The following is a 230,686-nucleotide window of genomic DNA, read 5'->3' as shown; positions in this document are numbered from 1 at the left end:
GGTGGTACAGTGCTTTATACTGCAAGATGTCCTGAGTTTAAGAAGTCTGAGATACAGGATAAGGGAGCTGAAATCTGCAAAAAGCACGGGATTGACGGTATCGTGGTTATAGGTGGTGATGGCTCATTCCAGGGTGCTGGAAGACTTGCTGAAAGAGGAATCAACACCATAGCACTTCCAGGAACAATCGATAATGATATTGCCTGCACAGAGTACACCATAGGCTTTAATACAGCTGTAAACACAGCGATGGAGTGTATCGACAAGGTTAGGGATACCTCTACTTCTCACGAGCGTTGCAACATCATCGAGGTAATGGGAAGAGGAGCAGGCTACATAGCGCTTTGGTGCGGTATAGCCAACGGCTCTGAGGAAATCCTTACATCAGATACCTATGACGGCAACCTTGAGGAGATTATACATAGAATCAAGTATTTAAGAGCAAAGGGCAAGAAGCATTACATCATAATCAATGCTGAAAGCGTAGGTAATTCCAATGAAATGGCTAAGCTGATTGAGATGGCTACAGGTATGGAGACCAGAGCAACAGTACTTGGACATATTCAAAGAGGTGGAAGCCCAACAGCTACAGACAGAGTATATGCTTCTATGTTTGGAGCTAAGGCTGTAGATCTTCTTCTTGAGGGCAAGACAAACAGGGTTATCGGTATGAAGGGCGGTCATTTTGTAGACTATGATATCGCAGAGGCACTTCAGATGACTAAGGAAGCAGACCCTTGGATGATTGAGCTCGGAAGGAGGTTAGTAAGATAATGTCTTTATTTGAAGGAGTTGCAACAGCACTTATAACTCCGTTTTGTCCGGATGGAAGTGTAAATTATGCTAAGCTTGAAGAGCTTATCAACAAGCAGATTGAGGACGGGGTTGACGGACTTGTTATCTGTGGTACAACAGGAGAGTCAGCTACCCTTACCGAAAAGGAGCATATGGACGTCATCCGTGAGTCTGTGAAGTTTGTAAACGGCAGGGTTCCTGTGATTGCCGGAACAGGTTCCAACTGTACCCAGACAGCAATTGAGATGTCTAAGGAGGCTGAAGAATACGGTGCTGACGGACTTCTCCTTGTATCGCCTTACTATAATAAGGCTACGGCAGAGGGACTTTACGAGCATTTTGCAGACACGGCTAACGCTGTTAAAATCCCTGTAATCCTCTATAATATAGCAGGAAGAACAGGCATCAACATCGAGCCTGAGACCATATACAAGCTTGCAAGAGACGTCAAAAACATAGTAGCAGTCAAGGAAGCATCAGGCAATATTTCTCAGATAGCAAAGATAGCGGCGCTTACAAAAGACTTGGACTTTGACATATATTCCGGAAATGATGACCAGGTCATCGCCATTTGTGCTATGGGTGGAAAGGGAGTTATCTCAGTAGCTTCCCACGTCATCCCAAAGCAGATGCACGATATGGTTATGAGCTTTAGAGCAGGCGATACAAAGAAAGCACTCGATATACAGAACAGGTATCTATCACTTATAAATACTCTGTTCATCGATGTGAATCCAATCCCTGTAAAGGAAGCCATGAATCTCTTAGGACACGAGGTAGGAGGCTTTAGAAAACCGCTTACCCCTATGTCTGAAGCCCATAGAGAGATACTAAGAAGCGAAATGATAAATGCAGGATTATTATAATCCGATATCGGAGTTAATAATACAATGATACAAGTGTCAAGTAAATTTGCCACCCACATCATAATAAAATTTAGGAGGTATTTTCATGAAAAAATTAGTTGGAATCGCTGCAGCTATAGGAGGCCTTGCCGTTATAGCAGGTATTTGTTACTTTGTCTACAAGCATTTCTTCTGCTGCTGCTGCGAATGTGACGGAGAAGACTGCGAATGTGATGGAGATTCATGCGAAACAAAAGCTGCCCCTCACTCAAGAGGCTATTTTAACCTCAGAAGAGTACAGGAAGCAGCTAAAGAAGGTGAAGTTTCTGAAACAGAAACAGATATCTAAATCAGATTAAAATGTTCCATTGCCTTGTATATACCATCTTCAAGTAAAGGAGGTGCTACATACGAGGCAATTTTTTTTATGTTTTCATCTCCATTACCCATACAGATGGAATTCGGAAGCCAGGTAAGCATCTCTCTGTCGTTCTCACTGTCACCAAAGCCATAGGCTGAGGAAAGAGGGAGATTAAGATGGCCTAATACCGCCTTGATTGCTGTTGCCTTATTAAAGCCATTTGGAAGGAACTCCACAAAACCGTATCCTGCCCAGCTTACCTTATCATCCTTACTGTTAGTATCAAGAGGCGTATTTGAAGCTGTAAACTTCGCTTCATTAGGCCTTCTGTGTATTATGATAGTCATAAAGTCTTTGATGTCATCAGCCATTTTCATGGCATAATCCCATTGCAAAGGACTAATCATCCCAGAAAATTTGCCCACACTAAGTTCTTCCAGGTTGTCTCTTCTTATCTCCTTTAGAGGGGCAGAGAGGTCCTTTAGAAGAAGCTTAAGCCTGGTAGGGTCGCTATAGCGCTCAAAAGGAAGGACGTGGATGTATTCGTCACCCTCAAAGAAAAGGCCGAGGTCTGAGCCCTCAAACCAGTCTAAGAGCCTGGAAAGCTCACCGGCAGATAGTCTGTGGTCAACAAGGATTTCATCCCTAAAAGAGATATAGGTTCCACCGCCACATATAATGCCGTCAAAGCCAACCTCAAGGAGCTTCTCTGGCAGCATTGACTTACTGCGCCCACTGCAAATAAAGCAGAGGTTTCCCTTTGCCCTTGTCCTTCTAATCGCTTCTGCCGCTGATTCCGGCAGATATTCATTTCTCCCAAGGAGAGTTCCATCAATATCAAAAAATAAAATTTTATTATCCATAATAGATAATTATAGTTATTTCGGAAAGAATTGGCAAGAGGGAAATGTGCTAACTTTCAAGGAAGAAGGAAGAACACCATTAACTGAGATTTATCAAAAATATTTTTTAAAACCATCCTTTTCATACATCCGCCAAGGCTACTAAGTAGAAGGAGGTGGTTAAAAGTGAAATCAAGAGCTTTTGGTAATAAAAGATTTTGCTCTATAAGAGCACCAGCTATGTAAACGTATATCATATAGCTTTAATTGGCTATAGATAGCTAAATGAAGATATGAAACCAATCCCAATGAAAGAAGTGGGAAACAAAAATAATAATAAAGGAGAAAAGATTATGAGTAAAATGGAATTATTGTTTAGGATAAAAGACAAGGATGAATGTTCTAACATGGGAGGTATAGCCATTGATAGCAATGGCACGTTATACTGTGTTAAATCAAAGCAGGGTGATTCGCTGCAGTGCTTATATGTGATAAATAACTATAGATCTGCTGAAATAAAAAAGGAAGTTGTTACGCCATCATATACATATATGTATGGGTGGCTAGGACATGCCAATAGTTTGACTTTAAGTGATGGCTTCCTTTACGTAGGAACTGATAAGAATTATATTATTAAGCTAAATGCCTCAAAATTATCAACCGGCAGATATGATGCAGGGGAAAAAATATTGCTTAAAAAAAAGGTCAAACAGAATGATGGTAAATATAAACTAACTGAGGTAACAGATATTTCAATTAGCTCTATTGCTAATATAAATGGGAGTAAATTTGTACTTCATTTTAGTAAACAGGGTGAAAGTAAAACAAATAGAATATATTTTAATAAAGAAGTTAAATCATATACAGAAAAGACTCCTAAAGGAGATCAAGATCGTAAATATATAGAATATAGTTCAGTAGGGAAGTTTGAATATAAATATCCGGATGATTTAAAGAGCTCCATTGGAGAACATGCCCCTCAGGATGTATATTATAAAAATGGTTATTTATATTTTATACTTGCAGGAAAGGATAAAAAAAGCAAGCAATTTAAGACAAGTTATATCTTAAAATATAAGCTTGGAAATAGCAATTGTCTTGGATACGACTCATTTACAAGTACGGATAAGAACACAATTAAATTTGAAATAGAGAGCATGCATATAGTTGGTAAGAAGTTTGTATTCTCCGTAAATGAGAGCAAGAAAACAATAATAAATGGAAAAGAAAAAATAGTAGAAAATTGGGATGCAATATATATTACCAGAGATTGGGTACTTGCATATCAAAATGACTAAGATTAACTGAGTTGATTAAATGGGTAAGCCTGCCACATCACGTAGCAGGCTTACCCTAGATATTCAAGATGATTACAATGGTCGGAATGGTATTGTAAAGCTACAATGATCAGGTAACTTATAATGGCTGTAATATTTTGTTACCTCCTGTGGAGGTATTCCAAGTGAATACATAAAGCTATTAAGTGATAAATTATAATTACCAAAGTCATGTCTCAAAATATAGTAGTATCTAAATTTAGTAAGGTCATAAGAAAACCTACACAGGCACTCGGTTCTGCAAAATGAGTCATACAACAGCTTGCTATTATCATAAACTGACAGATATTTATCATATTTAATATATTTGTCATCAATATCCTTAGAGGTAACAATAAACTTATAAATATTATAAGCTAGTCGTACATTTGTAGTATTCTCTATATTCTTAAAATATTTATTTCCAACCGTCTTTATTGCACGGCTATCAGAGCCATTTGCAGGGTATATAGGAACCCGTCTGTAACTTCCATACACATTCTTATCTGTAACTGTGAAAGCCCCCGATTTTTCAGCGTAAAGCCTATTCTTCCCGTTCTTAGCCTTCATTTTAACGGTGACTTTGTATTTACCATTTTTAAGGTATTTTGCTGTATTGTTTACTGTAAATATAAATGAGCCCAGATAATCACTCTTATACTGATATGAAGGCTTTAATGTATCTACAAGTTTACCTGATTTGTCATATATATATGCTTTAATATCAGGAGGCGAAGTTATGGCGTCATCATAAGTAAAGTTTGCATTACAGAAGATATTTAGGTATTTATCTGTCTTAGGATTAAATCCTTTTTTATATCCACCAATCACTATAGGAGTAACAAAAAAGTTATCTGCTCTCCAAGGAGCAGGGACTTTTTCGTTCTTGTAGTACAGGTACTTGTTGTCGTTATGAAGTTTTTTATACTTCTTATAATTACTGACATATAACTTGTAAATCCTGTTGATAGACAGCCTTTTCCTCAAACCCTTAAGGAAGTTCTTAGGCAAAATGGCATTGTCATTTATAAACTTCATACGTGAGGCAATGGAATACCCTATTTTATCATCCATATTGCAGTCGTATTCACTGGCCTCTGGATTTCTGTCCTGCAATATTTTTAAGCCTATATACTTTAATGATTTATTCACTTCTACAGTATCATCAAACTCATAAGGAAGCTCATTAAAGTCTGTTTCCAAGTAAATGGGGGTTTCGTCAAGCTTTAATCTGTTTAAAAAGAATGCAAGCCCTTTATCGGAAAGGGAACCGTAAAAATTGGGACCATAGTCATTTGTATATGTACGTTCAAGATCCATATCATCATCAAAATATCCCTCTGCATCCTTATATTTTTTAGTTATTTTCCCAGTTTTAGCAGCCTCCTCTATAAGCTTTAGATACTTTCTTGACGCGCTGTAAACGCCATTTTTCTCAAAGTCCTTATTGTATATAAGGGTATCAAGGTAAGGCATATTGCTGTAGTCAAGCTTCTTTTGCTTTGTCTTAGCTTCTGTAACTTGAGACAAGGTGCTAAAAAACAGGGTAAAGAGTAGTACAAGTGCAATTAGTTTTTTCTTCATATCAATTGTCCTTTCTTAATTATCGAATAGGTCTTCGGATGATGTTTCCAACTTAGTACGTTTCTTTAAGTTATGGTAATAGTTTTTAATATTCTTATACTCGCGACAAAGTGGGAAGTCATCCTGCTCCATATAATTTTTTAGCGTAATATACTGTTCAGGCTCTTCTATAAGTTCGGAAATTTCAATATCAATTGTCATACCTTCCACTTTCGGATCTCCAAAGTAGTCAGAATAGAGGGAAGGAAGTTCATCCTCTTCAACCAATTCAGTAGATAGGAGAAGGCTGTGAGGGATAGAATCATAATCCGGGAATCTATCATAAGCTTCATCAACCAAAAAATTACTATATGCATTAACCCAATTTCTGGTTGGTAATTCATATATTTCGCTAGGCCATTCACAATAATCAAGCTCTGATACAACATCTAAATTTTTATCATATATAATAAAACGATATAAAAATGAGCTTGCAATGTTTAAGTAAGAAACTCCCACATCTCCCTCTTCAAAGTAAAGAACAGGATATATGGTTTTTAAAAACTCCCAATACTCCCTTTCACCTTCCCCTTCTTTTTCAAAACCACTTATTAGTTTTTCTAAAAACGGAAGAAATATAAAACGTTCTATTTTTTGAGGAATCATATCGTAAAGCATGTCAAATGTTCTGTCTGTATAGGAACGATTTCTTAAGTTTTCAAAATAATTTCCTACTTTAACAAGGTTAGTATCATATTCAGACGCAAAGTAAACAGCTGTAAAATATTCTTGAAAAGAACGATGAATAAAATAGTATCGTTCTCCTTCACTATACATAATACACAGATTTTCTGTTAAATCCAACAAAAAAGCACGAGGTAAAATATTTCGATGTTCTGGATCGGCAGTTTTTAAAACCTTTTTCATATACTCTGTAAAATGTAAAGAATCAAACTCAAGGACTTCGTCCATATATGTTCTGGCACAGAATTGTGCAAAATATTTTGCAAATTCTTCTGGAGTAAGCTTAGTATGTAATGGACGCTTAAATGAACCCTTTGAGGCATCATGCAAACGAGCCATAGTTTCATAAGCCTTCGAATAAAAAACATGCATTTTAGCAGGAACCTCTCCAAAAGAAGAATATGTCATAAGCATAATGGTTAATAGGAGAGGGTTGCTGGCAAATTCTTTATGAGTGCTGTAAAGATTCCTGTCTAAAGCTATCATAAAACTAGCTTTGCCTTCTTTGTCCCAAAAGTCCAACTTTCCTATAAGTTCAAGTGCCTGTTCTTTAGTTAGATCCTGTATATCAAAGATTGTAAACTTAGAATAGGAAATGAACATATGAACAGGACGGGAGGTAATAATTATAGTATTGCCAGAATATGCTTTTAGTAGTGACTCTAAATGTTGATTAAAAGTATCTCGTATGGAGGATTGTATTTCATCCAGACCGTCAAGTAAAAGAATAAGACGTTTTTGCTCTAGGGAATCAATAATATCCTCTTTAGAAATACTCAAATCATATTCATTTACAGATTTGAGTATAAAGTCAACTATACTACTATCACTATCTTTGTAATCTTTTAGCGAAAGCAACAGTGGAATGCTTCCCGTAGTTTCGACCTGTTTAGCAGAAGAAAGAAACAAATGTGTCATCAGCATAGATTTTCCAATCCCGCCTAGTCCCTGGATAATAATATACTTTGCTTCCTGCTCTAACTTTTCAACAGTGACACCGCTTATAGATTCTACCGATTCAAATAGCTTATTACGCCTAATGTCATTGCACACATATAAGTCATAAAAAGGGCAAGGTTTTTCAGCAAACAGTAGAGTCTTTTTTGTAGAGTAGTAAACTGAAGCATCATTAAGATACTTTTGGAATGTCTGCGTTATTGGTAAGCGTTTGGGTATATCATTAGGAGATAACTTTAATGGCGTATAAGTATCACATTTCTTATTTCCTTTAACTGTATTTTTCTTTGTGCCAGAGGCTTCAATAATTATATTTGCAAACAATTCCGCAATTTTCTCGTAAGTATTTGATGGATTTATATCATCTATGTCATCCTTAAAAATATTATATAACTGTTTATTTGTATTCTTAGGGAATATTTTGAGGTATTTTATAAATTCTTTAGGATCGACATAAATAGCTATTTTCTTAGAAATACCACTAATTTTAGTGTTTCCATTAAAATAATTTTTATAGCTACTCTCTTTTTTGCTATCAAGTATATTATGTCCATCTTCAATAATGATGGCTTCTAATATGGTTTTAGTAAACGTACAGGTATTTGCGCCAGCTCTTATTACTTGAGATAACTTTTGGGCAAATTCATTAAATTGCATCTAATATCCTCCCGTATCCATTCCTATACTACACTAACCAATTATACCAACTTGATAAATTATAATTTAATTGTATCAAAGAAAAAGGTAGAAAGATTAGTATAAGCTATCTATTTCACATTCTATTATAGCACCCAATTACTAAATTATCTACCCAATAAATATTAATCTCAAAGTCCGAGATGGCCATCAGGACGGCGGGATACATAGAGAATCTATACAGTATTAAAACTGTATAAAAGATGAAGATGTATCCACCGTATTTTACTATGCTCATTTTTGGCTTTGCAATATGGTGTTGTCTTAATATTTTCAGATTTTTTATGTGTTCCGCTTCTTGGGATTCTTTAGAAGAAAGGAGCACATATTATGCAACTTATAGTCAGATATGAAAATAAAAATCAGATAATAAATCTGAACTCAAAGGAAGCTGAAGAACTGATGGAAAGCTTATCATTAAAATATGATAAAAACCTGTCTGAGGAAGAACTGGAACTACTTATTCAGGATGCTTGGGATGAGGGTTTCAATAAACCTGAATACAATAATCTGCACAAGTTTGAAAGGCATAGAGGACTAAGCAGTAAAAGAAGTAGAGAAGAAGATGATGATGTTATCCTCGAACCTCAAATGGATGAGGTAAAAGATCCAACTATATTTTGTAAAGAAGAGATGGAAAGAAACGATAATTGGGAGTATGAAGAAGTGTGCCAGAAAATACGCAGAATTCTAAAGCAAAGTACAGCAGAGATGGTAATTGCTATAGCACTTGATGGGATGTCAGTTGGAGAATATGCAGATTTGACAGGAGATATTGCGAACAATGTCAGCCATCGCTATAGAAGGGCAATAAAAAAACTTAAAGATAATTATTTGAAGACGTCCTTTTAGAGCTTTAGCTAAGGCTATTAAGTAGGAGGTAATATAGATTAAAAATGTACTTCTTGTATCTGTAAACGAAGTATCAAGTTAAAGAAAGGAGATGATAAAGTGACGTTATTTAATTGGTTAGCACTATTTGGGATACCGTCTTTGATAGGAGGATTTTGGTTAAATATACTAAAAAGTATCAAAAATAGTGATAAGCAGACAAAAGCCTTACAGCTAGGCGTGCAAGCACTTTTGAGAGAGAGGCTTTTATATTTATACAGAGAATTCTTTAAACAGGGCTATGTTAATTATTCAGACCGCCAAACAGTTGAGAATATGTATAAACAGTACCATGTGTTGGGAGAAAATGGAGTAATGGATGATATGCATCGAAGGTTTATGAATCTCCCGATAGAAGTTGAAGAAAATTGTAAAATAAATTAAAGAAAGGAAATGCTGAAATGAAAGTATCTAAAAATGTTGAAGAAACTAAGATTGATTGGAGAAGAAAACTAACATCGAGAAAGTTTTGGGTTGCAATTATAGGTTTTTCAACCGCAATGCTGACTGTATTAAATATTAATAGTCTTACGATAGAGCATGTAGCAGCCATTATATCAGCACTTGGAACACTTGTATCTTACATTATTAGTGAAGGCATGACTGATGTAGCTGAACTTAATGGAAATGATAGAAAGATATCCAAAACGTCCTTTTAAGCCATCCGCCAAGGCTACTAAGTAGAAGGAGGTGGTTAAAAGTGAAATCTAGAGCTTTTGGTAATAAAAGATTTTGCTCTATAAGAGCACCAGCTAACTAAAGCTGTATATTACATAGCCTTAATGGGCTATAGATAGCTAAATGAAGATATGAAACCAATCCCAATGAAAGAAGTGGAAACAAAGAATAATGATTAAGGAGAGAAAGATTATGAGTAAAATGGAATTATTATATAGGATAAAAGATAAGAATGATTGTTCTAACATGGGCGGTATAGCCATTGATAGCAACGAAACGTTATACTGTGTTAAATCAAGCACAGATAATGAGAAGCAGTGTTTATACGTAATTAAAAACTATAAGTCAGCTAAAAAAGAAAAAGGTTTTGTAACCCCATCACGAACTCACAATTATGAACGTCTGGGGCATGCTAATAGTTTGACTTTGAGTGGTGACAATCTTTATGTTGCAACTGATGAGAATTACATTGTCAAGCTGCCTACATCAGAGTTACTAAAAAAAGAACATGAGTCTGGCACTAAAATAAATATAGAGCAATTAGACATCAATATTAGTTCAATTGCAACTGCTGTAGGTGACAACTCATTTATAGTACACTTTAGCGGTCAAAATGATAGAAAAACAAGGTATAGAATTTATTTTTCAAGTATTATTTCAGAGTCTATAGAGTATAAAGCGGAGAATATAAAAGTTTTTGGATATCCTGATGAATTAGCAATTGATGTTAATAATACTGAGGCGCAGGATATATTTTATAAAGACGGATATTTATATTTTATACTTGCAGAGAAAAAAAGGGATAAGAAAGATAAAGCGTGGGTATTTAAGTCAAGCTATATCCTAAAATATCATTATGAAAGTTGTACTTTTGTTGGATATGAAGTATTTACAAATAAAAACGCAAAAAAATTTGAAATTGAAAGCATGCATATAGACAGTAACAACAACCTTACATTCTCAGCAAATGAGAATAAAGAAACAGTAGATAAAAAGGATGCGAAAAAGAAAACTATAGTAAATGATTGGGATGCAATATATATAGTTAAAAACTGGGAATTGGCATCTAAAGAAATAACTGCTATTAATAAAAACAATTGAAGATAGCTAAATATTTGAGGCTGCCACATAAGGCAGCCTCTGCTTAGATATTAAATATAACTACATTTCTCTAAATGGCACCACACCGGAATAATCAGGTCCTTTATAATGTTTATAGTACTTTGAAAATTCCTGAGGTGGTATGCCAAGTGCATATATAAACCCCTCTAAAGTATCGTTATAATCAAAGCGGAAGTCTTGGCGCAAAATCTCATAATAACTAAGCCCGCTGAGTATGTATGAAAATCTGCATAAACATTCTGTTCTACAAAATGAGTCATATAATAGCTTATTATTGTTATAAGCTTTATCCGAAAAATACTTTATTCGAACATTGTCACTTACTTCAGTATATTTGGAAGTCTTCAGATATTTATAAATATTGTAAGCCAATCTTGTATGACTGATGTTTCCTATATTCTTAAATTTTTTATTTTTAACCTCATTAATAGCTCTACTGTCAAAGGCATCTGCAGGGTAAATAGGAACTCTTCTATAACTTCCATACACATTCTTATCTGTAACTGTGAAAGCCCCCGATTTTTCAGCGTAGAGCTTATCTTTGCCATTCTTAGCCTTCATTTTAACGGTGACTTTGTATTTACCATTTTTAAGATATTTGGCGGTATTGTTTACTGTAAATATAAATGAGCCAAGATAATTACTCTTATACTGATATGTAGGCTTTAATGTATCCACAAGGTTACCTGATTTGTCATATATGTATGCTTTAATATCAGGGGGTGAAGTTATGGCGTCATCATAAGTAAAGTTTGCATTACAGAAGATATTTAGGTATTTATCTGTCTTGGGATTAAATCCCTTTTTATATCCACCAATCACTATAGGAGTAACAAAAAAGTTGTCAGCTCTCCAAGGAGCAGGGACAATCTCATTCTTGTTGTATAGGTACTTACTGTTGTTATTTTGTTTTTCATATTTTTCGTAATTGCTGATATATAATTTATAAAACCTATTTGCAGATAGCCTTTTACGTAGTCCTGTAAGGTAGTTTTTAGGTAGAATTGCATTATCCTTTATAAACTTAATTTGAGATTGGATGGAATTGCCTATTTCATAATCCATTTTACAGTCGTACTCAGTAGCTTTTGGATTCCTGTCCTGTAGGATTTTTAAGCAGATATAACCCAATGCTGTGTTGATTTTAGTGGTGTCATCCAGCTCATATATAAGTGAATCGAAGTTTGTTTCCAATGGGATAGGATGAAAAGATTTCATTCTATCTAGAAAAAGTGCAAGTGCGCCATCTGACAAAGAACCATAAAAATTAGGACCGTACTTATTGGTATGAGTAATTTCATAGTCAAGATCGCTGTCAACAAAAAGCTCAGCACGCTTAAGCTCAGGAGTTATTTCCTGGGTTTTAGCAGCCTCTTCTAAAAGTTTTAGATATTTTCTCGCTCCACTGAAATATTTAGAGTGTTTATAGTCTTTATTGTATATAAGGGTATCAAGGTAAGGCATCTTGCTGTAGTCAAGCTTCTTTTGCTTTGTCTTAGCTTCTGTAACTTGAGACAAGGTGCTAAAAAACAGGGTAAAGAGTAGTACAAGTGCAATTAGTTTTTTCTTCATATCAATTGTCCTTTCTTAATTATCAAATAGGTCATCGGATGATGTTTCCAACTTAGTACGTTTCTTTAAGTTATGGTAATAGTTTCTGATATTCCTATACTCGCGAAAAAGTGGGAAGTCATCCTGTTCCATATAGTTTTTTAGCATAGTATATTGTTTAGAATTTTCTCTTAGTTTTTTGATATTAATCCCAATCGTAACACCCTCTACGTTAGGTTTTCCAAAATAATCAAAGTAGAGATGAGGTAATTCACTTTCTTCAACCAAAGTGGTATATCGAAGCAAGTCCTTTGGAATAGATTTACAGTCTGGGAACCTTTCATAGGCTTCATCATCCAGAAATTCAATATAGGCGTCAACCCAAACTTTATCTACAAAATTATAAACATCATTAGGCCAATCGTAGTTATAGGGTTCAAATTCAATCGCCAATTGTTTTTCTTTTATGATAAAACGATATAAAAATGAATTTGCTGTGTTGAAGTAGAGTTCATCTGAAGTTACCTCTCCAAAGTAAATAAAAGGGTATAGTTTTTCTAAGAACTCCCAATACTCACCCATGCCCTCTTTTTCAAAGCTACCTAATAAATGTTCTAAGAATGGAAGAAACACAAAGCGTTCTACCTTTTCAGGAATCATGTCGTAAAGCATATCAAATGTTCTGTCGGTGTAGGAGCGATTATTTGCTTTTTCAAAAAAATCACCTACTTTGATAAGTTTGTCATCATATCCGGAAGAAAAGCAAACAGCAGCAAAGTACTCTTGAAAGGAACGATGAATGAAATAATAATGTTCACCTTCCTGGTACATAATACAGAGGTTCTCTGTGAGATCTAACAGGAAATCACGAGATGAGATACTTTGATGCTCAGATTTACCTGTTTTTAAAACCTTTTCCATATATGATGCAAAACTACTGGAATCAAACTCAAGGATTTCATCTTTATATGTCATAGCGCAAAACTTTGCAAAATATTTTGCAAATTCTTCCGGAGTAAGCCCTGTATGAAATGGTCGTTTGAATGAGCCTTTTGAAGCATCATGTAAGCGAGCCATAGTTTCATAAGCCTTTGAGTAAAATACATGCATTTTAGCAGGAACCTCTCCAAAAGAGGAATAAGTCATAAGCATTATGGTTAACAGGAGAGGATTGCTTGCAAACTCACGATGAGTGTTATATAAGTTACTGTCTAAAGCTTCCAGAAAACTATTCTTACCGTCCTTGTCCCAAAAATCTATCTTTCTTATTAACTCAAGAGCTTGCTCCTTGGTAAGATCCTGAATATCAAAGATAGTAAACTTTGAATAGGAAATAAATGAATTCACAGGGCGGGAAGTAATAACTATAGTGTTACCGGGATATGATTTTATTAATACTTCTAAACTCTGGTTAAAGGCATCTCTGCTGGATAGCTGTATTTCATCCAGTCCATCCAGTAAAAGAATAAGACGCTTTTGTCTAAGGAAATCTGTAATTTCCGCCGTTGAAATGTCTGAGTCATATTCATTTACAGATTTGCATATAAAATCAATCATAGTGATTGTGGTATCTTTATAATCTTTTAGCGAAAGCATAAGAGGAATACTATCGGTAGTTTCAACCTGTTTGGCAGAAGATAGAAATAAATGTGTAAGCAGCATTGACTTTCCAATTCCACCCAATCCCTGAATAATAATATATTTTGCTTCTTTTTCCAATTTTTTTATTGTGACATCTCTGATAGCATCCTCTAAATAAAGTAACCTGTTATGACGCTGAATGTCATTGCAGACATATAACTCATAAAAAGGACGTGGCTCTTCAGCATATAGTAAGGTTTTCTTTGTAGAGTAGTAAGTTGAAGCGGAGGTTAAGTATTTTTTGAATGTCTGAGGTTTTGGTGTATGCTCAGATACGCCACTAATGGAAATCTCGACTGGCTCATCAGATTTAAGTTTTTTGCTCTTTGTAAAAGTTTTTTTCTTTGCTCCGGCAGCATCCGTAATAATTTTTGCAAATAGTTCAGCAAGCTTTTCAGGAGCATTTAGTGGCTCAATATTAGGAATATCTTCTTTAAATATCCTGCATAATTGTTCAACCGAAGCATCAGAAAGATCACCAATATAAGCAACAAATTCCATATGCTCAATATGTGCATTTATTTTTTTAGAAATTTTTGTGATTGAGGTATTGCCATTATAATAGGCTCTATAGCTGCTTGGTTGATAACCATTCAGAATATCCAACCCTTTTTCAGTAACGATATTCTCCAACATGGTCTTAGTAAAGCTGCTGGTACTTTCTCCATCACTAATCGCAGAGAACAGCTTTTGTACAAATTCTTTAAATTGCATTCTTATCCTCCCATATACAAGACTATACCACACTAACCCATAATATCAAATCAACTTTGTATAATAAAAGTGAACCTAAAATAACTGGTAGAGAAATGTGATAATTAGTTATTTTATTCCAATAGTTTATTATAGCGTAAAAATAAAATAATTTCCACACAAAAAATTAATCTCAAAGTCCGAGATGGCCATCAGGACGGCGGGATACATAGAGAATCTATACAGTATTAAAACTGTATAAAAGATGAAGATGTATCCACCGTATTTTACTATGCTCATTTTTGGCTTTGCAATATGGTGTTGTCTTAATACTTTCAGATTTTTTATGTGTTCCGCTTCTAGAGATTCTTTAGAAGAAAGGAGCACATATTATGCAACTTATAGTCAGATATGAAAATAAGAATCAGATAATAAATCTGAACTCAAAGGAAGCTGAAGAACTGATGGAAAGCTTATCATTAAAATATGATAAAAACCTGTCTGAGGAAGAACTGGAACTACTTATTCAGGATGCTTGGGATGAGGGTTTCAATAAACCTGAATACAATAATCTGCACAAGTTTGAAAGGCATAGAGGACTAAGCAGTAAAAGAAGTAGAGAAGAAGATGATGATGTTATCCTCGAACCTCAAATGGATGAGGTAAAAGATCCAACTATATTTTGTAAAGAAGAGATGGAAAGAAACGATAATTGGGAGTATGAAGAAGTGTGCCAGAAAATACGCAGAATTCTAAAGCAAAGTACAGCAGAGATGGTAATTGCTATAGCACTTGATGGGATGTCAGTTGGAGAATATGCAGATTTGACAGGAGATATTGCGAACAATGTCAGCCATCGCTATAGAAGGGCAATAAAAAAACTTAAAGATAATTATTTGAAGACGTCCTTTTAGAGCTTTAGCTAAGGCTATTAAGTAGGAGGTAATATAGATTAAAAATGTACTTCTTGTATCTGTAAACGAAGTATCAAGTTAAAGAAAGGAGATGATAAAGTGACGTTATTTAATTGGTTAGCACTATTTGGGATACCGTCTTTGATAGGAGGATTTTGGTTAAATATACTAAAAAGTATCAAAAATAGTGATAAGCAGACAAAAGCCTTACAGCTAGGCGTGCAAGCACTTTTGAGAGAGAGGCTTTTATATTTATACAGAGAATTCTTTAAACAGGGCTATGTTAATTATTCAGACCGCCAAACAGTTGAGAATATGTATAAACAGTACCATGTGTTGGGAGAAAATGGAGTAATGGATGATATGCATCGAAGGTTTATGAATCTCCCGATAGAAGTTGAAGAAAATTGTAAAATAAATTAAAGAAAGCTTCCTGTATACTATAAATAGGTCAAGAGATTGACATAAAAAAATACCTCAAGTAAATTTAGATTATTACTGACCTGCCAGTTGGTAAAATCTAAAAAACACAAGAGGTATCTAAAATGAATATTAAAGGCACAAAGAAAAAAAATCAAGTAGTAACAGCAAATATTTTTGAACAGCAGGAGCTTTTGAAAAAATCGGAGGTGATTAAGGAAAATCTCGCAGCTTCAACCTGGCGTGAGTTGGAAACCAATGGTAAGTTCGATAAAAATAAAAAACTCTCTTTTATCAGCGATGACATGCTTATCTTGGGATGTGATGTAGGCAGCGAAACGCACTATGTGAGAGCAATTGATACCAGAGGACGGGAACTCAGTAAGTCCGCATATTCTTTCAACAATGATTATGAGGGATTCCAGAGTGCAAAAGAATGGGCAGTAAAGATAGCTGCTGAACATGATAAGAGTCAGATAGTACTTGGCTTAGAGCCGACCGGTCACTACTGGTTCTGCCTTGCTACCTGGATGATTGCAAATGGAATCAGTGTTGTTCAGGTAAACCCTTATGCTGTTAAGCAGACAAAGGAGGTTGAAGATAACAGCCAGCTGAAGGATGACAGGAAGGATCCAAAACTGATAGCAAATCTTGTCAAGGATGGCAACTTTGGTATGCCATATCTTCCAGAAAAAATCTATGCTGAACTTCGTAGGTTATCCATGTTCAGAGACCAACTGAATGAAGACAGAATTCGAACAATCAACCGGATGCACAGGGAGATGAAGATATATTTCCCGGAGTATAAGGAAGCATTGGGAAAAGTCGATGGAGCATTTAGCCTTGAACTGCTGAAAGAGGCACCATTTCCGGATGAACTGACCGCACTTGGAGAAGAAGGGATAAGACAGATTTGGCATGCTGCTAAACTTAGAGGACGCGGGTACAGCAGAGCCAGAGAAATCTTACAGTACGCAAAAGCAAGTGTTGGGATTAAGGATGGATCTATTGCAAGCAAGACAGCTGTAAAGTGGTTCGTGCAGAAAATCATGGAACTGGATGTTGAACTTGCTGTTATAGAGAACCAGATCAACCAGAAATGTCATGAGATACCGCATACAGGTAACGTTCTGGAGATATCTGGGATTGGAGAAAATACACTTTCCGGTATTCTTGCAGAGATGGGAGATATTTCAAGATTTGATGATGTTAAGGAAATACAGAAATTAAGCGGATTAGGCCTTGTGGCATGCAGTTCAGGAAAGCATAAGGGAGAAACCAAAATCAGTCATAGAGGACGCAAACGACTCAGATATTGGTTATTCCAGGCAGCAAAGTCAGCAGTGGCCCATGTAGAGGAATTCAAAGAACTCCATATGTATTATACGACACGAGCCGATAATCCGTTGAAAAAGATGCAGTCATTGATTGTGATAGCCTGCAAGCTTCTGAGGATTATCTATACGATTCTGAATACTGGTACGAAATATGCTCCGAAGAAGATGTTGATGGACATCAGACGTCCGGAAAATAAGGAAGCTATTGTAGCGTAAAACAGTCGACAGCAAAATTTATTCCAGAGCCTTGCCGGGTGTCGGATTATTCCGAGATCGGGCAGGGTTCTGGAAGGAAACCCGATAACGATGGAGCGCTACAGGTGCTGCATCATCACAATGACCAGCAAAACGAGTCAGGGTAAGCATCCACGGAATATCCGTACCCTGTGGAGTATGCAGGTCAGTAAAATCAAAAAACAAACAAGAGCTGTAGCTTGCAGTAGTTCTCTCCGTAGGGCATGACCCTGTTAGAAAGCTTAGCAGGCACTCGGTGTATGGACAGGTGGGACGAAGGAAGTTGGGACACGATCCCTTTAGACACGGAAGGTTCACCATCATAGTTAGCAGAGGATTTATAGCCTTTATAAAGCAAAACAATGGGATGCTTTATAAACTACACCCTCTTTTAGCTGTTCAGTATAAAATACAATGACTGTCATACATTTTTTGCTCTGTTTTATGAGGTAAATATTTAAAGAAAAGCCTGAAATTAAATGATTTAGGGCTTGACATTATAGGAAGGAAATGCTGAAATGAAAGTATCTAAAAATGTTGAAGAAACTAAGATTGATTGGAGAAGAAAACTAACATCGAGAAAGTTTTGGGTTGCAATTATAGGTTTTTCAACCGCAATGCTGACTGTATTAAATATTAATAGTCTTACGATAGAGCATGTAGCAGCCATTATATCAGCACTTGGAACACTTGTATCTTACATTATTAGTGAAGGCATGACTGATGTAGCTGAACTTAATGGAAATGATAGAAAGATATCCAAAACGTCCTTTTAAGCCATCCGCCAAGGCTACTAAGTAGAAGGAGGTGGTTAAAAGTGAAATCTAGAGCTTTTGGTAATAAAAGATTTTGCTCTATAAGAGCACCAGCTAACTAAAGCTGTATATTACATAGCCTTAATGGGCTATAGATAGCTAAATGAAGATATGAAACCAATCCCAATGAAAGAAGTGGAAACAAAGAATAATGATTAAGGAGAGAAAGATTATGAGTAAATTTGAATTATTATATAGGATTCCTGATAAGATGGAATGCACAAATATGGGTGGAATATCTATTGATAGCAACGGAACGTTATATTGTATTAAATCAAAACAAGACAAATCAAAGCAGTGCTTGTACGTGATAAACAAAACTGATAAAATTGAAAAAGGTTTTGTAAAACCATCACATACACATATGTATGAAAGATTAGGACATGCCAATAGTCTGACTTTAAGCGGTGGTTTCCTTTATGTAGGAACAGATAAGAATTATATTGTTAAGTTATCTACTACGAAGCTAAAAGGTACTAAGCATGAAGCGGGAACAAAGATAGATATTAACTCAGGTGATGCTGATATCAGCTCAATTGCGGCTATAGGAAACAATCAATTCATAGTGCACTTTAGTGGCCATAACGACGGTCATGCAAGGCAGAGAGTTTACTTTTCTAGCAATATAACAGATAAAGTTGAGTACAGTACTGAGAAAATGAAAACATTTACATATCCGAATACGCTGAAAATTGAAGTTGATAACACTGAGGCGCAGGACATGTTTTATAAAGATGGGTATTTATATTTTATACTTGCAGAAAAAGATGCAAAAACTAAGAGATTTACTAAAAGCCATATACTAAAATATAGATATAGTGATTGTGTTTATGTGGGTCAAGATACGTTTTCCAATTCATCTACAACAAAATTTGAAATTGAAAGTATGCATATTGTTGGCAAGACTTTATTCTTCTCAGCCAACGAAAGCAGTCGAACATCCCAAAACAGGGATGCAATATATATAGTTAAGAATTGGAAGTTGGCTTAATATATCAATCCGTATTAACCGAAATAATTTGGGAAGGCTTCTGTATGAGAATACAAAAGCCTTCCCATTAATAGTTGTGGTTATAACCCTCTATATGGTATCTTAAAGTTTAAAGGATTTGGATCTTTATAATGCTTATAATATTTTGCAATCTCTTGTGGGGGCACTCCGAGGGAGTATAAAAAATTGCCTAAGAATAGATTGTGAAGGTACTCAAAATCTTTTCTGAGGATATAGTAATATCGACCAAACTCAGTTTGGTCATAAGAGAATCTACATAAGCACTCGGTTTTACAAAATGAGTCATATAACAACTTGCTGTTGTCATAGACTGACAAATATTTATCAAAGTCACGCTCTTTAACGTGTACTTTCTTAGAAGTCTTAACAAATTTATAAATATTGTAAGCCAATCTAGTGTTGGTGGTATTTTCTATATTCTTAAAATATCTAGCGCCCAATGTCTTCATTGCACGGCTATCAGAGCCGTTTGCAGGGTATATAGGAACCCTCCTGTAACTTCCATACACATTCCTGTTTGTAACTGTGAAAGCCTCCGATTTTTCAGCGTAGAGCTCATCCTTGCCATTCTTAGCTTTCATTTTAACGATAACCTTGTATTTACCATTTTTAAGGTATTTGGCGGTATTGTTTACAGTAAATATAAATGAGCCCAGATAATTACTCTTATACTGATATGAAGGCTTTAATGTATCCACGAGGTTACCTGATTTGTCATATATGTATGCTTTAATATCAGGAGGTGAAGTTATGGCGTCATCATAGGTAAAGTTTGCATTACAGAAGATGTTTAGGTATTTATCTGTCTTTGGATTAAATCCCCTTTTATATCCACCAATCACTATAGGAGTAACAAAAAAGTTGTCAGTTCTCCAAGGAGCAGGGACTTTTTCATTCTTGTAGTACAGGTACTTGTTGTCGTTATGTAGTTTTTTATACTTCTCGTAATTACTGACATATAACTTGTAAATCCTGTTGATAGACAGCCTTTTCCTCAAATCTTTAAGGAAGTTCTTAGGTAAAATGGCATTGTCATTTATAAACTTCATACGTGATGCAATGGAATATCCTATTTTATTTTCCATGCGTTTATCATATTCATAGGATTTTGGATTTCTGTCCTTTAATATTTTTAGGCATATATATTCTAACGACTTGTTTACTTCTACTGTATCATCAAATTCATAAGGAAGCTCATTAAAGTCTGTTTCCAAGTAAATGGGCGTTTCGTTAAGTTTTAACCTATTCAAAAAGAATGCAAGCCCTTTGTCGGAGAGAGTTCCATAAAAATTGGGACCATAGTCATTTGTATATGTAAGTTCGTAATCCATATCATCATCGAAATATCTTTCTGCCGCCTTGAATTTTTCGGTTATTTTCCCAGTTTTAGCAGCATCCTCTATAAGCTTTAGATACTTTCTTGACGCGCTGTAAACGCCATTTTTCTCAAAGTCTTTATTGTATATAAGCGTATCAAGATAAGGCATATTGCTGTAGTCAAGCTTTTTTTGCTTTGTCTTAGCCTCAGTAGCTTGAGGCAAGGTACTAAAAAACAGGGCAAAGAGTAGTACAAGTGCAATTAGTTTTTTCTTCATAGTAGGCTCCTTTCATAGTCATCAATCAGGCAAAGTAAAATCATAGAGAAGTCACTCGCAGATTGATAAAGCATAAGGTCTTTATTTCATAGTCTATTATAACACCAAATGCTTGTCTTATGTATATACTGTCTACTAAAAAAATAATCATTTGAAAATGTTAAAGAATAGTTATATAATATTGACTAGATTAGCCTAGATGGGCGGAAATTTTCAATAGAATGGAGTGGGGGTTATGGAAATTAAACGTGATAGTTATCTGCAACAGTTGATTTCATATCGTTTTGATGGCTTGGTAAAGGTAATCACAGGCATAAGGAGATGTGGCAAATCCTATCTACTAAAAAATATATATAGAGATTATCTGATTGAGAATGGTGTAAAAGATGAGCAGATTATTACAATTGAGCTTGACCTTGCAAAAGATATTAAATACCGCAATCCGCTTATACTTTCATCGTATTTAAGAGAAAAGGTAGAAAAAAGTAAAGAGGAGTACTATCTCTTTGTTGATGAAATACAAATGTCTGATGAGGTGGCTAACCCGTACAATCCTGACGGTAAAAGGATTACTTTTTATGATGCGCTTAATGATTTGAGAGGTCTATCAAATTTAGATGTATATGTAACCGGAAGCAATTCAAAAATGCTTTCAAGTGACATTCTTACAGAGTTTAGAGGACGAAGTGATGAAATAAGAGTACATCCGCTTAGTTTTGCTGAATATTACTCTGCCGTTGGTGGAGATAAAAATGAAGCTTTTGATGAATATGCCTTCTATGGCGGTATGCCGCTTATTTTGTCAAGACCTAATGATGCCACGAAGATGAACTATCTTAAATCTCTATTCCAAGAAGTATATATTAAGGACATTGTTGAACGAAAGAGAATAGAGAGGCAGGATGTGCTTGAACAAATACTTGACTTGCTGTGCTCGTCTGTTGGCTCATTAACCAATCCAACTAAAATTGCTAATACCTTGAAGTCTAAGCAAGGCTATAGCGTGTCAGCCAATACGATTCGTACATATATAGGACATTTGGAAGATGCCTTCCTTTTTTCGGAAAGCAAGCGTTATGATGTGAAAGGAAAGTCGTACTTTGATTCTCCAAACAAGTATTATAGCGAGGATATAGGCCTTAGGAATGCAAGGATAGGCTTTCGTCAACAGGAAATGACGCATATAATGGAGAACATTATATATAACGAGTTAAATATAAGGCAGTTTCTAGTTGATGTCGGCGTTGTATATCAAAGAGCAGTTAATGACAATGGAAATTCAGTTCGTATTCCGATAGAAATTGATTTTGTGGTAAACTCAGGAGGGAAGCGGACTTATATACAGTCAGCTTATGCGATGCCTGATGATGAAAAAGCAGAGATAGAACTAAGGCCTTTTGCGCTTACAGGTGACTTTTTTCCCAAAATTTTAGTAAGAAAAGATATTGGAAAGCGCTGGTATGATGATAATGGCATCTTGAATATAAATGTTATTGATTTTCTACTGGATAAAGATGTGATTTAACTAGTGAATATCATAGCCTTTTTGGGCTTAAATTTTCAATGACATACTAAAGTACTAAAGGAAAACTTTCTGCTAAACCGGCATTTGTAGGGGTAGACTATAAAGAGATAAAAGTTTTGATAAGATATATAATAACTTAGTAACGATATGCCGATATAATTAGATATAGGAAATTTTGGAAAGGAGTATTTTGTTATGAGGAATACCGGAATTAAAGGGTTCATATCAATTTTACTTTGCTTTGTTATGATTATAGGCTTGTCTGCACCACTTAGAGTAAGTGCGGAGGATGACAAGAAGATAGCTGAGCTTTCAGCCGAATATATAGGGGTTAAGAATGAAAACGGCGATGTACTGGTAGGTACTGCGCTTAGTAAAACAGACTTTAAGTTTACTATGCGCTATGACGGGGAAGAGAAGTTTGTTCCTCTCCCTGAGAGTGAGCTTAGCCATATAAAGCTTTCCCTCAATGCAGTTCCCATTGATGCAAAGAGTGCATTTGAGCTTGCCATAACTTATGACAATACGGCTAAGACAAAGACAGGCGAAGAGCTGGTGTATAAAATCACTATACCTAAAACCAATGAGACCTTTGATAAGATGGAGGCGACTTGGAATGGTGCAAGCAAGTATCATGTTGGAGACGCTATAAAGAAGGGTGAGATTACCCTGAGTGTGGTATATGGGGTGATTACACCTAACGGACGTACACAGACTACAAGGACTATCAGCCATAACCAGTTTTCCATTTCTCCTGAGGCCATAGTGGTTGACGGAAACAACAATATAACTGTAGAGTTTAACGGAAGAAAAACCAATGTTCAAGTCAAGGGCTATGGAGAAAAAGAGCTTGAAGTAATATATTCAGGTGATAAAAACCTTGTAGTAGGGCAGATTGTAGACACTAAGAAGATAAAGGCGAGCATTGTATATACCAACAATGATAAAAAGGCTGTAAAGACCTCTGACCTTTCATTTAACAATCTGGAGGTGAAGGCTCCGGGTGAGAATACTGTCACAGTTACCTACGGCAATCTTAAGGGCAAGTTCGTAGTAAACGGAGTGGCAAAAACCGCTGAGAAGATGTCTGCCAAGTACACAGGGACTGACCTTGTTGTGGGAAGCAAGATTGACCTTTCCAAGATAACCATTGAGCTTACCAACAACGACAAGACAAAAGAAACCATAACAGCGGGCTTTACCATATCTCCGGATACGGTCAAAGAGGTAGGAGCCAATACAATCACTGTCTCCTACAAGGGCTTTAATGATACTGTGGTAGTAAAGGGTACAGAAGTACTTCCTACCAATATAACCGCCACATATAATGGTGGAACGGTGATAGAGGGAAGCAAGATAAGTAAATCGGGCATCTTGGTTACTGCTTATTATCCCGATGGAACCAATAAGACCATATCTGATTTTGACATTTCTACGGAAACAATGAACACAGTTGGGATGCAAGAGGTTATAGTCACTTATAAAAAGCTTACAGCCACCATCTATGTTCCTGTTACAGCGAAAACGGTAACTCAGCTTGAGGCTGTGTACAATGGAGGTGCACTGGAGCAGTACGAGTCATTAGACCGCAAGAAGCTGGTTGTGACTGCTACCTATAATGACGGAAGCAGCAGCAATGTTGAAGACTACACCATAATGTCAACTACCGCAAGTAAGGTGGGAGACAATGTGTTTACGGTAAACTTCGGTGCCAAGACTGCGACCTTCACTGTAGAGGCATTTGCAAGAAGGATTGCAGGCGTGGGAACTCTTGAGTCTACGGTAGGTGGAGGGGACTACAGCTCTACACTTACTGCATTTATACAGGATCAGTTTGTAAGGGAAGATATCAAGCTTGAGACGGAAGATTTGGAGGATGACCTTATAAAGTCTGCCATAAAGAGGGTGAATAGTACTAAGAATTACATTGCCTTTGAAATGGATATCGACAGCTTTCAGTTTGATGAGAACCAGTATCTGATAGCAGAACTTACGATACCTGAGGAGTTTGACCCTGCCAGAGTAGCTGTATACTTCACCCCTGACAGGAGAAGAATAATGGTGCAGCAGACTGGCGGGCTGGTGGCAAACAATCTCTACCGCTTTTATGCCTACAGCTCAGGCACATACGTAATAATGGAAAATAATAACAATGATGTAACCAAGCAGGAGCTTCGCGATACTGAGCAGAGAAAGCCATTTATGGTGGTTTCCATAGATAAGAGCCTTACTGTGGGTACGAAGTCAAAGATAAAGCCTTATGTTTTATTTTCAAAGGATAAGGACGAGGAGTTCACCTATGAGGTTGACAATGAAGACCTTATGACAATCTCAAAGCTTGGAGAAATGACTGCCAAGGCTGTGGGCACAGTAAGTGTTACAGTAAGCGCTAAAAAAGGCGGATATTCGGAGACCTATGACATCAAGATAAGTCCAAAAGAAAAGAAGAGAAAAAAAGCAAATTAGAATAATAGAGGGTTGCATTATAGCAGCCCTCTCAGCTTTTTAAAATTTTTAGTGAAAAATACTTTGGTAACTGCTATAATATGATACGTGTGTCAAAAACTTAGAAATTTTGTTTGGATTTGCTTACATAAAAATTTATATCTTTTGGCACGAAAATAAGAGTAAGCAGCTATTTTGTAAAAAGTAGTTGGATGATGAATATTTATACAAGGACTGCAGTAAGTGACAACAATGTAGTTCTGTATTAATAGATATACAAGATTTTTGAAAGGAAAATATATGTCTGATTTAGTAAAAGAAATAGAAAAGCGTAGAACATTTGCGATTATTTCACATCCCGATGCGGGAAAGACAACACTTACAGAGAAGCTTCTGCTTTACGGAGGGGCTATTAACCTAGCAGGCTCTGTGAAGGCTAGAAAAACCAGCAGACATGCAGTGTCGGACTGGATGGAAATAGAAAAGCAAAGAGGTATATCTGTAACCTCTTCAGTTATGCAGTTTGAGTACGATGGTTATTGTATCAACATCCTTGACACACCGGGACATCAGGACTTCTCAGAGGATACCTACCGTACTCTTATGGCTGCAGATTCTGCGGTCATGGTGGTAGATGCGAGCAAGGGTGTGGAGGCTCAGACTATCAAGCTGTTTAAGGTCTGTGTTATGCGCCACATTCCTATATTTACCTTTGTAAACAAGCTTGACCGTGAGGCTATGGATACCTTCGAGCTTATGGACCAGATAGAGAGCATACTTGGTATCAAGACCTGTCCTATCAACTGGCCTATAGGCTGTGGTAAGAACTTTAAGGGTGTATATGATAGAAATACCGAGACAGTTATGGAGTTTAAGGCTGCCAATGCGGGTGCAAAGGAAGTTGAGACAAGCTATTTTAATATAAAGGATGAGGAAGCAAGGACTTCTCTAGGCAATGATAACTACGAGAAGTTAATGGAGGAGCTTGAGCTTCTGGATGGGGCCTGCCCTGAGTTTGACCAGGATAAGGTAAGCAGGGGTGAATTAAGCCCTGTATTCTTTGGTTCTGCGCTTACTAACTTCGGTGTAGAGACCTTCCTTACGCACTTCCTTAAGATGACCTACATCCCATCTTCAAGGATGACTGACAAGGGTGAACTTGATCCCCGCTCTGATGTGTTCTCAGCCTTTGTATTTAAGATTCAGGCAAACATGAACAAGATGCACAGAGACAGGATTGCATTTATGCGTATCTGCTCCGGCAGGTTTGAAGCAGGAATGGAAGTAAACCATGTGCAGGCAGGCAGGAAAATCCGCCTTTCACAGCCTCAGCAGATGATGGCACAGGAAAGAAAGATAGTGGAAGAGGCCTACGCAGGAGATATAATAGGTATCTTTGATCCGGGCATATTCTCTATAGGAGACACTGTCTGCTCGCCAAATGAGAGTTTTAGATTTGCAGGAATACCTACATTTGCGCCGGAGCATTTTGCAAGAGTCCGCCAGATGGATACCATGAAGCGTAAGCAGTTTGTAAAGGGGATAGAGCAGATAGCCCAAGAGGGTGCTATTCAGATATTCCAGGAGTACAGCCAGGGCTTTGAGGAAATCCTGGTTGGAGCTGTGGGTGAGCTTCAGTTTGATGTGCTTAAGTTTAGGCTGCTACAGGAGTACAATGTGGAGATACGCCTTGAAACACTGCCTTATGAGCATATCCGTTGGATAGAGAATAAGGATGTGGATATGGACAAGCTCTCCCTCACCATGGATACAAAGCGTATCAAGGATATGAAGGGCAGGCCTTTACTTATATTTACCCACCCTTGGAGCATACAGACAGTGCTTGAGCGTAATGAGGGCTTAAAACTGTCAGAATTTGGCAATGCGGAGATGTAAATAATTGCTTCACATCATTTATTAATCATATGATTGCATATGTAAACGAACAATGTTATAATTTGTTTAAGGGAGGCGATTTATATGGTAAATACACTGGTACAATTTAGAGTAGATGAAAATGATAGAACTGAGGCAATAGAGATTTGTAGTAAACTTGGGATAGATTTACAATCATATTTTAGGATTTGTTTAGCTAGGCTAATTAGGGAAAAGGGAATTCCATTTAGTATGAAGATAGAAGAGGTTAAAGAGAACAAAGGGATTTCTGCGATGAAACGTGCAAGTAAGATTGCAAAAGAATATGGAATTTCTGATTTGTCTTTAGACGAAATTAATGAAGCAATAAGAGAGGCAAGAGGTTAAGATGATCTCGAGATAATATCAAATGGTAACTTGACAAATCTCTGATATAGGTCGATAATTTAAATATAATCAAATTTTTGGGAGGAAGAACATGAAGATTACAAATATCAACAACATCGAGAAGTTCTTTCAGCTGGTGGACAAGTGCAGCGGCAAGATAGAGCTTGTAACAAATGAGGGAGACAGATTGAACCTTAAGTCAAAGCTTTCTCAGTATGTATCCTTAGCTAATATTTTCTCATCAGGAACAATACCTGAAATGGAAATAGTTGCATACGAGCCTGAGGATACAAAGAAACTAATTGAATTTATGATGAATGATAATGGCTAAGTAGTTAAAAATGCAATAAAACAAGGAGGGTTTTGCAGTGGATACATTATATTTTTGTTACAAAAATGCTCAGAAATTCATAGGCGACCACGAGGTGGAGAGCATTAAGCCTGCAGTTTTGGATGCAGCAAAGAGACTTAAGGAGAAAACCGGTGACGGAAAGGATTTCCTTGGCTGGATAGATCTCCCTGTCAACTATGATAAGGAAGAGTTTGCAAGAATCAAAAAGGCAGCTGAGAAGATTAGAAATGACTCTGACATCCTTTTTGTAATCGGTATAGGCGGTTCTTACCTTGGAGCAAGAGCAGCCATTGACTTCGTAAAGCATAGCTTCTACAATGACTTACCAAAGGAGAAGCGTAAGGCTCCACAGATTTATTATGTAGGTAATAGCATGAGCGGTGCTTACATTGAGGAACTCATTGACCTTATAGGAGATAAGGATTTCTCTGTAAATGTAATATCAAAATCAGGAACAACTACTGAGGCTGCAGTTGCTTTTAGAGTATTTAGAGAGCTTACAGAGAAGAAATACGGAAAAGAAGGAGCAGCTAAGAGAATATATTCAACCACAGACAAGGCACGTGGTGCTCTTAAGACTCTTTCTGACGAAGAGGGCTATGAGTGCTTCGTCATCCCTGATGATGTAGGCGGACGTTTCTCAGTACTTACTGCTGTGGGACTTCTCCCTATTGCAGCCAGCGGTGCTGATATAGACAAGCTTATGGAGGGTGCTGCCCACCTTAGGGAAATCTGCTTAAACAATGACTTTAGTGAGAATCCTGCACTTCGTTATGCGGCTATAAGAAACATCCTTTACAGAAAGGGAAAGAGTGTTGAAATCCTTGCAAACTATGAGCCAAGCCTGCACTTCATATCAGAGTGGTGGAAACAGCTCTACGGAGAGAGCGAGGGCAAGGACCAGAAGGGTATCTTCCCTGCTTCAGTAGACCTTACTACAGACCTTCATTCAATGGGACAGTTCATTCAGGACGGTTCAAGGCTTATGTATGAGACTGTTCTTGTTGTGGAAAAGCCTAGAAGAGATTTTACACTTAAGAGTGCTGAGAATGATATAGACGGTCTTAACTACCTCTCAGGCAAGACTATGGACTATGTAAATAAGTGCGCTATGAAGGGTACTATTGCGGCTCATGTGGATGGAAATGTGCCTACACTTCTCATCGAAATACCTGAGCAGACAGAGTACCACCTTGGTGAGCTTTTCTACTTCTTTGAATTTGCGGTGGGAGTAAGTGGCTATATGCTTGGCATCAATCCTTTTGACCAGCCGGGTGTAGAATTCTACAAGGCAAATATGTTTAGACTCCTTGGCAAGCCTGGCGCTAAGTAAATAGTACCAATATATTAGAACTGTGTGAGATTGCATGCAAAAATATTCGTAATCCGCTCATTTTTTACAAAAAAATGGCTACTTACTCATATTTTTTGCATGTCAAAAGATAATAAATTCTCTTGCAAGTAAGCCCCAATCGAATTTTTATACTTTTGACACTTGTATCGTAAATAATAATTATTAGACTACCCCTCCTTGACATTTTGGTTAAGGAGGGGTAGAATTTTTAAAATCCATTGAACACAATGTAATTTTGTGATAAATGAGTGAATTATGTAGAAAAAAGTTGCTATCACAGAAAGAAGGCATAATGAAAAAAGAAACCTACAATATAACAGGTATGTCCTGCGCTTCTTGCTCTGCAGCCGTCACAAGGGCTGTAGAGAAGCTGGAAGGTGCAAAGGATGTAAATGTCAACCTTATGCAAAATAAGATGACACTAGAGCTTTCAGACGGACTTACGGATGAAATGGTCATAAAGGCAGTAGAAGATGCAGGCTATGGAGCGAGTGTAAAAAAGGACATCAAGTCTGAGAGTAGTAAAAAGCAGACAGATACTGCTGATGACTATGCAAAAGAGCTTAAGCTAAGGGCGATAGTTTCATTTATCTTCATGGTCCCACTTATGTATTTTGGTATGGGAGGTATGTTTAATGTACCATTTCCAAAGGCATTTATGGGAGACGGAGGGAAGCTTCTCCTTGCGCTTACTGAACTCCTGCTTGTTATTCCGATTATTTTCACCGGAAGAAAGTTCTTTATAAGCGGATTTAAGCATCTCTTTAAGAGAAATCCCAATATGGATACCCTAATTGCGATAGGCTCAGGTACATCATTTTTATACAGCATTTATTCTCTGTATATGATTGCCTACTTTATCTCCATAGGAGATGTGAAGTCATCCATGCCTTTTGGGATGAATCTCTACTTTGATACAGCGGGTACCATACTTACTCTCATTACCCTAGGTAAATACCTTGAAGCAAGGAGTAAGAAGAAGACTACAGAAGCTATAAGCAAGCTTGTAAATCTGATTCCCGACAAGGCAGTTATCTTAAGAGACGGCGTGGAGAGTGAGGTGTTGGTCTCCGAGGTTGTGGCAGGAGATATAGTAGTAGTAAAGGCTGGAGAGACTGTACCTGTGGATGGTGTCATAGTAAACGGCAGTGGTGCTGTGGATGAAGCCATGGTGACAGGAGAGAGTATTCCTGTAGAGAAAAATACAGATGACAGGGTGACTGGAGGAACCATCAGCCGTTCTGGTTATTTCAGTTTTAGGGCCACCAATGTAGGTGAAGATACTGCGCTTTACAAGATTATTTCCCTTGTAGAGGAGGCTGCAGGCTCAAAAGCTCCTATATCAAGACTTGCAGACAAAATCAGCGGAGTGTTTGTGCCTGTGGTGCTTTGTATTTCTTTTCTTACCTTCATCATATGGCTATTTGTAAGGGGAGACTTCTCCTTTGCGCTTAATATGGCGGTTGCAGTCCTTGTCATCTCCTGCCCTTGCGCACTGGGACTTGCCACTCCTGCGGCTATTATGGCTGGTACAGGAAAAGGAGCTGAGAAGGGCATTATTATAAGAAATGTGGTAAGCCTAGAGGTAGCACATAAGATAGACACTGTAGTTCTTGACAAGACAGGTACAATTACTGAAGGAAGGCCTAAGGTAACTGATATTTTTGTAAATGACATTGATGAGACTGAGTTTATTTCGCTTGCGGCTACCCTTGAGAGTGCCAGTTCTCATCCGCTTGCTAATGCGGTTACAGAGTACGCTAAAGCTAAAAACATCGAGATAAAAAGAGCTGAAACCCTTGAAACCATAGAGGGCAGAGGAATAGCAGGAGAGGTAGAAGGACTTGCCTTATATGCAGGAAATGCAGCCTATATGCAGGAGCTTGGCATAACTGATAACAGATTTAAGGCTAAGGCAGATGAGCTTCATAACCTTGGAAAGACGGTTCTCTACTTTGCAAGAGGAAAGGATAAAAAGGAGCTAATCGGCATCATAGCTGTAGCCGACGTTATAAAGGAAGGAAGTAAGGAGGCTGTAAGGGAGCTTAACCAAATAGGCATAGATGTGGTTATGCTTACAGGAGACAATGAGCGCACAGCCCTTGCTATAGGACGTGAAACCGGAGTAAACAGAGTGGTTGCAGAGGTTAAGCCTATCGGCAAAGAAGCAGAGATAAGAAGGCTTAAGGAGAAGGGCAAGACTGTCATGATGGTTGGTGATGGAATAAATGATGCCCCTGCCCTTGCAGGTGCAGATGTGGGAGTAGCCATTGGCACCGGTGCAGATGTAGCGGTGGATACAGCTGACATCATACTTATGCATAGCGATCTAAGAGATGTGCCTTATGCAATCTTGCTAAGTAACGAGGTAGTAAAGAAGATTAAAGAGAATCTGTTCTGGGCATTATTTTACAATGCTCTTTGTATACCTGTGGCGGCAGGAGTATTCTTTGCTGCCTTTGGGCTGAGGCTTAACCCAATGATTGGTGCACTTGCGATGAGCTTTTCATCGGTATTTGTACTATCCAATTCGCTCAGACTAAGGTTTTTCACACCTAAGTACAAGAAGGTTAAGGCAAGAACGCAGATTACACAGAGTCAGCCTAAGCAAAATGAAAAGAAGGCTCAGACAGATGAAACAAAGGATAACAGTTACACAAAGGAGGATATTGTTATGGAGAAAACAATTGATATTGAAGGGATGTCTTGCGCTCACTGCGTAAAGCATGTAACAGAAGCTCTTAATGCCATAGACGGTGTAAAGGCAGAAGTAAGCCTTGAAAACAAGAACGCAAAGGTGAGCCTTTTGAAGGAAGTAAGTGATGATGTGCTGAAAGAAGCAGTTGTAAAGGCTGGTTACGAGGTGAAGGGGATACATTAAAAGTTCTTGATGACAGACTAAAGACCGGTAGCAGAAGATTCTGTCACCGGTCTTTAGTAATGCAATTATCTTTTGTTATCTGAAGATGCCCAGCTTTTTTGATACTGGGAAGGGGTAGTTCTTGTATGTTTCTTGAACTGCCTTATAAATGTTGCAGTACTGTCTATGCCTACAGAAGAAGCTATATCCTGTATTTTAGGAGGATTCTGCCTGCATAGAAGCGTTATGGCATAGTCCATCTTTACAGTAGAAACATAAGATGAAAAGTTTGTTCCCATGTTTTTCTTAAACCAGCTGGAAAGATATACCGGAGTTATGGAAAATGCTTCAGCTACACTGCTTAATGTAAGTGGTTCGCTTAAATGTCCATTAATATACTCTTCCATACGGCTTTTAATGTCGTATTGCTCTTTATCAGCCTTTGAAAAAAGCTTGTAAGAAAGGTCTGATAGATTTTGATACATAAAGTTTGTATTATATGCATCATGGCCATCTGTGAACGTTGGCAGCTCAAGTTTTTTTGCAAGGCAGGCTTTTTCAAATATTGATTGTATTTCAACATAATAATGTCTAAAATCTGATATGCTTATAGGCGCTTCAGGATAAAATATAAGCTCAAGTTCCTTTAATATCATTTCAGGAGCATTATTTCTGGCATACTCAAATAAAAGATTGTGTATATCTACCGGAAGGCGTGATTTCTTTTTTGGTAAATTATTGTCTGTACTATAAGTAAACTGCTTACCATTTATGACAGGAGAAGCAAGCAACGAGTTTTCTGCAAGCTTATACTCAGCATTAAGCCCGCTTATAGCAGTACAGTACTCACGAATACCTGCAAACACCTGAATGTCATTATTTGAATCAGCTGTCTGTGCTTCAATTTCTTTAAGTATTTCTTCTTTATCTTCAGGCTTTGCAATCAAAGAATATGTATATTTATTTACATTAATGAACTTTAGTTCAAATCTATCGACTAGTTTTTTCTCTAGCGCAGACACGAAAGATATGTCCTCATTCCCTGAATTATTTTGAATAACCAAGACAATAACCATATAATATGGGTATTTTTCCTCTAAAGTAGCGAGAGTTTTCTCGTCAGGCTCGGAAGTTGTACTTAATAAATAGTATAATGCTATTCTCTCATTAATCATTCCAGAGTTATTTGTGTCTGAGCTAAGACAGTTAATTTCGTATAAAAGCTCATGAATCTGATTCTCCAGTATCGCTACTTCATTATCTCCGGAACTACCAAACTGAGAAGTAAACTTCTTAAGAGGAAGATAAAGCTTATAGTTTAGAAAAACAAGTAACAATGAACTTGCTAGTAGTATGACGAAGGTTATTCCCATAACTGTATACATGTAGTATAAAGGCGACATAAGCTCGTCGTTATTTACAAGAACAAGGCCTATATATGGGAAAATACTCATTTTAGAGGCAATTGAGTAATACTTTGTGTTATTACAATTAATAAAATCATTTTCAAGGGCAAGCTTAATATCTTTGTCTGAGAGAAATAGTCTGGGATTGGAGATTAGGCTTTTTCCATCTTCATCTACTACATATCCTAAGAAATCACTATCAATGGACTTATGGATGTTTGCAAACTCAGGCAGATATATCGAAGCGGCGATATATCCATGCTTATATAGATTTTTTACATATAATGCATAAAAATTGCTGTAATGATACAGTCCATCTGGCAAGTCTTTGATTGTAGATAGCTTATTATTGTCATTCTTGTTTAGAACTATATGTACAAAGTCATTTTCAGTGTATAAGTGCCCGTTATCCTGTACAACACGTTTTGATGATTTTGTGTATAAGAAGACTGTCTTGGCATACGGAAGGGATTGTCTCAGGAGAGAAAGCTTGGATGCAGCGTTTTCAGCGTTTTTCTCAAAAAAATCCTTGCCAAGCTTATCGGTGAGTGTATATACAAGTGATGAGTCACGTATGCAAAGTGAAAATAGCGCATCCAGACGGTTCATTTCCAGCTGAAAGTCGCTGTTCAACCTGGCAAGCTTTGTACTTGCAAGATGATATCTCTCTTTACTTAGCTGGTGACTGTACACAGCACTTGATACAAAAAACAAAATAGCAATAATTACTGCTATAGATAAATTGAGATAAATTACCCCACTAAGGATACTTTTTCTTGTTCGCATTTTAAATCCCCCATTTGTAACCAACTAAATATTAGCTTGTTCTTAAATATTATCATAATTTATGTGCATATAAAAGTGAAATAGATGAAATATGAGTTATCGTTTTTTAATATAGGTTTCAAAAATTAATATTAATACTAAGAAATGAAATAATAACTAAAAAATAACGATTGATTTGAGTAAAATTGTGCGATATAGTCAAATCAATAAAAGCGAGAAAAGAAGATTGGTTAAAATATTAACAAAAGATATGTATTAAAACAAATTCAAATATAAGATTAATAAAAAGAACAGGAGGAGTTTCGATGAAGAAAAGCTTTTTAAGGAGATGCTTAGACCATAAAGAACTGATTCTTATGTCAATTCCGGGTCTTGTTGCAGTGTTCATTTTTTCATATCTACCTATGTATGGAATACTGATAGCTTTCCAGGACTACAACCCGGTGGGAGGGCTTTTCGGTGCAAATCACTGGGTAGGGTTAAAATACTTCAAACAGTTTTTTGCAAATCCTTACTTATTTCGTCTGATTAAAAACACACTCTTATTAGGAGTATATACACTGTTGTGGAGTTTTCCTGCACCAATAATTTTTGCATTGCTTATGGATCAGCTTACCAATAGTAAGTTTAAGAAGGTTGTTCAGTCAATCTCTTATCTTCCATACTTTATTTCAACTGTCGTTATAGTAGGACTTGTGATTAACTTCTGTGGAGTAGATGGTGTTATCAATACCATAAGAGGATTCTTTGGCGCTAAAGAAATATCGTTTATGACTGACCCAAGATAGTTTAGGACGATTTTTATTGCAAGTAATATATGGCAGGGCTTAGGTTGGGGAGCAATTGTATACCTTGCAGCCTTATCAACAGTAGACCCTCAGCTGCATGAGGCAGCTACTTTGGATGGTGCAAACAGGTGGCAGAGAATCAAATATGTGTCATGGCCTGCTATCATACCAACTACAACTATTATGTTAATACTTGAGAGTGGAAAAATTATCTCGTCTGACTTTACAAAAGTTCTGCTTTTGTACAATGAGTCTACCTATGAAACAGCTGATATTATAGGGACTTATGTATACAGAGAAGGAATCTTAGGCGGAAAGTTCGAGTATACGACAGCGATTGGACTTTTGACATCGATTATATCTTTTGTATTGCTAATTACGGCTAATTTCTTTAGTAAGAAAATTAGCGAAAATAGTTTGTGGTAGGAGGTGCAGGAATGAAAGGAGCTAATAAAAGAAAAATTAAGTTAAGTCTTGGCGACAGAGTATTTAATTTTACCAATGTCTTAATAATGCTAATCATTTCTTTGGTAATGCTCGCACCTATCATACACGTAGTATGTGTATCTGTATCAATAGGCTCAGAAATACAAAAAGGTGGACTCTTCCTATGGCCTAGAGGATTCACAATTGAGGGATATAAAAAGGTGCTTCAGGACAGTTTGATAGTAAGAACCTACTTAAACACAGTTATATATGCAGGATTACATACAATACTTGTAATAGTGTTAACGGCATTTACTGCATATCCGCTTACAATTAAGAGTTTTCCTTTAAGGAAGGGAATTACTATCTTTATAACAATTACTATGTTTTTTAGCGGTGGAGCCATACCTACCTACCTTCTTATGAAGGGGCTGCACCTTATAGACAACCCTGCAGTAATGGTCATACCGTTTGTAGTAACAGCATATAATCTTATATTATTTAGGACATTTTTTGCAGGAATAAACCCTAGTATGCGTGAATCTGCAAGAATAGACGGTGCAGGAGAATTCCTTATCCTTATGAAGATAATAATGCCGCTTTCTAAACCTATTATTGCAGCCATAGCGCTTTTTACGATAGTAGGCAAGTGGAATGACTGGTATTCAGCACTCATTTACCTTAATACACAGGATTATTATCCTGTTCAGATGATACTTAGAAAGATACTTTTTAACAGTACTGCCTTTAATAGCATGGATCCATCCATAATGCAGATGTTCAGAAATAGCACAATTACTCCTCAAAATCTACAAATGGCTACCATAGTAGTCATAATGCTCCCAATAATGTGTATATATCCTTTTATACAGAAATACTTTGCTGCGGGCATTATGGTTGGTGGTGTAAAAGGTTAAGCCGGGGTGAGAGTGTACAATATAATAAACAGGAGGAATTTTCATGAAAAGAAAGAATCTATCAAAAATCGTAGCACTCGGAATGTGTGCGGCAATGCTGCTTTCAGGTTGTGGAGCAGACAAGGGAAAAAGCGGAAGTGCTCAAGCTACTTCCGGGAAGAGCACCAGTGCAGCTTCAACCAATACGGGGGACTCTAAGGAAGCGTTAAAGTTTAAGGTAACTACCATTTACTTTGGCGACAAATCACCAGAGGGCACAGAGATTCAGAAAAAATGGCTTGAGATGTGTGAGAGCAAGATGGGACGTCCGCTTGATATTACCTTTGAGTATATTCATTCTGGAGACTATACAGAAAAATTACAGGTAATAAATGCCGGTGGAGATTTACCTGATATTCTTACCTGCTTTAGCTCTAAGGGAAGCACAAAGCAGATGATAGATGAATATGGTTCTAAGGGATTGTACTTGAATCTGGCAGAGCACTTAGACAAAATGCCTAATTATAAGAGCTTTTTAGACAAAGACCCTAATAGCAAGAAAAATCTCTTCACTCCGGAAGGAGCACTTTATGGTGCGTATAACCTCAGTATAACACATACCGGTTCAGCACATTGCGCAGGCTCAACTTTGATGGCTGTTAAAAACAGTGTGTTGAAGAAGCTTAATCTTCCTATTCCTACTACTTTAGATGAAGTTTATAAGACAGCTAAGGCTATTAAGGAAGCAGGAGTATCAAAGTACCCTATAGTACAGCTTGAAGAGTGGCAGAAGCCGGAAGATGTTGTATTTGATGCATATCATACTAATGCAAAAAGATATTTTGACGGCACAAAATTCCAGTACGGACCACTTTCAGATGATTATAAGCTTGCCCTTCAGTATCTCAATAAAATATATACTGAAGGCCTGATATCTCCTGACTATTTTACATATACCACAGATATGGGGAATGCAGATTTAGAGTCCGGCTCAGCATGCATCTTCCTCTCTTCTTGGGAAGGCTACCCTGGAACATGGGCAACAGAGCGTCCTGCTGATGAATGGGTTGGAGTTCCTATTCCTACCTCAGATAAATATAAGGACAAAGCATGGCAGTTTGAAAGAGAATTTGTCAATGAATATGAATTCAATTCAAGATATGCAACAGTAGTAAATGCGCAGTCACCTGTCGCAGAAGAAATGGTCAAATTCCTTGATATACAGTATGATCAGGATATTATAGACCTCCTTAACTGGGGTATCGAAGGAAAGACATATGAAGTAAAAGATGGCAAAAAACATCTTATAATTGATAAAGAAAAGTTTGCTGAACTTGGTATGCCTGTTTCAGGAAATATGCGTTCAGGTATCTTCCCTCAGCCACAGGATATGGATTTATGGAGAATTGAGATTACCAATCCATCACCTATATACTGGGATAATAAAATAGTGGATGAAAAGCTGGTGGCATTTGCAACCAAGGTAATGAATGCATCCAACATATCACCAACTGATGGAGCGCCTAATCCTTCAATTTCCTCAGATGAGTCAAGCGAATACGCCAATATAATGACACCTGTAGAGACTTATGCACAAGAGCAGAAGGTTAAATTCATTAAGGGCGAACGTTCATTTGACGAGTGGAATAAGTATATAGAAGAGCTTAATAACATGGGCGATATCAATGCTGCATTAGAAATCTACAATAGTAAGCTTAAGTAAAATATAAAAGTGTGTGTAGGAAAAAGTGTGCCTGCACACACTTTTTTAATCCACTAATCACAAACTATTCACAAAACTACACTTTCATTTTACCAAAAAACATGATAGAATTGCAGATACGTTACAGGAATATGGATGTAACACAATAATATGTTTTGAAGTAGAAGAAAGGGAAAATCAGTAATGAAAAAAAGAGTATATTTAATGACTGCTATCAGTGCGGTAGCAATAGCGTTAACTGCTTGTGGAGGCAATTCGGGCAGTAGTAAGAGTGGAAGCACAGGCTCAGCATCCGGTTCAGCGGTTAGCAGTGGTTCGGCTGCTACAGGCTCAGCTGTAGATAACGGCGCTGTGATAGAGTTCAATCCTTCGGATTACATAGAGAAACTCGCTAACTACAAGGGAGTTGAGTACACCAAGGTAGATACAGTTGTAACCGATGCAGAGGTAGAGGAAAAGGTAAAGGAGTTCCTTAAGAACTATCCTGAGAAGATTACCGATAGAGAGATTAAAAAAGGCGATACTGTCAACATAGACTATGAGGGTAAGAAAGACGGAGTAGCCTTTGACGGAGGAACTGCAAAGGGAACTGACCTTAATATCGGCTCAGGGAGCTTCATTCCGGGCTTTGAAGATGGACTCATAGGCAAGAAGCCGGGTGAGACCGTTGACCTTAACCTTACCTTCCCAAAGGACTATCATAGTGAGGAATTAAAGGGTGCGAAGGTAGTATTTACAGTTAAGATTAACTACATTGTAGGAAAAGCTCCTAAGAAGTTAACGGATGAACTGGTTAAGGAAAACACAGAGTTTGCAACAAGTGCAGACTACGAAGAAGATGTAAGAAAGAAGCTTGAAGAGAGCAAGAAAGATGCTGCCAAAGAGAGCATTCAGAGAGAAGTTATAGAAAAGGTAGTTACAGAAAGTGCAGTAAAATCAGTGCCTAAGGAAGCAGAGGACAGATACTATACACAGATTATGAACTACTGGAACAACTTAGCTGCTCAGTATGGACTCAAGTTAGAGGACATCGTTAAGAACCAGTTTAAGCTCACTGAGGAAGAGTTTGATAAAGAAGTAAAGGCTCAGGCAACAAACAGTGCAAAACAGCTTGTAGTTGTTAGAGCAATAGCAGAAGCAGAGAAGCTTGAGGTAACTGATGATGAATATAAGACTGCACTCAATACATACTATGAGAACAGTGGCGCAAAGGGCAGCATAGATATTGCTGCTTATGAGAGCCAGGTAGGTAAGGGCAATCTTATGGATTTGATTCTTCTTGATAAGGTAGGAGCTTATATAGTAAAGAATGGAAAAGAAGTAGCAGCAAAGACCGAAACAAAGACCAAATAATAAAGGTTAAATAAATAGAGGCTGTAGCACTCATGTTTTGTAAGTGTTACAGCCTCTATTTTTAAATTACTTATCCCTCAATTACTGCCAAATGTACCCCTTCTTTGGCATAAGAAGTAGATTCTCTTTGAATGAGCTCAGGTCTAAGAAGGTTGCGGCTTATTGCCATATTATGTGTTAGGATTGAATTAAGAGCGAAAAACCCGGACCTTCCAAGCAGTTCACGCTCCTGGCGTACCGTGGTAAGAGGAGGAGAAAGGAGGGAAGCAAGCGGGATATCGTCTATGCCTACTACACTTATATCACCGGGAACGGACAGCCCCCTTCCCATAAGCTCTGTATATACACCTGATGCAATCACATCATTGCCACAGATGATGGCTGTCGCACCTTTGTTTAAAAAACTGTCTATATGGTCCTCCGCTACCCTTGCAACAAAGTAGGCGTATATGGCTAAGTCATCATCTACTGTAAGTTTTCTCTTATTCATACTGTTATAAAAGCCTTCCATTCTCTGTTCGGTAATAAGAGAATTCTTAGAGCCGTTTAAGAAGGCTATTTTTCTATGTCCCAGACGATAAAGATGTGAAACTATGAGTTCCATTATTTCTGCGCTGTCAGTGCCTACATAGCAGGTGTTGGGATTCTTAGATACATAGTTGTCAAAAAGTACTGTCGGAATAGTAGTAGTCTTAAACTCTTTTAGCCAAGGATCCTCCAGGGCAAAGCCCACACAAAAAGAACCTGTAAAGCCGTTTCTAAACATAAACGAATCATAAGGCTCATTAGACTGAAAAGCAGGAGTAATTGGGAGAAGAGCGACATCAAAGCCTTCCTTTACCGCCTCCTGTCTAAAGCCTGACACTATATCATATCCAAACTGCCCCGAAGACTCATAATCCATATTTTCCATAAATATACATAGCTTTTTGCCACTTCCCGCGTGCTTTAGCTTGATGCTCTTGTACCCCATTGCAATGGCTGTATTTACAATCTTTTGCTTTAAAGTCTCACTTACATCCGGAGCGTTGTTAAGGCCCTTTGAGACTGTTCCCTGTGAAACTCCAAGCTCTTTAGCTATATCCTTGATAGTAACCATATAAAACCTTCCTCAGTGCTTACGAAAATTTACGAAATTAGTATAATATTATTTTGTTTAATTTGCAATAGTAATTAAGAAAAAAGTGTAAAATAATTAAACAAAATGCAGAAATGATATGACAATTAAGAGGCATTAAAAGTTTAAAATAGATTACATGTGCTAAATGCACAAAAAAATATTGACAATCAGCCGAGATAATGATAACATAAGACGAAAATAAGGTTTCGTAAAGTTTCGAAACTTTACGAATATATTTCGTTAATTGGTGAGTCCTTATTTTTCTGTGGCGGCAGGAAAACAGCAGGAATATCATAATACGGAATATATTCTAACATCAAAGGAGGATAATTCAAATGAGAAAGTCAAAAAAATTCTTGTCACTTATGCTTGCAGCGGTGATGGCAGCTTCTCTTGTAGGCTGTGGAAAGTCATCTGACACAAAGACAAGCAGTGCGGCTAAATCAGGAAGCGCAGCTACTTCAACTGCTTCAACAACTTCTGCAGCAAAGTCAGGAAGTGCAGCTTCTACAGATGAAGAGGCAGTAGAGGCTACAATAACAGTATGGAGCCCACAGGAAGATCAGGCTAAGGAGAGCGGAAACTGGCTTGGCACCATGTGCGATAAGTTCGCAGCAGCTCATCCTAACTGGAAGCTTACATTTAAGTATGGTGTTTGCCCTGAGGGTGAGGCAAAGACTCAGGTAACACAGGATCCTAGCGCAGCAGCAGATGTATATATGCTTGCCAATGATAACATCGGTGACCTTGTTGCAGCAAAGGCTATCTCAAAGCTTGGCGGAACCGCACTTGATGCTGTTAAGTCACAGAATACAGATCTTATTGTAAATACAGTTACTTATGAGGGTGGTGTATACGCTGTACCTTTTACATCAAATACCTGGTTTATGTACTACGACAAGAGAGTCTTCTCTGAGGATGATGTAAAGAGCCTTGATAAGATGCTTGAGAAGGGTAAGGTATCTTTCCCACTTAGCAATAGCTGGTACAATGTAGCTTTCTATGCAGGTAACGGTTGTACACTCTTTGGCGGCAACAACGATGCTTCTGCAGGTATTGATTACAGTGGTGAAAAGGCAGTAGCAGCTACAAAGTATCTTGTAAATCTTGTAAAGAACAAGAATTTCTCTAACGATGCTGATGGTTCAGGTATTAAGGGACTTAAGAACGGAAGCGTAAATGCAGTATTTAGTGGTACTTGGGATTATAACAACGTAGCTGATGCCCTTGGTGCTGAAAACGTTGGTATAGTTCAGCTTCCTACAGCTAAGATTGACGGCAAAGAAGTACAGCTTAAGAGCTTTGCAGGATCTAAGGCAATCGGTGTAAACCCTAATACAAAGTATCCACAGGTAGCAGTTGCACTTGCTTCTTTCCTTGGAAGCCCAGAGGCTCAGAAAGAGCACTACAAGACAAGAAATACTATTCCTACAGATAAGTCTCTTCTTGAGGATCCTGAAATCGCTTCTGATGCTCTTGCAACAGCACAGGGTAATACAATTGCCAATACTTCTATCATGCAGCCATTCGTAGCCGGTATGTCTAACTACTGGTCAAATGCTGAGAATATGGGTAAGGCTATCCTCTCAGGTGATGTAACAGAGAAAAACGCAGCAGAAAAGACAGAAGCTTTAAACACTGCATTTAATACAAAATAATAAGATGTGATATAAAGGTTACAGACTGCAGACAGTATCTGCGGTCTGTAGCCGGATATTATTATAGATGCGTGTTCAGAGTAAGGGCACGCATTTATAATAAAAATAAGTTTATGAGGAAGCGGGAAACCATTTACACGAAAATAACAGATGTGTGGGGATAAAACATGGAAGATGTGAAATTCTTTAAGGCACTAGCGAAAGGCGATATTTTCACCAAGCTCTCCCTTGTTATACTGGGACTTGGCAATCTGGTACGCGGGCAGATAATAAAGGGGCTTATGTTCTTGGGACTGGAAGCTGCCTATATTTACTATCTGATTAATACCGGTATCTATGATCTTGGAAGATTTATTACTCTTGGCGGCAATCCTCAGGAGGAAGTATGGAACGAAAAGAAGCAGATATATGAATATACTGCCGGCGACAATACTGTACTTATGCTTCTTTATGGTATATTTGTTATAGTTATTACCCTGTTTTTCATAGTTGTTGTAGTATCTGCGGTGAAGAGTTCTTATGAAGCTGAGCTTAGAAAGAAGGCAGGAAAGAAGCCACTAAGCTTTGTAGAAGATGTAAAGAATCTTTTTGATAAGGACTTACACAAGCTGCTTATGACACCTCCGTTTATCGGAATTGTGTTATTTACCATCATGCCTCTTATTTACATGATAAGCATGGCATTTACAAGCTATTCGGTGAAGGGAGACCATCTGGTACTCTTTAACTGGGTAGGGCTTGACAACTTTAAGGATGTGCTTACACTCGGAAGTGAAGTAGGTAAGTCGTTCTGGGGAGTTTTAATTTGGACAGTCGTGTGGGCGGTGTTTGCTACCACACTTAACTATATACTGGGTATGATTTTAGGTCTCATCATAAACAGAAAAGGTACTAGATTCAAGGGGTTCTGGAGGTTCTGCTTTATATTATCTATAGCAGTGCCACAGTTTGTTTCTCTTATGATAATGAGAACCATGCTTCAGCCAAAGGGTGACGTTAATCTTTTACTTAGGGCACTTGGCATACTTGGTGAGGGTAAGTACCTTCCTTTCTTTGAGAATGCAACCTGGGCAAGAATCACAGTTATCGTAATCAACCTTTGGGTAGGTATTCCATATACGCTTTTACAGGTAACAGGAATCCTGCAGAATATTCCTGAGGAGCTTTATGAGGCTGCAAGGGTGGACGGTGCCAATACGGTGACCATATTCTGGAAGATAACCCTTCCTTACATGCTCTTTGTAACAACACCTTATCTTATCACACAGTTTACAGGTAATATCAATAACTTCAACGTTATCTACCTGCTCTCAGGAGGTGCTCCTGTAGATGTCGGCGACACTGCCGGTAAGACAGACCTTCTTATCACCTGGCTGTATAAGCTTACGGTTGATAAGCAGTACTTTAATACAGGTGCAGTTATAGGTATTATTACCTTCATTATACTTTCCATAGTGGCACTCATAACCTACCACAGGAGTGGATCTTATAAGAATGAGGAGGCGTTCAAATAATGGATAATAAAGTAAAAATGTCATCTTCATATAGGGCTCGTCAGGTAATGACCAATGTATTTGTACATATATTTTTGGCTGTGCTTGCTGCAATATGGGTACTTCCTGTAGTTTGGGTTGTACTTAAGAGTCTTACACCTAAGGGCAGTTCGGGTATATTTCCTGATAAGCTAAGCTTTGAGAACTACACAAAGCTTTTCACTGATACAGCCATACTGAACTTCCCTAAGATGTTTATGAACACCTTTATAATTGCAGTTTTTTCCTGCCTTGTATCGACAGTATTTGTGCTTTGCGTAAGCTACTGTCTTTCAAGACTTCGATTTAAGGCAAGAAAGCCATTTATGAACATGGCTATGATACTCGGGCTCTTTCCGGGAATTATGGCTATTGTGGCTGTGTACTATATCATCAAGTCACTTGGTCTTTCACAGGGACCTATGATTAGGGTTGCTCTTGTACTCATATACTCAGCCAGTTCCGGACTGGGCTTCTACATAGCAAAGGGCTTCTTTGATACAGTGCCTAAGGCACTTGACGAGGCTGCCATGATAGACGGTGCTACCAAATGGGAGGTATTCACCAAGGTAACTATTCCTCTATCAAAGCCTGTTATTGTATTTACAGTACTTACAGCCTTCATATCACCTTGGGTAGACTTTATTGCCGCAAAGGTTATCTGTAGGGCAGAAGCTGATTATTTTACAGTTTCTATCGGACTGTGGCAGATGCTTAGCAAGGAGTATATCATTGACTGGTATACAAGATTTGCAGCAGGAGCAGTGTGCATCTCCATTCCTATAGCTGTCCTCTTCATTTACTTACAGAAGTTCTATGTAAATGGAATGGGTGGAGCCGTAAAGGGCTAATGTAAAAAAGTGAAATGTTTTTCATTTAACGACTAAGATTGATTCTGCCTTTCGTGATATTTAGGCAGAATTACAAAAGCCATGACTTATCATAAGATGATGAGTTGTGGCTTTTTTGTAATTTTTTATAAAAATAAATTAATGCTATTATTTATTTTTACGAAATATCCGATATTAATTATGGTCACCAAAACGACAACAAGCATGGAGGGAAAGTCATGAAGATGAAGAACAACGTAGCTAAAGATGGAAATACCAGGGTAAAGAGTGTAGGTATGACGATAAGCATAATCATTTCGATTTTACTTATCATCACACTGGGAGCAAAGACAGCTGTTGATGCTACAAGAAGCTATAATTCCGCCATAAGTTCAAACAAGGAACTTCAATATGAACGAACAAGGAAGTTAGGGAAGCAGCTTGAGCAGCGGTTTAACTCTGTTTACTACACTGCTAAAACTATCGAAGATGCAGTAGATGCCTTGATGAAGAACACAACCAAGGAAGAAAGAAAAAGAAAGATCATATCTGATATGGTTGAAGAAACCATCGCAAGTAATGCGGATATAGGTGGACTTGGGGTGTTCTTTGAACCAAATGGATTCGACGGTAAAGATGAGCAGAATAAGACATCTGACAATGAAGAAGGACTTATGCAGTCTTATTTTAGCAGGGATGCTGGTGGAAGCTTTAAGGAAAGTAAAATAAAGGGCTACAGGGATTCAAGCTGGTACACCGAGATAATGAAGACAGGTAAAGCACTTATTACACAGCCTTTTAAGGATGGAGATAATATAGTAACTACCTACGGAATACCTATAACCGAGGACGGGAAGCTAATCGGAGCAGTTACAGCAGACATCTATGTTACCGAACTGTCTAAGGAGCTTGCAGAAGACCCTAACAATAGTGAGGACAATTTTACTGTTCTTGTATCTGATGAGGGACTTGTGACCGCACATTCAATGGATGAAAGCTTCATACTTAAAGATATAACTGATGATCCTGAGGTTAAGTCAAGGATTGAAAAGGCACAGCAGAATGAGGAATCCGAACTCGAGAAAGTTTCTGTAACCACAGGGAAAAATTCTTTGATTATATATGTACCGGTAGCTGTAGAAGGAACTTCAGAATACTGGGTATTTGAATCTGTTATAAGCATGAGTAAAATGACAGCGGAGGCAGTCAGGACAGCTGTATTTAGTGTGATTATCAACATAGTGCTTATTATAGTGATTGCATTTGTTATCATGCTCCTTTTAAGAAAGATGGTATCGCTGCCACTTAAGGTTGTAAGCAGTGCACTATCTAAACTTGCTGACTACAACCTCAATCTGGATGCAGAAAGAGCAGAAAATGCTAAGTATGACAAGAGTGGTAATGAGATAGCAGGGCTGATATTAAGTCTTAGGAAGCTCAACCAGAATCTTATCAGTATAGTATCAAATATTAATTCGCATGCACAAAATACCGCTGCTACTGCCGAAGAGCTCACAGCTACGGCACAGTCTACATCAGATGCAGCAGGAGAGGTAGCTACTGCAGTTACCAATATAGCTGACGGAGCAAGCAGCCAGGCAGAAGATACACAGGCAGCAGCTGCCTCAGTAGAGACTGCCAACAGGCTTCTTAGTGGAATGATGGATACACTGGGCGAGCTTGATGAGGCAACTAATACTATTGATAAATGCAAAAATGATGGAAATGAAACACTTAAAGACCTTGTTGAACTTACAGATGAAAACCGTAAGATATCAGATAATGTTAGTGCTGTTATAGTTGAGACAAGTGAGGCAACAGTGAAGATATCAAATGCATCTGAGATGATTCAGTCTATCTCAGACCAGACCAACCTTCTTGCACTTAATGCGGCTATTGAGGCAGCAAGAGCAGGCGAGGCAGGAAAGGGCTTTGCGGTTGTTGCTGATGAAATCAGAAAACTTGCAGAACAGAGTGCAGGCTTTACTGCAGAGATAAGAGCCGTAATTGACGAGCTTAAGACTAAGGCCGAATCAGCAGTAACCATGATGGAGCAGTCAAGCGAAATGGTTGCAAAGCAAAGTGAAAAAGTGGCAGAAACAAGCGAGAAGTTTGAGGAAATATCAAAGGCGGTTGAGAATAGTAAGAACATCGTGGCAGAGATAAATTCATCTTCAAAGACCATTGAGACTGAGAACCAGAACGTAACAAAGATGGTTGAAAACCTCTCAGCAATTGCTGAGGAGAATGCAGCTACATCAGAAGAAGCATCTGCATCAGTGGATACTCAGGTTCAGTCTATAGGAGATATATCTGCTGCAAGTGAAAATCTTGCACATATAGCAACTGAGCTTCAGGATGAAGTAGCTAGATTTACGTTCTAGAGGCTAATAATAGAGGGGATGTCACATCCGATAAAAGTGCATCAGTTAGCTTAATCATAAGCAAAAATTGGTGCAAGGTATTATCATAAATGTGACATCCCCTTAAATATTATCTACTTGAGAGCTAATATAATTTTTGACAGCAGTATAATCTACTTTGGTGGGTGGACTTTTGGTGAGTTTTATCGCATGACTGCTAATAGTGGGAGAATTTATTTTGCATAGGCTGTTTACCGACTAATTATTATTTTTACTTAGTGAAAGCTCTATACTGCTTCCTCTATCAGAACTCTCTACAACCTTTACATCACCGCCATGCCTTACTGCGATTTCCTTTACGAGGGCAAGTCCCAGTCCTGCTCCGCCCATAGAACGGCTTCGGGATTTATCAACTCTGAAAAACGGCTCAAATATTTTATCCCAGTCTTCTTTTGCTATACCGCTTCCGGTGTCTGTGATAATCACCTTTGCAAAGTCCTCGTCCTCAGTAATGGCTATAGACACCTTACCGTCATTTTTGTTGTACTTAATTGCATTTTCGATCAGATTATATATAGCCCTGTACACAAGGGTATCGCTGCCAGTAAGCCTTGCCTCTCCATCGTCTTGAACAAGGCTTATATTCTTTTTTTCAGCCACAGCCACCAGGTCGCAGATGACCTCTTCAGTTATCTCAGAAAGAGAGATACTATCACTCTTGGGAGCTGACTGCAGCTCAGTCATTTCAAGTAGGATGTCAATTACGTGTGAGAGACGGTCGGTCTGGCTTCTTGCCATACCTATGGCTTCTTTATAGTCTGCTTCATCCGGATTTTTATTTTTTTCAAAGACCTCAAACTTTGTACTCATCACCGCAAGAGGAGTTCTAAGCTCGTGAGCGGCATTGGCTGAGAACTGCCTTTGTGTGGCAAAGGTCTCCTCAAGTCTAAGGAGAAGTCTGTTAAAGGCAAGGGTAAGTCTTTCTATCTCTGTAGAATTACTTTTTGATAGTATGGGTTTTTTAAGGTTCTTTGCCTGAATGTCCTCTATCTGCAGGGTAAGCTCCCTCAAAGGATAAAGTGCATAGCCCACTATGAGATACATAAGAAAGCTCACCGTAAGGGTTATAATTAGTGTAATTGCAAGACTTTTTATCCAGAATTCAATCTGCGTGTTTTTAACTGTATCTGCAACTACAGACTTAGGGTTAAGTACTACCTTAATCTCATCAGAATTAGTTGTAGGGATATCGGTATTTGGGAGTATGGCTATAGCTGAATTGCCAATCTCATCCATATAAAGTATGGCAGAACGGCTTATAAAAAAGCAGATTGCAAGGCAGGCGGTAACTACCATAAAGGCTGTCATAAGGGTGAGCTTCCACCTAAGAGAAAGATGCTTTTTCATTCTCCATTCCCTCCTATCACATAGCCTTGGCCTACTCTATTGGTAATAGGGTCTTTACCTAGGGCAGTTCTTATCTTCTTTCTAAGTGCACTTATGTGAACCCTGATTGAGTTGCTAAAGCTATCCACGCTACCGTCCCATACATGCTCTATAAGCTCCTCCTGACTTACAGGGCGCCCCTGGTGGAGGATGAGGTATTCCAGGATTGCAAGTTCCTTCCTTGTAAGTGCAATCTCTTCTCCTTTTGCAAAGGCAGTGCGTGTCTTGGTATTTAAGGATATTTCCCCACATTCAAGGACTATATTGTTTTGAACAGTCCTTCTTCTAGTGAGGCTCCTAACCCTTGCCTCAAGCTCTTCAAAGTGAAAAGGCTTACATAGATAATCATTTGCCCCACTGTCAAGTCCCTCTATTTTATCGTTCAGTCCGCCTCTTGCAGAGAGGATGAGGACATTTGTCTCATTATCATTTTCACGCATATTTTTCAGTATGTCTAAGCCGTCCATCCCCGGCAGATTTAAGTCAAGGATAATAAGGTCATAGCTATCGGTAGAGATTACCTCCACCGCTTCCTCTCCGTCAAAAGCCGTATCTACCTCATAGCCATCAAGCCTAAGTCCCTTTGCAATGGACTCGCACAGAGCCTTTTCATCTTCAACAACCAACAGTCTCACGTTGTCACTTCCTTTACAATTAGTTTAGTTTTGTTTATCATATCATAAGGGAAATAAAATTTCTATTAAGAAGAAAAGTTAAAATCTTTTTTTCTTAACACAAATTTTATACAGACTGTGTTATACTTAAGTTCGTCATTTGTAGCACCGGCACTGAAGAGACTAATCGAATTTGCTCTCCCCCTTTTGCAATCTAAGTGTTCTCCTTGGTACCGTACAGGTGATATGGTGTCAGAAATAAAAAATTCTAACGCAGGTGCAACCGGGCTTTTATGGTTTTGATACTGTATGATGTGGGTACCAAAAGATAATAAATTCTCTTGCAAGCACGCTTGCATCGAATTTTTATTCTTTTGACACTTGTATCATTGTATAAATAAAAAATAGAAAAGAGGTTTATAAAATGGGGAATTTCACATTTAAGACTAACAAAAAGAAGTTAGTGGCTCAGGTGGCTTTACTTGTAGTTTCGATTGCGTTTATAGCATTTGGGGCATACCGCGGAGAGGCTCAAACTGTACTTACCAAAGCAATCAACCTATGTCTTGAGTGCGTGGGTATAGGCTAATTATAGTAAGAAAGGATGGAGCTAAGGTGGAAAAGAAGTTAACTAACAATAAAAATAAGGGCCGGGTTAAAGATTTCCTTAAAAGCAGGACAATGGTACAGATAATAGCAACTCTATTAACTAATATTCATCTTCCTAACTTTTTTAAGGGAACCTTGTATCAGGGTAAAGGGAAAATAGCCTGTGTGCCGGGACTTAACTGCTACTCCTGTCCGGGAGCAACAGGATCCTGTCCTATCGGCTCATTTCAGGCGGTGGTAGGCTCGAGGGACTTTAGCCTTACCTACTATATTACGGGAATTATGATATTTTTCGGTGTTATGCTTGGTAGATTTATCTGTGGATTCCTCTGTCCATTTGGACTGTTTCAGGATTTGCTTCACAAGATACCGTCTAAGAAGTTTAGCACCAAGAAGCTAAAGGCACTGACTTACCTTAAATACATCATTTTGCTGGTAGCAGTCATCATACTTCCTACATTCTTAAATAATGCAGCGGGGATATCTTCACCGTACTTTTGTAAATACATCTGTCCTCAGGGTATACTTGAAGGAGGCATTCCCCTGTCGATAGCAAGTCCTGCCATCAGAGCAACACTTGGCAAGCTCTTCCTTTGGAAGCTTAGCATCCTCATCCTTGTGATTGTGCTAAGTGTGCTTGTGTACCGTCCGTTTTGTAAGTGGATATGCCCTCTTGGAGCCTTTTATGCTCTGTTTAATAAGGTGTCACTCCTCCACTACAATGTAGACTTTAACAAGTGTGTATCCTGTGGAAAATGTGCAAGAACCTGTAAGATGGATGTGGATATAACCAAAAACGATGCCCATATGGAATGCATCCGTTGCGGTGAATGTGTGAAAGTCTGTCCTACCAAGGCTATCAGCGTGAATTGGGGACCTGAGAAGATGAAGATTCTCGAAAGAGCGCGTGAGCTTAATAAAAATAAAACAACAAAAAGTGTGAACTAAGGAGAAGAAAAATGAAGACAAAAAAGACAATTATTCCTGTATTTTTAGTGGCTGCTATGCTTGCAGCATCAATTACAGCCTGTGGCAACAAGGATGCATCATCTGGCACGAAGACAGAGTCGGGCAGTAAGGTAGAAGCCGGAAGCAAGGTCACAGCACAAAAGTTCCCTGCCTTTAAGGGTAAGGACTTTGACGGAAATGATGTAGATGAGAGTTTATTTAGCAAGAACGAGGCGACCCTTGTCAACTTCTGGTTTAATGGTTGCTCTGCCTGTGTAAATGAGATGCCTGCACTTGAAAAATTTAGCAAGAAGCTAAAAGAACAGGGGGCTGAGCTTGTAGGTATCAATGCAGGTACAGCAAGTGATGAAAAAGGGCTTGCAGAGGCGAAGGACATCCTTTCTAAGCAGGGAGTAACCTATAGGAATCTAATTCTTCCTAATGACCACGAGTATGTGAGGACCATATTTACCTTCCCAACGACTGTTATAGTTGACAAGCAGGGAAATATAATCGGCGACCCTATCGTAGGCGCAATCGAGGACGAGAAGAAACAGGCAGAGATACTTAAGGTAATAGAGGAGATAAAGGCAGGAAACGGAGTTACAGCAAAGGTTACATCTGATGACAAGAATGCTCCTGTAGACCCTGCTGCATCACTTTACGAGGAAGAGAACAAGGTTTTTGCTGAAAATGCAGATGTTTGGAATAAGTTATTCTCTAAGATAAAGAAGGATGAAGCTGAGAAAAATGCAGATAAGCCATATGTAGAGTTCCTAACAGAGCAGTTCGAGGCTGCAAAGGCTGACTTTACTGAGGAAGAGAGTAAGGTAATCAAAGAGGGACTTACTAAGATTGCTGAGATTGAGAAGAAGATTGAGGAGTTAAGGAAGAAGTAAAGAAGAAATAAGATAATATAGACTAGCATAATAGTTGGGGCAGGGTTTCTGAGTTGAGTGGAAGCCTTGCCCCAGTTTTAATTGAAAATAGATTTTTTTGAAAATCTATTTTCAATTAAAAAAGTATAATAAATATTTTGACAAGATAATAATACTAGAGTATAATTACTGTACGAAAAACAATACGATTTTTATAACGAAATGAGGTGTTAAAAATGTTGGCAGTAAAGAGTATGGATGTAAGGGATAACTTCAAATCTTTTTGCGATAAGGTTTTTGATGGGGAGACATTGATTGTATCCAGACCAAAGAACCAGAATGTAGTAATGATGTCAGAGTCAGAATATAATAATATAATGAAAGCTAAAAGAAATGCAGAATATCTTACCATGCTAGATAAGTCCATGGCAGAAGCAGAAGCAGGGAAATTTATTATGAAGTCCATAGAAGACTTGGGAGAACTTGAATAATGAATATTGTATTCACACCAACTGCTTGGGAACATTATTTGGAATGGCAGAAAGATGATAAAAAGGTAGTAAAACGAATTAATGACTTAATTAAGAGCATTGATAGGGAAGGAGTTTTACAGGGAATAGGTAAGCCTGAAACTCTTAAGTATAGAAAGCTTCCTGTATACTATAAATAGGTCAAGAGATTGACATAAAAAAATACCTCAAGTAAATTTAGATTATTACTGACCTGCCAGTTGGTAAAATCTAAAAAACACAAGAGGTATCTAAAATGAATATTAAAGGCACAAAGAAAAAAAATCAAGTAGTAACAGCAAATATTTTTGAACAGCAGGAGCTTTTGAAAAAATCGGAGGTGATTAAGGAAAATCTCGCAGCTTCAACCTGGCGTGAGTTGGAAACCAATGGTAAGTTCGATAAAAATAAAAAACTCTCTTTTATCAGCGATGACATGCTTATCTTGGGATGTGATGTAGGCAGCGAAACGCACTATATGAGAGCAATTGATACCAGAGGACGGGAACTCAGTAAGTCCGCACATTCTTTCAACAATAATCAAGAGGGCTTCCGGAGTGCAAAGGAATGGGCAGTGAGGATAGCCGCTGAACATGATAAGAGTCAGATAGTGCTTGGCTTAGAGCCGACCGGTCACTACTGGTTCTGCCTTGCTACATGGATGATTACAAATGGAATCAGTGTTGTTCAGGTAAACCCTTATGCTGTTAAGCAGACAAAGGAGGTTGAAGATAACAGCCAGCTCAAGGATGACAGGAAGGATCCAAAACTGATAGCAAATCTTGTCAAGGATGGCAACTTTGGTATGCCATATCTTCCAGAAAAAATCTATGCGGAGCTTCGTAGGTTATCCATGTTCAGAGACCAACTGAATGAAGACAGAATACGAACAATCAACCGGATGCACAGGGAGATGAAGATATATTACCCGGAGTATAACGAAGCATTGGGAAAAGTCGATGGAGCATTTAGCCTTGAACTGCTGAAAGAGGCACCATTTCCGGATGAACTGACCGCACTTGGAGAAGAAGGGATAAGACAGATTTGGCATGCTGCTAAACTTAGAGGACGCGGGTACAGCAGAGCCAGAGAAATCTTACAGTACGCAAAAGCAAGTGTTGGGATTAAGGATGGATCTATTGCAAGCAAGGCAGCTGTAAAGTGGTTCGTGCAGAAAATCATGGAACTGGATGTTGAACTTGCTGTTATAGAGAACCAGATCAACCAGAAATGTCAGGAGATACCGCATACAGGTAACGTTCTGGAGATATCTGGGATTGGAGAAAATACACTTTCCGGTATTCTTGCAGAGATGGGAGATATTTCAAGATTTGATGATGTTAAGGAAATACAGAAATTAAGCGGATTAGGCCTTGTGGCATGCAGTTCAGGAAAGCATAAGGGAGAAACCAAAATCAGTCATAGAGGACGCAAACGACTCAGATATTGGTTATTCCAGGCAGCAAAGTCAGCAGTGGCCCATGCAGAGGAATTCAAAGAACTCCATATGTATTATACGACACGAGCCGATAATCCGTTGAAAAAGATGCAGTCATTGATTGTGATAGCCTGCAAGCTTCTGAGGATTATCTATACGATTCTGAATACTGGTACGAAATATGCTCCGAAGAAGATGTTGATGGACATCAGACGTCCGGAAAATAAGGAAGCTATTGTAGCGTAAAACAGTCGACAGCAAAATTTATTCCAGAGCCTTGCCGGGTGTCGGATTATTCCGAGATCGGGCAGGGTTCTGGAAGGGAACCCGATAACGATGGAGCGCTACAGGTGCTGCATCATCACAATGACCAGCAAAACGAGTCAGGGTAAGCATCCACGGAATATCCGTACCCTGTGGAGTATGCAGGTCAGTAAAATCAAAAAACAAACAAGAGCTGTAGCTTGCAGTAGTTCTCTCCGTAGGGCATGACCCTGTTAGAAAGCTTAGCAGGCACTCGGTGTATGGACAGGTGGGACGAAGGAAGTTGGGACACGATCCCTTTAGACACGGAAGGTTCACCATCATAGTTAGCAGAGGATTTATAGCCTTTATAAAGCAAAACAATGGGATGCTTTATAAACTACACCCTCTTTTAGCTGTTCAGTATAAAATACAATGACTGTCATACATTTTTTGCTCTGTTTTATGAGGTAAATATTTAAAGAAAAGCCTGAAATTAAATGATTTAGGGCTTGACATTATAGGAAGGTTAGATAGGCTATGGAAAATTGGAAAATATATCGTGAGGATGAGATACCTAAAGATGTTTATATTGGGGATATCTCCTATGTAGAGGATAACAATCCGGTAATAAAACTTGAGAATTGGCATAATGGCAGAATCATAAATTATATTAAATTGGAATTTAAGAATATGTATTCTGTCAGAGTATTTGAGGAAGGCAGAGCATTAAATAAAATTTTTGAAGATATAATGAAATTCAAGCCTGATCGTCGCAAGAATGTAATCTATGAAGTAGAAGATGGGGATTATGCAAAGGAAGTAAGAAAAATAGTCGGAAGAAAACTTATAGGAACAAAGATTTATCAATATGTAATAATGACAGAAAATTTTTTCTTTGAAATTGTGACAGCTTCGGAGCCTGTAATTACTATGATGGAAGAAAAGGCAGAGAAGGAGGCATATTTCTCTTATCGGGAGAATTATAAGTTGAATAAAGTTGATTTAATATTCAAACACCTTGAAGAGCCTGTTTATATGTCAAAGGATGAAAGCCGTTATGAGACAGGCGTAGAAATTACAGAGGGAGAATATTATTATAAATTTCTTCTTGGTGACGGACTTGAGCTTATAGACAAGGAAAACAAAAATATATGTATAGATGATAAAAACTACTGGTCTGTGCTTACCATTGATAAAGACGGAGTAGTAGATAAAGAGATAGAAAGCTCCTCAACACTCCTTGAATACGGCATTTTCCATAAAATGATGGAAGTTGTACCGGATAAAGAAGAATCAAAGATATTTAATGCAGACAAGGACAAACAAGCTGTGTGTATGCTTAGCTTTAATGAAATAAAAGGACTTCACATTGCAACTGTAGCCTGGTATAAGCCTGATGGAGAACTGTATAGATTCACGGAAAATGATTTTGGCAGTTATGAAGAATCGGATGATGATAAGGTTATGTTAAGATTTTGGTTAGATATAACCGAAATAGATGAAACTGACTTTGGGAACTGGACAGTAAGGACTTTTCTGGATGGGGAAATGATAAAAGAAGACAGTATTATTATTTCAGGAAACAGTATGAATAAAATTGATACTAAATGTTAATTATGGGAGGCTGTAGCATTACAAATGAGATACACAAAATACAGTAATTATTTAATGATAAATTTACTATATTTTGTTGTACTTTTACTTATTGCGACAGCCCCTCTTCGTACCTAGGAAAAACCTTTAAAACTTATTATCGAAATAATCATCAGCAATTTACATGCTCCGGGATTATTGACATATGAGGATTTCTCGTAACTATGGTGAGAATTTTCTAAATACTCTGCTTGAATTTGATTAGTAGATAAATTATACTTGGGTAGACAGTTTTAATGTTAATTTCATTAAATTGGAAGGGAGGAAATTAAATGAAAATATCAAGAAATACACATACAGCAAGTAGCAGCTCTTATAGAAGTAGCTCGAAGCCGTCTAAGCCAAGCTCAAGTTCATCAGCAAAGCCAGCGAAATCAAGTGCTGCACCATCAAAACCAGCTAAGTCAAGTTCACCATCAAAACAGGTAAAACCAAGTTTACCTCCATCAAAACCACAGAAGACAAATCCGGTGCCATCAAAACCGGTAAAGAAAAGTACAAATTCGACTTTGTCAAAGACTGTTAAAAAAGACTCAAATTCCTCAAAGCTAATCACCACAGGTTCAGGTAAAACAACCTCACAATCTGTTAATAATGTAAATGTAACAAAAACAGGAAAGGTAAGCAATGATAACAAGAAAGTTTCAGGCGGGGTTAAGCCTGTAGTGCAACCAAATGTGGTTCAAAGTAGCAAAAAGAACCATAAGAAAGATAATAATACAGATAAAAAGAAAAGACCTAATAATGGAAGAGAAAGTAATAATATAGTTCGAGGAAATTATAGTATTACACGAAGTAAGACTTTTAGTAGAGAGAATAATTATATAAAACCTGTTACTAAGAAATTTAATTCACAACGAGTTTTGAATGGTTCGGCAATAAATATACCATCATATATAGTTCCTAAAATAAAGAAGGGAGAAGAAAAATTTCCAGATATAAAAAAAGTTATTAAATTTGGTATTAGAATGTCTAAAACTATTACTAGGTTTGGACAGAAATTTGGGATTAAAAAATCTACTGAGGTAGGTTTTAAAATAGGAAGCAAAGGAGTGCTTACAAATACAGGATTAAAATTGGCGGGTAAAAGTGCTTTGTCAATACTTGGTAAGGGAGTTTTACTGACTGTTGCTATAGAACATAGGCAAAATTATAAAAAATATGATATAATTGATAGATTAAAAAAAGATCAAAAACCTAAAAAAATTGGCAAGATAATATATGAAAAACTTTTCAAAATAGATAAAACGGATACAAAAGCAACTGACAAAAATGAAAAAACAGTAAAAAACGATATTAAAACAAATGAACTGAATTTGAATACTAAAAAATTATCAAAAGTTAATATAGCTCAAATTGATAGAAAGCTCGATTTTTTGTTTGGAAAAGCAATGGGAAGAGAGCACAATATTCATAGGACAAAGTCAATGCAAATCAGCTTGCAACATATAGGAATACATGATAATAAAGCTGGTAGGAACGCATTAATAAATCATTTCGAGAAAGTATTTAATGATCCGACAAGCATAGTGGAAACAAAAATGAAAACCTTTACTTATAATGAGTTACCGGATAAACCGCTAGGACATTATATATCTACAACTCGTGAAAGTTTCTTTATGGGACCGGGTGGAGGAGTATTGTTCGAATCTTTGTGGAAAGGAAACGAACTGGAGTCAGTAATAATAAAAAGGGGGAAATATTAAAATGAATGAAGATATAATTATAAAGAGAATTGATACTTTAATGGAATTGGAAAATAAACTGGGAGGAAGAAAAATGGTGTATTGTGATGAATATCACAATATGTATGCAATAATAAATATAAGAAATTCTTTTGAATTTGGTATAGCATATGCTGACTATGGTATAGATTTAATGTTCGGATTTGATGATAAGAATGATGTCTGCTATATTGGAGCCGGACAGAATTTATTATTAATTGATATCAAAAACAAAGAGATATTATTTAATGAAAAATTGTCCACAGTAATTTTAGATGTAATAAATATTGGAAACGATGTTTATGTATTATGTGATTTAGAATTATTTTGTTATAGTGAGAAAAAAGAAAAATGGAGTACTGCATTCAGAGAGATGGTTACGAATTATGAATTGTTGGATAATGAAAGGCTATGGCTTGATTGTGATGGAAGACAACTAATTATAAATTTACAGGATGGAACTGTGGTGTAGTATGAAATTATTAGATGATTGAGGTATAATATGGAAGTTTGGAAAGAATATCGTAAGGGAGAGATTCCGAAAGGAAACTATAAAGCAAAGGTTATTTGCGGAGATTCAAATTTCTTGATTATAGAGTTAAGAAGCAAAGAGAATAGGCTGATTCTTGATTTTGGAATTACTGAGGCTGTAAGGATATTTGATAGAAGACTTGTAGATTTGGATATGTATGAGAATATTGAAGGACTGAAAGAGGATAATTTCTCAAATGTTATATATGAAGTTGAAGATGGAAAATATCTGAAAGAAGCAAACCGGTATTCAGGTGGGATTTTAGATATTGGGGATGCAAAACAATATACTGTCATTACAGAAAATTTATACATTGATGTAGTTTCTTTTTGGGAGTGCAGGCTTACACTAATGAAGAAATTAAGAAAGCTTCCTGTATACTATAAATAGGTCAAGAGATTGACATAAAAAAATACCTCAAGTAAATTTAGATTATTACTGACCTGCCAGTTGGTAAAATCTAAAAAACACAAGAGGTATCTAAAATGAATATTAAAGGCACAAAGAAAAAAAATCAAGTAGTAACAGCAAATATTTTTGAACAGCAGGAGCTTTTGAAAAAATCGGAGGTGATTAAGGAAAATCTCGCAGCTTCAACCTGGCGTGAGTTGGAAACCAATGGTAAGTTCGATAAAAATAAAAAACTCTCTTTTATCAGCGATGACATGCTTATCTTGGGATGTGATGTAGGCAGCGAAACGCACTATATGAGAGCAATTGATACCAGAGGACGGGAACTCAGTAAGTCCGCACATTCTTTCAACAATAATCAAGAGGGCTTCCGGAGTGCAAAGGAATGGGCAGTGAGGATAGCCGCTGAACATGATAAGAGTCAGATAGTGCTTGGCTTAGAGCCGACCGGTCACTACTGGTTCTGCCTTGCTACATGGATGATTACAAATGGAATCAGTGTTGTTCAGGTAAACCCTTATGCTGTTAAGCAGACAAAGGAGGTTGAAGATAACAGCCAGCTCAAGGATGACAGGAAGGATCCAAAACTGATAGCAAATCTTGTCAAGGATGGCAACTTTGGTATGCCATATCTTCCAGAAAAAATCTATGCTGAACTTCGTAGGTTATCCATGTTCAGAGACCAACTGAATGAAGACAGAATTCGAACAATCAACCGGATGCACAGGGAGATGAAGATATATTTCCCGGAGTATAAGGAAGCATTGGGAAAAGTCGATGGAGCATTTAGCCTTGAACTGCTGAAAGAGGCACCATTTCCGGATGAACTGACCGCACTTGGAGAAGAAGGGATAAGACAGATTTGGCATGCTGCTAAACTTAGAGGACGCGGGTACAGCAGAGCCAGAGAAATCTTACAGTACGCAAAAGCAAGTGTTGGGATTAAGGATGGATCTATTGCAAGCAAGGCAGCTGTAAAGTGGTTCGTGCAGAAAATCATGGAACTGGATGTTGAACTTGCTGTTATAGAGAACCAGATCAACCAGAAATGTCAGGAGATACCGCATACAGGTAACGTTCTGGAGATATCTGGGATTGGAGAAAATACACTTTCCGGTATTCTTGCAGAGATGGGAGATATTTCAAGATTTGATGATGTTAAGGAAATACAGAAATTAAGCGGATTAGGCCTTGTGGCATGCAGTTCAGGAAAGCATAAGGGAGAAACCAAAATCAGTCATAGAGGACGCAAACGACTCAGATATTGGTTATTCCAGGCAGCAAAGTCAGCAGTGGCCCATGCAGAGGAATTCAAAGAACTCCATATGTATTATACGACACGAGCCGATAATCCGTTGAAAAAGATGCAGTCATTGATTGTGATAGCCTGCAAGCTTCTGAGGATTATCTATACGATTCTGAATACTGGTACGAAATATGCTCCGAAGAAGATGTTGATGGACATCAGACGTCCGGAAAATAAGGAAGCTATTGTAGCGTAAAACAGTCGACAGCAAAATTTATTCCAGAGCCTTGCCGGTTTTCGGATTCTTCCGAGATCGGGCAGGGTTCTGGAAGGGAACCCGATAACGATGGAGCGCTACAGGTGCTGCATCATCACAATGACCAGCAAAACGAGTCAGGGTAAGCATCCACGGAATATCCGTACCCTGTGGAGTATGCAGGTCAGTAAAATCAAAAAACAAACAAGAGCTGTAGCTTGCAGTAGTTCTCTCCGTAGGGCATGACCCTGTTAGAAAGCTTAGCAGGCACTCGGTGTATGGACAGGTGGGACGAAGGAAGTTGGGACACGATCCCTTTAGACACGGAAGGTTCACCATCATAGTTAGCAGAGGATTTATAGCCTTTATAAAGCAAAACAATGGGATGCTTTATAAACTACACCCTCTTTTAGCTGTTCAGTATAAAATACAATGACTGTCATACATTTTTTGCTCTGTTTTATGAGGTAAATATTTAAAGAAAAGCCTGAAATTAAATGATTTAGGGCTTGACATTATAGGAAGGTGGGACGAAGGAAGTTGGGATACGATCCCTTTAGATACGGAAGGTTCACCATCATAGTTAACAGAGTATTTATAGCCTTTATAAAGCAAAACAATGGTATGCTTTATAAACCACACCCTCTTTTAGCTGTTCAGTATAAAATACAATGACTGTCATACATTTTTTGCTCTGTTTTACGAGGTAAAAATTTAAAGAAAAGCCTAAAATTCAATGATTTAGGGCTTGACATTATAGGAAGGTTTATAGTAGAAGAATAACAGATGAACATAGGCTTACTTATAATTTAGATAGTAATGATAACTTGATTATATATACCTGCAAGTATCATTATGAAGAATAGGTACATACACGACATAGATTTGAGGATAATATGATTTGTAATGACTTTGAAATAATAGTAATAGGAGCGGGACATGCGGGCTGTGAGGCGGCACTGGCTGCGGCAAGACTTGGTAAAAAGGTGCTGGTTTTTACCGTAAGTGTAGACAGCATTGCCCTCATGCCCTGTAACCCAAACATTGGAGGCACTTCCAAGGGGCATTTGGTAAAAGAAGTAGATGCCCTCGGTGGAGAGATGGGTAAAAATATAGACAAGACCTATATCCAGTCTAAGATGCTTAATAAGTCCAAAGGACCTGCGGTTCACAGCCTTAGGGCGCAGGCGGATAAACAGGCTTATTCTCTTGAGATGAGAAAGGTGATGGAGAATACTCCTAACCTTACCATAAAACAGGCTGAGGTGGCTGAGATTCTGGTTGTAGAGGGTAGGGTAACAGGTGTTAAGACGTATTCAGGTGCGGTATATACTGCTAAGGCGGTTATTCTCTGTACGGGAACTTACCTAAAGGCGCGCTGTATATACGGAGATGTGAGTGAATACACAGGACCTAATGGGCTGTCAGCCTCTACACATTTGACGGATTCCCTGCTTAGCTTAGGTATGAAGCTAAGGAGATTCAAGACGGGAACTCCTGCCAGAGTAGACAAGCGAACCATAGATTTTTCCAAAATGGAAGTGCAAAACGGAGACGAAAAGGTAGTTCCATTTTCATTTTTAAACGAAGGAAAAGATATAAGCAGAGAGCAGATTCCCTGTCATCTAACATATACCAATGAAGAGACTCATAGGATAATCAGGGAGAATATCGAGCGTTCACCTCTCTACGGCGGTGTAATAGAGGGAGTAGGGCCAAGATACTGTCCATCCATAGAGGACAAGGTGATGAGGTTTGCTGACAAAGAGAGGCACCAGATCTTTGTAGAGCCTGAGGGAGAGTACACCAATGAAATGTATGTTGACGGTATGAGTTCATCTATGCCGGAGGATGTACAGGTGGCAATGTACAGGACCATCCCCGGACTTGAGAATGTCCAAATAGTTAGAAATGCCTATGCTATAGAGTATGACTGTGTAGATGCGACCACACTTAAAGAAAGTCTTGAGACAAAGGTGGCGGAGGGCTTGTATGCAGCAGGACAGTTTAATGGAAGCTCAGGCTATGAGGAGGCAGCCGCTCAGGGACTGATAGCAGGTATCAATGCGGTGAGGAAGCTTGATGGCAAAGAGCCGCTTATTCTCAAGCGTTCAGATGCCTATATTGGAGTTCTTATAGATGATTTGGTGACTAAGCACACAGCGGAGCCATACAGGATGATGACTTCAAGAGCAGAGTACAGACTGCTCCTAAGGCAGGACAATGCCGACATAAGACTTACTAAGATAGGCTATGAGGTGGGACTTATATCAAAGGAAAGATATGAAGCCCTGCTTAAGAAAGAGGCTGAAATTGAAGAGGAAATAAAGCGTCTGAAGTCAAAAACCATAGGTGGAAAGAAAGAGGTAAATGATTTCCTTGTATCAAATGGAAGTACGCCTCTTCTTGGTGCAGTTACCCTTGCAGACCTGATAAAGAGACCGGAGCTAAGCTACGAGATTCTGGCTGTAATCGATGATGAAAGACCTGAGCTTTCTGAGGCTGTTGGAGAGCAGGTAAACATCAATATAAAGTATGAGGGCTACATTGAGAGAGAGAACAGACAGGTTGAACAGTTTAAGAAGATGGAAAACCGCCTCATTCCTGAGGATATAGAGTATGAGAATATAGAGAATATTAGGTTAGAAGCAAGGCAGAAGCTTGCCGAAATAAGGCCGCTCTCAGTAGGTCAGGCGAGCCGTATATCGGGAGTGTCGCCATCTGATATAGCGGTGCTCTTAGTATACATAGAACAATTTAAAAGGAGAAAGAAATGGGATTAACAGAGAATGATATCAAAAGAATTAACGAACTCAGTCACAAGTCAAAGGCAGAGGGGCTTACTGATGAAGAAAAGGCTGAGCAGAAGAAACTAAGAGAAGAATATGTTGCAGCAATCAAAGGCAATATCAGAAGTCAGCTTGAAAATACGAAAGTAGTTGATGAAAATGGCAACGAGGTAGACCTTAAGAGGAGAAAAGATGTATAAATATTTGATGTTTGATTTGGATGGAACCTTAGTAGAATCAGGAGATGGCATAGTAGAATCTGCTAAGCACGCTCTTAGCACTATGGGCTGGGAGATGCTTTCTGAGGCTGAATACAAGAAGTTTATAGGACCTCCGCTTTTTGACTCATTTACCAAGTTCTGTGGAATGAACCCTGAGGAGGCTGACAGGGCAATTGAGATATACAGGGAGCATTATGAGTCTGCAGGATATCTTATTGCACCGGTGTATGAAGGGGTCGAGGATATGCTTGATGAGCTAAAGAATAGGGGGCATGTTATGATGGTAGTTACCTCCAAGCCTGCGCCTATAGCTGAGAAGATAATAAGAAAGCATGGTCTTGATAAGTATTTTGTAAGTCTTACAGGGCCGTCTCACGAGGAAAAGACTGTGCACAAGGATGTGATGATAAAGCGAGCCTTTGAAAAGAATGGTATCACTGACCCTAAGTCTGCGGTAATGATAGGGGATAGGATGTTTGACATAGAGGCAGCCAATAAAAACGGTGTTGACTCTATTGCGGTTATGTATGGATATGGCAATAGGGAAGAGTTTGAAAGGTATGGGGCTACGCATATAGTGGAGAGGTGTAGTGACATACTGGATATAGTTCGATAGGTTGTATTAGAAAAATATATAAGAAAGGGGTTTGCATGCCCCTTTTTATTGTGATATATTATACGTTGTCGTATTTTTTAAGTATGGTGTCTGTTTTAATTGCCAAACTACCAGCCCATATTTATATCTAACAAAACAAGGAGGCTAAGATGGAAGAGTTTTTCAAATTGAGGGAAAGAGGAACCAGTGTTAAGGTTGAGACTATGGCAGGTATTACAACCTTTATGACTATGGCGTACATTCTTGCCGTAAATCCAAATGTACTTGGTAAGGCGGGAATGGATCAGGGAGCGGTCTTTACAGCGACAGCGCTTGCTTCTGCAATTGCATCGTTTTGTATGGCCTTATTTGCCAATCTTCCTTTTGTTCTTTCAGCAGGAATGGGACTGAATGCTTATTTTGCGTATTCAGTAGTTTTGGGTATGGGATATACCTGGCAGCAGGCTTTGACAGCAGTATTTGTTGAAGGCCTCGTATTTGTGGTGCTTTCACTAACCAATGTTCGTGAAGCTATATTTAACGCTATACCGAATACGCTCAAGGTAGCTGTGTCTGTAGGTATTGGTCTGTTCATATGTTTTATAGGTCTTCAGAACTCTAAGATAGTAGTTGACGGTGCTACTCTTGTAACCCTCTTTTCTTTCAAGGGCTCGATAGCAGACGGTACCTTTAACTCAGCAGGAGTCTCAGTTATTCTCGCACTTTGCGGTATCTTACTTATGACCTATCTTTTATTTAAGAATGTAAAAGGCTCCATCCTTATCGGAATGGTAGTGCTCTGGGTAGTAGGCATGATTCTTCAGGCTGTAGGCATCTACGTGCCTAATCCTGAGGCAGGTTATTATAGCTTATTCCCATCAGGAATATTTGCACCACCTGCGTCACTTGCACCTACCTTTGGACAGCTTGATTTTTCATTTATAAAGACAGCAGACTTCTTCGTAGTTATGTTTGCTTTCCTTTTCGTAGATGTATTTGATACCCTTGGAACACTTATAGGCTGTGCTTCTAAGGCAAATATGCTCGATGAGAAGGGTGAGCTTAAGGGAATTAAGGGAGCCTTGCTTGCAGACTCAATCGGAACTATAGTTGGTGCAGTACTTGGTACTTCTACAATTACTACATTTGTAGAATCATCATCAGGTATTTCAGAGGGCGGAAGAACAGGCCTCACATCAATAGTGTCAGGACTTCTCTTCTTAGTTGCACTTTTCTTTTCACCTGTATTCCTTGCAATACCTTCATTTGCTACAGCACCTGCTCTTATAGTAGTTGGTTTCCTTATGCTTCAGCAGGTAACGAAGATTGACTGGAATTCAGACCTTCTCGAGGCAGTTCCTGCTTATATCTGCATCTTCGCTATGCCATTTATGTACTCTATCTCAGAAGGTATCGCTTTCGGCGTTATCTCATATGTAGTACTTAACCTTGTTGGCGGAAGAGCTAAGAAGATTACACCTCTTATGTATATACTTGCAGTGCTCTTTATAGCTAAGTATGTATTGTTGTAATATACTAACATCATAGTAACAAACCTCCGTGAAGTCAGAAATTGACTTTTCGGAGGTTTTTTGTTGTTACTTAGCAGCGCACGTTTCTAATGGGTTAAACTGCATTAAGGTAACCATTGCCTAAGGGAATGTTGAACGCGAGGAAGTTAATGGAATTAATGGATACAATGGAAATGAGTGGAACTAGAAACTGAATTTCTAGCGTAATGTGAGTTCCTCAAGAGATATCAGGGAAGGTGGTATACAGTAGATGTGTGATAAAAGAGCATATTTTATTTACAAATAATAAAAATATTAAAAAATATTTAGCAAGAATATGGCTAGATTTTCAAGGTAAGTGCAACACTTTGTAAAAATAGTAAATGCAACACTATTGCTAGATAAAATGATAAAATTATATCAATAAAATCTGACTGAATTTAATCAAATTTGGTTTGATTTTATTGCTTTTGGCGAAAAAAGGGTATAGCAAACAGACCTGAAACTACATCTTTCAGGTTAAATGCAACGGTTTTTAGTGTTGCGTTTACTTTGAAAAATTTTACCAATATCTACTTATAAACCTTATATTTGGGCTAATCGATTATATTTCACTTACACGAAATCTGTCAAGGCTAAAGTGAATGGGCTTTCAGCCCAGCCTTGACTAGAATTTCGTAAGTGAAATTTATTATAAATTAAGCCCAATATAACCATAAATAAAACCTACACAATAGCCTTATATTTCCTTGATTTATCAATTAGAGTGGCTCTATGTATTATATTTAATAATTTTGAAACTGAGCTAATGATATACTTCAAAGTAAATGCAACAGAGGTACCTGTCAGAGTAAGTGCAACACCATGTTGCATTTAAGTTGAAAAACTACTTAGCAAGAATATGTAAAGATAAAAAAATAATTAATCTTGACAAAATAAAAAAAAATATATATAATCGCACATGAAAAGCAAAATTATATTTAACATTTTGCGAAATATTATTATAATGAATGGAAAGTTGAAGGTATGTGCGAGATTTTAAGCTTTAATAAAAGTAGAATGATCCCTAAATGGATTGTATTGCAACTGCTAGAAGCATGCAATTTACGTTGTGATATGTGCTATGAGTGGGGTAAAAATGGAGCATATAGAAATAAGACAAAATTAAATTCTTTAGAATTTGACATAGTTAAGAAAATTATTGAACAGTGTGCTATTGCAAAGCCATATTATGAGCTATTTGGAGGTGAACCGCTTCTTTATAATCGAATATTTGATGTAATTGAATGTATAAAGAAAAACGGAAGCCGTGTTGATATTGCAACAAATGGCACATTGTTAGAGAAGCATGCAAATGAATTGCTTGAATCTGGAATAACAAGGATTTGGGTTTCATTAGATGGAGATAAAAGAATTAATGATTTACAACGTGGAATAGGGACATATGATAAAGCAATAAGTGGAATTAAGAGAATTCTAGCATTGCGCAAAAATGATATACCTAAAATTGGAATTACTACAGTTGTCACTCCTACAAACTATTTTAATATTAGAGAGTTTTACTTGTCATTCATCAAAGAATGTAGAATAGATCATGTCAGCTTTGAGTTTCAAAATTTTGCAACATATGAGTGCTATAGCAAATACAGTAAGTTTTTAAATGAGAACTTTAATATAACAGAAACGAATTCTGCAAGAGGATTTGTCAGAGATATAAGTGACTTTGATGACATTGATTGTGATAAACTCGCTTGTGATATGAATGATATTAAAAATTTTAGTCAGAAGAGTGGTATAAAATTTTTTAATAATCCATCAACAATAGATGCCAATAATTACAGAAATTATTTCAAAGCAAATTGGAACGATATGCTTGATAAAAGGAATAAATGTCCTTTTGTATATTTGCATGCAGAAGTGTCAGCATCGGGTGATGTGATTATGTGCCATACTCTTCAGGATTTAAATTTTGGCAACGTAAATAAAGAAGATTTTTTAGATATTTGGAACAATAAACATTGTGCAAAATATAGAAGATTGTTAAGAAAAGAGATGATGCCTATGTGCATTGCTTGTTCAAGATATTATACTCAAACTGAAGGACACAGTTAAATCACTTTTGGTAAGTATAACGTATTAATGGAAGGGGTTTTATGAATAATTGCATAGAGGTGAAGCATTTAACCAAAAGATTCGAATACTATAAAAAAGAAGATGGTGTAAAAGGCTCGCTTAAAAATTTTTTCAAAAGAGAAAAATTAATTAAGGAGTCTGTGAATAATATATCATTCAACATTAAAGAGGGAGAATTTGTTGGCTTTGTTGGGCCTAATGGTGCAGGTAAAACAACAACATTAAAAATGCTTTCTGGTATTTTGTATCCAACGACAGGGGAGATTAATGTACTTGGATATATACCATGGGAAAGAAATAACGAGTTTAAAAGACAGTTTTCAATAATAATGGGACAAAAGAATCAGCTTTGGTGGGACTTACCGGCAAAAGAGTCGCTTTACTTAAACAAGTGTATATATGGAATTGATGATGAAGAATATAAAGAGACTATTAAAATGTTAGCTGATTTAATGGAAGTATCGAATATAATGGATGTACAAGTTAGACGACTTTCCTTAGGAGAAAGAATGAAACTTGAAATAATTGCAGCATTGCTCCATAAGCCAAAAGTTATTTTCTTAGATGAACCCACTATAGGGCTTGATATGATATCTCAAAAAAAAATAAGAAATTTTTTGAGATATTATAATCAAGAGTATCAGGCAACTATATTATTAACAAGCCATTATATGAAAGATATTGAAGACTTGTGTTCGAGAATAATAGTAATAAATGAAGGAGAAGTAGTATATGACGGGAAAAGTGAGGATATAAATTCAATATATTATGACAAAAAAATAATAACCCTTAAGTTCTCAAGTGCTGTAGATAAAGAAATACTTGAACAATTTGGAATTATTAGAAAATATGATGAATGTGAAGCTGAAATAGAAGTTAATAAAGATGATGTTAAAAGATTGTTGCAGAAAGTTACAGACACCATGCCTATCAAAGATTTTGGCTTATCTGATATTCCGCTTGAAGAAGGGTTAGAAAGGATTTATGAAAGACAATAAAAATATAAAGCAAATTGAGGTATGAGATGTATAAAAATACTATAAAAAAATATCGTTCTATTTTTATACTAGGATTTGAAAATGCACTCGAATATAGGGGGAATTATTTAATAAATTTAATTAGTATAGTCTTTCCTATAATGATGCAGTATTTTGTTTGGTCAGCAGTGTTCGCAGGTAAGGGACAGGGGGATAGGATGTTTGGGTTAACTTATGCGGAAGCCCTTATTTACACATTGTGTGCTGGCTTTATATCTAAATTGATTGGCACAGATTGCCATCACCAAATATCCCAGGATATAAAAAATGGAACGTTAAATAATTTTTTGGTACAACCTGTAAAATATATAATTTATCAGATAATGCGTTCATTTGGTGAAAAAATATTAGAACTTATAGTAGTATTTGTAGTTTTAATTATATTTATAGTTGGAGTAGCCCCTAATTTAGGATTAATTATACAACCTTTTGCAATCATAGCTTTTTTAATAGTTTTAATTCCAGCTTTCATACTGAATTTTTTGATATTTTTGAGTGTAAGTATGTTAGCATTCTGGATAGTAGAAGTGGGGAGGCTATATGGCATTATAGATATATTGGTTGCAATAGTAAGTGGAGCTATTTTTCCGTTAAGTATATTTGGAGAAAAAACTAGTTCTTTATTTGAAATTCTACCATTTACTTATACAACATATTTTCTAACCAATACTCTAAATGGAACTGTAACAATAGATAGTCTGGGAAGAGGAGTTTTGGTACAAGTATTATGGATAGGCATATTTTTTATAATATGCAGTGCAACTTGGAATGTAGGATTAAAAAGATATACAGCAGTAGGAGGCTGAGATTGAGGTTATAGTAGTATGTAAAGACAATTTTTAACAGGAGTTAGAGGAAAAAAATAATATGTTAAAAAATGTTAGAATGTATTTTCGATTATATTTTGTATTTTTAAGGAATTGCTTACAGGCACAGATGGAGTATAGGATTAATTTTTTATTTTCCATATTAGCAGAATGTGGCTGGATTTGTTCTCATTTGTTATATTTGCTGGTATTATATACTTCAGATATTTCTATAGGGGGCATAGGGAAAGAAAGTTTGTTTTTATTTGTAGGAACATATTTAGTTATTACGGGTATATATATGAGTATGTTCTTTACAAACTTTTATAATATCCCAGAATACTTGCGAACGGGACAGCTAGATTTATTTATTACAAAGCCTATTTCACTACAATTTATAGTAACACTTAGATACGTGGAATTCGGATATCCTATTGCAGATTTTATTACAGGTATTGTACTTATTGTTATAGGATGGCAAAAAATGGGTGTAGCAATATCGTTTGCAAATATTATAGGATTTATAATATTTATGTTGCTGGGAGTGATTTGGGTATATGTGTTACAGCTGGTGCCTGCAATTTTATCTTTTTGGACAGTTAAAGCATCAGGTGTATACAATATAGGCTATGCTATACATGATATGAATAAGATGCCAAAAGCAGTTTATGGTAAGCTTATTCAGAGAATAGGAACTTATATTTATCCAATATTTCCAATGGCAAATTATGGAACTTTGTTTGTAACAGGCGAGTTGGCTATATACGAATTAATATGGGGAATTATTGGACCTATTATATTCTTCACTATGATAAAGTTTGTTTGGGAAATTGCTGTGAAAAAATATGTGAGTGCAAGTACATGATAAAGGATTGATACAAGCTTAATTATAAAGAAATATATAAAATTAAAATATTATAATTTATGGAGGATTAATAAATGGAAACTATTGTTAGTAAAATTATTGATTTAGTTTGGCAGGTTAAAGAAGGTAAAATTGACAAAAATGAATTAAACAGGGATTCAAGTCTCATTAATGATGCGGGACTAGATTCATTACAATTAATAAATTTTATTTTATTAGTTGAAGATGAATATAATATTGAAATTGACTTTGACAGTTTTGATTATAAATTACTAGAGAAAATTGAAGCTTTTTGTGAATTTATTGAAATCCAGATAAAAAAAGATTAGAAATGTGAGAGATTAAAGATGGATAAGCTTATAGTTGGAGATTTTGAAGGAGAAAGGTTTTGGCAGGATGATAGAATAGTCAGATTGCCAAATATATCAAGTACTGAAAGCAAAAATATAGTCCTTGCAATGGATGAATTACAGGCTATATTTTCTTGTAATGATAGTAACATTAATAGCTATTTGTTCACTAGATTTAAAATGAATGCTACTCATAGAGATTATTTACATGATATTGGGTTTAAATTTAATAATTTATATTGCTCAGTTAATAATGGCTTTAACTATGATAAATCTTCTTATAAATGTTTATATGAAGATAATGATGGCAAAGAAGAAATTAAAGGTCTTAACTTAGATCCATTCGTTATAAATGAATATGCTGATGATATAAAATGCAAACTATTATGTAAAGGAGAGTTTTCATCACATAAGCTGGTTAAAGAAGTGAATTCCAAAAAATATTCTTCAATTATGCGTGAAAGGATAGATTGTAAAAATATTGCGAAGTATGCAAGTTCTGCTGATGAAATAGAGAAAATTGTTTTAGAAAATAATAAGAATAACCTGAAAAGTATAATAAAAGAAAATTATGGAGTTTCAGGTAAAGGTAATATTTGTGTGGAATATGGACCTATTTCAAAGAGAATTGTAGAACAGATTCGATCAAAAGAAAGAAAAGGGCAGCTTGTAGAGCTTATAGTGGAGCCATTACTAGATAAATATTATGATTTTTCTTGCCAGTTTTATATAGATAAATTTGGTACCATAGATATTATGTCTACACAAAAAGTGCTAAATAATGGCTTGTCTTATGGCGGTTCTGTATCCATAGAGAGTGATATATTAAAACTCTTGGACAGAAATCAGTATTATAAAAAAATTGAAGAAATTGGAAAACAAATGTATTCTGATGGGTATATAGGGGACGTTTGCATAGATTCTATGATACTTAGAAATGGCAATATTGTTGAAATTGTAGAAATTAATGCACGAAAATCAATGAGTCTTTTAAAACATTATGTGGATATATTTTTACAAAAATATTATCTTCAAGGAATGTTGGCTCAATTTGATTTTATAGGGGGATTTGAGCAGATAGATTATGATAATTTACTAAGTGGATTGGATGGAATAGGACTACTGTTCACTCCGATGAATAATAGAGGAATAATTATTCTTTCTGAGAGGACAATGTTTATTAACAAAAGTGCAGGTCGTAAATATAGAGGTAGGGTGTACTGTGTTATTTGTGCAGATTCATTTAAACATATTTGCGAAACTTATGATAAGTTTAAATTATATATGAAAGACAGTGGTTTCAAATTAGTATAATAGCAGATAGGAGGGATTTATATAGTTGCAATATTATCAAGTGGGATTGGATTAGGAACTTATATCCCAGCAATGATTTTATATAATCGATTACGTAGAGATGTAAAAGATATAACTTTTGAAGTTGTAGAGAATCTGTTCCATACAGATAAAATGAAAAGGATTACTGAAAACCGATTAGCGTACCAAAAGGATATTAGAATTGCCCAGATTTCATCACGTATGAATATTGCTGGTAATATAGTCAACTTCGATGATGAAAAGGTAAATAATTTATTACAAGTATGGAAAAACAGAAAAATTAATACGTTTATAGTATTTTCAGGGAATTGGGGATCAGTATTAAAGAAGTATAGAGATTATATTTGTAGAGAAGTTGTAAAAGTTTGTATACACATGGATTGCGATATTGCACCATCGTGGAAAAATTTTAATATGGATTGTGACGCTGCCTTTTGGATAGTTGGAAACAACGAACATATAATTGATAGTTATATTGCATTAGAAGACATCTGTCCAACCCCATTTAATCAAAGAGAAAATAGACTAGTAATGCATGGTGGAGGTTGGGGAATTGGCCTAGAAAATGGGATTATTAATACTATATGTGAAAAAGGTTTTAATTTAGATGTAATATCCTTAAGAAATATAGATATGTTAAATGGGAAAATCAGATGTTTTTATACCAACGATTGGCAACCTTGGGGAATTGAAGAAAAGGTATTTCCGCCATTATATTATAATTCATGTAACATGAATCTTAAGAACATACATTACATAAATGAATTAGTTAAAAGCTCAATTGGTATTATATCAAAACCAGGTGGGGGCACATTGATGGATTCGTTCAATACTGCTACTCCAATAATTTTTACTACTGCAATAGCAAAGCATGAGGAAGCTAATGCTGATTATTGGTGTAAAAATGGTTTTGGATTAACATTTAGCGAATGGCAGAGGAATAATTTTTCAATAGAAATATTAGAGGAATGCCATAAAAATTTATATAAGAGTAGAATCAATACAGAGAATATTTATTATAAAATAAAGGATTATCTAAAATTAGATAGTAATGTATAATGCATAGGAGACAAAAATTATGGATTGTAGTATTAAACAAAAAATTGATCCGCAATATTTTGAAGCACTTAAAAAAACACTTAAAAATATTTCGGAAGTTAAAAAAGGGAAAAGATGCGAAAAGGGCTTTCATTTAGAGATGCCATCTCTTGTTGGAATTAAGCTAACAAATAGATGCAACTTACGTTGCAAGCATTGTTATGAATGGAGTGAACTTGGATATTGCCAGTTTATGGATGAAATTAAGCAAAATGAAGAGCTTGATATTCAAGTTCTACGAAAAGTTCTAGCTGAAACAAGTGATATTAAATCAGGTTTATATTTATGGGGTGGAGAGCCTCTGTGCTATAGTAAATTCGATGAACTTGCAGATTTGATTAGTGGAGAAAATAGGATTTGTGCAATATGTACAAATGCATTGCTTATAGAAAATAATCTGAACTCATTGATTAAAATTGGAAAAAACTTAGAATTAGTAATTGCAATGGAAGGATTTAAAGAAGATAACGATAAAATTAGAGGGAATGGAGTATTTAACAAAATTTGTGCTGCGATTGATTTGTTACTTAAAAAGAGGGCAGAAAAGGAATTTTTAGGTAAAATTACAATTCATACTGTAATAAATCATACTAACTACAATAGATTGTTTGAGTATGCGCAATATGTACAGAGTTTATCTGTTGATTCTTTGATTTTATGCTTTCCCTGGTACATATCAGATGAATCATCAGAGCTTATGGAAAAGTATATTAATACTAGATTTCTTTGGTTACCTGAACTAAGCAAGGCTGAAAATAGAAGTTGGGATTCTTTCAAATATGGATTGCCAGAAGAGTACGGAACAACTATCAGAAGCGAATTGAAAAGGATAGATAATTATAATTGGAAGTTTAATATTAGATATTTTCCTAAAATAAAGGAAGATGAGATATATCCATTCTTATCTGGAAAGAATATTTATCTCCAAAATAGAACATCGTGTAATTCGATATCTATGAGAGCTGACATCATGCCAGACGCCTCAATATCGGTTTGTAAACATTTTAAAGAGTTTAATATAGGCAATTTAAAAGAAAAAAGCCTTAAAGAAATATGGAACAGCGAAGCATTTAATAAGGCGCGTTGTATTATAGATGAGCAACTTATGCCTATATGTGCTCAATGTAATAACTTGTATTTACATGGTGAAACATAAAAAAACAGAGCTTGAGATTATTTAGAGTAGAAGGATGATAAATGAAAATGATACTACCATATGAAAGCCCAGTGATAAGTCAGAATCCCATTGATGCAATGGAAATGTCTGTTATTGCTGCACATAATGCATATTACACCTTGGTCGATAATTATTGGGAAACCTTCGCATTTCAATTCTGTGATAAGGGTAATCATTATTATGATGCTCATATATCAAATAATGTAAAAATTTTTGAAAGCAAATTCATAGAGTGTAACAATAAAATCTCAGAGACTTTAATAGAGAGTATTAATAAATATTACTATATTATAGTCGAAATTGACTGGAGTAAAATAAAATACTTTAAAATATCGGAATTTTTTCTTCATCCTATTACTGTTTACGGGTTTAACATAGAAGAAAGATTATTTTATATTGCAGATTTTTCATCTATTGGAACTTATAATAAAATAGAGGTTTCGTTTGATGATATAGAAATAGCTTATGATTCAGCAGTATGTAGGACACGTAACTATTCTATATTATTAAAAAAATTTAAGCCTAGCAATAATAAGCAGATAAACTTTCTAAAAATAAAAGAAGAAATAAATCTGTTCTTAGATGATAAATGTTCAGATGATAATCATTGTATCTGGAATAAAACTTTAATACCGAGAGTTTTTGACGGAAATTATTATGAACTTGCTCCAGAGGCTATATACTATGGTAAAAATGTACTTGAAAATACGCTTGTACATACCATTAATTGTAAAAATAATATCAAATATATATATGAAAAAAAAGCTATATATTTGATATACGCTCTTGTTCGTCTATTTTATATAAGAATTTGTTATATAAAAGATAATGAAGCTGAATTAGTACAAGATATTAGCAATAGAATTGCAAATTTGCATCAAGATGTCTGCGATTTGCTTAAGTATACAGAGCCTATTTTAATGTTCAGTTTAAAATATGAGGTTAAAAAGGATATTGCTACTTTAGACAGAATCATTCTTAAAACTAAGGTAGTAAATGGGAGATATTTGCAACTTCTACAAGAGTTAAACAATATATTAAATCTTGTTATATAAATTAGGGCTTTACATGTTATGGTAATGAGTAGTCATGGGAGAGAAAATGATATGAGGATAGGGATATTAGGGACTGGCAACATTGCAAGAATTTTGGCTATGACAATAAAAAAAGTAAAAGTTTTAGAACTTTATGCTGTTTCATCTCGTAATAATTTTAGAGCAAAGGCTTTTGCAAGATATTTCAACATACCTAAAGCATATGGAAGCTATGAAGAGATGGTGCGTGATGAAAATGTTGAACTTGTGTATATTGCAACACCACATTCACATCATTTTGAGCATATAAAACTATGTATATCTCATAAGAAAGCAGTATTATGTGAAAAGGCATTTACATCCAGTTTTGAGGAAGCTGAAGAAATAAAAAGATTAGCAGCTAAAAATAAAATATATGTTGCAGAAGCAATGTGGACTAGATATATGCCTTCACGACATATAATTAAAGATATAATTTCTTCTGAAGTTATCGGTAAAATAAGTATGGTTACAGTAAATCTTTCTTACGATGTAGATGAAGTAGAAAGAATACAACGACCTGAACTTGCAGGAGGAGCATTATTGGATCTCGGTGTATATGGGCTAAATTTTATTACCATGTATTGTGGAAAAGACATTGATAAAATATCAGTGACAGCAACTAAAACAGAAACAGGAGTAGACGGCAAGGAATGTATAGTGGTTGTTTTTAAAAATGGAATTATGGCAGTCTCTGTTCATGGAATATATGGTCGCTCTGATAGATGTGGAGTATTTTATGGTGAAAAAGGCTATATAGTAGTTGAAAATATAAATAATCCTAGTTCAATAAATGTATTTGACGATTCCGATAAACTAATAAAACATATAGATGTGCCAAAGCAAATAAGCGGTTATGAATATGAACTCTTAGAAACAGTAGAATGTATTAAAAATGGATTACTTGAAAGCAAATCTATGCCACTTGATGAGAGTGTATATATAATGAAACTTATTAGTAACATAAAAAGTAAATTCTAGTTCTGTAAAGGAAGTACATATAGCCATTATGTTGCAATTATTTGTGTTTGTCTGGAGAGTAGCAAAGAGCAGAAGTGGATATTGATTTACCTCACACAGTTGATATAAATACAGCAATGACAAAAGAAAGACTGATAAACAGTGGCTTATATGATTTAACCACAGCATATCAGTCTGTGCACGTCAACTATTGAAAGCACTGTATATGAGAACCATACGTGCAGTGTTGTGAGAGGACGGCGGTTAGCCACCGCCTCCTGCTCGATTATTAGGAAATCCCATCGAATTCCGATAAAATAAAAGCTTTCATATTTTTTACCATTCCTTTCGCTTCGCTCAAGGCACAAACAAGTTATGAAAAAATGTTGTGCCTCTCCTCGCTTTGTCTTATAATATCTATATAGGATAGCAATATACTACAGAGCACGGGAGGAGGAGTGGCGAATTTATTTTCGACCCCGTATATTTATATGTGCCGTCATCCTTACAAGCACAAACAAGTGGGACATTGAGCCCGGACTCTTATCATTGGTAATAAACCATGTTTATTCAGTCGCAGGATGACAGTCAATGTTGCTATCCTTTTTTTATAAAGGTGGTGATACTTATGATGAAGTTAAAATACTCCATCTGCTGTGGGCTTGATGTCCACAAAAATGTTATCGTTGCAACCATCGTAATCACAAATGCTGATGGAATCTCTGAGTACAAGCAAAAATCATTTTCTACTTTCAACTCAGATATTAGAAAATTTCACAGCTGGCTAATCGAGAATAATTGTTATCATGTATGTATGGAATCCACTGGGAAATATTGGATTCCTATTTTTAATTATCTCGAGAATGACATAGAAGTCTGCCTTACCCATCCTAAATATGTCAAAGCCATCAAGGGAAAGAAAACTGATAAAAAAGACTCCAAATGGATTGCTGACCTCTACAAATTCGACCTTGTCAGATGCTCGTTCATTCCCCCTAAAGACTTCAGACAGCTGCGTGAAATCGCAAGATACCGTTTCAAACTGGTATGTATGAAATCTTCTGAGAAAAACCGCATACAAAACTGCATGACTGTTTCCAATGTCGGCATTGCCAGTGTACTGTCTGATCCTTTTGGCAAAACAGCCACAGAAATCATGTCGTATCTTCTTACACATACTTCTGATTCCATTGATGAAAAAGCTGTCCGCAGACTCATTAAAAAAGGGGCAAAAGCTAAATCCGATGAAATCATTGAGGCAATCAGGGGGTATAACATAGAATCTGATCAGGCTAAAAAGCTTGAACTTGCCCGAAGCCATCTGGAGTATCTTGATAGCATGATTACTCAATCTGAAGTTGAGCTTTATGTAAGGATGAAGCCTTACTACAAGTTCGTTGAACTTGTTTCTACAATGCCTGGGATGACCGAACTAAGTTCAACAATCGTTCTTGCTGAAACAGGCGTAGATATGAGCATCTTTGATGACGCAAAGCACCTGTGCTCATGGTGTGGGCTTTCACCTACTAACAATGAGTCAGCCGGTAAAAAGAAGTCTGTGCGGATTTCAAAAGCAGGAGATTACTTAAAGCCTATGATGGTGCAATGTGCACTTGCAGCAATCAAGAGCAAAAAGCAGCCTTATTTTGCAATCAAATATGGTCGAGTTAAAAAACGCCGTGGTCATAAGAAAGCAATCATTGCCATAGCACGAATGATGATAGTTTGCATTTATCACATAGTTTCAGAAGAAAAACCGTTTAATCCTATTGATTATGAAGAACTTATGTCTCCTAAAAATCATATAGAACGTGTGATTCTAAATGAAAACAATGTCTTTGCTTATCTTGAAAGCCTTGGTTATGATAGCTCAAAGTTAGTAAAACGCAACGATAACTAACATTTATTATTTATATAGTTACCAATTTTAGGGATCTTGCGACCCCTTATATAAGTGCGCCCAAAAATATAAGTTATTTTTCACTCTTATACTTTGACACAGCTACTGTTATTGATAAAACTAAGAAAATGGCTATATCCCGAAATAAAAATCATGTTTGGGGAAATATGAGTAATGAAGAACTTCTTAGGAGTGCAAATCTTATTCTGACAGATCCTGAAACAAAGCGTGAAGGTATTACACTGGCTGCCATTCTTTTATTTGGAAAAGACAACTCTATTATGTCTGTTCTTCCGCAGCACAAAACAGATGCAATATTCAGAGTTGAAAACAAGGATAGATATGACGATAGAGATGTTGTTATAACAAATCTGATTGATAGCTATGACAGACTTATAGAATTTGGGCAGAAGCATTTGAACGATTTATTTGTTTTAGATGGAATTGTAAATGTTAATGCAAGAGATAGGATTCTTAGAGAGATAGTTTCCAATACACTGGCTCATAGAGATTTTTCAAGTGGATTTCCTGCAAAAATGATTATTGATGATGAAAAGATTACGGTTGAAAATAGTAACTTAGCTCATGGAATGGGGGCATTAGATTTACAAAAGTTTGAACCGTTTCCTAAAAATCCTACCATATCTAAAGTATTCAGAGAAATAGGTCTTGCGGATGAACTTGGCTCAGGAATGAGAAATACCTATAAGTACACACAGCTTTATTCAGGACAAAATCCGTTATTTGAAGAAGGAGATATATTTAGAACAATTATTCCTCTAAAGAAGATAGCGACGCAAAAGGTTGGGGGCGACAATGTCGCTCAAGATGTCGCTCAGGGTGTCGTTCACGATAAGATAGCCCTCGCAGAGTTTATTAAAGAAAAAGTGAGAAGCAATGATAGGGTTACAAGAAAGGCTATTGCAGATGAAGCTGGAGTTAGTGTAAAGACTATCGAAAGAGCTATAAAAGAGATAGATAATCTGAATTATGTAGGTAGTGGTAATAATGGACATTGGGAACTTGATGAGTAAAAGTAAGTTGCAAAACAAAGATTTATATAAATAACTAAAACTTCCCACACCAAAATTTGGACTCGCACCCTGAAAATTCAATATTTCAACAAAAAAATGCTTTATGCAACCTTCATAAGAGCTGTCTGCGTATATTCAGGGAGACCAAGATAAAAATCAATGATAAAACCTTCCAGCTGTTTATCTGTTACATGAAAATGCTTATGGAGACTATTGATCATTACCTCAGATTATTATGATACAAAAGTAGGAAAAAGAAAAGCCCTTACCCCTCAAGATTGAGGGGCAGGGAAGCTGATGTGCCGAAGGCACTTTTTTATGGTGAATTCTACCTAATTCCGGTTAAATAAAAAAGGCTCCCAAAAGGGAACCTTTAATTCGAGGCGACAACCGGATTTGAACCGGTGATCAGGGTGTTGCAGACCCACGCCTTACCGCTTGGCTATGTCGCCTGATTACATAATGATGTTTTTTAGCTATGCTAAAAGAAGTAATTAAATCCTAGACTCAAACTTGCCTTTGCTCATCTAATCAAGAATTTAATGTAAGCTCCCCAAGTAGGGCTCGAACCTACAACATCACGGTTAACAGCCGTGCGCTCTACCATTGAGCTATTGAGGAATCTCGACTGCCATAACAGTATAGCACTATGGCAGCTAATTTTCAAGTAGAAATTGTATTTTTTAATATTTTAGGACATATTGCAAAAATAAGCTAAATTATCTGGCAATTTTTCGCAAGTGACACTCATAGGGGAATTGTAATAACTATCCTTATAACAGAGCCACCCTTAGGATGGAGTAGTCTTTATGATAGAGCAGTCTCTGTAAGAGAGCAGCCTTTTTTCTATATCCAAGTTATATCACACTTATCTGGCAGGATCTCATTGTCTCAAGAGCTGCTTCGTGCTTCTCAGGAGTAACCCCGGCACAGCAGGAAGAATCAACTGATATAGGTATCTCAGGGAGGTAAGCCTTGATGAGGAGTGCGTTTGATACAACGCAAATATCTGTGCAAAGTCCTACCATTTCAATTGCAATCTCTTCTTTATGCGCCATTTCAGCTACTTTTTCGGCGAGTTTTACGGAGCCGAAGGTACCCTTTTCGTATACATTTTCGGAAGGGATGAGAGAGCTTATCTCAGGTCTTATGTCCCATCCTTTACTGCCACGGATGCAGTGCTCCACAGGAAGATGCCTTCCTTCAGAGGTACTTAGATAATTGGCCTCGTGGGTGTCCTTTGTGGCAAATACATTCTCAGAGGGATATTCTTTTATCTTGTTAATTACATTTTGAACTATGTTCTCTGCCTCGGCACTGCCAAGAGAGCCGTCAATAAAGTCATTTTGCATATCAATTACGAGTAGTATTTTTCTCATAAAACCTCCTTAGTGTAGAAGACAGTAGTAACCCAATCAGTAACTAAATTTATTGTCGTTAGGCTTGATTGTGAAGAGTGTTTTGATTGTGGAACTGATAAATCACAGAGATTATACCACGATAACAATCACCTATTCAAGATAGAAGTTTCGAAAGGAGAGAATGTTTAAGATAGTATTTTCGCATTTTAAATGCTATAATCATAGTGGATAAGAAGGCATTCTTGTCTGCAATATATTTGGTATGAGATTCCACAAAGTGAGATACAGCTTAGCTTAAATCAACTTGTCTTACGCCAAGCACTGTATGAGGTGAATAAAGACACATATGTTAAAATCATTGTCGAAGGAAAGGATTGGGAGTACTTATTATGAGTAAGGAAGCAAGAGAATTAAAGGATTATTACTTAACCAAAGAATTTGAAGATAAATACAATTATGAGGGAAGCCTTGGTGCCGAAGTCTGTGAGAGAGGTACTGTTATAAGGCTTTGGTCTCCTATTGCTGAAAGCGTGGACCTTAGGTTATATGACAATGGAAGTACGGGTGAGGCAGAAACCATCATACCTATGAAGCTTTGTGAGAGAGGAGTATGGGAATACTCTGTAAATGAGAACCTGAGTGGGAAATACTATGACTTTGCTCTTAAGATAAAGGGAAAGGTGAGAATTTCCACAGACCCTTATGCGAAAGCCTGTGGAGTAAATGGAAAGAGAAGTATGATAATAGACCTGAACACTACTAATCCTAATGGCTGGGAAGAGGATAAGGCTCCTTTAAAGGGGGCAGAAGACATCATCTATGAACTCCATGTCAAAGAGTTCTCCTATGATGAAAATGCCGGTTTCCCTGAAAATGTAAGAGGAAAGTACAAGGCATTTACAGTGGATAATACTACCCTAAGAAATGAGGGTAAGCTTCCTACGGGGCTTAACTACATAAAAGAGCTTGGTGTGAGTCACATCCAGCTTTTGCCTGTGTATGACTTTGCCTCTGTAGATGAAGCAGGGGGCAAGGATAGCTTCAACTGGGGATACGATCCTCTTAATTATAATGTACCTGAAGGCTCATACGCTAGCGATGCTGCAAGGGGAGAGGTGCGCATCAGGGAATTTAAGGAAATGATACAGGCTATACACAAAAAGGGGCTTAGGGTGATTATGGATGTGGTCTACAATCACACCTTTAGTCTCGATAATGCACTTCAGAACTCAATGCCTTATTACCACTACAGGCTTGATGCAAAAGGTGAGCTATCAGATGGTTCAGCCTGTGGCAATGACATCGCCTCAGAAATGCCTATGACAGAGAAGTACATCATTGATTCTGTGCTTTACTGGTGCGAGGAATACCACATAGACGGCTTTCGCTTTGACTTGATGGGACTCCTCACAGTTGATTTGATGAACAAGGTGCAAAAGGCATTGGATGAGACATACGGACGAGGAGAAAAGCTGATATACGGTGAGCCTTGGACAGCTGCTAAGACCTATATGGAAAAGGGAGCTAAAGGGGCAGTTAAGGACAATGTGAACCTTTTAGACGAGAACATAGGAATATTTTCAGATGATATAAGAGACTCTATAAAGGGGCATGTCTTCTATGAGGAGGTGGCAGGCTTTGTAAACGGCAACCTAAAGCAGACAGACAAGATTGAGGCCGGTCTTACCTCATTTGGCTTGTCACCAAACCACATAATCAGCTATGTATCCTGCCACGATAACCACACGCTTTGGGATAAGCTCACCATTACAACTGGGGATGAGGCTGAGAGGAGGAAGCAGAATAAACTCTCTGCGGCCATATATATGAGCTGTCAGGGAAGAGTCTTCATATACTCAGGTGAAGAGTATCTTAGAACCAAAAATGGAGAGCATAATACCTTCAATATGCCTATAGGGCTAAATAAAATGGACTGGGAGCTTACTGAGAAGAACAAAGACCTGGTGAGCTTTTATAAGGAGCTTATAGGACTTAGAAAGGAAATGACAGGACTTTGCGACAAGTCAAAGACAGCAAAGGAAAATATAACTACATTTGTAAAAGAAGAGGGGCTTCTTGGTGTAAAGGTAGCAAACAAGGAGACAAGCCTTGTTAAACCGGTGTATAAAGAGGCACTTATCATATTCAACGCAAACAAGGAAGAAAAGACGATTACACTGCCTGAAGGGAAATATAAATTGCTTATAAATACTGTTAAGAAAAATAATGAACGAGACGATATATTAGTATCAGATAAGATAAAAATAAACGGGATAACTGCGCTTTTTCTTGGGAAGATGTAGAGGACGGCGGATAGAAGTATAAGACGGGAGCCTGCTTAAATGCTGGTCCTAAGCTTTCAGGAAACAGGAATTACTGAGAAAGAGATAATATAGATTAGCGTAAAAGCCGCTGCCAATGGTAAAGGAGGACCTTATGTGGAAGAGATATAAGTATATGATACTCAGCTTCTTTTTTGTGGTGGGTATTTTTGTGGTGGGAGTGAAACTGCCGGATTTTGTAAGTGCTACAGGGACAGATAAGACTGATAAAGTAAGAGGCTCTCTATCAATGTCCTTTTATAATGGCAGCACCAGATTATATAATGAGAATAGTCAAATTATAGACATGAGTGAAGCAATCCGAGCAGAAATCGAGTTTTATGTAAAATTTAATGGGTCTTCTGATCCAACAGAACATATAGGTGCAGATGACTATGTTGAATTTTTTGTCGGTAATAAGCTTAGGTTTGCAGGAGATGACAGGAGTAAATCAAGTCTTAGTCTCCCTGCATATGACAACGTAACAGGTAAAAAAATCTGTGATGTGACATATACAGTTGACAATACGACTGGTGAGATAAAAGCAAGGTTTGATTTTAAAAACGCTGATCCTGATCTTCTCATAAAAAAAGGGGGTTATGTCAAATCAATATTAAATTTTGAAGTTGATCCTAGTAAAATTGACTTTGTAAATATAACCAATGAGACAGTCCGCTTATACGATAAGAACTATAAAGTATCAGGAGTAAAGAAAGACATAAATCTAGAATATGAAGGTGTACTTGATCCTAAGGAAGGAGTAATCAATTGGACAGCTACTATAGATGCGAAGAACCTAAGTATAGGGCCTAACGCTGCCTTTGACCTTACAGGATATAAAACCGTACTCAAAGTGAATGGAGATTGGAACACTACATATACTCACGGGAGCTTTGTGCCGGGAAGTTTTACGGTTAATGGAGTACCTAAAGCTGATGCTGACATTGCTGTTGTTGCGGCTCAAGCCTACGAGCAATATACGTATTCAATAATAGCAGCGGATCAGGCAGGGGATAAGATAGGTAAATTGGTGATAACCTTTAAGACAAAGGTTGATTTCAATATATCTTCAAGTACTGGTAGGAGTTATGATGGTAATGCGGCTATTTATGAGCCTGATTTTAGAAATGGTATAGATAAGCAATCCAATGTTAATGTTAAAAGGTTTGGTAGTAAATCTAGCGTTGATTTAGAAAGGCCTAAAAGTATAGCTTGGGTTATTGAAATTAATGAGGCAAATTATTCTGACCTGGGTAATGTCATAATTAAGGATATCTTAGGTAAAGATACCCTTGATAGGATGTCGCAGAATTTTGAAAAGGCATACTTTGTACCTGGCGATACATACATCGGAAAAGATTCATGGAATCCGCCTGCCGGTGCAGTTTCGGTATATCCATCTATATCTGGAAATGAGTACACATTTACCATACCTAATGTGGATAAACACTTAAAACTTGTAATTGTAACAAGTGTTAATCAGATGCTTGATAATGACTTTCTTACCTTTGAAAATGAAGCATATTACTACTGGGGAACTTCAACAGATTACAAGTTTAAGGCAAAGGCTGTTAAAAGTGTTGGTAAATTTGGATTAATTAAAAGTATAAGGCTGGAAGTAGAAGATCCATTGTATCCTGAAACAACAGTTTTGAAAGATGTGGGTGCCGGTGGTTTTGAAGTGGATTGGGTTCTGCAAGTTAAGAAGAATACAATGGATAGCACAGGAAGTTATTATATATACGATACTTTTATTCATGACACTTCAGTGAATGCGGATAGAAAATATCTAACCACTACAAATGGTTTTAGTATAAGAGAATATGGAAACCACTCAAATACAACACTTAGAAGTGGAATTGATTTCCAAAAGATAATGCCTGATAACAAAGATAATAGGCATCAGAGGCTTTCTGATCCTGCTAATCCTATCCATGATAATACTGCTGGAACAGATGGTAAAGTATATGAAATAGTTTATTCAGGAAGAGTAGTAGGATACTTAGTTGAGATAAAACTGAAAAATGGTGAGGATAATATCGCAAAAATTAAAGGTAGAATATCTGATCCAAGAACCATATTTAGCGAAAATAGTAGTTTTGATTCTGCTAAAGTTTATAATTATATGATACTTACCAGAGCCAATGAACGGGTGCAGGAAAAAAGTGCGCAGTACACATATTATCCTAAAATGTTAAAAAAAGATACCCTTACAAGTGCAGCTGCAATTAGATTCTTAAACAATCCAAACGCAGATGATGTAAATTATGATCTTTCTAGTAAAAGAGGTAATATTGTTTACAGAGATAATATGGTTAAGGATGCTACCGGATATAACAGTGATACTAAGTCGATTATATATCGCTTAAGTGTCAACGCATCAGGAGTTAAAGATGAATTTGGAGACTTTGGCAAGTTTGTTGTAAAAGACAGTTTGAAGGGTGGATTTAAGCTCACGCCTATTATTAAAGGCAGTTCACCTGCGGATGATAAGTATTTTCTTATATATAAAGGTTCGTCAGATTCTAACCTTGATTCATCAGTAGGGATTGTTAAGGCTGAAGGAAACTATCTATCAGATGCACAGTTAAGTGCTAATAATATAGTATCTACCCCAACGGATGTTGGGGGAAATAGGGTGGGTTATGAGTTTAAGTTTGATAAGATTGATGGCCCTTATGTTATCTTGTTCAAGGCAGATATGACGGATAAAACACCAACCTCTGAGTTTTTTAATGAGCACAAGGTTTATCAAAATGAGGCCACAATGGAACTTGAGGGAAAGATGGAGACTCTGAAGCTTAAACAATTCACTGGAAGTATAGGAACTGCAATTGATAACAGAATTTTTAATAAGACTGCACAAAAAAGTCAAGTATCACGTGAGGAGCCTGTAACGTGGATTATAGACTACATGCCACTTAAGAAGTATGCTCCAGGGGATAATACCAAGGTTAGATTAGTAGATACATTGGATCCGAGCAAGCCATTGCAGAATAGAGACAGAGCTGTGCTAAGAAAGGAAAAGGGAACCAACAACCTTATCTTTGAAGGTGATAATTATAAGATAGTAAAAGGAACATTTATCAGGGATAAGTACGAAAGTGGTATGACTTTTTCGGCAGAGGAAGAGATTACAGATGGTCTTGATCAGATATTTACATATGATTCAACAAAAGGTGAACTTAGTATAAATATTCCTGATAAGAACTCGGGCTATAGGATATCATATAAAACAGATTTTACAAAAAACATGCCTAGAGGAACAGAGTTTAACAATTCAATTGATTTATATGAGGACTCAACAAAAGTAAACGGTAACCGTTCCCGTGGATATACTGTAAAAGTTTCATCTGATGCCCAGGCACGTGCTTATGGAACCATTTATGATTTACCTTATGAAAGACTTTTTATAACGAAAACGAATGCTGAGGGTGCCAAATTGTCCGGAGCAAAGTTTAAGATTAAAAAGATTACAACAGGAGCTACTTCAGAGGAAGAAAAGATTTCTGAACCTACAGACGCTGAAGGACATACAAAGTTTGAAGAGTTGACTTCAGGAGAGTATCTGCTTACAGAGGAGACTCCACCAGCAGGATACGCAAAAGGAGAAACGCCGTATAAGATTAAGGTTGTAGAACTTGAGTATGGCTTTAAGACTAGCATAGCTGAAGATTATGGCGACAAGATAAAACTTGTTGACAATAATATTACAGTAATAAATGAACCGGCCAAGGAGGAACCTAATAAGCCTGGTGGAAGTGGTGAGACCCCAGGCGGTGGCGAAAACCCTAATCCTGCTCCTCCTCAAACTCCAAATACCGAAGAGCCAAAGCTGGCTCCAAAGGGAGATGAAGAGCCTAAGAAACCTGACAAGCCTGAGAATCCTAAAAAGGACAAGCCTTCAGACAAGGGGGGCAAGGATAAGCCTTCTGACCCTGATGAGCCAGGCCCAAATAAGGACAAGCCTTCAGTGCCTACTTATCCTTTAGATAACACTCCTGACCCTAATCTTCCAAACAGCCCAAAGGAGATAGATGTCATTTATCGTGATGGTACTCCTATAGGAAGATTCATAAAGAGAGACAGGGAAGATGGCAAAAAGGAATATGTTCTTAAGAGAGATGGAACTCCTCTAACCAGGTTTAAGAAAATTAATAAGGCAGAGCTTCCAAAGACGGGTGGTGTGGATAATATCTATTACTATCTGTTTGGTGCCGGATTTGCCCTTGTATCAGGAATGATATCAGGGATAATGGCAAGAAGACGCTACACAGTGCGAAAGAGAACTAACAATAAGTAATTAAATGAATATCCCATCCGGATGTGCAGATAAAGCATACTTCGGACGGGATTTTTTCAGGTTGCGTATTATTTAGATTTAGATTATAATTATGGAAAGAAGGGATTAGGGGGAAGTATTATTGAATACAGAAATAAAAAACGCAGTGAATGCCGCAGGAAATATGGCTCAGTATGATGCCAGAGTTAAGAGAATACTTGGTGAGAAGCACATATTGGCTCATATTTTGGCAAAAACAGTCGATGAATTTAAAGGGATGGATCCTAATGATATAGTGACATACATCGAAGGAGAGCCTAAGATAGGTATCGTACCGTTAGAACCTGGACTAACCAATATAGAAAAAACAGATGAGTCAGGACAAAGAGTTAAAGGCTTGAACTCTGAGAACATGGAAGCAAACGAAGGTTTGATTAGGTTTGACATTATATTTTATGTACGCTTAAAGAATGGGCTTTCACAGATTATAGTGAATGTTGAGGCTCAAAAGGATGAACCTGTCTCATATAAGATACTAAATAGAGCAATTTTCTACGTGAGTAGGCTTATATCGTCACAAAAGGAAAGAGATTTTGTAAATACTAACTATGACGATATAAAGCAGGTATTCAGCATCTGGGTATGTATGAATATGAGCAATAATAGTTTAAGTCATTTTCACCTTAAAAAAGATGAGATGTTAGAGCCATACGACTGGAAGGGCAATACTGATTTATTAAACATCGTGATGATTGGAGTGACAAATGAGCTTCCTGAACATGATGAAAAGTATGAGTTACATCGATTGATAGGAGCTTTATTGTCAGACAGATTAAGAGAAAATGAGAAACTTGATATCATAGAAAAGGAATATAAGATTCCTCTTAGCAACGATTTTAGAAAGGAAGTGGATACTATGTGTAACTTAAGCCAGGGAATAGTGGATAGGGTAACAGCAGAAGTAACAGCAGAAGTAACAGCAGAAGTAACGGCAAAGAATTTGATAGACTTTATTATCAATATGTATAAAAATAAATTCTCATTGGAACAAATCTCACTTGCAACGAAAAAGAGCGTTGATGAAGTGAAAAAAATTATTGAGGAGCAAGAGGCGGTTTTAGTATAGAGCTAATAAAGGAAGTGGATACTATGTGTAACTTAAGTCAGGGAATAGTGGATAGGGTAACAGCGGAAGTAACAGCAGAAGTAACAGCAAAGAATCTGATAGACTTTATTATGAACATGTACAATAATAAATTCTCATTGGAACAAATTTCACTTGCAACGAAAAAGAGCGTTGATGAAGTGAAAAAAATTATTGAGGAGAAAGAGGCGGTTTTAGTATAGAAATACAATAAAGTAAACCAAACATAACATAAGAGCCTGGAAACCACATATTTCCAGACTCTTATTTTTAGGCTCTAATGTCATAAGGCTTTTCTGCTTTTGACACAAACTTACCACATATAGCAATTACATACAAAAAAGATATGCATTGCGTCGGGTATTTTCTACTTGCATATTATGCCTCAAGCGTACTAAAATAAGCTGATGAATTGCTAATCACAAACACAGTCAAAGGAGACAGAATATGTGGAAGAAACAAAGGAAAGGACTGCTTAGCTTTTTGCTTATAACAGGAATCCTGTTGTCAGGATTTAGCACTCCAAGTTATGTTAAGGCAGAAGGCGGCAAAGACAAGACAGACTTAGTAAAGAATGAAACTACCACGCGCGTAGAGTTCAGACAGAATGGCACAGTCCTTAGTAATGAAAGCACAGATAAAATCGACATGTCAAAAGATATTCAGGTTGACATCGCATTTGATGCAGTGCTTAGTACTGACAAGCCTGAAAATGAACGTATTGCGAAAAATGATTACATTGTGTTTGATTTGGGAGACAAGTTAAAGTTTGCTTCTCCTAAAGAAGCGCTTAACGAGTTAACATTGCCTGTACTTGACGCAGCTACTAAGCTTAAAATAGCTGATGTTATCTACACAAGGGATGCAGGAACAGGTAATATAAAGGCAAAGTTTGACTTTACAAACATTGATCCCGAACTTCTTACTAAAGAAGGCGGTAAGGTACAGTCTACCTTGTTAATCAAGCCTGACCCTGAAAAGATTACCTATGACAGCTCCAATGTAGCTACAGTGAGGCTGTTTAATAAGACTTATGAAATAGGTAAACTTGATACTGAGGTTGTATTAACCAAAACAGGCGTACTTGATGCTAAAAACAGCAAGATAGACTGGACTATTTCAGCCGAAAGATATGTAAAAGGGACCAATCCTAAGCAGTATCTTAGCTTAGAGGGATATACACTTACTGACAACCTCTTTAATGATATTGTGGATGAGTACATAGACGGAAGCCTTAAGATAAACAATAAAGCAGTTACCCCTGAGGTAACCACAGCTGCCGACAATGCAAACAAAAAGAGCATTAGCTACAAGATTAAGGCAGAAGATTTAAGTGCAGCAAACAAAGGGACTGCAACATTTACGCTTAGTTCCAGAGTAGAGTTTGATGGCTTCCCTAACGGCGCAAAGGAAAAGACATACACGAATTCTGCTTCATTAACCAAGGATGGCGAATCTTACACGGCGTCAGCGCCTGTAGAGGTTAAAAAGTTCGGTCAGAAGACAGTTGTTAAGACAGATGATAACAACAAGATTGTATGGAGAATCTTAATCAATGAACCAAAGTATAATCTTGGTACTGTTACCATAAAGGATGAGCTTTCATCAGATACACTTTCACGAAAAGAGCAGACATTTAGTAAGGCATATTTTTACAGATTAAATGCTGACGGAACTAGGGGAGCTGAGACTGCAGCCACGTACACCAACGATGGCAAGACCTATACATTCACTATTCCTGATGTAAAGGAAGTGGTTGAACTCATCGTAGAATCCAATATCGAAAACGACATCTACGGAGGCAATTTCAGCAATGATGCCTTTGTATACTGGAACAATGAGAGCAAATACAAGGTAAAGCTTCATGAAGACCTTTATACCAACTCCAATGGAGTTGATAATGGCGAAATCACCAAGGAAGCTGACTACAAGGTGCTTGATACAGCTAAGTCAGACTTTAGGGACAAGCCTGATGATGAGAATAAGAAAAGAGTGGGCTATGAGCCTGTTTGGACAGTAAAGTTTAACAAGAGCAAGCTTACAGGAACGGATGCGTACTATGTATATGACACATTCATCTTTGATACAGATGTGGAAGTAGGCAGAAATGCCATGACTTCTGCAAATGGATTCTCCATAAGAAAGCACGGCGATACAGCTCCTGCAACACTTGCAAGTGGAGTAGAGTTCTCCAAAATTTTACCTAATAGAAACAGACACCAGAAGCTCTTAAATGCTGACGCTCCGCTAATATCTAATTCACCGGGTCTTACAGGCAGCGTATATGATGTATATAAGGATAATAAGCTTGTTGGACATATTCTTGAGCTTAAGCTTGTTGCCGGAGTGGACAATGAGGCTAAGTTTAAGTCAAGAATAATGGATAGAAACATACTTCTTAACAATGAGTACGGTGGTATAACTGATGGTGCATTTAACTCAGTAGTTCTTACCAAGAACGGCGAGGCTGTTGAAGAGAAGAATGCAGGATACAGATACAATGCTAAGATGATTGAGAAGCATATGCTTTCAAAGACAGCGGCAAAGAGCTTCTTATCAAACTTTAATGCAGATGCAGTAAACAGCGATGTCTTTGATGACAATACAGCAATGGCAAAGGACAACAGAGAAAGCGCTTATGATAAAGAATCAAAATCCATAGTATACAGAATCAGCGTAAATGCGGAAGATATTAAGGATGTACAAGGCGAGCTTGGCAAGTTCTTTGTAAATGACAATCTTGAAGCGGGCTTTAAGTTTGCGCCTATCATTGAAGATAAGACAAATCCTGCAAACAACAAATATTTTCTTATCTACAAGGGAACTCCTGCTACAGATGTTACCAGATTTGATGCGACTGTAAAGGCTACAGGTTCATATCTTTCAGAGGCTGAGCTTACGGCTAATAACATCTCTGTAGAATTTAGTGGAAATGCAGACGATAAGACCTCTGCTAAGTTTACATTTAATAGACTCAACGGCCCTTATGTTATATTTGTAAAGGCTGAGATGGCAGATAAGACTTCAAACAGCCCATTCTTCAACAGATTAAGCACAACCGGCAATACCGTAGAGATGGGTATTGAAAACTTTGGTGACAGGCTTTACCGTGTTGTAAAGGCTGATGTTGATGAAACTGTGCTTAAGAAAGAGCTTGACACTACTGTTGGTGACGAGAAGGGTTACATCAAGTGGAATCTTTCTTACAAGCCTTATAAGACATACGAGGCTGGTGACGAGACAAAGATACAGATAGAAGATAAGCTCACAGGTAACATCGCACTCAGAAAAGAGCAGGGAACTGACAAGCTTGTATTTGATGGAGATAACTACAAGATTTGGAAGGGAAGATTTGACGACAAGGGCAATTTCACGGACGCTGTGGAGATTACAGAAGGCCTTGACAAGATATTTACATATAACCAGACAGAAGGAAAGCTCATTGCCAATATTCCTGACAAGAATACCTCTTACAAGATTTCTTATATTACGGACTACACTGATAGTACCAGAGTAGGCGATGCTGTTGGCAATGAAGCTGCACTCATCGAGAACTCTGTACGAAAGGGTGATAGCAGGACTGTAACTCATACAGTGACAGCTGTTGCATCAGGTACAATCAATGACAAGAAATATGACCGCCTCGAGGTAGTAAAGACAAACACAAGTGGAGATAAGCTATCAGGTGCAGGTTTCAGACTTAAGAGACTTGCAGAGGCAGGAATGACTGAAAAGGACATGGGTCTTAAGACTACTGCCACAGAAGGCTCTATAAGATTTGAAGAGCTTACAGCAGGAAATTATACCTTGACTGAAGAGGTTGCACCTACAGGATATGTAAACAACAATCTTGCAATCAGCCTAAAGGTAACAAAGCTTGAAAGCGGATTTAAGGTTGAATTAGTTGGAGATTATACAGGTATTGCTAAGATAGAGCAGAATGTGCTTACTATCGTGAATAAGAAGCCTGGCGAAGATACTCCTGTTAATCCGCCAAGCCCTGTAATACCTCCGGTTCCTGTTAATCCAACCGTACCGGTATATCCACCAAGCCCTGAGAATCCGGTGACACCGGTCAATCCACCAAGTCCTGAGAACCCAACCAATCCTGTGAATCCACCAAGTCCTGAGGATCCGGGCAAGCCAAGTAAGCCTGGCAAGACTGTGGATGTCGACAAGGATAAGACTCCTAAGGGCGATAACCCTGCAGATGGTGGCAAGAAGACACCTACAAAGCCTGGCAACAAGCCTAACAAGGATAATGGCATCAAGGTTATTGATGACAGGACTCCACGGGGAGATAACAAGCAGAGACTTCCTAGAACAGGCGGTACTAACACAGGCCTGTACTATGGTGTAGGAGCAGGCCTATTGCTGTTAGCAGGTTTTGCAGTTATTAGAAGCAAAAAGAAAGAGCAGTAATTAGAATAAAGGACTAGATATTTGGATATATACCCCCACTCCTTATGCCAAAGAGGTATGAGAGGGTGGGGGTTTTGTATTTACAAATGGAGATGGACATATCGGAATAAATATACTACAATGTGGTTATTAGATGCAGTTTAACTAACTGTACAAAGTATAATTTATAGCAATATTAGAATGAATATGTGGGTAAGGCGTTAAAATTAAATACAGCAGTAGGAGATTAGTGTGAAAGAAAGTATAGGAAAGCCATAGATTGGCGCACTTAACTAAGCTGTCTAAGGCAGGCAACTTTTTGAAGTGTTATTGAGTTAGAAAATTCGATTAAGAAGCTACTGGCTCATCAGGAGGAAGTAGTCCCTCTCGTTGCAATAGTTTCTTGGCTTGCTTGATAGCTTTTGCCTTTTGTTTTTCAATAAGAGCTTCAGGCACATCGATTTTATAAAGGTCGCTCGGATTCCACTGCTCGCCAGTAGACAGCATTTGGTAGATGGCAGTAAGAATCATACGGGCAATAGCGATAATGGCTCTTTTCTTGCCACGACGTTTAACAAGAGATTCATATTTCTTTTTGTAGTAAGGAGATTGGTCAGATTTTACGGCTGCATGAGCACACTGTACTAATGCAGGTTTGAGGTAGACTCCGGCACGTGTAATCCGAACAGATTTCTTCTTACCAGCAGATTCATTGCTGCCAGGTGTTAAACCAGCCCAACAGCATAAACGTTTGGAACTTGAGAACTGAGACATATCCGTACCGATTTCGGAGATGATAGTTATTGCACTATCACATTTGACACCCGGAATGGTACAGAGGAACTGGACAGCATTTTCAAAATCAGGATTAGAAGAAATCATATTTTCTATCATTTTATCAACATCTTTGATTTCTGCTGTGATATAATCCATATGTGCGCGGACGAGGCGCATACGGTATTTTTGGGCATCAGTCATCTGATATCCTTCGACGGATTCTATAACAGCATCTTCTTTGGATTTGAGGCTCCGAAGAAGCTTAGATGCGATTTCTTCGTGGTTAATGGATGTACCCGATTGTTCAAGTCGATAGTCGATAATGGACGTGGACGACTTCCCAAAGATATCGGAAACAACAGAATCTAATGCAACATTACAAACAGTAAGAGCATTCTGGTATCGATTCTTTTCACTTGAACGGCAGGAAACAAGCTTGCAACGATAGCGAGTGTATTCCCTGAGAATACGGACTATCTTACAAGGGATATAGCTGCCTTTGACAAGTCCGAGACGGAATAAATCCCCAATCCATTTAGAATCTTTGGTATCATCTTTGTTGCCTTTCACAGCCTTTACCCACTTGGGATTGGCAATGACAACATTGATCTCATCTTCCAGAAGATTAAAGACAGGAACCCAGTATTTGCCTGTGGATTCCATACAAACATCATGGCAGTCATTGTCAAGAAGCCATTGCTTGAATTCAAGAATTGAATTGTTAAAGGTGGAAAAGCGTTTCTTTTGGTAAGATGGTTCAATGCCACCGGTGGTTTTGACGATTGTGGCAACGAGAAAAGATTTGTGAACATCGACACCACAACAGATTTGGTAAGTAACTTTCATAGTCAGACTCCTTTCGTAAATGATAAGAAGCCATTGACTGAACTGCCACACAATTAAACTAAGGCGCTTAAACAATTCTTAGTGTACGGATTCGTAATACCACTCATTTGTGCTTGAAAAGGCAGAACTTACACTGATTATTATGCTGTCTAAAACGAAGAAAGTTATTACAACTCCTCCTCACGTGCTTTGTAGTATAGCTTCTTGCAAACCATTTTAAAGCAAAACGTAGAGAGTTGAAACACTTTCATTACTATTTGTGCCGCCAGCCGAAGGCGGCGGAATGGAGATTATTATGTATAAGGGATTTAAAATGAAACTATATCCGGGGATGGAAAAGGAATATGAAGACCGTCATAGCAAGCTATGGGATGAGATGAAGGAGATGATACACGAACATGGAGGCAGAAATTATACCATTTTCCTAGATTCTGAGACAAATACGTTGTTTGGTTATATCGAGATTGAGGATGAAGAAAAGTGGAAGAATGGTGCGGATACTGCGATAAACCGCAAGTGGTGGCACTATATGTCAGATATAATGGAAACTAATGAAGATGAGAGTCCGGTTTGCGTAGATTTGAAACCGGTATTTCACTTAGATTAAAAGAAATACTGGTAATTAGCACATATTAAAATTTGGATGCTATCTGTACTTTGAAAGCTTGAAGTAAATTAGATAAATAAATGGGTAGCAGGTTCAACTGCTACCCGTTACTGTAATAATGTATAATTTAGGGCAATAGTGAGCAAATGGAAATTCTCTTGTCAACTTGCCGGTTAAGAGAATTTACTTCACCAGATATTTCAAATAGCCATAGCCCTTCTCGTCCATCTCATCATAAGGAATGAACTCAAGTGAAGCACCGTTTATACAGTATCTCTGACCGCCCATTTCCTTAGGACCATCGTTAAATACATGTCCCAGATGAGCATCACCGCTCCTACTCCTTACTTCTGTTCTATGCATAAAATGACTGTTATCCTCGAAGTACTTGACTACATCCTTAGATATAGGCTTTGAAAAACTTGGCCAGCCACAGCCTGATTCGAACTTGTCGGTAGAAGAAAAAAGTGGCTCTTTTGTGGTTATGTCTACATAGATGCCACGCTTAAAGTTGTCGTGGTATTCATGTGAAAATGCTCTTTCAGTGGCACTATTCTGTGTCACATCATATTGAATGTCAGTAAGATTTTTCTTCAATTCTTCATCTGACGGTTTGATGTATCTTGAAGAGTCTATTACTGGCTCCTCATCCTTATCAAGCGGCTTATCGGCAAGCGAGAGGTCTATGTGACAGTATCCACCCGGATTCTTCTCGAGATAATCCTGATGATACTCTTCCGCGTCATAAAACTGCTTGAGAGGTTCTACTTCTATGGCTATAGGCTTATCGTGCTTTGTCTGCTCTTTTGCCAGTATATTCTCTATAATGGTTTTATCTGCTTCATCAGTATAATAAATCCCGGTTCTATACTGTGTACCTACATCATTTCCCTGCTTATTTACGCTGACAGGATTTACCACTCTTAAGTAATGAGCCAGTATATCCTCAAGGCTTATAATGTCAGGATTGTAAACCACTTTTACGGTCTCAGCATGACCGCTGGTCTTAAGGTCGTAGTAGGACGGATTTTCTGTCTTTCCGTTGGCATAACCGCTTACAGCGTCTTCAACACCATTTAATTTCTGCATATAGGCTTCAAGCCCCCAGAAACAACCGCCCGCAAGGTGGATAACCTTTACCTTAGTTTTATCATAGTTTTTCATTTTGTTATTTCCTTTCTTAGGGCCGCCTGCATCATTACTTTGTCTACCTGCTTGTAAATCGGCATTTTTATTAACGAAATTTATCGCAAAATACAAGATTGCAGCTACAAGAAGTACCGGTACAAACAATAATAATTTAAACTTACGCATAGATATCTCCTTTGTAACTAATTATCTTCAGGTAAACAAGCTTTAATATCGTCTTCCAAAGAAGAATGACATAACAGCAATTACAACAACTGCTCCAAAGACAGATGGAATAATTGCCATACCTGCAAGACGAGGTCCCCAGCTTCCAAGTAGTGCCTGTCCTACAGCGGAACCTATAAGACCTGCTATTATATTTTTTATCCAACCCATTGAATGGTCTTTGTTTGTAATAAGACTGCCAAGCCATCCGATAAATGCACCAACTATTAATGACCAGATCATAATGATACCTCCAATATATTTGTATTTTAAGGGTAAAACAGTGGATATTTTCATCAAGTGTTAAGAAATATTCAGTGATTGTAATGCCCTCAATATCTATATAGAATAAACAGATGTTAGAAACTTGTCAAGTTTATTAACGTACATTAATAATATATCGACATTTATTAAAAAAACCTTTAATAAATCTTTAAAAAAGTTGTTGACAAATATGTCGAAACTGTGGTATCATACTATCCGTTGCCCCACAAAAGACTACTTGATATAAACTAAAAAATCTAGTATACAAGCGGTTTGTAAGGCAAAGAACCTTGATAACTAAATAGTGAGACAATCTTGAAAATTCAAACGAACGCGTATAAGTAGTAATACTTGTACACCTTTAAAAAACAGTAAAATTATCGACTTTAGCCGGTCGATAACGGAATGAGCAAAGATTAAAGTCAGCTCATTTTGAACGAGGCAAACACTTTTTATGAGAGTTTGATCCTGGCTCAGGATGAACGCTGGCGGCGTGCCTAACACATGCAAGTCGAACGGAGATTACGGACGGAAGTTTTCGGATGGAAGACTGTAATTCTTAGTGGCGGACGGGTGAGTAACGCGTGGGCAACCTGCCCTATACAGGGGGATAGCAGCTGGAAACGGCTGGTAAGACCGCATAAGTCGGCGAGACCGCATGGTTTTGTCGGGAAATGAGCAATCAGGTATAGGATGGGCCCGCGTCCGATTAGCCAGTTGGCAGGGTAAAAGCCTACCAAAGCAACGATCGGTAGCCGGACTGAGAGGTCGGACGGCCACATTGGGACTGAGACACGGCCCAAACTCCTACGGGAGGCAGCAGTGGGGGATATTGCACAATGGAGGAAACTCTGATGCAGCGACGCCGCGTGAGTGAAGAAGTATTTCGGTATGTAAAGCTCTATCAGCAGGGAAGATGATGACGGTACCTGACTAAGAAGCCCCGGCTAACTACGTGCCAGCAGCCGCGGTAATACGTAGGGGGCAAGCGTTATCCGGATTTACTGGGTGTAAAGGGAGCGCAGGCGGTTTGGCAAGTTGAGAGTGGAAGCAGGGGGCTCAACCCCTTGACTGCTCCCAAAACTGTTAAACTTGAGTATGGGAGAGGCAGGCGGAATTCCTAGTGTAGCGGTGAAATGCTTAGATATTAGGAAGAACACCGGTGGCGAAGGCGGCCTGCTGGACCAAAACTGACGCTGAGGCTCGAAAGCGTGGGTAGCAAACAGGATTAGATACCCTGGTAGTCCACGCTGTAAACGATGAATACTAGGTGCTGGGAGGCATAAGCCTTTCGGTGCCGTCGCAAACGCATTAAGTATTCCACCTGGGGAGTACGTTCGCAAGAATGAAACTCAAAGGAATTGACGGGGACCCGCACAAGCGGTGGAGCATGTGGTTTAATTCGACGCAACGCGAAGAACCTTACCCGGTCTTGAGATCCTCCTGAATACAGGGTAATGCCTGTAGTCCTTCGGGACAGGAGAGACAGGTGGTGCATGGTTGTCGTCAGCTCGTGTCGTGAGATGTTGGGTTAAGTCCCGCAACGAGCGCAACCCCTATTTTTAGTAGCCAGCGGTTAGGCCGGGCACTCTAGAAAGACTGCCGAGGATAACTCGGAGGAAGGCGGGGATGACGTCAAATCATCATGCCCCTTATGACCGGGGCTACACACGTGCTACAATGGCAGTTACAGAGGGAAGCGAAGGCGTGAGCCGGAGCAAATCCCAGAAAGGCTGCCTCAGTTCGGATTGTAGTCTGCAACTCGACTACATGAAGCTGGAATCGCTAGTAATCGCGAATCAGAATGTCGCGGTGAATACGTTCCCGGGTCTTGTACACACCGCCCGTCACACCATGGGAGTCGGAAATGCCCGAAGTCAGTGGCCTAACCGCAAGGGAGGAGCTGCCGAAGGCAGGTCTGGTGACTGGGGTGAAGTCGTAACAAGGTAGCCGTATCGGAAGGTGCGGCTGGATCACCTCCTTTCTAAGGAAGAAGAAGTAGAGATTGTTTCACTGTTTAGGTATCAAGCGAGCAACTTTGTAGCTGAGCGAGAGAAAATGTGAAAGCTTGCTTTCAGACATTTTCGAGAGCGAAGATACAAGCTCGAGCCAAACTCTAGCGAGGACGAACGAAGTGAGTTCGAGCTAGTTTGGATCGAAAGTTGCGAGATGAAGTACCCAAATACGTCTGGTGGCGATGCGTCTAGGGGTCACACCCGTTCTCATCCCGAACACGAAGGTTAAGGCCTAGGCGGCCGATGGTACTGCACTGGAGACGGTGTGGGAGAGTAGGTGGCTGCCAGACATTGTTTTCTCAACGAGCTTAAGGCGAAGCCGTGAAGCGAGTCTAGAAAACAAGTCGTTCTTTTGAGCGAAGCGCGAAAGAACTTCCTCTAATAAACTCTACACTCTTCGAGTAAGAGCGAAGCTCGAACGAAAGTAAGTTGCTTCAGTGGTAGCGATAAAAGAGTTGAGTGTTAAACTAATTTAATATCCAAACTTCAATTAGTGATTTGATGTAATCAATAACTAGATAATAGTTATCAGTTGGTTGTATCAAATGACTGATTGAAAAGTCAGTAAAATGTACCTTGAAAACTGCATACCGAACAAATATTTATGCAAGTATAGCTTTTGATGATTTATTCATTAAGGGATATACAGCTAGATATGATACAACATCGAGAAATTGAATTTCTGATTAGTACAAGTTGAAAAACAAGTGCGGTTTAGAATTCAATAAAACAATGTATTTATTAAAAAGATTTAATACTGATACGCTAGTCAGTGTTAAATTAAAGAGAACCATAATGAGTTATCTAAAATACCGTTGAGATGGGTCACTCGCAGAAATGCTTCGCATTTCACGCTCGTGATAGGCGTTTCGTAGAAACGCCTCCTCCACGGTACACACCGTCGTCTGCAAGCGAGCTTGCGCCGCCGGCGATGTACCGTGTAGCATTCCCATCTCAACTAAGGTCAAGTTACAAAGGGCGCAGGGCGGATGCCTTGGCACCAGGAGCCGAAGAAGGACGTGATAAGCTGCGAAAAGCTGCGGGGAGGAGCAAATATCCTTTGATCCGCAGGTATCCGAATGGGGAAACCCGGCAGAAAGAACTTCTGTCACCGTATGATGAATCCATAGTCATACGGAGGGAACCCGGCGAACTGAAACATCTAAGTAGCCGGAGGAAGAGGAAGAAACATCGAATCCCTAAGTAGTGGCGAGCGAAAGGGGACGAAGCCCAAACCAAGGATTTATCCTTGGGGTTGAGGACCACGTACGAAGAAGCAGTAGGTAGCAGAACGGTTTTGGGAAAGCCGGCCATAGAGAGTGAAAGCCTCGTATGCGAAACAGACTGTGATTCAGTGGTATCCGGAGTACTACGGGACACGAGAAACCCCGTAGGAAGCAGGGGGGACCACCCCCCAAGGCGAAATACTACCTGGTGACCGATAGAGTATAGTACCGTGAGGGAAAGGTGAAAAGAACCCCGGGAGGGGAGTGAAAGAGAACCTGAAACCCTGTGTCTACAAGCTGCGGAAGAGCGACTAACGCTCGACCGTGTACTTTTTGTAGAACGGTCCGGCGAGTTGCCGTTGCTGGCAGGTTAAGTACTTAAGGTACGGAGCCGAAGGGAAACCAAGTCTTAATAGGGCGGTAAGTCAGTAACGGCAGACCCGAAACCGGGTGACCTACCCATGGCCAGGATGAAGTCTGCGTAAAAGTGGATGGAGGTCCGAACACACGTCTGTTGAAAAAGGCGGTGATGAGCTGTGGGTAGCGGAGAAATTCCAATCGAACTCGGAGATAGCTGGTTCTCCCAGAAATAGCTTTAGGGCTAGCCTCGGTATAGTCTAATGGAGGTAGAGCACTGAATCGCTGCGGGGGCGTCAAAGTCTACCAATGCGTATCAAACTCCGAATGCCATATAGATGTTTACCGGGAGTCAGACTGTATGAGATAAGTCGGACAGTCAAAAGGGAAACAGCCCAGACCATCTGCTAAGGTCCCAAAGTGTATGTTAAGTGGTAAAGGATGTGGGGTTTCGAAGACAACTAGGATGTTGGCTCAGAAGCAGCCATTCATTCAAAGAGTGCGTAATAGCTCACTAGTCGAGAGGTCCTGCGCCGAAAATGTCCGGGGCTGAAACATAACACCGAAGCAATGGAATATACCGTAAGGTATGTTGGTAGGGGAGCATTGATAACACGAAGAAGCGGTACCGTAAGGAGCCGTGGAGAGTTATCAAGAGAGAATGCCGGAATGAGTAGCGAGATGAAGGTGAGAATCCTTCAGGCCGTATATCCAAGGTTTCCAGGGTAAAGCTGATCTTCCCTGGGGAAGTCGGGACCTAAGCTCAGGCTGAGAAGCGTAGGCGATGGACAACTGGTTGATATTCCAGTACCTCTGGCTATCAGAAATGTGGGGACACGGAGATTCAGGGAGTGCCTGTAAAGGATTCAGGTGCAAGCATGGTTTATGCCGGGCAGGCAAATCCGTCCGGGTAAGTGGACTGTGTGATGCGGACCGAAATATAAGTAGGGAAGCTCCTGGGAGAGCCGTCGAGAAAAGCCGCTATTGTGTAGTCAGAGCCCGTACCGTAAACCGACACAGGTGGATGGGGAGAGTATCCCAAGGCCGGCGGGAGAAGCATTGTTAAGGAACTCGGCAAAATGGCCCCGTAAGTTCGCGATAAGGGGTGCCTGTAGAGATACAGGCCGCAGAGAATAGGCTCAAGCAACTGTTTAGCAAAAACACAGGTCTATGCGAAACCGTAAGGTGATGTATATGGGCTGACGCCTGCCCGGTGCTGGAAGGTTACGGGGAGTGCTTAGGAGTAATCCGAAGGTACGAACTTAAGCCCCAGTAAACGGCGGCCGTAACTATAACGGTCCTAAGGTAGCGAAATTCCTTGTCGGGTAAGTTCCGACCCGCACGAAAGGCGTAATGATTTGAGCGCTGCCTCAAAAATGCACCCGGTGACATTGAAGTACCAGTGAAGATGCTGGATACCTGCCCCAAGACGGAAAGACCCCATGGAGCTTTACTCCATCTTGGTACTGGGATTAGATATATGATGTACAGGATAGGTGGGAGACTAAGAAGCAGGGACGCCAGTTTCTGCGGAGTCAATGTTGGGATACCACCCTTCGTGTATCTGGTTTCTAACCTTTGCCCGTTATCCGGGCAGGGGACAATGCCAGGAGGGGAGTTTGACTGGGGCGGTCGCCTCCGAAAGTGTATCGGAGGCGCTCAAAGGTTCCCTCAGAATGGTTGGAAACCATTCGCAGAGTGTAAAGGCAGAAGGGAGCTTGACTGCGACACCGACGGGTGGAGCAGGTACGAAAGTAGGACTTAGTGATCCGGTGGTATGTAAGTGGGAATGCCATCGCTCAACGGATAAAAGCTACCCTGGGGATAACAGGCTTATCACTCCCAAGAGTTCACATCGACGGAGTGGTTTGGCACCTCGATGTCGGCTCATCGCATCCTGGGGCTGTAGTAGGTCCCAAGGGTTGGGCTGTTCGCCCATTAAAGCGGTACGCGAGCTGGGTTCAGAACGTCGTGAGACAGTTCGGTCCCTATCTGGCGCAGGCGCAGGATATTTGAGGAGAGCCGTCCTTAGTACGAGAGGACCGGGATGGACGAACCGCTGGTAGACCAGTTGCAGTGCCAGCTGCACGGCTGGGAAGCCAAGTTTGGCAGGGATAAACGCTGAAGGCATCTAAGCGTGAAGCCCCCTCCAAGATAAGATATCCCATAGCGTAGGCTAATAAGACCCCTTAGAGAGTATGAGGTTGATAGGTCAGTGGTGTAAGCGGAGTAATCCGTGTGCCTTCTGATACTAATAGGTCGAAGGCTTGACCAAAGTAAAGGAAAGATGTTGATTCGGTTGCAGTTTTGAAGATATATGAAAAAGGGGCTGTCACATTAACAAAATAAAGAATGTTAGTGTGCAGCTCCTTTTTTTATTTGACAGGATATTTCTCCGAAATTACCTGTCAAATCTATCGTAATTGTTAATAATCTGTATGAAATTATCTATCTAGACCTGCTTTAGTGGAACAATAGCTAGAGTCTTACCTAAAGGGGCAAGAACCTTTAATAAAGTGTTTATCTGCGGATTAGTTGTACCCTTTTCCATCCTGGCTATAATAGGCTGCTTAACTCCGCTTAACTCCTCAAGCTTCTTCTGACTTATCCCTTGTTCAGTCCTAGCCTTTATCAACTCTCCGATAAGCGCCACTCTTAAATCGCTTTCAGCTATTTCATCGGGAGTCAAAAAAGTATCTATAAATTCCAATGAATCACATCCAATGGCATCTGTTTTACGAGCTTTAATATCGTCAATATTTTTTTTTGCCTTTTCTATGGCATCAAGACACTCTTTATTTCTTTTCATTTTTAAAATTCCTTTCAATATAATCATGCATAAGGCTTTTTGCTTTTTCAATTTCACCTATTGGAGTTTTCTGAGTCTTCTTAATATAGTGAGATAGCAGAATAAATTGACTGCCATCATAAGCAAAAAACAGAATTCTATTGCGAATAGGGCGCAACTCCCATATTTCCCCTCCCTCCCCACCAACTATAATACTTTAAAGTTATTAAACTGTCAAGTACTTTAAAGTTACTAAACAAGATACTTTATTAAAATTAACAAAATCACACTTATATTTGATGAATATTTTAAATTGTGCTATTATAGTTGTGGTTGTATTGATTTAGTTACCATAGAATGATTTAAGTATCGAAAGATGATGTGTTCTCATATAAGTGGCTTTCATTATATAAGTTTAATTTATGCGCTTATATCAGAGAATATAGTAGAATCTTGTGTTTTGAACAAATAACAATGGAGGAGATTGACATGAAGAAAAATTTAGCTTTATTATTATGTGCGGGTTTATCACTAACACTCTTTGCCTGCGGTGGAAATAACTCAAAGTCAAGTTCTGCTGCAAACACTACTTCTGTAGAAAATAACAGTAAGACATCAAAAGGAACAGCTTCCCCAAGTGCTTCATCTACGGGAAATAATAGTTCGGATAAAATAAACGGTAGTAATAGTACAGGAAGCGAAAGTTCAGGTACAGCAAGTAATGGCTCTGATACAGGGAGTACATCTGAAAATGATATTTCTGGTGTCAAACTAACTGAGCTCTTAGACAAAATATGTAAAGATACCAAGGTTCCTATGAATGAAATCTTTGAACTAAATAAAGAGAATTTTGAAATTTACAGTTTTATCAAGTGGACAGATGGGATAGAGGCAGCCTGCTCAGAGGGGCAGATATCTACTGATGCACATTCTCTGGTGCTTATAAGGGCAAATGGAGCAGATACCAAGACTATGGCTCTTGACATAGCTGCTAAGGCTGACCCTAGAAAATGGATATGCGTAGGAGCAGAGGTAGGGAAGGTATTGTACACAGATAAATACGTTCTTATGGTTATGACCTACAAAGATGCGTACGAAGGTATCAATTCAAACTTTGAAAAGCTGGTAGGTGTAAAAGTTCAGACAATAGATATGAAAAAGTCCGGCAATTTGGAATAATAGAGAGGAAGTTAAATGGAACTAAAGAAAACAAAGCAGCCTATTATGGGGATTGCGGCTCTTCTGATTATTCTCTACCACCTATTTCCGGTTTCAAGAAGCAGTGATGTGGTTAGCGGTGTAATCAGGTTCATAGTGATGACAGGCTATATTGGAGTTGATATTTTCTTTTTTATGACAGGTTATATGGCTTATTATTCTGATACCGGCAACTATTTTAGTTATATAAAAAGGAAGTTCCTGCATATATATCCTATATTTATTTTTTGTTGCATTCTCTATGTAATAATGGGTAAACTTAGTATAACAAAGGCGGTTCTCACAGTTTTTGGAATTGAGTTTATCTTAAATGGCGGTGGCTCGATGATTTGGTTCATTCCTGCCATTATGATATTTTATCTTGCCGTGCCATTTTATCTAAAACTTGTTAGAAAGATGAATAATCTAAAACTGCTTATAATCAGCCTTGCTATCTGGTCAGGAATAATGCTTGCACTTGAAAACTTCACTGATAATCACAGCTTAAACATTTTTTTATGCAGGCTTCCTATTATTTTACTTGGCCTTTTTTTAGCAGGATACGAGGGAAAATGGAGGGTAAATATAAAAGCTGGTGTTGGAGTTGTGCTGCTTGTTGCGGGTATTGCATTGAATTATAACTTTGGATATATGATAAAGCTGGCCTTTCCTATAAGCGATATATTCTATGTGACAGCAATCCCTTATGTGATGGGGATTATCCTTTGTGCAGATACCTTATTTACCAGGATGAAATCCTATATTTTTAGTGCTCTGGGTAAGGTGTCTCTGGAGCTATACTGTTTACAAATGGTATTTGGAAGCCTGATATTTGGAAGAGCCATTCGCTATGTAAATAGCAGTCTCGTGGCATTTTTTATAGTATTTGCCATTATTTTCATCTTATCAAAACTAATCCATACTGACAATAAAAGTGCATTTTCATTTACAAAGCACTGAAATTCTGATAAAATAATAAGATACCGGTGCCAAAAGTATTTGGCACCCTATGATACAGCAGTGTAACTGTTTTGCCCGCAGTTTACCTCGATAATATTTGTAATCAGCTTATTTTTACAATGGCTGCTTACTCATATTTTGGGCTCATATTGCACTATAGTAACTATACACATATAAGATTAAGGAGGCATAGTCATGATTAAAATAAAAACAGATACCCACACTCATACCCTGGCATCCGGTCACGCCTACTCCACCATAGAGGAGAATCTTAAGGCGGCAAAAGAACAAGGGCTTGAGTTAGTTGGAATTACCGACCACTTCAGCTCTTTTTTTGTGCCTTCAACAGACTTTGCCTGCTTTGGATTTTTTATAAATAAAAAGGCTCTGCCTGAGGTATGGCATGGGGTTAGGCTCCTCTTTGGTGCAGAGGTGGATATAGTAGACCTTAAGGGGAATTTATTTGGACACGACCTTTACATCCCATATCCAAATAAAAACGGAGTTAAGCTAACCTATGAAGAGGGGATATTAAACCGCCTTGACTACCTCATTGCAAGTGTTCACTTTAAGGATTTTGCAGTAGGCTCTACCGTGGTAGAAAATACAGAGCTCTACATCAAAGCACTTGAGCATGAAAATGTGAAAATACTTGGACATATTGGGCGTTCAGGTCTTGAATTTGACATTGACGAGGTTGTAAAAGCCGCTAAGTCCTTGAATAAGATGATAGAGATAAATGAGGCTTCTTTTGGACATGGTGAAGCCGTACAGGAGAGATGTCTTAAGATTGCCCTTGCCTGTGCTAAGTATGGCACTAAAATTGCAGTAAACAGTGATGCTCACAGTTCTTTCGAGATAGGAAAGTTTCCGAACACCGAGAACTTTCTTGATGAAATAGACTTCCCTGTTGAACTGATTGGAAATAGGGATGCAGAGACGTTTTTGAGCATGATAGGAATTTAGTATTGAAGATATACTAGGCTTTTACTATGAGTGGAGGTACTTGACATTGCTTTAGAATATTCCTGAATTATAAAAAGGGGGTTTAGACTACCGATGTAGAACAATATATTTAATTCAATTTTATTAGCTCGTTATTAATTTGTTAACAGGAGAATGTATGAAAGATAGAAAATTTAAGACTAATAGGGAGTTAGTTTGGCATTTTCTAAGGGGGAGTAAGGCATATTTTATAATTGCCATAGTCTGTATTTCCCTTATGAATCTGCTGGCGCTAATAGTACCAAGAGTAATCAGCTATACTGTTGATACCTTGATTACAGGTAAGGAGAGTGACCTGCCTGCATTTATTGTGGATGCTATAGAGAGCATAGGCGGATCTGCTTATATTAGGGAGCATCTCTATCTGATAGCAGTATTTCTGATGGTAATAGGGGCTTTATCTGCCCTGTGTAACTATCTATACAGATATTACAATAACAAGGGTGCGGAAACTTTGGTGGAAACGATGAGAAATGAGATATTTGCACATATTGCAAGGCTTCCATTCTCATGGCACACAAAGAACCAGACAGGAGATATAATCCAGCGCTGTACCTCTGATGTAGATGCAGTTAAAAACTTTGTTTCAGGACAGCTTACGGAAGTTTTTAGAGTAGTTTTGATGGTTGCATTTTCGCTTTATTTTATGTTTACCATCAATGTAAAGCTGGCTCTGATTGCAGTTATTCTTATACCAATAAACATAGCTTATTCTGCATACGGTCATAAAAGAATGGGCAAAATCTTTGAAGAGGCAGATGTGGAAGAGGGTAAGCTGTCTGCCGTAGTACAGGAAAATCTGACAGGAGTCAGAGTTGTGAGGGCTTTTGGAAGGGAGCTTTTTGAAAAGGAAAGATTTGAAAAGCAGAACCATGATTACTGGAAGATGTGGATAAGATTGGACTGGGTACTGGCATGGTTCTGGTCTATAGGTACACTTTTACTAAACCTTCAGACTATGATAGTGGTTGTGCTAGGTGCAGTATACGCAGTTAGGGGGGAAATGCTTGCAGGTGAATATATTGCATTTTTCTCGTATAATATCATGCTTGCTTGGCCTATAAGGCTTCTTGGAAGACTGATATCAGGCCTTAGCCGCAGTGAAATAGCAACAGATAGAATAAGGTACATTATGGATTCTGAGCCTGAGAAGGACGAGGGCAAGAAGCTTAAGCCCGATATGACGGGAGACATAGTATTTAACAATGTGAGCTTTGCTTACGATGAAAGTAAGGAGATTGTTAAGGATGTGTCATTTAGGATAAAGGGAGGTACCACAGTAGGCATACTTGGAGGTACAGGCTCAGGCAAGTCTACCCTTATGCACCTTCTAAACAGGCTTTATGAGCTTCCTAAGGAGAATGGAAGCATTACTATCTCAGGAGTTGATATAAAGGATATTGAAGTAGGTTATCTTCGTGAAAATGTAGGAATGGTGCTTCAAGAGCCTTATCTTTTCTCGAGGACCTTGGCTGAGAATATAGCTCTTGGCGGGGGAAATGCAGAGATAGAAGATATAAAGGAGGCGGCAGGTACAGCAAGCCTCTTAGAGACGATAGAGAGCTTCAAGGAAGGCTTTGAGACTACAGTAGGAGAAAGAGGAGTTACCCTTTCAGGGGGACAGAAGCAAAGAACAGCCATAGCTCGTATGCTTATAGGGAAATCTCCTATCATGGTATTTGATGATTCTCTTTCTGCTGTGGATGCGGAAACTGATGCCAAGATAAGAAAGGGGCTTATGGAAAAGGGAAAGAATAGTACGGTAATCATTATTTCCCATAGAATCACTACCCTGATGGCAGCTGACAATATTCTTGTTCTTGACAAGGGAAGACTGGTAGAATCAGGTACTCATGACGAACTTATTAAGAATACCGGTATTTACAGAAAAATCTATGATATACAGTCTGTAGCCCTTAACTATGAAGAGTAGGAGGAAGTATGCAGGATAAAACGACGATAAAATTCCTGCCCTGGTTTGGCATACCAAAGCTTTGGCCATATTTCAGGGCATATAGAAAAGACATGATAATAATGTTTGTGACTGGGGCTATTGCAACCCTTGGTGAAATAGTTTTTCCTCTATTTAATCAGTTTGCAATAAATAATTTCATAGGAAAGAAAGAATTAGACGGTCTTGGAAGATTCATAGTCCTATACCTGATTGCCATAGCCATACAGATATCAATGGATTTTGTTTCGGCCTATGTAGCTTCAAACATAGAAATAAGTGTTGCTAGAGACCTCAGGAATTCAAGCTTTAATCACTTGCAAACCCTTTCGTTTTCGTACTTTAACCAGAATAATGTAGGCTATATACATGCAAGGGTAATGAGTGATACGGCAAGAATAGGCTCGATTGCAGCTTGGTACTTCTTTGACCTATTGTGGTCTACAACCTATGTAGTAGGTGCTTTTGTGGTAATGTTTAGCTTAAATGCAAAGCTTGCCCTTTTGATAGCGGCCATTGTGCCTGTTGCAGCTATAATAGTAGCTGTATTCCAAAAGAATATCATCCATCTTAACAGGGAAGTAAGGGAGATAAACTCTACAATTACGGGCAATTTCAATGAGGGAATAACCGGCGCAAAGGAGATAAAGACACTTGTTGCTGAGGAGAGAATGAAGGAGAATTTTAACAGGGATTCTCTTAATATGAAGAGGAAATCTGTAAGAGCTGCTCATTTTTCAGCACTTTCAACTTCCCTTGTTTCTCTAGTAGGCTCGCTCATAATTGCCGTAGTACTTATGCAGGCAAGTGTGCTAACCATCGAGGGAGTTATGCTAATCGGTACTCTGTCTGTATTTATGTCCTATGTACAGGGGATAATAGACCCGATTAGAAACATTACCCTTACCTTTGCAGACCTAATTGCATCTTCTGTAAATATTGAGAGATTTACGGGGCTTATGGCAACAGAGTCTGATGTGGCAGACAGCAGGGAGGTTGTAGAGAAATACGGAGATATATTCAATCCTAAAAAGGAAAACTGGGAAGAACTTCATGGTGATATTGAATTTAAGGATGTGACTTTTAAGTATCCTGACGGAGATGAGTATGTGCTTGAGCACTTCAACCTAAAGGTGCCTCAGGGAACCAATGTAGCCATAGTAGGAGAGACGGGGGCAGGTAAATCTACCCTTGTGAATCTGGTCTGCCGCTTCTTTGAGCCTACAAAGGGGCAGGTGCTTATAGACGGAAAGGATGCAAAGGAGCGTTCAGGACAGTGGCTTCACTCAAACATAGGTTATGTACTCCAGTCGCCTCATCTTTTCTCAGGAACAATAAGGGAGAACTTAAAGTATGGCAAGCCTGACGCTACAGATGAAGAGATAATGGCTGCCCTTGAATTAGTTTCTGCTACAGCGGTAGTAGAGAAGATGGAAAAAGGGCTTGACAGTGAGGTTGGAGAGGGCGGTGACCTGCTTTCTACTGGCGAAAAGCAACTCATATCATTTGCAAGAGCGATAATTGCAAAGCCGAAGATTCTGGTTTTAGATGAGGCAACATCTTCGATTGATACAGTCACAGAGAAGATAATTCAGGATGCCATAGAAAAGGTAATCACAGGCAGGACTTCATTTGTAATCGCGCACAGGCTCTCAACCATAGTAAATGCAGATGTAATCCTTGTGGTAAAGGACGGAAAGATTATAGAACAGGGAAGACATAAGGACCTTATGAGACAGAAGGGCTATTACTTTGGACTATTTACCAGACAGTTTGAGAACAGTGTGGTGGATGAGATGGAGTAAAATGGCTGCGCCTCATATTTTTGGCGGAATAAAACGACAATAAGCCGTTTACAAGCAAGCTTGTAACGGCTTTTATCGTTTTATTCCTTGTATTTTATATGATATTCCTTATGCCTTCGCATATCCTTCTGGCTACAAGAGGGTTATTCATTGTATAGAGATGAATTCCTTCTATGTCGCTTACAAGGAGATCGATGATTTGGCTTAGTGCATAGGACATTCCTGCATCAAAAAGTGCTTCTTTGTTATCTTCGTATCTGTGGATGATTTTCTCAAAGCGGGCAGGGAAGGCAACACCGCACATCGTTATCATTCTCTTTATCTGAGCAGCATTGATTACAGGCATTATACCGGGTATTACAGGGACATTGATATCTGCAACCCTGCAGTATTCCTGAAAGCGTAGGAAGATATCGTTGTCAAAGAACAACTGGGATAAAAGCACTTCTGCTCCGGCATTCACCTTTGTCTTTAAGTGCCTTATTTCATTTATCACACCGCCTGATTCAGGATGGCATTCAGGATAGCAGGCACCTAAGAAACAGAAATCCCATTTTTCCTTCATATAAGCGATGAGGTCTGAGGCGTGTGAAAAGTCATTTTTTTCAGGGAAATTTGGATTTTTATCGCCTCTTAGTGCAAGTACATTTTCAAGTCCTGCCTCAGAGAGTACCTTAGCAAATTCATCAATCTCAGCCTTATTGTAGTGGAGGGAGGTAAGATGAACAACAGGCTCTACATGGTACTCGTGCTTTATCTTCTTTGCCAGTTCTATGGTGCGGTTGCAGTTTGAACTGCCACCGGCACCAAAGGTTACACTTATATAATCGGGCTCAAGTTCACAAAGAACAGCCAGAGTCTCATCTATGTTACTTAGCTCGCTATCCTTTTTAGGTGGAAATATTTCAAAGGATAGAACCTTTTTATCTTTTTTATCTTTGTAAACCTGGGAAACTTTCATGCATTATGCCTCATTCCTAATTATTTTTGCTGCTGCCACCATGTTCTTCAGGCTTGCTTCTGTCTCAGGAATTCCTCTGGTCTTTAATCCGCAGTCAGGATTTACCCAGAGCTTATCCCTGTCAATCTTAGTAAGCATTGTATGAAGGGTAGCAACAATTTCCTCTACAGAAGGTACTCTAGGTGAGTGAATATCATATACACCAGGACCTACCTCTGTTTCAAAGTTATGTTCTTTTAATGATGTAAGTATCTGTAAGTCTGAGCGGGAAGCCTCGAAGGTGATAACGTCCGCATCCATATTGTCAATAGCAGGGATAATGTCTGTGAACTCGCTATAGCACATATGTGTATGAATCTGAGTTTCAGGTCTTACGCCACTATGTGTGAGACGGAAAGCAGGTATAGCAAAGTCAAGATATTCCTTCTGCCAGTCAGATTTTCTAAGTGGAAGCTTCTCTCTAAGAGCTGCCTCGTCAATCTGAATGATCTTGATTCCGTTTTTCTCCAAGTCAAGAACCTCATCTCTGATTGCAAGTGCTATCTGAGAAATGGACTCCTTGATTGATATATCCTCTCTTGGGAATGACCAGTTAAGTATGGTAACAGGTCCTGTAAGCATTCCCTTCATGATTCTCTTTGTAAGTGACTGAGCATATACAGACCATTCTACTGTGATAGCTTTCTTTCTGTATACATCGCCCCAGATTACAGGTGGCTTAACACATCTTGTACCATAAGACTGTACCCAAGCCTTCTCTGTGAAGAGGAAGCCGCCAAGAGCCTCACCAAAGTACTCAACCATGTCGTTACGCTCAAATTCTCCATGAACAAGAACATCTATATCGATGTCTTCCTGGAATTTTACACAGTCAGCAATCTGCTTTTTGTTAAACTCTTTGTATTCAGCCTCTGTAATTTCGCCCTTTCTAAAAGCTGAACGGTTTGCCTTTACCTCTCTGGTCTGTGGGAAAGAACCGATGGTAGTTGTTGGGAATTCAGGAAGACCAAACTCCTTTTTCTGTAATGCCTGACGAGTCTTACGCTCAGGGCTTCTTGTATAATCACTGTCTGTAACCTGAGAAAGTCTCTTGTGAACCTCTTCGCTATAGCAGTCTCTCTCTCCTGCAAAAAGCTTAGCATTTGCCTGATAAGCTGCTTCGTTCTTATAGTCAGCATTTTCTGCAAGAGCCTTAAGCTCATTAAGCTCTACAAGCTTTTCTTCAGCAAATGCAAAGTATGAAAGGTAGTTTGCTGATAACTTGGTCTCGTGCTTTGTTGTATAAGGAACGTGTAAGAGTGAACAGGAGGTAGATAAAACGCAGTTTATGCCCTTTTCCTGTAATTTAGCAAGGCTCTGCAAAGTCTTCTCGTAGTTATTTCTCCAGATGTTCTTTCCATTTACAAGTCCTGCAAATAAAAGCTTATCCTGTGGGAAACCATACTTTTCAACAAGAGCGAAAGTCTCTTTTCCCTCTACGAAATCAAGACCGATTCCGTCAAATGGAAGCTTAATTAAGTCGCTGTAAATGTCTCTTACGTCTCCAAAATATGTCTGAGCTAATACCTTAACATTGTTCTTTGAAGAAAGAAGAGCTGAATAAATCTTATTAAATAATGCGATATCTTCACTATCTGTATCTCTTACAAGAGCAGGCTCATCAAACTGTACCCAGCTTATTCCAGCTTCTTCAGCCTTCTTAAGGTAGCTCTGATATGCACTGATTAAAGCATCAACAAAATCATTTGAAGATTTTTTGCCTGTAAAGCGGCATAATTTAAGCAAGGTGTAAGCACCGATTACTATGGACTTAGTCTCTACATTAAGAGCCTTTGCCTCGTTATAATGCTCAAATGGCTTGTTGCCTAAAAGCCTTATTTCTGTATCATCCTCAACCTCAGGCACAATGTAGTGATAGTTAGTGTTAAACCATTTTCTCATTGCAAGAGCCTTTACATCTCCTGACTCTCCCTGATAACCACGAGCCATAGCAAAATAGGTATCAAGCTCAGATAGGTTAAGCTCCTTATAACGCTTAGGAACTATGCCAAATAATATTGCGGTATCAAGCAAGATATCGTAGAATGAAAAATCATTACTTGAGATAAAGTCAATTCCTGCCTCTTTCTGAGTATTCCAGTGAATTTTTCTAAGCTCCTTACCTTTGGTTAAGAGCTCGTCTGCTGTGATTTCTTTCTTAAAATATTTTTCGCTAGCGAACTTTAATTCGCGTAAAGTACCGATTCTAGGAAATCCGATTACTGATGTTTTCATACTGTCCTCCAACTCATATTCATAATTTATCTGTAAAACTAGGTCTATTATAAGGGGTGTTGGCTTCTTTGTATAATACATATAAACATAGGAATGTTATAGAAATTATTTATATCAATTTAAAATGCAATCTTTTTAACTATTGCAGAATTTAATGATACAAGTGTTAAAAGCACAAAAAATCGATTGGGGATTGCTTGCAAGAGAATATATTATCTTTTGACGCTGCATCATTTAACAAGAAGGTATCTTGCTTTACAGGATTCACCGCCTGAGGCTGACCGCGCAAGCGACATCAGCTTATCAGCCACAGTGCTACCTCTCGCAGAGTTTTATTTGATAGGAAATTTTGGAGAATTTCCTATCAAATAAAAAAGACAGCTTCTCTGACAGAAATATTTATCAGAGAAACTGCCTTAATATAAGGTAAAACATTGAGTAACAAAATTTTAATTTACAATATTTTCACTATATTTAATTCCTTATCAAGCAGCAATAAATCCGCATAAGCACCCGGTTTTATTACACCTGCTTTGTCGCCAAGACCTATACTCTTTGCAGGGTTGGTGGAAGCCATTTTAACTGCTGACTTAAGAGGAATGCCTAATTCAACCACATTCTTAAAGCAGGTAAAAAGGTCAGTACAGGAGCCTGCAATAGTACCATTTTCAAGGGTAGCCTTGTTTCCTGTCTTATTTACCTTCTGTCCTCCAAGAGAATAGGTACCATCCTCCATACCTGTAGCCTCCATAGAATCACTTATAAGGATGATTCTATCCTCACCAAAGAGACGGAAGGTGCTCCTTATCATGCAAGGATGGATATGCACCTTATCACAGATGAGCTCAGCCATAACTCCGGTATTTTCAAAGGCTGCTCCTACTATGCCCGGTTCTCTGTGATTGAAGGCAGGCATTGCGTTAAAGAGGTGGGTTACATGGTTGGCCCCATTCTTAAATGCCGCATCTGCCTGCTCATAGTTGGCATCAGAATGACCAACTGAGATGGAAACTTCATTTGCAAGCTCTTTAATGAAGAGGTTAGCACCCTCAGTCTCAGGAGCAAGGGTTACAAGGCGGATATTGCCTCCGCTTACTTCATTGAGCCTTCTAAAGACTTCGACATCAGAATTCATTATATATTTAGGATTCTGAGCTCCCATCTTTTTAGGAGAAATGAAAGGTCCTTCCATATTGATACCAAGCGCCCTTGCGTGCTTTTTCTCAGGCGTAAAATCTTTGATTGTGGCAAATATACCTGTAAGGCGTTCCTCTGAAAGAGTCATTGAGGTTGGGCAAAATGCTGTTACACCTTTACTTTTCTCAAACTCAGCTATCTTGTAGAGCCCGTCAAGGTCAGCATCGCAGAAGTCATGTCCTACTGCACCGTGCGTATGTACATCCACAAGTCCCGGTATTACATAAAGCCCATCAGCGTCAATGACTTCGCAGTCCTCAGGTGCCTTATCGGTAATGAACTCACCTTCCACATAGATGTCTCTTTTTTCAAAGTCACCATTTTCGTTATATACTAAACCATTTTTAATTATCATGATATTCTCCGTATTGCTTTGCCAATATTAACTTTTTATACGATATTATTCAAAAAGAAGTTTATGACAAGCTATATAAATCTATTCATTACTTACCAATATGCTTTGCAATAAGAGCATAAGCAGCCTCATCAGCAACTATAGTTACATTGCTGTGGAACTGGAGGGCAGAAGCAGGAACCTCAGGAGTTACAGGACCGTAAAGTGCCTTACAGAGCGCATCTGCTTTCTTCTCGCCAGAAGCAATAAGTAAAATGTGCTTAGCAGAGAATATGCTTCCTACACCCATAGAATAAGCAAACTTAGGTACCTCATCGATGGAATTAAAAAGCCTTGAGTTAGCATTTATTGTACTCTCTGTAAGGCTTACCTTATGAGTTCCCTTTGCAAAAGAAGAGTCAGGCTCGTTGAAACCTATATGTCCGTTTTCGCCAAGTCCAAGCAGCTGCAAATCAATAGGACCACGGCTTCTAATAACCTCATCATATCTTGCACATTCCTTAGCCTCATCAGTCTCCATTCCGTTTGGAAGGAAGACATTTTCCATATTTATATTTACATGGTTAAAAAGGTTATCCCTCATAAAATAAGCATAACTCTGATTGTGGTCAGCAGAAAGCCCCACATACTCATCAAGATTTATTGAAGTGATTTCAGAAAAATCTAAATCACCCTTCTTATAGCCTTCTACAAGTAACTTATAAGCCCCAATTGGTGATGAACCTGTAGCAAGACCAAGCACTGAATCAGGCTTCATTACAACCTGAGCAGCTATTATGTTTGCAGCCTTTCTACTCATTTCCTCATAGTTTTTAGTAACAATTACCCTCATAAAACCCTCCTAATTATAAAATAAATGATGCAAGTGACAAGGTAAGAATATATAAGAATATAATCAACTTTTATTACCTGCATCATCTTAGTTTTTATGTCCTATAGCATAAACTTTGAAATATCCTTATACGTAGATAAGTATACCCCTTTGCAGTTATAAAAGCAATCTAAATCAGCGCCTACTCATCATTTAATATAGAACTGATTATTTCCTCTGTCTGCATACCTCTTGAACCTTTAACTACGATAGCATCACCTTTTGTTAAGAGGGATTTAAGATAATTAGAGGCTTCTACATTGGTAGAAAAATGCTTTGTGACAGGATTGGTATCAAGGCTTTCAGAGTTTAGAGCAAGTCCTATCTGCTCACTGTCTTTGCCGACTGTTATCAGGTAATCAATTCTACCTTCAGGGTTTTCTTCGTTGTGGGTTTTTATATATTCGCCGACTTTGTAATGTTCACTCTCAGCGTATTCACCAAGCTCAAGTACATCAGCAAATACTACAAACCGCCTGTGTATAGGCTCTTTGCCGCCACGCATTTCCCCAATAATCTGAACAGAAGCCTTCATAGAGTCAGGGCTTGCATTATAGGTATCATCAATTATGGTAATGCCGTTTGTCTTGATAATGTTTCCTCTACCTGAAAGTGGTTCATACGCGGCAAGTCCAAGCTTTGACACTGAAGGAGAGATGCCAAGCTTTAGTGCCACAGCAGTTGCAGCCAGTGCATTTCTTACATTATGAAGTCCCAGAGTTTTTAGATGAATCTGCTCAGTGAGAGGCTTACCGTCTTCATCCTTATAATTTGCCACAAAATCGGTGCCACTGTCGGATATAGTGATGGATGAAGCGTAAAAATCAGCCTCTTTACTTATACCGTAGGTCACAACGTGCTTGACCTTAGCAGGCCTGAATTCGCTATTTTCAGGTACCACCTTAGAAAGGAGCTCATCGTCAGCATTTACAAATAGTACACTATCCTCCGTAAAACAATCTGTAATGTGGAGCTTTTCTTTTAGGATATTTTCCTTTGAGCCTAGATTGCCGATATGGGCAGTGCCTACATTGGTAAATATTGCATGGGTTGGCCTGCCTGCATCTGCAAGTTTTTCCATTTCGTGGAATTCACTTATGCCCATTTCTATAATGGCGGCCTCATTACAAGGTTCGAGTCCAAACAAGGTTAAGGGAAGTCCTATGGTAGAGTTGGCATTTCCCTTAGTCTTGTGGACATTAATCGAGGAGAGGGCAGCTGCCACCATTTCCTTTGTGGTGGTCTTGCCGACACTTCCGGTTATTCCAATGAAAGGGATATTAAATTTCTCGCGAAACCAACGGCCTGTGTCAAGGAGGGCGGCTTCAGTATCGTCTACCTCGATGGCCGCGGCATCTCCGATATCAGCAGGAAGTTCGTGCCCCTTTTTTATAAAGAAAGCCTTAGCACCATCCTTTACCACCTGAGGGATGAATTTGTGGGCGTCTACCCTTTCTCCGATTATAGGCACAAAAAGTGCATTCTTAAAGGGAAGGCTGTGGGTTTCCCTGGAATTTGTAAAGAAGCCGTTTATTTCGGTGTCGCCGTTTCCGTTTAACAGTTTTCCGTTAGCGGCCTTTAATATGTCATTTACGGTAACTTGCATAAATACTCCTTATCTAGATTGTAATGCTGCCACTAAAGACAGTTTCACAAGGGCCTGTCATAAATATGTGGTCTGTATTTCTATCGTATTTTATAATCAAATCTCCTCCAAGGAGATGAACCCTCACCTCATCATCAGCAAGACCATTCAACATAGCGGCGTAGGCCGAGGCACAGGCACCGGTACCACAGGCAAGGGTTTCGCCTGAACCACGCTCCCAGACACGCATTTCAATTTCATTCCTGCTTATTACCTTTATAAATTCGGTGTTGGTACGATTTGGAAATATTTTGTTAAATTCAAACTTTGGGCCTATAACAGGTAAATCAAGGCTCTTTGTGTCATCTACAAAGGTGACTGCGTGAGGATTTCCCATTGAAATGCAGGTGAGGTACCAGTCTTTGCCGTCTACATTTACAGCCTCATTTATAAACTTATCCTTATCAGATATGACAGGGATTTCGCTAGGGGTAAGGATTGGTCTTCCCATATCTACAGTTGCAGAGGCTACCTTACCATCTTTAACCGTGAGCTTTAGTATTCTAATGCAGTTTTCGGGAATAATTCCTGCTGCCTCTTCTTCCTTAGTACGGACTCCGGTTTCAATGCGGACTTCCTCATTTTTTGTGAGGCCAAAGTCATATACATATTTTCCTACACAGCGGATGCCGTTGCCACACATTTCAGCCTCAGAGCCGTCTGCGTTAAATATCCTCATCCTAAAATCAGCCACAGTAGAAGGGCAGATAAGGATGATGCCGTCACTGCCGATTCCCGTATGCCTGTCTGAGAGTTTAATAGATACTTCAGCAGGATTTTCAAGTTCATTTTTAGTGCAGTCGATGTAGAGATAGTCGTTTTTACAACCATGCATCTTTGTAAAGTTAATTTTTTTCTGATTATCTACCATAATTCCTCCGCTGGTTTTATTGTTATATTTTTATTTATTTGATATACTTTAAATGTTGTCGCACTCCCAATCTGACAGCAGAAGGGAGGTGATTGCTTGCTACAAATAATTCTACAGATAATTGTCTCCGTTACGGCAGATTTGGCTAGCTACCTTATTTGCAAATGGCTAGACGGAGATAAAAGCGACAATTAGCCTAGTACTAAAGTTTACTCAACTATAAAGAGAAGAACCCCTAAGATGTCGCAGCTCTTAGGGGTTCGTTTTTGCTTGCTTAATTCTACAAATAACTAGCTAGGAATAATTATAAAATAATTCCATTAATTTGTCAAACCATAAAAAAATGAGTCTTATTTTATAAGAAAATATAAAGAAGTATTCATATTGAAAACTAATAAAAACTATGATATTCTTAAGTAGAACTTATTATAAAGGCTCTAAGCAACTATTGACAAGGCTTTGACATGAATAAACGGAGGATGACATGGTTTCAATTGGTGAAGTATTATCGGCTAAAACTTATCCGGGCAGAGGAATTGTTGTGGGAAAAAGTAAGGACGGCAAAAAGGCAATGACTGCTTACTTTATTATGGGAAGAAGTGAAAACAGCAGGAATAGGATATTTGTGGAAGAGGGCGAGGGAATTAGGACAGAGGCCTTCGATGAAACCAAGCTTTCAGACCCAAGTCTTATCATATATTCACCTGTCAAGGTAATTGAAAAGAAAACCATAATTACCAATGGAGACCAGACGGATACAGTTTATGATTATATGACAGCAGGCAAATGTTTCAATTCGGCCCTTATGAGCAGGGAATTTGAGCCGGATGCGCCAAACTACACACCTAGAATATCAGCCTTAGTAGATGTAAGTGAAAAGTCACTTCACTTAAGGATGAGTATACTTAAGAGTGATGACGGCAATCCTGACTGTTGCAACAGATATTTTTATGATTATAGTAGTCTTCCAGCGGGTGAAGGTAGATTCATTCACACCTATAAAGAAGACATAGAGCCTCTTCCAAGCTTTGAAGGTGAACCTGCTAAGGTAAGTCTTTGTGGAAGTATAGATGAATTTACTGAGAGTATTTGGAAGAGCCTAAATGAAGCTAATAAAGTGTCATTGTTTACAAGGTTTATAGATATAGAAACCGGAGAATATGAGACTAGAATAGTAAATAAGAATCAGGCTAATTAGCATAAGTACAAAGAAAAAATCTTGTATAATCAAGCGAGTAATTTGATAGATAACCTGACTTAGCTGTAATCGGTATGTAGATGGAGCTAAATATTAGGCAGATATTGATAGATATAGGTGAAAATTATAAGGAGAGTGCATTATGAATGAAATGGAGCTAAAGTACGGCTGTAATCCTAATCAGAAGCCAAGCAGAATATTTATGGAAAATGGAGCAGAGCTTCCTGTTAAGGTGCTTTGTGGAAAGCCGGGATATATCAACTTTTTAGATGCATTTAACGGAATTCAGCTTGTAATGGAACTTAAGAAGGCTACAGGACTTCCTGCTGCAACCAGCTTTAAGCATGTATCTCCTGCAGGAGCTGCAATAGGAAAGCCTCTTACTGAGGATTTGAAAAAGGTTTACAGAGTAGAGGATATGGGTGAGATGAGTCTCTTAGCCTGTGCTTACGCAAGGGCAAGGGGAGCTGACAGAATGTCTTCTTTCGGTGATTTCATAGCGCTTTCTGATGTATGTGATGCTGATACCGCAATGATAATCAAAAAAGAAGTTTCAGACGGTATCATAGCACCTGGATATACAGCAGAAGCCCTTGAGATACTAAAGCAGAAGAAAAAAGGAAATTATAATATTATAGAAATAGATGAAAACTACAAGCCTGAACCTATAGAGAAAAAGCAGGTCTTTGGAATAACATTTGAGCAGGGCAGGAATGAATTTAAGATAGATGATGAGCTTTTTAAGAACATAGTAAGTGAGAATAAAAATCTTCCTAAAGAAGCTCTCGATGATCTCATTGTTGCTATGATTACACTTAAATACACTCAATCAAACTCCGTCTGCTATGCAAAAGACGGACAGGCTATAGGTATAGGAGCAGGGCAGCAGAGCCGTATTCACTGTACTAGGCTTGCCGGAAGTAAGGCTGATGTATGGTGGCTTAGACAGGCGCCACAGACTCTTAATCTTAAGTTTCGTGAAGGACTGGGAAGAGCTGATGTGGACAATGCCATTGACCTTTATGTAGGGGATGAGAGCGAGGACCTCTTAAGAGACGGTGTATGGGGGAATTTCTTTGAGGTAAAGCCTCCTGTATTTACAAGGGAGGAAAAGAGAGAGTGGCTTAATAAAAATGAAAATGTAGCCCTTGCATCTGATGCATTCTTCCCATTTGGAGATAATATTGAGAGGGCCCATAAGAGTGGAGTGAAGTATATTGCCGAACCTGGCGGCTCAGTAAGAGATGACAGCGTAATAGAAACGTGCAATAAGTACGATATGGTACTTTGCTTTACCGGAATGAGACTTTTCCACCATTAAACGTGAGAGTTAGCGAAAACTCTGAAGTATAGTACTAAAATAAATTCTTATGTAAATAAGTTTGTGCGGAATTTTTATACTTATGATATTTATGCTATAAAAAACTGCCCAGTCAGCCTATAAACACAAAAGCAGTTAGAAATGCTGTGTTGTAGCCGGATTGTGGCAGTTTGTTTTGCTTCACCCGTAATTCACTTCTATTCTTTTAATCGCTGATAAGCTTCTCAAGAATTTCCTGAATAGCCCTGCTAGCTCATTCATTTAACTAAACCTAATGTTAGAACTTAGACTTGCAAAGCAGCAACTGCATCTTTAGAAAGCCCTGTATACCTCATTATAAGCTCAGCGGATAGCCCCTCTTCAAGCATGGTTTTGGCAATCTTTAGTTTTTCATTTTTAGCACCGCGTTTTTCGCTTTCCCTCTTTTCATCACTAATAAGCTTCTCAAGAATCTCATTCATAGTCCTACTACCTCCTTCGCTTGATTTTAATCTTGACTTTAGTTCACTAGTTACAGGAAACTCATCACTGTTGTAAGCATCATTCTCAGTAAAAAGCTTCATTAGCCTTGCAGGCTTAGAACCATCATAATTAACAGTATTAACAAATATCTCAGTAAGACCATCCTCAATCACCTGACCTGTTTCCCTAACTACCTTGTCTATGTGGTAGAGAGGAAGTCCACCGTTAAATATATCAAATTTAGATATAAATACAATACAGACATCAGGTATAAACTCAAACTTTTTACCTGTTTCGGATATGTTAGTGGTTAATACAGCAGCGTTGTAGCGAACTCTTTTTAGATGATTATCATCATCTGCCTTTTGCACCTCAATGTTAATCTGCCTTCCATCACCTGTTACACACTTAGCATCTAATATCACAGAACGCCCGGTTAGATTCTTTCCCTGCCATTGAGGAATAGCATCTAAAACAGTCAGCTCATCATCTTCAAGGATGACTCTTAAAATCTCCTCGCAGAACTCTCTGTGTTCTGCCATCTTGCAAAACATCAAATCATCAATGGGATTCAGCAACTTTACATACTTTTCAAATTTCTTATCAGCCCGCATATAGTCCTTTCTTTCATTGGATTTGCTATAATGCCTCCATGGCTATTATAGCAGATGAAGTTAAAATATTAAATAGATTTTCCTGCTAAGTAAGACTTAGATACTCAGGATACGCTAAAGTCTAAGGTAGCTACAATAATCAGAACTGCTTAATGCTAGATATCGGGGAACTGAACACTTTTTGCTGTGATTATTGGGGAGAAAAGGCGCAATCAGTATAGACAGATATCAAATACATATTTCACACAAATCATTATAGCTAAGAAATACTGCTTAGTGACTATTGTAATTCACCACGACAAGAAGTATTATATATGAAATCCAAATAAAAAACAACGGCAAAATGCACAAAGTTTCAGAGAAAAAGTGTACAAAATAACCAAAAAGCAAGTGTAGAGTGTACACATACAACAAAAATAGAAGACTTAGATAAGAATAAATCTAAACTTAAACCTAAACCTAAACTCTGCATCCCACAGCATAGAATAATAAATTCTAAGCGAGCGCATCAGGCGTAGCGAAGCGGATGCCGTAGCGAGTCTGAAATTTATTATTCTAGGCGTAACTAGGGTGGCAAACATAAAATCATTGCACAAAGTGAAAGTATCAGAGGTAATGAAGCATATAGCGTAGCTAGTCTGAAATTTATTATTCTAGGCGTGACTTATTTGTGCTGAATGTGATATACTGATACAGGTTTTAAGCAAAACAACAAAGTTTCACAATATAATTTTAGGAGAAATTAATGTATTACAAGATTAGAAATACCTTAGAAGCAATAAGAGCAGAAGAAATATTTGATGGAGAAGAATGCTATGTAGCAGTAGTTAGTCCCGAAGAGTGGACAAGAGATAAAGAAAAATTTAATATGGGAATCGACCTCGAGTTCGAGATAGAAAACCTATTTATGACAAAAGCAGAAGTCAATTATGACTCGCTGACGGGAAGCTTTATTATACCGGATAGGTCAGACTTACTTGAAAGCAGCAATAGATTTGCCTTTGCCCTTGATGAAAGAGGAATTGTATTTATAGACCATGACGGCTACGCTGCCTCGCTCGTAAAAAGAATTGCAGCCACTAAAAAATGGCGCTACCCGGGACTTGAAAGATTCATATACGATTTCCTGGAGACAATAATTAGCGGCGACTTAAATATGCTTGAAAGATACGAGGATGAAATTACTATTATAGAAGACAGGATACTTGAGGGGAATCTTACTGGCGAACTTGAAAGAAATAACGAAATTAGAGGGGAACTTCTGAAACTAAAAATGTACTATGAACAGCTGATTGACCTGGGACAGGAGCTTGCAGAAAATGAAAACGACTTCTTCATGTCAGATAACCTGCGATTCTTTGAGCTTTTCACAGCCAGGGTCACAAGACTCCAAGGCTTAGTGTCTACTCTTAAAGAATATACCATGCAGGTTAGAGAACTTTACCAGTCAGAGCTTTCAGTAAAGCAAAACCGCATAATGACAGTATTAACAGTGGTTACGACCATTATTATGCCACTGACTCTTGTTACAGGCTGGTATGGAATGAACTTTAAGTACATGCCGGAGCTGGATTCGCCACTTGCATATCCCATTGTAATTGGAGTGGTTATACTTATGGCAGTAAGTGGAATAATATATTTCAAGAAGAAAAAATGGCTATAAATGGCTAAGCTAATGAAAAATCACAAAACTATCGAAATCCGGTAGAATAAATGATATAATGATACAGGTGTCAAAAGTATAAAATTCGCTTGGGGCTAACTTGAGGGAGAATTTATTATCTTTTGACGCACAAGATATGGTGAAATAGCATTTTTGTAAAAAACTTAGCTTTTGAAAGGAAAATTAAAATGATTCAGGCAAGCAACATTACTTTGAGACTTGGTAAAAAGGCACTTTTTGAAGATGTAAATATCAAGTTTACAGAAGGCAACTGTTATGGACTTATTGGAGCAAATGGAACAGGTAAATCTACCTTCCTTAGGATATTATCGGGGCAGTTAGAGCCTACCACAGGCGAAGTTATTATAACTCCGGGGCAGAGACTTTCATTTCTGCAGCAGGATCATTTTAAGTATGACGCATATCCTGTACTTGATACAGTAATCATGGGAAATAAAAGACTTTATGACATAATGAAGGAAAAAGAAGCAATCTATGCTAAAGAAGACTTTACAGATGAAGACGGTATAAGAGCAAGTGAACTGGAGGGAGAATTCGCTACAATGAATGGCTGGGAGGCAGAATCTGATGCGGCTACCCTTCTTAACGGACTTGGCATAGATACAGAGTATCATTATATGATGATGAGCGAGATAGAGGCATCTAAAAAGGTTAAGATTCTTCTTGCGCAGGCACTCTTTGGCAACCCTGATATCCTCCTCCTTGACGAGCCTACCAACCACCTTGACATGGATGCAATAGGCTGGCTTGAGGAGTTCCTTATCAACTTTGAAAATACCGTAATTGTAGTTTCACACGACCGTTATTTCCTTAACAAGGTATGTACACATACAGCGGACATTGACTATGGCAAGATTCAGCTTTACGCAGGAAACTATGACTTCTGGTATGAGTCCAGCCAGCTTATGATTCGTCAGCAGAAGGAAGCAAATAAAAAGAAAGAAGAAAAAATCAAAGAACTTCAGGAATTTATACAGAGATTCTCTGCTAACGCAAGTAAGTCTAAGCAGGCTACAAGTAGAAAGAGGGCTTTGGAGAAGATTGAGCTTGATGACATTAAGCCATCCAGCCGTAAATATCCTTATATAGATTTCCGTCCTGCAAGAGAGATTGGTAATGAAGTACTTACAGTTAGCGGAATATCTAAGACAGTTGACGGCGTAAAGGTACTTGACAATATCTCCTTTGTTGTAGGAAGGGAAGACAAGATAGCCTTCGTAGGCCCAAATGTAAAAGCTATATCCACTTTATTTAAGATACTTGCAGGAGAAATGGAACCTGATGAGGGTGATTATAAGTGGGGAGTAACCACTACTCAGGGCTATTTCCCTAAGGACAATACGGAGCTTTTCAAGGGAAATGAGAATATTACTGAGTTCCTCTTGCCATTTTCACCTGAAAAAGATGCAACCTATGTAAGAAACTTCCTAGGGCGTATGCTTTTCCCGGGAGATGCAGGTATAAAGCAGGTTAAGGTTCTCTCCGGTGGTGAGAGAGTTAGAGTTCTTCTTTCTAAGATGATGATAATGGCTACAAATGTCCTCATCCTTGATGAGCCTACCAACCACCTTGATATGGAAGCCATTACCTCATTAAATAACGCAGTAATCAAGTTCCCGGGAGTTGTACTCTTTACCTCTCAGGACCACCAGTTCATACAGACTATTGCAAACAGAATTATAGAAATTACACCACACGGCCTCATTGATAAGGTAAGTACCTATGATGAGTATCTTGAAAATGATGAGATGGCAAGAAAGCGCCAGATTATGACTATTTCAGAAGAAGAGCTTGCTGAAAATGAGGGTAGTGAAGAAGAGTAAACGGGGGTAGCAATGCTATGAAGTATGATTTTGTCTCGATTATTGACAGAAAAGGAAAAGATGCGCTGGCTGTAGACCTGATTCCAATGTTTTTGGAAGGAGAGAATCCTGTTAAGGTAAGAGAAGGCTTTGATATGATACCTATGTGGGTTGCGGATATGAATTTCCCTGTACTTCCCACTATTACGGATGCGATTATAGAGAGGGCAAAGCATCCTACCTTTGGCTATTTTGAGATAAGGGATGAGTATTATGACAGCATAATCAGATGGCAGTATATAAGAAACGGTGTAAAGGGAATTAAGAAAGAATACATAGGATATGAAAATGGAGTCCTGGGAGGGGTTGCGACTGCGCTCCATGTATTCTGCTCACAGGGTGATAGCGTACTCGTGCATGCCCCTACCTATATAGGCTTCACCAATGTGCTGAAAAATAACGGTTATAACATTGTCCACAGCTACCTTAAAAAGGATGAAGAGGGCATCTGGCGTATGGACTTTGAGGATATGGAAAGAAAGATAGTTGAAAATAATATTCATACAGCCATTTTCTGTTCACCTCATAATCCTTCCGGCCGTGTCTGGGAAAAATGGGAGCTTGAGAAGGTAATGGAGCTTTATAAGAAGCATGATGTAATGGTTATTTCAGATGAAATCTGGTCGGATATCATACTTAGCGGATATAAGCACATACCTACCCAGACCATATCTGAGGATGCAAAGAACCGTACAGTTGCATTTTACGCGCCGTCAAAGACATTTAACCTTGCAGGACTTACAGGCAGCTATCATATCATTTATAATGACAGAATCAGACATAGAATTGAGAAAGAAGCCTCTCTTGGGCATTACAATTCGATAAATGTACTTTCAATGCATTCACTTATAGGAGCTTACAAGGATGAGGGCTATGAGTGGGTGGATGAGCTTAGAGAGGTAATAGGAGAAAATGTTAACTTTGCCTGTGACTATATAGAAACTAAGTTTAAAGGAGTGAAGGTTGCGAGACCTCAGGGTACATACATGCTCTTTATAGACTGTGAAGAATGGTGCAAAGAGAAGGGTAAGACCCTTTACGAGCTGCTTAGAATGGGATTTGAAGCAGGGGTAATCTGGCAGGACGGTAAAGCCTTTAATGGAGAGTGGAGCATAAGGATGAACCTTGCTTCACCAAAATCAAGGATAGTGGAAGCCTTTGAACGCTTAGATAAATATGTATTCAATTTTTAATGTTAGTATGAAGCTATAAAATAAATTCTCTTGCAAGCAAGCCTACAAGAGAATTTATTTTTTTAAACATTAAAATTTCCATCGAATCTAACTCCATAGATATGCGGATATCGCTTTTGTGTCCTGTAACACTTATATAAAATAAATATAAATATCTGAATTTATTGTGTTTTTTTATCTTTCTTTTAACTAAACAGCATTTATTGTATACTATTTAGGTTAGAAAATGCTTTATTGAGGAGGTAGTATTGTGGATACAACTGTATGTAAAGAGGGACAAGAAATTTGGGAGGATTACGAAGAAAAGCGTAAAGCAGGCTTTATAAAGGCTATGGAGTTTAAGAAAAAGGGTGGGAAGATAGCTGGCTGCCTTTGCGCTTACACACCTGTTGAAATCCTTGAGGCCGCGGGGATGGCGTCAATTGGGCTTTGCGGTACAAGCCAGGAGACTATTCCTGACGCTGAAAGGGTGTTGCCTAAGACTATATGCCCGCTGATAAAGTCAACCTATGGCTTTGCACTTACTAAGAAATGTCCTTATACATATTTTTCAGACATTATAATAGGTGAAACTACCTGTGATGGCAAGAAAAAGATGTATGAGCTTTTGGGAGAGATTAAGGATGTACATATTCTTCATCTTCCTCAGGGAAAAGATGTACCCTATGCAAAGAAGATGTGGTATGAAGAATGTGTAAGGATGAAAGAAGCGCTTGAAGAAAAATTTGGAATCACTATCACGGATGAAGCCTTAAGAAACGCGGTAAAAAAGAGAAATTATGCAAGGAAACTTATGTGCGAGCTATATGCTATGCAAAAGGCGGAGCCTCCTATGATGAAGGGAATCGATATGATGCTTAGCATCCAGAAGGAAACCTTTGCTATGAGTGTGGATGACTATATAGCTGATATGGAAAAACTGATAGCTGATGCAAAAAAAGCCTACTTAGAGGAAGGAGAGAGGCCGGTATCAGCTGATGCCAAGAGAATTCTTCTTACAGGCTGTCCAAGTGGAGGTCTTATTGAAAAGGTTGTAATGACAATTGAGTCGCTTGGTGGAGTTGTAGTCTGTCGAAATGACTGTTCGGGAGAGAGAAGCCAGAGCTTTTTAATAGATGAAAATGCAGAGAATATCCTAGAAGCCATAAGCGATAGATATTTAAAAATCGATTGCTCTGTAATGACACCAAATACAGGAAGATATGAAGATACCTTAAACATGATTGAAAAGTACAAGGTAGACGGAGTCATTGATATAGTGTTAACCGGCTGCCATACCTTCAATATAGAAACACATACGATGTCAAAGGTAATGAAGGAAAATGATATTCCTTATATGAAGCTTGAAACTGACTATGCCCTAGCTGATAAGGGGCAGATTGACACCAGAATAGGCGCATTTATAGAGATGCTTTAAGGATTATTGCGAGTCATTTATTGAATATTTCAATAAATGACTCTTTTAATAATAAACAAAAATTAGCCAGATAAGCAGGGTGGTGGTACAATTAAATTGTGCTGTTAAGACAAAAAGGGGGACTTATGAGGTGTCAGAAAAAGATATAATAAACAAACAAACTACTGCCGGTTTAACAAAGGACGAACTTTGGGAAATTGAAGAAAATAATAAGAGCAGACATCAAAAGATACTTGACTTCATCATATCTTTTTTTCCTATAGTATGTTTTGCTATAGCAGTTCTTGAGTATATATTGGTACCTGACAAATATCCAAATGCAAATCCTAAGAGATACCTGATTTTACTTTCACTTCCTATAGCTGTATACGTATGTAGGCTTATTCATGCGATTTTGCTCTATAAAAAAGGGAATAGAAAGAAATTTGCAAAAGTAAGATTCAAGGCACCATTTCTGTCTGCAATTTTCTTATTTTTAGCTCTTTTTGATGTGCTTACATTGAAAACAGGAATACTTTTATATCCATTTATACCTTGGGTAAATGACATTATCAATGCTGCAATTTTAGACAAGGACCAGCTTATAGTATGTACCTTATTTACCCTAAGATTGTTATTTACCGGATATATTTGTGGCGTTGTACTTGGGATTATAACCGGAGTAGCAAGTGGTTATAGTGAAAAGGTAAGATACTGGATAAGTCCTATAGTAAAGGTGCTTGGACCTATACCTACAGCTACCTGGATTCCACTTATTATGATACTTGCAAGCTCACTTATGGCAGGCTCAGTCTTTATAGTGGGTCTTGGAACCTGGTTTGCTGTAACAATAGCAACTACCTCAGGAATATCAAATGTGGACAAATCCTACTACGAAGTTGCCAAAACCCTCGGCTCTTCTAACCGACAGCTTGTATTTAACATAGCCATCCCACATGCCATGCCCAATATTTTACAGGGAATGACACAGGGAATGAGCTCAGCCTGTATTTCACTTATGATAGCCGAGATGCTTGGTGTAGAGGCGGGACTTGGCTGGTACATAACCTGGGCAAAGGCTTGGGCAGCCTACAACAAGATGTTTGCGGCAATAGTAATTATCTGTATAGTATTCAATATAGTAACAAGAGTACTGGATAGAATTAAGAACTATATTCTCCGTTGGCAGATAGGAGTAGTGAAATAATGAGTGAAGCAATAGAATTAAAACTTAAAGATGTTTCAAAAAGCTTTTCAAGGGTAGATTCCACAGAAGTTACCAACGCAGTAACAGATGTAAATGTTAGCATGTATAATGGTGAGTTTGTAAGCCTTGTGGGAACTTCAGGCTGTGGAAAGTCAACTATCTTAAGAATGATAGCGGGTCTTATAGCTCCTACTACAGGCGAACTTACGATAAATGGAACTAAAATAACATCACCGGGGCCCGATATCGGTATGGTTTTTCAAAAGCCTACACTATTTCCCTGGCTTACAGTCGAGGACAATGTAGCCTTCAGCCTGAAGATGCAGGGAAAGCTAAAAGAGGGTATGGAAGATGTTCAGAGACTTATAAAGGTAATAGGCCTTGAGAAATTTAAGAAAGATTATCCGGGACAGCTTTCAGGGGGAATGGCGCAAAGAGTAGCTCTTGCAAGGGCAATGATAAGTAAACCTGGGATTCTTCTTATGGATGAACCTCTCGGAGCCTTAGATGCATTTACCAGGATGAATATGCAAAATGAGATACTAGACATGTGGCAGGTAAATAAGCAGTTAGTTGTCATGGTGACACATGACATAGATGAGGCAATTCATATGAGCAGCAGGATATTAGTAATGGAAGCTCATCCGGGAAGAATACGCGAGGAAATAAAGATAGATATGGATTATCCTCGTAACCGAAGCAGTTCTTCATTTGTGGAGTACCGTAATCATATACTTGATTTACTGCACTTCGCTTAGATATAGGTGTCATAGACACCGTGAATAAAAAATAAAGGAGGAAAAAAATGAAGAAGGTATTAAGTATTGCACTTTGTGCAGTGGTAGCATTTTCGGTGGTTGGATGCGGGGCTAAGAGTAGTTCAGACAGCGCTAAAACATCATCAAAGACAGAGGTCTCAGCAAGTCAGGCTGCTTCTAAGTCCTCTGCGGCATCTACAGCTTCTGCTAAAAGCTCTGTGGCGTCTGCTGTAAACACAGCTGATGAAGAGGCTTGGAAGAAGGAGCCTGCCTACGGTAAAACTCTTAAGTTCCTTACAGGAGATGGATGTACTTCAGCAGTTAACGTAGCACAGGAGCTTGGATACTATAAGGAGCAGGGGCTTACAGTTGAAGGCTTTAAGGGCGACTCTGATGTGGAAGCAATAGGGACCAATCAGGTTCAGATAGCCATCGGCCACATTGCTAAGTCTATGGTTCCTGCAACAAACGGCGTAAACCTTTGCTTTGTTGGCGGTGCGCACTTACTCACAGGCTGCAAAGCCATGTATGTGCTTGATGAGAGCAACTATAAGAGCTATGATGACCTAAAGGGTAAGTCAATTTCCGCGCCAAGCGGCATAGGAACAGCCGACTACAATATCTCTGCAAGACTTTTTATAGAGGCAGGTATTGACCCTCTTAAGGACTTAAAGATAGTACAGGTAGAAAAAGATGCCTGTGTAGCAGCCATGAAGAGTGGCGAGATAGCAGCAGCTCTTCTTCCTGAGTCATATGGCTATCCTCTTGTTAAGCAGGGACTGCTTCGCAAGGTAGAGTCTGCTGACGGTAACAGCAGAAACGAGCTTTGCTGTATAGTTATGATGAACAAAGACTTCATAAAAGAGAATCCTATTACCTCAGCTAAGATGGCTTCAGCAGTTAAAAAGGCACTTAAGTGGATGGGAGACAATCCTGAGGACTGCACAAAGCTGCTTATGAAGATAGGTCTTAACGGAAGTGATTATGATATGAACCTTGAATTAAATAAGCTTATGCAGTTTGGTAAGCAGACAGATGATTATACAACTGAGCAGATGAAGAGCATAGTTGACGGTTATATAAATGCTAAGCTAATTACTGCTACAACTGATGCAGATGCAGTATACAAGAGCATTTGGAACCCTATTGGAAGCGCTGAATAAGACCCCTTAAATTTGGCCTTGTGCCTTTTGCACACCTTTTATGGGAGAAGCCTTCGGAAACCGTTCTATCCAATATGCATTCTCCCAAATAAAAAACTGCCATACTTGAAGAGGTTTCAAGTATGGCAGTTTTTTTATTCGATAGGAAATTACACCGAAATTACCTGTCAAACATAAATCTATCTAGTAGAATCCTTCCTTATATCAGACTCTATTTTATCACAGCCTGCCCGGTATTCCAGCTTGAGTAAGTGGCCTTTGACTTTACATAAGACATAGCTTTGCTTACAGCAGGTATGCTTATAATAATCATTGTAGCTACAGCCTCAGGAACTATGTAGGTTGCGTTATATCCAAGTGAATATACTACGGCAGGTGTGCCCTCAGGTGCATAATTGCCAAAGAAAACAACCCCTGAAATGACTGCAAAGATATATCTTCCCAGTACTCCCACTATGTAGCCCTTGAGTAAGCCGTGCTTCTTCTCGTAGAATATACCTGAAAGGCCGAGAGCTCCAAAGGCAAGTGGATAGTCAGTAATAAGCTGGAGAGGGCTGTAGAAGACCGGGTCAGCCAAGAACTGAAGCAGTCCGTAGGCAAAACCTGTCATAAGACCTGCCTTTAGCCCATACCAATAGCCTATCAGCACGATAAAAAGCATGCTAAAGAGAGTAATAGAGCCACCCATTGGAAGTCTGCTAAATTTGATTTCAGCGGTTACTATAGCCAGTGCCATAGCCACGGCTGAAAAGACCAGCTGGGTGGTAGCCATAGCTCTTACCTTGCCTGCTGTCTTAGGCCTTAAGACGATGGCAATCGCAACCAGCAAAGCTATGAGGATTCCTACGGTTATAAGCCCGTATGGTGTCAGTTTGAATACATTTTCACCCCAGTCATTTACACTTGGTGTTGCTAAAAAAGACATAAAAAAACCTCCTTCACAGTCTGGCGTAAGGAGATTATCTTTGCTTCCTTACGCCGGTATTATCCGGTTCAAGTATTAAGGGTCTGAAGCTTTGCTTCATCTCAGCCTAAGGCTCCCCTAGCAGACACAATTATACTACTGCAATTTTTATTTGTCAAATGAAAATTACTATCAATTAAGTCGAGAAATTAAGAATCAATATCATTTATCAGATAATTTTGCAAAATGTTTTTAAAAACATTCACAATTTGATTGCAAATAAATTATGTAAATGTTAGAATACCGATTAAGGCTTGTCAGAGGCGGTAAGACATAGAATAAGCGTAAAGGACTGACAAAGGCCTAAAATATAGAAAACGGAGGGATAAGAAATGGTAGAAGATAGGTATTCAGAGTTAGGAAAAAATATCAAGGGTTCAAAGACTGAGAAGAATCTTATGGATGCCTTTGCAGGTGAGTCACAGGCTAGAAACAAGTATACATATTTCGCATCTAAGGCAAGAAAAGATGGATATGTTCAGATAGCTGAAATATTTGAGGAAACAGCAGGAAATGAAAGGGAGCATGCAGAAATCTGGTATAAGATACTTGCCGGAATCGGCTTTACCGATGAGAACCTTGAGACTGCTGCCGAAGGTGAGGCTTATGAGTGGAAAGAGATGTACCCTACCTTTGCTAAGGAAGCAAGAGAAGAAGGCTTTACAGGAATTGCAAAGCTTTTTGAGATGGTAGCAGACATCGAGAAGGAGCATGAGGAGAGATACCGTAAGCTCCTTGCCAACATGAAGGGCGACCTTGTATTCTCATCAGATGGTGATACTATCTGGCAGTGCATGAACTGCGGACATATCGTAGTTGGACCAAAGGCTCCTAAGGTATGTCCTGTATGCAATCATCCACAGGCATATTTTGAGAGAAAGGCAAACAATTATTAATTAAAAGCAGTAGCAGGAATGCTTCCTGCAGACTGATTATGAAAGACCTCGGAACATATTGTTCCGGGGTTTTTCGCGGTTATGGGAATCTTTAGCAATCTACAAACTGAGGGACTATATATTAGAGTGGTACACACACTTTGTGATTGTATATTTTAGCTATTTGTGATAGTATACTAAGGATAGGCGTTTTTATTTTAAACGCAGACTCCGACAGGGGAGAATAATAAAGTGGGTAGGGTTAAACATGGCTGATATTAAAAAATATATTTTAGACGGTTACCGTTTTGATGATTCGGATTCTTATGAGCAGGCAAGAAGAGAGCTTGCAAGGATAGCAGATATCAAGTCTGAAAGAAATCTTAGAGAAGAAGAAAGCCTTAGAGAAGTATACGATACTTTGGTGGAGAGTGAAGAATTTGAAACACCTGTTGGAATAGGATTTCTTAGGGAAGCACAGAAGAGGCTTGTGAAGAATCCTGAACAGAGAAAGACTATGAAGGCTATTCCTTTCCATGCCGTTGTTCGTGAAGTATATGTAAATAATGGCCTGGCTGAACCAACCTATGTGGACGCAGAGGTGGAGGCAGTGCCTGATACTAAAGAAGCGATAGATACAGAAGCACAAAATCAGGTAAGTACCGCAGAGGAAGAGAAGAATCTTAGTATTATTAACTCTCTTAGGGCTAAGATAAGAAATTATAGAATCATAATTGCTTTTTTGATTATTATGGTAATAGTTCCTTTTGGGGTTTTATTTTACGATAAAGTGATTAACCCAAACCTTGCAGAAGAATCTCTTGTCAATGAGTATGCTTCTTGGAAAGAAGAGCTCACAAAGAAGGAGCAGGAGCTTAACGAACGTGAACAGATACTTGATGATATGCGTATAGAAAATCAAAAGTAGATTAAATTTGGAGAATAAAAGATGGAAAAAGCCAAGATTCTTGTAGTTGATGATGAGAGCAGGATGCGTAAACTGGTTAGTGATTTTTTGCATCACGAAGGATATGCGGTTGTAGAGGCAGAAGACGGAGAGAAGGCGGTAGATATCTTCTTTGAACGGGGAGATATTGCTTTAATTATCCTGGATGTAATGATGCCTAAAATGGATGGCTGGCAGGTATGCAGGGAAATAAGGAGGCATTCGGAAGTGCCTATAATTATGCTTACAGCCAAGTCAGATGAAAAGGATGAACTCCAGGGCTTTGAGCTGGGAGTTGATGAGTATATATCAAAGCCTTTTAGCCCTAAGATACTTATGGCAAGAGTAGAGGCTATATTAAGGAGGGCAGGTGCAACAGGTGATGACAGCTTTGAAGTTGGAGGCATCAAGATAGACAAGGCCTCACACGAGGTTATAATAGATGGAAAGCCCGTGGACCTTAGTGTGAAGGAATTTGAACTGCTTCTTTATTTTATGACCAACAGGGGGATTGCTTTATCGAGGGAAAAGATACTTAACAACGTATGGAACTATGACTACTTTGGAGATGCGAGAACAATAGATACACATGTTAAGAAGCTTAGGGCAAAGATGGGGTCTAAGGGGGATTTGATTAAAACGATTTGGGGAATCGGGTATAAGTTTGAGGCCTAGTGCCCTGTAAGAGGTTTAAATGAAACATTCCATTAAAGTGCGTCTAATAATAATTTTAATTACTCTTTTAAGTGCAACCATATTGTTTAGCTGGGTTATAAATAAAGTATTTCTTGAAAAATACTATGAAAGCTATAAGATAAACAGGCTGGGAGACACTTACACCAAGGTAAATTCAAAGTACGATGCGGATAATATATCTGCTCTAAGCCTTGGTTATGAGCAGCTTGCGTCCAAACAGAATGTATCTTTATACATATTTAACGGATTTAGCTATTCTGGAGGAATCATACTTCAGACTTTATTTCCGACAAATATGAATGAGATACAAAACAGAAGACTGCAAAGCGATATTATAGAGTATTATAAAAAAACTCTTCCAAATGAAGAAGAGGTTAAAAGCGAGAAAGAGGCTACAAGGCTATTAGTCAAGACAGATAAATATAGTATATACAGGCATTTTGATACAAGACTTGAGGTCAACTATATCGAACTATATGGCATTCTTGATGCGGGAGACAAGATATTTATAAGAAGCAACTATGACAACATTACCGAAAGCGCAATGATATCAAGTACCTTCTTTGCTTATGTGGGCGTGGTTTCAATATTAATAGGCTCAATTATTATGTATGTCGTAGGTGTTGAATTTACCAAGCCGATACTTAAGCTGTCTCAGATGACCAGAGATATAAGCAATCTTAACTTTGATGTGCATTATAATGGAAAGAGACAGGATGAAGTTGGTGAGCTTGGACATAGTATCAATGTGCTCTCTGAAAAGCTCGAGGATACCATATCCTCACTTAAATCCGCCAATAATAAACTGAAAAAGGACATAAAGCAGAAAGAAAAAGTGGAAGAGATGAGGCAGGAATTTCTTTCCAATGTAACTCACGAACTTAAAACTCCTATAGCCCTTATACAGGGGTATGCTGAAGGACTTAAAGACAATATTCAGGGGGATGAGGAAAGCAGGCAGTTTTACTGTGAAGTAATAATGGATGAAGCTGCCAAGATGAACAACATGGTAAAGAGGCTTCTAAGCCTTAGTGAGCTTGAGTTTGGAGACAGCAAGGTTCAGTTTGACAGATTTGACATAATAACTGTCCTTAATTCGGTTGTGGGTTCTATGAATATGGTCTACAAACAAAAAAATGTGATTTCAAAGATGTCAGATATTAAATCCTGCTACGTATGGGCCGATGAATACTTAGTAGAAGAAGTTATAACTAATTATATAAGTAATGCGCTAAATCATGTCGAAGAAGATAGTAATGGCGAAAAAATAATATCTATCTGTGTTAAGAAAAGCAATTCTATAGTACGAATCTCTGTATTTAATACAGGACAGCCCATACCGGAAGAGGCAATTGAGAGGATATGGGACAAGTTTTATAAAGTCGATAAGGCTAGAACCAGAGAATATGGGGGCAACGGCATAGGGCTCTCCATAGTGAAGGCAATTATGAATTCGCTTAACAGGGAATGTGGAGTGAAGAACTGGGATAACGGAGTGGAATTTTGGTTCGAACTGGATACTAAGGCTTAAAGGAGAATGTAAATAATGAAGAAGAAGTTTGTGTTGCTTGTGCTTACAGCTGTAATGGCGATTAATCTGTCTGCCTGTGATACGGGAGATACCGGGCTTTCAGAAAGTGAACTAAATGAGGTGGCAGAATATGCAGCCAAAATGGTGCTAAAGCACACAAGGAACTATAAGCCTACATTGCAGGAAGAGCTTGAGATTAAAGAGAACCCCAATGTTGTAAAAGAAGACTTTGGTAAGGCTGATGAAGACAGCGATGAGGATAATAATGAAAAGAATAATTCTAATACCTCTTCATCAATTGAAAATAATGCCGATATAAATAATGATAAGAATAGTTCCGGAGATAACAGTAGTACATCTGCGATCAATGAAACCGATGAAAATAGCGATACTGCAGCTACTTTGAACGATGTCTATAAGTCAGACGGATTCGAAGTAGTATATGGCGGTGCGGGAGAATATTCAAGATATCCAAAGAATGAAGGATATTTTTCTCTTGTTGCGGCTGACAATATGAAGCTGTATGTTGTAGAATTTTCAATAAGAAATAAGACAGATAAGAAAAAGAAGTTTTCACAGAATGATGGAGTAACTTATAACCTGACTTTTGACGGAAGCAATTATATCAAGCCAAGTCTTACTCTTCTTGAAAATGACATGCAGACAATTGAAGTGGCTATAGCAGGTGGTAAATCTTCAAAAGGTGTCATTGTTTTCAATGTACCAAAGGCTGCTGACAGAAACAAAGCAAAGTTAAAAGTTTCAAACGGAAACAAGTCCTATACCCTCAATGTGGCCCAGTAAGGATGAGATTTTATATCAAAATTACCCTTTACCTAAGCGGGCTTTGAATGGTATAATATAAGGACTGTAACCATGAGTTTTAACATTCCGGATATTTATTATACATTATGGACAAAATTGTGGGAGGTTATTATGGATACTGGAATTTTACTTCAGAGTGGAACAAACGAGTTGGAAGTGCTCGAATTTAACATTGGTGCCAATCACTATGGAATCAATGTTGCTAAGGTAAAGGAAATCATGCCTTATGCAGAGCCTACACCAATTCCAAATGCACACGACACAATCGAAGGCATATTTATGCCAAGAGATACAATAGTTACAATAGTGGATCTTGCAAAAAGCCTTATGATACCACCATCACCTGATAAAACAAAGGATATGTACATCGTAACCAATTTTAATAACCTTAATATTGGTTTCCACGTACATGGCGTTCAGGGAATACACAGACTTACCTGGTCTGATATAACAAAGCCTGATGAAACAATCAATGATGCTGAGAGAAGCGTAGCTACCGGTATCATTAAGTTTGACAGCAGACTTATAGTTGTACTGGATTTTGAGAAGATTGTATCTACAATCAACCCTGAAACAGGTATAAAGGCTCAGGATATTGACAGATTGGGAGTAAGAACCAGAAATAATTCTCCTATTCTTATAGCAGAGGATTCACCTATGCTTGAGAAGATGATAATAGACTGTCTGACAAAGGCAGGCTATGTAAATATCACAGCAACTGCTAATGGTGAGGAAGCCTGGAACACATTGCTTCGCTATAAGAACGAAGGTGACCCTACAGAGCAGTGCCATTGCATAATTACTGATATTGAAATGCCAATGATGGATGGTCACAGGCTTACTAAGCTTGTTAAGGATGACAATGAACTTAAGAAGATTCCTCTCATCATATTCTCATCACTTATTAATGATGAGATGAGACGCAAGGGCGAGTCCCTTGGTGCCGATGCTCAGCTTACAAAGCCTGAAATCGGACAACTTGTTGAAGCAATTGACAGATTAGTTTTAAGCTAGATTATAAAAATAACTAAAATTAAAGCCAACAATGCTTTAGGATGGAGGAGAGATTGGATAAGGATAATGAATCTTACCTAGATGAACTGCTTGAGACTATTGGGCAGGAACCTCCATATGAAACTAACAGGAGGAAAAAAGCGACTGCAAGAGCCAAAAAGAGTAAGATGTCATCCGCTGATGTAACTATCGATTCTTTGGATGAAGAATTTAATCTTGATGACCTGGATGATTCATTTCTTGATGATGTGGACCTGGATGAACTCATTAGTCTTACCAATGCTGATTCGGGTAAATCAGGTCAAAAGGCGGCAGAAGTTAATCTGACTGATAGTGAAAAGGCTGATAATTTAGATAATGTTGAAACTGCTACAGGCGAGGTAGAGGATACTCAGGCAGTTAAAGAAGACAGCACCTTAGGTGAAATGCCTGAAGAAGGTACATATACAGATGTAGGAGAGGCTCCTGTAGCTAAAGCCCCATCCGACTTTGATGAAGAACCTGCTTTAAGAGGCTTAGATGATGTGGCTGATGAAAATCAGGCTTCAAGTGAAGAAGATGTAGAAACTGCTGAAGAAATAGGCGATGAGATTGGCTCTGAACTTGGTGTAGAGTTAGGAGAAGAAATCGGTACCGAGACAGGCAGTGATGTAGGTGAAGAGATAGGAACTGAAATCGGTGAGGAGATTGGAACCGAGATAGGTACTGAAATTGGAGACGAAACAGGCACCGGGATTGGGGCTGAAGCTGAGCCTTATGATAGCGGTGCTGAAGGTATTGTACCTGATGGTGCATCAGGTGATACGAAGCCTGATGATGCTTACAGTGAGTCAGATAAAGCGTCTGCACCGGATATAAATGCGCTTGATGACATAGGTGCACCGGAGGTTTTATCTGATAAAGAAATAGCCTCCAATAAGTCCTCTAAGAAAGGTAAGACAGGAAAGAAGGGCGGAGATAAAAAGGGATTATTCTCAGTTATTTTTCAAAAGCTCTTTGCCAATGTTCCACTTACTGAAGAAGAGATTGCAGCAATCCCTACTCCTGAACAGGAAGAGGCCGCAAAGAAGGAAAAAGAAGCCGAGGCTGCCAAGAAGAAAGAAGATAAAAAGGCGGCTGCAGAGGCAGACAAGAAGAAAAAAGCAGAAGAAGCCAAGAAAAAGGCTGCTGACAACAAGGCAAAGAAGGCTGCCAAGGATGCAGCAAAGAAGGCTGCCAAGAAGGAAGCAGAGCTTAAAAGGCTTAGGGCAGAGGCTCTTGAACAGCCTGAAGGCAAGATAAATAAGGCAGGTGCCACCATTATTCTTCTATTCTTTGTAGTGGCAGCCGCAGTTGTAATAATTGGAACCAATATCTTCTCTTACGATATAAGCATAGCCGATGCCACCCATAAGTTTGGCAACCACAAGTACACAGAGGCTTATGAGGGTATCAGGGGACTTGATATCAAAGAGAAGGATATGCTTATACATGACAAGATTTATACTGTTATGTTCGTTAACAAACAGCTAAACTCATATAACAACTTCTTTGCTATGGGTGATTACTCATCTGCACTTGACTCTTTGATTAAGGGACTTTCAAGATATGATAAGTATATAGCTCTTGCAAGACAGTTAGGTATACATACAGACCTTGATTATGTGAGAAAACAGATAATGGCAGAGCTTCAAAGCGTATACGGAGTAGACGAGAGAGAAGCGCTTGAACTTATGGATATGACTGACAGACAGGACTACAGTGAGAGAATATATGCTATTGTCTCAAAGCTTGATACCAAGGCTATTGAAGCTGAGAAGGACAAAGATGAACTGGTGCCATAGGCAAAATCACAGGTGGAGGACTTAGGTCTTTCACCTTTTTTATGGAGGGATTATGGGAAGTGTGACAAATGACTGGCTGCCTGTTGTGGAGGCAGAAACAAAAAAAGAATATTATAGAAATCTCTATGCTTTTTTGAAGGATGAATATAGCCACCACATTATTTACCCAAAGTCTGATGATATTTTTAATGCTCTTCATCTAACTCCTTTAAGTCAGGTAAAGGTGGTAATACTGGGGCAGGATCCTTACCACGAGCCGGGACAGGCTGAGGGGCTGTCTTTTTCAGTACCAAAGGGAGAGAAAATCCCTCCATCCCTCCAAAATATATACAAGGAGTTACAGGCTGAGCTTGGTCTTAACATACCTGAAACAGGCTCTCTTAGAAAGTGGGCGAGGCAGGGAGTACTGCTCCTTAATACTTTATTAACGGTGAGGGCTCACGAGGCATTTTCACATAAAGGAAGGGGATGGGAGTACTTTACCGATGCACTTATAAGAGCGGTTAACAAAGAAGACAGACCTATAGTCTATCTCCTTTGGGGAAAGGCTGCAAGAGACAAAAAAGAGATGCTAAGTAATCCTAAGCATCTCATACTGGAATCAGCTCACCCAAGCCCATTGTCAGCCCATAGAGGCTTTATGGGCAATGGTCATTTTAAAAGAGCCAATGAATTTCTTACTGCACACGGTGCAGAACCTATAGACTGGCAGTTAGAGGATTAGAGTAGGGTAATACCACACAAATCTGCATTTTCCACAGTGTCAGGAGTCCATACTGAGGATTGAACTTCCCCAATATGGGCTTTTTTTAGGTAGAACATACAGATTCGTGACTGACCTATACCTCCGCCTACTGTATAAGGAAGCTCTTTATTAAGTATAGCTTTTTGAAAAGGAAGCTCTGCCCTGTCCATACAGCCTGCGATTTGAAGCTGTTCCTTAAGGCGGAGTTCGTCTACCCTGACACCCATTGAAGAAAGCTCAAGGGCTATATCAAGCAGAGGGTAATATACAATGATGTCTCCATTTAGCTGCCAGTCATCATAGTCGGGAGCCCTGCCATCGTGCCTTTCTCCGGAGTTTAGGGCGCCTCCTATCTGGCTTATAAATACAGCACCGTGAGCCTTTGCGGCCTTGTACTCCCTTTCCTTTGGAGTAAGGGTAGGATATTCATCCTCTAGCTGCTGGGAACTTACAAAGCAAATCTGCTCAGGAAGCTCTGGCTTAATGTAGTTATATTTTCTTGCCATGTGCATCTCTGTGCTTTTAAGCGCCTCGTACACAGACATAACAGTCTTTTTAAGAGTGTGTTCGTTCCTCTCTTCTTTGTTGATGATTTTCTCCCAATCCCACTGGTCTACAAAGATAGAATGAATGTTGTCTGTATCCTCATCCCTTCTTATTGCGTTCATATCTGTATACAGACCTTCACCCGAATGAAAGCCGTACCTTTTAAGAGCGTATCTCTTCCATTTAGCAAGGGAGTGCACTATCTCAAGAGGCTCTGCATCAGGCTGTTCCTTTAGGTCAAAGGCTACAGGCCTTTCCACACCGTTTAAGTTGTCGTTAAGACCGGTTTCAGGCCTTACAAAAAGTGGTGCAGATACTCTGGTGAGGTTTAGCTGTTTAGCCAGTTCACGCTCAAAATAGTCCTTTACAGACTTTATGGCAACCTCGGTTTCTCTGATGCTTAGCGCAGGAGAGTAACCCTCAGGAAATATTTCGTTTTTCATAGTTGGCCTCCATTAGATATATAATAATCCCATATTATCACTGTAAAATATGGATAACACGGGATTATTATATGCTATTTATGCTAAGTTATCAAGTGCAGATAGGCTTATATACCCATAATCCGTCTTCGTCTTCTAAGCCATCCGCCTTGCAGATAATATATCGTAAATACAAAAGAAGTAAGAAACCAGGTCACAGGATATACAGTAAGCACAGTTCCTATATGGTGGTTAGTAGGAACAACAAAGAATATCCAAAGAATCCTAAGCCCACATATGCCTGCGGCTGTGATTAAGGTAGGTATAAGAGAATCTCCTGTAGCCCTTATAGCGCCTGCAAGTACCTCTATCCCTACAAAGAAAATATAAAACTGGCAGTAATGCCTAAACATATACACGCCAATATCTATAACGGACTGCTCGTTGGTAAAAAAGTGCAATATATGCTCACAGCCGATATAAAAGACTAAACTAAGAAACACAGCAGAAGCAGAGGTAAAGATATAAGTAATCCTCACACTCTTTTTGATACGGTCAAAGTTCCCTGCTCCAAAGTTCTGTCCTACAAAGGTAGTAACCGACACACCGAAGGCACCTATTACCATCCAGTAAAAATTATCGTTTGTGGTAAATACTGTCCAGGCCGCAACTGTATCAGTACCAAAGCTGTTTACTGAGGACTGAACTATCATATTTGACAGGGAGTACATTACTGACTGAAAGCCTGTAGGAAGGCCTATCTTAAGCATTGCGATAAGCTCATCTTTATGAAAGCCGATTTTCTTTATATCTAACTTGTAGCTAAACTCAGCCCTCATAAGCATAATAATTACAACCAAGGCACTTACTACCTGAGCTAGGAGGGTTGCAAGGGCTGCACCGAAGATGCCCATCTTAAATACAGCCACAAAGAGGATGTCAAGCACTACATTTACTACTGTACAGACTATGAGTACGTAGAGCGGGCTTTTAGAGTCGCCTACAGCCCTTAGGATGCTTGAACCCATATTGTATACAAGCACAGGGATAGAGCCCAGAAAATACACCCTCAAATAAGTTGTTGAGAGATCTATTATATCAGATGGTGTATTCATAATATGCAGTATCATAGGAGAAAATATTATTCCAACTATCATTATAACCACACCGCTTACAAGGGAAAGAGCAATAGAAGTGTGGACAGAGTCGCTAAGATTCTTTCCCTTATTTGCACCGTAGAACTGAGATATGATTACTGCTGCTCCTGCTGAAAGCCCTACAAAAAAACCAATCAATATGTTTATTATATAAGTAGTTGCTCCTATTGCGGCAAGCGCTTCTTTATTTACATATTTTCCCACAATGACAGCGTCAGTCGTGCTGTAGAGCTGCTGTAAAAACGACCCAAGCAGGATGGGAAAGAAAAACATCAGTATATTCCTGCTTATTGAGCCTGTAAGTATCGAGTTTGTGCTCTGCGTCTGTTTATCCATTGACAGTTCCATTCGTCTTAAAATTATTTTCTATTTTCTTCATAACCATTATAAATGCAGGTATGAGGAAGATGTTCGCTGCTATCCAGGCAGTAGCGTTGGAATAATATATTGCATCTACTCCAAACCAAACTATACCTATGAAAGCTACTGCACATCTTGCTATCATTTCCATTATGCCCGCAAGCATAGCAAAGAGGCTGTGCCCAAGTCCCTGTATGGCATATCTTAGTACCATCAAAAGCCCAAGAGGGAAGTAAAACGAAGCATTTGCAAAGAGGAACTTATCCACGTAGCTAAGGAGTTCAACCTGGTCAGCATTTACAAAGAGAAGGGCTACATACTTGCCTGCCAATATGATGGCAAAGAATGCAAATACAGTGTATACGCCCATTGCAATTATTCCCTGTTTCATACCCTTATGTATGCGGTCAAGCTTTCTTGCGCCAAGATTCTGCCCGCAGAAGGTAGCCATAGCAGTTCCTATTGTATCATAAGGCTGAGTAAAGAGAAGAGAAACCTTGTTTCCGGCTGTAATCGCGGCTACATATACTGAGCCAAGGCCATTTACGGCTGTCTGTATTACAGTTGAGCCGATTGCAGTGATGGAGTACTGAAGCCCCATAGGAAGCCCCATTAACAGCAGTTTATTCGACAGCTTTGTATTAAACGTCCAGTCACCTTTATTCATTTTTAATATAGTATACTTTTTCTTTATAAATAAAAAGCATAGTATACAAGATACAAACTGAGATATATCTGTTGCAAATGCCGCCCCGAATACTCCCATTTTAAATACAAGGACAAACAGTAGGTCCAGGGCAATATTTACAAAGGATGAGAATATCAAAAAATACAAAGGAGTCTTGGAATCGCCTAGGGCCCTCATTATACCGGAAAGCAGGTTATAAAACATAATCCCAAGGATACCTGCAAAAATAGTTCCTATGTACTCATAAGACCCCTGAAAGATATCATCTGGTGTATTCATTAACCTAAGCATTGACTTTGTTAGAGTCACAGTAAGAACTGTCATAATGGAGCCTACTACAAGGGAGAGCCAGGCGGCATTGGTAACAAGCCTCCTAAGCCTGTCAAAGTCTTTTGCACCAAAGGCCTGAGACACAGGTATCATAAAGCCGCTGCTGACACCTATAATGAAGCCAAGCACAAGAAAGTTGATGGCACCGGTACCACCAACGGCAGCAAGCGCCTTTACGCCTACGTATTTACCTACTATAATGGAGTCAGCCATATTGTACATCTGCTGAAAGAGATTTCCAAAAAGCATAGGCACAGCAAAACTAAGTATAGCTTTAATAGGGCTTCCTTTAGTTAAGTCTTTAATCATAGCTGCCTCCTGGTTGAGAAATTAATTTTATCAGTATTAGTAATAATAATACAAATAAGTATTTTTTTCAATGAGTAAGTTAGTTTATTTAGTTGATTTATAAGGGGTAGTATTGATATAATGAAGATAGATTATAAACTCTTACTAAATAGTAAGTAGTTATATATAAGGTATACTTAAAAATGAGGAGGGAGAATGGACTTACAAAAGATAGAAGACTGGATACAGGCCATGGGGGGAACAAAGTGGATTATAGCACAGGTGCTTAGCCTGATTGGATATACTCTGATGGTGATAACAGGCTACATCAAAAAAGAAAAGAAAATGCTTAGAACTCAGGATGTACAGCTTCTATTCATTATAGCAATGGGAGTTTTACTTAACGCATTTTCAGGTATTATAATCAACACGGTTCAGATTATTAAAAATGAGATTTACCTTAGAGGAAAGCTTAATAAATATACTAAGGCCGCCATAGTAGGACTCGGTATAGTGATGACGCTTATCTTTAACAATGGTGGTATAGCGGGCTGGCTGCCGGCGGTAAACCTCTTCATCTTTACCTATTTTTTAGGTATGGGTGGTGCAATTGGAATCAAAATTCTTATTTTCATTACGACCTGTGGATGGGGAGTATATGATTTTTCCATAAAGAATTATGTAGGATTTATCTTTGATATCCTCACAATCATCAGTTGTATAATAGGAATTATAAGACTTAAAAAAGATGGTGGCTCTAGAAGTGACAGCGTTGTAGAAAAATGTTAGTTGATGAAACAGTAATTATTAACCTCAAATCATTTTTAGTGCAGTAGATGAGATAATATTGCTTAGAATGATTGGGATTAACACATTAAAGGAGGAATTATGAGTAAAGTAGGTATTGTAATGGGAAGCGACAGTGACCTTTCTGTAATGAAGGCGGCTATGGAGACCTTGGAGAAGTTCGGAATTGAGTATGATGTGACAGTCATATCTGCGCACAGAATGCCTGACATTTTCTTTGAGTATGCAAAGAGCGCTGAAAGCAAATATGATGTTCTTATAGCAGGAGCAGGCGGAGCTGCACATCTTCCAGGTATGGCAGCGGCTATAACTCCTATCCCTGTAATCGGTGTACCTATCCTTACCAAGAGCCTTGGCGGCGTGGACTCACTTTATTCTATAGTTCAGATGCCTGCAGGCATACCTGTTGCTACAGTTGCCATCAACGGAGCAAAGAATGCGGCTATACTTGCAGCTAAGATCATTTCCGTTAGAGAGCCTGAAGTAAGGCAGAAGATAAAGGACTTTGCTGAGGGACTTAAAGATGAGGTGCTTGCAAAGAAAACCAAGATTGAAAAGGTAGGCTACAAGACTTATCTTGAAGAAATGAATTAAGAAAGAGAGAATATATAATGGATTACAAAACTTCGGGAGTAGATATAGAAGCGGGCTACAAGTCAGTTGAGCTTATGAAAAAATATGTGGCTGAGACTATGAGAGGTGAGGTGCTTGGTGGAATTGGAGGCTTTTCAGGAGCATTTTCACTTAAAGCGATTAAAGATATGGAAGACCCTATACTTCTTTCGGGCACGGATGGAGTAGGAACCAAGATTAAGCTCGCCTTTGAGCTTGATAAACACGATACTATCGGCATTGACTGTGTGGCAATGTGCGTAAATGACGTGGTTTGTGCAGGTGGAGAGCCTCTTTTTTTCCTTGACTATATAGCCTGTGGGAAAAATGAACCTGAAAAAATAGCATCTATAGTAAAGGGAGTAGCTAAGGGCTGTAAGCTCTCGGGTGCAGCCCTTGTAGGAGGTGAAACTGCAGAGCATCCTGGGCTTATGCCGGAGGATGAGTATGACCTTGCAGGCTTTGCCGTAGGCGTATGTGACAAAAAAGACCTTATAGACGGGAAAGACCTAAAAGAGGGAGATGTGATTATAGGAATCGCCTCCTCAGGAGTCCACAGCAACGGCTTTTCACTTGTTAGAAGTGTATTTAAGATGGAAAAGGAAAGCCTTTGTACATACTATGATGAGCTTGGAAAAACACTTGGAGAAGCGCTGCTTGAGCCAACTATTATATACGTTAAAGCATTAAAAGAAGTAAAAGAAGCAGGAGTTAAGATTAAGGCCTGCAGCCATATTACAGGTGGCGGCTTCTATGAGAATGTTCCACGTATGCTTAAGGAAGGAACTCATGCTGTTATCCGTAAGGATTCTTACGAGGTGCCTGCTATATTTAAGATGCTTGCCAAAGAAGGCAATGTAGATGAGCAGGTTATGTACAATACCTTCAATATGGGTGTCGGCATGATGGTAGTAGTAGATAAAAACGATGTAGATAAGACAATATCAGCCATAGCTAGGGCAGGCGAAAAGGCCTTTGTAATTGGTGAAATCAAAGAGGGAGAAAAGGGCGTAACCCTTGTATAATTATGAAAAAAGCAGCGGTTTTAGTATCGGGTGGAGGAACCAATCTTCAAGCTATAATAGATGCCAAGGCTTCGGGGCTTATTAGAAATGCAGAGATTTCCCTTGTTATCAGCAACAATCCTTCTGCTTATGCGCTTACCAGGGCAAAAAACGCAGGAATAAAAGCAAGCTGCATATCTCCGTCTGAGTTTGACAGCAGGGAGGCTTTTAATAAGGCTCTTACAGATGCGCTTATAGAGGCGGAGGTAGATTTGGTTGTACTTGCAGGCTTCCTTGTTATCATCCCCCGCGAAATGGTAGAAAAGTTTAGAAATAGGATAATAAATGTACATCCCTCTCTTATTCCATCATTTTGTGGAACGGGCTGCTATGGGCTAAAGGTACACGAAAAGGCCCTCTCGCGCGGAGTAAAGATAACGGGGGCCACAGTGCATTTTGTAGATGAGGGAACAGATACAGGACCTATTATTCTTCAAAAGGCTGTGGAAGTAAAAGATGGTGATACAGCAGAAACCTTGCAAAAAAGGGTAATGGAAGAGGCTGAGTGGAAGATACTCCCGGAAGCCATTGAACTTGTAGCAAGCGGACAGGTAAAGGTCGTAGACGGCAAGACAGTGAGAGTGTAAGGTATAATTATTTTTAGAGTTCATGGATAGAACAACAGAGAGGATACAATGCCGCATAGATAGTGGTGTCCTCTCTGTGCAACTTTTGATAGAAATCTATAAAAAGGAGGCCATTATGAATGTACTAATAGTCGGAAGTGGTGGACGCGAACACGCCATAGCCTGTAAGGTAGCCGAAAGCAAGAGAGCAGATAAAATCTACGCTGCGCCAGGCAATGCAGGCATAGCTGAAGTGGCTGAGTGTGTGGATATTTCAGTGATGGATTTCCCTAAACTAATCGAATTTGCCAAAGAAAAAAATATAGACTTTGTCATAGTGGGTCCTGACGATCCGCTTGTGGCTGGTGCAGTAGATGAATTCGAAAAGGCAGGCTTTAAGACATTTGGACCTCGTGCAAATGCGGCTATTATTGAAGGCTCTAAAGCATTTTCCAAGGACTTGATGAAAAAATACAACATTCCTACAGCAGGCTATGAGGTATTTACTTCTGCGGATAAAGCAATAGAATACCTTAAAAAGGCTGACTATCCTATAGTCCTTAAGGCAGACGGCCTAGCCCTTGGTAAGGGTGTGCTTATATGTACAACGGGAGAAGAAGCCATAGAAGGCGTGAAGACCATAATGGAAGACAAGAAGTTTGGTAGTGCGGGAAACACCTTAGTTATAGAAGACTTTATGACCGGACCTGAGGTATCTGTACTTTGCTTCTGTGACGGAGAGACCATCAAGCCTATGACTTCTGCCATGGATCACAAGAGGGCAAAGGACGGAGATGAGGGCTTAAATACAGGTGGAATGGGCAATATTTCTCCAAGTCCTTTTTATACCAAAGAAGTTGAAGACTTCTGTGTGAAAAACATATACGAGCCTACAATGGCGGCTATGAAAAGTGAGGGCAGGCCTTTTAAGGGAGTTCTTTTTGTAGGACTTATGCTTACCCCGGGTGGAGTTAAGGTACTTGAATACAATGCAAGATTTGGAGATCCTGAGACACAGGTAGTTCTTCCAAGGATGAAGTCAGATATCCTTGATATAATGGAGGCCTGTGTAGAGGGAAGGCTTGATAAAGCAGAGCTTGTCTTTGATGACAATGCTGCAGTCTGTGTAGTGCTTGCATCTGAGGGCTATCCTCTAGACTATGAAAAGGGTAAAGAAGTAACCATCAAAGAAGGCTTTGGTAAAGATGGACTCTATCTCTACCACGCAGGTACAAAGCTTCAAAATGGCAAGATTGTTACTGCAGGCGGCAGGGTTTTTGGAGTGACAGCTACAGGAAAAGACCTAAAAGAAGCAAGAGACAGGGCGTATAAGGCTACTGAACTTGTGGAATTTGAGAATAAATATATGCGTACTGATATAGGTAAAAAAGCTATAGAGGGATAAAAAATTGTAAATAACTTGACTTTTTTTTGCCACCTTTGTAAAGTAGTCTATAGAAAGAGTAAGATTAAAATATTTATAGATTTGGAGAAGTTATGTTTAAGAATAGTTTAGCAAAGGGCATATTATCAGCAGTTATAATGGGTACAGTGTTAACAAGCGTACCTCTTTATGGTAATGGCCTTCATAATTCAAAGATTGTATATGCAGCAACAAAGAAGGTGGCAACCTGTACAGTAGATAAGCTTAAGGTAAGAACCGATTCAGGAACAGAGTTTGCACAGCTAAGCTCTGACGGCACCATGGTCTATCTTTTGTTAAATGACAAGGCAGATGTCCTTGGAGAGAAAAAGGATAAGAGTGGAGTGGTATGGTATAAGGTCAGATTCTTATCTAATGGTAAAAGTGTAACCGGCTTTGTAAGAAGCGACTTTGTCAAGGTTTCAAGTGAAAATGCAAGTACTCCATCTGACAATGGAAAGACAAATACCAGGAAAACTGCAGGTAAGACTAAGAAGTCATCAAGCATAAAGGAGACCTCAAAGTATTCCTATAAAGGAGAGGTAAAGACCAAGGGACTTAGGCTTAGAACGGGAGTAGGTACGGATAAGCCTCAGTACAAGATAGGCACTGCTGGAGTCGTGCTTCCTAACGGACAGGTGCTTAACATTACCGGAGAGAAGAATGACGCTAAGAAGATAAGGTGGTATAAGATAAGCACTAAGGTTAACGGCAAGACGGTTAAGGGCTATGTGCTTAGTGAGTTTGTTAAGCTTTCAGTTGATAAGAAGGCACCGGCTTATGCAAAGGTAACAGCTAAAAAGGGTGCAGTTATAAAGACAAAGGCTACTGCAAAGGGTAACGAATTTAAGGATAGCAAGGGGAAGAAAGTAGTCCTTGCCAAGAACGATATCGTAAGCATCTTCCATGAGATTACCCTTAGTGATGTGAAGTATTATAAAGTAAGCTTTGTAATTAGTGGCAAGACCTATACAGGCTACCTGGTTGCATCGCAGGTTAAGCTAATCGGAATAGTCAAAGACACGCCTAAGGCTGATGATACTGATAATACCGGAGATAATAACGATGGCTCTGATGATAATTCAGATGATAATGCTAATAATGATGATAACGATGATGGCAACAGTGGTGGTGTTATAAATAACAACAACGGGAAATTTGTGACACAGAGGGCGTATATTACTTCTGATAAGGTTGAGCTTTATAACGAAGCTGACTATAAGGCTGATATCCTAAAAGAGAGTGAAACCGGAATTCCTTACAAGTTAAATATGAACCAGGAGGTTATTGCCAGAAAACAGTATATTGTGGGCAATGAAAAGTGGTATCTGATAACATATATAGTTAATGACAGTACCGGAAAACAAGTAATTGGAGCCGGCTTTGTACCTGAAAAATATATTAAACTAAGCGGAGAGCCTGTAGATGATTCTACAGGCTCTAGTAATAAGAAGAAAATAAGCGACAAAGCTTTTGAAAAAGAATTGGCGGCTGAAGGCTTTCCTGAGGACTATAAGCCTTTTTTAAGAGTGCTTCACAGGGTACATCCATACTGGCATTTTGAAGCAAGGCACTTGGGGCTTGACTGGGAATACGCAGTATCCAGGGAAAGTGTGGTAGGACTAAATCTCTTGCAGAATTCCAGTAACTATGCCTGGAAATCTATGGAAGCAAAGGCCTATGACTGGGCGAATGACGCCTTCATAGCCTATGACGGAAGTACCTGGGTCACAGCTTCAAACAAGGCTGTAAGGTATTATATGGATCCAAGGAACTTCCTCAATGAGGACTATATTTATCAGTTTGAGCTTCTTACATACAAGCCTGAACATCATACTGAGGAGGGGATTTCGGCTATTCTTGGAGGTCCTCCTATGAAAGATACCACCTACGATTATATTGCTTCAGATGGAACGAACAAGACCATAAGCTACGCAGAGACCTTCCTTCTTGCAGGGGTGTACTCAGGCGTAAGTCCTTACCACCTTGCGAGTAGAGTAAAGCAGGAGGTAGCAGGTGCGGGAAGGTTCTCATCAAGTGTTACAGGCACAGTGCCGGGATATGAGGGCTATTATAACTTTTATAACATAGGAGCTTACAACAACACTGCTCCCGGTGGGGCTGTGGCTAGCGGACTAAAGTTTGCGGCAAACGGAAGTGCTTCTAAGGCAGTCATTGGCAACAAGAGCTTTAACGACTATATCAAGATACCTTGGAACAACAGATACAGCGCAATCCTTGGCGGAGCTGCGTTTATAGGCAACAACTACATACTAAGGGGGCAGAATACGCCTTATCTTGAGAAGTTTAACTTTACAGAGAAAAATACATTTTCGCACCAATATATGTCAGCGGTGTTTTCGCCCAGCTCAGAGTCTATGATTACCAAGAGAGCTTATGCTGAGTTAAAGGATGAGCCTTTGGTATTTTCCATTCCTGTCTTTCAAAATATGCCTCCTGTTATCAGTGAGAGGCCTGTGGACATACCTAGTCCTAACAACTGGCTTTCCTCCCTGCAGGTTACAGGATATCAGCTTACACCTGCATTCAGGCCCGATACCACAGAAGGGTATGGCCTTGTGGTTGGCAAGGATGTAGACGTGATTGAGGTGACAGGAAAGACAGCTAACAAGAAGGCGGTAGTGAATGGATTCGGGCAGATGAAACTTACTCCGGGAGGAGTAAATGTTATTAGCATTAGTGTGACCGCAGAGGATGGAAGTGTAAGAACGTACAAGATAAATGTGGCAAAGGAGGGATAAGGGGTGAAAAAAAATATTATAATCATATTTGTATTGGTATTCTCCCTTTTGCTTGGTGGCGAAAAGGCATTTGCTTCAAGTGCCAGTGTAGTGCTAAAGGGTGCAAATAAAACAATAGTCGGTGAAAAATTTGATGTTACCTTGGAGATTGATTCTGAGGAAAGCCTAAGCGGAGTAGAAACTTACCTTTCCTACGATGACAGTATGGCTGAGTTTCTCTCAGCAGATGAGGGGATAGCAGGAGGAAAAGGACTGCTAAGGGTTAATATAAAGAATTTTGAAGATGTGGACGGGAAGCTTAAGTATAAGATGACTTTCCTTGCTAAGCTCTCGGGGAACTTTACCATGACATTTTCTGATGATGTACATTTGTATGCGGTTAATCCTGATAATGAAATATCTGTAGCTACCAATGACCTGGAGATGCGTATAAAGAATCCTAGGAAGGCATCCTCAGACAGCAGCCTAATAGGGATAAAGGTGGCTGGAGGAGTGCTTACGCCTAAGTTTAGCCCTAGTGTACTTGACTATAAGGTAAATGTCGGTGGAGGCGTGGACGATATTACCGTAGGTGTGACTACTGCAGATAAAGGGGCTAATTACAGTTTGGTAAAGGACTATGGTGACAAGCTTAGGTCTGGAGAGAATAATATATATATTATAGTAAAGGCGGAAGACGGCAGTAAGACTAACTACAACATTGTTGTTATCAAGGAGAATGAGGCTTCTGAGGAGACAAAGGATACTGCAAAGGATACAAAGAGCAGTGCAAAGCAGGAGGAAGAGCCTCCTATAGAAACCTCGTCAGATACAGGAAGTAAAGGAAGCACAGAAGAAGAACATGAATACGTGCCTGATGCACCGGGAGAAGAGGCCACGGAGGAAACTGATAATAATGATAGCAAACAGATGGTCATTTATGTTATAATAAGTGCCATAGTTATTTTAGGCATCATGCTTATGCTAGGGCTGGTGCTTTATATGAAAAATAAAAGAAATGAAGAAGATGAGGAATAACTCCTCATGGAGGTAAAATGCAGGATAAATTTACGAATAATGCAGTAACTGCCATTGAAGCAGCTAACTCAGCAGCTATTTCGTTATCACAAAACTATGTTGGCTCCGAGCATCTTTTGATAGGACTTTTGTCGGTAGACGGAGTGGCAAAGAAGGTGCTTGAGGAAAACGGAGTTTCATACGACAGATTTATGGAGCTTGTCAACAAGCTATTGACACAGGGAAATGTGGTGGTTGGTTCTACCGAGTCTATGACACCCCGCGCAAAGAGGATAATATCTCTGGCTGCAACAGAGGCTTATAGGCTTAATTCCGGTAAGATTGGTACAGAACATATACTTATGGCTCTGCTTAAGGAGGGTGACAGCATTGGAGTAAGGCTGTTAACCACAATGGGAGTGAACCTTCAAAAGGTCTATCTGGATATACTGACTGCCATAGGGATGGACATTTCACAGGCTAGAAGCGACTATTCAAACTTTAAGAATGCTAACAACAATACAGGAAGCAATGCCAAATCCAATACACCTATTCTTGACCAGTATTCAAAAGACCTTACAGAATACGCAAGAAGTGGAAAGCTTGATCCCGTTATAGGCAGGGATGTAGAGGTTCAGAGAGTCATACAGATACTTAGCAGGCGCACCAAGAACAATCCTTGTATCATAGGAGAGCCCGGTGTAGGAAAGACAGCCATAGTTGAAGCTATTGCTGAAAGGATAGTGGAAGGAAGCGTGCCTGATACAATCAGAGGAAAAAGGGTAGTAACCATTGATTTGTCAGCCATGGTAGCCGGTACGAAGTATAGAGGCGAGTTCGAAGAGAGAATCAAAAGGACTTTGGATGAAGTTATAAAAAGTGGAAATGTACTTCTTTTTATAGATGAGCTTCATACTATCATAGGAGCCGGAGGAGCAGAAGGTACACTCGATGCATCAAACATCCTTAAGCCTTCTTTAGCAAGGGGAGAGCTTCAGCTAATAGGAGCTACCACAAGGGAAGAGTATAGAAAACGCATAGAAAAGGATAGTGCCCTTGAGAGAAGATTCCAGCCTGTAGTTGTAGAGGAGCCTTCAGAGGAAGAATCCGTGCTTATACTAAAGGGACTTCGTGAAAAATACGAGGATCATCATAAGGTAAGGATAACGGATGAAGCCATTGAGGCGGCTGTGAAGCTCTCTGCAAGATATATCAATGACAGATTTCTTCCTGATAAGGCAGTTGACCTTATGGATGAGGCGGCCTCTAAGGCAAGGCTCTCGGTATTTACTACAAAGCCTGAAAGTGCAGAGCTTGAAAGGAAGATAATAAAGCTTGAGGAAGAAAAAGAGAACGCCATTAAAAGTGAGACTTATGATAAGGCGAGCCTAATAAAGAAGGAGCAGAACAAGCTAAGGATGAAGCTTAGTGAGTTAAAGCTTGCTGAAGAGCAGAAAAAGCAGCAGAAGGTGCATGTCATAGGCGAAGAAGAGATAGCAGAGGTTGTGGCTGACTGGACCAAAATCCCTGTAAATAAGCTAAAACAGGCAGAAACAGACAGGCTTATAAGGCTTGAATCTGTTCTTCACGAGAGAGTTATAGGTCAGGATGAAGCAGTTGTTGCCGTAGCAAAGGCAATAAGGAGGGGCAGGGTAGGCTTTAATGCTGAAGGAAGGCCTATAGGCTCATTCCTCTTCTTAGGCCCAACAGGTGTAGGTAAGACTGAGCTAAGCAAGGCACTTGCAGAGGCAATGTTTGGCAGTGAAGAGTCTATGATTCGAATAGATATGTCTGAATATATGGAAAAACACAGTGTATCCAAGATGATAGGCTCACCTCCGGGATATATAGGACATGATGAAGGAGGACAGCTTTCAGAGAAGGTACGAAGGAATCCTTACTCAGTCATACTTTTGGATGAGATAGAAAAGGCGCACCCTGACGTATTTAACATACTTCTTCAGGTGTTAGACGATGGTAGAATAACTGATTCCCAAGGAAGGGTAGTTAACTTTAAGAATACAGTTATCATTATGACATCAAATGTAGGAGCACAGAGAATAATAACTCCAAAGAAGCTTGGATTTAAGACTGATGAGAATAAAGAGACTGATTACAAGCTTATGAAGGAAGGAGTTATGGAAGAAGTAAAGAAGCTTTTTAAGCCGGAATTCATCAATAGAATAGATGAGATTATAGTATTCCATCCTCTTACTGAAAAAGAGCTTAAGAAGATAGTTAAGATTATGCTTAAAGGACTGGCAGGAAGGGCAAAGGAGCAGATGGGACTTAAGCTTAAGTTCACGGAGACTGCGGTTAAGCACCTTGCCAATATCGAGAAGGAAGCAAACTACGGTGCAAGGCCTCTGGCTAGGAAGATAAAGACAGAAGTAGAGGATTTGCTTGCTACTGAAGTACTATTAGGGCATATCAAAGAAGGAAATGAAGTTAAAATTGGTTGTAAAGATGGGAAAATTGAGGTAAACTTATCTAAGAAGTAATAATGAATATTAACAAAGGAGACCAAAATGGCAATAGTAGAAGAACTAATCCGTAAATCAAATGAAGGCATTGATTTTGGTAACTATAAGCTTGGCAGTAAGGCAAAGCTTGAAGGATTCTCATTTGAAGGAGATGTATATAAGATTAAGACTTTCAAGGAGATAACCAAACTTGAAAGAAACGGGCTTTTTGCCTACGAATCAGTTCCGGGTACTGCGGTTTTTAACTACAAGCGTAGTGAAAACGGCGTAAGCTTCCTTGTTGAGGGCGAGTCTGATGCACAGATTACCCTTGAGCTTGGGGAAGAAAAGGAATATGAGATTGAGATTGACGGTGTAAACTCAGGCAGGATTAAAACTAACCTTGGCGGTAAGCTTACTATAAATGTAGAAACAAAAGAAGATACTGCTAAGAAGGTAGTTGTAAAAGAGGCATAATGGCAAAGAGTAAAACAGTATTTTTTTGCGGGGAATGTGGCTATGAGTCGGCTAAGTGGCTCGGCCAGTGCCCTGTCTGCAAGGCTTGGAACGCTTTTTCGGAAGCTCCGGCCATAAAGAAAGGAGGCAGCAGCCTGAAACCGGGCGTGGCTGCCTCTTTGCCGATTAAGATAAAGGATGTATCACTTGAAAGCGATGAGCGTGTAACTACGGGAATATCAGAGCTTGACAGGGTACTGGGAGGCGGTATAGTAAAGGGCTCCCTCGTCCTTGTAGGAGGAGATCCCGGCATAGGTAAGTCAACCCTGCTTTTGCAGATGTGCGCCAAGCTTTCTGACAAAAACGTATCCGTACTCTACGTATCGGGAGAGGAGTCTGAGAGGCAGATTGCCATAAGAAGTGAGAGGCTTGGCAGACAGTCTTCTGACATGCTCCTTTATTGTGAGACAGATATAGAAAAGATAGAAGCGGCTATAGAAAATGGCAAGCCTGAGGTTGTCATAGTGGATTCGATTCAGACTATGTATTCATCTAAGGCTGACTCTGCTGCGGGCAGCATATCTCAGGTAAGGGAGGTAACCTCTACCCTGCTTCGCATATCAAAAGGCCTTGGAGTGTCCGTTTTCATTGTAGGCCATGTGACCAAGGAGGGTACTGTGGCAGGACCTAGGACTCTTGAACACATGGTGGATACCGTACTTTATTTTGAAGGTGAAGATGTAGCCTCATACAGAATACTTCGTGCAGTCAAGAACCGCTTTGGCTCGACCAATGAGGTGGGAGTATTTGACATGGGGCAGACCGGGCTTAGAGAGGTAGCAAACCCATCAGAATATATGCTAAAAGGTATGCCTGAAAATGCACCGGGCTCTGTGGTTGCCTGCACTATGGAGGGCAGCAGGCCAATCCTTGTTGAGGTACAGGCTCTCGTCTGCCAGACCAATTTTAACTTTCCAAAGAGAACCACAGCGGGAGCAGATTATAACAGGGTAAATATCTTGATAGCCGTACTTGAGAAGAGGCTGGGGCTTAATCTTGGTAACTGTGATGCCTATGTAAATGTTGCAGGAGGGCTTAAGATAAATGAGCCTGCTCTTGACCTTGCCATAGTGGCTGCCCTTATATCAAGCTATAGAAACAGAGAAAGTAAGGGAAAGATTATAGCTTTTGGAGAGGTAGGACTTACAGGAGAAGTAAGAGGGGTAAATCTTGCGAGGCTAAGACTTGAAGAAATAGCCAAGTTTGGTGAGAACCTCGTCATCATACCAAAGGTAAACTATACAAAGGACCTGCCTTTTAAGGTATTACCGGTAAGTAATGTAAGGGAGTTAATGGATATAATATAATGGGTAAAACGCTGATTATAACTGAGAAACCATCGGTAGCAGGAGAGTATGCGGACATACTTGGAGTCCCAAAGAGGGGACAGGGGGCATATAGCAGTAATGAATACATAATTACCTGGTGTGTAGGGCATCTTATAGAAATGTGCTATCCCGGGGATTATGATGAGAAATACAACAAATGGAAGCTTGATGACCTGCCGTTTCTGCCAAAGACCTATAAGTATGCCGTCATTCCAAGTGTAAAGAAGCAGTATGATGTGGTGCATAACCTTATGAATTCTACAGAAGTAGACACCATCCTCTATGCAGGCGACAGCGGGCGTGAGGGAGAGGTCATCATCAGGCTTATCAGAAACTTCGGTGGAGTAAGAGAAGGAATAGAAGAAAGAAGAGTATGGATAGACTCCTTTACCGAAGATGAGATAAAGCGTGGCATGAGGGAAGCAAAGCCTATATCTGCCTATGACAACCTCGCCGGAGCTGGCATTATGAGAGGGATAGAAGACTATGCCATGGGCATCAATTTCTCAAGAGCCTTATCAGTCAAGTATGGCTCCCTCTTAAACAATAAGGCAGGTACTAAGAAGTACTCTGCCATAGCCATAGGCAGGGTTATGACCTGTGTGCTTGGTATGGTGGTGCGCAGGGAAAGAGAGATAAGGAACTTCGTTCAGACGAATTTTTATAAGATATCAGGAAGCTTTGGTGCTGAGGGTGCAAGTTTTTTAGGGGAGTGGAAGTCAGGCAAGGCAAGTAAATACTTTGAAAGCCCTCTGCTTTACAATGAAAAGGGATTTAAGAAGGAAGAAGATGCTAAAAAGCTGATAGCTGAACTAGACTATTCTACAGCTGTAGTTTTGAAGAAGGATAAGACCAGTGAAAAGAAGAAAGCACCTTTGTTATTTAATCTGGCTGAACTTCAGGCAGAATGTACCAAGAGATTTCATATAAGCCCCGATGCCACTCTTAAAGCAGTTCAGGAGCTTTATGAAGGGAAGCTTACCACATATCCAAGAACTGATGCGAGGGTGATAACAAAGGCGGTAGCAGGGGAGATAACCAAGAATCTAAGCGGTCTCTATGCATACAAGCCTGTAAGTGAATTTGTGCTTAAAATAAGGGATGAAGGGCTATACAAGGGACTTGAGAAGACGCAGTATGTGGATGATAAGAAGGTTACAGACCACTATGCCATCATTCCTACAGGGAATCTAAAAGAAATTGCTAAGCAGAGTGAATTAAACCAGAAAATTTACGATATAATAGTTAGGAGGTTTTTAGCAATTTTCTATCCTCCTGCAATTTATGATAAAGTCAGTCTTGTGACCGGAATTAAGCATAAAGAAGGAGATTTTACCGAGGAATTTTATTCTTATGTGAAGGTGCTTAAAGAAAAAGGCTATCTCGAAGTAGTGGGTTTTCCGTCTAAAGAAAAGGATAAGAAGGACGAGAGCTCTGATACAGGGGATGCAGCCGATGAGGTTTCAGATAACGAGGCTTTATTAAATCTTCTATCATCACTTACAAAGGGAAGTCCTCTTTCCGTTAATAAGCTTGAAACTAAAGAAGGAAAGACAACTCCGCCAAAGCGCTATACCTCAGGCTCTATGATACTTGCCATGGAAAACGCCGGCCAGCTCATAGAAGATGAAGAGCTTAGGGCAACCATCAAGGGAGCGGGTATAGGTACTTCTGCTACAAGGGCAGGGATCATAGAAAAGCTTGTAAAAATAGGCTATCTTGCTCTGAATAAAAAGACGCAGATACTTACACCTATGCTTTTTGGGGAAATGGTGTATGAGGTTGCAGATATGGCCATACCTGCTATGCTAAATCCTGAAATGACAGCAAGCTGGGAAAAGGGGTTGTCGGGAGTAGAGGCCGGGGAGATAAGCACTGATAAATACGAAGAAACACTTAATACCTATGTAAGAAAGTACATTGACAATATAAAAGTTAAAGACCTGAGCAGAGAACTCGGTAACAGGCTTGAAACTATAAAGAAATTGCAAAAATAACAAAATTATCATGAGTCCAAATTGCCGCGGCATAAAGCCTATGGCTTGATTGCGGAATTTACAAGCAGCTTTGTGAGTAATTTGGATAACAAATAGAGGGGCAGGATATGATAAAGAGCTTAACAAAGGTTATTTTTACAATTACTATCTTTATGTTTATTACTATTACCGGAGGCAGTTATTTTAACAGCATAGGTTCACTTGCAGCTGAAATAAATCCGGATACTGACTACAGTGCCGGGGAAAGTCCGGCTGAAAATGAGCAGATTAAAGTCGAAATAAGCGAAGAAAGTAAGGAAGACAATAAAAATACTGAAGAAATAGTAAAAGAGGACAAGGAAGAAAACCTGATAGACGACAAGGACATAAGGGATATAAGACCAAGTGAGACCGCTTATATGAGCATAAAGCTTATCAGGAAAAACAGCAAGTCTAAAAATACAGCTAAGTTTATTTTGGACTTTAACCTTGGAGATGAAGTGGTAAACGGGGTGGAAGAGCTTGCACTCGCAGATGTCTTATATATCGAAGACCTTGATTTTACACTTCCCTTGGAGAAACAAAATGAGCTGAAGATTGAATTTGAACTTGCGGGGCTTAAGAATAAAAAATATAATTATTATATTAGTTCTCGTAACAATTTGAAATATGATGGATATTTTGAAATAAGCTCATTAGAATCTGATAATGAATCAAAGTCCGGAGTTGTATTCAGAGGTATTCCTAAGAAAAAAGTTTTTGCAGGAACTAAGGTAGTACTTAGGATGCAATCTGATGATGTTGACAGTTCACTGATATTTAACGGCAAGAAGATAGAGCCTGATAAGACAGGTAAAGGTAAGAGAAAATTTGAAATTGTGGTATCAAAGAACGGAAGCTATAAATATAGCGTAAAATCAAATGATGAGATAACCGAAGGTATATTAAAAGTAGATTTTTTTAAGAATCATAAAAATAAACTGGATATACCTCTTAGTTATCAGAGTCCCGATTATCCTGAGGGCTGTGAAAGCTATGCTTCTGTAGCTGTCTTAAAGCACTTTGGATTTAAGATAAAAGAATCGGAATTCATATCAAAATATCTGGATATGATAAATCTGTGGGATAAGAGAGTCACTAAGATTAAAAATTTATTTGATAAATACTATCTGGGTGATCCTTCAAATAAAAAGCAGCAGGGCTATCTTGCCAATCCACCGGTTTTGGTTAAGGCTGTGAATAAGTATTTTAAGAAGAACAAATCAAAAAAATATGTTGCAGTAGACACTACCGGGAAAACACTTAAGAAACTTCTGGAAGAGGAAGTATTAAATAATAATCCCGTCATAGTATGGCTCACCATAGACAATAAAGAACCTCATACTGCCAAAGTAAGAGGGGTTCCGTACGTATTCCCAAGCCATACAATGGTTATATCCGGATATGATAGGAAGAAGGAGCTTCTTTATCTAACGGACAGCATTTCGGGATATAGGTCGGTAAGCTATGATACAGCTAATGAATTATATAAACTTACAGGAAAGAAGAGCTTTATCCTACAAGAAAAGAAATAGAAGGGAGTTTATATGGAGAATATAAAAATCACCGAACTTTTTGACCTTACTAAAACTATGGCATCAGACTATTTGGACTCCTTTACCTATCCGTTTGAAGCACTAAAAGGAATAAGTGAGCTCATAGTGCGACTGGGAGAAAGCCTTGATAGCAGTGTTTATGAAAAAAGAGGAGAAGACGTCTGGGTGGCTAAGTCTGCAAAAGTTGCTCCTACAGCCTTCCTTGGAGGTCCTTGCATCATAGGTGAACATACCGAGGTAAGGCATTGTGCCTTTATAAGAGGAAGTGCGCTGGTAGGCAATGGCTGTGTGGTAGGTAACTCTGTTGAACTTAAAAATGTGATAATATTTGATGATGTCCAGGTACCACATTATAATTATGTGGGAGATTCCATTCTAGGTTATCATTCTCACATGGGAGCAGGCTCCATCACAAGCAATGTGAAGGCTGATAAGACAAATGTAGTCATTAAGTCTGAGACTGGCAGCATTGAGACGGGACTTAAAAAGGTAGGAGCCTTCCTCGGCGACTACGCAGAAATAGGCTGCAATAGCGTGCTTAATCCCGGAACTGTGATAGGAAGAAATTCTAACGTCTACCCTCTTTCGATGGTGAGAGGAGTAGTTCCGGCGAACAGTATATACAAGAAAAAAGGAGAGATTGTGGCTAAAAATGCGTGATTTAAGTCTTAATGAATTTTCAGAGAAGCTTTTTAGCAAGGAGGCTGTACCAGGAGGCGGAGGAGCATCAGCCCTTGTTGGTGCCCTAGCCGTGTCTCTTGGTGCAATGGCGGCAAACCTTACTATAGGTAAGGAAAAGTATGCCAAATATTCAGATGAACTAAATGCTAACCTTAAAAAAGCAGAAAAGCTTAGACTCCGCCTCCTTGAGCTTATAGAAGAGGACGCCGCAGGCTTTGGAGAGATAAACAAAGCCTATAAAGTAAAGCCAAGGGATGAAGAACTAATAGAAAAAGCCCTTGTAAGCGCCGCAACCCCTCCTCTTAAGATGATGGAGGCAATTAAAGAGGTAATTGACATTCTTATTATTTTTTCAGATAAAACAAGCGTACTTGTGGTAAGTGACGTGGGAGTAGGTGCTAAGTTTGCGGAGGCAGCCCTTAAGTCAGCTTATCTGAATGTAGTGGTCAATGCAGCGCTTATGAAGGATGAAAAGACAGCCACAGAAATTGAAGAAAAGGCTGAGAGGCTGCTTCATTATGCTAAAAAAGCCGATGAAGTATATGAGAATATCGTAAAGCAGTTAAAGGATAAATAAAACAACTGAAAAAATATCCAATAAAAGCACCAATTGTTGCAAAAATTTTGTCAAAAATATTGCTGTTTAGTTTGATGATTTTTTAGAGCCTTTAGTGTATAATCACACTAGGGAAAGTTTTAAAAATTTCTCGTTTGATTTCAAATTATTCACTCTTTAAGTCTTATTTATTTTAAATTGACTGTAAATAAGTCTAAAGCAGGGAATGGTTTGTAAGCATAAAAGAACAATATAACACAAAGAAAGAGGTACAACAGAATGGCAAAGATTGATTTAACACAGTATGGCATTACAGGAACAACAGAGATCGTTCACAACCCTTCTTATGATGAGCTCTTCAAAGAAGAGACCAAGGAGAGTCTTACAGGTTATGAAAAGGGACAGGTAACAGAGCTTGGCGCTGTTAACGTAATGACAGGTATTTACACAGGTCGTTCTCCTCAGGATAAGTTCATCGTTATGGATGAGAATTCTAAGGATACTGTATGGTGGACAACACCTGAGTATAAGAATGACAACCACCCTGCTTCAAAGGAAGCTTGGGATGAAGTTAAGAAGCTTGCTCAGGAAGAGCTTTCTAACAAGCGTCTTTTCGTAGTTGATGCATTCTGTGGTGCTAACAAAGATACAAGAATGGCAGTTCGTTTCATCGTTGAGGTTGCTTGGCAGGCTCACTTTGTAACCAACATGTTCATTAAGCCAACCGCAGAAGAGCTTGAGAACTTCAAGCCTGATTTCATCGTTTACAATGCTTCTAAGGCTAAGGTTGAGAACTATAAGGAGTTAGGCCTTAACTCTGAGACAGCTGTAGTATTCAACATCACAAGCCGTGAGCAGGTTATTCTCAATACCTGGTATGGCGGAGAGATGAAGAAGGGTATGTTCTCTATGATGAACTACTATCTTCCACTTAAGGGTATGGCTTCAATGCACTGCTCTGCTAATACAGATATGGACGGAAAGCATACAGCTATCTTCTTTGGTCTTTCAGGAACAGGTAAGACCACACTTTCAACAGATCCTAAGCGTCTCCTTATCGGTGATGATGAGCACGGCTGGGATGACAATGGAGTATTTAACTTCGAGGGTGGTTGCTACGCTAAGGTTATTAACCTTGACAAGGAATCTGAGCCTGATATCTACAATGCTATAAGAAGAGATGCTCTTCTTGAAAACGTAACTGTAGATGCAAGTGGCAAGATTGACTTTAAGGATGGAAGCACAACAGAGAATACTCGTGTATCTTATCCTATCGACCACATTGAGAAGATTGTACGCCCTGTATCAGCTGCTCCTGCTGCAGAGAACGTTATCTTCCTTTCAGCAGATGCTTTTGGAGTACTTCCTCCTGTATCTATCCTTACACCTGAGCAGACACAGTATTACTTCCTTTCAGGATTTACTGCTAAGCTTGCAGGTACAGAGCGTGGTATCACAGAGCCTACACCTACCTTCTCAGCTTGCTTCGGACAGGCTTTCCTTGAGCTTCACCCAACAAAGTATGCTGAAGAGCTCGTTAAGAAGATGAAGAAGAGCGGAGCTAAGGCTTATCTCGTAAATACAGGCTGGAACGGAACAGGCAAGAGAATATCCATCAAGGATACACGTGGTATCATCGATGCCATCCTTAATGGTGATGTAAACAAGGCTGCTACAAAGAAGATTCCTTACTTTGATTTTGAAGTTCCTACAGAGCTTCCAGGTGTTGATACACATATTCTTGACCCTAGAGATACTTATGCAAATGCTTCTGAGTGGGATGAGAAGGCAAAAGATCTTGCTGGAAGATTCATCAAGAACTTTGCCAAGTATGAGAACAACGAGGCTGGTAAGGCACTTGTTGCAGCAGGTCCTAAGCTTTAATTAGAAACTAAATAATATATACAGTAGCTTTATCCTCTCCTCGGGGTGACCAGGGAGGGGATATTTTTTTGCCCTGTTAGTGTTGAATATTTTCACGAAAAAGGTATAATTAAATAGTTATATGTTGTTTAATTGTTCGTGCTTGATTGGAGGTATTTATGAAAAAAAAGCTAATGGGACTTGCCTTTGGGGGCGCATTTTTAGTGGCTTCTCTCGGAGTATTCGGCTTAGTAAAGGCAGAAACCACCTCAGAAGATATTACGCCTAATCTCAATGTGGTAAGAAGCATAGAGGACAAGGATCAGGTCAATATGTATAAGGCGGTTATTGACGAAAAGGGATATCAGAACATAACCTTGAACTTTGATGCGGCCAAAAAGGATGAGGTAAATAACGGCTGGACACTCAAGGTATATGATGAAAATAAGGAAGAGCTATACCAGGTGTCTGGGATAAAAACTCAGTTTACCAGCGCGAACTTTGCCTTCGCCAAGGGGAAAACCGTGTACATTTCTGTTGAAAGCGGTATCAAATCTTCTATGTTTATGCCCAAAGGAGTGGAATATAACTTAAACTTCCACACCTATGCAGACAGTGACTATGAAACTGAGAATAATAATAAGTACGTTGATGCCAACGAGATACCTACAGGAGGCGCTGTCAAAGGAAGTATCTTAAATAAGGATGATGAGGATTATTTTGTATATCAGATACCAGAGAGTGGCTATACCAAGGTTTCATTTGAAATACTTGATTTTGTTCCTAGTAAGATCTTGGGCGGCTGGAATCTGGAGATATATGATAAAAATAAAAGCCTTGTATACAAGGAGGCAGGCATCACAAATGACGTAACACTTCCTGAGCTGCCTCTGGCAAAGGGACAGAAAATATACATAAGAATCCATCCTAAGCTTGCCGTAAGTACCTTTGCACCGGTAGAGGTTGAATACAAGTTGAAGGTAAATACCGTAAAGAGTGGTAAATGGGAAGCCGAGAATAACGGAAGCTTCAAAAAGGCAAATAAGTTTAGCGGAACTAAGTATGCCAATATTATAAACAGCTCTGATGAAGACTACTTCACCTTTAAGGCAGCAAAGACCGGCAAATACAAGCTAAGCATAGATACAGGCGACAATGTAAAACATGTTTACAAGGTAGAGGTTTTTGTAAATAATAAGTCAAAGAAAGCTGTATCCAAGGTTACTATGAGTGACAAAAGTTATACATTTAAGGCTAAAAAAGGTCAGAATGTATGGGTTAGGATATATGGAATTTCTGGCAACAGCCCTATAGGCAATAAGTATTCTCTTAAGTATAAGTTTGTTAAAAAATAATATCTAATGTAGCCAAGCCCCAATTGATTTGATACTTTTGGGGCTTGATTAAAATAAGAATTATACTGATTATATTAGGAGGTAACTATGGATTTTCTAAAACTGGCAAGAGAGAGATATTCCTGTAGACAGTTAAGTGATAAGAAGGTTGAAAAGGAGAAGCTTGATAAAATCATCGAAGCCGGCATACTTGCTCCAACTGCAACCAATGCGCAGCCTTACAAGATATGGCTTATAGAAAGCACTGAGGCTAAGGAAAAGCTTGCAAAGGCAAACAGATATCAGTTTGGAGCAGAAGTATTCTTCGTGGTTGGTGCCAAAGAGGATGAGGCCTGGGTAAGGAAGTTTGATAACCACAACTTTGCCGAGGTAGATGCCACCATAGTAGCTACACATATGATGCTTGAGATAACTGAGCTTGGACTGGGTACTACCTGGGTAGGACATTTTGATGCGCCTTTACTTAAGGAGGAATTTCCTGAGATGAAGGGATACGAGCTGATAGCCATCTTCCCTGTAGGCTATCCTGCTGCTGAGGCTAAGCCTTCCGAGAGACATACAGTAAGGAGGGCGGTGGAAGAAGCAGTAATGGTTCGGTAGATGTTTTAATTGTGACAATTTTGTGATAATTTAAAAAACTACTTGCAAAAATATATAAAAGAGGTTATTATATGATTATAGTTTAGCACTCACATAGAAAGAGTGCTAATAATATGAATTCATAATGATTTAATATAAAGGAGGAACTAAGATGAAATTAGTACCATTAGGCGACAGAGTTGTATTAAAGCAGATAGCGGCAGAAGAGACCACAAAGTCAGGTATTATATTACCTGATCAGGCTCAGGAGAAGCCACAGCAGGCTGAAGTTGTTGCTGTAGGTCCTGGCGGAGTAATAGACGGTAAAGAAGTAAGTATGCAGGTTAAAAAGGGACAGAAAGTTATTTATTCTAAATATGCAGGAACCAATGTAAAGCTTGAGAATGAAGAGTATATCATAGTTAAGCAGTCAGACATTCTTGCAGTTGTTGAATAAGTAAAAACAATCTGATTACGAATATTTTATATATATGTAAGGAGAAAGAAAATGGCAAAAGAGATTAAATTTGGTACAGAGGCTAGAAAAGCACTTGAAGCTGGTGTTAATCAGCTTGCAGATACAGTTAGCGTAACTTTGGGACCTAAGGGAAGAAACGTAGTTCTTGACAAGAGCTATGGCGCACCACTTATTACCAATGACGGTGTTACAATTGCAAAAGAGATAGAGCTTCCTGATGAGTTTGAAAATATGGGAGCACAGCTTGTAAAGGAAGCTGCAACTAAGACCAACGATGTAGCAGGTGATGGTACAACTACAGCTACAGTTCTTGCTCAGGCTATGATAAATGAAGGTATGAAGAACCTCGCTGCGGGAGCTAACCCTATCATCCTTAGAAAAGGTATGAAGAAGGCTACTGAGTGTGCAGTAAAGGCTATTTCAAAGATGAGCTCTCCAGTAAAGGGAAAGGATCACGTACAGAGAATAGCTGCTATATCAGCAGGTGATGATGAAGTAGGAACACTTGTTGCAGATGCTATGGAAAAGGTAAGCAAGGACGGTGTTATCACTGTTGAAGAGAGCAAGACTATGAAGACTGAGCTTGACCTTGTAGAAGGTATGCAGTTTGACAGAGGTTATGTATCAGCATATATGTGCACAGATATGGATAAGATGGAAGCAGTTCTTGACAATCCATACATCCTTATCACAGATAAGAAGCTAAGCAACATTCAGGATATACTTCCACTTCTTGAGCAGATTGTACAGCAGGGAGCAAGACTCCTTATAATCGCTGAGGATGTTGAAGGTGAGGCTCTTACAACACTTGTAATCAACAAGCTTCGTGGTACCTTCAATGTAGTTGCAGTTAAGGCTCCTGGATATGGCGACAGAAGAAAAGAAATGCTTCAGGATATCGCTGTACTTACAGGCGGACAGGTAATTTCAAGCGAGGTAGGACTTGAGCTTAAGGATGCTACACTTGAGCAGCTTGGACGTGCTAAGAGCGTAAAGGTTCAGAAGGAAAATACAATTATAGTTGATGGCGAGGGCGATTCAGAGGCTATTAAGTCAAGAGTTGCTCAGATAAGAAGCCAGATAGAAGAAACAACCTCTGATTTTGACAGAGAGAAGCTTCAGGAAAGACTTGCTAAGCTTGCAGGCGGTGTTGCAGTTATCCGTGTAGGTGCGGCTACAGAAGCTGAAATGAAAGAGAATAAACTCCGTATGGAAGATGCTCTTGCAGCTACCAAGGCTGCTATAGAAGAAGGAATAATCGCAGGTGGTGGTTCAGCTTATATCCACGCTTCAAAGGATGTAGAGAAGCTTGCTGCTTCACTTGAAGGAGATGAGAAGACAGGTGCTAAGGTAGTTCTTAAGGCACTTGAGGCTCCACTATTTAAGATAGCTGCCAATGCAGGACTTGAAGGAGCAGTTATCATCAGCAAGGTAAAAGAAGGCAAGGCAGGATTTGGTTTTGATGCACTTAAAGAAGACTATGTAGACCTTGTAAAGGCTGGTATCCTTGACCCTGTAAAGGTAACAAGAAGTGCACTCCAGAACGCTACAAGCGTAGCTTCCACACTTCTTACCACAGAAAGCCTTGTGGCAGACATCAAAGAAGCTGCCCCAGCAGCCCCAGCAGGAATGGGCGCCCCAGGCATGGGAATGATGTAATGATACAAGAATAGAGAGAGAAAGCCCCCACCACAAGCTCGCTTGAGGGTGGGGGCTTTTTCTCTCGTTGTAGGACTGCGAGAGTGCGAAGCACGAAGCAGTCCGTGTATCATTAATGATACTACTGGTTTACCTTCACACTCTTAGGCAGCAAATCAAGATTCTTAATCATATCCGTATCGCAGGTCAGTTTCTTAAGTTTCTTAAGCTTTAATAGCTTAGATACATCAGTCACATAATTTCCGGAAATGTTAAGTTCCTCAAGTAAAGGCATCTTATCTACAAAGTCAAGATTTTCTATATAGGTATTTGCCAGGTTAAGCTTCTTAAGATTAGGGAAATGAGAGAGAAACTTATTGGCATATACACCAAACTTATCAGTGCCTCCCTTGTCTACATCATTGTTATAAATCTCAGTTCCTGATAGATCAAGCTCCTTAAGGACTTTATTATCCCTTAAGCTCTTTACAGAGAGTATAATGTAGTTAATGCCTGAACCATCTGATTTCGGAGAGAAGCTAACTATTTTTGTTACCTGAGGCAGTGAGAATACATCTGTATAATCTCCATAGTGGGCAATGCTTCCGTATCCAAAGTTTATTGTTTTAAGCTTAGGAAGCTTTGCCAGATACTGTGCCATATCCGGCTTAATTAACCAGTCGTAGTCATAGAGAGTAAGCTCTTCGAGGTTATTCATACCTGCAACAGGTTTAAAAGAGTAAGATTCGTTACCTATTTCTTCTATCTCAAGCCTCTTTATTGATGACATACCCGCTATTATACTTAGATCCCTGGCTCTTATATCCACATCGCTAAGAGCGGTGAGCTTGCTAAGATTAGGAAAAGTTATATTATAATTCCATATACCGGATATACTTAGCTTCTTAAGACTCTTTAATGTAGCAAGAGCGCTTACGTCAGTCAAATCTCCACAGCTATCAAGCGTAAGCGAAGTAAGTGATATACAGTTTTTTAAGCCATTAAGCTTAATAACAGGGCAACTGTCTATACTAATACTCTTTAAGTATGGCATATTTTTAACAAAATCAAGAGTCTTTAAGTCTTTTACATTCTTAAAAGCCAGGCTTTCAATCTGTGGTATACCGCTAAATACATTGAAATGTTCAAAGGTTGTATCATAACCGTTAATTGAAAGGGACTTAAGCTTTGTAAGTGAGGTAATACCCGCCAAATCCCAGGTGTCTTTTTCTGCAAAGTCAAGAGAAAGTATCTCAACATTAGGAAATGAAGAAAGGAAGGACAAATCCTTTATAGCATCTCCCTTTTTAAGACTCGTAAAGTTAAGCATTTTAAGGTTCTTATAAGTCTTTAATGCGGATATACTCTTTTCTATGTCGTACAAGCTCGTCGTGCCGAGACCATAGATGTTGCTTACGTTTAAGGCAGGCATATGTGTTAAGTATTCGGAAGAAGTACCTGTATAATAGTGAAGCTTTTTAAGGTTTTTAAAGTCCGTAGTATTATAGCTCTCACCTGCAGGCACTATATCGCCCTCATTGCTAAAATCCAAAGACTCAAGCTCTGTAAATACCTGAAAATCTTCTTCTGTTATGTTTTTAGTGCCTGCAATTTTTAGCTTAACAGGCTTATCCGGAGCACCGTAGTTAGCTGTGTTCTTTGCATATGTAAATATCCAAGGAGTGCTGTCATTTTTCTCAGAAGTAATCGGAACAGCCTCTCTATCTACCTTTAGGTATTTAATGGATTCATAATCAGCCTTTTTAATATCGGAAAGAGGCTTTTTAAATGCGGCTTCGACAAAGTCTATCACTGCCTTGCTTTCAGGCTTTGTCCTATATGTGACAAAAGGCGAAGCAGCTGTTTCTTCCGACTCTGCTGTCGAGCCATTATCACTATATACATCATAGCTTGATGTACTTCTTAGAATCTGTGGAACAAAGATGATGAAAACTGCGCCAATTATACAGAAAATGACTGCTAGAGGCGCAGCGGCACTTGGAGCTGTTTTCCTGTTATAATCAGAACTCCTTCCGGTGTCACCTATATGAAGCTCTTTGATATTGAAAGTCTGGTTGATATTAGGTTTCTCCTCTTCAAGTAAGAACTTGGTGCCACAATAAGGACAGGTAGTGAATTTCCCCATCTGATCTTCCTTGATATCGAGATTTCCCTGACACTGAGGACATTTCATGCTGATGATTTTCATTGTTCTTCTCCCCTTATGAAAATAGTTAACGACATTAAATAAAGTATACCTTTGTCTCGTTTAATATTATACAGCAAATGGTATAAATATTAAAGAGGCAATATATTTTTTTAAGAATTCGTAAGAATTTCTAAATGATTTCTCCAATACTAAGCAAAAATAGCATCTTGAAATAAACGAAAAATTGTAGTAGAATAAAGAGACGGTGTCCTAAGATTTAGGAACTTTAATTTATGATAAGCTTTTAAGGAGGAATTTTTAATGATTTCAGCAGGCGATTTCAGGAATGGCCTTACAGTCGAGATTGACAACAGTGTTTTCCAGATTATTGAGTTTCAGCATGTTAAACCGGGAAAAGGTGCAGCTTTTGTTCGTACCAAACTTAGAGACATAAAGAATGGTGGTGTTAAAGAGACTACATTCCGCCCTACTGAGAAATTCCCTCAGGCAAGAATAGACAGAAAGAACATGCAGTATATGTACGCTGACGGAGATATGTACAACTTCATGGACAATGAAACCTATGAGCAGTTTGCGCTTACCTCTGAGCAGGTTGGTGACGCACTTAAGTTTGTTAAGGAGAATGAGACAGTATCAATGCTCTCACACAACGGTGTGGTATTCTCAATTGAGCCACCTATGTTTGTAGAGCTTGAGATTACTGATACTGAACCGGGCTTTAAGGGTGATACAGCTACAGGTGCTACAAAGCCTGCAGTGGTTGAGACCGGAGCTACAGTCTATGTACCTCTTTTTGTAAATCAGGGTGACAAGATCCAGATTGATACAAGAACAGGCGAATATCTTAAGAGAGTATAAAATTACCGAGCTGTCACAGTTTTGTGCCGGCTCTTTTTATAATTTTAGAGTTAAATATATAAAGGTTTTTAATAATTATTAGCTTTACAAAAAGTAAGGGATTTACTAATGGAGCAGAACTGTGACGGTGTGCTTTTGCGGTATGCTATAAGAGGTGAATACTGCAAAGTGGGATTCTATCGTAAATATTATTAAAGGGAGACATTATGTATAAAGCGGTTTTATTTGATATGGACGGGCTTATTATAGACACTGAAAAGCATTATCAGAAGGCTTGGATACAGGCAGCAAGAGAACTGGGCTTTAACATGACAGAGAAGGAACAGCTTTATCTTAGAAGCTGCAACAAAGAATACGCTGAGCCTATCATGCAGGACTTTTTTGGTCCAACCTTTGACTATGACAAGGTAAGGGACAGACGCAAAGAAATCATGGAAGAGGAGCTTAATAAGCATGGAATTAAGAAGAAGCCTTATGTAGATGAAATACTGGCGTATCTTAAAGAAAATGGCATAAAGAGGGCTTTGGTAACCGCAACTCCAGAGGACAGAGCAAGAAAATACCTAAAAGAAGTAGGGCTTTTAGAACGCTTTGACAAGATTATCTGTGCTGACATGGTAAAGAAAGGAAAGCCTGATCCTGATATCTACCTCTATGCCTGCTCTCAGATAGAAGAGAAGCGTAAGGACTGTCTCGCGCTAGAGGACTCTCCAAACGGAGTCCGCTCTGCACACGGTGCGGAAGTGGATGTGATTATGGTTCCGGACCTCTCAGAGCCTGATGAAGAGCTGAGTAAAATCATTGTAATGAGGGCAGAAACTCTAAATGACGTAATCACATTTTTACAGGGGTTAAAGAAATAATCCCAAATACCTAAAAACCACCCGAAGCCGTACAGTACAAAAACCTAAAAGCAAGGTTCCTATACGGACGTCCCGGGTGGTGTCTTATTGTCAGGTAATTTCTCAAAATATCTTATCCAATAAAATTCCACGAGAAATCTTTCAGTGGCGGTATGAATATGCTGAATATGAGAACCGCCAAAGCTATTTTTATCTCATCAAGTGTAACTTCTGGGCCAGTCTTATGATTGAATGTCCCTTAGGGAAATTATGCAGTTCTTTCTTGCTTACTCCCTTTAATAGTATTTCAAATACAAAGAAAGTAAACATGCCAAGAGGCAGGGATAAGAGGAGTCCCAGGTAGTACCTTCCTGTAAACTTAAGCACCAGGTTATAGATAAAGTATACAACTACTCCCATTATTCCTGAGGCAACAGTAGGGATGACAAAGGTTCTAAATAACTCAATCCTTATTCTAAGCTGCAATCTTATAACAAGCGTACAAAGAACTATAACTATCGCAGGCATAAGCATACCGCCAAGAACAAGTGCAAATATATTTAGACTCGTGTACATAAGCAGGATGTATGTAAATACGATGACAACAAGCATTGCAATTAGGTTGATAACTACAGGTATCATCATACTGTATATACTCTGAATTATAGTACAGAATAGGATGGATACAGTATAAAGAGCAATTGTTGCGGCTCCGACTGTCATGACCTTCCCTATGACAGGATCTGTATCTCCAAAAAGTAACCTTATAATAGGACCTCCAAGTATGGCAAGACCGATGGTTGCAGGAATTGCGATGATTAGGTTGAACTTAAGTGCCATTCTTACCTTTTTGCCTACTTCCTTTTTGGTGCTAAGCACATTACCCCTAACCAAAGAAGGGATGGAAGCAGTTGTAATGGCACTGGTGATACCCATTACTATGTTGCAAAGAAGAAGGAATTTACCCTCATATATGCCGTAAAGCGCAGTATAGGTCTCCTTTGCAACCCCCTTGTGATTGAGGATGTTATTAAACAAGGTCATTGAAATAAGGCCGTTGCTTCTTACAAGTATCTGGCTAAGCATCACAGGCACTGAGGTTGCAAGTATTACCTTTATTAGATAAGGCATGGCCTCCGGCTCACCTTGGTCTCTTTTTCTCTGCCTTTTAAGTATAGGCATATTGACAAAGAGCAGGAAAGAGATGAACATAAGGCCTGCAAATGCACCTGCAAAGGTACCGGTCACACCTCCCGCTGCCCCATACGCTGCTATATTCATAGAGGCAGAGTGGGCTTTTGCAAATGCAAAGGCTGCCCATACACTTATAATGCCATTTACCACCTGTTCAAAAAGCTGCGATATTGCAGTAGGAACCATGGTCCCCTTGCCTTGGAAAAATCCTCTCACTACACCTAAAACCGCAGAAACCAATACTGTTGGAGCCAGTGCCCTCAGAGGTATCTGGATAGCCGGATTGGCAAACATATGGGTAGATATAAAGCCTGCCCCAAAGTAAACTCCGGCTGACAAAATACCGCCTGAGGTTAGGGCAACTATCAAAGCACCAAGAAGAAGTTTAAGCGAGTTGGTGTATTCTTTCTTAGCCGTTCTTTCGGATACCAGCTTTGACACAGCCATAGGCATGCCGTATGAGGAAATGATGAAGCAAAAGTTATATATTTCAAAGGCATAGCCGTAATAACCTATTCCTTCATTTCCAAGTATCCTTGCCATCGGAACCCTGTATACCAGGCCAATGATGCGGACAAGTATAGAGGTTGCGGCCAGTATGCTTCCCTGAATGAGGAAATTATCAGTTTGTCTTTTATTTTGTGAATTCATTGTCTATCTCGTTTCTCAATATTGATTGCACTTACCATTGTACATTTTTTTTGTTAGGATATCAACTTTTTTTAACTTTGACTTTATTCTGACTTAAAAATATCCGATAAAAACAAATATATGACTTATTTTTGGGTTATGATATAGTAAAATGAAAGAAATCTGTATGGATATTTGAAGAAGGAGAGATAAATGAGACTTAAAAAGGCAGTAATAACCGCAGTATTAGGCATAGGGCTCTCTACAATGAGCTTTGCAGGATTAGATAAGGGGCTTGCCTATGCGGGTACTACAGAAGTAGTATACAAGGCATTTGACGACAAGGTGAGTTTTAGTGACAAATACTTCATTTACCAGTGGGGAATGGAGAATAGAGGAGATTTTAAATACAACGAGCAGATTGGAGGCAAGCTTGTCAAGCAGCCTGTTACAAGCGTTAAGGCTGTAAGCGGTATAGACATAAGCCTTCCTGAGGCTCGTGCAAAGTACAGCGGTGGAAGGCGTGAAACCATAGTTGCTATCATTGATACGGGAGTAGATTACCGCCACGAAGACCTGCAAAATGTACTCTGGGTAAATAAAGGAGAGATACCGGGCAATGGCATAGATGATGATGGTAACGGCTATGTGGACGATGTAAACGGCTGGAATTTTTATGATGATAACAATATCATCTACAATGGCAAGGATGATGCACACGGAACACATATAGCAGGAACCATAGTTGCCAATAACAACACTAAGGGAGTAGCAGGAATAGCTGGTAGTAGTACGGTGAAAATCATGGTACTTAAGGCGCTTGGTGGCGATGACGAGTCAGGCTCTACCTCGGGTATAATTGATGCCATAAAGTATGCAGAGAGCATGGGAGCTACGATATGTAACTTCAGCTTTGGTACTGATAAGCCTGATAGATACCTTGAGGAAGCCATAAAAGACTCTGATATGCTCTTTGTGGTAGCAGCAGGTAACGGCGATGAAAATACAGGCATAGGCTATAACATAGACACGAGACCTATATATCCTGCATCCTACAGGTATAAGAACATAATAACAGTTGCCAACCTTCAGGCAGATGGTAATCTTCACATTAGCTCAAATTACAGCAACAACCATGTAGACCTTGCGGCACCGGGAGCAAGGATACTTAGTACAATAGATACAGCAAGCTTTAATGCTGGCTATGCATCCGGGAAGATGTCCTCACCTTATGCATATATGACAGGTACGTCAATGGCTGCCCCTTATGTAGTGGGAACTGCGGCGCTTCTTTACTCTGATTTTCCGGGTATTACCCTAAGTCAGGTAAGACAGTCAATACTAAGTGGAGTTAAGGTACTTCCTGAGCTTGAGGGAAAGGTATCTACAGGAGGCATGTTAAATGCAGACGGGGCCTACGCCTATGCACTGAGCAATTACCAGTCTTTTGTAACTGAGAATAAAAGGGTAGAAGAGAAGAAGGCGGAAGAAGCAAGAGAGATTGAAGAGGCTAAGAAGGCTGAGGAGGCAAGAAAGCTTGAAGAAGCTAAGAAGACTGAAGAACTAAGGAAGTCTGAGGAAGCTAAGAAGAACGATGAAGCAAGGAAAGCAGAGGAGCTTAAGAAGGCTTTAAAGAAGACTTCAAAGGGTAAGGCTCCCGTTATCTTCCTTTCTCTTACAAAAGATGGCAAGGTTCTTGTCAAGATAAGTGATAAGGATAAGGATGTATCTCTGGTCAGATACGCTAGGGGCAAAAAAGGAGATTCATACTTTACCAAGAGTAAGAAGGGAACCAAGCTAAGGCTTAATAAAAAGAATGAGAAAGCACTGAAACTAAAAAAGGGCGTATATACCTTCTACGCTATAGATAAAAAAGGGAATAGAACCATCCATACGGTGGTTATAAGGTGATGCCTATTCCCAAGTAAAAATCTTTGATTTATCAATGTATCTGGCTGATCGGTCTATGAGAAAACCGGTCAGCTTTTTATTATCTTCAACACCATAAGAATAGACTCCGTCTTCAAGCACATAGGGATAGCTTAGTATGGCAGAGTTTTCACGCCTCTTTCGCATTTTTGAGAGAAAGTCCTTTGAAGTCCTAAAGCCGCCTATGCTTATATCCCTTAGGCAGTTAGGAGCAATCTCACTAAATACCCTCTCAAGCATATCACCGTATAAGTCCTCGTAATCAGGGACTTTAAGTACAGGGTCAAAGCAGAGTCTAAGGCTTAGTCCAAGCTTAGAGGCTTCTTTCACAGCCTTAAGCCTGGTTGTAAAATCAGGAGTTTTATGCTCGTATTTAGTAGCAATCAAAGCGGGGGATAAGGTCCAGGCGAAGATGAAGTTAGCAGGCACATCAAGACCTTCATCCATATATTTCTTTATGATTCCTATATTGGCGCTCTTTGTACGGCACTCTACAGTCAGATTCTTATGGAAGGCGCTAAACTTTATAAACTCTTTTACAAAGCCTGTAAAACCTTCTAGGGCAAGGAGGTCGGTATCGTATGAAATGCAGATATATACAGGATGTTCCTTTAGTAGGCTCTCAAGTTCGTTAAATACATCATCAATATTTACAAAGATTACGATGTTGGCTGAAGGGTACATTCCGGATAGATAGCAGTATTCACAGTCATAGTAGCAGTTCATTATAAGAGAAGTGTAGTAAAAATGCTCATTGCCAAAATCTTCACAAACAGGGGCGCCCTCATAGATTAGCCTGCCCTCCTTCTTTGCAAGGATAAGGGAGGGAGAATTCTTTGCTAAGAGGAGATTCTGTCCTGAAGGGGTGAAGACATCCTTGTAATGCCTTATGGAAATGATAGTGCTGCTCTTAAAGTTAGAAAGAATATTCTCAGTCGCAGAGTAGTTCTTTATTTTATCTTCCACATATATATGTGAAAATGGCTTATTAAGACAGTCTTTGCCTGAGCACATTGATAAACTCCTTTCTGAGCTGTTTTTTGTTAGCACCTTCCCCTATATTCTCCTTAATTTCCTGCATTAGCTCCGTGGCAGATATACCTGTTAGAAAAGCATACTTAAATAACCCCTTAAGGATAAGGGTTTCAGAGGAGGTAAAGCCAAATTCATTAAGAAAGTCATTATAAAAAGGGCTTTTCATCAAGGCTTCAAATTCATCTGTTAAACTGGTGGATTTTATATCGTTTTGAGCCTTAATTACCTCTTTTACATATTCAACAAGTGCATTAATGCTTTGCGTATTTTCTCCTGCATAGGTGGATACTTGGGCATTCAGGGCTTCAAAGACAAAGATATTCTCATAACTTACATCCCTTTTCAAACCATCATATAGGTCATAGACCTCATCTGATACAATTTCTCCCTCTTTGCAGAGGGATTTAGCGTAAAGGGCGGGAAATAAGAAAGAAGATTTATCTTCCTTTGAGATTTTGTTTATAAACCTTAGAACTACCTTCTCATCGTAAGCTAAAGGAGGGTTTATCACAAGTATAATCCCTCCGTCTATCCTAAGAGTATCCACTATAATATCAGACATTTTCGGATAATTCCTCCCAACGCTCAAGAAGAGCATTTATACGCTCATCATTTGCTTCTTTATGCTTGTGTACTTCCATAAGTTTCCCTACATTTGCGGCAATCTCAGGGTTGGCAAGCTCTTCGTCAAGCTTTGCGTTAGCCTCCTCAAGCTTTGCGACCTCATCTTCAATCCTCTTTAGTTCATTTTGTATTTTCCTAAGCTCCTTCTGCTCCTCTTTTTTAGTCTGCCAGCTCTGCTTATTAGCAGAAGACGCCAAAGGCTGGTCCTCCTTAGGGACTTCGTCAAGAAGGGCAGCCTCGAGAGTTTCCTTTTTCTCAAGGTAATAGTCATAGTTTCCTATGTAGTTGATGAGCCTTTTTCCTGTTAAATCAAGGATACGGGTGGCAGTTTTATTGATAAAATACCTGTCGTGGCTTACAAAGAGAACAGTTCCCTCGTAGTTATTCAGTGCATCCTCAAGAATCTCCTTGGAGGTGATGTCAAGGTGGTTGGTAGGCTCGTCAAGGAGGAGAAAGTTAGCCTCTGAAAGCATAAGCTTAGCGAGGGACACACGGCCCTTTTCGCCGCCTGAAAGCGAGCCTACAAGCTTAAATACATCATCTTTAGTAAAAAGGAAGCTTGCAAGTACATTTCTTATTTCAGTATTGGTCAAATAAGGATAGTCATCGGATATTTCATCAAACAGGGATTTGTCATAGTGCAGCACCTGATGTTCCTGGTCATAATAGCCTATCTCAACATTTGCGCCAAGGGTTATCTTACCTGTATCGCAAGGAGTGATTCCGTTTATTATCTTAAGGAGAGTTGTCTTTCCAGTACCGTTACCGCCAATAATAGCAACTCTTTCGCCTTTTTTTATTTCAAAATTCAGATTCTCAAAAAGGGTTTCCTCAAAGGACTTACTTAAATTCTCTACAGTTAGCACATCCTTTCCACTCTCCTTATGAGGCTTTAGACTTATGTTCATTGAGGCATCAAGCTCAAGAGGCTTATCGATTCTTTCGATTTTATCAAGCATCTTCTCGCGGCTTTCAGCCCTTTTTATAGACTTCTCACGGTTAAAGGAGCGAAGCTTTTCTATGACCGCCTCCTGATGGGATATTTCCTTTTGCTGATTAAGATAAGCCTTTAGTTCAGCCTCTCTTAGAGCCTTTTTCTTAGTAGCATAATCCGAATAATTTCCCATAAAGGTAGTGGCCCTGCAGTTATTTAACTCGATTATCTTGGTAGCAACTCCATCAAGGAAATATCTATCGTGCGCAACTATCAAAACTGCTCCATTAAAGTTCTTAAGATAGGTCTCAAGCCAGCCAATAGCCTTCATGTCAAGATGGTTGGTAGGCTCGTCAAGCAGGATGAGGTCAGGCTTTGACAGCAAGAGCCTTGCCAGATATACCCTTGTCTTCTGACCTCCCGATAGAGTATTTACCTTTCGTGTAAAATCATCCTCTTCAAAGCCCAGCCCCTTTAGTATACCTGTGATTTCACTCTTATATGCATAACCGTTCTTAAGCTCAAACTCATGTGTAACCCTTGAATAATCCTCGTATACAGCGTCAAGAGCCTCTTCGTCCGCCTGCTTCATCTTTATCTCAAGAGCCCTCATCTTATCTGAAAGCTCTAGGATATCTTTTTTTACCTCAAGGAGTACATCGAAAATGGTAAGTTCGGTATTTATCTCCTGATGCTGCGCAAGATAGCCTACACTGGCACCTTTTGAAAGAAATACATCTCCGCTATCGGCAGACATTTCGCCCATGATTATTTTTAAGAGGGTAGACTTGCCCGCCCCGTTAATGCCGACTATTGCGGCTTTTTCGTGTTCATTTATATGAAAACTGACCTCTTTAAGTACAGGTCCTGTGACAAATTCCTTTGATATGTTATTGCAGGATAATACCATATTGTCCTCCTATTTTTATGAGAAACCAGTCGTTTTCTCATGTTTTGGCTATCAGAGAATGAAAATCCCTGAACTTATATTCTACTACAGAATAGCGTGTCAGCGCAAGAGGGCTGAATTTCTATGCTAGTGCCTATGCATGTATATAAATGATGTAGGTGTCAAAAGTATTTGACACCGATTAATACAGGATTGCTACAGCGCAGCTTTAGCAATCCTTGCAAAAATTTTTTGTACTCTAAGATTCACAAAATATATTATAAGTCATTAGATTATCTTGATTATAATACGGGTTTATCTTATGATTAGTTATAAAAAAAATGCTCCAGCTTCCCTCCTTGTCCGCGAAGGTCGGGTGATAAGAGAATATTTGCTCTCTCGTGGTTGCTGTTTCGTGGATAGTAGGTGAATATGTGTGCTTAGGATGATATAATATAGATAAGGATTATTAGGAGAAAATATGCTTACAGTTGAACTTAAATCTAAGGATAAAATGCCGCTTTATGAGCAGCTCTACCTAAAGATTAGGGGGCTTATAACTGAGGGGGAACTGGCTGAGGGAGAGAAGCTTCCATCAGAGAGGGGGCTTGCGGCCAACCTTCAGATAAGCAGGAACACAGTTACCCTTGCCTATGAACAGCTCTACGCTGAAGGGTATGTGGAAGTCCGCCCTCAAAGCGGTTATTATGTGAATAAAATAGACAGGATAAACAGTGAAAAAAAAGAGGAATTTACCGATATAAAAAATGAGAGTGTCAATCCTGAACCAGAGTATGAATATGATTTTTCACCTTTTTCACTGTGTAAGGAGAGCTTCCCTTACAGGATGTGGGACAGACTCTATAGACAGTGTATGCGTGACAGGGGAGAGGAACTCTTTAACCTTGGTGAGAGACAGGGGGATATGAAGCTAAGAGTGGCTATAGCTAAGTATCTTTTTGGCTACAGGGGACTAAGCGTGAAGCCTGAAAATATGATAATAGGTGCAGGAACGGGCTATCTCTTGCAACTTTTAGAGCATTTGATAGATGAGAAAAGCATAATAGCAATGGAAAACCCTACCTACATGCAGGCTTATAGGATATTTTCATCATTAAACAGGAAGGTTTATCCTATAAACCTTGATGAGAACGGACTTAAGGTGGAAGAGCTTAAACGTTCAGAGGCAAAGGCGGTCTATCTGACTCCTTCGCACCAGTTCCCAACTGGGGTTGTAATGCCTATAAAGAGGAGGAAAGAAATCCTTGGATGGGCATCAGGAGAAGACAGGTATATAATAGAGGATGACCACGATAGTGAGTTTAGATACAAGGGACTGCCTATCCCCCCTCTGAAGGCGATAGATACGGAGAATAAGGTGGTTTATCTGGGTACATTTTCAAGGACTATCGCCCCTGCCATAAGGATAGGCTTCATGGTGCTTCCTGACGGACTGCTTAAGGTGTACAGGAAAAAGCTTGCCTTCCTAGCCTGTACGGTACCAAGGATTGACCAGGCTGTGCTTACGGAGTTTATCCTTGGAGGGCATTATGAAAGGCATATCAACAAAGCCAGAAAGATATATAAGTCAAGACATGATAAGCTGATTTCCTCGCTCAAAGTCTTTGGCGACAAGGTAAAGATAATGGGCGGCAATGCGGGTATGCACCTTATGGTTAAATTTAAGCTTGATATGTCCGAAGAAGAAGTTGTAAGCAGAGGAGAAAAAAGTGGGATAAAGCTTGTAGGACTATCAAAGCACAGGATAGGGGAAAACCCTGAAGGCGGTGAGGCTTACATATTGATAGGCTATGGGAATATAAGTGAGGATAGGATAGAAGAGGGAATCAAAATACTTGCCAAAAATCTCATTTCATAGTATACCTATGTATATAATCCCGTCTTTGACAGCTTTTTAAGAAAAAAAGCCTTGTAATTCGCTATAGAAGCGAGTTACAGGGCTTTTAGAAAATTTACATATGCACGTTACACTATCTATTTTTTTGTTTGTGAAAAAATATTCCTCATTTTTTTTATTGGAACTATCTGTTTAGATGTACAGAATCCAAATGCATCGTGCAGTGCATCTGTGAGTTCTGTTCTGGTGTAAATGGGCTGATAACCTTTACCCTCGTACTTTATGAAATCCATTTCCTGAAGGGTAGGAAGTATCTGGTCTATGGTATATTTATTATTAAGTTTCTTTTCAAGATACCTGTATACAATAAGTGAAATAAAACAGGTTATGAAATGGGCTAGTATCCTGTCTTTCCTGTTTAAATATACAGGACGTGCTTCAAAATCAGTTTTCATTATTCTAAAGCATTCTTCAATCTCCCAACGTCGCTTGTTTGCCCTGACTATACTACCTATGTTGTCATTAAGGTTGGTGCATACAGCGTAGAAACCATCATATTTTTCTTCATTTTCAATATATGACTGGTCTATGCTGTTTATGGATACATCTGCAATCTCACCGTACTTTGTTGTATGGTCGGTTTTTATAAATCGTTTAGGATCATTTTGTTTTTTTCTTTCTATCGAAGAACGTCCTTTTTCAATCATTTTCGCAGCTCTTTCAATCTGTCCTCTACGTACATGGCGCTGGAAATCACGGTATTTTAAGGAGTATGAAACAATGAGCTTCTGTTCGATTATTTGTTTTCTGTCGCCACTGTCTGTATGGACTATACCTTCCTCTTTAATCCAACGCGATCTGTAGAAAATCTTGTCTCTATCCTTTTCACTGTCTAATTCTGATATTCTATATTTTTTGCCGCTTCTATCACCATCGAGAAGCCATCCGTCATCAGCCATACACCACTCTTGTAAGAAGTCTTTAAGTATTTTGATAGGCTGTGTTGTTATATACCCGCGCATGCCGTTTTCGCTGTTGTAGGAATTAAATACCCGGTTTGTTGCAGATGACAGTCCTGAATCTGTACAGACAACAAACTTGGACATATCAAATCCAGAAAGCATCTTCTTTTCAAGCGGAATCATAGTGGTCTGTTCATTGCGGTTTCCGGGATAAATGCAAAAGGATATAGGAATACCATCGCTATCCATAAACAGCCCCATTCCTACTATAGGGAGTGGGCGGTTTTCCTTACTTTTGCCAAACTGCTTATCATCCTCTTCATTGTCGATTTCAAAGTAGAAATTTGTACAGTCATAATAGATTACTTGAGTATTTCGTTTTTGCACTGCAGTGCTGTTTTTAAAAATGCGGCTCTGAATATAATCAGCCTCTTCAGCTATCACTGATAATGAGCGGTAAACATCATGCAGTTCAAAAGAGGGCTGTTCAATAAAACGCTTTGACTCTTCAAAGCTATTCCTTTTTGATGACGGGAAAAGTATTCTGCTGTATATAAGACGTGAAAGTACGTCATTCAGGTCGTACTCGAATGGGTGTCTCGCAGAGATTGCACGGCAAATCTTATGCATGCCTAATTCATAATAAATATCCTGAAGGAAAAGATATCCGCCATTAAACCTATGCTGTTCATTACTAACAAGGTCATTAGCGGCACAGAGCTCAATATTAAATGTTGCGGAATCTTCTTTTTCAACTTCATTCATAATACGCACCTGTTCTTTAGCCCAGGCTTTTGCATCTTTCACGCCATACATCTCGCAGATTTGTTTTTCTGAACCGAAGGTTTTAACAATCTGAGTTTTGTTTTTCCCATTGATTCTAACTGTTTTAACAGCACGATAGGTAATTGAATATTTTCCGGTAGTCCATCCTAATCTCATAGTATTATCCTCCAATACTATTATAACGTATCGGAGTGGAACGTGCAAGCATAAATTTAAGATTTGACAAAAAAAATAAGCCATATCTGGCTTTGATGAACCTCATAACGGATTAGGTTGTCAAACTCCCGACTATCAAAGCACAGGATAGGGGAAAAACCTGAAGGCGGTGAGGCTTACATATTGATAGGCTATGGGAATATAAGTGAGGATAGGATAGAAGAGGGAATCAAAATACTTGCCAAAAATCTCATTTCATAGTATACCTATGTATATAATGATGTAGTCATAATGAGTTTTGATACCTATTGATACAGGCCTGCAACTGCCGCACTTAGCAAGGCCCTCGCAAAAATATTAGGCACTTGTATCTTTACATTTGAGTTTTAAATAATTTTATAGTATAATAACGCACAAGTTAAAAACCCTAAGGGGTATGTTTGTTTTATGCTTGAAAGGAGCAAAATAATGGCTAAAAGACCGGTAGTACTTTTAATAATGGATGGATTTGGAATTAATGAAAGAGAAGACTATAATGCAATAGCACAGGCGAAGAAGCCTAATTTAGATGCGATTATGAAGACTTATCCTTGGAAAAAGGGATATGCAAGCGGCCTGGCTGTAGGTCTTCCTGACGGACAGATGGGTAACTCTGAGGTAGGACATATGAATATGGGTGCAGGAAGAATCATATATCAGGAGCTTACCAGAATCACAAAAGAGATAGAGGACGGAGATTTCTTTAAGAATGAGGCACTTCTATCAGCAGTTAAAAACTGTAAGGAGAAAAACAGCGCTCTTCACTTGATGGGACTTCTCTCTGATGGTGGAGTACACAGCCATATTACTCATATGTACGGACTTTTGGAGCTTGCTAAAAAGGAAGGCCTTGATAAGGTTTATCTCCACTGCTTCCTGGACGGAAGGGACACACCTCCTAAGAGTGGCCGTGACTTCGTAGCAGATGCTGTAGCTAAGATGAATGAGCTTGGCGTAGGCAAGGTGGCTACCGTAATGGGACGCTACTATGCTATGGACAGGGATAACCGTTGGGACAGAGTGGAGCTTGCATATAAGGCTATGGTATACGGTGAAGGTAATACAGCCACAGACCCTGTGGCTGCCATAGAAAGCTCATACGGCGGTGATGTAACCGATGAGTTCGTTGTACCTACTGTAATTGAGAGAGACGGCGCACCTGTTGCTACTATCAAAAATGATGACAGCATCATCTTCTTCAACTTCCGTCCTGACAGGGCAAGAGAGATATCAAAGGCCTTCTGTAATGATGATTTTGACGGGTTTGAGAGAAGAGGTGGGAGGATTAAGACTAAGTTTGTCTGCTTTACAGACTATGATTCAAATATGCTTAACAAGACAGTTGCTTTCAACAAGATAGACGTTAAGAACACCTTCGGGGAGTATCTCTCAAAGCTTGGCAAAACACAGCTTCGTACCGCAGAGACTGAGAAGTATGCACACGTTACCTTCTTCTTTAATGGCGGCGTAGAGGAGCCGTTCCCCGGAGAAGACAGAATCCTTGTAAAGTCACCTAAGGTTGCAACCTATGACTTACAGCCTGAAATGAGCATATTTGAGGTATGTGACGGACTTGTAAATGCTATAAAGAGTGGAAAGTATGACGCGATTATCTGTAACTTCGCAAACCCTGATATGGTTGGACATACAGGAGTCATGGAAGCAGCGGTGAAGGCTATAGAGGCAGTTGATACCTGCGTAGGAAGAGTGGTAGAGGCTGTTAAAGAAGTTGACGGTGCTATGTTCATCTGCGCTGACCACGGAAATGCCGAGCAGATGATTGACTACGAGACAGGAGAGCCTTGGACTGCCCACACAACCAACCCTGTGCCTTTCATCCTTGTGAATGCGGGAGAAGAGTATGGTCTTGCAGAGGATGGCAAGCTCTGCGACATCATCCCTACACTCCTTGAGCTTATGGGGCTTCCACAGCCTGCTGAAATGACTGGAAAGTCGCTTTTAATTAAAAAATAAATCTTATAAAAAATAGTTATGGAAAAGTACAGTGTAGTATTGTTAAAAGAATGCAAAATAGAAAACTATGTATCTGAAGATGATGCAAAAATCTTTGAAGAGAGCATTGTTTTGTGTGAGCTTGAAGATGATTTTTTTGAAGAAACATCACCAGAAGAACTGTTAGAATATTTTGCAAAGAAAATATCAGCCAATAAGTATACGAATGCTTACGGAGAAGAAGTCTCTGTTGAAGTTGTTGCCGTAATTGATTATTTTAACTTATTTGAAAATGTAGAATTTGATAATTTTACGGAAATATACTGCAGGCATTTCATAGAGAAAAAATCGATGGTGGTGGCTGATGTTATAGAAAAATATTATCCTGACTTTTCCATAACGAAATGAAATAGCATATTATACAAAAATTGCTATAACTGATTAGTATCTGTGCAAAAAGAAATAACTTAGGCTTTTATTTCTGATTGCACAGATATTTTTTATTTAAAAAAGTTTCCGAGTGTTCACTATTCTTTCCCGCTAAAATTAAGATTGCTGTTTTATGGTAAAAACTACCAAAGATATACGAAAAAAGCGAAATAAATCTAGCATGGTTTTATGATGAAAAATAATGACATAAAGAATAAAATGTGTTAAGATTATGCTTGAAGTGTCGAGTTAGGTCGACATTTTGAAGGTAAGTGTAAATTTTTCTGAGAGGACTCTAATTATCTGGTCCTACAGAGTAACAACAGGAGGAAAATACAATGGCAAGAAAGTGGGTATATCTATTCACTGAAGGAAAAGCTGAGATGCGTGAGCTTCTTGGTGGTAAAGGTGCAAACCTTGCAGAAATGACAAATATCGGACTTCCGGTACCTCAGGGCTTTACTGTAACAACAGAAGCCTGCACTCAGTACTATGAAGACGGTAAGAAGATTAATGATGAGATCCGTGGTCAGATAGACGAGCATATCGTAAAGCTCGAAGCAATCACAGGTAAGAAATTTGGAGATCATGAAAATCCACTTCTTGTTTCAGTTCGTTCAGGTGCCAGAGCCTCAATGCCAGGTATGATGGACACAATTCTTAACCTTGGTCTTAATGAGGACGTTGTACATGTTATCGCTGAGAAGTCAGGAAACCCTCGTTGGGCTTGGGACTGCTATAGAAGATTTATTCAGATGTACTCTGACGTAGTTATGGAAGTTGGTAAGAAGTACTTTGAAGAGCTTATAGACAAGATGAAGGAAGAAAAGGGAGTTACTCAGGACGTTGACCTTACAGCTGAGGATCTTGAGAAGCTTGCAGGACAGTTCAAGGAAGAGTACAAGTCAAAGATTGGTAAGGACTTCCCTACCGATCCAAAGGAACAGCTTTACGGAGCAATCCAGGCAGTATTCCGTTCTTGGGACAACCCTCGTGCCAACGTTTACCGTCGTGACAACGATATCCCTTATTCATGGGGAACAGCTGTTAACGTACAGTCTATGGCATTTGGTAACATGGGTGATGACTGCGGTACAGGTGTTGCATTTACAAGAGACCCTGCTACAGGCGCTAAGGGACTTTTCGGAGAATTCCTTACCAATGCACAGGGAGAGGACGTAGTTGCAGGCGTTCGTACACCTATGCACATTGATGAGATGGCTAATAAGTTCCCAGAGGCTTTCAAGGAGTTCAATGAAGTTTGCTCTACACTTGAGAAGCACTATAGAGATATGCAGGATATGGAGTTTACAGTTGAACATGGTAAGCTTTATATGCTTCAGACCAGAAATGGTAAGAGAACAGCTCAGGCTGCTCTTAAGATAGCTTGTGACCTCGTTGACGAGGGTATGAGAACTGAGGAAGAGGCTGTTGCAATGATTGACCCTCGTAACCTTGATACTCTCCTTCACCCACAGTTTGATGCTAAGGCACTTAAGGCTGCTACACCACTTGGCAAGGGACTTGGAGCTTCTCCTGGTGCAGCTTGCGGTAAGGCAGTATTTACAGCAGATGACGCTGTAGCTTGGGCAGGACGTGGTGAGAAGGTGGTTCTCGTTCGTCTTGAGACCTCTCCTGAGGATATTTCAGGTATGAAGTCTGCACAGGGTATCCTCACAGTTCGTGGCGGTATGACATCTCACGCAGCCGTAGTTGCCCGTGGTATGGGTACCTGCTGTGTATCCGGTTGTGGTGACATCGTTATGGACGAGGCTAACAAGAAGTTCACTCTTGGCGGCAAGACCTTCCACGAGGGAGATGAAATCTCTATCGATGGTACCACAGGTAATATCTATGAAGGCTTAATCCCTACAGTTGATGCTACTATCGCAGGTGAGTTCGGTAGAATCATGGCTTGGGCAGACAAGTATAGAAGACTTAGAGTTAGAACAAATGCAGATACACCTACAGATGCTAAGAAGGCTCGTGAGCTTGGTGCAGAAGGTATCGGTCTTTGCCGTACAGAGCACATGTTCTTCGAAGCTGACAGAATTGCAGCATTCAGAGAGATGATTTGTTCAGACACAGTAGAAGGAAGAGAAGCAGCTCTTGAGAAGATTCTTCCATATCAGCAGGGAGACTTCGAGCAGCTTTATGAGGCACTTGAGGGAACACCTGTTACTATCCGTTTCCTTGACCCACCTCTTCACGAGTTCGTTCCTACAACAGAGGAAGAGATTCAGAAGCTTGCAGATGCACAGGGCAAGAGCGTTCAGGCTATCAAGGATATAATCACAGGACTTCACGAGTTCAACCCTATGATGGGACACAGAGGACTTCGTCTTGCAGTTACCTATCCTGAGATTGCTAAGATGCAGACAAAGGCTGTTATCCGTGCAGCTATCAATGTACAGAAGAAGCATCCTGACTGGAAGGTAGTTCCAGAGATTATGATTCCTCTTACAAGTGAAGTAAAAGAGCTTAAGTTTGTTAAGAAGATAGTAGTAGAGACCGCAGATGCTGAGATTAAGGCAGCTGGTGCAGACCTTCACTATGAGGTTGGTACTATGATAGAGATTCCTCGTGCTTGCCTCACTGCTGATGAGATCGCTAAGGAAGCTGACTTCTTCTGCTTCGGTACTAACGACCTTACACAGATGACATTTGGTTTCTCTCGTGATGATGCCGGTAAGTTCCTTAACGCTTACTATGACACCAAGATATTCGAGAATGACCCATTTGCAAAGCTTGACCAGAACGGTGTAGGAAAGCTTATGGAAATGGCTATCAAGCTTGGCAGACCTGTTAATCCAAAGCTTCACATCGGTATCTGCGGCGAGCACGGTGGAGATCCATCATCTGTTGAGTTCTGCCACAAGATCGGTCTTGACTATGTATCCTGCTCACCATTTAGAGTACCAGTGGCAAGACTTGCAGCAGCACAGGCTGCTATCGCTGAGAAGAAGGCGAAATAATAGATAAGTATATAGAGTATGGAGAGCTTCTGCTCTCTGTACTTTTTTTTGTTTGATAGAAAATCTCATTGAAATCTTCTATAAAGCTCAGGTGGAAAAAATAATAGATTTTCTTGTAAGAAAGTCTGGTAGATTTTTATGTTTTTGACACTCATATACTGTAAATTCTAATTTATAGAGTTGTTATATAAATTAACCTAAGTGACGCTCCGAATGATAACATTTCAGACTCGCTCCGGCATCCGCTTCGCTCCGCCTAATGCGCTCGCTTAGAATTTATCATTCGGAGCTGGCACCTTAAGTTTATACAAATTACAACTCAAATGCCAAATTAAAGACAGCCACTCACCTGCCCCCTTTGTGGCTAATGTGTTTGTTTGTAGTCATTCGTCAATCAAACAGCCGGAACTAATAATGCCTAAGCGAGCGCATCAGGTTTTTCGTCAACAAAGCCATATTACAACAGCATCTTACAGAAAAACCGTAGCGAGTCTGGACATTTATTAGTGAAGGCGTGCCTTAGTCAGATACACAACCACATCAGCCCCACAAATTAGAATTTCTCATAGGTGTTAGTTGTCCTTAGAAGAGGTGATGGCCATCAGTCGCTTATTGTATACAAAGTGTACGTAGAAACAATCTTGATATTAGAATTAGTGATTATGTAATATCTGTGTTGAACTAGTGTTGGAGAAAAAATACATTATAACACTGCAGAGATGATATAACACTTGCCTTCCTGCTGTGTAACCACATAGGGAGTTAGAATGATTAAAAATATTGAGCCAAACAATACAAGCCTTGAATGTGATGGAAATGAGAAAATAACGTATACATCAAAAGATGAATCTCTGCTTGAATCAGCTAGGTTATTATCTAAACAAGCACATAGTAATCAGGTTGATAAGGCAGGGGTTGATTATTTTACAGGCCATATTCAAACCGTTGTTAATTCAGTTCACACACATAAGGAGAAGATAGTAGCCTATCTCCATGATACAGTAGAAGATACAGAAGTAACTATAGAGATGATATACGAAGAATTTGGCAAAGAAATAGGAGATGCAGTTAAAGCAATCACAAAGCCAAAAAAACTTGATTACACTAAGTATATCGAAGGAATCAAAGCCAACGAACTGGCTAGAGCAGTAAAAATAGCTGACTTAAAGCACAATATGGACTTGACGAGGCTTAAGGAGGTTAGGGAAAAGGATATAAAGAGGGTAGAGAAGTATAGGAAGGCGCTTGGGGTGCTGGAGGGGGGAGGAGTGAGAATATATCTAGGATGATAACTTAATGCTGATAATAATACTAAATTGTATTAAAGATAAAGCTGAACATCTGTAGTGATTACGGTGTGTTCAGCTTTTAATAAAAATGGTTAATTGCAAAATGTTACAAAAGGTTGATGAGAATGAAGAGATAACTCAAAATATAACTAAAATAATGGTGATTTGGGGTAGATTTTTTGTGAATAAATGATATAATAGGGAGTGGTTCTACGATAAAATAATTGAAATTATATTGTAGCGTAAATTAGGAGATGAAATTAGGATTTTAATATGCTTTAATTGACTTTGGTGAATATGAGGTGTATTGAACTAGGATTTATCATTCACACAGATGTAGATGGGGAAAAGATTGCTCACTAATGTCTGGTGTGTAAAGGTTATAAGATAGCGATTAGCTGTTCATAAGTATATGAACATTGAGATGCAATTATTTTCTGCTTCAAGGAAAAAAGCCGTTATAACATACCGCAATATAACCGCAGCTTTTGCCTACAGTACGCTACAAAAGGTAATTGAATCGCAGCCTGGGATTGATTTAACTAATCTCCTAATTCATTCAGACCAAAGCAGTCAGTACACTTCTAAAGAGTAAACTGAATTTTGCAAAAAACTTATAATAGCAAGGAGTATGAGTAAAGCAGGTTATCCATACGATAATGCTCCAATGAAAAGGTAATTCAATATGCTAAAAACAGACCTAATTCATCAGTATTGTTATCATATTGAAAAAGAGCTTATGCCATCATTGAGGAATTTGCCTATGTTCATTATAACTCTGTCAGACCACATGCTTATAATAAATATAAAACGCCTTAAGAGGCTAGTTATGGGGTTAAATAACCCCGTAACAAAATTTAGGTAATGGTGTTACAAAAATGCTTGACCGCAATATAATTATTACACTAGGGGGTACGCTTATGGCTTTTAAGACACGAAAAACAGAGGAATTTTTTTACTCATCACCACAAGAAATGTATCAAGATAATAAACTAAAAAAGATAATGGGTCCTTTAGATTATCAGGCAACCATGTTAGAGGAATACAACAAAAATATGGATAAAAAAACAGTTGCCCTAGAACTACCAACTGGAAGTGGAAAAACATTAGTAGGATTACTAATAGGTGAATATAGAAGGCGTAAAAACAAAGAAAAGATATTGTTTTTGTGCCCAACAAATCAATTGGTGAATCAAGTAGTTGAACAATCAAACATGAAATATGGATTGAAAGCGGTTTCTTTTTGTGGTAAGCAGAAAGATTATTTACCAACAGATAAAAATAGATTTCTTATGGCAGATGCAATTGGGGTTACAACATATAGTTCCTTTTTTGCACGGCATTCTTTTTTTGATGATGTGGATGTCATAATAATGGATGATGTCCATTCCTGTGAAGACTATATTATATCGAACTGGACTGTTCAGATAGATAGTAAAAGTACAACTTTTAGTGAAGTTTTAGAACTGGTAAAACCATATATTAGTGAAACGGATTACCAATATTTGCTAGAGGATGAGTATAGTTCTGATGTTGCAGCATGGTGTAATATGTTGCCAATGCCTTTAGTATTAGATAGACTTAATGAATTTCAAGAAATTTTGAGACAAGGCATGGAAAAGGGAAACTCAAATTATTACGCGTATCAGAATATATCAGAAAATTTGAAAGAATGTAATATATATTTTGCAAATAGAAAAATTCTCATACGCCCTTGGGTAGCACCAACTATGTTTTTTGATGCATTTGTTAATGCGAAGCAGAGAATATTGATGTCTGCAACATTAGGAAAAAGTGGTGAGCTGGAACGAATCACAGGCATTGAGAAAATTTTTAAATTACCAATAGTGAATGACTGGGATAAAAAAGGACTGGGAAGAAAGTTTTTTACCTTTCCAGATTTATCATTGGGAGCAGATGAGCACGAAAATGTAATTAAACAACTCCAGAATTTGTGCAAGAAAAGTGTCTTTCTTGTTCCAGATATAAAATCAGTAGATAAAATTAAAAAAATTTTTGAAGAGAATCTTGAGAGTACAAAAATTTTTGAGGCAGAGGACATAGAAAAATCGAAAAACCTATTTGTAGATATTCCAGAGGCAACGGTTATTTTGGCAAATCGTTTTGATGGCATGGATTTTTCCGATGATGAGAGCAGATTGTTATTCATTTTGAATTTACCGAAAACTACCAATTTGCAGGAAAAATTTTTGATTACAAGAATGGGAGCATCAAAACTATATGCAGAAAGAATACGAACGAGGATAATTCAGGCTGTAGGGAGATGTTCAAGAAATGCTAGTGATTATTCTATTGTTTGTGTAATGGGGGATACTATTCAGAATGATCTGACTAAGAAGGAAAAGATTAAGCTGTTTGCACCAGAGTTGAGGGCAGAAATTCAATTTGGTTTAGATAACTCCCTGGACTATTCAACTGTAAACGATGTGTTAGAACAGGCTAAAGATTTCTTAAATCGAACTGCTGAATGGCAAAAAGCTGAAGAGTATATTGTTGATTTGAGGCAAGAATATTGGAATGAAAAAAACACGACAGAGGAGCAAATTAATAAAAAATTACATGAGTCAGCAATCCTGGAAGTGAAATTTCAATGTTCAATATGGAAAAAAGATTATAAATCAGCATTTGACTATGCCAGCAGTATTGTTGGAAATCTAAATGCACCTGTGTTAAATGGATATAAATGCTTTTGGAATTATATGGCGGGATGTATGGCTTATTACTTGTTTCAAAATGGGGAAAAAGAGTATAAGACACAAGGAGTACAATTTTTATCTGATGCATTAAAAGAAAATATAAGTATAAGATGGCTTTCAGGATTACAAGAAAAACTATTTTCTGTTAAAAGTGAAGATGTTAAAGATGCAGACTTTTTCTTTGATTGTATTGAAAGAATAGAAAGTGTTTTTTCATCTATACCAACGCTACAAAAAATGGAGGAAAAAATCAAGAGCATTTTAAATAATTTGAAATCACTTGATGGAAACAAATTTGAAATAGGACATAAAGAATTTGGTGAATTGCTAGGATTTATTTCAGAAAACCCTAACAGTACTGGTGCACCGGATCCATACTGGATAATTAATGAAAACAATTTAGTTGTTTCAGAAGATAAAATCTATGAGGAAAAAGAACCGGTGAAAAAGGTTCCAATATCAGATGTCAGTGAAGCCGGAAGGCATCGAGCTTGGATTGTTGAACATGAGAGAAGAATAACAAAAAGTGCTAATATATATACAGTTTTAATTACCAACTCAACTGGTATTGATGATGATGCACGCATATATGCTGAAGATATATATTATGTAAATAGAAATGAGTATGTTGATTGGGCTGTTAAATCACTTAATGTCATTCGGAGAGTATGGAATACATTTTCGGATATAGGAGAGAGTGAATGGAGAGAAGCAGTTCACAAAGAGTTCATAATTGCAGGTATAACGCCTAAAGATTATTTGAATTTTGTGTGCAGTAAAAAACTAAAAGATATATAGTTTATCCTGAATTCGTGAAGTTAAAAATTTTAGTATGTTAAACTTTTTCTGTAAATAGCTATTAAGCAATAGGTCTTCTATGATAAAATATAAATCATAGGAGGCCTTTATTATGGCAAAAAGAGAAAAGAAACCAGCACACAAAGTTGTAATGACTGAAGGTAAAAGAAACATCATCCAACAGCTGCTTCAGGAGTATGATATCTAAACAGCTGAAGACATTCAGGATGCACTTAAAGACCTATTAGGTGGAACCATTAAAGAAATGAGGAAGCCGAATTGGATGAACATCTTGGATATGGTAAATCTGAGCGATATGATAGTGATGATTATAGGAATGGTTACAAGCCTAAGACGGTTAAAAGTAGCTATGGTCAGTTTAACATAGAAGTACCACAGGACCGTAATTCTACTTTTGAACCTCAGATTGTCAAAAAGCGTCAAAAGGAATGACAACAAGACAGATTCCAGAGACAATAGAGGATATATACGGCTTTGAAATGTCAGAAAGTTTCATTTCAGATGTAACAGATAAAATCCTTACTCAGATTGATGATTGGCAGAACAGACCGCTAGACGAAGTTTACCCAATTCTCTACATTGATGCCATTCATTATTAGGTTCGTGATAATGGTGTTATAAAAAAGCTTGCTGCTTATGTTATCTTAGGAATAAGTACTGAAGGAAAAAAGGAAGTACTTACAATACAGGTAGGTGACAATGAAAGTTCAAAATACTGGCTGTCAGTACTGAATGAACTTAAAAACAGAGGAGTAAAAGACATCCTTGTTATCTTTGCAGATGGACTCACAGGTATAAAGGAAGCTATAGTAGCAGTCTTTCCTAAGACAGAATATCAAAGGTATATAGTTCATCAGGTACGTAATACATTGAAATATGTACCGGATAAAGATAGAAAAGCCTTTGCAACAGATCTAAAGACTATTTACCAGGCTCCGGATGAGAAGAAAGCTCTTGTAGTATTGGAACATGTGACAGAAAAATGGACGCCAAAATATCCTAACGCAATGAAACGCTGGAAAGATAACTGGGATGTTATTTCCCCAATTTTTAAGTTTTCTTCCAATGTCAGGAAAGTCATTTACTCCACCAATGCTATAGAATCACTTAATTCCACCTATCGTAAGCTAAACCGTCAGAGAAGCGTATTTCCAAGCGATACAGCACTTCTTAAGGCTTTGTATTTAGCCACATTTGAAGCAACTAAAAAATGGACTACAACAATACGAAACTGGGCACAGGTGTACGGAGAGTCAAGTATCTTGTATGAAGGACGACAGCCTGAATAAAATAAAAAATAATGGGTGGTAAATGCCACCTCTTATTGACATACCATTTTTTAACTGTTATATATAAAACAAGGATGAAAGTCCCACCAGAGAGATTTTCATCCTTTATTATCATAGAAGATTCTTGTTTACAGACTTTTATTCATAGTCCCATATTTATCTCCCATTTATCCTCCAAAAATTGTATTTAATTTCTACACATTTCTACGGAATCAACACAGTATCTATCTGAGATATTTTCAGATATTTTATCTCTGCTTGCAAAAATACTATAACTATAATCAGCTTCTTCACTATCATTCGTAAGTTTCATATCAAATTTAATACATAGCCTATCACTCTCAAAATTCTCATAGTAATAAAGATTATCTTCATTTAACTCATATCCCTTATCCTCAATAATAAGATGAATTTTCTGTTCACTTCCTTTTAATAAATTCAAATAACACTCTACAGATTGAGTACACTGCTTTATTATATTACACACTAAATATCCTGATGTCGGATCTTCCTCATCTTCTGCACACAGCATTACTTTAAAATTTCTAATACTTATTTTTTTAATCAATTCTTCACTAATATTTTTTAAATTTAAAGTAAAAACATATATGTTATCGGCTTCAAAAGGGTCTATTTCTCCTGCTAATTTGAATGTATTATCTAAAAATTCATATTTTGAGTTATAAGGTTCAACTTTTATATAGTGCTTATTTATATCTATTAAAGGAGCTTTCTTATCTTTATTAAATTTTTCTGCATTTTCCATTTTTTCTTGCATTTTTTCTTGCACATTTTTAACTGATACTATGTTTTTTTCAATATTTGCAACTTCTTCACTTACTCTACCAACTTGTTGCAAGATATACTTTTCACCAATACTTATCTGCTTACTAATATATTTTTTATATCCTTCCACAAAAATTTTGAATCTCTGAAATAATACTTCCTTATTACTTTCATCAAAGTATTCTTCATCGTCTAATTCCTTAACATATCTTTCAAAATCATTTCTAATATGATCCTTATTACTAGTATCATCAATACTAATGGCTTCTCTGCAAACTTTCTCCACCAACATCTTTAATTCTATATTTACTTCTTCAACTTTTTCCCCTTCCAAGGCTTTGCCCATAAGATCGTCTTTTATAAATTTATCTTCAAGCGATTTATTTAGCTTGTTTATAAAATCATCAGAATATCTATTAATTATTTTTTTAAAACTTTCAATAAAAAATTTGTACATTTCTTTGTCCTTTCTACCACTAATCTATAAAATTGTAATATTTTCAGCTAATAGTACTCTATATATCCATATTTTCTTCTTTTCTTTATTTGCTATACTTCTCTAAGTAATCTTTTAAACACAAAAAAACGCCTACCCTGATTTGCATCAAAACAAGTGCCTAACTCGTACTTCATTTAAGCCTTAAAAAAATTAAATTATACGCATAGCGTGTCGTGAATAATTATTTCGCCTCTCATTTTACTTGTAAAGCCCCTTTCGGTAATTTACCCAAATTTCTTACTTCCTATATATCTATTATACAAAATCCGGATTAAATTGCAACATTCAAAACGGTTTAGTTAATATTCCCTGTTTATTGTTAAAAATGTATAAATATCCATTATTTTTTCATTGAGACATTTATTATCTCATATCTTTATAAGCTATTTCTTATAGGGTAATAAACATTTTTGAAGATACAATCCAAAAAAGTTCGGTGACGTGAAAACAAGCATTAATTTAGTATAAGTAGATTTTTAAAAAATGCGGATGAATTTTAAAAATAACTTAAATACATACCTGAATCCGTGAAGTTTAAAAATTTAACCTTTACGAATATGCCCATGCTACCGTGGCTTATTAAAAGTTTTATATTTTATTACAATTCACCTGTAAGGTGAAGCCATATAATGATATAATATCCCTGTAAATCAATGGTTTCGGGAGAAAAATATCATGAATCATAACCGTCATATTACACTTGATAACAGTAACATAATTGTTAAATATACAAACGAGCGAATCATCCCTACAAGTGGCCTAGCGGTCGTAGGAGCACTGCTTGGCAAAAGCAATTTCACCAAAAAACTTAACCATATAGATGTGACCAAGAACCGTTCACAGCACCAGATTAAGAATGGAGATATTATCCTGGTGCACTTCACGACGGTATGGTACCTGTGGACATTGATGTTACGCCTATGGGCAATTCAAAGACTTTAAAGCAGGGTGTTTCAAGAACCTATAAGGGCTTTGACGGATATGCACCAATGATGGCATACATTGGTACCGAAGGCTATGCAGTGAATTTTGAACTTCGTGAAGGAAAGCGGCACTGCCAGAACGGTACAGTGGAGTTCCTTCACGAGACAATAAGCCTGTGTAAGAAGCTTACTGATAAGCCTCTTTTGGTAAGGCTTGATTCAGGTAATGATTCCATTGATAATGTAGCTGTTCTGATAGATACCGGATGCAGCTTTATTATCAAAAGGAATCTTCGGAAGGAAAGCAAGGAAGAATGGTTTCAAATGGCAAAAACGTACTGCAAGGATATAACAACCCCTAGAGAATGGAAAACTGTTTACATTGGAAGTGACTGGAAAGAGGTTACAAGTAAACGCTTTGAGAAAGACTTTACCCTTCGTGCAGGTTATGAAATAACTGAGTGGACAATTGATAAAAAAGGTCAATTCCTCCTTCCTGCCGATACAGAGGTTGAAACCTGGTGGACAAATCTCGGTAAAAGTGACCATGAAATCATTAAACTCTATCACGGACATGGTGAGTGCGAACAGTACCACAGCGAGGTAAAGAGTGACATGGACGTGGAAAGGCTTCCGCCAGGGAAGTTTGAAACCAATGCACTTGTGCTGGAGCTTACCGTTATAGCTTACAACATACTATGAAGTCTTGCGGAAAGTTCTTTTTTGATGCTTGAAAATCACCGAGCGGGAATTGGTCTTCTAGGCAAGGTTTACACTAGGAGATGAATAACAAAGATTTGAACCCTAGATGGTTTCAAATTATAGACTGATACAAACCAAACTGATGTATAATGTTGAAAAGTGATAAGACATAAGTTATAATATGTTATGTTGATTTTTTGCGTATTTGAGGTGAGATGGATGAATAAAATTATGGAAGACAAATGGATAAATACAGATGAAGCAGCAGAATATCTTGGTGTAAAGGCTACTACAGTTCGTGAATGGATAAAAAAAGAAAATGGAATACCTACACATAAAATAGGTCGTTGTTGGAAGTTTAAAAAAGATGAACTTGATGAGTGGGTCAAAAGTGGAAAAAGTGCAGAATAAAGGAAGTATTAGAAATGAGAAAAAAATTTACCTGTGTTGACCTGTTTTCAGGTGCTGGTGGATTATCAAGAGGATTTTTAGATGCTGGATATGATGTTGTATTAGGTGTTGATTTTGACGATGCAGCATTAAAAACTTTCAAAGCAAATCATGGTAGTGCAGAAGCCATGAAATTAGATTTGTTTGACCACAGTAATATAGATAAAATTATTAAGTTTTTGGACGAGAAAAATATAAAGCTTGATGTTTTGGTGGGTGGGCCTCCTTGTCAGGGATTTTCTATTGCCGGACCAAGGGATACGAATGACAAAAGAAATTCATTGTATCTTGCTATGGTAAAACTCGCAGATAGATTAAAACCACAGGCTGTTGTATTGGAGAATGTTCCTGGAATGATTCAGACTAATGGTGGCATTGGTGCAAAACGAATTGTCCAAGATTTTGCAGAAATTGGATATAAAATGACGCCAAAACTTTTATATGCTCCAGATTATGGAATTCCACAAATAAGAAAAAGAGTTTTCTTTGTTGGTTTAAGAGATTCAAATGAGGAGTTTGAATTTCCGTTAGCAACATGTGATAAGGACAATTATGTTACATGTGTTGATGCAATAGATGATTTACCAAGTTTGCAAACTGAGGCTGGGGAGATAATTTATGGTGATGAAATACAAGATTACAGAACCCCAGCTAGAACAGAATATCAAAATCTTATGAGAAAGAATACTAAGTTGGTACAAAATCATATCGGGAGTATACCGATTGAAAAGACAAAAAAAATGATTTCTCTTGTTCCTGAAGGAAAAAATTATAAGGCATTACCAGAAGAATATAGAGGGTTATATAAGTACCACGAAGCGTTGACACGATACCATAGTCAGAAACCATCACTGACGATTAATACAGGACATAGATCACATTTTCATTATCTGTATAACAGAATTCCTACAGTTAGGGAGAGCGCCAGATTGCAGAGTTTTCCAGATGATTTTATCTTTTATGGAAACAAATCTCAACAGTATAAACAAGTTGGAAATGCGGTTCCTCCTATGCTGGGACAGGTGATTGCGACAAAATTAATAGAATATTTGCAAGGTGATGATAGATGAAGTATAGAATGATTGACCTATTTGCCGGATGCGGTGGACTTACTGAGGGCTTCATGCAGACGGGAGATTATGCTGAAGTGGCTGCCGTGGAATGGCTCAAGCCTCAAGTGAATACACTTAGAAAAAGATTGAAAGAGAGGTGGGGCGAAAAAGATGCAGATGATCGAGTAATGCATTTTGATATACAAAGAGAAGAAGAACTGTTTCATGGATGGGATGATGAAGAGTTCGGAGTCGGTAAAGGACTGGATTTTTATGCAAGTCAAGTTCCTAAAATAGATTTAATTATTGGTGGACCTCCTTGCCAGGCATATTCGGTTGCAGGACGAGTTAGAGACGAAAATGGAATGAAGGATGATTATCGTAATTATCTTTTTGAACATTATTTGAGTGTTGTTAATAGATATAAACCGAAATTATTCATTTTTGAGAATGTTCCGGGAATATTAAGTGCATCGCCAGATGGTAGACATATAACTGAATTGATAACAAAAGGGTTTGATAGCATAGGTTATCAGATTACTGGTGACTTAAAAAAGGCCATTGTGAATGCAGCAGAATATGGTGTACCACAGAATAGGAACAGAGTAATTATTGTTGGGCTAAATAAAGAATATTATCCGGAACCTCAAAAGGTTCTTGATAAATTTTATGATGAAATTTTAACCCAATATAAGAGTGATCGGTTGTTTACAGTAAGAGAGGCTATAGGAGATTTGCCAAAGCTTATGCCGCTTTTTGATGAGGGGCATCATAAAAAGAGGATATCCCATACAACTCCGGAATGTCCTATCTCTTGGCATGTACCCCGATACAGTAATCTAAGAGATATGGATACCTTTAGAATCTTAGAGGAAGATGTTGAGTCAGGACGAAGAGAATACGACAGTAAAAAAATAAGTGAATTATATGAACAAAAAATTGGTTCCAAATCGCCAATCCATAGGTATCATGTTCTTGAGCCGGATGAACCGAGTACAACAATAATTGCACACCTGTATAAGGACGGGAATAGATTTATACATTATGATTCCGTACAACAAAGAACTATTACTGTTAGAGAAGCCGCAAGATTACAATCATTCCCAGATGATTTTGAATTTGTAGGAAGTAGAGGTAATGCGTACCAAATGATAGGTAATGCAGTACCACCCAGGCTTGCAAAAGCAATAGCTAGTGCGGTAAGAAAACTGCTGGAGGAGATTTAAAATGTATCATTATTTATTTACAAACGATCTTAGGATATCACACCTAAAAGATTCATTGGTTGAAGCTGGAGCGTGTTTCATGAACGATAGTGTTCCGTCAGCTAACGAAGATAAAAATGCAAATAACAACATGAACACGTTAGGCTTTTATTTTAATTTAACAAAAAGTAGTCAGTGTGCTGTGTTATGTGCAAACAATAATGTTAGAACAGTCGTCTTGAATTTTATAAAAAAATTCCAATTTCCTAACCCAAGAACAAAGGAATCATTTGAGTCTGCAATTGCAGATGGAATTCAGTTAGCACCAATGAGGATTATTCTCAGATTGCTGTATATGATGAAAATTCAAGGATTATCAGATGCTTATCTGACTAAGGAGGAAATAGCGGATTTTATCTTCTTTAATTCCGCTGTTGCTAAAACTAATCAAGTGGATTATTTAACTATCATTAAACAGATAGAAGAATATAGAAAAAATAGTTCATTTCCGTCAACTGTAGAGAAAAATGAAGATAACAGACAATGGAAACAGGAGACTCGTCAAGTAAGAGAAATGGTAAAAGTATTAACTTGGTCTGGATGTGTAAAAGAAGATAATGATGGTAGTATTAGATTAGAATCAGATTCTTTAACTTCCAGTAACAAGGCAGACCTGTATGATATTTTGACCTATGAAGATTTTTGGACTCCAGAAGGTGAAGCATTCAATGATATTAAGCTGAGTTATCAAAAGTATATGGATATTGATGATGAAGTGACAAATGATGATCTCAGTGAAGAAGATGATTCATATGTGGAAAGAGAAGATCCCTTTAAGACTGGTTATGAATCATCCTTTTCAAGAAACAGAATCTTGTTTGGAGCACCAGGCACCGGTAAGAGTTTCACTATTAATAGCGACCGCTTAGAACTGTTGGGAGAAGGCAACGAGGAAGACTATGAACGTGTAACCTTCCATCCTGATTATTCTTATGCAAACTTTGTCGGAACATATAAGCCTGTTATGGTTGATGATTCTGCAGAGATTATTTCTTTAGCTTCCGAAAAGGAAGTGTTGGCTATTTTAACTGATGAAACAAAGTCTGCACAAGAAAAGTATGATTTGCTTTATGACAGATTTAAGGGTGATGGACTAACAAGACTTCCGCTTTTGCTTGGGCTCTATACAGACGAAAGTTTCAAAACAAGAAAAGCGGATGGTTCAGATGCGGCTGGCGATAATAGCGTTGAACGTAATCACGGAAGAGCAATCCGGCCATATGTAAATCTATCAAAGCCATCAAAGGGTAAGAAAGATATAGCTTATGAGTATGTTCCGGGTCCTTTCATGCGTATATATGTCAAAGCACTTAAGAACAGCAGAACTGATAATATAAAACCATTCTTGCTAATTATTGAGGAAATCAACCGTGCCAATGTGGCAGCGGTATTCGGAGATATCTTCCAGTTGCTTGATAGAGGTAATGACTTCGTCAGTGAATATCCAATTCAGGCAACAGAGGATATTAAGAAGTATCTAGCAAAAGAACTGGGTGGAAATCCGGATGACTATAACAAAATAAAAATCCCGGATAATATATTTATATGGGCAACTATGAATAGCGCAGACCAAGGTGTGTTCCCTATGGATACTGCTTTTAAGAGAAGATGGGATTTTACATATCTTGGAATCGATGATAATGATGAACAGCTTCGAGGAAAATATGTGACTATCGGTTCGAAGGAACAACAACGTATTGAGTGGAATGAACTTAGAAAAGCAATAAATGAATTCCTTGCAGAATCGAAAATTAATGAAGATAAGCAGTTAGGACCTTACTTTATTTCTAAGAGCATCGTTATACCTAAAGATGGTGGTACTGAGATTGATTCTAAGAAGTTCTGTGATGCATTTAAGAATAAAGTCCTTATGTATTTATTCGATGACGCTGCAAAACAGAAATGCCCAAGTTTATTTGAAGGCAGTGCCAAAGGACAGACAAGATATTCCAAGATTTGCGAAGCATTCGATGAACAAGGAATTGGCATTTTTAATGGATCAATTCAAACATTAGTACAGATTCAAGACTTAGTGACAAATGAATATCAGCTTGATGAAAACGGGAATCCTTTCACTGATTCTGAAGAATAAGGAGGTCTGATTTATGATCTCTGAATTTGTACGAGAACAGAAAAGATATACGCAAAAAGAATTATGTCAGATTTTAAAGTGCAGTGAAGAATATGTGGTTTCGTTAATCAGAAAGCTGAAAGAATTTGGTGTTCTTAAAGCAGTAAAATCTTCTTATGTACAGAAAAATATGGCAGATTTGCTGGAAGAGGATATCGAGGTGGTTGATGTGGAGGTTGGAGAAAACGAATATCTCTATGTCTTTACTTTCGTTGGGGTTATTGTCGCAGTAGGAAGAGTCCTGAAGTGTTATCCGAAGTATCTTCTGAATGTAAAGGAACCCGCGGATGAACTGCGAAAGGTCATTAAGGTTTTGGAAAAATACAATTCCAAAGAGCAGATTGTTCGTATGTTTAATGACAGTAGTGAAAGCAGTTCATTTAATCTGTTGGCTGTGCTACTGTTCCTTCTACAAGATTACTTCGAAAATGGAGTTTATACCAATACGGAGGATATCATTGAGTGTAACGGCTCTGGTGAAATTCTGTGGGATAAAACCATCAACGAAACTTTTACATTGCTGTCAGAAAATCGTCCATATTATACAGAACTTCAAACTCGTAAGAGGGTCACTAATGATTTTGATTATTTCAAGAGACTTCATGAGTGCGTGGTGACAATGGCATCAAAAGAACTCCAGGATGCAGAACTGCTTAACTTATTTGAAATGTCAGGCATTGATCTTACTGATGAAGAATTGGAAGATTTTGGTGATAAAGAATATATCCTATATCGAATTGAAAATGAACTTAACACTCAGTTCAACACAAGGAAACAACTAGTTTTGAAGACAATGTACGCTTATATCGATAGAAGAGGAAGTCTCTGCGATACAGATTGTTTGTCATTATTTGGGACAAATAGTTTCAATCTAGTATGGGAAAAAGTCTGTGCAGACATTATGGATAATCAATTAGATGTTGCACTTGGTGCTTTAAAGCTTCCTGTTCCTTTGAAAGATGGCTATAACAGAAGGCAGAAGCTGATTGAACTAATAGAGAAACCATTATGGACACTTACAGGAAAATGTGCGAAAGATACATTGATTCCAGATTTAATTTCCATTTGCAAAGTCAGTGGCCAATATCAATTCATCATATTTGATGCGAAATATTATAATGCTCATTTGGAAAAGGGAATTGCTCCGACAGATCAACCGGGCATAGAGTCGGTTACCAAGCAGTATCTATATCAATTGGCGTATCAAAAGTTCATAGATGAACATGAATTTGCGTCTGTAAAGAACTGTTTTCTGTTGCCCACAGAAAATAGTGAGATAGAAGATAAAGGAGAAGTTCGAATGCAGATGCTTTCTAGTCTCGGACTTCAAGACGTTAAAACAAGGTTGATTCCTGCAACAATGGCATATGATTTATACCTTTCAGGAAGAAAAATGGATATCGATACTTTGAAATTATAAAATGATTCAGGTAGTGTCAAGTGAGTTATAAAAGAAGTAGTCAAAAAAATATGCTTCAATAAACCCTGAAAATTGCAGATTGTGTGATTGAAACCTTGGGGCGTTGCTCCAAACCCCACAAGGGACTTGTCCCTTAATCCGTTTTGTGGGCTCTGTCCACACCTGTCCTCGCCGGATGGCAGGAAAAGGGTGCAGTAGCCCTTTTCAGCAGAATAGGATAATCCGAGAACCTTATGTCAATAAACTTTCGCGGCATATCCTCACAGGCTGCAATGCTGCCTGTGTTGGTATTCCACGTTTTTATTGACAACGGTTTCGCTCCAGTAAGGAAGAGTGGCAAAAACTGTTATAAATTATGATTTTCAGAGAGGAGTGATTTATGGCAAACGAATTATTGAAATATGTAAAAACAGGTAGTGTCTTTGAAGATGTTTGTAATATTATTGAAACTGCTAGGAGAGTGGCATACTCTGCAGTTGATTTAACGCTTGTTCACAGGAACTGGCTTCTTGGTAAGAGAATAGCTGATGAAGAGCTGAATGGTGAATAAAGAGCTGAATATGGTGCAGAAGTAATTAAAAAATTATCTGAGGACTTAAACGCACAGTATGGAAGGGGATACACTAAAACAAATTTATATAATTTCTATTCTTTTTATAAGATGTATCCAGAGATTTTCCACTCAAAAAGTGGAAAATCTAATGTAAAATTATCATGGACTCATTATAGGGTATTGTTACAGGTTAAAGATGAGATTGCAAGAGAATGGTACGAGAATGAAGCATTAAAGGAAACATGGAGTGTAAAGACACTTCAAAGAAATATTAGCTCGCAATACTACTATAGAATTCTTAAAACGCAAGATAAATCAGCAGTAGAAACTGAAATGAAGGAATTAACTTCCGAATATCAGACAAAGCTTGAATTCATTAAGAACCCTGTTATTGCTGAATTTCTGGGTATGAAAGAGGATACGTCTTTTCTGGAGTCTGACCTAGAGCAATGCATTATAGATAATCTTCAGAAGTTTCTGATGGAACTTGGAAAAGGCTATGCTTTTGTAGCAAGACAGCAGCACATTCATACAGAGAAGGAAGATTATTATATTGATCTTGTTTTCTACAATTATATTTTGAAATGCTTTGTACTTATTGATTTGAAGACAAAGAAAATTACGCATCAGGATATAGGACAGATGGATATGTATATTCGAATGTATGATGATCTCAAACGTGGGGAAGGAGATAATCCAACTCTTGGTATTGTGCTATGTGCGGATACAGATGAAGATATAGCCAAGTATTCAATTCTTCATGGAAACGAGCAGTTATTTGCATCGAAATATAAGTTATATCTTCCAACAGAAGAAGAATTGCGTGCGGAGATTGAAACACAGAAGGAAATGTTTAGTATTCAGGTAGAAAATAAGAAAAATGAAGATTAGGGAATATTAAAATATTGAAACTAGAGAGTACATAAGGGTAAAGTTTTTATAAATACATCATTAGAGAAGAATAAATATACAGCATAGGTTAGTTTACGAAAGTTATGTTCAGGAGACTTATGAAGACGGTGTAAAATATGAAGACATAGTGAAGATGGCACGTATGTGGACACATTATGATGGAATGAGGTAAATTGCCACAAAAACAATACAAATACATCGAAACAGAAATGAATTGGCATTATACTAAACCTGAATCCGTGAAGTTAATTTTTTATTTAAAACCAGCATACAAAATACTGGTTATATACATTGAGAATTTTATTGACAAGTTAAAAAAGAGTATGTGAAGCTTTTTCTGTAAATAGCTATTAAGCAATAGGCCTTCTATGATAGAATATAAATCATAGGAGGCCTTTTATCAGGGCAAAAAGAGCAAAGAACCTAGATTAAAAAGGTTGCAATTTTAAAAGTCATATGAATTAGTATCTACCAAGCGTCCCTTCCCTTGCCTTTCCCCCTCCCACCCTGTATAATATCCATAAGAATAAATCCTGTGGGGTGGGTGATGAAGAAACTGTCTGAGGAGATATTGAAGGGAAATCATGCAAAGGTAGTGTATGAGATAGTAGAGGATATGGTCAAGGGGGAGTTTGCTAAGCTCATTGTTATTCGCTTTTCGAGTTGCGTATTATCTAGATTTAGCTTATAATAATGGAAAGAAGGGGTTAGGGGGAAATTAGTATTGAATACAGAAATAAAAAATGCAGTTAATTCTGCAGGGGATAAGGCACAGTATGATGAGAATGCCAAAAGGCTTTTAGGAAATAAGAGCATACTTGCACATATTCTTACGAGTACAGTTGAAGAATTTAGGGATATGGATCCCGCAGATGTGGAAGGGTACATTGAAGGAGAGCCTTGTATCAGTTCTGTTCCTGTAGAGCCCGGGCTCACAAATATAAGGCAGTGTGGGAAAAGACTAGCAGGACTTAATTCAGAAAGTGCAGATGTTAATGAAGGTGTAGTAAGATTTGACATTGTGTTCTACGTCAGGCTAAAAGACGGAGTATCGCAGATTATAATAAATATTGAAGCACAGAAAGATGCCCCATCAGGATATAGTATCTTAAACAGGGGGATTTTCTATGCCTGCAGGTTGATATCTTCTCAGAAAGAGAGGGACTTTGTAAATACTAACTATGATGATATTAAGTGTGTTTATACCATTTGGATTTGTATGAATATGCCTGAAAACAGCTTGGATTATTATCAGTTGGCCAATAGGAAAGCTTTGGGTTCTAGAACGTGGGAAGGGAAGCTGGATATGATTAATATCGTATTAATTGGTCTTGCGAAAGATTTGCCTATTCATGATGAAAAATATGAGCTTCATCGTTTGTTGGTAGCTTTGATGTCAAAGCAACTTACTACGAGTGAAAAAATAAATATTATTGAAAAGGAATATAAAATTCAAGTAAATGATACTTTGAGAAAGGACGTGAGTGTTATGTGTAACTTAAGCCAGGGAATAGTGGATGAGACGCTTGAAAAAGTTATTTTGAATATGCATAGGTTAGGTTATACCTCGGAACAAATAGCAAAGGCTGTTGAGATGAGTAAAGAAGAAGTTGAGAAAATAATTGAGATAAATAAGCTTACATTAGCATAGAATAAACCAGTTTAACATTTTGTGATTCAATTGTGAGGGAATAAAGTTATGTGTAACTTAAGCCAGGGAATAGTGGATAGGGTAACAGCAGAGGTAACAGCAAAGAATTTGATAGACTTTATTATGAATATGTACAATAATAAATTTTCATTGGAACAAATCTCGCTTGCAACGAAAAAGAGTGTAGATGAAGTAAAAAGAATAATTGAAGAGCAAGAGGCAGTTTTAGTATAGACCTAATAAAGGAAGTGGATACTATGTGTAACTTAAGCCAGGGAATAGTGGATGAGACGCTTGAAGAGGTTGTGATGAATATGTTTAAGAACAAATTCTCATTGGAACAAATTTCTCTTGCTACAAAAAAGAGCATGGATGAAGTAAAAAGAATAATTGAAGAGCGTGAGACAGCTTTAGTGTAATCTGAATCCGTGAAGTTAAAAAACTAACTTTTATGAAAGCGTCTGCAATGCTGTGGTTTCTTGGCTGAAGAATTTTGGCGCATTCAAGGAACAACATATATGATAGGGAAAGTAATTCTATTAGATAGAAACAGGGAGTGTGCCTGTCCAATTTTAGGGACAGGCATTTTGCTACAATAAGCATCGCAAAGAGAACAAGCAGATCAGATTTTATCCACCTTTCAATCCTTGCCTTTCCCCCTCTCACCCTGTATAATATCCATAAGAATAAATCCTGTGGGGTGGGTAATGAAGAAACGAAAACTATTTTGTGAAATTTCTCCATTTACATATGAAATTTCCTTGTGTAAAGAAAGAATCAAGAGAAGAGTAAGGGATTTTAAGAATGTAACTAGATTTGCAAAGGAAAAGAAGACAGAGAAGCTTCCTGTCCTACTTTACGAGCATAAGTCCTTGATGAGGAGAAGACTTGGAGGTGTAAGGCAGGATTTACAGGAGAATAAGGTGGTGAATCTTGGCTTGGCGGCACCTAAGGTTTCAGGGATATTGATTAAGCCTGGTGAGACCTTTTCGTTTTGGAAACTTGTGGGCAATTGTACTGCGAATAAAGGCTACAAAGAGGGGATGACCATTTCTCTTGGAAAGGTTTCGGAAGGAGTTGGCGGTGGAATGTGCCAATTTACCAATCTACTGCACTGGATGGTGCTTCATACACCTCTTACTATCACTGAACACCACCATCATGACGGCTTTGACCTCTTTCCAGACTTTGGGAGACAGGTTCCTTTTGGGACGGGAACTTCCATTTTCTACAATCATATAGACTATAGATTTAGAAATGATACAGACCAGACCTTTCAGATTCTTGTGTATACAACTAAAGAGTACCTCTGTGGAGAGATTCGCTCTGAAAAGGAATTGTACGTGAGCTATCACGTGTATATAAAGGACGAAAAGTTTGTGCGTGAGGGAGAGGACATTTACAGGGTTGGAAAGGTATATAGAAGGTGTAATGACAAAAATACAGGAAGGCTTTTATCTGAGGAGCTATTGAAGGAAAATCATGCTAAGGTGATGTATGAGATTGAAGAGGAAAAGGCTAACGTGGAAAATAGCTAAGCTATTTGTTATTTCTCTTTTCAAGTTGCGTATTACCTAGATTTAGCTTATAATTATGGAAAGAAGGGTTGGGGGAAAGTAATATTGAATACAGAGATAAAAAATGCAGTAAATATCGCTGGAGATAAGGCTCAGTATGATGAGAATGCCAAAAGGCTTTTGGGAAATAAGTGCATACTTGCACATATTCTTACAAGTACAGTTGAAGAATTTAGGGATATGAATCCCGTAGATGTAGAAGGGTATATCGAAGGAGAGCCTTGTATAAGTTCTGTTCCCGTAGAGCCTGGGATTACTAATGCAAAGCAGGATGGAAAAAGGATAGCAGGACTTAATTCAGAAAGTATAGACATAAATGAAGGTACGGTAAGATTTGATATTGTGTTTTATGTGAGACTGAAAGATGGAGTATCACAGATTATAATAAATATTGAAGCACAGAAAGGTATACCATCAGAATATCATATCTTAAACAGGGGAATTTTCTATGCATGTAGGTTAATATCTTCTCAGAAAGAAAGAGACTTTGTAAATACTAATTATGATGATATTAAGCGTGTTTATACCATTTGGATTTGTATGAATATGCCTGAAAACAGTTTGGATTATTATCAATTAGCTAATAGGAAAGTTTTAGGCTCTAAGAAATGGGAAGGAAAGCAGGACATGATTAATATAGTACTAATCGGTCTTGCAAAGGACTTACCTGAACACGATGAGAAGTATGAGTTGCATCGTTTACTGGTAGCATTGGTGTCTAAGAAGCTTACTACAAGTGAAAAACTGGAAATTATTGAAAAAGAATATAAAATTCCAGTAAATGATAATTTGAGAAAGGATGTGAATGTTATGTGTAATTTAAGCCAAGGAATAGTAGATGAAACAAAGATAGAGGTAATGATAAATATTGTTATGAACATGCATAAAAACAAATTTTCACTGGAACAGATTTCTCTTGCAACCAATAAGAGCATTGAAGAAGTTAAAAAAATAATTGAAGAGAATGAACCAGTACTGGCATAATCTAAGAACCAACACAAAGAAAGTACCTCATGTACGATTACAAAAATACTTAGCAAAAAAACAGCAATCAAGGAGCAGGAAAAACCTAAATTTCCCTGCTCCTCTTTTCTGTACTTTTTCTGTTTTTTATGCTATATTTATACTAAAATCAGCCCATTTAGTGACTTTTAGGAGAATAAACCATGGATCACTTCATTTTACATAGCGAATACGCCCCTACAGGAGACCAGCCACAGGCAATAGAAGAGCTTGTTAAAGGCTTTAAGGAAGGCAACCAGTTCCAGACTTTACTTGGGGTTACGGGTTCAGGCAAGACATTTACGATGGCAAATGTCATAGCCAAACTTAACCTGCCCACCCTTGTCATTTCACACAACAAAACCTTGGCGGCTCAGCTCTACGGTGAGTTCAAGGAATTCTTCCCTGAGAACGCAGTAGAATACTTTGTGTCGTACTACGACTATTATCAGCCTGAGGCATACGTGCCTTCATCTGACACCTATATAGAAAAGGATTCCGCCATAAATGATGAGATAGACAAGCTTCGCCACTCCGCTACAGCTGCACTATCTGAGAGAAAAGATGTTGTTGTGGTTTCAAGTGTGAGCTGTATATACGGACTCGGAGACCCTATCGACTACGAGGATATGACTCTTTCCGTGCGACCGGGGCAGGTTAAGGATATGGAAGAGGTTGTAAAGAGGCTAGTGGACATCCAGTACACCAGAAATGATATGGATTTTAAGCGTGGTACCTTTAGAATCCGAGGCGATATTGTTGAAATATTCCCTGTAGCGTCCACAGACAGAGCCATCAGGCTTGAGTTTTTTGGCGATGAGATAGACAGGATATCAGAGGTTGATGTCCTTACAGGAACTGCACTTGCAGAACTCTCCCATGTGGTAGTCTTCCCAGCTTCCCACTATGTAGTTGCCCCTGAAAAAATGAAGGAAGCCCTTGCCAAACTTGAAGATGAACTTGACCTCAGAGTAAAGTATTTTAAGAGTGAGGATAAGCTGATAGAGGCACAGCGTATCAAAGAAAGAACTAATTTTGACATAGAAATGATGAGGGAAACAGGATTTTGCTCCGGTATAGAGAACTACTCAGGCCCTCTTTCGGGAAGACCGCCGGGCAGTATGCCTTTTACCCTTATCGACTATTTTCCAGACGAATTCCTCATTATAGTGGATGAGTCACATATCACGATTCCTCAGATAGGGGGAATGTATGCAGGAGACCGTTCGAGGAAGACCACGCTTGTAGACTATGGCTTCAGACTACCTTCAGCCCTTGACAACAGACCTCTTAATTTTACCGAATTTGAAAATAAAATAGACCGTATGCTCTTCGTATCTGCAACTCCTTCAGAATATGAGGCAAAGCATGAGCTTCTTAGGACTGAGCAGATAATAAGGCCGACAGGACTTGTGGATCCGGAAATCAGTGTAAGACCTACAGCGGGGCAGATTGACGACTTGATAAGCGAGGTAAAAAAGGAAACTGAGAAGAAAAATAAGGTTCTTGTAACCACCCTTACCAAGAAGATGGCAGAAGATCTCACCGACTATATGAGGGAGGCTGGTATAAGGGTAAGATATCTGCACTCCGACATAGATACCCTCGAAAGGTCAGAGATTATAAGGGATATGAGACTTGATGTCTTTGATGTACTGGTTGGTATCAACCTCTTAAGGGAGGGACTTGATATACCTGAGATTACTCTGGTAGCAATCCTTGATGCAGACAAGGAGGGCTTCCTTCGTTCGGAAACTTCCCTAATCCAGACCATAGGCAGGGCTGCAAGAAATGCCGATGGCCACGTAATAATGTATGCAGATACAATCACCTGCTCTATGAACAGGGCTATTACGGAGACAGAGAGAAGACGTGCCATCCAGATGAAGTACAATGAGGAGCATGGAATCATTCCTCAGACGATAAAGAAGAAGGTTCGTGACCTTATCAGCATATCTAAGAAGGTTGAGGAAGACAGCTCCAAGATAATAAAGGATGCTGAATCTATGAGCGAGACTGAGCTTAAGGCTGTTATCAAGGAACTTACCAAGAAGATGAATCAGGCAGCAGTTGAGCTGAACTTCGAACTGGCTGCCAAGCTTAGAGATGAGATTATAGAACTTAAGAAGCATTTGGTTGATTTGACGGCTATGTAAAGTGGGGAAAATGCCTAAAGTAAAGATATGAGTAAGTAATTGTTTTGGAAAAATAATCTTTCTGAGAGACCGAAGAGTGAAGAGGCAATATCATAAACCGCAAAAGATTTCGCGTTTAGGAAAACGAAACTTGGAGTAACATATTAATAGATTATATTACCGCGATTGCAAATTGTGTATATTTAGCTTTCTCTTTTGGTCTCTTATTAATTTAACAATAATTTCTGTAATTTATATTAAATCTCCATTAACAATAAGGGTTAATTATTTATAGTTTTATTAAATACTCCTTGACAAAATATATAAAAAATAGTATAAAAAATAAGGATTAATCAGACAATATAGATAAAAACTATAATTAATATCATTTATAGGAAAAATCTATAAAACAATGATTGATTATACTTAATCAATTCACATTGAAGATAAGTTATATCTATGGTATTTGCTTGAGAATTCATTAATCAGCTGTTTCCGGCCAACTCAGCAAAATTAAATCTTGAATAATATTATGGGTATAATCAGTCTGCTCTAAGTAATCGTTTAAGTAGCAACTTTTATTAATTTTATTCACGATGAGGAGAATCAAAGAGATGAGAAGGACAAAAGTTCTATTAGCCGGAGTTATGGCTATGTCACTTGCAATTAGTTCAGCAGTGGTTCCTGTAAAAGCAGGAGTAATTACAGGTAGTGGGGTAGGACGTTATGTAGCTGCCACGGAAAAATCAGAGATTAGCTTACCTGTATATGGTATGGACAGTGAAAGATTACACTTTACAATAGTTGCAATCACTAAAGACAATAAGTCCCTAGGCAATGTGTTTGAAACTATGATACCTGTTACTAATGGGCAGGTTAATTTGCCTACCATAAATAACAAAATAGTTCCTAATGATATGGATGATAATTATAAGGAAGATTTAGCATCATATAGTGCAGATAACTTGGTCTATATTTTTGACCTTCAAGAATGGTGGAAAGATGATGGTTCAATAGAAGAGAACAGTGTTTATACATCAAATAAATATAATTTTAGTGTTCTTGGTGGAACTAAGCAGAAGGGTAGTTTAAGTTTTAAGCTGGTTAATGGACAGCTTGTTGAGTGGGATAATGACAATGTATCTTTAACCAAAAATATTATTGACAGAGTAGTTATTAGAAGCGCTAAAGAGTATACTAAGACACCAGTTGATTTTCCTGAATTTGATGTTGTATACACTGATGGAAGTAAGGTAGAAGATGGCGTAGCTATCAATATCATGGCTGATAAAAGTGAAGGTGGGGAAAGCAAGGTAGTAAGAGTAAAAGATGGTAAGATTAAGCCTGATTTCAAGCTTAAATCAAATATTTTATGTGCAGTAGGAATTGCAAAAGATACTGTAAATTCTAAGCTTGTTAAAATAATTGAATCAAATTATGATGATATAACTACTGTAAATACTTTCGTAGACGAAAACGGTAAGGCATACATCATGAATGGCATTTTTAACTTTGAGGATAAGACAAAGCCATTTAACAAAATTACAATTGAAAAGAAGACTGAAGCCCCTCTTTACACAGGCCCTGTTGTAGCTATTGGCGTACAGCCAGTAGAAGAGCTTAAGGACATTTCAGATGACAAGACTGCTCTTGGTGAGTCATCAGGAGCAGCAGTAAAAGGCAAGAGAATTGCACCGGGTAAGGATGTAAAGGTTGCTGATATAGCTGTTGTATTTGAGGATGGCACTAAGGTTCATGACGGTGTTACCTTAGACAACTTCCGTATGAAGGACATCTGGGCTGAGCCTGCACACTATAAAGTGAAAGACGGTAAGATATCAGGAATAGTACTTAAGGCAGATGAGCAGTATAAGCTTGGATTTGATGTAACCAATGCTGACTATAATAACTATGAAGTTGTCGGTGCTTACAAGAGTAAGAAGCTTCTTAGAGTATATGCTCGTTATGAAGGCGGCGTACTCTTAAAGTATGATTATGATGAGGGCATAGAAGCACCAGAGAAAGAGATTTCAAAGATTGTAATTAAGAAGACGGATGGCAAGCCTTCCAAGCTTCCTGTATCTACTTCCTGCTTAATGAACCTTATACTTAGCGACCATGGCTATCAGCCACAGGGCGTACTTCCTTTCAGACTTGTAAGACTGGATAATAAAAAATCGACATTAGTGTATAGCAGTAAAGACGGAATTCTCTCCCTTAATGGAGAAGCTGGTGTATGGTATGAGATGAAACTTGATAAGAATCCTCTCTACAAGCTAAAAGATAAGACTGTCTTTAGATTTGTACTCAATAAAGAAGGAAAGTATGTGGCTTTACTTAAGGGGTACAAGAACCCTGATAATCTGGAAGGAGTTGTGACAAGCCATTATGTAGACCTTGTAAGACTTGATGGCAAGATTCCTGTAGGTCCTGCTCTTGACACTGATGAATGTGCTACAGGTGCGAAGTACAGCCTCAAAGACTACAAGATTATCTACAATACAAAGAGGGCATTAGTTAAGGATATACCTGTACAGTTTAAGTCTTCTGCATTTAAGAAGCCGGTTAAGTTTGAAGTTTACAATGCTACAAAGCAGAAGGTTGAGAAGGTTGTTCTTTCAAAGGATGGCAAGCTTTCAGGACTTAAGCTAATAGTTGGAAATGACTACATCATTTCAGCCTTAGATAAAGAATACAGCATGAAGAATGCTTACGTAACTATCAGTAACGACGGTAAGAAGCTTATTACAAGCAAGGCTCCATACGGAGAATTCAAGGGATTTAAGCTTGTAAAGCGTGAGAAAGCGTTGACAGATGAAAAGCTGGCGAACAGAGTGCCTTACAAGCTTCCTGTATATGTACTTGGCAATAACAAGAAGAAGGTAAACAATGTAACACTTAAGTTCATCTCTCCTAGAGAGACATTTGAAGCTAAGGTAGTAGATGGATGGGTAGATCTTTCACTTCTTGAAGATACCAACTATGTTATGGAAGTAGTAAAGGGCAACTACGCTATAGATGCCTTCCCGCTTACAGTGAAGGATAAGTCAGAATTCGGCGCAAAGAAGTATGTATTTAACCACTTAAGCTGTGGAAGTGTTCAGGCACTTTACCTCATTAACAAGAAGCAGGCTCACAAGAACGATACTACTTTGGTAAGCTCTGACGGCACAACCAAGGTAACAGGCTTTAGATTTGGCAATGGTGAGTATGCTCTTTCTTCAAGAGTACTTAAGAATGTTAAGGTACCTGAGCTTAAGGGCAAGAACTACCTTGTACTTGATGTAGACACTGTAAATATGTATAGAGTTGAGCTTTCTCCACTTGCATACGGCAATTTCAAGGTAACTACTACAGTTGCCGGCAAGAAGCCAGTTAAGAATGTGTACTACATTGATGGAGCCAATAAGCTTCAGAAGGTTAAGTTCACACAGAAGGGCGACAAGCTTACCTTCAATATGAACAGCATGGCAAGGTATAACACAGTAATTGAATACAAATAAATCTTGCAAGTAAAGTAATTAAAAGAAAAGTTTAAGCTAAAAGTCTAATGTAGAGCATCTGCATTAGACTTTTGGCGAATCATAAAGATATTGTAGCCAAAAGATGGTAATTATCGTGCAATCAAGACTCAATTAGATACTTATGCTTTGGTACTTGAAGTAACAAATTATATTTGGTGAATGGTATATAAATGTAAATATATTTAGGGAAATGCAATGGCTAGGAGATAATATGAAATCTAACTTGAAGAAAATGTCTGTAATAGCAGCGTTCATCCTCTCAGGCTCGGTCTTTGTGGCAACAGGCTGTGGTGGGCATCCTGCATACAAGCTTAAAGACGGTGAGAGTTCCAAGGTGCGTATTATAGAGAAGGACGGCAAGCTCGTTAAGCTTGAAGTAAATCAGAATGCGGTTACAGAGGTAGCACTTGCAGCTGAAGATAAAGTAGGTGAATCAGGCTGTAAGATTAAAGGCCTTGGTAGGCAAAAGACAGAGGAAGCAATCAAGCCTGAAAACGAGCTTAAAAAGGAAATAGACATTAAGGGAAAGAGCAAAGAAAACAATAAAGAAGACAGTAAAGAAAATAATAAACAAGACACTAATCAAGACAACAAGAAAGGCGACAAGAAAGATAACAAGAAAGAAAATAAGAAAGACAGCAAAAAAGATAATAAATCGGATAACAATAAGAAAAATAAAGATAAGAACAAGCAAAAGGGTAAAAAAACCGAAAAAGGAAATGAGAACAAGTCGGGTAATAAACCTGCCAAAAAGAAAATCTGGGTCCCTGCAGTATACAAGACAGTCAAGCATCCTGCTGTAACAAAGCAGGAAATAACTGTCTACTGGGTATGCCAGTGCGGTCAGGTGTTCTACTCAGATGAGGATTGGCAGGCGCACCGCCCAAAGCCTTGAAACGGCAAACATAGCTTTGCGGAGCAAAGAATAGAGACAAAAGAAGTTGTTGTAAAAAAGGCTTGGACAGAGAAGGTCTTGGTAAAAAAAGGATACTGGAAATACGAATAAAGGAAGGATTATGGGAAAGCAAATTATTAAATCACTTATTCTGGGGGCACTTGCAGGAGTCTTAGTACTTACAGCTAAGCCTGAGATGGTTGTAGCTGATACAAAGACAGATAGTATTGTGATTTCTAAGTCAAAGGTCAAAATGACCATAGGAAATGAGATTACGATAGGTACAAGTGAAAGTGATGACATTACTGTAAATGTATACACTTCTAACAAGAACAAAGAATTTAAAATTAGCACTAAGGATGGTAACAAAGTTAAGATTAAAAAGTCAGGAAAAGTTTTTAAGGTAAAAGCTATAAAGAGTGGCAAAGCAAATCTTAAGCTAACTTTATCAGCCAACAAAAAGGTCTGCAAAACTCTCAAGCTAAATATCAGGAAGAAGAGTGTTGCTGATTTTGGTGAAGTGATAAAGATTACCGCAAAGAACTTTGATAAAGAAGTGCTTCAGGCAAAAGGGATTGTAATTGTTGATTTCACTACTAAGTGGTGTGGTTACTGTCAGTTTTTGGATCCTATTTACAAAGAGGCAGCTAAAATCAGGCAGATATATAAGTTCACCAAGGTTGATGGTGATGAAGACCGAGAGCTTGTTAAAAAGCAAGGAATAGAAGGCTTTCCTACGTTACATCTCTATAAAAATGGTAAATTGGTTAGGGAAGGTGGCTACTGGACGGATATGACAGTGTGGGATTTGCTTGACTGGATAGAACTTCGATAAGAAATCACAGATGGTTCACATTAAATGTAGTGCAATTTGTATTGGGGTCAAATTGGAAAATAGTGTACAGAAATTGATTTAGGTATAGTCCTGTAGTCTGCTATAAAGTGGATTACAGGATTTTTTTGTTGTATATTAATTGACAAAATGTACAAAAAAGAGTATAACAAAGTAAGGAAATAAAGCAATATAGACAAAAAAGCTATAAATAAACCGATTTATAGAAAATATCTATTAATATTTTCTTTATTCTTCTTAATTGTGTTCTGAGACAGTTACCCTCAAACAAATTAAGACAAGAATCACCAAATCAAATATTTTAGTTAAATAAACAAAAATATCACTTATTTAATCCAATGGAGATACTATCACCATATTTCCTTGATTAGATACGTAACCATCACATTATTTATAACGAGGAGGATGCGAGAGATGAGAAGGTCAAAGGTTTTAGTTGCTGGGGTTGTGGCATTTGCAGTTGTCATAAGTACTGCAACGGTTCCCGTAAGTGCGGGGGCGTTTAGTGGGAAAATGATAGAAAACAGGAGGGTGCTTGCAGATAAAGCAGATATGGAATTTGTTTTACCTGTTGAAGGTATGTCGAGTGAGTGGCTCGAAGTTTTTAATCAAACAACAGTGCCGGAAGATACATACGATCAAGATGTGCCTGTAGAAAATGGACAGATAGTAATTGGACCCGATGAAAATGGCCATTTTCTTAAAAATGGAGGAGTATATTATATTTGGCCTAGTTGGGATAATAATAAATATATAGGTGCAAAGACAACTTTATCTGTTAATGACAAGAATGAGAGAAAAGACGCAATAGGCTTTCAGCTTATAGACGGTAAGTTTATTGAATATGACAAAGAAAAAAAGATGTCTCTTGGTAATGAGATTAAAAAAATTGTGGTACATTTAAAGTCTTATGAGAGCGTTGAACTTCCTGAATTTGATGTAGTTTATTCTGATGGAAGTAAGGTTGAAGATGGTGTAACTATAGATATTATGCCAGATAAGGGTGAGAACGATGTAAGAAGTGGCACCCCCAAGGTAAAGGACGGTAAGATTACTCCAAATATGACAATAAATGCCAATACAATGTGTTCGATAGGTTTTGCGAAGGATTCATCTAATTCAAAACTTTTTAAGGTGGTTGGTGCCGATGAAAGCAATGATTTTATAAATGTATTTGTAGATGAAGGTGGCAATGCTTATGTTATGAAAGGCGTTTACAATTATGAAGACAAAAGTATTCCATTTTCAAAAATCACTTTAGAAAAGAAAGCTGGAGATCCATTAGTTGTTCCAGCAGGACCACAAGATTCAACAACAGAAAATATTACAGATGATGAAACTGCTCTTGGTGCAGCTTCGGGTGTGGCGATAAAGCGTAAGAGGATTGCACCTGGCAAGGATGTAAAGATTTCAGATATTGAGGTTATGTTTGAGGATGGCACTAAGGTTCCTGATGGTGTAACAATTGATAACTTCCTTGTTAGTGATATCAATGCCAAACCGGTACATTATATGGTTAACAACGGTAAGATTTCCGGAATTGTGCTGAAGGCTGATAAACAGTATAAATTAGGATTTGATGCCACAAATGCTGATTATAATAATTATGAAATTGTTGGTGCGGATAATAGCAAAAAGTTTCTTGATGTTTATGCACGTTATGAAGGAGGAGTACTATTAAAGTTTGATAATGTGAAGGGCGTTGAAGCACCTGAAAACGAAATTTCAAGGCTGGTTATTAAGAAGACTGATGTAAAGCCTTCAGAGCAAAAAAAATCTAAATCATATTCAGTAAAACTTACCTTAAGTGACCATGGTTATCAGCCACAAAACGTGCTGTCATTCAGACTTGTAAATAAGGATAACGGTAAGTCTACCCCAGTATTCAGTTCTAAGAACGGACTTCTTTCTTTTGAAGGCGATGCTGGAGTTGATTATGAGATTAAGCTTGATAACAATCCTGTATATAAGTTAAAAGATAAACTTATATTTAGATTTATGAAGGATAGCAAGGGCGACTATCAACCAGTGCTTAATGGTTATACTAATCCTGATGATTTGGAGGGGCGTTTAACCTGCCATTATATTGAACTCGAAAGACTGGACGGGAAAATTCCTGTAAGCCAGAAGTCATTAGACCGTGGAGTAAATACTAACGGACAAAAGTATTCATTAAAGGATTTTAAGTCGGTCTTTAATACAAAGACGACTACAGATAAAACACTTACTCTTAAGGTTAAATCAAAAGTTCTTATGAAAGATATTAAGTTTGAGATTTACAACACGTCAAAGCAGAGAGTTGAAAAGATTGTTAGAGCTGAAGATGGTAAACTCACAGGGCTTAAGCTGATTAAAGGGAATGACTACATTATTTCCGTGCTCGATAAAGAATATGGCATGAAGAAGGCTTATGTGACTGTAAGTAATGAGGGCAAGCTAATAATAAAGGGCAGAACTGCAGACGGTGAACTTAATGACTTGATTCTTACAAAACGTAAGAATATGCTTAAGGATGAAAATCTTGCAAACAGGGTTGACTGTAAGCTTCCTGTATATTCGATAGAAAATGCTAAATCAAAGATTAAGGAAGGTGTAGTTCTTAAGTTTGTTTCACCAAGGGAGACAGTAACTGCAAAGGTTAAAAATGGTTTGGTAAGCCTAAATCTCCTTGAGGATACAAATTATGTTGTTGGAGTTGAAAAGGGTAATTATACTATAGACTCAATTCCTTTGACTATAAAGAGTAAGCCTGAATATGGTACTAAAAAGCTTGTATTAAATCACTTAAATAGCGGAAGAGTACAGGCTCTCTACTTAATAAATAAGAAGGATGCACACAAAAATGATACTGTACTTGTGAGTGGAGATGAATCAACTAGTGTTAGGGGATTTAGATTTGGTAAAGGCGAGTATGTGCTTTCTGCAAGGGTGCTCAAGAATGTTAAGGTACCTGAGCTTAAGGGTAAGAAGTATGAAGTAATTGATGTGGATACTATAAATATGTATCGTGTAGAACTTTCTCCTCTAGCAGTTGGTAATTTCAAGATTACAACAACTCTAGCCGGAGATAAAGTAGTTAAGAATGTTTATTATCTTGATGCCAAGAAGAAACTTCACAAGGTTAAGTTTACTAAGAAGGGTGATAAACTCACATTCAACATGAAGAGCATGACCATGTATGACAATGTAATTGAGTACAAATAAAATGTACAAAACATAAAAGTTGAGTATTATAAAGACTAAACTGTAATATAAGTATTAAAGAGCTGGTGTCAAGCAATAAAACGTCATGTAGGGACTAATGGTCAATCCTCTTTTATAAAACTGGCCAATTTCTAATAGCGGATAGTACATTGTCCCTACATGTTGTTGATAGAAAGTAATTGTATATAAGGAGAAGATGGTAATGAGAAGAAAAAGAATGTTATTCGTTGGGTTTATGGCATTTACACTTGCTGTAAGTACGACATTATCCCCTGTAAGTGCAGGGACACTTAGTGGAAATGTGGTTGGTAATCGCAGATTACTTGCTGAGACCACAGAAAAGAAATTTGTTTTAACTGTTGAAGGGATGCAGGATGAATATTTTAATGTTTTTGCTGGCTCCGATGATGATGATTATGATAATTATGTCCCTGTAAAAAATGGGAAGATTGAGATTGGAAATGATGCAAGTGGCATTCCTCTAAAAGATAAAGGGTTATATCTCATCATGTTTAGCGAACGAAATAAAAAATATGTAGATAGAAGGGCAAAGATTTCGGTAAATGATGGAGAAGAGAAAAAAGGAGAAATAGTATTCCAGATTATAGGCGATAAGCTCATTGAATTTGATTTAAAAAAAGGTGTTTCGCTAGGTATCGAGATAAAGAAACTCGTAGTGCACTCGGGTAAAGGGAAGAAAAGTGATTCAAATGGCAATAAAAAAGGGGATAGGATTGAGGCTGGAAAAGATGTAAATGTTGCTGATATTGCGGTAGTGTTTGAGGATGGTACCAATGCTCCAGATGGTATTGTTTTAGACAACTTCCGTATGAAAGATATTTGGGCAGAGCCTGGGCATTATAAGGTAAAAGACGGTAAGATTTCGGGAATTGTTATGAAATCTGACGAGCAATATAAGCTTGGCTTTGATACTTCAAATGCTGACTACAATAACTACGAAGTCGTTGGTGCATATAATAGTAAGAAACTTATGAGAGTTTATGCACGTTATGAAGGTGGAGTACTCTTAAAGTATGATATCGATCAGGGTATTGAAGCGCCAGAAGAAGAACTCCCTAAGATAGTTATTAAGAAAACAGGTGGAAAGCCTTCAGAACCTCCTAAATCTAAATCCAGTATTGCAATACTTACTGTAAGATATAATGGTTCTCAGCTGAATGAGAAACTTCCTTTCAGACTTTTAAGAAAGGATAACGGTAAGTCGAAAACTGTAACTAGCTCAGAAAATGGAGAACTTTCTCTTAACTGTGAGGGAGATGTTGACTACGAGTTGTTACTTGATGAGAATCCTCTTTATAAGCTAAAGGATAAAATTGAGTTCAGATTTATGCTAAATAAAGCAGGTCATTATATGCCTGTGCTTAAGGGTTATACAGATGCCGACGATGGTAAAGCTCTTTTGACTAATTATTATATCGAACTTGAAAAAGTAGACGAAAAGAAACCGGAAGACGGCAAGAAACCGGAAGACGGCAAGAAACCGGAAGACGGCAAGAAACCGGAAGACGGTAAGAAGCCAGAAGACGGCAAGACACCAGAAGATGAGAAGAAACCGGAAGATGGCAAGAAACCGGATGACGGCAAAAAGCCTGAAGACAATATAAAACCTGAAGTGCCATCTTATTCTATTCCTGTGATACCGGTAGTAAATCAGAATGATGGAGAATTGAAAGACATTGCAGACGACAAGACAGCGCTCGGTGAGGCTACAGGTACAGCAGTAAAAGGCAAGAGAATTCCTCATGGTAAGGATGTAAAGGTTGCTGATATCGAAGTGGTATTTGAAGATGGTACCAAGGTTCCTGACGGTGTTACCTTAGATAACTTCCGTATGAAAGACATTTGGGCTGAGCCTGCACACTATAAAGTTAAGGACGGTAAGATATCAGGAATCGTACTTAAGGCAGATGAGCAGTATAAGCTTGGCTTTGATGTGACTAATGCTGACTATAATAACTATGAAGTTGTTGGTGCTTACAAGAGTAAGAAGCTTCTTAGAGTATATGCTCGTTATGAAGGCGGAGTTCTCCTAAAGTATGATTATGATGAAGGTATTGAAGCACCTGAGGAAGAGATTTCAAAGATTGTCATTAAGAAGACAGACGGTAAGCCTTCCAAGCTTCCTGTGTCTACTTCCTGCTTAATGAACCTTATAATAAGTGACCATGGATATCAGCCACAGGGAGTGCTTCCTTTTAGGCTTGTAAGACTGGATAATAACAAATCAACACTGATATATAGTACCAATGATGGTTTACTTTCACTTAATGGAGAAGCTGGTGTATGGTATGAAATGAAACTTGATAAGAATCCTCTCTACAAGCTAAAAGATAAGACTGTATTCAGATTCGTACTCAATAAAGAAGGAAAGTATGTGGCTTTGCTTAAGGGATACAAGAACCCTGATAATCTGGAAGGAGTTGTGACAAGCCATTATGTTGAGCTTATAAGACTAGATGGTAAGATTCCTGTAGGTCCTGCTCTTGACACTGATGAATGTGCTACAGGTGCGAAGTACAGCCTCAAAGACTATAAGATTATCTACAATACAAAGAGGGCAGATGTTAAGGACATTCCTGTTCAGTTTAAGTCAGCTACATTTAAGAAGCCTGTTAAGTTTGAGATATACAATGCTACAAAGCAGAAGGTTGAGAAGGTTGTTCTTTCAAAGGACGGCAAACTTTCAGGACTTAAGTTAATAGTTGGAAATGACTACATCATTTCAGCCTTAGATAAAGAATACAGCATGAAAAATGCTTACGTAACTCTTAGCAATGATGGTAAGAAGCTTATTACAAGCAAGGCTCCATACGGTGAATTCAAGGGATTTAAGCTTAATAAGCGTGAAAAAGCGTTGACAGATGAAAAAATGGCTAACAGAGTGCCTTACAAGCTTCCTGTATATGTACTTGGCAATAACAAGAAGAAGGTTAACAATGTAACACTTAAGTTCATTTCTCCTAGAGAGACATTTGAAGCTAAGGTAGTAGATGGCTGGGTAGACCTTTCACTTCTTGAGGATACTAACTATGTTATGGAAGTAGTAAAGGGCAACTACGCTATAGATGCCTTTCCGCTTACAGTAAAGGATAAGTCAGAATTCGGTGCAAAGAAGTATGTATTTAACCACTTAAGCTGTGGAAGCGTACAGGCACTTTACCTCATTAACAAGAAGCAGGCTCATAAGAATGACACTACTTTGGTAAGCTCTGATGGCACAACCAAGGTAACAGGCTTTAGATTCGGCAACGGTGAGTATGCACTTTCTTCAAGAGTACTTAAGGACGTGAAGGTACCAGAGCTTAAGGGCAAGAAGTACCTTGTACTTGACGTAGATACAGTAAATATGTACAGAGTTGAGCTTTCACCTCTAGCATACGGCAACTTCAAGGTAACTACTACAGTTGCGGGCAAGAAGCCGGTTAAGAATGTGTACTACATTGATGGGACAAATAAGCTCCAGAAGGTTAAGTTCACACAGAAGGGTGACAAGCTTACCTTCAATATGGACAGTATGGCAAGGTATAACACTGTAATCGAATACAAATAAATCTTGCAAGAAAAGTAATTAACAAAGTTTACGCTAAAAGTCTAATGTGGAAAATCTGCATTAGACTTTTGGTGAATAATAGGGTATACTTGGGATATTGCAAAATATACCGATATATTTAATGCAATCGAGTGACTAGAGTTAATATGAAATCTAACTTGAAGAAAATATCTGTAATGGCGGCTTTAGACTAAAGATGTAGTTGTGAAAGAGGCTTGTACAGAGAAGCTCTTGGTAAAAAAAGATACTGGAAATATGAATAACAAATAAAGGAGAAATTATGACAAACAAAATTTTAAAATCACTTATGTTAGGGGCTCTTGCGGGCAGCTTGATATTTACTGCTAAGACAGAGCTTACACAGGCTGACACTAAGGCAGACATTAAGGCTGGCGCTAAGGCGGACGGCATTGTGCTTTCACAGTCTAAGGCTAAACTTAATGTTGGAGATGAGATTACCGTAGGAACAGGTGAAAGTGATGACATAACTGTAACTGTAACTACTTCAAGCAAGAATAAAGGCTTTAAGATCAGTACAAAGGATAGTAAAAAACTCAAAATCAAAAAGTCAGGAAAGGTATACAAGGTTAAGGCGCTAAAGAGCGGTAAAGTGAATCTTAAGCTTACTTTATCAGCCAACAAAAAGGTCAGCAAAACACTTAAGTTAATTATCGCAAAGAAGAGTGTCGGAGCCTTTGGTAAGGTTATAACAGTTACCGGAGATAACTTTGATAAAGAAGTGCTTCAGGAAAAAGGGATAGTCATTGTAGACTTCAGTGCAAAATGGTGTGGTTACTGCAAGCTTTTAGAGCCTCTTTACAAAGAAGCAGCGAGACTTAGACCGACATTTAAGTTTACACAGGTTGATGTAGATAATGATGAGGAGCTTACAATCAGTCAGGGAGTGACAGGCTATCCTAGACTACATATCTACAAAGATGGCAAATTAGTGAGGATTGGCGGTTACTGGATGAATATGACAACAAGTGATTTGATTGACTGGATAGAGAATTAGTAAAATATGATGAAATATGTATAAGAAAACATATAAACATTCGTTCGAATTACCGTTGAAAAATTAATATCTTTCTGCTATGATAAACAAAGATTATAACCCATTATATCATACGAGGAAGAATATGCCAGCAAAGAAAAACACAGTAAATTCAAAGAATTTTATCAGGATACGAGGGGCTAGAGAACATAACCTCAAAGGAATCTGCATAGATATACCAAGGGATAAATTTGTCGTAATGACAGGGCTTTCAGGCTCAGGCAAATCATCTCTTGCGTTTGACACCATTTATGCGGAGGGCCAGAGAAGGTATATGGAGTCCCTCTCTTCTTATGCCCGCCAGTTCTTAGGGCAGATGGAAAAACCGAAGGTAGAGAGCATTGAGGGGCTTTCCCCTGCCATATCCATAGACCAGAAGTCAACCAATAGAAATCCACGTTCTACAGTAGGTACTGTAACTGAGATATACGATTATCTAAGGCTCCTTTATGCAAGAGCCGGAGTACCTCATTGCCCTAATTGTGGGAAAGAAATACACAAGCAGACAGTTGACCAGATGGTTGATGAGATAATGAAACTGCCTGAAGGTACCAAGATTCAGCTTCTTGCCCCTGTAGTAAGGGGAAGGAAGGGTGAACACGTAAAGGTTTTTGAAAGTGCCCTTAAGGCAGGATACGTGAGGGTGATGGTAGACGGTGAGCTTCATCAGCTGTCAGATGAGATTAAGCTTGAGAAGACCAAAAAGCATAATATCGAGATAGTGGTGGACCGTCTTGTGATAAAGCCTGGTATAGAAAGGCGTATGTCAGACTCCATAGAGCAGATAATGAAGCTCTCAGAAGGACTCCTTATTGTGGAAGTGGCAGGGAAGGAGAGACTTAGCTTCTCTTCAAGCTTTTCCTGCCCTGACTGTAATATCAGCCTTGAAGAGCTTGAGCCAAGGACATTTTCATTTAACAATCCTTTCGGCGCCTGTCCTGAGTGCTTTGGACTGGGATACAAGATGGAGTTTGACCCCGACCTTATGATACCTGACAAGAGCCTAAGCCTTGCAGAAGGCTGTATAGTGGTACTTGGATGGCAGTCCTCCAATCAAAAGGGAAGCTTCACCCACTCTACACTTGAAGCCCTTTCTAAGGCGTATAAATTTGACCTCAAAACTCCGTTTGAGAAGCTCTCAAAGGAAGTTCAGGATGTCATCCTCCATGGAACAGGCGGTAAGGTTCTTAAGGTGCATTATAAGGGACAGCGTGGAGAAGGCGTATATGATGTGCCTTTTGAGGGACTTATAAAAAATGTGGAAAGAAGATACAGGGAGACCTTCTCAGAGTCAAGCAAGCAGGAATACGAGAGCTTTATGCGTACCACCCCTTGTAAAGCCTGTGGTGGAAAGCGTCTGAAAGCCACTGCGCTTGCAGTTACTGTGGGAGATAAGAACATTTCCGATGTTACAGAACTCTCCATACTGGATGCCAAGAATTATTTTGAAAATGTAGAGCTTACCCCTACTCAGAGGAAAATCGGCGACCTTGTGCTTAAGGAAATAGTGGCAAGGCTTTCATTTCTTAATGATGTGGGGCTTGACTACCTCACTCTTTCCCGTGCGACAGGTACTCTCTCCGGTGGCGAGGCGCAGAGAATAAGGCTTGCTACCCAGATAGGCTCAGGACTTGTGGGCGTTGCCTACATCCTTGACGAGCCTAGTATAGGTCTTCATCAAAGAGATAATGACAAGCTGCTTGCCTCACTTAAGAACCTTAGAGATATAGGTAATACCCTCATAGTTGTTGAGCATGATGAGGACACGATGCTTGCCGCCGACTTCATAGTAGACATAGGCCCGGGAGCAGGTGAACACGGCGGTGAGATTATAGCTACGGGAACAGCCAAAGAGATAATGAAGTGTAAAAACTCCCTTACAGGAGCTTATCTATCAGGCAGGCTTCAGGTACCCGTTCCAACCGAAAGAAGAAAGCCTACAGGCTATCTTGAAGTAAAGGGTGCAAGGGAGAATAACCTAAAGAATATAGATGTAAAATTCCCTCTTGGGATAATGACTGTGGTTACCGGAGTATCAGGCTCGGGAAAGAGCAGCCTTGTAAATGAGATTCTATACAAATCACTTGCAAAGAAGCTAAATAAGGCAAGGACCATACCGGGGAAGCACGATGCCATTCTTGGAGCAGAGAATCTTGATAAGATAATAGACATAGACCAGTCGCCTATAGGAAGAACGCCCCGCTCCAATCCTGCGACCTACACGGGAGTCTTTGACCTTATCCGCGACCTCTTTGCAGCTACACAGGATGCCAAGGCAAAGGGCTACAGCAAGGGGAGATTTAGCTTTAATGTAAAGGGAGGACGCTGTGAGGCCTGCTCAGGCGATGGTATAGTCAAGATAGAGATGAATTTCCTGCCTGATGTATATGTGCCTTGTGAAGTCTGCGAAGGCAGACGCTACAACAGAGAAACCCTTGAAGTAAAGTACAAAGGCAAGTCCATATATGATGTGCTGAATATGACAGTGGATGAATCTTTGGCATTTTTTGAACACATACCTACAATCAGGAGAAAGATAGAAACGCTTAGTGAGGTGGGACTAGGCTACATCCGCCTTGGACAGCCATCCACCGAGCTCTCAGGAGGAGAAGCCCAGAGAATCAAGCTTGCTACCGAGCTTAGTAAAAGAAGCACGGGAAAGACTATCTATGTGCTTGATGAGCCTACTACAGGACTCCATTTTGCAGATGTACATAAGCTAATCAATATTCTCAGGAAGCTCTCTGATGGAGGCAATACCGTCATAGTAATTGAGCACAACCTTGATGTGATTAAGACAGCAGATTATATCATTGACATAGGACCTGAGGGTGGTGCAAGAGGCGGAAGAGTGATAGCTGAGGGTACTCCTGAGGAGGTTGCAGATAATAAAAACTCATACACCGGTGAATACATAAAGAGGATGTTATCTCGTGAAAAAGACTGGGTAGAAAAAAGAGGGAGAAAGTAGATGAAGTATTTTAGACAATTTGGCGTAATCATGCTTATTACCTGTATAGCGGAGGGCATAAAATATTTTGTGCACCTCCCTATCCCTACAAGTGTGTACGGGCTCTGCCTTATGATGCTCTGTCTTATGACTAAGGTAGTAAAGCTTGGAGCAGTGGAAGATGCAGCGGTATTTCTGATAGAAATAATGCCGGTTATGTTCATTCCTGCGGGAGTCGGACTTCTTGCATCTTTTGATGAACTAAAAGACATGTTGGTACCTGTACTTGTAATTACACCTGTTTCTACAGTAGTAGTAATGGTGATTTCAGGGAAAATAACGCAGTACTTGGTTGAAAGGAAGGAACATGAACGGATTAATAGAAAATAGCACTACTTTTGGTATAGTAGTAAGTATTATTGGTTATCAGATAGGCCTGCTTTTAAGAAAAAAGTTCAAGCTTGCCATTCTTAACCCGCTTCTGATATCCATTATCTTTGTCATAGCAGGGATACTTACTTTCCACATAGACTATGAGGACTACAACAAGAGTGCACAGTATTTAAGCTATCTGCTTACTCCTGCGACTGTGAGCCTTGCCATACCTTTGTACAAGAACCTCACTATCTTAAAGGAGAATGCGGTAGCCATTATGACGGGCATTATATCAGGGATACTATCTAACTTGGTCTGTGTTTTACTCTTTGCGCTTGCCTTTGGGCTGTCGCATAAGGAGTATATAACCCTCCTTCCTAAGTCAATCACCACTGTTATAGGTATGGGAGTTGCGCAAGAATTTGGCGGCATAGTGGCTATTACAGTAGCTGTCATCATTATAACCGGTATACTAGGCAACATTATCGCCATCACTGTATTTAGGATATTTAGGATATACGAACCGATTGCCAGAGGCATATCTCTTGGCGGTGCATCCCATGCCATTGGTACTGCAAAGGCTATGGAAATGGGAGAGATAGAGGGAAGCGTCAGCAGTCTTGCCATGATAGTGAGCGGGATACTTACGCTTATTGGAGTATCCGTATTTGCTAACTTTATCAAGTAAAATAAAAACTACAAAAAGTTAACAGTTTTCTTAAGAATAAATGACATCTATTGAAAAATAAAATGTGTTATGATACTATACTTCATATAAGGTATCAAAACCTTGCAAATATCTTAATCGGAGGAGAATGGGATTATGAAGAATAAGAAATTAGGTGTTTTACTTTTAGCAGCACTTATGATGAGCAATGTAGTTGTTCCACAGCCTGTTGCTACAGTGAAGGCAGCAGAGGCAGATGCGGCAGCAAACAGTGTAGCTCCTGCGGGTACAACAACAGAGCCGGCAGAAGGAAATATCGAGACAGCAGACAAATTCGTGGGTCAGGACGATTTAAACGTGGTATTTTCTCAGAAGACACACCTTGTTCAGGGCAGCGGGGCAGTCAACAATTACTTTAAGTTTACAGTTAACGAGGACTCTTGGGTATTCTTAGGAAGCAGCCTCTCACTTAACAATCACGATGGTGTATCTGTTAAGTATGCACTTTATGCAGATGCAGCCTTTTCAAAAAAGGTTGGAACCTTTGAAGCCGGTTACTGGAAAGATACCAGCAAGCAGCAGCTCACAGCTATACTTAAGAAGGGTACATACTATGTGAGCATCCTTTCAAAGCATGAAAACTATGGTGACTTTGATGGTAATATAAATGTAGTTGGAGTTGCAGTTCCAGTTAAGAATATCGTGAAGACAAGCTACAAGGTAAATAAAGATAAAAAGAGCGCAACAGTTACTTTCTCAACAGCAATGGACGATTTCTTTAAGTATGCTCAGTACCGCTATGGCAAGGTAGGCAGAGACGGTGAGAAAAATGCTAACTACTGGGGATATTTAAACAGTGTTGGCTGGAATAACTCTACTGATAAGAATGCTATCCAGTTAAAGTTAAATGCAGACAATACCGTTAAGTTCAAGGTTAAGAGAAACGGATACTATACAATAAGAGTTACAGATAAAACTACCCCAATGAATTGGACTGATGTAAAGGAAGGAACCAGCTATTCAGCATTCTTTAAGGTTAAGGGTTTAGTTGACAAGAAGGCTCCTGTTGTAAGTGTAGTTAATGGGAGAACCTATAGAGGCAGTGTAAGAATTACTTTTTCCGATAAGGACTCAGGTGTTAAATCAGCTAAGTTAAACGGTAAAACCATTAAGAGTGGTCATATCGCATATTTAAGCGGAAGATATACACTTGTAGTTAAGGATTATGCTGGTAATACGACTAAGGTTAGCTTTAGAGTAAGATAATAAAATAGTTTGCCCTGTTAGGGGTTCAATTTAATAAACAGGGTATAAAGCCGCATAGTTTTATATCCTGTTTATTTTTAGAAAATACTACATTGGAAAATGAAAGGAAGGTAGTGGTATGGGACTTATTAAAGCTTTCACAGGAGCTGTAGGAGGAACACTGGGAGATCAGTGGAAGGAATATTTTTATTGTGATGCGCTTCCTGCTGACGTACTTGTAAGAAAGGGAAGCAAGAGAATAGGTGGAAGATCATCCAATAAGCACGGCAGTGACAATGTGATTACAGATGGCTCAGGTATAGCAGTTGCAGATGGACAGTGTCTTGTTATAGTAAATAACGGAAAGGTATCCGAAATATGTGCCGAGCCTGGTGAATATACCTTTAATTCGGGTGAGTCACCAAGTGTGTTCTCAGGCAGCTTTGGTGAGAGTGTAGGTGCCGTATTTAAGGATATGATAGGCAGATTTACCTATGGAGGACAGGCAGGAAGAGACCAGAGGGTTTACTATTTCAACACAAAGGAACTCACAGACAACAAATTTGGTACACCTAACCCTATTCCTTTCAGAGTGCTTGATGCCAACGTAGGTCTTGACATAGATGTATCTGTACGCTGTTCAGGCGTATACTCATATAAGATTCAAAACCCTATCCTTTTCTATCAGAATGTATGTGGCAACGTCGCTGATGAATTTACAAGAGATGAGATAGATACCCAGCTTAAGACGGAGTTCGTATCTGCTCTCCAGCCTGCCTTTGGTAAGCTTAGTGAGCAGGGAATCAGGCCAAGCGGACTTCCAAGCCACGCTATGGAGCTTGCAGATCTTATGGATGAGGTGCTTTCTAAAAAGTGGAAGGAGCTTAGAGGCCTTGATATTATCTCTGTTGCCCTTAACCCAATCACACTTTCTGAAGAGGATTCTGCAGCAATCAAGAATCTTCAGCTATCAGGTGCGTTTAGAAACCCTACCATGGCAGCTGCTAACCTTGCACAGGCACAGGCTGAGGCTATGAAGACAGCCGCAGGCAACTCAAACGGTGCAATGATGGGCTTTATGGGTATGAACATGGCTAATCAGGCAGGAGGAATGAATGCAAACGCCCTCTATGAGATGGGAGCAGCTCAGGCTCAGGGCAGCGCTTCACAGGCTCAGGGCAGCGCTCCTCAGACTGAGGGTATGCAGTGGTTCTGCCCTAACTGTGGCAATAAAAACAACGGTAACTTCTGTACAAACTGTGGTACCAAACGTCCATAAATATTCGTAACACTCTATGCCACAGATAAGGGAAAGCTATAGAGACTCTGTGGCATAGTAGTGTATAGGCCGTATTTTAATGAATAAGGGAGAAGACAATGGCACTAATGGAATATAAGTGCCCCAACTGCGGAGGCGCAATTAGATTTGATACAACCGCTCAAAAGATGGTGTGTCCATACTGCAACACCGAATTTGACATGGACACCCTACGTGGCTATGATGACATATTAAAGGGAGATACCGAGGGAACCATGAACTGGTCCGCTCCTGAGGGAAAATGGGATGAAGGAGAAAGAGACGGTCTCTCAGTATATACCTGTAATTCCTGTGGAGGTGAGATAGTCGGGGATGAAACTCTTGGAGCGACTTCCTGCCCTTATTGTGGGAACCCTGTAGTAATGACGGGTAAATGGGAAAAGGGACTCCGTCCTGACCTGGTTATCCCGTTTAAGCTTGATAAAAAGCAGGCCAAGGCGAAGTTTTCCCAGTACCTTGGTGGCAAGTTTCTTCTTCCTAAGGTATTCAAGTCTGAGAACCACATTGAAGAAATCAAGGGGCTATATGTACCATTCTGGCTCTATGACGCAGACACTGACAGTAGGCTTAGATTCAAGGCTACAAAGGTAAGAAGCTGGAGTGATAGAAGCTACTACTATACTGAGACAAGCTACTTCGCTGTAATAAGAGGTGGCAGTCTAGAGTTCAAGGCAGTTCCTGCTGATGCATCCGCCAAGATGGATGATGTACTTATGCAGTCAATCGAGCCCTTCGACCTTAAAGATGCTGTAGACTTTCAAACTGCTTATCTTGCAGGCTTCCTTGCAGATAAGTACGATGTTAGCTCTGATGCACAGCTTCAGACAGTCAACTCACGTATAAGAAACTCCGTAGAAGAGGCATTTAGAAATACAGTTACAGGCTATAGCTCAGTTACCAAGGAATGGTCTACCATAAACATAGACAACAAGCTGACAAAATACGCCCTTTACCCGGTATGGGTGCTGACCACGAGATGGCTGGACAAGCCTTACATCTTTGCAATGAATGGACAGACGGGTAAATTTGTTGGCGACCTCCCGGTAGACAAGAGTCTGAGAGCAAAGCTGTTTGCAGGCATAAGCGTTGTAACAGCGATAATTCTCTTTCTTGTGCTATACTTTGTATTTTAGAGGGGAGGGAATGGATAATGATGATAAATAAACTTAGTAAAAAATCCTGCTTTATGGCATTGGCTCTTGTCTTTTTCCTCACACTTATAGGCAGTTTTAGCTTTCTATTCACCTCCGTATATGCAGAGGCTAAGGTTCCAAGGCTGGTTGACAATGCTGATGTCCTTACAGACAGTGAGGAGAAAAGCCTGCTTGCCAAATTAAATGA

General features: G+C 38.7%; 172 protein-coding genes, 2 tRNA genes, 3 rRNA genes, 6 pseudogenes and 1 riboswitch (2 of these 184 cut by a window edge). Of the genes and pseudogenes, 147 read left to right on the top strand and 36 right to left on the bottom strand.

Translation table 11 applies throughout. The features are described from left to right. From pfkA to JJN12_RS09720, 3 genes are all read left to right on the top strand, one after another. Window positions 1-774: the 3' portion of a 6-phosphofructokinase gene (pfkA, locus tag JJN12_RS09730; protein WP_208429494.1), read on the top strand. Its footprint begins 201 nt before the window's first position; the window shows 774 of its 975 coding nt (coding positions 202-975); its start codon lies beyond the left edge, outside the window; it ends in the stop codon at window positions 772-774. Further along, window positions 774-1,661 (top strand): 4-hydroxy-tetrahydrodipicolinate synthase, encoded by an 888-nt coding sequence (dapA, locus tag JJN12_RS09725; RefSeq protein WP_208429493.1) that lies wholly within the window; start codon window positions 774-776, stop codon window positions 1,659-1,661. Before pfkA ends, dapA begins: the two co-directional genes overlap by 1 nt. 85 nt (window positions 1,662-1,746) lie before the next feature. After that, on the top strand, window positions 1,747-1,989 hold the full coding sequence (locus tag JJN12_RS09720; RefSeq protein WP_208429492.1) for a hypothetical protein: 243 nt from the start codon (window positions 1,747-1,749) through the stop codon (window positions 1,987-1,989). Here the strand turns inward: JJN12_RS09720 and JJN12_RS09715 are convergent. Continuing rightward, entirely contained in the window at window positions 1,986-2,864 is an 879-nt protein-coding gene (locus JJN12_RS09715) for an HAD family hydrolase (RefSeq protein WP_208429491.1), read from the bottom strand. The genes JJN12_RS09720 and JJN12_RS09715 overlap by 4 nt on opposite strands. Window positions 2,865-3,151: 287 nt before the next feature. On the opposite strand from JJN12_RS09715, the gene JJN12_RS09710 reads away from it, so the two are divergent. Continuing rightward, window positions 3,152-4,141 (top strand): hypothetical protein, encoded by a 990-nt coding sequence (locus tag JJN12_RS09710; protein ID WP_208429490.1) that lies wholly within the window; start codon window positions 3,152-3,154, stop codon window positions 4,139-4,141. Between the two features lie 72 nt (window positions 4,142-4,213). Here the strand turns inward: JJN12_RS09710 and JJN12_RS09705 are convergent, their stop codons facing one another. Next, on the bottom strand, window positions 4,214-5,743 hold the full coding sequence (locus JJN12_RS09705; RefSeq protein WP_208429489.1) for a hypothetical protein: 1,530 nt from the start codon (window positions 5,741-5,743) through the stop codon (window positions 4,214-4,216). Between the two features lie 15 nt (window positions 5,744-5,758). Next, window positions 5,759-8,080, bottom strand: a complete 2,322-nt coding sequence (locus tag JJN12_RS09700; RefSeq protein ID WP_208429488.1) for an NACHT domain-containing protein — start codon at window positions 8,078-8,080, stop codon at window positions 5,759-5,761. 369 nt (window positions 8,081-8,449) lie between these two features. Between JJN12_RS09700 and JJN12_RS09695 the strand changes: the two genes are divergently transcribed. From JJN12_RS09695 to JJN12_RS09680, 4 genes are all read left to right on the top strand, one after another. Next, window positions 8,450-8,971, top strand: coding sequence for a sigma-70 family RNA polymerase sigma factor (locus tag JJN12_RS09695; RefSeq protein ID WP_208429484.1), 522 nt, complete (start codon window positions 8,450-8,452; stop codon window positions 8,969-8,971). A 99-nt stretch (window positions 8,972-9,070) separates the two neighbouring features. After that, window positions 9,071-9,394 carry a hypothetical protein gene (locus JJN12_RS09690; RefSeq protein WP_208429483.1) on the top strand — a complete coding sequence of 108 codons (324 nt, stop codon included), beginning with the start codon at window positions 9,071-9,073 and terminating at the stop codon, window positions 9,392-9,394. A gap of 17 nt (window positions 9,395-9,411) precedes the next feature. Continuing rightward, the gene (locus JJN12_RS09685; protein ID WP_208429481.1) at window positions 9,412-9,669 is read left to right on the top strand and encodes a hypothetical protein; all 258 of its coding nucleotides are present in this window, start codon (window positions 9,412-9,414) and stop codon (window positions 9,667-9,669) included. Between the two features lie 211 nt (window positions 9,670-9,880). Continuing rightward, window positions 9,881-10,789 carry a hypothetical protein gene (locus JJN12_RS09680; protein WP_208429487.1) on the top strand — a complete coding sequence of 303 codons (909 nt, stop codon included), beginning with the start codon at window positions 9,881-9,883 and terminating at the stop codon, window positions 10,787-10,789. Between the two features lie 60 nt (window positions 10,790-10,849). On the opposite strand, the gene JJN12_RS09675 is transcribed toward JJN12_RS09680, so the two are convergent. Together JJN12_RS09675 and JJN12_RS09670 are read right to left on the bottom strand one after the other, a co-directional pair. Then, window positions 10,850-12,382: a hypothetical protein gene (locus tag JJN12_RS09675; RefSeq protein ID WP_208429486.1), complete on the bottom strand. Its 1,533-nt coding sequence runs from the start codon at window positions 12,380-12,382 to the stop codon at window positions 10,850-10,852. Between the two features lie 15 nt (window positions 12,383-12,397). After that, window positions 12,398-14,716 carry an NACHT domain-containing protein gene (locus tag JJN12_RS09670; RefSeq protein WP_208429485.1) on the bottom strand — a complete coding sequence of 773 codons (2,319 nt, stop codon included), beginning with the start codon at window positions 14,714-14,716 and terminating at the stop codon, window positions 12,398-12,400. Window positions 14,717-15,087: 371 nt separating this feature from the next. Here JJN12_RS09670 and JJN12_RS09665 point away from each other — a divergent pair, with 371 nt between their 5' ends. From JJN12_RS09665 to JJN12_RS09645, 5 genes are all read left to right on the top strand, one after another. After that, on the top strand, window positions 15,088-15,609 hold the full coding sequence (locus JJN12_RS09665; protein WP_208429484.1) for a sigma-70 family RNA polymerase sigma factor: 522 nt from the start codon (window positions 15,088-15,090) through the stop codon (window positions 15,607-15,609). 99 nt (window positions 15,610-15,708) lie between these two features. Continuing rightward, complete coding sequence (locus JJN12_RS09660; protein ID WP_208429483.1) at window positions 15,709-16,032, top strand: hypothetical protein; 324 nt, start codon at window positions 15,709-15,711, stop codon at window positions 16,030-16,032. Between the two features lie 122 nt (window positions 16,033-16,154). Beyond that, a complete protein-coding gene (locus JJN12_RS09655; protein WP_208429482.1) occupies window positions 16,155-17,582 on the top strand; it encodes an IS110 family RNA-guided transposase in 1,428 nt (475 codons plus the stop codon). A 536-nt stretch (window positions 17,583-18,118) separates the two neighbouring features. Beyond that, on the top strand, window positions 18,119-18,376 hold the full coding sequence (locus tag JJN12_RS09650) for a hypothetical protein (protein ID WP_208429481.1): 258 nt from the start codon (window positions 18,119-18,121) through the stop codon (window positions 18,374-18,376). A 211-nt stretch (window positions 18,377-18,587) separates the two neighbouring features. Beyond that, entirely contained in the window at window positions 18,588-19,406 is an 819-nt protein-coding gene (locus JJN12_RS09645) for a hypothetical protein (RefSeq protein WP_208429480.1), read from the top strand. Between the two features lie 80 nt (window positions 19,407-19,486). Here JJN12_RS09645 and JJN12_RS09640 read toward each other — a convergent pair whose 3' ends face one another. Beyond that, entirely contained in the window at window positions 19,487-21,022 is a 1,536-nt protein-coding gene (locus JJN12_RS09640; RefSeq protein ID WP_208429479.1) for a hypothetical protein, read from the bottom strand. A gap of 235 nt (window positions 21,023-21,257) precedes the next feature. Here JJN12_RS09640 and JJN12_RS09635 point away from each other — a divergent pair, with 235 nt between their 5' ends. The 7 genes from JJN12_RS09635 to JJN12_RS09605 all read left to right on the top strand — a co-directional run bounded on the left by JJN12_RS09635 (window position 21,258) and on the right by JJN12_RS09605 (window position 31,841). After that, the gene (locus tag JJN12_RS09635) at window positions 21,258-22,547 is read left to right on the top strand and encodes an ATP-binding protein (protein ID WP_208429478.1); all 1,290 of its coding nucleotides are present in this window, start codon (window positions 21,258-21,260) and stop codon (window positions 22,545-22,547) included. A 195-nt stretch (window positions 22,548-22,742) separates the two neighbouring features. Beyond that, window positions 22,743-25,013, top strand: a complete 2,271-nt coding sequence (locus tag JJN12_RS09630; RefSeq protein ID WP_208429477.1) for a bacterial Ig-like domain-containing protein — start codon at window positions 22,743-22,745, stop codon at window positions 25,011-25,013. A gap of 279 nt (window positions 25,014-25,292) precedes the next feature. Then, window positions 25,293-26,888: a peptide chain release factor 3 gene (locus tag JJN12_RS09625; RefSeq protein WP_208429476.1), complete on the top strand. Its 1,596-nt coding sequence runs from the start codon at window positions 25,293-25,295 to the stop codon at window positions 26,886-26,888. Window positions 26,889-26,972: 84 nt separating this feature from the next. Continuing rightward, on the top strand, window positions 26,973-27,254 hold the full coding sequence (locus JJN12_RS09620; protein WP_208429475.1) for a type II toxin-antitoxin system RelB/DinJ family antitoxin: 282 nt from the start codon (window positions 26,973-26,975) through the stop codon (window positions 27,252-27,254). Window positions 27,255-27,345: 91 nt separating this feature from the next. Next, window positions 27,346-27,585 (top strand): polya polymerase, encoded by a 240-nt coding sequence (locus tag JJN12_RS09615; RefSeq protein WP_208429474.1) that lies wholly within the window; start codon window positions 27,346-27,348, stop codon window positions 27,583-27,585. 37 nt (window positions 27,586-27,622) lie between these two features. Beyond that, window positions 27,623-28,939 carry a glucose-6-phosphate isomerase gene (locus JJN12_RS09610; RefSeq protein WP_208429473.1) on the top strand — a complete coding sequence of 439 codons (1,317 nt, stop codon included), beginning with the start codon at window positions 27,623-27,625 and terminating at the stop codon, window positions 28,937-28,939. 313 nt (window positions 28,940-29,252) lie between these two features. Beyond that, window positions 29,253-31,841 carry a heavy metal translocating P-type ATPase gene (locus JJN12_RS09605; protein ID WP_208429472.1) on the top strand — a complete coding sequence of 863 codons (2,589 nt, stop codon included), beginning with the start codon at window positions 29,253-29,255 and terminating at the stop codon, window positions 31,839-31,841. 65 nt (window positions 31,842-31,906) lie between these two features. On the opposite strand, the gene JJN12_RS09600 is transcribed toward JJN12_RS09605, so the two are convergent. Continuing rightward, window positions 31,907-34,012 (bottom strand): helix-turn-helix transcriptional regulator, encoded by a 2,106-nt coding sequence (locus JJN12_RS09600; RefSeq protein ID WP_208429471.1) that lies wholly within the window; start codon window positions 34,010-34,012, stop codon window positions 31,907-31,909. A 305-nt stretch (window positions 34,013-34,317) separates the two neighbouring features. Between JJN12_RS09600 and JJN12_RS14230 the strand changes: the two genes are divergently transcribed. The 5 genes from JJN12_RS14230 to tig all read left to right on the top strand — a co-directional run bounded on the left by JJN12_RS14230 (window position 34,318) and on the right by tig (window position 39,198). Next, complete coding sequence (locus tag JJN12_RS14230; protein ID WP_236013759.1) at window positions 34,318-34,800, top strand: hypothetical protein; 483 nt, start codon at window positions 34,318-34,320, stop codon at window positions 34,798-34,800. Between the two features lie 9 nt (window positions 34,801-34,809). Continuing rightward, window positions 34,810-35,226: an ABC transporter permease subunit gene (locus JJN12_RS14225; RefSeq protein ID WP_328706819.1), complete on the top strand. Its 417-nt coding sequence runs from the start codon at window positions 34,810-34,812 to the stop codon at window positions 35,224-35,226. 11 nt (window positions 35,227-35,237) lie between these two features. Then, window positions 35,238-36,143, top strand: a complete 906-nt coding sequence (locus tag JJN12_RS09590; protein ID WP_208429470.1) for a carbohydrate ABC transporter permease — start codon at window positions 35,238-35,240, stop codon at window positions 36,141-36,143. Between the two features lie 43 nt (window positions 36,144-36,186). Then, window positions 36,187-37,845: an extracellular solute-binding protein gene (locus tag JJN12_RS09585; RefSeq protein ID WP_208429469.1), complete on the top strand. Its 1,659-nt coding sequence runs from the start codon at window positions 36,187-36,189 to the stop codon at window positions 37,843-37,845. A gap of 183 nt (window positions 37,846-38,028) precedes the next feature. After that, complete coding sequence (gene tig / locus JJN12_RS09580; protein ID WP_208429468.1) at window positions 38,029-39,198, top strand: trigger factor; 1,170 nt, start codon at window positions 38,029-38,031, stop codon at window positions 39,196-39,198. A 70-nt stretch (window positions 39,199-39,268) separates the two neighbouring features. On the opposite strand, the gene JJN12_RS09575 is transcribed toward tig, so the two are convergent. After that, entirely contained in the window at window positions 39,269-40,297 is a 1,029-nt protein-coding gene (locus JJN12_RS09575) for a LacI family DNA-binding transcriptional regulator (RefSeq protein ID WP_208429467.1), read from the bottom strand. A 356-nt stretch (window positions 40,298-40,653) separates the two neighbouring features. Between JJN12_RS09575 and JJN12_RS09570 the strand changes: the two genes are divergently transcribed. From JJN12_RS09570 to JJN12_RS09555, 4 genes are all read left to right on the top strand, one after another. After that, window positions 40,654-41,976, top strand: a complete 1,323-nt coding sequence (locus tag JJN12_RS09570; protein WP_208429466.1) for an extracellular solute-binding protein — start codon at window positions 40,654-40,656, stop codon at window positions 41,974-41,976. 167 nt (window positions 41,977-42,143) lie between these two features. After that, window positions 42,144-43,490 (top strand): carbohydrate ABC transporter permease, encoded by a 1,347-nt coding sequence (locus JJN12_RS09565; protein WP_208429465.1) that lies wholly within the window; start codon window positions 42,144-42,146, stop codon window positions 43,488-43,490. Next, on the top strand, window positions 43,490-44,359 hold the full coding sequence (locus tag JJN12_RS09560) for a sugar ABC transporter permease (RefSeq protein ID WP_208429464.1): 870 nt from the start codon (window positions 43,490-43,492) through the stop codon (window positions 44,357-44,359). Before JJN12_RS09565 ends, JJN12_RS09560 begins: the two co-directional genes overlap by 1 nt. Before the next feature lie 218 nt (window positions 44,360-44,577). Next, entirely contained in the window at window positions 44,578-46,722 is a 2,145-nt protein-coding gene (locus JJN12_RS09555) for a methyl-accepting chemotaxis protein (protein ID WP_208429463.1), read from the top strand. A 237-nt stretch (window positions 46,723-46,959) separates the two neighbouring features. Here the strand turns inward: JJN12_RS09555 and JJN12_RS09550 are convergent, their stop codons facing one another. Continuing rightward, window positions 46,960-48,108 carry a sensor histidine kinase gene (locus tag JJN12_RS09550; protein WP_208429462.1) on the bottom strand — a complete coding sequence of 383 codons (1,149 nt, stop codon included), beginning with the start codon at window positions 48,106-48,108 and terminating at the stop codon, window positions 46,960-46,962. Beyond that, complete coding sequence (locus JJN12_RS09545) at window positions 48,105-48,782, bottom strand: response regulator transcription factor (RefSeq protein WP_208429461.1); 678 nt, start codon at window positions 48,780-48,782, stop codon at window positions 48,105-48,107. The genes JJN12_RS09550 and JJN12_RS09545 overlap by 4 nt, the downstream gene beginning before the upstream one ends. Window positions 48,783-49,185: 403 nt before the next feature. Between JJN12_RS09545 and JJN12_RS09540 the strand changes: the two genes are divergently transcribed. From JJN12_RS09540 to JJN12_RS09405, 29 genes and pseudogenes are all read left to right on the top strand, one after another. Beyond that, window positions 49,186-49,350, top strand: coding sequence for a CD1871A family CXXC motif-containing protein (locus JJN12_RS09540; RefSeq protein ID WP_208429460.1), 165 nt, complete (start codon window positions 49,186-49,188; stop codon window positions 49,348-49,350). 26 nt (window positions 49,351-49,376) lie between these two features. Then, window positions 49,377-50,318: a 4Fe-4S binding protein gene (locus tag JJN12_RS09535; protein ID WP_328706800.1), complete on the top strand. Its 942-nt coding sequence runs from the start codon at window positions 49,377-49,379 to the stop codon at window positions 50,316-50,318. Window positions 50,319-50,329: 11 nt separating this feature from the next. Then, the gene (locus JJN12_RS09530) at window positions 50,330-51,217 is read left to right on the top strand and encodes a TlpA family protein disulfide reductase (RefSeq protein WP_208429459.1); all 888 of its coding nucleotides are present in this window, start codon (window positions 50,330-50,332) and stop codon (window positions 51,215-51,217) included. A 215-nt stretch (window positions 51,218-51,432) separates the two neighbouring features. Further along, complete coding sequence (locus tag JJN12_RS09525; RefSeq protein ID WP_208429458.1) at window positions 51,433-51,687, top strand: type II toxin-antitoxin system Phd/YefM family antitoxin; 255 nt, start codon at window positions 51,433-51,435, stop codon at window positions 51,685-51,687. Further along, window positions 51,687-51,866, top strand: a complete 180-nt coding sequence (locus tag JJN12_RS09520) for a type II toxin-antitoxin system YoeB family toxin (protein ID WP_208429457.1) — start codon at window positions 51,687-51,689, stop codon at window positions 51,864-51,866. The genes JJN12_RS09525 and JJN12_RS09520 overlap by 1 nt, the downstream gene beginning before the upstream one ends. 95 nt (window positions 51,867-51,961) lie before the next feature. Further along, window positions 51,962-53,389 (top strand): IS110 family RNA-guided transposase, encoded by a 1,428-nt coding sequence (locus JJN12_RS09515; RefSeq protein WP_208429456.1) that lies wholly within the window; start codon window positions 51,962-51,964, stop codon window positions 53,387-53,389. A 537-nt stretch (window positions 53,390-53,926) separates the two neighbouring features. Beyond that, complete coding sequence (locus JJN12_RS09510; protein ID WP_208429455.1) at window positions 53,927-55,003, top strand: hypothetical protein; 1,077 nt, start codon at window positions 53,927-53,929, stop codon at window positions 55,001-55,003. 311 nt (window positions 55,004-55,314) lie between these two features. Then, window positions 55,315-56,748: a hypothetical protein gene (locus JJN12_RS09505; RefSeq protein ID WP_208429454.1), complete on the top strand. Its 1,434-nt coding sequence runs from the start codon at window positions 55,315-55,317 to the stop codon at window positions 56,746-56,748. Window position 56,749: 1 nt separating this feature from the next. Further along, the gene (locus JJN12_RS09500) at window positions 56,750-57,238 is read left to right on the top strand and encodes a hypothetical protein (RefSeq protein WP_208429453.1); all 489 of its coding nucleotides are present in this window, start codon (window positions 56,750-56,752) and stop codon (window positions 57,236-57,238) included. A 30-nt stretch (window positions 57,239-57,268) separates the two neighbouring features. Next, entirely contained in the window at window positions 57,269-57,688 is a 420-nt protein-coding gene (locus JJN12_RS09495) for a hypothetical protein (protein WP_208429452.1), read from the top strand. A gap of 95 nt (window positions 57,689-57,783) precedes the next feature. After that, window positions 57,784-59,211, top strand: a complete 1,428-nt coding sequence (locus JJN12_RS09490) for an IS110 family RNA-guided transposase (protein ID WP_208428713.1) — start codon at window positions 57,784-57,786, stop codon at window positions 59,209-59,211. Window positions 59,212-59,978: 767 nt separating this feature from the next. Continuing rightward, window positions 59,979-60,077: pseudogene (locus tag JJN12_RS14635) on the top strand (type II toxin-antitoxin system YoeB family toxin); the annotation flags it as partial. A gap of 30 nt (window positions 60,078-60,107) precedes the next feature. Continuing rightward, a complete protein-coding gene (mnmG, locus tag JJN12_RS09480) occupies window positions 60,108-61,994 on the top strand; it encodes a tRNA uridine-5-carboxymethylaminomethyl(34) synthesis enzyme MnmG (protein WP_208429451.1) in 1,887 nt (628 codons plus the stop codon). Then, a complete protein-coding gene (locus tag JJN12_RS09475; RefSeq protein WP_208429450.1) occupies window positions 61,985-62,200 on the top strand; it encodes a DUF896 domain-containing protein in 216 nt (71 codons plus the stop codon). The genes mnmG and JJN12_RS09475 overlap by 10 nt, the downstream gene beginning before the upstream one ends. Then, complete coding sequence (locus JJN12_RS09470; protein ID WP_208429449.1) at window positions 62,193-62,837, top strand: HAD hydrolase-like protein; 645 nt, start codon at window positions 62,193-62,195, stop codon at window positions 62,835-62,837. Before JJN12_RS09475 ends, JJN12_RS09470 begins: the two co-directional genes overlap by 8 nt. Before the next feature lie 149 nt (window positions 62,838-62,986). After that, window positions 62,987-64,348, top strand: a complete 1,362-nt coding sequence (locus JJN12_RS09465; protein WP_208429448.1) for an NCS2 family permease — start codon at window positions 62,987-62,989, stop codon at window positions 64,346-64,348. Between the two features lie 1,005 nt (window positions 64,349-65,353). Next, window positions 65,354-66,439: a radical SAM protein gene (locus tag JJN12_RS09460; RefSeq protein WP_208429447.1), complete on the top strand. Its 1,086-nt coding sequence runs from the start codon at window positions 65,354-65,356 to the stop codon at window positions 66,437-66,439. A 41-nt stretch (window positions 66,440-66,480) separates the two neighbouring features. Then, a complete protein-coding gene (locus tag JJN12_RS09455; RefSeq protein WP_208429446.1) occupies window positions 66,481-67,458 on the top strand; it encodes an ABC transporter ATP-binding protein in 978 nt (325 codons plus the stop codon). A gap of 26 nt (window positions 67,459-67,484) precedes the next feature. Continuing rightward, window positions 67,485-68,303 carry an ABC transporter permease gene (locus tag JJN12_RS09450; protein WP_208429445.1) on the top strand — a complete coding sequence of 273 codons (819 nt, stop codon included), beginning with the start codon at window positions 67,485-67,487 and terminating at the stop codon, window positions 68,301-68,303. Window positions 68,304-68,364: 61 nt separating this feature from the next. Then, window positions 68,365-69,168 carry an ABC transporter permease gene (locus JJN12_RS09445; RefSeq protein WP_208429444.1) on the top strand — a complete coding sequence of 268 codons (804 nt, stop codon included), beginning with the start codon at window positions 68,365-68,367 and terminating at the stop codon, window positions 69,166-69,168. A 74-nt stretch (window positions 69,169-69,242) separates the two neighbouring features. After that, window positions 69,243-69,497: an acyl carrier protein gene (locus tag JJN12_RS09440; RefSeq protein ID WP_208429443.1), complete on the top strand. Its 255-nt coding sequence runs from the start codon at window positions 69,243-69,245 to the stop codon at window positions 69,495-69,497. A gap of 18 nt (window positions 69,498-69,515) precedes the next feature. After that, window positions 69,516-70,832 (top strand): hypothetical protein, encoded by a 1,317-nt coding sequence (locus tag JJN12_RS09435; RefSeq protein ID WP_208429442.1) that lies wholly within the window; start codon window positions 69,516-69,518, stop codon window positions 70,830-70,832. A gap of 72 nt (window positions 70,833-70,904) precedes the next feature. Further along, window positions 70,905-71,912, top strand: a complete 1,008-nt coding sequence (locus JJN12_RS09430) for a hypothetical protein (protein ID WP_208429441.1) — start codon at window positions 70,905-70,907, stop codon at window positions 71,910-71,912. 19 nt (window positions 71,913-71,931) lie between these two features. Beyond that, the gene (locus tag JJN12_RS09425; protein ID WP_208429440.1) at window positions 71,932-73,107 is read left to right on the top strand and encodes a radical SAM protein; all 1,176 of its coding nucleotides are present in this window, start codon (window positions 71,932-71,934) and stop codon (window positions 73,105-73,107) included. A 41-nt stretch (window positions 73,108-73,148) separates the two neighbouring features. Next, entirely contained in the window at window positions 73,149-74,183 is a 1,035-nt protein-coding gene (locus JJN12_RS09420) for a hypothetical protein (RefSeq protein ID WP_208429439.1), read from the top strand. A 51-nt stretch (window positions 74,184-74,234) separates the two neighbouring features. Then, window positions 74,235-75,182 (top strand): Gfo/Idh/MocA family protein, encoded by a 948-nt coding sequence (locus tag JJN12_RS09415; RefSeq protein ID WP_208429438.1) that lies wholly within the window; start codon window positions 74,235-74,237, stop codon window positions 75,180-75,182. A 52-nt stretch (window positions 75,183-75,234) separates the two neighbouring features. After that, window positions 75,235-75,376, top strand: a pseudogene (locus JJN12_RS14725) (group II intron reverse transcriptase/maturase); the annotation flags it as partial. A gap of 413 nt (window positions 75,377-75,789) precedes the next feature. Then, on the top strand, window positions 75,790-77,061 hold the full coding sequence (locus tag JJN12_RS09410) for an IS110 family RNA-guided transposase (RefSeq protein ID WP_208429437.1): 1,272 nt from the start codon (window positions 75,790-75,792) through the stop codon (window positions 77,059-77,061). 167 nt (window positions 77,062-77,228) lie between these two features. Further along, the gene (locus tag JJN12_RS09405; protein ID WP_456298506.1) at window positions 77,229-78,095 is read left to right on the top strand and encodes a hypothetical protein; all 867 of its coding nucleotides are present in this window, start codon (window positions 77,229-77,231) and stop codon (window positions 78,093-78,095) included. 381 nt (window positions 78,096-78,476) lie between these two features. On the opposite strand, the gene JJN12_RS09400 is transcribed toward JJN12_RS09405, so the two are convergent. The 3 genes from JJN12_RS09400 to JJN12_RS09390 all read right to left on the bottom strand — a co-directional run bounded on the left by JJN12_RS09400 (window position 78,477) and on the right by JJN12_RS09390 (window position 79,474). Next, a tRNA-Cys gene (locus tag JJN12_RS09400) sits at window positions 78,477-78,547 on the bottom strand. A 97-nt stretch (window positions 78,548-78,644) separates the two neighbouring features. Continuing rightward, window positions 78,645-78,716: transfer RNA gene (locus JJN12_RS09395), tRNA-Asn, on the bottom strand. A gap of 236 nt (window positions 78,717-78,952) precedes the next feature. After that, on the bottom strand, window positions 78,953-79,474 hold the full coding sequence (locus JJN12_RS09390; protein ID WP_208429436.1) for a cysteine hydrolase family protein: 522 nt from the start codon (window positions 79,472-79,474) through the stop codon (window positions 78,953-78,955). Window positions 79,475-79,845: 371 nt separating this feature from the next. Between JJN12_RS09390 and pulA the strand changes: the two genes are divergently transcribed. The 5 genes from pulA (at window position 79,846) to JJN12_RS09365 (ending at window position 91,625) form a co-directional block, all read left to right on the top strand. Beyond that, window positions 79,846-81,759 carry a type I pullulanase gene (gene pulA, locus JJN12_RS09385; protein ID WP_208429435.1) on the top strand — a complete coding sequence of 638 codons (1,914 nt, stop codon included), beginning with the start codon at window positions 79,846-79,848 and terminating at the stop codon, window positions 81,757-81,759. Window positions 81,760-81,892: 133 nt separating this feature from the next. Then, on the top strand, window positions 81,893-86,080 hold the full coding sequence (locus JJN12_RS09380; RefSeq protein ID WP_208429434.1) for a SpaA isopeptide-forming pilin-related protein: 4,188 nt from the start codon (window positions 81,893-81,895) through the stop codon (window positions 86,078-86,080). 121 nt (window positions 86,081-86,201) lie between these two features. Further along, window positions 86,202-87,185: a hypothetical protein gene (locus JJN12_RS09375; RefSeq protein WP_208429433.1), complete on the top strand. Its 984-nt coding sequence runs from the start codon at window positions 86,202-86,204 to the stop codon at window positions 87,183-87,185. A 23-nt stretch (window positions 87,186-87,208) separates the two neighbouring features. Then, the gene (locus JJN12_RS09370; RefSeq protein ID WP_208429432.1) at window positions 87,209-87,406 is read left to right on the top strand and encodes a hypothetical protein; all 198 of its coding nucleotides are present in this window, start codon (window positions 87,209-87,211) and stop codon (window positions 87,404-87,406) included. A 244-nt stretch (window positions 87,407-87,650) separates the two neighbouring features. Then, window positions 87,651-91,625, top strand: a complete 3,975-nt coding sequence (locus JJN12_RS09365) for a SpaA isopeptide-forming pilin-related protein (RefSeq protein ID WP_208429431.1) — start codon at window positions 87,651-87,653, stop codon at window positions 91,623-91,625. 327 nt (window positions 91,626-91,952) lie between these two features. Here the strand turns inward: JJN12_RS09365 and JJN12_RS09360 are convergent, their stop codons facing one another. Further along, a complete protein-coding gene (locus tag JJN12_RS09360; RefSeq protein ID WP_208429430.1) occupies window positions 91,953-93,227 on the bottom strand; it encodes an IS110 family RNA-guided transposase in 1,275 nt (424 codons plus the stop codon). A 295-nt stretch (window positions 93,228-93,522) separates the two neighbouring features. Here JJN12_RS09360 and rhaM point away from each other — a divergent pair, with 295 nt between their 5' ends. Further along, window positions 93,523-93,834 (top strand): L-rhamnose mutarotase, encoded by a 312-nt coding sequence (gene rhaM / locus JJN12_RS09355; protein WP_208429429.1) that lies wholly within the window; start codon window positions 93,523-93,525, stop codon window positions 93,832-93,834. A gap of 183 nt (window positions 93,835-94,017) precedes the next feature. Here the strand turns inward: rhaM and msrAB are convergent, their stop codons facing one another. Further along, a complete protein-coding gene (msrAB, locus tag JJN12_RS09350) occupies window positions 94,018-95,148 on the bottom strand; it encodes a bifunctional peptide-methionine (S)-S-oxide reductase MsrA/peptide-methionine (R)-S-oxide reductase MsrB (RefSeq protein WP_208429428.1) in 1,131 nt (376 codons plus the stop codon). Between the two features lie 42 nt (window positions 95,149-95,190). Beyond that, window positions 95,191-95,430, bottom strand: a complete 240-nt coding sequence (locus tag JJN12_RS09345) for a GlsB/YeaQ/YmgE family stress response membrane protein (protein WP_236013758.1) — start codon at window positions 95,428-95,430, stop codon at window positions 95,191-95,193. Window positions 95,431-95,901: 471 nt separating this feature from the next. Between JJN12_RS09345 and JJN12_RS09340 the strand changes: the two genes are divergently transcribed. The 3 genes from JJN12_RS09340 (at window position 95,902) to JJN12_RS09330 (ending at window position 101,324) form a co-directional block, all read left to right on the top strand. Continuing rightward, window positions 95,902-97,435: ribosomal RNA gene (locus JJN12_RS09340) — 16S ribosomal RNA — on the top strand. A 203-nt stretch (window positions 97,436-97,638) separates the two neighbouring features. Beyond that, a 5S ribosomal RNA gene (rrf, locus tag JJN12_RS09335) occupies window positions 97,639-97,756 on the top strand. A gap of 672 nt (window positions 97,757-98,428) precedes the next feature. Continuing rightward, window positions 98,429-101,324 (top strand): 23S ribosomal RNA (locus JJN12_RS09330). The 16S, 23S and 5S rRNA genes sit together here, the layout of an rRNA operon. A gap of 177 nt (window positions 101,325-101,501) precedes the next feature. On the opposite strand, the gene JJN12_RS09325 is transcribed toward JJN12_RS09330, so the two are convergent. Both JJN12_RS09325 and JJN12_RS14630 read right to left on the bottom strand, forming a co-directional pair. Further along, window positions 101,502-101,858 carry a helix-turn-helix domain-containing protein gene (locus tag JJN12_RS09325; RefSeq protein WP_208429427.1) on the bottom strand — a complete coding sequence of 119 codons (357 nt, stop codon included), beginning with the start codon at window positions 101,856-101,858 and terminating at the stop codon, window positions 101,502-101,504. Beyond that, on the bottom strand, window positions 101,845-102,024 hold the full coding sequence (locus JJN12_RS14630) for a type II toxin-antitoxin system RelE/ParE family toxin (RefSeq protein ID WP_328706818.1): 180 nt from the start codon (window positions 102,022-102,024) through the stop codon (window positions 101,845-101,847). Before JJN12_RS14630 ends, JJN12_RS09325 begins: the two co-directional genes overlap by 14 nt. 302 nt (window positions 102,025-102,326) lie before the next feature. Between JJN12_RS14630 and JJN12_RS09315 the strand changes: the two genes are divergently transcribed. From JJN12_RS09315 to JJN12_RS09295, 5 genes are all read left to right on the top strand, one after another. After that, window positions 102,327-103,016 carry a hypothetical protein gene (locus tag JJN12_RS09315; protein WP_208429426.1) on the top strand — a complete coding sequence of 230 codons (690 nt, stop codon included), beginning with the start codon at window positions 102,327-102,329 and terminating at the stop codon, window positions 103,014-103,016. A gap of 15 nt (window positions 103,017-103,031) precedes the next feature. Beyond that, complete coding sequence (locus JJN12_RS09310; protein ID WP_208429425.1) at window positions 103,032-103,994, top strand: acyltransferase family protein; 963 nt, start codon at window positions 103,032-103,034, stop codon at window positions 103,992-103,994. A gap of 195 nt (window positions 103,995-104,189) precedes the next feature. Beyond that, window positions 104,190-104,960, top strand: coding sequence for a phosphatase (locus JJN12_RS09305; RefSeq protein ID WP_208429424.1), 771 nt, complete (start codon window positions 104,190-104,192; stop codon window positions 104,958-104,960). Between the two features lie 157 nt (window positions 104,961-105,117). Next, a complete protein-coding gene (locus JJN12_RS09300; RefSeq protein WP_208429423.1) occupies window positions 105,118-106,932 on the top strand; it encodes an ABC transporter ATP-binding protein in 1,815 nt (604 codons plus the stop codon). An 8-nt stretch (window positions 106,933-106,940) separates the two neighbouring features. Continuing rightward, window positions 106,941-108,755, top strand: a complete 1,815-nt coding sequence (locus tag JJN12_RS09295) for an ABC transporter ATP-binding protein (RefSeq protein ID WP_208429422.1) — start codon at window positions 106,941-106,943, stop codon at window positions 108,753-108,755. A 94-nt stretch (window positions 108,756-108,849) separates the two neighbouring features. Here the strand turns inward: JJN12_RS09295 and metF are convergent, their stop codons facing one another. The 6 genes from metF to dapF all read right to left on the bottom strand — a co-directional run bounded on the left by metF (window position 108,850) and on the right by dapF (window position 116,908). Next, window positions 108,850-109,716, bottom strand: coding sequence for a methylenetetrahydrofolate reductase [NAD(P)H] (metF, locus tag JJN12_RS09290; protein WP_208429421.1), 867 nt, complete (start codon window positions 109,714-109,716; stop codon window positions 108,850-108,852). Between the two features lie 3 nt (window positions 109,717-109,719). Next, the gene (metE, locus tag JJN12_RS09285; protein ID WP_208429420.1) at window positions 109,720-111,990 is read right to left on the bottom strand and encodes a 5-methyltetrahydropteroyltriglutamate--homocysteine S-methyltransferase; all 2,271 of its coding nucleotides are present in this window, start codon (window positions 111,988-111,990) and stop codon (window positions 109,720-109,722) included. Window positions 111,991-112,444: 454 nt separating this feature from the next. Continuing rightward, on the bottom strand, window positions 112,445-113,542 hold the full coding sequence (gene nagA, locus JJN12_RS09280) for an N-acetylglucosamine-6-phosphate deacetylase (RefSeq protein ID WP_208429419.1): 1,098 nt from the start codon (window positions 113,540-113,542) through the stop codon (window positions 112,445-112,447). Between the two features lie 88 nt (window positions 113,543-113,630). Continuing rightward, window positions 113,631-114,374: a glucosamine-6-phosphate deaminase gene (gene nagB, locus JJN12_RS09275; RefSeq protein ID WP_208429418.1), complete on the bottom strand. Its 744-nt coding sequence runs from the start codon at window positions 114,372-114,374 to the stop codon at window positions 113,631-113,633. Window positions 114,375-114,555: 181 nt separating this feature from the next. Beyond that, window positions 114,556-116,019, bottom strand: a complete 1,464-nt coding sequence (locus JJN12_RS09270) for a UDP-N-acetylmuramoyl-tripeptide--D-alanyl-D-alanine ligase (RefSeq protein WP_208429417.1) — start codon at window positions 116,017-116,019, stop codon at window positions 114,556-114,558. 13 nt (window positions 116,020-116,032) lie between these two features. After that, a complete protein-coding gene (dapF, locus tag JJN12_RS09265; protein WP_208430371.1) occupies window positions 116,033-116,908 on the bottom strand; it encodes a diaminopimelate epimerase in 876 nt (291 codons plus the stop codon). Between the two features lie 505 nt (window positions 116,909-117,413). Between dapF and JJN12_RS09260 the strand changes: the two genes are divergently transcribed. Both JJN12_RS09260 and JJN12_RS09255 read left to right on the top strand, forming a co-directional pair. Next, window positions 117,414-118,127: an IMP cyclohydrolase gene (locus JJN12_RS09260; protein ID WP_208429416.1), complete on the top strand. Its 714-nt coding sequence runs from the start codon at window positions 117,414-117,416 to the stop codon at window positions 118,125-118,127. Window positions 118,128-118,269: 142 nt separating this feature from the next. After that, window positions 118,270-119,448, top strand: a complete 1,179-nt coding sequence (locus tag JJN12_RS09255; RefSeq protein WP_208429415.1) for a phosphoribosylaminoimidazolecarboxamide formyltransferase — start codon at window positions 118,270-118,272, stop codon at window positions 119,446-119,448. A 284-nt stretch (window positions 119,449-119,732) separates the two neighbouring features. On the opposite strand, the gene JJN12_RS09250 is transcribed toward JJN12_RS09255, so the two are convergent. Beyond that, a complete protein-coding gene (locus JJN12_RS09250; protein WP_208429414.1) occupies window positions 119,733-120,524 on the bottom strand; it encodes an Rpn family recombination-promoting nuclease/putative transposase in 792 nt (263 codons plus the stop codon). 745 nt (window positions 120,525-121,269) lie between these two features. Between JJN12_RS09250 and JJN12_RS09245 the strand changes: the two genes are divergently transcribed. The 7 genes from JJN12_RS09245 to JJN12_RS09215 all read left to right on the top strand — a co-directional run bounded on the left by JJN12_RS09245 (window position 121,270) and on the right by JJN12_RS09215 (window position 129,787). Next, window positions 121,270-122,187: a magnesium transporter CorA family protein gene (locus tag JJN12_RS09245; RefSeq protein ID WP_208429413.1), complete on the top strand. Its 918-nt coding sequence runs from the start codon at window positions 121,270-121,272 to the stop codon at window positions 122,185-122,187. 188 nt (window positions 122,188-122,375) lie between these two features. Continuing rightward, window positions 122,376-124,031 carry an ABC-F family ATP-binding cassette domain-containing protein gene (locus JJN12_RS09240; protein ID WP_208429412.1) on the top strand — a complete coding sequence of 552 codons (1,656 nt, stop codon included), beginning with the start codon at window positions 122,376-122,378 and terminating at the stop codon, window positions 124,029-124,031. A 17-nt stretch (window positions 124,032-124,048) separates the two neighbouring features. Then, complete coding sequence (locus JJN12_RS09235) at window positions 124,049-125,263, top strand: MalY/PatB family protein (protein ID WP_208429411.1); 1,215 nt, start codon at window positions 124,049-124,051, stop codon at window positions 125,261-125,263. A gap of 250 nt (window positions 125,264-125,513) precedes the next feature. Next, window positions 125,514-126,680: a double-cubane-cluster-containing anaerobic reductase gene (locus JJN12_RS09230; RefSeq protein WP_328706799.1), complete on the top strand. Its 1,167-nt coding sequence runs from the start codon at window positions 125,514-125,516 to the stop codon at window positions 126,678-126,680. A gap of 130 nt (window positions 126,681-126,810) precedes the next feature. Continuing rightward, entirely contained in the window at window positions 126,811-127,866 is a 1,056-nt protein-coding gene (locus JJN12_RS14490; RefSeq protein WP_328706798.1) for an ABC transporter permease, read from the top strand. Next, window positions 127,866-128,624 carry an ABC transporter ATP-binding protein gene (locus JJN12_RS09220; protein ID WP_208429410.1) on the top strand — a complete coding sequence of 253 codons (759 nt, stop codon included), beginning with the start codon at window positions 127,866-127,868 and terminating at the stop codon, window positions 128,622-128,624. Before JJN12_RS14490 ends, JJN12_RS09220 begins: the two co-directional genes overlap by 1 nt. A 47-nt stretch (window positions 128,625-128,671) precedes the next feature. Beyond that, on the top strand, window positions 128,672-129,787 hold the full coding sequence (locus JJN12_RS09215) for an ABC transporter substrate-binding protein (protein ID WP_208429409.1): 1,116 nt from the start codon (window positions 128,672-128,674) through the stop codon (window positions 129,785-129,787). Window positions 129,788-129,998: 211 nt separating this feature from the next. Here JJN12_RS09215 and thiT read toward each other — a convergent pair whose 3' ends face one another. Next, complete coding sequence (thiT, locus tag JJN12_RS09210) at window positions 129,999-130,712, bottom strand: energy-coupled thiamine transporter ThiT (protein ID WP_208429408.1); 714 nt, start codon at window positions 130,710-130,712, stop codon at window positions 129,999-130,001. 28 nt (window positions 130,713-130,740) lie between these two features. Continuing rightward, window positions 130,741-130,841: riboswitch (TPP riboswitch) on the bottom strand. 242 nt (window positions 130,842-131,083) lie between these two features. Between thiT and rbr the strand changes: the two genes are divergently transcribed. From rbr to JJN12_RS09170, 8 genes are all read left to right on the top strand, one after another. Then, on the top strand, window positions 131,084-131,647 hold the full coding sequence (rbr, locus tag JJN12_RS09205) for a rubrerythrin (RefSeq protein ID WP_208429407.1): 564 nt from the start codon (window positions 131,084-131,086) through the stop codon (window positions 131,645-131,647). A 247-nt stretch (window positions 131,648-131,894) separates the two neighbouring features. Next, window positions 131,895-132,554 carry a hypothetical protein gene (locus tag JJN12_RS09200; RefSeq protein ID WP_208429406.1) on the top strand — a complete coding sequence of 220 codons (660 nt, stop codon included), beginning with the start codon at window positions 131,895-131,897 and terminating at the stop codon, window positions 132,552-132,554. A gap of 21 nt (window positions 132,555-132,575) precedes the next feature. After that, entirely contained in the window at window positions 132,576-133,247 is a 672-nt protein-coding gene (locus JJN12_RS09195) for a response regulator transcription factor (protein WP_208429405.1), read from the top strand. Window positions 133,248-133,266: 19 nt separating this feature from the next. Continuing rightward, on the top strand, window positions 133,267-134,799 hold the full coding sequence (locus tag JJN12_RS09190) for a sensor histidine kinase (protein ID WP_208429404.1): 1,533 nt from the start codon (window positions 133,267-133,269) through the stop codon (window positions 134,797-134,799). Window positions 134,800-134,814: 15 nt separating this feature from the next. Then, complete coding sequence (locus tag JJN12_RS09185) at window positions 134,815-135,603, top strand: hypothetical protein (RefSeq protein WP_208429403.1); 789 nt, start codon at window positions 134,815-134,817, stop codon at window positions 135,601-135,603. Between the two features lie 132 nt (window positions 135,604-135,735). Beyond that, on the top strand, window positions 135,736-136,638 hold the full coding sequence (locus JJN12_RS09180; RefSeq protein WP_208429402.1) for a chemotaxis protein: 903 nt from the start codon (window positions 135,736-135,738) through the stop codon (window positions 136,636-136,638). A 53-nt stretch (window positions 136,639-136,691) separates the two neighbouring features. Next, window positions 136,692-138,461: a hypothetical protein gene (locus tag JJN12_RS09175; RefSeq protein ID WP_208429401.1), complete on the top strand. Its 1,770-nt coding sequence runs from the start codon at window positions 136,692-136,694 to the stop codon at window positions 138,459-138,461. Window positions 138,462-138,513: 52 nt separating this feature from the next. Next, window positions 138,514-139,185, top strand: a complete 672-nt coding sequence (locus tag JJN12_RS09170) for a uracil-DNA glycosylase (protein ID WP_208429400.1) — start codon at window positions 138,514-138,516, stop codon at window positions 139,183-139,185. Here the strand turns inward: JJN12_RS09170 and asnA are convergent. From asnA to JJN12_RS09155, 3 genes are all read right to left on the bottom strand, one after another. After that, a complete protein-coding gene (gene asnA / locus JJN12_RS09165; protein ID WP_208429399.1) occupies window positions 139,182-140,195 on the bottom strand; it encodes an aspartate--ammonia ligase in 1,014 nt (337 codons plus the stop codon). The two genes, JJN12_RS09170 and asnA, sit on opposite strands and share 4 nt — an antisense overlap. 107 nt (window positions 140,196-140,302) lie before the next feature. Further along, window positions 140,303-141,667, bottom strand: a complete 1,365-nt coding sequence (locus JJN12_RS09160; protein ID WP_236013753.1) for an MATE family efflux transporter — start codon at window positions 141,665-141,667, stop codon at window positions 140,303-140,305. Next, entirely contained in the window at window positions 141,660-143,018 is a 1,359-nt protein-coding gene (locus tag JJN12_RS09155) for an MATE family efflux transporter (protein ID WP_208429397.1), read from the bottom strand. Before JJN12_RS09155 ends, JJN12_RS09160 begins: the two co-directional genes overlap by 8 nt. A gap of 195 nt (window positions 143,019-143,213) precedes the next feature. On the opposite strand from JJN12_RS09155, the gene JJN12_RS09150 reads away from it, so the two are divergent. The 19 genes from JJN12_RS09150 to groL all read left to right on the top strand — a co-directional run bounded on the left by JJN12_RS09150 (window position 143,214) and on the right by groL (window position 166,275). Then, the gene (locus tag JJN12_RS09150) at window positions 143,214-143,786 is read left to right on the top strand and encodes a YgjV family protein (RefSeq protein ID WP_208429396.1); all 573 of its coding nucleotides are present in this window, start codon (window positions 143,214-143,216) and stop codon (window positions 143,784-143,786) included. A 99-nt stretch (window positions 143,787-143,885) separates the two neighbouring features. Beyond that, window positions 143,886-144,398, top strand: a complete 513-nt coding sequence (purE, locus tag JJN12_RS09145) for a 5-(carboxyamino)imidazole ribonucleotide mutase (protein WP_208429395.1) — start codon at window positions 143,886-143,888, stop codon at window positions 144,396-144,398. Between the two features lie 17 nt (window positions 144,399-144,415). Beyond that, the gene (gene purM, locus JJN12_RS09140; protein WP_208429394.1) at window positions 144,416-145,441 is read left to right on the top strand and encodes a phosphoribosylformylglycinamidine cyclo-ligase; all 1,026 of its coding nucleotides are present in this window, start codon (window positions 144,416-144,418) and stop codon (window positions 145,439-145,441) included. Window positions 145,442-145,443: 2 nt separating this feature from the next. Then, window positions 145,444-146,067 (top strand): phosphoribosylglycinamide formyltransferase, encoded by a 624-nt coding sequence (purN, locus tag JJN12_RS09135; protein WP_208429393.1) that lies wholly within the window; start codon window positions 145,444-145,446, stop codon window positions 146,065-146,067. Window positions 146,068-146,182: 115 nt separating this feature from the next. Then, entirely contained in the window at window positions 146,183-147,451 is a 1,269-nt protein-coding gene (gene purD, locus JJN12_RS09130) for a phosphoribosylamine--glycine ligase (RefSeq protein ID WP_208429392.1), read from the top strand. Window positions 147,452-147,543: 92 nt separating this feature from the next. Next, complete coding sequence (locus JJN12_RS09125) at window positions 147,544-150,231, top strand: cadherin-like beta sandwich domain-containing protein (RefSeq protein ID WP_208429391.1); 2,688 nt, start codon at window positions 147,544-147,546, stop codon at window positions 150,229-150,231. A 3-nt stretch (window positions 150,232-150,234) separates the two neighbouring features. Beyond that, window positions 150,235-151,248, top strand: a complete 1,014-nt coding sequence (locus tag JJN12_RS14485) for a cadherin-like beta sandwich domain-containing protein (RefSeq protein WP_208429390.1) — start codon at window positions 150,235-150,237, stop codon at window positions 151,246-151,248. Window positions 151,249-151,265: 17 nt separating this feature from the next. Further along, the gene (locus JJN12_RS09115; protein ID WP_208429389.1) at window positions 151,266-153,728 is read left to right on the top strand and encodes an ATP-dependent Clp protease ATP-binding subunit; all 2,463 of its coding nucleotides are present in this window, start codon (window positions 151,266-151,268) and stop codon (window positions 153,726-153,728) included. A 27-nt stretch (window positions 153,729-153,755) separates the two neighbouring features. Next, a complete protein-coding gene (locus JJN12_RS09110) occupies window positions 153,756-154,166 on the top strand; it encodes an endosialidase (RefSeq protein ID WP_208429388.1) in 411 nt (136 codons plus the stop codon). Further along, on the top strand, window positions 154,166-155,512 hold the full coding sequence (radA, locus tag JJN12_RS09105; RefSeq protein WP_208429387.1) for a DNA repair protein RadA: 1,347 nt from the start codon (window positions 154,166-154,168) through the stop codon (window positions 155,510-155,512). Before JJN12_RS09110 ends, radA begins: the two co-directional genes overlap by 1 nt. After that, window positions 155,512-157,530 (top strand): DNA topoisomerase, encoded by a 2,019-nt coding sequence (locus tag JJN12_RS09100; protein ID WP_208429386.1) that lies wholly within the window; start codon window positions 155,512-155,514, stop codon window positions 157,528-157,530. Before radA ends, JJN12_RS09100 begins: the two co-directional genes overlap by 1 nt. A 107-nt stretch (window positions 157,531-157,637) precedes the next feature. Further along, the gene (locus JJN12_RS09095) at window positions 157,638-159,083 is read left to right on the top strand and encodes a C39 family peptidase (RefSeq protein ID WP_208429385.1); all 1,446 of its coding nucleotides are present in this window, start codon (window positions 157,638-157,640) and stop codon (window positions 159,081-159,083) included. Between the two features lie 12 nt (window positions 159,084-159,095). After that, a complete protein-coding gene (locus tag JJN12_RS09090; protein WP_208429384.1) occupies window positions 159,096-159,764 on the top strand; it encodes an acyltransferase in 669 nt (222 codons plus the stop codon). Further along, on the top strand, window positions 159,757-160,362 hold the full coding sequence (locus JJN12_RS09085; RefSeq protein ID WP_208429383.1) for a cyclodeaminase/cyclohydrolase family protein: 606 nt from the start codon (window positions 159,757-159,759) through the stop codon (window positions 160,360-160,362). The genes JJN12_RS09090 and JJN12_RS09085 overlap by 8 nt, the downstream gene beginning before the upstream one ends. Before the next feature lie 258 nt (window positions 160,363-160,620). Beyond that, window positions 160,621-162,225 carry a phosphoenolpyruvate carboxykinase (ATP) gene (pckA, locus tag JJN12_RS09080; RefSeq protein ID WP_208429382.1) on the top strand — a complete coding sequence of 535 codons (1,605 nt, stop codon included), beginning with the start codon at window positions 160,621-160,623 and terminating at the stop codon, window positions 162,223-162,225. Between the two features lie 158 nt (window positions 162,226-162,383). Next, window positions 162,384-163,559 carry a hypothetical protein gene (locus JJN12_RS09075; RefSeq protein WP_208429381.1) on the top strand — a complete coding sequence of 392 codons (1,176 nt, stop codon included), beginning with the start codon at window positions 162,384-162,386 and terminating at the stop codon, window positions 163,557-163,559. Window positions 163,560-163,646: 87 nt separating this feature from the next. Continuing rightward, window positions 163,647-164,159 (top strand): nitroreductase family protein, encoded by a 513-nt coding sequence (locus tag JJN12_RS09070; RefSeq protein WP_208429380.1) that lies wholly within the window; start codon window positions 163,647-163,649, stop codon window positions 164,157-164,159. 151 nt (window positions 164,160-164,310) lie between these two features. Beyond that, window positions 164,311-164,595 (top strand): co-chaperone GroES, encoded by a 285-nt coding sequence (groES, locus tag JJN12_RS09065; RefSeq protein WP_208429379.1) that lies wholly within the window; start codon window positions 164,311-164,313, stop codon window positions 164,593-164,595. A 51-nt stretch (window positions 164,596-164,646) separates the two neighbouring features. Next, window positions 164,647-166,275 carry a chaperonin GroEL gene (gene groL, locus JJN12_RS09060; RefSeq protein ID WP_208429378.1) on the top strand — a complete coding sequence of 543 codons (1,629 nt, stop codon included), beginning with the start codon at window positions 164,647-164,649 and terminating at the stop codon, window positions 166,273-166,275. A gap of 121 nt (window positions 166,276-166,396) precedes the next feature. On the opposite strand, the gene JJN12_RS09055 is transcribed toward groL, so the two are convergent. Continuing rightward, a complete protein-coding gene (locus JJN12_RS09055; protein WP_208429377.1) occupies window positions 166,397-168,463 on the bottom strand; it encodes a leucine-rich repeat domain-containing protein in 2,067 nt (688 codons plus the stop codon). Window positions 168,464-168,724: 261 nt separating this feature from the next. Here JJN12_RS09055 and efp point away from each other — a divergent pair, with 261 nt between their 5' ends. Together efp and JJN12_RS09045 are read left to right on the top strand one after the other, a co-directional pair. After that, on the top strand, window positions 168,725-169,282 hold the full coding sequence (efp, locus tag JJN12_RS09050; protein ID WP_208429376.1) for an elongation factor P: 558 nt from the start codon (window positions 168,725-168,727) through the stop codon (window positions 169,280-169,282). A gap of 206 nt (window positions 169,283-169,488) precedes the next feature. Beyond that, window positions 169,489-170,145 carry an HAD family hydrolase gene (locus JJN12_RS09045; RefSeq protein WP_208429375.1) on the top strand — a complete coding sequence of 219 codons (657 nt, stop codon included), beginning with the start codon at window positions 169,489-169,491 and terminating at the stop codon, window positions 170,143-170,145. Window positions 170,146-170,334: 189 nt separating this feature from the next. On the opposite strand, the gene JJN12_RS09040 is transcribed toward JJN12_RS09045, so the two are convergent. Next, window positions 170,335-171,969, bottom strand: a complete 1,635-nt coding sequence (locus JJN12_RS09040) for a putative polysaccharide biosynthesis protein (protein WP_208429374.1) — start codon at window positions 171,967-171,969, stop codon at window positions 170,335-170,337. Between the two features lie 192 nt (window positions 171,970-172,161). Here JJN12_RS09040 and JJN12_RS09035 point away from each other — a divergent pair, with 192 nt between their 5' ends. Then, entirely contained in the window at window positions 172,162-173,859 is a 1,698-nt protein-coding gene (locus JJN12_RS09035) for a S8 family peptidase (RefSeq protein WP_208429373.1), read from the top strand. 3 nt (window positions 173,860-173,862) lie between these two features. Here JJN12_RS09035 and JJN12_RS09030 read toward each other — a convergent pair whose 3' ends face one another. Genes JJN12_RS09030 through JJN12_RS09020 form a run of 3 tightly spaced genes read right to left on the bottom strand, consistent with a single transcriptional unit; the run spans window position 173,863 to window position 177,380 of the window. Further along, on the bottom strand, window positions 173,863-174,891 hold the full coding sequence (locus tag JJN12_RS09030) for an SPL family radical SAM protein (RefSeq protein WP_208429372.1): 1,029 nt from the start codon (window positions 174,889-174,891) through the stop codon (window positions 173,863-173,865). Further along, on the bottom strand, window positions 174,866-175,474 hold the full coding sequence (locus JJN12_RS09025; RefSeq protein WP_208429371.1) for a hypothetical protein: 609 nt from the start codon (window positions 175,472-175,474) through the stop codon (window positions 174,866-174,868). The genes JJN12_RS09030 and JJN12_RS09025 overlap by 26 nt, the downstream gene beginning before the upstream one ends. After that, window positions 175,467-177,380 carry an ABC-F family ATP-binding cassette domain-containing protein gene (locus JJN12_RS09020; RefSeq protein WP_208429370.1) on the bottom strand — a complete coding sequence of 638 codons (1,914 nt, stop codon included), beginning with the start codon at window positions 177,378-177,380 and terminating at the stop codon, window positions 175,467-175,469. Before JJN12_RS09020 ends, JJN12_RS09025 begins: the two co-directional genes overlap by 8 nt. 460 nt (window positions 177,381-177,840) lie before the next feature. Between JJN12_RS09020 and pdxR the strand changes: the two genes are divergently transcribed. Next, on the top strand, window positions 177,841-179,238 hold the full coding sequence (gene pdxR, locus JJN12_RS09015) for a MocR-like pyridoxine biosynthesis transcription factor PdxR (RefSeq protein WP_208429369.1): 1,398 nt from the start codon (window positions 177,841-177,843) through the stop codon (window positions 179,236-179,238). A 116-nt stretch (window positions 179,239-179,354) separates the two neighbouring features. Here pdxR and JJN12_RS09010 read toward each other — a convergent pair whose 3' ends face one another. Beyond that, entirely contained in the window at window positions 179,355-181,121 is a 1,767-nt protein-coding gene (locus JJN12_RS09010) for an IS1634 family transposase (protein WP_208429368.1), read from the bottom strand. A gap of 468 nt (window positions 181,122-181,589) precedes the next feature. On the opposite strand from JJN12_RS09010, the gene gpmI reads away from it, so the two are divergent. From gpmI to JJN12_RS08980, 7 genes and pseudogenes are all read left to right on the top strand, one after another. Next, complete coding sequence (gene gpmI, locus JJN12_RS09005; protein ID WP_208429367.1) at window positions 181,590-183,134, top strand: 2,3-bisphosphoglycerate-independent phosphoglycerate mutase; 1,545 nt, start codon at window positions 181,590-181,592, stop codon at window positions 183,132-183,134. Window positions 183,135-183,152: 18 nt separating this feature from the next. Continuing rightward, window positions 183,153-183,521 carry a DUF4288 domain-containing protein gene (locus JJN12_RS09000; RefSeq protein ID WP_208429366.1) on the top strand — a complete coding sequence of 123 codons (369 nt, stop codon included), beginning with the start codon at window positions 183,153-183,155 and terminating at the stop codon, window positions 183,519-183,521. Window positions 183,522-183,880: 359 nt separating this feature from the next. After that, on the top strand, window positions 183,881-186,517 hold the full coding sequence (gene ppdK, locus JJN12_RS08995; RefSeq protein ID WP_208429365.1) for a pyruvate, phosphate dikinase: 2,637 nt from the start codon (window positions 183,881-183,883) through the stop codon (window positions 186,515-186,517). Window positions 186,518-187,284: 767 nt separating this feature from the next. Next, window positions 187,285-187,806, top strand: coding sequence for an HD domain-containing protein (locus JJN12_RS08990; protein ID WP_208429364.1), 522 nt, complete (start codon window positions 187,285-187,287; stop codon window positions 187,804-187,806). 317 nt (window positions 187,807-188,123) lie between these two features. Continuing rightward, window positions 188,124-188,625: pseudogene (locus JJN12_RS14210) on the top strand (DDE-type integrase/transposase/recombinase); the annotation flags it as partial. Between the two features lie 101 nt (window positions 188,626-188,726). Beyond that, window positions 188,727-191,321 (top strand): DEAD/DEAH box helicase family protein, encoded by a 2,595-nt coding sequence (locus JJN12_RS08985; RefSeq protein WP_208429363.1) that lies wholly within the window; start codon window positions 188,727-188,729, stop codon window positions 191,319-191,321. A gap of 112 nt (window positions 191,322-191,433) precedes the next feature. Continuing rightward, a pseudogene (locus JJN12_RS08980) lies at window positions 191,434-192,631 on the top strand (IS256 family transposase). Between the two features lie 187 nt (window positions 192,632-192,818). On the opposite strand, the gene JJN12_RS08975 reads toward JJN12_RS08980, so the two are convergent. Continuing rightward, window positions 192,819-193,874: a hypothetical protein gene (locus JJN12_RS08975; RefSeq protein ID WP_208429362.1), complete on the bottom strand. Its 1,056-nt coding sequence runs from the start codon at window positions 193,872-193,874 to the stop codon at window positions 192,819-192,821. A gap of 717 nt (window positions 193,875-194,591) precedes the next feature. Between JJN12_RS08975 and JJN12_RS08970 the strand changes: the two are divergent. The 28 genes and pseudogenes from JJN12_RS08970 to JJN12_RS08845 form a co-directional block, all read left to right on the top strand. Next, window positions 194,592-195,538 (top strand): annotated as a pseudogene (locus JJN12_RS08970) (IS1380 family transposase); the annotation flags it as partial. 222 nt (window positions 195,539-195,760) lie between these two features. After that, window positions 195,761-195,952 carry a helix-turn-helix domain-containing protein gene (locus JJN12_RS08965; RefSeq protein ID WP_208429361.1) on the top strand — a complete coding sequence of 64 codons (192 nt, stop codon included), beginning with the start codon at window positions 195,761-195,763 and terminating at the stop codon, window positions 195,950-195,952. Window positions 195,953-195,966: 14 nt separating this feature from the next. Beyond that, the gene (locus JJN12_RS08960) at window positions 195,967-197,061 is read left to right on the top strand and encodes a DNA cytosine methyltransferase (protein WP_208429360.1); all 1,095 of its coding nucleotides are present in this window, start codon (window positions 195,967-195,969) and stop codon (window positions 197,059-197,061) included. Further along, a complete protein-coding gene (locus tag JJN12_RS08955; protein WP_208429359.1) occupies window positions 197,058-198,269 on the top strand; it encodes a DNA cytosine methyltransferase in 1,212 nt (403 codons plus the stop codon). The genes JJN12_RS08960 and JJN12_RS08955 overlap by 4 nt, the downstream gene beginning before the upstream one ends. A 1-nt stretch (window position 198,270) precedes the next feature. Continuing rightward, window positions 198,271-200,400 (top strand): hypothetical protein, encoded by a 2,130-nt coding sequence (locus tag JJN12_RS08950; protein ID WP_208429358.1) that lies wholly within the window; start codon window positions 198,271-198,273, stop codon window positions 200,398-200,400. A gap of 13 nt (window positions 200,401-200,413) precedes the next feature. Next, window positions 200,414-201,859, top strand: coding sequence for an LlaJI family restriction endonuclease (locus JJN12_RS08945; protein WP_208429357.1), 1,446 nt, complete (start codon window positions 200,414-200,416; stop codon window positions 201,857-201,859). 379 nt (window positions 201,860-202,238) lie between these two features. Beyond that, window positions 202,239-202,409 (top strand): hypothetical protein, encoded by a 171-nt coding sequence (locus JJN12_RS14480; RefSeq protein ID WP_328706797.1) that lies wholly within the window; start codon window positions 202,239-202,241, stop codon window positions 202,407-202,409. Window positions 202,410-202,421: 12 nt separating this feature from the next. Then, window positions 202,422-202,694: pseudogene (locus tag JJN12_RS14475) on the top strand (DUF1016 N-terminal domain-containing protein); the annotation flags it as partial. A gap of 51 nt (window positions 202,695-202,745) precedes the next feature. Next, a complete protein-coding gene (locus JJN12_RS14470; RefSeq protein WP_328706817.1) occupies window positions 202,746-203,303 on the top strand; it encodes a PDDEXK nuclease domain-containing protein in 558 nt (185 codons plus the stop codon). 745 nt (window positions 203,304-204,048) lie between these two features. Then, the gene (locus JJN12_RS08935; protein ID WP_208429356.1) at window positions 204,049-204,975 is read left to right on the top strand and encodes a hypothetical protein; all 927 of its coding nucleotides are present in this window, start codon (window positions 204,049-204,051) and stop codon (window positions 204,973-204,975) included. Between the two features lie 48 nt (window positions 204,976-205,023). Beyond that, window positions 205,024-205,209: a hypothetical protein gene (locus tag JJN12_RS08930; RefSeq protein WP_208429355.1), complete on the top strand. Its 186-nt coding sequence runs from the start codon at window positions 205,024-205,026 to the stop codon at window positions 205,207-205,209. Window positions 205,210-205,232: 23 nt separating this feature from the next. Further along, window positions 205,233-205,394 carry a hypothetical protein gene (locus JJN12_RS08925; RefSeq protein WP_208429354.1) on the top strand — a complete coding sequence of 54 codons (162 nt, stop codon included), beginning with the start codon at window positions 205,233-205,235 and terminating at the stop codon, window positions 205,392-205,394. Between the two features lie 288 nt (window positions 205,395-205,682). Then, complete coding sequence (locus tag JJN12_RS08920) at window positions 205,683-206,513, top strand: VanW family protein (RefSeq protein WP_208429353.1); 831 nt, start codon at window positions 205,683-205,685, stop codon at window positions 206,511-206,513. Window positions 206,514-206,597: 84 nt separating this feature from the next. Beyond that, window positions 206,598-207,536 carry a hypothetical protein gene (locus JJN12_RS08915; RefSeq protein ID WP_208429352.1) on the top strand — a complete coding sequence of 313 codons (939 nt, stop codon included), beginning with the start codon at window positions 206,598-206,600 and terminating at the stop codon, window positions 207,534-207,536. Between the two features lie 182 nt (window positions 207,537-207,718). Further along, window positions 207,719-209,710 (top strand): excinuclease ABC subunit UvrB, encoded by a 1,992-nt coding sequence (gene uvrB / locus JJN12_RS08910; protein ID WP_208429351.1) that lies wholly within the window; start codon window positions 207,719-207,721, stop codon window positions 209,708-209,710. A 593-nt stretch (window positions 209,711-210,303) separates the two neighbouring features. After that, window positions 210,304-213,192: a hypothetical protein gene (locus tag JJN12_RS08905; RefSeq protein ID WP_208429350.1), complete on the top strand. Its 2,889-nt coding sequence runs from the start codon at window positions 210,304-210,306 to the stop codon at window positions 213,190-213,192. Between the two features lie 232 nt (window positions 213,193-213,424). Further along, complete coding sequence (locus JJN12_RS08900) at window positions 213,425-214,108, top strand: hypothetical protein (RefSeq protein WP_208429349.1); 684 nt, start codon at window positions 213,425-213,427, stop codon at window positions 214,106-214,108. 121 nt (window positions 214,109-214,229) lie between these two features. After that, on the top strand, window positions 214,230-214,943 hold the full coding sequence (locus JJN12_RS08895; RefSeq protein ID WP_208429348.1) for a thioredoxin family protein: 714 nt from the start codon (window positions 214,230-214,232) through the stop codon (window positions 214,941-214,943). 432 nt (window positions 214,944-215,375) lie between these two features. Then, complete coding sequence (locus tag JJN12_RS08890) at window positions 215,376-218,165, top strand: hypothetical protein (RefSeq protein ID WP_208429347.1); 2,790 nt, start codon at window positions 215,376-215,378, stop codon at window positions 218,163-218,165. Between the two features lie 202 nt (window positions 218,166-218,367). Then, window positions 218,368-221,736, top strand: a complete 3,369-nt coding sequence (locus tag JJN12_RS08885) for a hypothetical protein (protein ID WP_208429346.1) — start codon at window positions 218,368-218,370, stop codon at window positions 221,734-221,736. A 280-nt stretch (window positions 221,737-222,016) separates the two neighbouring features. Further along, a complete protein-coding gene (locus JJN12_RS08880; RefSeq protein WP_236013751.1) occupies window positions 222,017-222,751 on the top strand; it encodes a thioredoxin family protein in 735 nt (244 codons plus the stop codon). Window positions 222,752-222,875: 124 nt separating this feature from the next. Further along, the gene (uvrA, locus tag JJN12_RS08875) at window positions 222,876-225,761 is read left to right on the top strand and encodes an excinuclease ABC subunit UvrA (protein ID WP_208429345.1); all 2,886 of its coding nucleotides are present in this window, start codon (window positions 222,876-222,878) and stop codon (window positions 225,759-225,761) included. Then, window positions 225,762-226,130 carry a CidA/LrgA family protein gene (locus tag JJN12_RS08870; protein WP_208429344.1) on the top strand — a complete coding sequence of 123 codons (369 nt, stop codon included), beginning with the start codon at window positions 225,762-225,764 and terminating at the stop codon, window positions 226,128-226,130. It abuts the gene before it with no gap. Further along, window positions 226,108-226,803 carry an LrgB family protein gene (locus JJN12_RS08865; RefSeq protein ID WP_208429343.1) on the top strand — a complete coding sequence of 232 codons (696 nt, stop codon included), beginning with the start codon at window positions 226,108-226,110 and terminating at the stop codon, window positions 226,801-226,803. The genes JJN12_RS08870 and JJN12_RS08865 overlap by 23 nt, the downstream gene beginning before the upstream one ends. 135 nt (window positions 226,804-226,938) lie before the next feature. Beyond that, window positions 226,939-228,048: a hypothetical protein gene (locus tag JJN12_RS08860; protein WP_208429342.1), complete on the top strand. Its 1,110-nt coding sequence runs from the start codon at window positions 226,939-226,941 to the stop codon at window positions 228,046-228,048. A 118-nt stretch (window positions 228,049-228,166) separates the two neighbouring features. Then, window positions 228,167-229,306 (top strand): SPFH domain-containing protein, encoded by a 1,140-nt coding sequence (locus JJN12_RS08855; protein ID WP_208429341.1) that lies wholly within the window; start codon window positions 228,167-228,169, stop codon window positions 229,304-229,306. A 98-nt stretch (window positions 229,307-229,404) separates the two neighbouring features. Continuing rightward, the gene (locus JJN12_RS08850; protein WP_208429340.1) at window positions 229,405-230,478 is read left to right on the top strand and encodes an IBR domain-containing protein; all 1,074 of its coding nucleotides are present in this window, start codon (window positions 229,405-229,407) and stop codon (window positions 230,476-230,478) included. A 17-nt stretch (window positions 230,479-230,495) separates the two neighbouring features. Further along, a protein-coding gene (locus tag JJN12_RS08845; protein ID WP_208429339.1) for a TPM domain-containing protein crosses the window boundary here: on the top strand, window positions 230,496-230,686 show its beginning. Its footprint extends 649 nt past the window's final position; the window shows 191 of its 840 coding nt (coding positions 1-191); the start codon lies at window positions 230,496-230,498; the stop codon falls past the right edge of the window.

It is taken from the genome of Catonella massiliensis (assembly GCF_016651435.1).
Taxonomy (GTDB): Bacteria; Bacillota; Clostridia; order Lachnospirales; family Lachnospiraceae; genus Catonella; species Catonella massiliensis.
The sequence above is the reverse complement of the archived record's forward strand: the minus strand, read 5'-3'. Positions and strand labels throughout refer to the sequence as shown.

Excerpts from the sequence above, each read along its gene's own strand:
- dapA (WP_208429493.1), top strand. The coding sequence starts at position 774 with ATGTCTTTATTTGAAGGAGTTGCAACAGCACTTATAACTCCGTTTTGT.
- JJN12_RS09720 (WP_208429492.1), top strand. The coding sequence starts at position 1,747 with ATGAAAAAATTAGTTGGAATCGCTGCAGCTATAGGAGGCCTTGCCGTT.
- JJN12_RS09715 (WP_208429491.1), bottom strand. The coding sequence starts at position 2,864 with ATGGATAATAAAATTTTATTTTTTGATATTGATGGAACTCTCCTTGGG.
- JJN12_RS09710 (WP_208429490.1), top strand. The coding sequence starts at position 3,152 with ATGAAAGAAGTGGGAAACAAAAATAATAATAAAGGAGAAAAGATTATG.
- JJN12_RS09705 (WP_208429489.1), bottom strand. The coding sequence starts at position 5,743 with ATGAAGAAAAAACTAATTGCACTTGTACTACTCTTTACCCTGTTTTTT.
- JJN12_RS09700 (WP_208429488.1), bottom strand. The coding sequence starts at position 8,080 with ATGCAATTTAATGAATTTGCCCAAAAGTTATCTCAAGTAATAAGAGCT.
- JJN12_RS09695 (WP_208429484.1), top strand. The coding sequence starts at position 8,450 with ATGCAACTTATAGTCAGATATGAAAATAAAAATCAGATAATAAATCTG.
- JJN12_RS09685 (WP_208429481.1), top strand. The coding sequence starts at position 9,412 with ATGAAAGTATCTAAAAATGTTGAAGAAACTAAGATTGATTGGAGAAGA.
- JJN12_RS09680 (WP_208429487.1), top strand. The coding sequence starts at position 9,881 with ATGAGTAAAATGGAATTATTATATAGGATAAAAGATAAGAATGATTGT.
- JJN12_RS09675 (WP_208429486.1), bottom strand. The coding sequence starts at position 12,382 with ATGAAGAAAAAACTAATTGCACTTGTACTACTCTTTACCCTGTTTTTT.
- JJN12_RS09670 (WP_208429485.1), bottom strand. The coding sequence starts at position 14,716 with ATGCAATTTAAAGAATTTGTACAAAAGCTGTTCTCTGCGATTAGTGAT.
- JJN12_RS09665 (WP_208429484.1), top strand. The coding sequence starts at position 15,088 with ATGCAACTTATAGTCAGATATGAAAATAAGAATCAGATAATAAATCTG.
- JJN12_RS09655 (WP_208429482.1), top strand. The coding sequence starts at position 16,155 with ATGAATATTAAAGGCACAAAGAAAAAAAATCAAGTAGTAACAGCAAAT.
- JJN12_RS09650 (WP_208429481.1), top strand. The coding sequence starts at position 18,119 with ATGAAAGTATCTAAAAATGTTGAAGAAACTAAGATTGATTGGAGAAGA.
- JJN12_RS09645 (WP_208429480.1), top strand. The coding sequence starts at position 18,588 with ATGAGTAAATTTGAATTATTATATAGGATTCCTGATAAGATGGAATGC.
- JJN12_RS09640 (WP_208429479.1), bottom strand. The coding sequence starts at position 21,022 with ATGAAGAAAAAACTAATTGCACTTGTACTACTCTTTGCCCTGTTTTTT.
- JJN12_RS09635 (WP_208429478.1), top strand. The coding sequence starts at position 21,258 with ATGGAAATTAAACGTGATAGTTATCTGCAACAGTTGATTTCATATCGT.
- JJN12_RS09630 (WP_208429477.1), top strand. The coding sequence starts at position 22,743 with ATGAGGAATACCGGAATTAAAGGGTTCATATCAATTTTACTTTGCTTT.
- JJN12_RS09625 (WP_208429476.1), top strand. The coding sequence starts at position 25,293 with ATGTCTGATTTAGTAAAAGAAATAGAAAAGCGTAGAACATTTGCGATT.
- JJN12_RS09620 (WP_208429475.1), top strand. The coding sequence starts at position 26,973 with ATGGTAAATACACTGGTACAATTTAGAGTAGATGAAAATGATAGAACT.
- JJN12_RS09615 (WP_208429474.1), top strand. The coding sequence starts at position 27,346 with ATGAAGATTACAAATATCAACAACATCGAGAAGTTCTTTCAGCTGGTG.
- JJN12_RS09605 (WP_208429472.1), top strand. The coding sequence starts at position 29,253 with ATGAAAAAAGAAACCTACAATATAACAGGTATGTCCTGCGCTTCTTGC.
- JJN12_RS09600 (WP_208429471.1), bottom strand. The coding sequence starts at position 34,012 with ATGCGAACAAGAAAAAGTATCCTTAGTGGGGTAATTTATCTCAATTTA.
- JJN12_RS14230 (WP_236013759.1), top strand. The coding sequence starts at position 34,318 with ATGAAGAAAAGCTTTTTAAGGAGATGCTTAGACCATAAAGAACTGATT.
- JJN12_RS09590 (WP_208429470.1), top strand. The coding sequence starts at position 35,238 with ATGAAAGGAGCTAATAAAAGAAAAATTAAGTTAAGTCTTGGCGACAGA.
- JJN12_RS09585 (WP_208429469.1), top strand. The coding sequence starts at position 36,187 with ATGAAAAGAAAGAATCTATCAAAAATCGTAGCACTCGGAATGTGTGCG.
- tig (WP_208429468.1), top strand. The coding sequence starts at position 38,029 with ATGAAAAAAAGAGTATATTTAATGACTGCTATCAGTGCGGTAGCAATA.
- JJN12_RS09575 (WP_208429467.1), bottom strand. The coding sequence starts at position 40,297 with ATGGTTACTATCAAGGATATAGCTAAAGAGCTTGGAGTTTCACAGGGA.
- JJN12_RS09570 (WP_208429466.1), top strand. The coding sequence starts at position 40,654 with ATGAGAAAGTCAAAAAAATTCTTGTCACTTATGCTTGCAGCGGTGATG.
- JJN12_RS09565 (WP_208429465.1), top strand. The coding sequence starts at position 42,144 with ATGGAAGATGTGAAATTCTTTAAGGCACTAGCGAAAGGCGATATTTTC.
- JJN12_RS09560 (WP_208429464.1), top strand. The coding sequence starts at position 43,490 with ATGGATAATAAAGTAAAAATGTCATCTTCATATAGGGCTCGTCAGGTA.
- JJN12_RS09555 (WP_208429463.1), top strand. The coding sequence starts at position 44,578 with ATGAAGATGAAGAACAACGTAGCTAAAGATGGAAATACCAGGGTAAAG.
- JJN12_RS09550 (WP_208429462.1), bottom strand. The coding sequence starts at position 48,108 with ATGAAAAAGCATCTTTCTCTTAGGTGGAAGCTCACCCTTATGACAGCC.
- JJN12_RS09540 (WP_208429460.1), top strand. The coding sequence starts at position 49,186 with ATGGGGAATTTCACATTTAAGACTAACAAAAAGAAGTTAGTGGCTCAG.
- JJN12_RS09530 (WP_208429459.1), top strand. The coding sequence starts at position 50,330 with ATGAAGACAAAAAAGACAATTATTCCTGTATTTTTAGTGGCTGCTATG.
- JJN12_RS09525 (WP_208429458.1), top strand. The coding sequence starts at position 51,433 with ATGTTGGCAGTAAAGAGTATGGATGTAAGGGATAACTTCAAATCTTTT.
- JJN12_RS09520 (WP_208429457.1), top strand. The coding sequence starts at position 51,687 with ATGAATATTGTATTCACACCAACTGCTTGGGAACATTATTTGGAATGG.
- JJN12_RS09515 (WP_208429456.1), top strand. The coding sequence starts at position 51,962 with ATGAATATTAAAGGCACAAAGAAAAAAAATCAAGTAGTAACAGCAAAT.
- JJN12_RS09510 (WP_208429455.1), top strand. The coding sequence starts at position 53,927 with ATGGAAAATTGGAAAATATATCGTGAGGATGAGATACCTAAAGATGTT.
- JJN12_RS09505 (WP_208429454.1), top strand. The coding sequence starts at position 55,315 with ATGAAAATATCAAGAAATACACATACAGCAAGTAGCAGCTCTTATAGA.
- JJN12_RS09500 (WP_208429453.1), top strand. The coding sequence starts at position 56,750 with ATGAATGAAGATATAATTATAAAGAGAATTGATACTTTAATGGAATTG.
- JJN12_RS09495 (WP_208429452.1), top strand. The coding sequence starts at position 57,269 with ATGGAAGTTTGGAAAGAATATCGTAAGGGAGAGATTCCGAAAGGAAAC.
- JJN12_RS09490 (WP_208428713.1), top strand. The coding sequence starts at position 57,784 with ATGAATATTAAAGGCACAAAGAAAAAAAATCAAGTAGTAACAGCAAAT.
- mnmG (WP_208429451.1), top strand. The coding sequence starts at position 60,108 with ATGATTTGTAATGACTTTGAAATAATAGTAATAGGAGCGGGACATGCG.
- JJN12_RS09475 (WP_208429450.1), top strand. The coding sequence starts at position 61,985 with ATGGGATTAACAGAGAATGATATCAAAAGAATTAACGAACTCAGTCAC.
- JJN12_RS09470 (WP_208429449.1), top strand. The coding sequence starts at position 62,193 with ATGTATAAATATTTGATGTTTGATTTGGATGGAACCTTAGTAGAATCA.
- JJN12_RS09465 (WP_208429448.1), top strand. The coding sequence starts at position 62,987 with ATGGAAGAGTTTTTCAAATTGAGGGAAAGAGGAACCAGTGTTAAGGTT.
- JJN12_RS09460 (WP_208429447.1), top strand. The coding sequence starts at position 65,354 with ATGTGCGAGATTTTAAGCTTTAATAAAAGTAGAATGATCCCTAAATGG.
- JJN12_RS09455 (WP_208429446.1), top strand. The coding sequence starts at position 66,481 with ATGAATAATTGCATAGAGGTGAAGCATTTAACCAAAAGATTCGAATAC.
- JJN12_RS09450 (WP_208429445.1), top strand. The coding sequence starts at position 67,485 with ATGTATAAAAATACTATAAAAAAATATCGTTCTATTTTTATACTAGGA.
- JJN12_RS09445 (WP_208429444.1), top strand. The coding sequence starts at position 68,365 with ATGTTAAAAAATGTTAGAATGTATTTTCGATTATATTTTGTATTTTTA.
- JJN12_RS09440 (WP_208429443.1), top strand. The coding sequence starts at position 69,243 with ATGGAAACTATTGTTAGTAAAATTATTGATTTAGTTTGGCAGGTTAAA.
- JJN12_RS09435 (WP_208429442.1), top strand. The coding sequence starts at position 69,516 with ATGGATAAGCTTATAGTTGGAGATTTTGAAGGAGAAAGGTTTTGGCAG.
- JJN12_RS09430 (WP_208429441.1), top strand. The coding sequence starts at position 70,905 with ATGATTTTATATAATCGATTACGTAGAGATGTAAAAGATATAACTTTT.
- JJN12_RS09425 (WP_208429440.1), top strand. The coding sequence starts at position 71,932 with ATGGATTGTAGTATTAAACAAAAAATTGATCCGCAATATTTTGAAGCA.
- JJN12_RS09420 (WP_208429439.1), top strand. The coding sequence starts at position 73,149 with ATGAAAATGATACTACCATATGAAAGCCCAGTGATAAGTCAGAATCCC.
- JJN12_RS09415 (WP_208429438.1), top strand. The coding sequence starts at position 74,235 with ATGAGGATAGGGATATTAGGGACTGGCAACATTGCAAGAATTTTGGCT.
- JJN12_RS09410 (WP_208429437.1), top strand. The coding sequence starts at position 75,790 with ATGATGAAGTTAAAATACTCCATCTGCTGTGGGCTTGATGTCCACAAA.
- JJN12_RS09405 (WP_456298506.1), top strand. The coding sequence starts at position 77,229 with ATGAGTAATGAAGAACTTCTTAGGAGTGCAAATCTTATTCTGACAGAT.
- JJN12_RS09390 (WP_208429436.1), bottom strand. The coding sequence starts at position 79,474 with ATGAGAAAAATACTACTCGTAATTGATATGCAAAATGACTTTATTGAC.
- pulA (WP_208429435.1), top strand. The coding sequence starts at position 79,846 with ATGAGTAAGGAAGCAAGAGAATTAAAGGATTATTACTTAACCAAAGAA.
- JJN12_RS09380 (WP_208429434.1), top strand. The coding sequence starts at position 81,893 with ATGTGGAAGAGATATAAGTATATGATACTCAGCTTCTTTTTTGTGGTG.
- JJN12_RS09370 (WP_208429432.1), top strand. The coding sequence starts at position 87,209 with ATGTGTAACTTAAGTCAGGGAATAGTGGATAGGGTAACAGCGGAAGTA.
- JJN12_RS09365 (WP_208429431.1), top strand. The coding sequence starts at position 87,651 with ATGTGGAAGAAACAAAGGAAAGGACTGCTTAGCTTTTTGCTTATAACA.
- JJN12_RS09360 (WP_208429430.1), bottom strand. The coding sequence starts at position 93,227 with ATGAAAGTTACTTACCAAATCTGTTGTGGTGTCGATGTTCACAAATCT.
- rhaM (WP_208429429.1), top strand. The coding sequence starts at position 93,523 with ATGTATAAGGGATTTAAAATGAAACTATATCCGGGGATGGAAAAGGAA.
- msrAB (WP_208429428.1), bottom strand. The coding sequence starts at position 95,148 with ATGCGTAAGTTTAAATTATTATTGTTTGTACCGGTACTTCTTGTAGCT.
- JJN12_RS09345 (WP_236013758.1), bottom strand. The coding sequence starts at position 95,430 with ATGATCTGGTCATTAATAGTTGGTGCATTTATCGGATGGCTTGGCAGT.
- JJN12_RS09325 (WP_208429427.1), bottom strand. The coding sequence starts at position 101,858 with ATGAAAAGAAATAAAGAGTGTCTTGATGCCATAGAAAAGGCAAAAAAA.
- JJN12_RS09315 (WP_208429426.1), top strand. The coding sequence starts at position 102,327 with ATGAAGAAAAATTTAGCTTTATTATTATGTGCGGGTTTATCACTAACA.
- JJN12_RS09310 (WP_208429425.1), top strand. The coding sequence starts at position 103,032 with ATGGAACTAAAGAAAACAAAGCAGCCTATTATGGGGATTGCGGCTCTT.
- JJN12_RS09305 (WP_208429424.1), top strand. The coding sequence starts at position 104,190 with ATGATTAAAATAAAAACAGATACCCACACTCATACCCTGGCATCCGGT.
- JJN12_RS09300 (WP_208429423.1), top strand. The coding sequence starts at position 105,118 with ATGAAAGATAGAAAATTTAAGACTAATAGGGAGTTAGTTTGGCATTTT.
- JJN12_RS09295 (WP_208429422.1), top strand. The coding sequence starts at position 106,941 with ATGCAGGATAAAACGACGATAAAATTCCTGCCCTGGTTTGGCATACCA.
- metF (WP_208429421.1), bottom strand. The coding sequence starts at position 109,716 with ATGAAAGTTTCCCAGGTTTACAAAGATAAAAAAGATAAAAAGGTTCTA.
- metE (WP_208429420.1), bottom strand. The coding sequence starts at position 111,990 with ATGAAAACATCAGTAATCGGATTTCCTAGAATCGGTACTTTACGCGAA.
- nagA (WP_208429419.1), bottom strand. The coding sequence starts at position 113,542 with ATGATAATTAAAAATGGTTTAGTATATAACGAAAATGGTGACTTTGAA.
- nagB (WP_208429418.1), bottom strand. The coding sequence starts at position 114,374 with ATGAGGGTAATTGTTACTAAAAACTATGAGGAAATGAGTAGAAAGGCT.
- JJN12_RS09270 (WP_208429417.1), bottom strand. The coding sequence starts at position 116,019 with ATGCAAGTTACCGTAAATGACATATTAAAGGCCGCTAACGGAAAACTG.
- JJN12_RS09260 (WP_208429416.1), top strand. The coding sequence starts at position 117,414 with ATGGTTTCAATTGGTGAAGTATTATCGGCTAAAACTTATCCGGGCAGA.
- JJN12_RS09255 (WP_208429415.1), top strand. The coding sequence starts at position 118,270 with ATGAATGAAATGGAGCTAAAGTACGGCTGTAATCCTAATCAGAAGCCA.
- JJN12_RS09250 (WP_208429414.1), bottom strand. The coding sequence starts at position 120,524 with ATGCGGGCTGATAAGAAATTTGAAAAGTATGTAAAGTTGCTGAATCCC.
- JJN12_RS09245 (WP_208429413.1), top strand. The coding sequence starts at position 121,270 with ATGTATTACAAGATTAGAAATACCTTAGAAGCAATAAGAGCAGAAGAA.
- JJN12_RS09240 (WP_208429412.1), top strand. The coding sequence starts at position 122,376 with ATGATTCAGGCAAGCAACATTACTTTGAGACTTGGTAAAAAGGCACTT.
- JJN12_RS09235 (WP_208429411.1), top strand. The coding sequence starts at position 124,049 with ATGAAGTATGATTTTGTCTCGATTATTGACAGAAAAGGAAAAGATGCG.
- JJN12_RS09220 (WP_208429410.1), top strand. The coding sequence starts at position 127,866 with ATGAGTGAAGCAATAGAATTAAAACTTAAAGATGTTTCAAAAAGCTTT.
- JJN12_RS09215 (WP_208429409.1), top strand. The coding sequence starts at position 128,672 with ATGAAGAAGGTATTAAGTATTGCACTTTGTGCAGTGGTAGCATTTTCG.
- thiT (WP_208429408.1), bottom strand. The coding sequence starts at position 130,712 with ATGTCTTTTTTAGCAACACCAAGTGTAAATGACTGGGGTGAAAATGTA.
- rbr (WP_208429407.1), top strand. The coding sequence starts at position 131,084 with ATGGTAGAAGATAGGTATTCAGAGTTAGGAAAAAATATCAAGGGTTCA.
- JJN12_RS09200 (WP_208429406.1), top strand. The coding sequence starts at position 131,895 with ATGGCTGATATTAAAAAATATATTTTAGACGGTTACCGTTTTGATGAT.
- JJN12_RS09195 (WP_208429405.1), top strand. The coding sequence starts at position 132,576 with ATGGAAAAAGCCAAGATTCTTGTAGTTGATGATGAGAGCAGGATGCGT.
- JJN12_RS09190 (WP_208429404.1), top strand. The coding sequence starts at position 133,267 with ATGAAACATTCCATTAAAGTGCGTCTAATAATAATTTTAATTACTCTT.
- JJN12_RS09185 (WP_208429403.1), top strand. The coding sequence starts at position 134,815 with ATGAAGAAGAAGTTTGTGTTGCTTGTGCTTACAGCTGTAATGGCGATT.
- JJN12_RS09180 (WP_208429402.1), top strand. The coding sequence starts at position 135,736 with ATGGATACTGGAATTTTACTTCAGAGTGGAACAAACGAGTTGGAAGTG.
- JJN12_RS09170 (WP_208429400.1), top strand. The coding sequence starts at position 138,514 with ATGGGAAGTGTGACAAATGACTGGCTGCCTGTTGTGGAGGCAGAAACA.
- asnA (WP_208429399.1), bottom strand. The coding sequence starts at position 140,195 with ATGAAAAACGAAATATTTCCTGAGGGTTACTCTCCTGCGCTAAGCATC.
- JJN12_RS09160 (WP_236013753.1), bottom strand. The coding sequence starts at position 141,667 with ATGGATAAACAGACGCAGAGCACAAACTCGATACTTACAGGCTCAATA.
- JJN12_RS09155 (WP_208429397.1), bottom strand. The coding sequence starts at position 143,018 with ATGATTAAAGACTTAACTAAAGGAAGCCCTATTAAAGCTATACTTAGT.
- JJN12_RS09150 (WP_208429396.1), top strand. The coding sequence starts at position 143,214 with ATGGACTTACAAAAGATAGAAGACTGGATACAGGCCATGGGGGGAACA.
- purE (WP_208429395.1), top strand. The coding sequence starts at position 143,886 with ATGAGTAAAGTAGGTATTGTAATGGGAAGCGACAGTGACCTTTCTGTA.
- purM (WP_208429394.1), top strand. The coding sequence starts at position 144,416 with ATGGATTACAAAACTTCGGGAGTAGATATAGAAGCGGGCTACAAGTCA.
- purN (WP_208429393.1), top strand. The coding sequence starts at position 145,444 with ATGAAAAAAGCAGCGGTTTTAGTATCGGGTGGAGGAACCAATCTTCAA.
- purD (WP_208429392.1), top strand. The coding sequence starts at position 146,183 with ATGAATGTACTAATAGTCGGAAGTGGTGGACGCGAACACGCCATAGCC.
- JJN12_RS09125 (WP_208429391.1), top strand. The coding sequence starts at position 147,544 with ATGTTTAAGAATAGTTTAGCAAAGGGCATATTATCAGCAGTTATAATG.
- JJN12_RS09115 (WP_208429389.1), top strand. The coding sequence starts at position 151,266 with ATGCAGGATAAATTTACGAATAATGCAGTAACTGCCATTGAAGCAGCT.
- JJN12_RS09110 (WP_208429388.1), top strand. The coding sequence starts at position 153,756 with ATGGCAATAGTAGAAGAACTAATCCGTAAATCAAATGAAGGCATTGAT.
- radA (WP_208429387.1), top strand. The coding sequence starts at position 154,166 with ATGGCAAAGAGTAAAACAGTATTTTTTTGCGGGGAATGTGGCTATGAG.
- JJN12_RS09100 (WP_208429386.1), top strand. The coding sequence starts at position 155,512 with ATGGGTAAAACGCTGATTATAACTGAGAAACCATCGGTAGCAGGAGAG.
- JJN12_RS09095 (WP_208429385.1), top strand. The coding sequence starts at position 157,638 with ATGATAAAGAGCTTAACAAAGGTTATTTTTACAATTACTATCTTTATG.
- JJN12_RS09090 (WP_208429384.1), top strand. The coding sequence starts at position 159,096 with ATGGAGAATATAAAAATCACCGAACTTTTTGACCTTACTAAAACTATG.
- JJN12_RS09085 (WP_208429383.1), top strand. The coding sequence starts at position 159,757 with ATGCGTGATTTAAGTCTTAATGAATTTTCAGAGAAGCTTTTTAGCAAG.
- pckA (WP_208429382.1), top strand. The coding sequence starts at position 160,621 with ATGGCAAAGATTGATTTAACACAGTATGGCATTACAGGAACAACAGAG.
- JJN12_RS09075 (WP_208429381.1), top strand. The coding sequence starts at position 162,384 with ATGAAAAAAAAGCTAATGGGACTTGCCTTTGGGGGCGCATTTTTAGTG.
- JJN12_RS09070 (WP_208429380.1), top strand. The coding sequence starts at position 163,647 with ATGGATTTTCTAAAACTGGCAAGAGAGAGATATTCCTGTAGACAGTTA.
- groES (WP_208429379.1), top strand. The coding sequence starts at position 164,311 with ATGAAATTAGTACCATTAGGCGACAGAGTTGTATTAAAGCAGATAGCG.
- groL (WP_208429378.1), top strand. The coding sequence starts at position 164,647 with ATGGCAAAAGAGATTAAATTTGGTACAGAGGCTAGAAAAGCACTTGAA.
- JJN12_RS09055 (WP_208429377.1), bottom strand. The coding sequence starts at position 168,463 with ATGAAAATCATCAGCATGAAATGTCCTCAGTGTCAGGGAAATCTCGAT.
- efp (WP_208429376.1), top strand. The coding sequence starts at position 168,725 with ATGATTTCAGCAGGCGATTTCAGGAATGGCCTTACAGTCGAGATTGAC.
- JJN12_RS09045 (WP_208429375.1), top strand. The coding sequence starts at position 169,489 with ATGTATAAAGCGGTTTTATTTGATATGGACGGGCTTATTATAGACACT.
- JJN12_RS09040 (WP_208429374.1), bottom strand. The coding sequence starts at position 171,969 with ATGAATTCACAAAATAAAAGACAAACTGATAATTTCCTCATTCAGGGA.
- JJN12_RS09035 (WP_208429373.1), top strand. The coding sequence starts at position 172,162 with ATGAGACTTAAAAAGGCAGTAATAACCGCAGTATTAGGCATAGGGCTC.
- JJN12_RS09030 (WP_208429372.1), bottom strand. The coding sequence starts at position 174,891 with ATGTGCTCAGGCAAAGACTGTCTTAATAAGCCATTTTCACATATATAT.
- JJN12_RS09025 (WP_208429371.1), bottom strand. The coding sequence starts at position 175,474 with ATGTCTGATATTATAGTGGATACTCTTAGGATAGACGGAGGGATTATA.
- JJN12_RS09020 (WP_208429370.1), bottom strand. The coding sequence starts at position 177,380 with ATGGTATTATCCTGCAATAACATATCAAAGGAATTTGTCACAGGACCT.
- pdxR (WP_208429369.1), top strand. The coding sequence starts at position 177,841 with ATGCTTACAGTTGAACTTAAATCTAAGGATAAAATGCCGCTTTATGAG.
- JJN12_RS09010 (WP_208429368.1), bottom strand. The coding sequence starts at position 181,121 with ATGAGATTAGGATGGACTACCGGAAAATATTCAATTACCTATCGTGCT.
- gpmI (WP_208429367.1), top strand. The coding sequence starts at position 181,590 with ATGGCTAAAAGACCGGTAGTACTTTTAATAATGGATGGATTTGGAATT.
- JJN12_RS09000 (WP_208429366.1), top strand. The coding sequence starts at position 183,153 with ATGGAAAAGTACAGTGTAGTATTGTTAAAAGAATGCAAAATAGAAAAC.
- ppdK (WP_208429365.1), top strand. The coding sequence starts at position 183,881 with ATGGCAAGAAAGTGGGTATATCTATTCACTGAAGGAAAAGCTGAGATG.
- JJN12_RS08990 (WP_208429364.1), top strand. The coding sequence starts at position 187,285 with ATGATTAAAAATATTGAGCCAAACAATACAAGCCTTGAATGTGATGGA.
- JJN12_RS08985 (WP_208429363.1), top strand. The coding sequence starts at position 188,727 with ATGGCTTTTAAGACACGAAAAACAGAGGAATTTTTTTACTCATCACCA.
- JJN12_RS08975 (WP_208429362.1), bottom strand. The coding sequence starts at position 193,874 with ATGTACAAATTTTTTATTGAAAGTTTTAAAAAAATAATTAATAGATAT.
- JJN12_RS08965 (WP_208429361.1), top strand. The coding sequence starts at position 195,761 with ATGAATAAAATTATGGAAGACAAATGGATAAATACAGATGAAGCAGCA.
- JJN12_RS08960 (WP_208429360.1), top strand. The coding sequence starts at position 195,967 with ATGAGAAAAAAATTTACCTGTGTTGACCTGTTTTCAGGTGCTGGTGGA.
- JJN12_RS08955 (WP_208429359.1), top strand. The coding sequence starts at position 197,058 with ATGAAGTATAGAATGATTGACCTATTTGCCGGATGCGGTGGACTTACT.
- JJN12_RS08950 (WP_208429358.1), top strand. The coding sequence starts at position 198,271 with ATGTATCATTATTTATTTACAAACGATCTTAGGATATCACACCTAAAA.
- JJN12_RS08945 (WP_208429357.1), top strand. The coding sequence starts at position 200,414 with ATGATCTCTGAATTTGTACGAGAACAGAAAAGATATACGCAAAAAGAA.
- JJN12_RS14480 (WP_328706797.1), top strand. The coding sequence starts at position 202,239 with ATGGCAAACGAATTATTGAAATATGTAAAAACAGGTAGTGTCTTTGAA.
- JJN12_RS14470 (WP_328706817.1), top strand. The coding sequence starts at position 202,746 with ATGAAGGAATTAACTTCCGAATATCAGACAAAGCTTGAATTCATTAAG.
- JJN12_RS08930 (WP_208429355.1), top strand. The coding sequence starts at position 205,024 with ATGTGTAACTTAAGCCAGGGAATAGTGGATAGGGTAACAGCAGAGGTA.
- JJN12_RS08925 (WP_208429354.1), top strand. The coding sequence starts at position 205,233 with ATGTGTAACTTAAGCCAGGGAATAGTGGATGAGACGCTTGAAGAGGTT.
- JJN12_RS08920 (WP_208429353.1), top strand. The coding sequence starts at position 205,683 with ATGAAGAAACGAAAACTATTTTGTGAAATTTCTCCATTTACATATGAA.
- uvrB (WP_208429351.1), top strand. The coding sequence starts at position 207,719 with ATGGATCACTTCATTTTACATAGCGAATACGCCCCTACAGGAGACCAG.
- JJN12_RS08905 (WP_208429350.1), top strand. The coding sequence starts at position 210,304 with ATGAGAAGGACAAAAGTTCTATTAGCCGGAGTTATGGCTATGTCACTT.
- JJN12_RS08900 (WP_208429349.1), top strand. The coding sequence starts at position 213,425 with ATGAAATCTAACTTGAAGAAAATGTCTGTAATAGCAGCGTTCATCCTC.
- JJN12_RS08895 (WP_208429348.1), top strand. The coding sequence starts at position 214,230 with ATGGGAAAGCAAATTATTAAATCACTTATTCTGGGGGCACTTGCAGGA.
- JJN12_RS08890 (WP_208429347.1), top strand. The coding sequence starts at position 215,376 with ATGAGAAGGTCAAAGGTTTTAGTTGCTGGGGTTGTGGCATTTGCAGTT.
- JJN12_RS08885 (WP_208429346.1), top strand. The coding sequence starts at position 218,368 with ATGAGAAGAAAAAGAATGTTATTCGTTGGGTTTATGGCATTTACACTT.
- JJN12_RS08880 (WP_236013751.1), top strand. The coding sequence starts at position 222,017 with ATGACAAACAAAATTTTAAAATCACTTATGTTAGGGGCTCTTGCGGGC.
- uvrA (WP_208429345.1), top strand. The coding sequence starts at position 222,876 with ATGCCAGCAAAGAAAAACACAGTAAATTCAAAGAATTTTATCAGGATA.
- JJN12_RS08870 (WP_208429344.1), top strand. The coding sequence starts at position 225,762 with ATGAAGTATTTTAGACAATTTGGCGTAATCATGCTTATTACCTGTATA.
- JJN12_RS08865 (WP_208429343.1), top strand. The coding sequence starts at position 226,108 with ATGAACGGATTAATAGAAAATAGCACTACTTTTGGTATAGTAGTAAGT.
- JJN12_RS08860 (WP_208429342.1), top strand. The coding sequence starts at position 226,939 with ATGAAGAATAAGAAATTAGGTGTTTTACTTTTAGCAGCACTTATGATG.
- JJN12_RS08855 (WP_208429341.1), top strand. The coding sequence starts at position 228,167 with ATGGGACTTATTAAAGCTTTCACAGGAGCTGTAGGAGGAACACTGGGA.
- JJN12_RS08850 (WP_208429340.1), top strand. The coding sequence starts at position 229,405 with ATGGCACTAATGGAATATAAGTGCCCCAACTGCGGAGGCGCAATTAGA.